This window comes from Pseudomonas sp. RIT-PI-a (genome assembly GCF_001187875.1).
Lineage (GTDB): Bacteria > Pseudomonadota > Gammaproteobacteria > Pseudomonadales > Pseudomonadaceae > Aquipseudomonas > Aquipseudomonas coleopterorum.
Window position 1 is genome coordinate 112,486 of record NZ_LGIR01000003.1, and the last position, 207,668, is coordinate 320,153.

Sequence of the window (207,668 nt, forward strand, 5' to 3'; positions counted from 1 at the left end):
GTCGGCGTTGATGCCCAGGCCGCCGGCTACCGGACCCTGATCGGGAACGATGAGGCTGCCATCGGATTTGAAGGTCAGCTTGTTCACCAGCGGTGTAGTGGACGTGGCATCGGCTGGATTGCGACCATCGATGGTGGTGTGCATGGTCCAGCTGTTGGCCACGTCGTCCTTCACGAAGTACTGGTTCATCTGGTGCGCATTACCCAGACTGTCGTAAACGTCGGTGTTGAAGGTGTAGTTGTAGCTGCTGACGTTGCTCGGATCGAACGGGGTGATGGTCGGCTGCGCAGCGCTGGAATTCAGGTTGACGGTTTCGGCGATCTTGGAAGTGGCCTTGGGCTGCAGGTTGGACGAATCGATTTTCAGGTTGGTCAGCACGCCGGTCTGCACCACGCCGTCCTGTGCGTTGTAGCCCTGCAGGTTGTTGCCCGACACGTCGACGACGTTGCCGTCCTTGTCGCTGTAGAAGGCACCGGCACGGGTGTAGAGCTTCTGGCCGCCGTCGTTGAGCACGAAAAAGCCGTTGCCGTTGATGGCCAGGTCCAGGCTCTGCCCGGTCGAGGTGATGTTGCCCTGGGTGAACTGCTGCGATACGGCCGCTGTGGTCACACCGCTGCCGACGCTGGTCTTGCCGGCCGTGGCGCGGATCGACGCGGCGTACTGGTCGGCGAACTCCGCGCGCGAGGATTTGAAGCCGGTGGTAGCGACGTTGGCGATGTTGTTGCCGGTCACGTTGAGCGCCTTGTTGGCTGCCGAAAGACCGCTCAAGCCGATGTTGAAAGTCATGCTGTACTCCTGCGCCGAACGAAGCGGCTCAAATTCCGATGGTTTGGACTTTCGACAGCGCGACGCTACCCAGTCCAGCGAGGTTGAGGGTCAGTTCACCGCCATTGGTGCCCATCGTGACGCTGTTCACCGTGGCGGGCAGGTAAGTGCTCATGGCCGTGGCGGTACCGTCGACGGTGGCTGCGGCCTTGAAGGTGTAGGTGCCGGCGGCGGCGACCGCGCCGTTGCTGTCCTTGCCATCCCAGGTGAAGCTGGCGTTGCCGGCCGACTGGCTGCCCAGATCGATGCTGCGCACCAGGTCGCCTTTGCTGTCGTAGACGCCGACCGTGGTGTTGCTGCTCGACGAGGTCAGCGCCACGGAGCCGGTGAGGCCCTTGGTGGGGTCGACCACGGCGGTGTCGGTCTGGGCGATGACCGAGCGGCCGACCAGGGACGAGGCCTGCAACGCCTGGGACGATTGGTAGTTGTTGGCGATGGTACTCACCGACGAATTCAGGCTCTGCATGCTTTCCAGGCTGCTGAACTGCGCGAGCTGGGCGACGAACTCGCCGTTGTCCTGGGGATCGAGCGGGTTCTGGTTCTGCATCTGGGTCACCAGCAACTGCAGGAACGCGTCCTTGCCCAGGGCACTGCCGGCGGTGCCGGTCGAGCTGTTGGTGCTGCTGGTGGTTTTCTGCAATGAGTCCAGGACCGAGGAGCTCACGCCGGTAGTACTGCTGGTAGTCGTCATCTGCGCTCGCCTCTATCACTGACCCAGGGTCAGGACCTTCTGCATCATGGTCTTTGCGGTGTTCATCAGTTCAGCGTTGGTCTGGAAGGAACGGCTGGCCGAGATCATGTCGGCCATTTCCTCGACCACGTTGACGTTCGGGTAGTAGACGTAGCCGTCCTTGTTCGCCGCCGGATGGTTGGGCTCGTAGCGCGCCTCGAGGTTGCTCTGGTCCTCGACCACGCCGGTGACCTGCACGCCCTGCCCCGCCGAGTCCTGGTCCTGGAACAGCGAACCGCTGTCGCCGTTTTGCTGGCCCTGGAGCATGGTGGCGAACACCGGGTGCCGCGCACGGTAGGTCTGGTCGATGCTCGACGACACGGTTTCGGCGTTGGCAATGTTGCTGGCCACGGTGTTCAGGCGCGTGGTCTGGGCACTCATGCCGCTACCGGCGATGTTGAAGACACTGGCGAGGGACATGGCTTACTCTCCGCGAAGGGCCGATACCAGCCCTTTGAACTTGCTGTTGAGCAGGGTGAAACTGGCCTGGAAGTTCACCGAGTTCTCGGCGTAGTTCGATTGCTCGATCTGCGCATCGACGGTGTTCTGGTCCAGCGACGGCTGGGTGGAAATGCGGTACTGCAGCTCCTCGTCACCGGAGCTGAACCCTTGGGCGGCGATGTGCTTGCCGTTGGTGGTCTGCAGGCCGAAGGCACCTTTGCCGTTCTGCTCGCTCTGGGCAGCCAGCACCGAGGCGAAGTCCAGGTCACGAGCCTTGTAGTTGGGGGTATCGGCGTTGGCGATGTTGTTGGCCAGCACTTCGGCGCGCTTGGCGCGAAACCCCAATGCCTGCTCGTGAATGCCCAGCGCTTTGTCGAAACTGATGCTCATGTTGGTACCTATGCGGCAGACCAGATGGTTCGTGCAGGATAGATAGCAATCACTGTGCCAAGTCTCGAAATGCCCGCCCTGTGCGGGTTGCGGGCCGGTCAGCCGAGGGGGGATGCCAGAAAAGCGGCAAGAAATTTCCGCTGGAGGGGAAAAGCGGCAACGCCGGCGTCAGAAAAATTGCCGCATGGCGCTGCAGTGGCGCACCTCGTCAGACGAGGCACGGGGTCACTTGGCCTGATAGATGATGCCGGGGCTGCACTGCACCATCTGGTAGAGCTCGGGCAGACCGTTCAAGGCTTCGGATGCGCCCAGAAACAGGTATCCACCTGGCTTGAGGGTGCCGTGGATGCGGGTGAGGATGTCTTTCTTCACCTGCGCGGAAAAGTAGATCAGCACGTTGCGACAGAAGACGATATCGAACTTGCCCAGGGCGGCGTAGCTGTCGAGCAGGTTGAACGCGCGAAACTCGACGCGACTGCGAATCGGCGCCTTGACGGCCCAGCGCCCCGGCCCCTTGGGATCGAAGTAGCGCTGCAGGCGCTCCTGGGAAAGGCCGCGACCGATCGCCAGGCTGTCGTACTCGCCGCTCTTGCAGTTGGTCAGCATGCTGCCGGACAGGTCAGTGGCCACGATCTGCACGCCCGACTTCAACTGGCCCAGATTGCTGCGCTCGAATTCGTCGATGGTCATCGACAGCGAATAGGGTTCCTGGCCCGAGGAACAGGCCGCCGACCAGATGCGCAGGCGCGCGCCGGGGCTGGCCTTGATGCTTTCGGGCAGGACCTTGTTCTTCATCACTTCGAACGGGTAGGTGTCGCGAAACCACAGGGTTTCGTTGGTGGTCATGGCGTCCACCACCTGCTCGCGCAAACCGCTGCGCGGCTGGTTCTGGATGCGTTGCACCAGCTCGCCCAGAGACTTGATGCCCTGCTGCTCCATCAGCTTGTTCAGGCGGCTGGCGACGAGGTACTGCTTGTTCTCGCCCAAGAGAATGCCACAGGCTTTTTCCAGGAAGACCCGGAATTGATCAAAATCCAAATTACCCGTAGACACGGTGCCGCCTCTTGCTGGTTCGGTAGGCCGGGCGCTGGCGCCCGGCATTCATACTGCTGCCTTGATGCGATCGACGACACGAGCCGCCAGATCGTCGGGGCGGAACTTGGCAAGGAAATCGTCGGCGCCGACTTTCTTCACCATGGCCTGGTTGAACACCCCTGACAGGGAAGTATGCAGGATCACGTGCAGTTTCTGCATGCGCGGGTCGCTGCGAATCTCGGCGGTCAAGGTGTAGCCGTCCATTTCCGGCATCTCGATATCGGAAATCAGCATCAGGAATTCCTCTTCCGGACGCTTGCCGTCGTCGACCAGCTTGCGCAGGTACTCCAGCGCCTGCCGACCGTCGTTGAGCGCTACCACTTCCACGCCGACCGTCTGCAGGCAACGAGTCACCTGCTTGCGCGCCACCGATGAGTCGTCGACGGTCAACACGCGCAGCGACACTGCCTTGCTGTGGGTCTCTTCGTCGACCACGCCGACCGAGATCGCTTCGGAAGTCGGCGCCACTTCGGCGAGGATCTTCTCGACGTCGATGATCTCGACCAACTGGTTGTCCACGCGGGTGACAGCGGTCAGGTAGTGATCGCGGCCGGTGCCCTTGGGCGGCGGATGAATCTCCTCCCAGTTCATGTTGACGATGCGTTCCACCGAGTGCACCAGAAAGCCCTGAATCTTGGTGTTGTACTCGGTGATGATGACGAAGGTGTCGGTGGATGCCTCAAGCCCCACGGAGCCTGTGGCCATGTCCAGATCCAGGATCGGAATGGTCGCCCCGCGGATGTTGGCCACGCCGCGAACCACCGGGTTGGACTTAGGCAATACCGTCAGTTTGGGGCATTGCAGCACCTCCCTGACCTTGAAGACATTGATCCCGTAGAGCTGCTTGCCATTGAGGCGAAACAACAACAACTCGAGGCGATTCTGTCCAACCAGCTGCGTGCGCTGGTTCACCGAATCCATAACACCGGCCATGCCCAAACTCCTCTTGCGACCCTGACGATATCGGCACGGGCCTTGCTATTAGCACTGCATGAACGCAAAAACGACGGTTTCTCGACACATCGCTGCGTATTTATTCTGGGCCGTTGCCACGGTGGGTGGCGCGGTGCTCGGCAGTACGGCGCGCGCCGACAATGTCACATTGCCCGAACAGCTTATCGGTGTCACCCAGGGTTTTCTTGAGTTCACTGTCGAAGATTATCTGGCGACCTCGCAGATCCAGGGTCGCTACGAGATCGAGGTGAACAATCTTGACCCGCGCCTGCGCATGCCGGACTGTGATCGGCAGCTGTCGGCGACCCTGGAAAGTCCGGCGCAACCCTTGGGCCGGGTGACCGTGCGTGTGCGTTGCGAAGGCGGCGCGCCTTGGACGGTATTCGTTCCGGCCCAGGTCCGGCTGTTCCGCGAGGTGGTCACCACCACCCGGCCGCTCAAACGCGACAGCGTGCTGACCGAGGGCGATGTGGCGTTGCGCGAGCGGGACATTGGGGCGATGGGGCAAGGCTTTCTGGTTTCGCTGGACGAAGCGGTGGGCATGAAGCTGATCCGACCGACGGTTGTCGATCAGGTGCTCACGCCGGTGTTCCTTGAACAGCAGGCACTCGTGCTCAAGGGTGACCAGGTGGTGATCATCGCCCGCAGCGGCACCCTGGCGGTGCGCATGCCGGGTGAGGCGCTGGCCCAGGGTGGCATGAGCGAGCAGATCCGCGTACGCAACCTGAACTCCAAACGGGTGGTCAAGGCACGGGTGACCGGCCCTGGCCAGGTGGAAGTGGCAATGTAAACGCTGGTCGGCGAAGCGGAGTTTTCCTACACTAGGGGGCTATACAAGCCCGTCGCCGCAGCATCGGGCATTTGCGAAATTGCGCCTAAAGTTAATCGGGATTTGGCCGAAAACAAGGCAAGCGTCCAAATACCCAGAGGTTCAGAACAATGGTTATCGACTTCAACCGAGTAGGAAACTCGCCGTCAGTGCAAGGTACGCCACGTACCGGCGCTGCCAAGGAAGTGGCCGCCGACACGCCCGTGCCAAGCACGCCAGCCGTGAAGAGCGGGGAACCGGTCACCTTGAGCGATCAGGCCCAGCAAATGCAGAAAATCACCGACAAGCTGAGCGATCAGCCAACTGTCGACAGCGCCCGCGTCGCCGAGCTCAAGCAGGCCATCGCCGAGGGTAGCTACAAGGTCGACAGCGAGCGCGTTGCCAGCAAAATGCTCAATTTCGAAGCCCAGCGCTAGTTCAGTCTAGGCGCCGGGGCTTCTGGACGCGTCAACGCCAGGGCTCACCATGCACGATCAAACGCTGTTGCAGCTGATTGAAGAAGACCTCCCTTACGCAGGGCAGCTGCTCGAGCTGCTGCGTGATGAGTCGCTGGCTTTGCAAAGCCGCGACATGGAGCTTCTGGAAACGATTCTGGCGCAGAAGCAGTCGTTGATCGTGTTGCTGGAACAGAACGGGCGGCGGCGCAGCCATTTGCTGATGCAGATGGGCCTGTCGGCCGATCGCGAGGGGCTGCAGGCGCTCGCGCGTCAGTCGCACCTGGGCGATGCGTTGCTGGCCAGGGGTGATGCGTTGAGTCAGTTGCTGGCGCAGTGTCAGGCGATCAATGCCGAGGTTGGCCAGGGTATCGCGCGCCAGCAGGTGGCGACCGCCAACCAGATCCGTATTCTCACTGGCGCAGAGCCACCGTCGCTCTACAACAGCCGTGGGTCGACCGCGAAGATGGCCACCTACCGGGCGCTCAGCCAGGCGTAACAAGCGCGTCGCCCCCGGACGCGGCTCGCGCCGCTGCTACAGGGATCGCGTACACCCACGCGATGCACACCGCACGCCTCCGCAACGACGGCGCACGTCGCGCCAGCAGTACACGCGGTTCCCGTGGCAACGGCGCACGTTGCGTCGGCGGTACACGCGGTCCCTGTAGCAGCGGCGCGAGCCGCGTCGGCGGGCGATGCGGTGCGTGTTGGCACAACGCAATGCGCGCGCGCGTCATCTTTAAACCTTTTCAACGAGCTGGCAGAATGCCGCACCTGCGCAGTCGGCGCGATCCGGAGTGGACAAGAACGTGTCAAACGCATCGAACCTGGAAGACGCTCCGCAACCGCCAAAGGTACTGGCTACGCCTCTGGAAGTCGCCGCCAACCTGCGCCTGCTTCAGGAAAGCCATGACCCCCTGATCATCACCTTCCAGGACCGCCCCCTGCGCTGCCAGAGCTTTCTGGTGGAAGTGGACCGAGACAACCTGCGCATCGTGCTCGATGAAATGATCCCGCGCGAAGGCGAAAAGTACCTGGAAGCGGGCGAGCCCTTCAAGGTCGAAGGGTTTCATGAAGGTGTGCGGGTGGCGTGGGAAAGCCATGGCAACTGGACCATCACCCAGAAGGAATGCGGACGCTGCTATGTCGGCGCGCTGCCGGGCCAGGTGGTCTATCACCAGCGACGCAACGCCTTTCGTGCAGCGCTCAAGCTTTCGCAGCTGGTGGATGTGGAAATTGCCGGCAGCCGACTGAAGAACACCCTGGTCGGCAAGCTGCTGGACATCTCGGCCCACGGTTGCAAACTGCGCTTCGAAGGCGACATCAGCGAGCGTCTGCAACTGGGGCAGATCTACGAGCGTTTCATGGCCGCCCTGCCCTTCGGCGCCATGACCACGTCGGTCGAGCTGCGCCACCTGCATTTCGAGGAACGCATCGACACCACCTTCGTGGGTGTGCGCTTCCACAACATTCCTGGCTTGGTACAACGCCAGATCGAACGTTTCGTGCATCAATTGCAACGTGAAGCGCAGCGCTTCGACAGAGACGACTTCTGAACCCAGGCCGCGCATCACGCGCGGCCCTGCCGCTCCCTACACGGGTTTGGCCGGCTCCTCGTCGGCAGGCTCGGTGTTCTGCATCTGCTCTTGCACCAAGTGCTCGTCGACACGGGGGTCCAGGGCCGCGGCCAGCGGCGAGTTGGCCGCGGGCATGGCGACGTGATGCAGCGGCGCATCGTCCACCACATGCAGGTTGGTCACCGCCTTCGGCCGGATGCGCCAGACCAGCACCACGGCGAAGAAGCAGAAGAAGGCATACAGCATCTGGCTGCCGAACTGCTTCATCAGCACGCCGGCCACCAGCGGGCCGACACTGGCACCCACCCCGTAGGTCACCAACAGCATCGCGGTCAGCGACACGCGCCGATCGGCTTCCACGTGGTCGTTGGAAAACGCCACGGCCAATGGATACAACGAGAACTGCAGCAACGATACCAGGAAGCCGGCGGCAAACAGCACTTCCAGCGGCACGGTCGGAATCAGCGCCAAAGGCAGTGCAGCAATGGCGATACCCACGGCCACGCATCGGATCAGCAGAGCACGGTCGTAGCGGTCCGACAGCCAGCCCAGTGGCCATTGAACCAGCAGGCCGGCAAAGATGCACGAACCCATGAACAAGCCCACCTGCTCGGTGCTCAACCCCTGCTGTGAGGCATACAGCGGTGCCAGACCATAGAACGAGCCGACGATCAGACCGGATCCGAGCACGGTGCTCAGCGACTGCGGTACCCGACTGAGGAAGAAGCGCGGTTCCATGGGCGCCGGGTGCATCGGCGCCGGGTGAATCCGTCGCGTGAGCGCAACCGGTACCAGGCACAGGGCGAAGCACAGGGCAACCAGCATGAGCAGTTCCAGGCCCAGTTGCGGATGCACGACCAGGATCAGCTGACCCAGTACCAGGCCAAGGTAGGACGCGATCATGTAACCGCTGAACACCGCCCCACGCTGCTTGGTGTCAGCCTGCTCGTTGAGCCAGCTTTCGATCACCATGTACTGGCACATCATGCCCAGGCCAACGATGACCCGCAGGAACAGCCAGGCTGGCAGGTAATTCACCAGGCCATGGCCCAGCACGGCCGCGCCGACGATACCGGCGCAGGTGGCGTAGGCGCGTATGTGCCCCACGCGGGCGATCAGTCTGTGGCCGATCTTGCCGCCCAGAGCCAGACCGAAATAGTTGGCTGCCATCAGGGCACCGACCCACAGGCTGTCCACCTGCTCGGCCGACAGGCGCAGGGCCAGGTAGGTACTCAATAGACCAGAGCCGATCAGCATCATCAGTGAAGCGAAATACAGGGCTCGAAAGTTTTTCCAGATTTGGCGCATTGCAGGTCCGCGGTAAAGGGTGTCGGAACGATCAGGTCACGGGCGACGGCCCCCCCGCCACTTCGGCGGACCGCTGCGGGAAAGGAGCGTCACCTGCATCAAGCTGTTGCAGGATCAAGCCTGGGCCGCCAGTACCCGGCGCTCCCAAGGGGTGATTTCATCGAAGAAACTCGCCAGCTCCAGGGTCTTGGTCGCGATGTAGCCTTCGATGAACACATCGCCGAACAGTTCCCTGGCCAACAGGCTTCGTTTCAGACGCTCCAGAGCGGCATGCAAGGTACATGGCAAGGACAATTCATCGGGCACCGCGAGGTCGCCCTGCATGGGCGGGGACGGCTCCAGTCGCTGTTCGATGCCGTGCAGACCGGCGGCAAGGCTGGCGGCGATCGCCAGGTAGGGATTGGCGTCCGCACCTGGCAGGCGGTTCTCGACCCGCCGCGCACTGGCCACGCTGGCGGGGATGCGCAGCCCGGCGGCGCGATTGTCGTAGGACCAGCAGGCATTGTTGGGCGACGCATACGGCTGGCAGAGGCGCTGGTAGGAATTCACGTTGGGCGCCAGCAGCGCGGTGAAATCGGCCATGGCCGCCTGTTGCCCACCGATGAAGTGGCGGAAGGCATCGGTGGGCTGGTCGCAAGCGTCGCTGAACACGTTCAGGCCGCTGTCCACCGCTACCACACTCTGGTGTATGTGCATGGAGCTTCCGGCCACCCGCGCCAGCGGCTTGGCCATGCACACCACACTGAGCCCATGCTTGAGCCCGACTTCCTTGAGCAGGTGCTTAAACAGAAAGGTCTGGTCGGCCAACAGCAGCGGATCACCATGGAGCAGGTTGATTTCGAACTGGCTGACGCCCATTTCGTGCATCACCGTGTCGCGTGGCAGGCCCATCGCCGCCATGCTGCGATAGACCTCGGTGAAGAACGGTCGCAGACCGTTGTTGGAGCCGACGCTGAACGCGCTGCTGCCGTCCTCCCGTCGACCATCCAGGCCGATCGGCGCCTGGAACGGCAGCAACGGGTCGGGATTGGCGGCGAACACGAAAAACTCAAGCTCGGTGGCCACCACTGGCGCCAACCCTAGACGGCCATAGCGAGCCAGGACTGTCTTGAGCAGGCCGCGGGTCGACAGCGGGGAGAAGCCACCGGTCAGCTCCTCGGCATCGCAGACCACCCAGGCGCGGGGCGGCTCGCTCCACGGCAGGCGGTGCAGCCGAGTCAGGTCGGGCACCAGCGCGACGTCGCCGTCATCGGCGCCGTAGTAGCGGCTGGGCGGATAGCCGCCCATGATGCATTGCAGCAATACGCCGCTGGCCAGCTGCAGCCGCCGCCCTTCCTGAAAGCCCTCGGCGGTCATCACCTTGCCGCGCGGCACGCCGTTGAGGTCAGGTGTGACGCACTCGATTTCATCGACACCGCGCAGGTGCTCGGCGACCGTACGCGGTCCTTCGATACTCATGTCTCTGTCCTTGACGTTGAATGCCGCACGCGGCGATGGGCACAAAATACGCAACGCAGCAGGCGCGTGACAAGCCATCGGCAAGCACAGCTACGACGAAAGTCGCTTGCCGATAGCGTAGCGCCAGTACACAGTGTGACTGTTTGGATAAAAGCAGCTCGATGCTGCGCCTTGTTCGCCGGCCCGGCGAACAGCAGGAATGGTACACATGGAAGTTTTGGCTGCACTGTTTCACCCGCTCGAACCACGCCTCCTCATGCTCTGCAGCGATACTTCACGGACCGACTCGCTCGAACGCTACCTTCAAGACCTTTCTCTACCCGTCGAGGGCCTGCAGCCGGAGTTGCAGCCGGCGTATGACTATGAGTCGAGCCGGCACAAGGCCATTCTCGTCGAGCCTGGCCGTGGTGAACGCCAGAAAGGCGTGCGCTGGGTCGACAATATCCGCCGCGGCAACAGCTGGGCTTCGATACTGGTGGCCTTGACGGGCGCCGATGCGGCCATTCGCCAGGACTATCAGCAGGCTGGAGCCGACCATGTCTTGCGCCTGCCAAGCACTGAGCCTGCGCGCGAGACGTTTTACGTCGAACTGTTCCAGAACCCGGACTACTGGAACCTGACGCCGCCGGTGGTGGACCCCGCGCGTCTGTGTCTGGAGGATGAAACCCGGCGGCTGGACCTGACCTTTGCGCAGGTTCAGGTCGTCCTGGCGTTGCTGTACGCGCCGCATCACCAGTTGAGCTTCGACGATCTGGCGCAACTGCTGGGGCTGAATCTGCGGACCTACGACATGCGTGTGGTGGAGAAATTCGTCAGTCGCCTGCGTAGCAGCATCCGCCAAGTCTTCGGCACCAACGTGATCCAGAGTGTGCGCGGCAGCGGCTACCGGCTGAACCGTGGGTGCATTTCGCCGCCGCCCAGCGCTTTCCACTGAAAGGCGGTTTTCACCAGACCGATGGGCATTGGCGGTTTTTTCACGGCGTACTAGGCTTGGAGTGATACGACAACTGTATCCAGCTCTACGTTTTGAAGGAACGACCTCATGCCTACGGATCTTGGCGACAAATTTTCATCCATCAACAATCAGCTCTATACAGCCCACCAGACAACCGACGAAGCGCAGCTGGCGCGTGGTTTCTGGTGGTTCAATGACGTCGACTGCACCCTGACCCAGAACGGTATCACCGTGGGTCTGACACGTACCGAATGTTGGCTGCTGAGCCTGCTCGCCTTCAGCAGCGAGCGGGTCATCAGCAAGGAAGCGCTGATTGCCGGACTGGGCAAGGACCCCAGCCACTACAACGGCCTGGAAATGTCCCTGAGCCGCCTGCAAAGCAAGTTTGGCCAATGCAGCGGTGGTGAACGCCTGATCCGCTCGGTACGCAACCGTGGCTACTGCCTGGCCCAGGTGGTGCGTGCTGCCTATTGCCCGAGCTGGAAATCGCCGACGGGCCTGGCTGGCAAGCCCCCCTGCTGCTGCTAGCGTTCGCGCAGGGCTTCCTTGGCCCGGTTCAGTGGCTTGATCAGGTAATCCAATACCGTCTTGTGCCCCGTGGTGATGTCCACCGTGGCGATCATCCCGGGGACGATGGCGAAGGTCTTGCCGGCCTTGTTTTCCAGCGAGTCGGAATCGGTGCGGATGAACACGCGGTAATAGAACACTTCCGGTTTGACCTCATCCTGAAGGGTGTCGGGCGAGATGGTGACGACCTTGCCGTCAAGCCCGCCGTAGATCGAATAGTCGTAGGCGGTGATCTTCACCTTGGCCTGCTGGTCGGGATGGATGAAGGCGATGTCGCGAGGCGAGATGCGCGCCTCGATCAGCAGACGCTCGTCCAGCGGCACGATTTGCATGAGTTGGCCGTTGGGCGGTACCACGCCACCGATGGTGGTGACCTCGATATCCTTGACGATGCCCCGTACCGGCGAACGCAGGGTCAGGCGCGAGACTGAATCGGAGCGGCCCTTGAGCACGGCGGTGAGGGTTTCGACGTCGGCGTTGGCCTTGGCCAGTTCCTCGCGGGCACGCACCATGTAATCGGAGCGCGCCTCGGTGAGCTTGAGTTCGAGTTCCGACCGCTGCCGATTCAGGCGCAGGACTTCCACGCGGCTGGCCGCCCCGGTCCTGGCCAGGTTATCGGTGATCTGCAACTCGCTGCGCACCAGACGCAGCGACTCGTTGATGCCGGTCAGGGAATCGTCCAGGCCACGACGGCGGGCGTTGTACAGCTCGGTTTCAGCCTTGAGCAGTGCCGGGTAGGCATCGAGCTCGGGGGGAAATTTCAGCGGCTTGAGCCCGACCTCGGCCTGCAGCCGGGCGACGCTGGCCAACGTGGCCCGGTATTTGGCCGCGCTTTCGCCGAAGTTGGATTCGGTCTTGGTCGGATCCAACTGGGCCAGCACTTGCCCGCGCTCCACGATCGCCCCTTCGGTCACATTCATCTCGGCGATGATCCCGCCTTCGAGCGACTGGATCACCTGCTCCCGCGAGCTGGGAATCACCTTGCCGGTGCCGGTGGAGACTTCCACCACTTCGAAAAAGAAGGCCCAGACGAAGAACGCCAGGAGCATGGCGACCGATACCCACACCACGCGGGTCGCGCGCACCACGGTGGAGTCGTCGACACCGTCCTGATAATACGACTGGCCGGGCGCACCGTCTTCGCTGAGCAGCGGAATGCGCTTGAATTCACCGGAGCCCAGCACCTTGAAACCCTCGCCTGTGTCCATTTGCCCTGCCCTCCTTGATTAAGCCGCGCCCTTGGGACGCGACAGCGTGGCGATGGCGTTTTCCTTGGTGTCGTCGATGACCACCTGGCCGTTGTCGACCACGATGATCCGGTCGACCAGCGCCAGCACGCTGGTGCGGTGGGTGGCGACGATGATCGTGCGCCCCTGCCCCCAGGTGGCCAGGTTGTGGATCAGCCGGCGCTCGGTGGTCTCGTCCAGGGACGCGGTGGGTTCGTCGAGCAGCAGGATGTGCGGCTGACGGATCAACAGGCGCGACAGCAGCAGCGACTGGCGCTGGCCACCCGACAGGCCGAGGCCGCCTTCCAGGATCAAGTGATCCATGCCGGTCGGACACTGGCGGACGAAATCCAGCGCGCCAGTGATCTCCAGCGCCGCAATGATTTCCTGATCCGAGGCCTGCCCGGCGCCCATGATCAGGTTCTCGCGCAGGCTGCCGTGGAACAGCCGTGAATTCTGCGTGAGCAGGCCGATGTCACGACGCACGTCGGCCGGGTCTATGTGTCCCAGGGCCACACCGTCGAGCGTGATACTGCCGCCGCTCAGGTCCAGGCCACCGGCCAATGCCTGGAGCAGGGTCGACTTGCCTGCCCCGTTGCGGCCGAGGACGGCGATGCGTTCGCCGGGCGCGATGGTCAGGTCGTTGACGGTCAGCGCCGGGGTGCGCGATTCCTCACTGTATTTGAAGCTGGCACGCTTGAGCGCGTAGCGCCCGCCGATCACCGGCAGGTGCACGCGCTGGGCGCCTTCGGGGTGATCGACAGGCAGCAGCATCAGACGGTTGAGCCCTTCCAAAGCCACTTTGGCCTGTTGCCAGCGCGTCAGCACGTGGGTCAGTTGCGACACCGGCGCCATCATCCGCGAGACCAGGATCGAGGCCGCCACCAGGCTGCCGGTGGTGAGGTCACCGGCGATCACCATGGGGGCGCCGAACACGATGACGATGGCGAACACCGCGCTCTGCACGTTCTGTGTCCAGGCCACCAGGCCGTTGGTCAAGGTGCGCAGGCGCAGGCTGCTGTCCGCTGCCACGGCGTTGTAGTGGTTCCACTGCTGCTGGAAGCGCTGCTCGGCCTGCAGGCTCTTGATGTCGTCCATGCCCTGCACGGTTTCCACCAGCATGGCGTTGCGCAGGGCCGACTCGCGCATGGACTCGTTGGCCAGACGCGCCAACTTGCGCTGGGCCAAGAGCCCCGGCACCACCATGGCAACGAGCGCGCACAAGGGAATCAGCACCAGCGGCCCGCCGATCAGGTAGAACACCACCAGGAAGATCAGGAAGAACGGCAGGTCGGCCAGCGCCGTGGCGGTGCTGGAGGTGATCAGGTCGCGCAGCGATTCCAGCTCGCGCAACTGCGAGATGAACGAGCCGGTCGACTTGGGCCGTGCCGAGTTGCGCAGGCGCAGGGCGTGACCGAACACCAGGTCGCTGACCCGCAGGTCGGCACGCTTGCCCAGCAGGTCGGTGATCTTCATGCGCATGATGCGCATGATGAAGTCGAAGACGATCGCCAGCAGCACGCCGCCGAACAGCACGTACAGCGTGGGCAGGGATTCGGCCGGGATGACCCGGTCGTACACCTGCATGGAGAACAGCACCCCGCCCAGCCCGAGCACGTTGGCCACCAGCGAGGCCAGCATGACGTGGCCGTAGGGCCGCAGGTCGCGCAGGACGATCTTGCGGAACCAGTGCTCGTCGTAGGGCTTGATGTAGTCGTTGGTGCGCACGTCGCTGACCGGCCGAGCCGGACGCAGGATCACAGTGCGCAGCGCGTTGTCCAGCAGGGTCTGGCGGTCGATGCTGCTCTGCAGCCCCAGGTCGCCGCTGTAGGCGATGCCGATCTGCTCGTCGTCGCCCAGCACCTGGATGATGCCCACCTGACCGTCCTTGAGCTGCACCACCAGAGGCGTGCGCCACTGGGTCAGGGTGGTGGGATCGTAGTGCGCGAACTTGATGGTCAGGCCGGCCTGACGGGCCATCTGCCGCAGCACGTCCTCGACGCTCGAGTCGTCGGCGCGCATCGACGCGATGCGCACGTTTTCGGCCGAGCATTCCAGGCGGTAGTGGCGCGCCACCCCCAGAATCGCGTCGAGCCAGACCTGATAGTCCTGGCGCGAAAAGGTTGCGTGGGGTTGCGCCGTTTCCGGGTCCAGCGGCAGGTTCACGGCATCGTTCATGGCAGGATCTCCACGCCTTGGATGGTGCTCCGATCGATTCGGTAGGCACTGCGCAGGGCGCCGGTGCTGTACAGGCAGTCCACCTGCAGGCGGCGCAGGTCGGCTTCGGTATTGGCCAGGTCGAAACGCGACTGGTGGATTTCCTGCTCGGCGTTGAGCAGGTCCAGCAGCGGCCGCGTGCCCAGTTCCAGGTACTGCTGGCCATACAACTCGCGAGCTTCGACGATGCTGGCCTGGCGGTACTGCAGCGAACCGAGTCGACGGTCCAGGCTGGCGGTCTGCGCCTGGGCTTCGAACAGCCCCTGGCGCGCCTGCAGCCTTGCGGCGTCTTCGGCCGAATCGGCGGCGGTCAGGGCGTAGGTGGCCGCTGCGGTGCGGGCGGTGGTGGCGCCGCCCTGGTAGAACGGTACGTCGAGGTTGATGAAGATGCCCGCCTGGGTCCGGTCGATGTTGGAATTGTTGCTGTTGTAATTGCTGTCCAGGTAATGGTTGAGCGTGGGGTCGACGGACAGGGTCGGCAGTCCGTCGGCGCGGGCCTGGCGGATGGCAGCCTGGGCTTCGACCCGTTGCGCGTTGGCCACCAGAATCCCCGGCAAGGCGTTCATGTCCGGCTCGGCGGTGCTGCAGGAGGCCAGCAGTGAGGACGGAAAGTCGTCGTTGACCTCGAACGGCGCAGCGCGCCCGACCAGGTTGATCAGGTTGGCCCGCCAGCGGTTGTACAGCGCCTGATACTGCAACAGCGTGGCCCGCGCGCCGTCTTCGCGTGACTTGGCCTGGACCACGTCGGAACGGGTCGCGGCGCCCATGTCGCTGCGCTGACGGGCGAGTTCGGCGATGCCGGCGATGCCCTTGATCTGCTCTCGGGCGATCTCGAGCAGGCGCTTGTAGCGCTGCACCTCGATGTAGGCCTGGGAGGCGTCGCGCGCTACTTGATCGATGCTCAGCAGCACCTGCGCCTGGCTGCGGGCGACCCGCGCCTTGGCCACATCGACGGCGCTGTCGACCTTGCCGAAGTCATACAGCATCTGCTTGAGCGATATGTTCACCGCCTGGCTGGTGCCGTTGCCGCCGTAGGAGCTGTCGAGGCCACCGCGCAGGCCGCCGGTGATGCGCGGGTAATAACCGGCGCGCGCGACGTTGATGCCCTCGCCCTGCTGGTAGAGGGTGCCGATCGCTTCAGCGATGCTCGGATGCCATTCCACCGCCAAGCGAACCGCCTGGGCCAGGCCCAGCTGGCTGCCGGCTATCGGCGCAGCCAGGTCGGTGTCATGCTGTTGAGCAGGACCAGGCACGGCTGCGGGCCGGGCGGTGGGGCGTGGATGAAGCCCGACGCGCGAGTCGGGGCGGGTTTCCAGACGGCTGGGGCTGATGACCCGCAGTTCGGGTTCGACGGTGTCTGCGGCCTGTGCCGACAGGGTGTACAGCGTTGTGCTACTCAAGGCCAGAACGGCCACCGAAAACTGTGCTGCCAAAAAGGTCCACTTCAAGCCAATCCTCCACTTCCTGTTGTTCCTGACACGCCCGAGACAGGCGACGTGCGACTTCCTGCCGCAACGCCAGGCCCGAAGGCCTGACGTGGATTGCGAGTATCAGACGACACTGATACCGCTCTGCACCCACAGATGGTGCGATGGATCCTCCTGCGCAGTGTAGACGTTGTACTGCACGCCATTGTCGGTCTGGATGGCGCCCGGAGCCCAGGTCGCGCCGGTCATGTGCACGGTGTCGTGGCTGTCGCCCAGAATCAGCAGCTTGTCGGTGCTAGCGTCGGTGACCGACAGCAGATCGCTCAAGCTCAAGGTCAGGTTGACCTTGCTCGACTGGTTCAGGTCGATGACCTCGATGTTGTTGATGCGCGCGGCCAGATTGCTCAGGTCGATGTCGGCATCGCCGCCATTCCACTTCAGGGTATCGATCCCGGCACCCCCATCCACCGAGGCGAAGGCCTGGTCGTAGATGACCAGGGTGTCGTTGCCTTCATGCCCCTGCAGGGTCAGCGCACCGCCCTGGGCTCCATCGAGCACATCGTCGGCCGAAGTGCCCTGCTGGTCGTGCAGGTCGCTGCCGGCAGCGGCGACGTGGACGGCGCTGGCATCGTCGCTGTCGAACGACGCCAGGCGCGCGAAGCTGGTCGGCGCAGCCGCGTTGCTGAGGTTGATGGTCAGGGTCGCGGTATCGCTGGCCCCGGTCGGATGGTTGAGCTGGTAGGTGAACACGTCGCTCTGCCCCACCGCCGTGCCGCTCTGGTTCAAGGTCGGCGTGTAGGCGTAGCTGCCGTCGGCGTTGACCAGCAGCGAGCCGTGGGCACCGGCAATGCTCACCCCGTTCACCCCCGGCAGCACGAAGGCCCCGGCGCTGAGCACGCTGAGCGAGGTGTAGGGAGAGCCCACCACATCGGCGCCCACACCGGTCAGCAGGTTGCCCGTGGCAGTGGTTGCGCTGCCGACGACGAAGGTGTTGGTCGAGGTGGCCTCCTGGCGCACGTTGGCGGTGTAGCTCGACGCCACACCCAGGCCGCCGTTGATGATGCTCAGGCGGTAGGTGCCCGCCGTCTGGTCCTCGACCCGCACTCCCAGCCCTGCGCTGCCGACCGCGATCAGGTTGGCACCTGAGTAGGAGCCCACCTGCACGTAGCTGCCGTTGGCCTGCAGCTTGGACAACACGAAGGTGACCGGGGACAGCAACGATAAACCACTGCCGGTGACGGACAAGGTCAGGTCGCTGGAAGTGTTCGGCGCTACGTTGAAGTTGAAATCGCCACGCCCGCCAAGCAGTCCGCTGTCGTAGCGACCCACTGTAGCCGTGGTGTCGGTGAACTGACCAACCAGACTCAAAGCGCTTGTCGCGGTGTCGTTGACGGCATCCACCAGCATGGCGTTGGCGGCCAGGTTATCGGAGTTCCACACCTCGGTGACGTTGGCGCTGTCGATGCGCACATACAAGTGAGCACTGGAGCTCAGGCCGTTGGGATGCACCAACTGGTACTGGAAGTCCTCGACCTTGCCTACGGTGGCGACGGCACCGCTCGGGTTGTAGGTGTACTTGCCGGTGGCATCGATGGTCAGTTGACCGTACAGCCCCTGCACCACAGTGCCTGCACCGGCGCTCACGTAGGTGCCGTTCTTGAGCACCTGCAGCACCGCACCGTTGTCCGGCCCGGTGCGGTCGGCCAGGCCGTTCACGCCGGGATCGGTGACGACGTTACCGTTGAGCGCGGTGGGCGTGCCGGTGAACTGGGTCAGGCTGGTGGTGGAGAACTGGATCTGGGTGGTCAGGCTGTCGAGCAGCGACACCAGGTTGCTGGCCACGGTCAGCCGGTAGTTGCCAGCTTGCAGCGGGCTGATGTCGGCCTGGACCTGGTTGGTGCCCAGTCCAATCAGGTTGAGCAACTGCGGATTGGTGACGCTGTTGGCCAAGGTAACCCAATTGCCTGCAGCGTTCTGCACCTCCAAGGCGAAGGCCGAAGCAGGCAACACACCGAGCGCCGCATTGTTGGTCACTGTGATCAACGGATCGGTCACGGTACCGGAGGCGACAGTAAAGCCGAAGGCTTTGACTTGGCCCAGCAGCAGGCTGACGCTGGTGTTGGTGTAAGTGCTGTCCACCGTCACCGGGGTGATGTTGACGGTTGCCGTCGCCAGGTTGCTGGAAGCGATCACCGGTTCGTTGACGTCGATGTCCGGAGCCACCACCGCTGCACCGGCGCTGACGTTGCCGCGTGCATCGGTCAGGGTGACGCTCAGGCGTTCGCCGTTGATCTGCGCGGCGTTCAAGGCCACGGTGAACGTACCGTCGGTGCCGACGGTGACTGGCGCGACATTGAGCACGACGCCGGTGGCGGCTTTGACGCTGACGGTGGCGCCTGGCTCGCCGGTGCCGCTCAAGGTCAGGCCATTGCCAGCCACGGCCAGCCCGGTGGCCACGTTCGGCGGGGTCAGGTCCGGCGCCGTGGTGGTGGTCGTGGGCGAAACGTTGGCCGCAGCGTCGGCCTGACTGACGCTCAGGACCTGGCTGTTGATCTGCGCGGCACTGAGCGTAACGCTGTAGGTGCCGTTGGCCGCGACCACGGCGCTACCCAGGACGCTCGCGCCGCTGCGCACGGTGACCGTGGCACCCGCCTCGCCTGTGCCCGAAACCACGGTGCCGCTGGGACTGATGGTCGCGGTGGGCGCAGTGGGTGGTGTGGTATCGGCCACACCCAGTTGACCCGCAGCGGACACGTTGCCAGCCGCGTCGGTCAGCGTCACCCGCAACGCACCGCCGTTGAGCTGCGGTGATGCCAGGGTCACGCTGAACAGGCCCAGGCCACTCACCGGCCCTTCGGCCAGCAAGGCATTGTTGGCACCGTAGACTTTCACGGTGCTGTTGGCCTCACCCACACCCGTCAGGCTGACGCCACCAACCAGCACCAGTGCGGTCGGTGCATTCGGCGCGGTCGCATCGCGCGCCGTCAGCGCAGTGATCGGCGATGTCAGCCCGGCGGCATCGGTCTGCACTACAGTCAATTGCTGACCATTGAGCTGCGCGGCGCTGAGGTTGACGCTGAAATTGCCGCTGGCGTCGACCACGGCAGTGCCCAGAGCCACGCCACCGACGCTGACGGTCACCCGTGCACCCGCCTCGCCCTGCCCGGTCACGGTGCTGCCACTGGTCGCCAGGGCCACATTGACCAAGGCAGCAGGAGGCGTGGTGTCGAGCGTCAGGAACGGCGTTGCCAGCGACACGTTGCCCGCCGCGTCGGTCAGCTTGACGCTGAGCAACTGCCCATTGAGTTGCGGGCTGCTCAACGTCACCGCGAAGGTGCCATTGGGCAGTACGGTGGAGGTGCCGATGGCCACGCCCACTGCGTTGTAGACCGTAGCGATGGCACCTGCTTCACCGGTGCCGCTGAGGGTCAGCCCGGCATTGCCCAGCCCGGTTACCCCCGGCGCAACGGGCGCGATGATGTCCGGTGCGGGGCCCGTCACAGCTGTGGAGACATTTGGCGCCGCCCCGCCCTGACCCGCCGTGAGTACGCCACCGTTCGCCTGTGCCACCGGCAGCAGCACGGCGAAGGTGCCGTTCGCGCCAACCAACCCGGTTCCGACCACAACGCCGGCGCCATTGCTGACCCGCACGGTAGCGCCCACCTCGCCGCGACCGGTGACCACGGTACCGGTACCGTTGACGTTCAGTTCGGTGATCGGGACCGGCGCGGTGCTGTCCACGGCAGTGAAGAAGGTCGCCACCGACGTCAGCGCGCCTTTGGTCGCGTGCAGTTCCAGCACCTGGCCGTTGGCTTGCGGCGGGTTCAGGGTCACGGTGAAGGTGGTACCAGTGGCGACCGCGCTGCCCAATACGGTTCCACCGGCGTTGCGCACGATCACCGTGGTGCCGGCCTCGGTGGTGCCGGTCAGGGTCACACCATTGCTGGTGATGGCGCTTGCCAGGGGCGCAGCGGGTGGCAGCTCCAGTGGAATGTTCAACGCAGCGCCCGCCGACGGATTGCCTGCCGCATCGGTCTGGATGACCGTGAGCAATTGCCCGCCCAGCGCAGCCGGCACCAGCGGCACCTGGAAGTTGCCGTTGACATCGACCACAGCGGTGCCCAGCACGACAGGCGTCTGGCCAACCACCAGGCCGACACTGACGGTCGCCCCGGCCTCGCCCTTGCCGGTCAACAGGGTACCGTCGGCATTCACCACCAACTGCGTGGCCAGGCTCGGCGGGGTGATATCGGGAACACTCAAGCGCGCCAGTGCCGACTTGTTGCCGGCGGCATCCTGGGCATACACCTCCAGGGTCCCGCCGTTGAGTTGGGCCAGGCTCAGCGGAACGCTGAAGGTGCCGTTGGCGCCGACCCGGACATTGCCCAGCGACGCACCCTGCGCGTTGGTCACGAACACCCGCGCACCGGCTTCAGCCGTGCCGTTGAACACCAGCCCGTCGACGCTCAGGCCCAGGCCGGTCGGCAGCGCCGGCGGCGTGAGGTCCGGGGCATTGACGGTGACACCGGTGGAGACATTTCCCGCAGCGTCGCGCTGGACCAGCAGCAAGGCCTCGAAGTTGGTCTGCGGCGTGCTCAGGGTCACGATGAACGTACCGTCGGCGGCCACGACTGCCGTGCCCAGCGATGCGTTGAGCGGGCCGGTGACGCTGACCGTCGCGCCGGCCTCGCCACGCCCGGTGACGATTCGACCGTCGGCGCTGACCGCCGCCAGCGTCAGGGCCACAGGCGCGGTAACGTCGGGTACCGGGAAGTTGAATGGCAACGAGACGTTGCCGGCCACGTCGGCCTGGGTCACGACCAGCAACTGGCCATTGAGTTGAGGGGTGGCCAGGTTGACCGTAAAGAGACCGTCGGCATCGGCCGTCGCTGCGCCGATCTGCACGCCCAGCACGTTCTTGACCACGATGCGAGCCAGGGCTTCACCGCTGCCGGTGAGTTGCAGACCGTTGCTCGACACCGTCAGGTTGACCAAGGCGCTCGGGGCCTGGAGGTCGCTGGCGGTGACGGTGACCGCCACCGAGGCATTGCCTGCGGCATCGACCTGGCGGACGCTGAGCACCTCGCCATTGATCTGCGGCACGCTCAGGGTGACGCTGTAAGTGCCGTCGGCGCTGACCGTACCGGTGCCCACCGAGACGTTGAGGTTGTTGCGCACGACTATCTGCGCGCCGGCCTCCCCTGTACCTGTGAGCAAGGTGCCATTCGCGTTCAGCGCCAGAATGGTCGGCGCTGCTGGTGGTGTCACATCAGGGGCGGTCAGACTGCCCGGCCCGGACACATTGCCGGCCGCGTCGGTCAGGGTCACCACCAGCGATTGACCGTTTTGCTGCGCTGGCAAGGTGACCTGGAAAGTACCATCAGCACCCACCGTGGTCGCCGCGCCCAGCGTTGCGCCTGCCGCATTCTTGACGATGACAGTGGTGTTGGCTTCGCCCAGCCCGCTGAGCACGGTGCCGCTGCCAGTCAGCGCCAATTGCGTGGGGGCTGACGGAGGCGTCAGGTCAGGCGCGAAGATCGGCGTGCTCGCGCCGACGTTGCCGGACAGGTCCGTCTGTGCGACGGTCAGCGGTTGATTGTTGATCTGCGCTGGCGACAAGGTCACCACGAAGCTGTTGTCGCCCGCCACCTGCGCGGTGCCCAGTACCACGCCCGCGGCATCCTTGACCGTCACGGTCGCCCCAGCCTCGCCACGCCCGGTCACGGTCGCCCCAGTGGTGAGGTTGATCGCCACCTGGGTCAGCAAATCGGGTGCAGTGGTGTCTGGCGAGTTGATCGTCGCGATCGGCGAGACGTTGCCCGCTGCGTCGACCTGCACCAGGTTCAGCGGCTCGCCAGTGGTGACGGCCGGCGTCAGGATGATGTTGAAATTACCTGCCGCCGACACTGTGCCACTGCCCAGTTCGGTCCCGTCCAGGCGTGTCACGGTGACGACAGCCCCCGGTTCACCCTTGCCGTTCAGCACGCTGGTCAAAGCGCCGTCGTTGCTGATGGTGATGTTGGTCAAGGCCACCGGCGCGGTGGTGTCGCCGGCCAGCACGGCGCCTGGCACCGACACGTTGCCCGCAGCATCGGTCAGGGTCACGCCCAGCGCCTGGCCATTGACCTGCGCCTGGCTCAATACAACCTGGAAGCTACCATCGAGCAGCACTGTGCCCGTACCCAACACGATGTTCTGAGCGTTGCTGACCGTGACCTGCGCACCGGGCTCCCCGCTGCCGGTGAGTACCAGACCTTGGTTGATCACAGCCAGATCGACAGGCGCCGACGGTGGCGTGCGGTCGCCGGCCAGAGTGACGAGCGCCGCCGAGGTGTTGCCGGCCGTGTCGGTCTGCACCACGCTCAAGGCTTGGCCATTGAGCTGCGGCGTGGTCAGGTTGGCGGTGAAAATTCCGGTCACGGCCACAACGGCGGTGCCCAGAATGACATTGCCGGGGCCAGTGACGACCACGGTGGCGCCGGCTTCGCCACGACCGGTCAACAGTGTGCCGTCGAGGCTGACCGACAGCTCGGCGAGGTTGGTCGGCGCCGTCACATCCGGCGCTACCAATTGCGCGGGCAGCGAGGTCAGCGCGCCGTCGGCGGCAGTGACCTGAAGGATCTCGCCATTGAGCTGCGCGGTGGCAAGCTGGACCTGGAAAGCCCCGTTGCCATCGACGGTCGCCGTACCCAGCACGGTGCCTTGCAGGTTGCGCACGGTGATCAGGTTGCCGATGTCACCCTGGCCAACCACCTGCAGACCGTCGGTGCTGAGCACCAGCGCCGTCGGCACGTCAGGACCGTTGATGTCGGGCGTGGTGACGGTGGCGATGGCTGAAACGTTGCCGGTCTGGTCGGCTTGGGTAACGCTGAGCAGGGTGCGGTCTGCGGAGACCGGATCGAGGGTGACCGTGAAGTTGCCATTGGCATCGACCGTGGCCGTGCCTACGGACAGACCGCCCGCCCCCAGCACCGTGACTCGGGCACCGACCTCGCCCTTGCCGGTCAACAGCGTCCCATCGGCGCTGACCACCAGGTTGGTAACCGGATCGGGCACCGTGATGTCGGGTGCGACCACGATGGTTGTCGAGGACACATTGCCGGCCGCATCGGTGGAGGTGACCAGCAGCGTCTGCCCATTGTTCTGGGCTGCATCGAGCACGACCTGGTAGGTGCCGTCGGAGGCGACCGTGGCGGTCCCCAGGACATTGCCTTGGGCATCGCTGACGATCACCGTGACCACGCTGCCCGGTTCGGCCGTGCCCACCACGGCGTTGCCGTTGAGCTCAACGGTGGCGCTCGGCGCCACGGGCGGTGTGCTGTCCACCGCAGGCACCAGTGCCGTCGGCGAAACGTTGCCCGCCACGTCGGTCTGCGACACCGTCAGGTTGCCGCCACCCAGCTGCGGCACCGTGAACGGCACGGTGAAGGCGCCGGTGATACCGATGACCACGCTGCCCAGAACATCGCCATTGGGTGCAATGACCGTGACCGTCGCGCCCACTTCGCCGCGACCGGTCAATTGGGTGCCATCTGCACTGGCCACCAGATCGGTCAGCGCCCCCGGCGCGGTCACATCGAGCGCCTGGAACGGCGCAGGTATCGAGACCTGCGCACCCAGGCTGGCAATCACTTCAAGCTGTTCGCCGTTGAGTTGCGCGGTCGACAGAACGATCGTGAACGCACCGTTGGCGTCGGCCACGGCCGTGCCCAGCACCACACCAGTGGCGCTGCGCACGGTCACGGTGTTGCCGGCGTCGGCCTGGCCGCTCAGTTGCAGGCCATCGGTAGTGAGCACCAAGGCGCTCGGTTGATCCGGACCGGTACCGTCCGGTGCAGTGATGTTCAGGCCAATGGACGGATTACCGGCGGCATCTTGCTGCACCACCGTGAGCACGGCGCCAGGAACGACGGGGGTAGTCAGAGTGACGATGAAGCTGCCGCTGGCACCGACCAGGCCGGTACCGACGGTGTTCCCGCCAGCATCGCGCACGGTCACTCGGGCACCTGCCTCGCCGCGCCCGGCCAGCAGATCGCCGTCGGGGCTGATGACCAGACCGGTCACCTGCGCCGGTGGCGTGATGTCGGGTGCAAACAGCGTAGTACTCGTCGACACGTTGCCCGCCGCGTCGGTCGAGGTCACCAGCAAGGTCTGGCCGTTGGCTTGAGCTTGGCCCAGATCGACCTGGTAAGTGCCATCGGGCGCTACGACTGTGCTGCCGAGTATGTTGCCCTGGGCATCGCTGACGATGACCCTGACCACGGTACCCGCCTCGGCAGTGCCGCTAACCGCCGTGCCGCCAGCATTGAGAATCGCTACCGGAGCATCGGGCAGCGTGCTGTCGCGAGCAGTGACGGTGGCTGCAGCCGACGGGTTGTTGCTACCGTCGACCTGCACGGCCGTGAGCACCTCGCCGTTGGTTTGCGCGTCGTTGAGCGTCACGCTGAATGCGCCGGTGACGCCCACCGTCGTCGTGCCCAGTATGGCGTTGTCAGGGCCACGAATGGTCACGGTGGCTCCTGCTTCGCCGCGCCCGCTGACTTGGGTGCCGTCGAGGCTGACCTGCAGGTTGGTGATGAGACCGGGAGGCGTGATGTCGGCCACGGTGATCAGTGCTGGCAACGACACCAGGGCGCCGCTGGTGGCGACGACTTCCAGCGTCTCGCCGTTGGTTTGCGCCGCGCTCAGTGCAACCAAGAAGTTGCCGTTGGCGTCGACCACAGTCGTGCCCAGGACTACGCCGGTCACGCTGCGTACAGTGATGGTGTTGCCCACATCGCCCTGCCCGCTCAGGCTCAAGCCGTTGCCGCTCAGGAGCAGTGCAGTGGGTTGATCAGGACCGTTCACGTCCGGCGCCACGACGGTGGCCGCCGTCGAAACGTTGGTGGCCGCATCGATCAAGGTGACGTTGAGCACCTCGTTTTCGGTGGCAGGGCGATTGAGCGTGATACTGAAGGTGCCATTCGCACCCACCCGACCGATGCCGAGCAGATCGCCATTGGCAGCGCGCACGTTGACGGTGGCGCCTATTTCGCCCTGGCCTGCCACGGTCAGGCCATCGAGGCCGACCACCAGCGCGGTCGGTGCGTCCGGCGCGGTGAGGTCGGCGGCGATCACCGTGACACTGGTCGAGGTGTTGCCGGCGGCATCGGTGGAAGTGACCAGCAGTGTCTGGCCGTTGGTCTGCGGGAACGCCAGCTCGACCTGGAAGGTGCCGTTGGCGGCCACGATAGCGCTGCCCAGCACATTGCCCTGGGCGTCGCTGACCACCACTGATACCACGGTGCCGGGCTCTGCCTGGCCAATGACCGCACCGCCTTGGGGACTGAGCACGACATTGGTCGGTGCGGGCGGCGCTTGCAAATCCGGGGCATTCAGGGTGACGTTGGCGGAGAAGTTGCCTGCCCCATCGACCTGAGTGACGGTCAGTTGCTGCAGGTTCACCTGCGCAGTGTTCAACGTGATCGAGAATTGACCGCTGGCGTCGACCTGGGCGCGGCCCAGTTCGGCATTCCCTACCAGTACGCGAACCAGCGCACCAGCCTCGCCACGCCCGGTGACCACTACACCATCGCCGCTGATGAGCACAGCGCTGAGGGCCGTGGGCGGTGTGATGTCCGGCGCGGTGAGCGCCACGGGTACCGAAGCATTGCCGGCCGCATCGGTCTGCAGCACGTCCAGAAGCTGGCCGTTGGCCTGCGCCGGGTCGAGCGCCACGCTGAAGGTCCCGTTGGCGGCAACCAGGGCCGAGGCGAGCACGGTACCGCTGACGATGGTAACCGTGACGGTCGCACCCGCCTCGCCACGCCCGCTGATCAAGGTGCCGTCGGCGTTGATGACCGGGGTGATCACGGCCACCGGCGCCAGGGTATCGCGGCCGATCACGCTGCCCGCCAGGGAGACGTTGCCTGCAGCATCGCTCAGGGTGACCCGCAACGCACCGCCGTCGATCTGCGGGGTGTCCAGGGTAATCTGGAAACTGCCGTTGGCGCCCACGATGCCTGCGCCGACCTGGGCGCCCACGGCATTGCGTACCACTATGTTGGCGCCTGCCTCGCCGGTGCCGGTCAAGACTGTACCGACATCGTTGAGCACCAGGGCGACCGGCGCTTCGGGCGCCGTAAGGTCCGGTGCGGTCACGGTGACACCCGGCGACAGATTGCCGGCCGTATCGGCCTGGGTCACGTTGAGCACCTGCAGGTTGGTCTGGGCTGGCGTCAAGGCGATCGTGAACGTGCCATCCGCTGCCACCGTCGCGGTGCCCATCGACTGGTTCAGCGCATCGCGCACCGTCACTTGCGCACCCGCCTCGCCCGTGCCGGTGATCAAGGCACCATTGGCGCTGATCTGCACGTTGGCCAGGGTATCGGGCGCGGTGGTGTCAGCGGCCGCGAAGGGTACTGCAATCGACACGCGGCCGATCGCGTCACTGGCTTGCACGCTGAGCACTTCGCCGTTGCGTTGCGGAGTATCGAGCAGAATGCTGAACGCACCTGACCCATCGACCGTGCCAGTGCCCAGCAGCACGCCGGTCGTGCTGGTGACACGAATGATCGCACCGGCCGAACCGGTGCCGGTGAGAATGGCGCCCTCCAGCGTCAGCAGCAGATTGGCCGGCGCGCTCGGGGCGCCGCCGTCCGGGCCATTGACCTGGGCCGGCGTCGATGGATTGCCCGCCGCATCGGTTTCGACCACGGTCAGCACATCGCTGAGGGTGGCCGGCCGGTTCAAGGTAATCAGGAAGGTACCGCCCGCGTTCACCGTGCCGGTGCCGAGCAGATCGCCATTGGCGGCGGTGACACGCACCGTGGCATTGGCCTCGCCCGAACCGCCGAGCACGTTGCCGTCGGCGCTGACCACCAGATTGCTGACCGCGACCGGTGGCGTGATGTCGGCAGCCACCAGGGTGCCTGGCAGCGAGGTATTGCCAGCACCGTCAGTGGCTGTGACCCGCAGTGTCTGGCCATTGGCTTGGGCCGACGCCAGCGTGATGGCGAAGGTACCGTCAGTGCCGGCCACACCTGTGCCGAGCACCTGGCCCTGCGCGCCGGTAATGCTGACAGTGGCGCCCGCTTCGGTGAAACCGGAAAACAGCGTACCCGCCCGGCTCAACGACAACTCGGTCGGCGCGGCAGGCGCGGTGATGTCGGCGGCCTGCAGGGTAAACGTGGGTGAAGCATTGCTGGCGGCATCGACCTGCACCAGCGACAACGTCTGGCCATTGATTTGCGGACTGCTGAGGATGACGTTGAAACTGCCATCGGCGGCCACTACGGCGCTGCCCAGGGGTACGCCAGCAGCGCTGCGTACCGTCACGTTGGCACCGGCTTCACCGGTACCGGTCACCACCCGTCCATCGCTGCTCAACGCAACGTTGATCAGCACGGTCGGTGGCGTAATGTCCGCTGCGGTCACGGGTGTGGAAGGTGAAGTATTACCGGCCGTATCGCTCTGCGTGACGGCCAACAACTGCCCGGCGACCTGTGGCGTGTCCAGGGTAATCTGGAAGCGACCATTGGCGCCTACCACCCCGCTGCCGACAACGTCACCGTTGGCATTCCTGACCTGCACGCTCGCGCCCGGCTCACCAATACCACTGAGCAACAACCCGCTGCTGTCGAGTACCAGCGCAGCGGGCGCCAGGGGAATCGAGGTGTCGCCGGCCTGCACGTTGACGACCGGCGATTCATTGCCCGCCAGATCGCGCTGCAACAGGGTCAGGGTCTGGCCGTTGTTCTGTGCCTGGTTGAGGTTGACGCTGAACACGCCATTGCCATCGACCACGCCGCTGCCCAGTACCACGCCATTGCTGGCGAACACGGTGACTGTCGCACCGGCTTCACCGCGCCCGGTGACGACCAGGCCATCAGCGCTTACCAGTGGCTGCAGTACCCCTGCAGGCGCCGTCAGGTCTGGCGCGGTCACGGTGGACGGCGTCGAGCTGTTGCCGGCCGCATCGACCTGGTTCACTTGCAAGCGTTGCGCGTCGATCTGCGGCGGCGTCAAGGTCACGCTGAACTGGCCAGTGACGCCAACGGTGGCGGTGGCAATCGCCACACCGACCGGGTTGAGCACGGTCACCGTGGCACCGGCTTCGCCGCGCCCGGTGATCAGGCTGCCGTCGTTGCTGATGACCACGTTGGTCAACGCCGGCGCGGTGCTGTCCACGGCCGTGACTTGGCCAGGCAGCGAGTTGAAACCACCGGTGCTGGCAACCACATCCAGCAACTCGCCATTGGTCTGCGCAGCACTCAAAGTCAGTTGGAACGTACCATCGGCATTGACCGTGGTGGTGCCGAGCACGCCATTGGGGCCGCGTACGGTTATGGTATTGCCCGCATCGGCGAGACCGCTCAGGCGCAGGCCATCGGCGCTGAGCACCAGCGCGGTCGGTTGATCGGGTCCGTTGGCGTCGGGCACGGTCACCGTGGCCGGCAACGAAGCATTGCCAACACCATCGGTGAGAATCACGCTCAATACGGCGTTCTGCGCTACCGGCGTCACGTTGACCAGGAAGCTTCCGTTCGGCCCGACGGTACCGGTGCCGATCTGCGTGCCCTGGGCATCGAACACCGTGACCGTGGCACCCACTTCACCTTTACCGGCCAACAGCGTACCGCCCGGGTTGACCGCAAGGTCGGTGGCCTGGGTGGGCGCCGTGAGGTCGGCGGCAATCACCGTGATGGATGTAGACACATTGCCAGCGGCATCGGTGGACGTCACCAGCAGGGTCTGGCCGTTGGTTTGCGGCGTGGTCAGGTTGACTTGGAAAGTGCCGTTGGCGGCCACGGTTGCACTGCCCAGGATATTACCCTGGGCGTCGCTGACCACCACCGACACCACCGTGCCAGGCTCGGCCAGGCCGGTCACGGCCGAGCCTTGCGCGGTCAGCACGACATTGGTCGGCGCGTTCGGCGCCTGCAGGTCGGGCGCGAGCAGGTTGACGTTGGGCGAGAAGTTGCCAGCGCCATCGGCCTGGGTCACGGTGAGCGACTGCAGATTGATCTGCGGCGTCGTCAGAGTGATCGAGAAGCGCCCATCGGTGCCGACCGTCGCCGTGCCCAGTTCGGCACCGGCGCTGGTCAAGACCCGCACCGTGGCACCCGCCTCACCCACCCCGCTGACCACCGCGCCGTTGGCACTGATGACGACGTTGTTCAAGGCATTTGGCGCGGTGACGTCGGCGGCAATCAGTGCCACCGGCAACGACAGATTGCCGGCCGCGTCCGTCTGCTGCACATCGAGCAGCTCGCCATTGGCCTGCGCGGGCACCAGGTTGACCACGAAGCTGCCGGTCGCGCCGACCACGGCAGTGCCCAACACGGTGCCATCGGCTGCGGTCACGCTGACCGTCGCGCCCACCTCGCCCTTGCCGGTCAGCACCGTGCCCGCGACGTTGAGCTGCAGGCCGGTCACCACGCCGGGCGCGGTGACATCCGCCACTGGCAGAGCAGCGACGGGCGAAATGTTGCCGGCCGTGTCGGTCAAGGTCACCTGCAGGGTGGTGCCGGTCAACTGTGCCGGGCTCACGCTGATCTGGAACGTACCGTCGGCTGCGACGGTGCCGTTGCCGACAATCGCACCGGCCGCATCGCGCACCACGACCGTGGTCCCGGCTTCGCCCAGACCGTTCAGAATCGTGCCCTGAGCGTTCAGGCTCAAGCCCGAGGGCGCGGGCGGCGCCGTGAGGTCCGGCGCGGTCAGGCTGACCGCCGCAGACACATTGCCGCTGGGGTCGCTCTGGGTAGCCGTCAGCACCTGCCGGTCAATCAGGGCCGGAACGAAGGTGATACTGAAGGTGCCATCGGTGGCGACCGTGCCGGTACCGAGCAGTTGGCCGTTGGCATCGCGGACATTGACCGTGGCGCCGGCTTCACCGGCCCCGCTGAGCGTGCTGCCATTGGCGCTGAGCAGTACATTGTCCAGCGCCTGCGGCGGGGTATCGTCGAAGGCAGTGAGCAAGGTCGGTACCGATACGCGGATACCGTCGCTGGCTTGCACGCTCAGCAACTCGCCGTTGATCTGGGCGGGCGAGAGGGTCACGCTGAACTGCCCGGCGGCATTGGCGACGGCCGAGCCCAGCAACGCGCCTTGTGCATTGACCACGGTCACGGTGTTGCCGGCCAGCGCGGTGCCAGTCAACGTGGATCCGTCGAGGCTTATCACCAGGCTGCCTGGCGCGACCGGTTCGCTGCCGTCCGGGCCGTTGACGGTGACAGGAGTCGATGCATTGCCAGCCGCATCGGTCTCGATCACGTTCAACACGTCACTCTGCAGCGCGGCGCGGGTCAAGGTAATCAGGAAGATGCCATTGGCCCCCACGGTACCAGTGCCGATCAGATCGCCGTTGGCCGCACGTACCGCCACGCTGGCACCCGCTTCACCGGTGCCCGACAGCGCCAGGCCATCGGGACTGATCGCAAGGTTGCCGACCGGAACTGGCGCTGTGGTGTCTGCAGCGACCAGGGTACTGGCCGCCGAGCTGTTGCTGGCCGCGTCGGTGGCCACGGCCTTGAGGCTCTGGCCGTTGGTCTGCGGCGCGCTCAAAGTGATGCTGAACGTGCCGTTGGCGGCAACCGTGCCAGTGCCCAGCAGCGTGCCCTGGGCGTTGGTGATACGCACCGTGGCGCCGGCCTCGCCGGTACCGGTCAGCACCAGGCCGCTGGCGTCCAGCGCCAGCGTCGCCGGAGCGCCGGGTGGGGTGACATCGGCGGCGGTAACAAACGTGGTCGGCGACAGATTGCCACTTGGGTCGGCCTGGGCCACACCCAAGCGTTCGCCATTGACCTGCGCACTGGCCAGCTCGACGCTGAAGGTGCCGTCCGTGCGCACTACGGCGCTGCCGAGCACGGCGCCGTTAGCCGCGCGTACCGTGACCGTGGCGCCGCTTTCACCGGTGCCTGTCACGCTCAGCCCATCGCGGCTCAGGGCCACATTGGCCAAGGCGCCTGGCGCCGTGCTGTCGCCAGCGGTGATTGCCACCGGTACCGAGGTCTGCCCGGCGCCATCGGTCTGGGTAACTTCGAGCAATTGGCCGTTGGCCTGGGCCGGAACGAGGGTGACCTGGAAGGTGCCGTTGGCGCCGACCACGGCAGTGCCCAGCGCAACGCCATTGGCATCCACCACGCGCACGGTAGCGCCCGCCTCGCCTAGGCCGTTCAACACGGTGCCGCTGCCGTTGAGCTGCAGTGCGCTGGGCGCGGCAGGCGCATCGGTGTCAGGTGCCTGCGCGAGGGCGATCGGCGAGCGGTTGCCGGCGGCATCGCTCTGGCTCACGCTCAGGCTCTGGCCATTGGTCTGTGCCGTGTTCAAGGTGACGCTGAACAAACCGTCGCCGCCCACCGTCGCGGTTCCCAAAGCCACACCGTTGGGTGCCAGCACCGTGACCGTCGCGCCGACCTCGCCACGTCCGGTCAGGGTCAGGCCATCAGTGCTCACAGCCAACTGCGACAGCGCGGCAGGCGCGGTCAGGTCAGGCGCGATCAGATCGACAGCGTCAGCACTGTTGCCCGCTGCATCGGTCTGCGTGACTTGCAGCAACTGCGCATTGAGTTGCGGCGTGTTCAACGTGACGCTGAAGGTGCCATCGGTGGCCACCGTGGCCGTGCCGATCACGGCACCGTTGGCGCCACGTACAGTAACGGTGGCGCCGACTTCGCCGGTACCGGTCACAGTCGTACCGTTGGCGCTGATGGTCACGCCACCCACGGGGTCGGGCGCAGTCGAATCGAATGCGGTGATTTCGACCGGTACCGAGTCCTCGCCTCGCGCATCGGTAGCGACCACTGACAACACTTCGCCATTGGTCTGGGCCGGGTTGAGGGTAATGACGAAGGTGCCAGTGGCGCCGACGATGGCGGTGCCCAACAGGTTGCCTTGGGGGCCGAACACATTGACCGTGTTACCCACGCTGCCGGTACCGGTCAGCTGTACACCGTCACCGCTCAGGGCCAGATTGCCAGGCGTTTCGGGGCCGATGGCATCGGGCGCAACGACGGTCGCCGGTAGCGAGACATTGGTCGCCGCGTCGGCCTGCACGGCGGTGAGTACATCGCCTTCGACCACAGCGGGAGCCAGGCCCGTGCTGAAATTACCGTTGGCACCGACCGTAGCGGTGCCGACGATCGCGCCACTGGCGTTGGTGATGGTGACCGTGGCGCCGGGCTCACCGCGACCGGTCAGGGTCAGGCCATCGGCGCTGACCAGCAGGTTGGTGACCGCATTCGGCGCGGTCGTGTCCGGCGCCGTGAAGGGTACCGCAGGCGAGCTGTTGCCAGCGGCATCCACGGCACTCACCGTCAATGCCTGGCCGTTGGCCTGAGCCCCTGAAAGCGTGACCTGGAAGGTACCGTCCGCAGCGACCAGTGCCGTACCCAGCACCGTGCCCGCAGCGTTCTTGACCGTTACCGTAGTACCAGCCTCGCCGAGGCCCGAGAGCAGCGTACCGGTGGCGTCCAGCGCCAGGTTGCCAGGCGCCACGGGCGCTTCCAGGTCCGGCGCGGTCAGGCCAACAGTGGCCGACGCATTGCCGGCCGCGTCCTGTTGACCGACCAGCAGCGCCTGGCCGTTGGTCTGCGCCGGATCGAGGACGAGGCTGAAGGTGCCGTCGGCGGCAACCGGGCCGCTGGCCAGGACCACCCCGCCCGTGCCGGTGACGGTAATGGTGTCGCCGGGCTGGCCACGGCCGCTGACCAGAGTGCCGTCAGCACTGATGGTCACCTGGCTCAGCTCCACGCCAGCGGTAATATCGGGCGCCGTCGTTTGCACCGCGGCCGAAACGTTACCCGCCGCGTCGGTCTGGGTAACGCTGAGTACTTGCCCATCGGCCTGGGCCGGAGCCAGCGCCACGACGAAATTGCCGGCCTGGTCCACCGTAGCGGTGCCGATCACGTTGCCTTGCGCATCGCGCACGGTCACCGTGGCACCCGGCTCGCCGGTGCCGGTCAGGGTCGTCCCGTCGGCGCCAAAGCCAGCGTTGCCGACGATGGCCGGAGCCGTGCTGTCGGCAGCCACGAACGGCACGGGCACCGAGTTTTCGTTATCGAAATCGGTGGCAATGAGGGTCAGGATCTCGCCATTGGTCTGAGCCTGGCCGAGGGTGATCGAGAACGTGCCATCGGCATTGACGATGGCACTGCCCAGCAACACGCCCTGGCTGGTGAAGACACGTACGGTGTCGCCGGCAGTGCCAGTACCGGTCAGGGTCAGGCCGTCCTGGCTGAGGCTGAGGTTGTCCGGAGTGCCAGGGCCGATGTCATCGGGCACCAGCGCGCTGAGCGTGGAGGTAACGTTGCCGTTGTCATCGGTCTGCGTGGCGGTAATGGGCTCGTTGGGGGCCAGACGCAGCGCGAAGCGAATGAAGAACCGCCCGAATGCGTTCACCTGCGCGCTGCCGACCACATCCCCGGCCGCGTTGGTGATGGTTACGGTATCGCCCGCCTGGCCACGGCCGCCGCAGGAGAACCCGTCGGCGCTGATGACGAACTCGGAAATAGGTTCGGAAACCGTCAGGTCCGGCACCTGCAACTGGCCGGGTAGCGACGCATTGCCCGCCGCGTCGGTGGCCACCACGCTGAGGGTTTGGCCGTCGACCTGAGGGGTATTCAAGGTGATCTGGAAACTCCCGCTGGCATTGGCCGTGCCCGAGCCGAGCAGAGTGCCCGCCGCGTCGCGCACCACCACCGTGGCACCGGCTTCGGCGCGTCCGCTGAACACCAGGCCTGTGCCATCGATGCTCAGGCCGGTAGGTGCTGCAGGCGCTTCGATGTCCGGCGCGACGACGTTGCCCGGCGCCGAGACATTGCCCGAGGCGTCGGTCAGGGTCACCTCCAGACCCTGACCGTTGGCCTGGGCGGGATTGAGGTCCACGCGGAAGTTGCCATTGGCGTCCACGGTCCCGGTGGCGATGAGGTTACCGCCAGCATCGGTGACGTTGACAACAGTGCCCGCTTCACCACGGCCGACCATTACACCGCCGTTGGCACTGACCGCGAGGCCCGTCGGCACCGCCGGAGCGGTGGTGTCGGGTGTTGGATCAGGGGTCGGATCAGGCGTGGGGTCAGGCGTAGGATCGGGTGTTGGATCAGGCGTAGGGTCTGGTGTCGGATCAGGGGCGGTGTCAGGTGTCAGATCGGGTGCGACCAGGCTGGCGGCCGGCGATAGGTTGCCCGCTGCATCGGTCTGTGTTGCGCTCAACGCTTCACCGTTGACCTGCGGCGGGTTCAGGACCAGGCTGAACGACCCATCGGCCGCCACCCCCGCCGAACCCAGCCCCCCGCCCGAAGCAGTGATCACGGTGGCCGTGGCACCAGGCTCACCGGTACCGGTCAAGGTGGAGCCGTCCGCGGTCAGCGCCAGCCCGGCGGGCGCTGCGGGCGCCGTGGTATCGGGTGCGGTGATCACCACTGGATCTGAGCTGTTGCCTGAACCGTCGGTGATGACGACTTGCAACGGCTCGCCATTGGTCTGAGGCGCAGGAAACGCCACCTGGAAGTTGCCATCGGCATCCACCGTACCGCTGCCCACGACGTTGCCCTGAGCATCGCGAACGACTACGGATGCATTGCTTTCGCCGCGGCCTGAAACACCACTGCCATCGGCCGCGAAAATGAGCCCGGTGGGCGCGCCGGGCGCCGTGGTATCGGTCGGTGGCACCGGAGTGACAGGTGATGCCGCGCCGCCACCGCCGCCTCCCCCACCGCCGCCCGATACCGCAGCCCCCGCGGCCCCTACGCCCGCCAGACCGAACGCGGCCAGCATCCAGCCAGGCGTGGAACCGCTGGCGGGCGCGCCGGCCAAGAGCAATTCATCGGCGGGCGAGGCTTCCGAAAAGGGAAACCCGGGGAAGGGCCCCCGAGTTGGCCGCCCGAGAAAACCACCCTGGCCTTCGAACCCCACCCCGCTCTGCTGACCCGCCGCATCGACCTTGAAAAAGTCGCCGATGGTGACTTGTTCGCCAGATTTGAGGGTGACGATCAGGTTGTTGCCGGAACGCGCAGTGGAAGCGACATCGCTGGGGTCCACTGGCAGTTTGACCAGGCTGGTATCCAACAGCTTTATATTGCCCCACGCCATTTCCGAGGTGCTTTGCGCCGACTTCGCAGCAACAACGATACTGTCCATATTTGCTCCTAGCAGATTCTTGCAGTGCACCAGAGGGCACCGCACACGCAACTTCACCTGCACTCGGCGATTGCCGGCGCCAGTGATTCAAGGTGTATTCCAATAAGTATCCCGAACGGGAAGTCGCTAGACGAAACGATTCATCCGTAGCAATCCCGCTGCATGATGAATAATTGACATGATTCCATGGCGAGCCCACCTTAAACTTCTAACTGCCTGTCCTAGGTCGACTTTTCTGAAAACCTTATATGGTGTCGACGTTATGGCTCTGCGCCATATAAGCAATAGGCTAGTACGTCAGGGCGCTCAGGGGCTGACGATTTATAACAATTTCACGATGTCAGACCGCTATCACCCAACATCGTTAATCCGGAAAAAAACAGCACAGCATTAGTTTGTGCAAAAAATAAAAAGACGTCTCCGACTTCGCCTCTGCCCAGCATTGACCCCGAGTTCAAGTTGCACGAACCATCCCTTAACCGGCCTGTCATCGATTCAGCGACATCGCACCTCATTGCGAAAAGCATGAAAGAAGTTCGTGCGCTAGTTGCGGGATGGCCCACTGCTCGGTGTACAGTGGCGGTACAAGAACTCAGGTACAGGAACACAACCGTGACCCGCCCCTCCCCGCAGATCAGTGCCGACTTCGACAGCGGCAACATCGAAGTCATCGACGCACGCGATCCGCTCGACGTGCACCTGGCGATTCGCCCGGACCGTCAGAGCGCGCACTTCCAGTGGTTTCACTTCAAGGCCACAGCGCTGCAGGTTGGCCAACGCTACGAATTCAGGTTGCAGAACGCCGCCCAGTCTTCCTATGGTCACGCCTGGCACGGCTACCATGCCGTAGCCTCCAGCGATCAGAAGCACTGGTTCCGCGTCCCCAGCACGTTCGATGGCCAGGCCCTGCGCTTCGGCCTCGAAGCGCAGAACAGCGACATGTGGTTTGCCTATTTCGAACCTTATAGCCGCGAGCGTCACGACGCCCTGATCGATCGCGCGGTGATGGAGGCCGGTTTGCAGCTGCTTGCCGTGGGCCAAAGCTGCGAGGGGCGGGAAATACCGTTGCTGCGCAAGGGCGATGGTGCGCCGGGCAAGCGTCGGCTGTGGCTGATCGCCCAGCAGCATCCGGGCGAGCACATGGCCCAGTGGTTCATGGAAGGCGTGATCGATCGCCTGCAGGCCAATGATGCCGAGGTCCAGGCGCTGCTGGAGAAGGCCGACGTGTACCTGGTCCCGAACATGAATCCCGATGGCGCCGTGCACGGTCATCTGCGCACCAACGCCCGCGGTCGCGACCTGAACCGCGCCTGGCAGGATTCAAGCGCCGAATACACGCCCGAAGTGTTCTTCGTTCAGCAGCAAATGGACAAGCATGGCGTCGACCTGTTCATCGACGCCCACGGTGACGAAGAAATCCCCTACGTGTTCACCGCCGCCTGCGAAGGCAACCCTGGCTATACCCCACGCATCGCCCAACTGGAACAGACCTTCCGCGACCTGTTGTGCGCCCGTACCCCTGACTTCCAGGCAGTGCACGGCTACACCCGCGACAAGCCGGGCGAGGCCAACATGACCCTGGCCTGCAACAGCGTCGGCGAGCGATTCGACTGCCTGTCGTTGACCCTGGAGATGCCGTTCAAGGATCACGACGACGCACCGGACAGTCATACCGGCTGGAACGGCCAGCGCTCCGCGCGACTGGGCGGCGATGTGCTGAGTGTGCTTGCGCAAATGGTCTCCGGTCTGCGTTGACCCACGGTTCGTCATGGAGCACCCCGATTGACCGCATTACCGTCGCTGCACGCCCTGTACAAACGCCTGTTCAAACCCGAGCCGAAGGCTGAAACCAGCGACGCCGCTGTGGCGTTGCAGACTTGGTTCGACGAGCGGGCCAGGCAATCGGGCTACACCCTCGGTGCCGATCAAACGCGGGTCATCGCCAGCATGGCCGAGCGCATGCCTGCCTTGCTGCAGAGCACGGCAGTGCGCAGTCTGTACCTGCATGGCGCCGTGGGGCGCGGCAAGAGCTGGCTGCTCGATGGCTTGTTCAGGGCGGCTCCTTTGGAAGAAAAACGCCGCCTGCACTTCCACGATTTTTTCGCCCAGTTGCATCAGGGTATGTTCCGCCATCGGCAGGCCGTCGACTCACTGGCTAGCACCCTGGATGAGCTGCTGGAGAACTGCCGTCTGCTGTGTTTCGACGAATTCCATGTGCACGACATCGGCGACGCCATGCTCATCACGCGGCTGTTCAAGGCCCTCTTCGAGCGTGGCATCCTGCTGGTCGTGACCTCCAACTATCCACCCGAAGGCCTGCTGCCCAACCCCCTCTATCACCAGCGTTTCCTGCCCGTTATCGAACTGATCAACGCCCGGATGGATGTACTGGAAGTCGGAGGCGCCACCGATTACCGCAGCCTGTCCCAAGACCGACCGCAACAACGCTTCACCCGCGGCCACTATGTATGGCCCGGAACCCCGGCGCAGCGGGCGCGGCTGCAACTGCCGCCAGCGGATCTGGAGCCGGTGCCGCTGGACGTCGGCAACCGCCAGCTACGCGCGCGCCTGATCGACGACGACCGTGTCCATTTCAATTTCGCCGACCTCTGTGAAGAACCCACGGCGGTCATCGACTACCTGGCGTTGTGCAAACGTTTCGAGCGGTGGAGCATCGACCATCTGCCGCTACTGGACGAGTGTTCGACCGCTGTGCAGCAACGCTTCATCAACCTCATCGACGTGCTGTACGACCAGGACAAGACCTTGATACTGGTCGGCGAACGCCCGCTGGCCGAGAGCCTGGCGGGTTCGGTCATCGACCTGATGCGCACACGCAGCCGACTGGGGCAGTTGATCCTGCTCGATGAACAACTGCCCCGATAACGGCTCGGCTAACGCGCAGCGAGCACCTGGGCGATCTCCTCCAGTATCGCCGGGTCGTCGATGGTCGAGGGGGCGACGAACACTTCCTGCGCGGCAATCTTGCGCAGCACCGCACGCAGAATCTTGCCCGAGCGCGTCTTGGGCAGGCGCTTGACCACCAGCACCCGCTGCAAACACGCCAGCGCGCCAATGGATTCACGTACCTGCGCTACCAGTTGCGTCTGCAGCACGCTGGGGCTCACGTCACTGCCGTCCTTGAGCACCACCAGCGCCAACGGCACTTCGCCCTTGATTTCATCGCTGACGCCGATCACGGCGCACTCGGCCACGTCGGCATGGCGGGCAACCAGGTCTTCCATTTCACCGGTCGACAACCGATGGCCCGAGACGTTGATGACATCGTCGGTGCGCCCCATGATGTGCACATAGCCGTCGGCGTCCAGGTAACCACCGTCGCCGGTGTGGTAGTAGCCGGGGTAGCGTTCCAGGTAGCTTTGCAGGTAGCGCGAATGATCGCCCCACAGGGTCTGGCTGCACCCCGGCGGCAACGGCAGCGCGATGACGATGGCGCCCTGCTCGCCCGGCGCCAGCAGCTCGCCTTGCTCGTCCAGCACCTGCACGTGATAGCCCGGAACCGCCCGGTTGCTCGAACCCACACGCACTGCCGAACCCTCCAGGCCCATGCAGGGCGCGGTCACCGGCCAGCCTGTTTCGGTCTGCCACCAGTGGTCGTGGACCGGCTTGCCGGTCTGCTCTTCCAGCCAGCGGTGAGTACTGGAATCGAGCTTCTCGCCGGCCAGGAACAACTGGCGCAACGAGCTCAGGTCATAGTCGCGCAACAACCGCCCTTCCGGGTCTTCCTTGCGAATCGCGCGCATGGCGGTGGGCGCGCAGAACAGTGCATTGACCCGGTATTGCTCGATCACGCGCCAGTAGCTGCCGGCATCGGGCGTGCGAATCGGCTTGCCCTCATAGAGAATGCTGGTGCAGCCGCACATCAACGGTCCGTAGACGATCAACGAGTGACCCACTACCCAGCCGACGTCGGAAATCCCCCACCAGACATCGCCCGCGCGCATCCCGTAGATGGCGCCCATGGTGAAAGTCAGGGCGACCGCGTTGCCACCGGTTTCACGGACGATGCCCTTGGGTTTGCCGGTGGTGCCGGAGGTGTACATCACGTACAGCGGATCGCCGCTGGCCATGTCCACGGCTGCGACCGGTTCTGCATCCTGCAACTGCGTCTGCCAGTCCAGATCGCGCCCGCTCTGCAGGTGCGCCAGGGCCTGCGGCCGTTGCAGTACCAGCACTTGCTGCGGGGCGTGATGTGCCAGGCTCAGGGCCTTGTCCACCAGGGGCTTGTAGGCAATCACGCGGTCGAATTCCACACCGCAGGAGGCCGTCAGCAGCAGCTTGGGCCGGCAGTCGTCGATGCGCAGCGCCAGCTCGTTGGCGGCAAAGCCACCGAACACCACCGAATGCACCGCGCCGATCCGCGCGCAGGCCAGCATCGCCATGGCCGCCTCGGGCACCATCGGCATGTAGATCACCACGCCATCACCCTTGCCCACGCCCAGGCGAGTGAGCACGCCCGCAAGGCGCGCCACGTGGTCGAGCAGTTCTTGATAGGTAAAGCGTTGCTGGACCCCGGTCACCGGTGAATCGTAGATCAGCGCCGTCTGTGCGCCACGACCGAGTGCCACCTGTCGGTCCAGGCACAGATAGCTGGTATTGAGACGGCCGTCGGCGAACCAGCGGTGGGTGCCGTCTGGCTGTACATCGAGCACGTGCTGCGGAGGGTGCGACCAGGCGACCGACCGGGCCTGTTCTGCCCAGAACCCGGCCGGGTCGGAAATGGAGCGTGCGTACGCTTGCTGATAGTTCATCGATAGCCAACCCTGGATTGTTGTTATTGAAGGGCGAGCATTGAGTATGGCTGGCGTTGGCCGAGCTGCCAGCCGACCAAGGTCGAACGGCGAACGTGGCGTGACGCCCACGAACCGCTATGATGGCCACCGCGATTTCCTTGACGACGGTTGTCCCATGAATACCCTCGAGCTGCTCGAAGCCGGCCAACTGGCTGGCGCCACCCGACTGGACCTGTCCTGCGGCCTGACCGAATTTCCCCAGGCCATCTTCACCCTGGCCGACAGCCTGGAGGTGCTCAACCTCAGCGGCAACGCGCTGACCCGCCTGCCCGATGACCTGCACCGGCTGCACAAGCTCAAGGTGCTGTTCTGCTCGGACAATCCCTTTACCGAATTGCCTGCCTGCATCGGGCGCTGCCCGCAGTTGAGCATGGTGGGCTTCAAGGCCAACCGGATCGAACACGTGCCGGCAGAAGCGCTGCCTGCTCAGTTGCGCTGGCTGATTCTCACCGACAACCGTATCGAACACTTGCCCGAAGCACTGGGCAACTGTCGGCAGATGCAGAAGCTGATGCTCTCGGGCAACCGTCTGCAGGCCTTGCCCGACAGCCTGGCGCAACTCGAAAACCTCGAATTGCTGCGGCTGTCGGCGAACCGTCTGCCAGCCCTGCCCGACTGGCTGCTGCGCCTGCCGCGGCTGGCCTGGCTGGCCTATGCCGGCAACCCGATGAGTGAAGCCTTCACCACACCGCACAGCGAAGGCACGCGCGGACACATCGCCTGGGACGACCTGCGCCTGGACGCGCAGCTGGGGGAAGGCGCTTCGGGGATCATCTACCGCGCCCATCTGGACAGTGGACAGCCGGTGGCCGTGAAGCTGTACAAAGGTGCGATGACCAGCGACGGTTCACCGGTCAACGAAATCAACGCCTGCATGGCCGCGGGTGAGCATCCGCAACTGATCGAGGTACTGGGCCGGCTGAGCGGGCATCCCGACGGTACCGCCGGGCTGGTCATGGCCCTGATCGACCCCTCGTTTGCCAACCTGGCGGGACCACCCAGCCTGGCGTCCTGCACGCGCGACATCTACTCGGCCGATTTCGCCATCGACCGCGATGCGCTGTTGCGCCTTCTGCGGGGTATGGCCGGAGTCGGCGCCCATCTGCATGCGCGCGGGATCAACCACGGTGATTTCTACGCCCACAATGTGCTGTGGCAGGAAAATGGCGAGTGCCTGTTCGGCGATTTCGGCGGCGCCTCGTTCTACCCCGGCGACGGCGGCGAGGTATCGCAGGCACTGGAGCGCATCGAAGTCCGCGCCTTCGGCTTGCTGTTCGAAGAGTTGCTGACGCGTTGCAACGAAGTGGACGACGACCTGTGGGCGCTGCAACGCCAGTGCGTCCAGCCCCAAGTCCTGGCCCGCCCCAGCTTCGCGCAGATCACCCAGCGCCTGGATGCCTGAGTCCAGCCCGACCTACCGCGCCGAACCCGGACGCGGCTCGCGCCGCTGCTACACTGGCGGCGCAAACCCAAGCCCACGGCAGCCGCCGATCCCACGGCGGCGCAAACCCACGCCCACGGCATGAGCCGATCCCTGTAGCAGCGGCGCGAGCCGCGTCGGCGGTACATGCGATCGACCTGATGCACCGCAGGCGCCGATTAAATCAACCGGCCAGGCCTACATAGACGTTCTGCACGTCGTCGTTGCCGTCGATGGCATCCAGGAAATCCTCCACTTCGGCCAGCTGCGCGGCATCGTCCAGGGTCACCGGGTTTTTCGGCACGTAGCCGATCTTCGCCGACACCACGGTGAAACCCTGGCCCGGCAATGCCTTGCAGACAGCGTCCAGATCGGTGGTCTCGGTCAGGAACAGGAACGCGCCCTCGTCGGCCGACTCGACTTCCTGAGCACCGGCTTCGATGGCCGCTTCCTCGGCATCGACATCGGCCGAATCCGGTGTCGCCTCGATCATCCCATAGTGATGGAAATCCCAGGACACCGGACCCTCGGCGCCCAGCGTGCCCTTGCGAAACAGCACGCGAATCTGCGAAACGGTGCGGTTGACGTTGTCGGTCAGGCACTCGACGATCACCGGCACCTGGTGCGGCGCAAAGCCTTCATACTTGACCAGCGTGTAGTTGACCGCATCGTCGCCCACGCCGGCGCCTTTCTTGATGGCACGTTCCAGCGTCTCGCGGGTCATCGAGGCCTTCTTGGCCTGTTCGATCACCAATCGCAGGCGGGCATTGATGTCCGGATCGGTACCGGAACGTGCCGCGATCGAAATTTCCTTGGACAGCTTGCCGAAGATACGCCCCTTGGCGTTGGCTGCTGCTTCACGATGTTTAGCTTTCCACTGTGCGCCCATTTACCCGCTCTCTTGTTCGCTTGACCCATGCGCGGGCGACTGCTGCCCGCGCGTTGCGGCGCAGTTTACCTGCCCGCCGGGAGCGGATCGACCAAAATCCGCCGGACCCGCCATCACGCCACGCGTTCAACCCAGCGCCCGAACGCATCGATGAAACCCTGCAGGAATGGCCGGCTCTTCTCCACCACCTGCCCGTTCTCGTCGAACAGGCCACCGGCGTGCCCCAGGTACGCTTCGGGCTGCTGCATCATCGCCACGTCGAGAAACACCATGCACTGACGCAGATGCTGGTTGGCCCCGAAACCACCGACGGCGCCGGGCGAGACGCTCATCACCGCGCCTGGTTTGCCGGTGAAGTGGCTCTGGCCATAGGGGCGCGAACCCACGTCGATCGCGTTCTTCAACGGCGCCGGCACCGAGCGGTTGTACTCGGGCGTGACGAACAGCACGGCATCGGCTTCGCCCAGCGCCTGGCGAAAGGTGTTATAAGCAGCGGGGGGCGTGACATCGATGTCTTCGTTGTAGAGCGGCAGATCGCCGATTTCGACGATCTTCAGCGCCAGGTTGTCAGGCGCCAAGGCCTGCAGTGCCAGAGCCACCTTGCGGTTGATGGAATCCTTCCTGAGGCTGCCGACCAGTACCGCAACCGAATAGACCTTGCTCATGTCGTTACCCTCGTAGTGGATTGATCGAGGGGTAGTTATAGATGACTTGGCCCGGTTTGTCCGCCACCAGTCCGGAACCCGCACTATTTTTCCTCGCTGGCAAAACTACCTGAATAAACAGAGGTCTACAGTGCCAGCGAGATACATGCAAAATTCTTCAGAGGTTGGAAATAAAATGGCTGCAGTGCTGGTTGGGCAATTTCATGCACGCGATGCGGAAGGTCGCATCTACCCGGTGCATGAGTTTCAGGAATCGACCCCGGCGGTCGAAGGCAGCGCGCCGACTTCCACCTACAAGCTGGCCATCGGCGATCGCGTCAATCACCTGGGCGAAGACCGTTTTCAACTGGTGCAGAGCGGCGTGGAAATCATCCGAATCCCTTGATCGTCCGTGCACCGATTTGCGTTAGCATACCCGCCGAACCCTTAGCTGGTACGGACTGCGCATGAGACTGCGCCACATCGAAATCATCCAGGCGCTCTGCCAGACCGGCGAACTCAAGAGCGCCGCGCAGATGCTCGATATCTCCACGCAAACCCTGGAGCAGACCCTGCACGATGCCGAACGGCAACTGGGGTTTCTGCTGTTCGCACGGGTTCGCGGCCATTTCCAGCCTACGCCGGAAACCCTGCGCATGCAGGCCGACATCGCCGCGGTGCAGACTCAGGTCGAACGTTTGCAACGCCTGGCCGACGGTTTGCGCGAGCGCCAGGACCCTGGTTTGCATGTGGTCTGCACGGCGTCCCTGGCTCACCATCTGTTGCCGCAGAGCATCGCGACCCTGCGCCGACGCTTCCGTGAAACGCCATGCATCCTGGGAGTCCAGAACACCGACGAGATGGTGCGTAGCCTACTGCTGCACCAGACCGATGTCGGCCTCAGCCTGCACTGCCCCCAGCATCCCTCCATCAGCAGTCAGGTCCTGGCCGAGGGCAAGGTGCAGCTTCTGGCGCCACAGGGATGGCTTTCTCCCAAGCATCGCTACATCGCGCTGCATGAGCTGGCGGGACAGGCGATGATCGGCCTGGAAGGGGAAGATCCGCTGAGCCTGGTGCTGGAGCACAAGCTGCAATCGCTCAATCCGCCGCCGCGAATCCACACGCGGGTGCAGACCTATCCGCTGATGCGCAGCATGGTCGCAGCCGGCGAAGGCCTGGCCATCGTCGACCCGTTCACTGCGGCAGACGCGCGTGATCAGGGGCTGGACACCTGCCCATTGTCACCCGCCGTACCGGTGACCTTGTACGCCCTCACGCGCAACGCAGGGTCGAGCTCGGCAGCCGAGAAGACCCTGCTCGAAATCATCGCCCACAATGCCCAGGCGTTGCTCTCACCCGTCCGCGAATAGCCGATACCAGAACAGCGCTGTCTCATGGCTGGCCGCATCGATCGCCTGATAACGCAGGTAGTCGATGCCACCCAGCCGGAAACCGCAGCGCTCGTACAGACGACAGGCCGGCAGGTTATTGTTCTGGGTTTCCAGCATGACGCCCGGCAGGCCTTGCTTCACGGCCCAGAATCGCACCACGTCCAGCAGCGACCTGGCCACACCCAAGCCGCGTGCCGAGGCATCCACGGCCAGCTCGTCGACATAGGCGAGGTTGTTCCAGTGCCGACTGACCACCACATGACCGACCGCTTTCTCACCCAGCCAGGCCATGAAGATGGCGCCACCAGTGTCGGGCTCGCGATAACGGGCGAACTCGGCCGGATCGATGCCATAGTCCTTGCGATAGGCCCGTATGGACCTCAGGGGCCAATCGGCTACCGGTCGATTGAACTCGGGCGAGGCGTAGCCAGACACCTGGGCACTGAAATCGGCACCCAGTACATAGTCGTCGAAGCTGGCGTCGGCCAGTCGGATGCACACTTGCGCAGAGAACGTCACCGAGTGCGCCGAGGTGGCCTATGAGCCCAGTTGCGTCCAGAGCGCATCGGCTCCGGCGGCTTTGGCGATGATCTGCAGGCGCGCCATGTGCTCGTCGAGCTCGGCCTGACTGGCGCGGATGACAGCCGTCTGCCGACGGTCCGCAGGCAGGCGACGGATCTCGCTGCCCTGCTTGCTGCTGCTGTCGCCATCGCTGGCGTTGCCGGCCAGCGACAGGCTGGTCTGCCCCCCGGTCATGGCCAGGTAGACGTCCGCAAGGATCTCCGAGTCGAGCAAAGCGCCGTGCAGTTCGCGTCCGGAGTTGTCGATGCCGTAGCGCTTGCACAGCGCGTCGAGGCTGTTGCGCTGCCCCGGATGACGCTCACGCGCCATGGCCAGGCTGTCGATCACCGTGCAGTACTCGGCAATGTTGGCCCGCTCGGGCATGCCGGCGATCTTGAATTCGTTGTTCAGGAAGCCGACGTCGAAGGTCGCGTTGTGCGCGATGATCTGCGCGCCCTGGATGAACTCGTAGAATTCGTCGGCGACCTCGGCGAAACGGGGCTTGCCGACCAGAAACTCGTCAGTGATGCCGTGCACGCCAATGGCGCCCTCGTCACTGGGTCGGTCCGGCTGCACGTAGACGTGAAAGTTGCGCCCGGTCAACCGGCGTCCCATCAATTCGACGCAGCCGATCTCGATCACGCGATGGCCATCGGTGACCGGCATACCGGTGGTTTCGGTGTCGAATACTACGGAACGAACGGCCATGGGCAAAAACTCTCGAGCGGGTAAGCGGAAATCGGGGGTAAAACGAAGAGCTGTTGGTTCGAGAAGATCGAACCGCAGGCGGTGAAACTCTAGCACAGCACGGCAGGCGCTCCCAGCGACCTGCCTTGGGCTGCCTGACCGACTGCCTGGCTACGCCTGACGCATGCCCCGCACTTCATCGACCCCGCGGTTGGCCAGGTCATCGGCGCGCTCGTTGCCCGGATGGCCATTGTGCCCGCGGACCCACTGCCATTTCACTTCATGACGATTGACCTGTTCATCGAGCTGCTGCCAAAGGTCAGCGTTCTTGACCGGCTGCTTGGCGGCGGTCTTCCAACCGCGTTTCTTCCAGTTGACCATCCACTCGTTGATGCCTTTCATCACGTATTCGGAGTCGGTCACCAGCAGGACACTGCAGCCACGCTTGAGCTCCTGCAGGCCGCGAATGGCAGCGGTCAGCTCCATGCGGTTGTTGGTCGTGGTGCTTTCGCCGCCCCACAACTCTTTCTCCACGCCCTTGCACACCAGCAACGCACCCCAGCCACCCGGGCCCGGATTGCCCTTGCAGGCGCCGTCGGTGAAGATTTCCACAGTGTCAATCATCAGGCTTTTCCATCGATGTTCGGATTGTCTCGGTTGACCTTGGCCATTGGCAGCGGCAACAGCTTGCCCATGGGCTCGCGGCGTTGCTGCACCAGTGGCCGCAGCCCCACCACCATCTTGCGCGCGACCAATATATAGAAGCCTCCGCCGCCGCTCTGCCACTTGCCGGCAACCCGCTCCAGACCGGCGAGACGCGCCTGCCAGCTGGGCGAAGCAAGCGGCGGACGATAACACCCGAACCGGCGTTTCTCCAGCCCGAAGCCCAGCAGGTTCAGCCAGTCGGCGACCCGCGAGGCGGAGAAACAGCGGGCCTTGTGCAGGGCGTCCTTGGCGAACACCCGCCGTGCGCCCCACGCGCTCCACGGGTTGATGCCGACGATCAGCAGGTGCCCGCCTGGCCGTACCGCGCTGGCCGCCTCGCGCAGCAGGCCATGGGGCGACAGGCTGAAATCCAGCCCGTGCTGCAGCACCACGACGTCGGCGGCGTGTTCGCCCAGAGGCCAGGCCTGTTCCTCGCAGACGATCTCGACCCCTGGAAACGGCGCGCCCATGCGCACGTTGCGGTGGATCTGCCCGGCCACCGGTGGCGGCTCGGCGCTGGGGCCGTAGTGCACCAGGTAGCCACCGAAGAAACGCGCCAGCTCTTCCTCGAGCAGGCGCTGCTCCTCACGCAGCAGCAACTGGCCATGCGGCCCGGCGAACCACTCGCGGGCCTGGCCGATCAGGTCCAGCCACTGTGGGTCGGCCTGGGCAAAGGCGGTATCGGTCATGACGATCTCCCACGCTGAGGTTCACCTAATGCCGACGCAGCACTAAGATGGACCATTAATCGAAATCAAGCGAACCGAGCCATGATACAGATTCAAGCGCTGAACGCTTTCTCCGACAACTACATCTGGTTGTTACAAGACACTGCGGCGGGCGAATGTGCAGTGGTCGATCCGGGCGACGCCGGGCCGGTCGAGCGATGGCTGGACGCCCACCCCGACATGCGCCTGACCGACATCCTCATCACCCATCACCACAATGATCATGTGGGCGGCGTCGAGGCGCTCAAGCGCCGCACCGGTGCCCAGGTCAGCGGGCCCGCCCAGGAATCGATACCGGACCGCGACCGCGCGCTGCACGACGGCGACACCCTGGACGTGCTCGGCCTGCACCTGCAGGTGCACGACGTACCGGGGCACACGGCAGGCCACATCGCCTTCTATCACGCCAGCGATACCCAGCCCCTGCTGTTTCCGGGCGACACGCTGTTCGCCGCTGGCTGCGGTCGCCTGTTCGAAGGCACGCCGCAGCAGATGCACGCCTCGCTGTCGCGCCTGGCCCAACTGCCCGACGACACTCAGGTCTACAGTGCCCACGAGTACACCCTGAGCAACCTGAAATTCGCCTTGGCGGTCGAGCCCGGCAATCCCGACATCGCTCAACGGCTGCAAGAGGTCACCGCGTTGCGTGAGCGCAACGCTATCACCCTGCCCACTTCGATCGGCCTGGAAAAGCGTACGAACCCTTTTCTGCGGGTCGCTGAAACATCCGTTAAACAAAAAGCGGACGAACGGGCCGGAACGGCTCATGGCACGGCGCAGGCGGTGTTCGCAACCTTACGTAGTTGGAAAGATAAGTTCTGAAGGCCGCTGATTTGTGTCGGAAATTTCTCAAAGGTTGACCGACCTTCGGTCACTTTCTAGAATCGCCCGACATTTTCGCGCGGAACTATCCTCCAGCCAATGTCGTCATCCATACGCACAACCATCAAGTCCGACGCATTGACGCGACTGGCCCAAGCGATCGCGGTCACCCTGTGCGCCGGTCTGGCCGGTTGCCAGAGCACGGCGAGCGTCTCTTCAGGCACTGGCCAGGACGCCCGCCCCCATGCGCTGACCGCCCACGTGCGGCCCAAGCCGATCTTCGTCAACCAGGCCCAGGCCAAGAAGGCCCCGCACGACGTGTGGGAGCGCATTCGCGACGGTTTCCAGCTGCAAGACAGCATTGCCATGAACCCGCGCGTCGAGCAGCAGCGTCTGTGGTTCGTCAGCAACCCGTCGTTCCTGGAAAGCGCCAGCGGTCGCGGCAGCCTGTACATGCACTACATCGTCGAGCGACTGGAAGAACGCGACATGCCGTTGGAGCTGGCCTTGCTGCCAGTCATCGAAAGCGCGTTCAACCCTATGGCCTACTCGCGCTCCGATGCCTCCGGACTGTGGCAGTTCATCCCCTCCACAGGTCGCTACTTCAACCTGCGCCAGACCAATTTCTACGACGGCCGTCGCGATGTCACCGCCTCCACCGGCGCGGCATTGGACTACCTGAGCAAGCTGCACGAGATGTTCAACGGCGACTGGCTGCTGGCCCTGGCGGCCTACAACGCCGGCGAAGGTACGGTCAGCCGGGCCATGGAGCGCAACGACAAACTGGGCCTGCCCACCGATTACTGGAACCTGCCCCTGCCGCAGGAAACCCGTGACTACGTGCCCAAGCTGCTGGCCCTGGCCGAACTGGTGCAGTCGCCCCAGGCCTACGGTGTGAACCTCAACCCGATCGCCAACCAACCGTACTTCGATGTGGTGGAGGTCAACCAGCGCGTCGACCTGTCCCGCGTCGCGGCACTGGCCGGCATCGACGAAGACGAGATGTTCCAGCTCAACCCGGCGTTCAAGAAGCGCGTAACCATGGAGCCCACCCAGCACCTGCTGGTGCCCACGGCCAAGGCACAATTGCTGACCGCTAGCCTGTCGAACATGAAGCCCGAAGAACTGCTGACCCTGGCGCCCGCCCAGCGAGTGTTCGACGAAGTGGCAGTGGTGCAGCCCAGCCGGCCCAAGTCGTACACCGTGCGCCGCGGCGACAACCTGGCGTCGATCGCCAAGGCAAACAAGGTCGACACCCGTGACCTGCAGCGCTGGAACCGCCTGACCGGCAAGAACCTCAAGGTTGGTCAGACCCTGGTGATGCAGGCCGAGACACAAGCCAAAGGTCGGGTGGTAGCCAAGGCTGGGTCGGCCGCCAGCGATGCGCAGAAAACCACCACCTACAAGGTGCGCAAGGGCGATTCGCTGTACTTGGTCGCCAAGCGCTTCAATGTCGAGATGCAGCACCTCAAGCGCTGGAATCCGCGCAGCGGACACGCGCTCAAGCCCGGCCAGACCCTCACGGTCTACCTGAACCGTCGCTGAGTGCGCCTGACCCCGCAACGATCCGCCCTGGCGGACGTTGCAGGGCCAGCCGAATGCCACCACCACTCTTCTTCCTGCTAAGACAAACTGTTACTGTAAGCGCAACAAAGTCATTGCCGACCGGTTCGGATTCATGAATTGATGCGTCCCCTCCTTCTCAGCCTGCTGGGCCTTGCGTTGAGCACCTGTGCCAACGCGACGATCACCCAGAGCCATGGCTATGCGCAATTCGGATCGCTCAAATACCCGGCTCGCTTCAGCCACTTCGATTGGGTCAACGCCGACGCTCCCAAGGGCGGCACCTTGCGCACCATGGCCTTCGGCACCTTCGACACGCTCAACCCCTACACCTTCAAGGGCATCAGCCCGGTCCAGACCGCCAACTTCCTGCAGTACGGCATCAACGAGCTGAACGAGCCGTTGATGGTCGGCACCGGGCAATACGCGCCTTCGGGTGATGAACCCACCTCCAGCTACGGCCTCATTGCCCAATCGGTGGAATACAACGAAAGCCGCAGCTGGGTCGTGTTCAACCTCAGGCCGCAGGCGCGCTTCAACGATGGCCATCCGATCACCACCGCGGACGTGGCGTTCTCCTACCGAACGCTGTTGAGCCAGGGTCATCCGATGTACCGGACCAACCTGCAGGAAGTGCTGCGGGTCGATGTGCTGAGCCCCACGCGGATCCGCTTCGTGTTCAAGCGTTCGGGCAACCCGCTGCTGATCCTGCGCCTGGGCGAGTTGCCGATCCTGCCCAAGCACTACTGGCAAGGTCGGGACTTCCAGGCCACCACCTTCGAGGTGCCGGTGAACAGCGGCCCGTATCGGATCACCCAGGTGGTGCCGGGCAGAAGGCTGGTGCTGGAGCGGGATCGCAACTGGTGGGGCAAGGACCTGCCGGTCAATCGCGGCAAGTACAACTTCGACCGCATGGAAGTGGAGTTCTACCGGGACAGCGACGTAGCCTTCGAAGCGTTCAAGGCGGGCGAGTTCGACATCTACATCGAGCACCAGGCCAAGAACTGGACCAACGGCTACGACTTTCCAGCCGTGCGCCGCGGCGACGTGATCAAGGCGCAGATCCCCCACAAGATCCCGACGCAGACCCAGGGCCTGTTCTTCAATACCCGTCGCCCGGCCTATAGCGATCCACGCGTGCGCGAGGCGCTGGGCCTGCTGCTGGATTTCGAATGGACCAACCGCGCCCTGTTCAGCGGCGCCTATCGGCGCACCGAAAGCTACTACCCCAACAGTGAATTCGCCGCCACCGGCCTGCCCAGCGGCAAGGAACGTCTGCTGTTGTCTGCGTACAAAAGCGCGCTGAGCCCGGCCTTGTTCCTTGAGGCGCCAAGCATGCCCGCCACCGACGGCAACGGCATTCCCCGGGCCACGCTGCGCCAGGCACTGCACCTGCTTGGCGAGGCCGGCTGGACGTTGCAGGGCGACCGCCTGCGCAATGCCGCGGGGCAGCCGCTGCGCCTGGAGATCCTGCTGGTCAATTCCAATCTGGAGCGCATCCTGGGCCCCTATGTCGCCAACCTGGCCAGCATCGGCGTGCAGGCCAACCTGCGCAGCGTGGACCGCGCGCAGTACAAGCAGCGCTTGGACCAGTTCGATTTCGACATGATCTCGCTGACCCTGCCGCAGACCCTGAGTCCGGGGCTCGAGCAATGGCAGTACTTTCACTCCAGCCAGGCCGCCGTGCGCGGCAGCAAGAATTACGCAGGCATCGCCAACCCGGTGGTCGACCGTCTGCTCGAACAGTTGCTCGCCGCCCAGAGCCGCGACGACCAGGTGGCCGCCGCCAGGGCGCTCGACCGCGTGCTCCTGTCGCAGCACTACATGGTTGCCAACTGGTACCTGGACTACCACCGCCTGGCGTACCGCAGCCGGTTGGCCTTCGTCACCACCCCGCCGTACACCCTGGGCCTGAGTGCCTGGTGGATCAAGCCTACGGAGAAGATTCGATGATGCCCTTACGTGCCCTGAGCAAGGCCCTGAGCGCTGTCGCGCTGTGCATCGCCGCCAGCGTGGCGCACGCCGCGCCGCAGCATGCACTCACGCTGTACGACGAAGCGCCCAAATACCCTGCGGACTTCAAGCACTATGACTACGTGAACCCCGACGCCCCCAAGGGCGGCACCTTTCGCCAGAAAGGCGTGGGCAGCTTCGACAGCCTCAACCCCTTCATCAGCAAGGGCGTGCCCGCCGACGACATAGACCTGATCTACGACACCCTGGCGCGGCGGAGTCTGGACGAGCCCTTCACCGAGTACGGCCTGGTGGCCGGCCGCATCGAGAAAGCTCCGGACAACAGTTGGGTGCGCTTCTACCTGCGTCCCGAGGCGCGTTTCCACGATGGTCAGCCCATGCGCGCCGAAGACGTCGTGTTCAGTTTCCAGACCCTGATGCAAAGCGGCTCGCCGCTCTACCGAGGCTACTACGCCGATGTCGCCGATGTCGTCGCCGAAGACCCGCTGCGGGTTCTGTTCAAGTTCAAGCACAGCAACAACCGGGAACTGCCGCTGATCCTCGGTCAGCTGCCGGTACTGCCCAAGCATTTCTGGCAGGGCCGAGACTTCACCAAGGGCAGCCTGGACATCCCCCTGGGCAGTGGTCCCTACAAGGTTGCCGAGGTCAAGGCGGGCCGCTCGATACGCTACGAGCGGGTCAAGGACTACTGGGCCCGCGACCTGCCGATGAACCGCGGGCTGTTCAACTTCGATGTGCTCGATATCGAGTACTACCGCGACAGCACTGTGGCCCTGCAAGCCGGCAAGGCCGGGCAATTCGACTTCTGGCTGGAAAGCAGTGCGAAGAACTGGGCCACCGCCTACGACATCCCGGCGGTTCGCGAGAAACGCCTGTTGCGCGAGGAAATCCCCAACGGCAACCCGACCGGCATGCAGGGCTTCGTCTTCAACCTGCGCAAGCCGCTGTTCCAGGACGTGCGCGTGCGCGAGGCTCTGGCGTTGGTGTTCGATTTCGAGTGGACCAACAAGCAACTGTTCAACGGCGCCTACCTGCGCACCGACAGCTATTTCGAGAACTCCGAGATGGCGGCTTCCGGCCTGCCCAGCCCGGCCGAACTGAACATCCTCGAACCGCTGCGCGGACAGATTCCCGAACGTGTCTTCGATACGCCGTTCAGCAACCCGGTCACCGACGCCAGCGGCATGCTGCGCGAGCAGCAACGCCAAGCCTACAAACTGCTGCAGGAGGCCGGCTGGCGCATCGTCGACGACAAGATGGTGGATGCCCAGGGCACACCGGTGAAGATCGAGTTCCTGCTGACCCAGGCCGACTTCGACCGGGTGCTGTTGCCCTACAAGCGCAACCTGGCGGATCTGGGCATCGAACTGGTGATCCGGCGTGTCGATGTCTCGCAATACGTCACCCGGGTTCGCTCGCGCGACTTCGACATGATGGTCGGCAGCTTCGCCCAGTCCACCTCGCCCGGCAACGAGCAGCGCGAGTACTGGGCCAGCTCCAGTGCCGACAAGCCGGGCAGCCGCAACTTCATGGGCCTCAAGGACCCGGCCATCGACAGCCTGGTGGAGAGCCTGATCAATGCCTCCTCGCGCCAGGACCTGATCGACCACACCCGCGCCCTGGACCGGGTACTGCTCTGGGGCCACTACGTAGTCCCCAACTGGCACATCAAGACCTGGCGCGTGGCGTACTGGAACCACATCGGCCACCCCGCCATCACGCCGCGCTACGACATCGGCGTGGAAACCTGGTGGAGCAAGCCCCAGGCCACGCCTGCGGTCACCACCACGCCTTCAGGGACGCCATAAGATGCTGGCCTACATCCTGCGCCGACTGCTGCTGATCATCCCCACGCTATTGGGGATCCTGATCATCAATTTCGCCATCATCCAGGCCGCACCCGGCGGGCCGGTGGAACAGATGATCGCCAAGCTCGAGGGATTCGACGGCGCTACCAACCGCATCGCCGGTGGCGGCGCCGAAGTGGCGGTCGCCGGTTCCAGTTACCGCGGTGCACAGGGCCTGGATCCGGCCCTGGTGCAGGAAATCGAGAAGATGTACGGCTTCGACAAGCCGGCCCCCGAACGCCTGTGGATCATGATCAAGAACTACGCGCGGCTGGACTTCGGCAGCAGCTTTTTCCGCGACGCCAAGGTCATCGATCTGATCGTGGAAAAGATGCCGGTGTCGATCTCGCTGGGCCTGTGGAGCACCTTGATCATGTACCTGGTGTCGATCCCCCTGGGCATCGCCAAGGCCACCCGCCACGGCAGCCATTTCGACGTCTGGACCAGCTCGGCGATCATCATCGGCTACGCCATTCCCGCGTTCCTGTTCGCCATCCTGTTGATCGTGGTGTTCGCCGGCGGCAGCTACCTGGACTGGTTCCCGCTGCGCGGCCTGACCTCCAACAATTTCGAGGAGCTGAGCTGGGGCGGCAAGGTACTCGATTACTTCTGGCACCTGGTGCTGCCGGTCAGCGCGCTGGTCATCGGCCACTTCGCCACCATGACGCTGCTGACCAAGAACAGCTTCCTCGACGAAATCGGCAAGCAATACGTGGTCACCGCCAAGGCCAAGGGCCTGAGCAATCATCGTGTGCTGTACGGCCATGTATTCCGCAACGCGATGTTGCTGGTGATCGCCGGCTTCCCCTCGGCCTTCATCGGGATCTTCTTCACCGGCTCCCTGCTGGTGGAGGTGATCTTCTCCCTCGACGGTCTGGGCCTGATGAGCTTCGAGGCGGCGATCAACCGCGACTACCCGGTGGTGTTCGGCACCCTGTTCATCTTTACCTTGTTGGGGCTGGTAGTGAAACTGATCGGCGACCTTACCTACACCCTGGTCGATCCACGCATCGACTTTGGCCACAGGGAGCACTGAGATGAACCTGTCTCCCCTCAACCGACGCCGCTTCGAGCGGTTCAAGGCGAACAAGCGTGGCTGGTGGTCGCTGTGGCTGTTCCTGGTGCTGTTCGGCCTGAGCCTGGGTGCCGAACTGATCGCCAACGACAAACCGCTCGCCGTGCGCTACGACGGCGAATGGTATTTCCCGGCCTTCAAGCGCTATCCGGAAACCACCTTCGGCGGCGAGTTTCCCCTGGAAGCCAACTACAAGAGCCCCTACATCCGTGAGCTACTGGCGGCCAAGCAGAGCTGGACGCTGTGGGCGCCGATTCCGTTCAGCTACCAGAGCATCAACTACGACCTCAGCGTACCGGCACCGGCGCCGCCGTCCGCGCAGAACTGGCTGGGCACCGACGACCAGGGCCGCGACGTGCTCGCGCGGGTGATCTACGGCTTCCGCATCTCGGTGTTGTTCGCCCTGACCCTGACCATCGCCAGCTCGGTCATCGGGGTGATCGCCGGGGCGTTGCAAGGCTTCTATGGCGGTTGGGTGGACCTGGCCGGCCAGCGTTTTCTGGAAATCTGGTCCGGCCTGCCGGTGCTGTACCTACTGATCATCCTGGCCAGCTTCGTGCAGCCCAATTTTTGGTGGCTGCTGGGCATCATGCTACTGTTTTCCTGGATGAGCCTGGTGGACGTGGTCCGCGCCGAGTTCCTGCGCGGCCGCAACCTGGAGTACGTGCGCGCCGCCCGCGCGCTGGGCATGCAGAACGGCGCCATCATGTTTCGCCATATCCTGCCCAACGCCATGGTTTCGACCATGACCTTCATGCCGTTCATCCTCACCGGCGCAATTGGCACCCTGACCGCGCTGGATTTTCTCGGCTTCGGCCTGCCTGCCGGCTCACCGTCGCTGGGCGAGCTGGTGGCCCAGGGCAAGTCCAACCTGCAAGCGCCCTGGCTGGGCATCAGCGCCTTCACCGTGCTGGCCCTGATGCTCAGCCTGCTGGTGTTCATCGGCGAATCCGCCCGTGACGCCTTCGACCCGAGGAAATGACATGCGCCAGGACAATCTGATCGAGGTCCGCGACCTGGCCGTCGAGTTCGTCGCCGGTGAGAGCCGCCAACGCGTGGTCGAGAACATCAGCTTCGATATCCGCCGGGGCGAAACCCTGGCGCTGGTGGGCGAAAGTGGCTCGGGCAAATCGGTGACGGCGCACTCCATCCTGCGCCTGCTGCCCTACCCGCTCGCCCAGCATCCCAGCGGCACCATTGCCTACAATGGTCGCGATCTGTTGACGCTGCCGGAAAAACAACTCAGGCAGATTCGCGGCAATCGCATCGCCATGATTTTCCAGGAGCCGATGAGCTCGCTCAACCCGCTGCACAACATCGGCAAGCAGATCGGCGAAGTGCTCGCTCTGCACAAAGGGCTGACCGGAGCAGCCGCCACCCAGCGCACTCTGCAGTTGCTGGAACTGGTCGGCATCGGCGAACCGCACAAACGGCTCAATGCATTGCCACACGAGCTGTCAGGCGGTCAGCGTCAACGCGTGATGATCGCCATGGCCCTGGCCAACGAACCTGAATTGCTGATCGCCGACGAGCCCACGACCGCGCTCGACGTGACGGTGCAGCTGAAGATCCTCGAATTGCTCAAGGAACTGCAGGCCCGACTGGGCATGGCCCTGCTGCTGATCAGCCACGACCTGAACCTGGTGAAGAGAATTGCACACCGGGTATGTGTCATGCAGCGCGGTCGCATCGTCGAACAGGCTAGCTGCGAAGAATTGTTTCGCGCACCACAGCATTCGTACACACAGGTGCTGCTGGGGGCCGAACCCAGCGGAGCGCCTGCGGCAACGCAGATCGGCGAGCCGATTCTGTCGATCGACGACCTGCGCGTCTGGTTTCCCATCAAAAAGGGGTTTCTGGGGCGCACCGTGGATCACGTCAAGGCCGTCGACGGCATCCAGTTCGAGCTGCCTCGTGGCCAGACCCTGGGCATCGTCGGCGAAAGTGGCTCGGGCAAGTCGACGCTAGGCCTGGCCATCATGCGCTTGATCGCCAGCCGTGGCTCGATCCGCTTTCAGGGTGAGGCCCTTGACGGCCTGCCCCAGCAGCAGGTGCGCCCGCTGCGCAAGCAGATGCAGGTGGTGTTCCAGGACCCCTTCGGCAGCCTCAGCCCGCGGATGAGCGTGAGCCAGATCGTTGGCGAAGGCCTGCGAATACACAAGATCGGCAACGAAGCCGAGCAGGAACAGGCTATCATTGCCGCGCTCGAAGAGGTTGGGCTGGACCCACAGACCCGGCATCGTTACCCTCACGAGTTCTCCGGCGGGCAGCGGCAACGTATCGCCATTGCCCGGGCCTTGGTTTTGAAGCCGGCGTTGATCCTGCTGGACGAGCCCACATCGGCGCTCGACCGCACCGTTCAACGCCAGGTAGTGGAGCTGTTGCGTTCACTGCAACTGAAATACAACCTGACCTATTTGTTTATCAGCCATGATCTGGCGGTAGTCAAAGCGCTGAGCCACCAGTTGATGGTGATCAGGCACGGTCAGGTCGTCGAACAAGGGGCGGCGCGGGAGATCTTTGCCGCGCCGCAGCACCCTTATACACAGCAGCTGTTGGAAGCAGCCTTTTTGGCCCCAACGGCTGTCGATTAACCTGAAGAGGAACAACACATGGGTTTTCTCGCCGGTAAGCGCGTCCTGATCGTCGGTGTCGCCAGCAAACTGTCCATCGCATCCGGCATCGCTGCCGCCATGCATCGCGAGGGTGCTGAACTTGCCTTCACCTACCAGAACGAAAAGCTCAAGGGCCGCGTCGAGGAATTCGCCGCCGGCTGGGGCTCCAGCGCCGATCTGTGCTTCCCCTGCGATGTGGCCAGCGATGCTGAAATCGCCTCGGTCTTCGAAGCCCTGAGCAAGAAGTGGGACGGCCTGGACGTCATCGTTCACTCCGTCGGCTTCGCCCCGGGCGACCAGCTCGATGGCGACTTCACCCAGGCCACCACCCGCGAAGGCTTCCGCATCGCTCACGACATCAGCGCCTACAGCTTCGTGGCCCTGGCCAAGGCCGGTCGCGACATGATGAAAGGCCGCAACGGCAGCCTGCTGACCCTGTCGTACCTGGGCGCCGAGCGCACCATGCCCAACTACAACGTCATGGGCATGGCCAAGGCTTCGCTGGAAGCCGGCGTGCGCTACCTGGCCGGCTCCCTGGGCCCGGAAGGCACTCGCGTCAACGCCGTATCGGCCGGCCCGATCCGCACCCTGGCAGCCTCGGGCATCAAGAACTTCCGCAAGATGCTGGCCGCCAACGAAGCGCAGACCCCGCTGCGTCGCAACGTCACCATCGACGAAGTCGGCAACGCCGGCGCGTTCCTGTGCTCCGACCTGGCGTCGGGCATCAGCGGCGAAATCATGTACGTGGACGGCGGCTTCAACACCACCGCCATGGGTGATATCGAAGAGTAAGCTGGCTTCAATCGGTTGAAGAAACGCCGCTGATTTCAGCGGCGTTTTTTTATCGCTCGGTTTATCGGTGGCGCAAGGAGTAGTGGTGACATGTGGGAGCGGGCTCTGCCCGCGAAGAGGCCCTTGAATCCACCAAAAAACAAAAGGCCGCATACGCGGCCTTTTGTTCAAACATCCATCACCTCAATACTTGGTGATGTCCGCCTTGGTTTCCAGCAGCTTGCGGTACGCCGCGAAATCCTGCTGACCCATGCGCGACGCCAGGAAGCGACGGTACTGGGTCTTCTCTTCATCGCTAGGCGCCGCAGCTTCGTTCACGCCGTCCAGGCGCAGAACCACGAAGCTACCGTCCTTCAGCGTCACGCTGCTGAACTCGGGCTTGTCCTTGGCTTGCGGCTTGGGCATACGGAACAGTGCCTGCAGCTCGGCCGGCTCGATGCCGTCCTGGCCGCGGCTGACCGCTTCCAGCACTTTCCAGGACTGACCTTCCTGACTGGCCGCCAGCGGCACCTTGCCGTCGCGCAGACCGGCCAGCAGCGCTTCGCCCTTGGCCTTCACCTGGGCTGCGGCGTGCTGCCTGGCCAGCTCGGCACGAATCGGTCCGGCCACGGCTTCCAGCGGCAGTTGCTCAGGCTTGCGATGCTCCTTCACGCGCACCACAACCATAGTTTCCGGGTCCAGCTCCAGCGCAGCGCTGTTGGAACCCTCCTCCAGCACTTCAGGGCTGAATGCGGCCTGCACCACGGCACGGCTGGCAGTCACGCCCTGGCTGCCGCCTTCCTTGCCGAACGGCTCGGACGTGTGGACCTTGAGGCCCAACTCCTGCGCAGGCTGCCCCAGGTCCGAGGCTTCGAACGCCGAGTCTTCCAGTTGCTTGGTGGCGGTCACGAAGCGCTGTTCAACTTCCTGAGTCTTCAGGTCGCTGGTCAGCTTGGCCTTGAGGCTGGCGAAGGTCGGTACGTCCGGAGCCTGCACGTCTTCAAGCTTGATCAGGTGCCAGCCGAAATCGGTGCGCACCGGCGCCGAAACCTGGCCCTTGCTCAGGGCATTGAGCGCGGTTTCGAACGCCGGGTCGTACACGCCATTGCCGGCGAAACCGAGGTCACCGCCATTGCTGGCCGAGCCTGGATCCTGGGAGACTTCCTTGGCCAGCTTGGCAAAGTCCTCACCCTTCTCCAGACGTGCCTGCACTTCCTCGATCTTGGCCTTGGCCTGCGCGTCATCGAGCTTGTCATTGACCTCGATCAGAATGTGCGCGGCACGACGCTGCTCGGACAGGTTGGCGATCTCTTTCTGGTAGGCGTCCTGAAGATCCTCGTCCTTCACGGTGACCTGGTCGAAGAACGAAGACTTCTTCAGCTCGACGTAGTCGATGACCACCTGATCAGGGCTCATGAACTCCTTGGCGTGTTCGTCGTAATGCGCCTTGACCTCGTCGTCGGTGACCTTGGTCGCCGACGGGTCTGCCTTGAAGGTCAGCGAAGCGAAATCACGGGTCTGCTTCTCGAGGCGAGCGAACGCGGCAACCTGCTCGTCGGTCACGAAGCTGCTGCCCGCCAGGCCGGCACGCAGCTGGCCGATGAGCATCTCTTCGGAGAGCATCTGACGGAACTGCAGACGGCCGTAGCCCATCTGGCGAATGACCTGGTCGAAGCGTTCGGCGCTGAACTTGCCGTCGACCTGGAACTCAGGCGTCTGCAGCATGATCTGGTCGAGCGCACCTTCGGAGAAGGCGAACTTGGCGTCATGGGCACCTTGCAGCAGCAGCTTGCGATCGATCAGGCCCTTGAGGGCCGCTTCGCGCAGCATCTTGTCGTCGAGCAGGGCTGGATCGAAATCCTTGCCCAACTGTTGCATCAGTTGGCGACGTTGCATCTCGGTCGCCTGACTGAGTTCATTCAAGGTGATCTCGTCACCGTTGACCTTTGCAGCGTCCTGGCTATGGCTGGCGGCCTGGAAGATCGCGTCGAAACCGGTCAGCGCCATCAATACGATGATCAAACCGATGATGGTCTTGGCAATCCAGCCCTGGGAGTTATCCCTGATGTTCTGCAGCATGCATCCCCCGAAAACGGCCGTACAGATAGAGCGACCGCGGAGAGTAATAGGAATCCGGATAGAAGAAAGGCGCATCCGAGGATGCGCCTTCTCGTAACTCGCGGAGCTTGCTCAGCTCCACTCCTGTTGCCGGCATTGCCTGGCAGCAGGTAGCAAAGGCGTAGCCGAAGCTTAGTTGACAGCTTCTTTCAGGGCTTTACCGGCTTTGAAGCTGGGCTTCTTGGCAGCCGCGATTTCCAGGGCCTTGCCGGTTTGCGGGTTGCGACCGGTACGCGCTGGGCGATCAGTCACGGAGAACGTACCGAAACCTACCAACACAACCGAATCACCGGATTTCAGGGCACCCGTCACGGATTCGATCACGGCGTCCAGCGCCTTGCCAGCTGTAGCTTTGGAGATATCAGCAGATGCGGCGATTGCGTCAATCAGTTCCGACTTGTTCACTATAAGTCCCCTTATATCGATATTTTGAGTTGTTTCTAAGTATGTGGTGAAACGTGCGCCGGGTGGCTGTCGACACAGCAAGTGCCGCTTTATAACAAGGGCTCAAAAAAGCTGTCAAGAAAGCCACCCAGTCAAATCAAGGCTCAATGCGTGCTGATTCGTTCCTTGGAATCCGTATCGCGTTTCTCATCCTTGGCGACAATCTCGGGAGCCACATCGGGCAAGGGCTCCGGCGCGTATTGCAGCGCAATTTGCAGGACTTCGTCAATCCATTTAACAGGTTTAATCTGCAGATCCTGCTTGATATTGTCGGGAATTTCCTTGAGATCGCGCACGTTTTCTTCAGGGATGATTACCGTCTTGATTCCACCACGATGGGCCGCCAGCAACTTCTCCTTCAGCCCGCCGATGGCCAATACCTGGCCACGCAAGGTGATTTCGCCGGTCATGGCGACATCGGCGCGTACCGGAATCTGGGTCAGTGCCGAGACCAGTGCGGTGCACATGCCGACACCGGCGCTCGGGCCATCCTTGGGGGTCGCACCTTCGGGCATGTGGATGTGCGTGTCGTGCTTCTCGTGGAAGTCCGCGGCGATTCCCAGGCTCTTGGCACGGCTGCGCACCACCGTCTGCGCCGCGGTGATGGATTCGACCATCACGTCACCCAGCGAACCGGTCTTGATCAACTGGCCCTTGCCTGGGATGACCGCCGCTTCGATGGTCAGCAACTCGCCGCCCACCTGAGTCCACGCCAGGCCAGTGACCTGACCGACCTGATCCTGCTGCTCGGCCAGACCGTAGCGGAACTTGCGCACGCCCAGCAGGTGATCCAGCGAATCGGGCGTGACCTTGACCGTGAATTTCTTCAGGTGCGCATGCTCTTTCACCACCTTGCGGCAGATCTTGGCAATCTGACGTTCCAGCCCGCGCACGCCCGCCTCGCGAGTGTAGTAGCGGATGATGTCGCGAATCGCATCGACCTCGATCTCGACCTCGGACTTCTTCAGGCCGTTGGCTTCGATCTGCTTGGGCGACAGGTACTTGATCGCGATATTGATCTTCTCGTCTTCGGTGTAGCCCGGCAGACGGATGACTTCCATACGGTCAAGCAGCGCCGGCGGGATGTTCATCGAGTTCGAGGTGCACAGGAACATCACGTCGGAAAGATCGTAGTCGACTTCCAGGTAATGGTCGTTGAAGTTGTGGTTCTGCTCCGGATCCAGCACTTCCAGCAACGCCGAGGCCGGATCGCCGCGCATGTCGCTGCCCATCTTGTCGATCTCGTCGAGCAGGAACAGCGGGTTGCGAACGCCCACCTTGGTCATCTTCTGGATCAGGCGACCGGGCATCGAGCCGATGTAGGTGCGGCGGTGACCCCGAATCTCGGCCTCGTCACGCACGCCACCCAGGGCCATGCGCACGAACTTGCGGTTGGTGGCATGAGCGATGGATTCGGCCAGCGAAGTCTTGCCCACACCCGGCGGCCCTACCAGGCACAGCACCGGACCGCGGATCTTCTTCACCCGCTTCTGCACGGCGAGGTATTCAAGGATACGTTCCTTGACCTCTTCCAGACCGTAGTGGTCGGCATCGAGGATGCTTTCAGCGCGCGCCAGGTCCAGACGCACCTTACTCTGCGCCTGCCATGGCACCTGCACCAGCCAGTCGATGTAGGTGCGCACCACGGTCGCTTCCGCCGACATCGGCGACATCTGCTTGAGCTTGTTCAACTCAGCCGTGGCCTTGGCCAGGGCGTCCTTGGGCAGGCCCGCCGCATCGATGCGCTTTTTCAGCTCTTCGACTTCGTTGTGCCCTTCCTCACCGTCGCCCAGCTCTTTCTGAATGGCCTTCATCTGCTCGTTCAGATAGTACTCGCGCTGGCTGCGCTCCATCTGCTTCTTGACCCGTCCGCGAATGCGCTTCTCGACCTGCAGCAGGTCGATCTCGGCATCCAGCAGGGCCAGCACATGCTCGACACGCGCAGGCAGTTCGATGATTTCGAGTATTTCCTGCTTCTGTTCGATCTTCAGCGCCATGTGCGCGGCCATGGTGTCGACCAGGCGACCGGGCTCATCGATGCTGTTGAGCGAGGACAGTACTTCGGCCGGAACCTTCTTGCCCAGCTGCACGTACTGCTCGAACTGGCCCAGCAAGGTGCGCACGAACACTTCAGACTCGCGATCCGGAGCGTCGACCTCGTCGATCAACTGCACTTCGGCACGCACGTGGCCGTCGATCTCCAGGAACTGCTCGACACTGCCGCGCTGCTCGCCTTCGACCAGCACCTTGACAGTGCCATCGGGCAGCTTGAGCAACTGCAGGACGGTGGCGACAGTGCCGACACGGTACAAGGCGTCTTCACCTGGATCGTCATCGGCGGGATTCTTCTGCGCGAGCAAAAGGATCTGCTTTTCGCCCGACATCGCCGCCTCGAGGGCTTCGATGGACTTCTCACGACCCACAAACAGCGGGATAACCATGTGCGGATAGACGACGACATCGCGCAATGGCAGGAGAGGCAATTCGATGGTTGTCTTCATGATTTCGCCTCTACAGCGGCCCCGAAGGCCGTAAACAGATGGAATTGAACATGCCTTCAATGTGGGGGCTTGCCCGGCAAAAAACAAGTTCGCTGTCTGAAAAACGAAAAGGGCCCGTAGGCCCCTTCCTTGTTTCAGCTCAGATTTTCGATCAGGCGTCGGGTGCAGCCTTCGCCGGCGGCTCGCTGTTTTCGTAGATCAACAGCGGCTTGGACGTCCCTTCGATCACGCTTTCGTCGATGACCACTTTGCTGACATCCGTCTGCGAAGGAATCTCGTACATGGTGTCGAGCAGAATGCCTTCCAGGATCGAACGCAGGCCACGAGCACCGGTCTTGCGCTCGAGCGCGCGACGGGCAACCGATTTCAACGCGTCGGTACGGAACTCGAGATCCACACCTTCCATTTCGAACAGCTTGCCGTATTGCTTGGTCAGCGCGTTCTTGGGTTCGGTGAGAATCTGGATCAGTGCCGCTTCGTCCAGCTCATCCAGGGTGGCCAGCACCGGCAGACGACCGACGAACTCGGGAATCAAACCGAATTTGACCAGGTCATCGGGTTCGACTTCGCGCAGCGACTCGCCAACCTTCTTGCCTTCCTGCTTGCTGCGCACCTGGGCACTGAAACCGATACCGCCCTGGGTGGAGCGATTCTGGATGACCTTCTCCAGGCCGGAGAATGCGCCACCGCAGATGAACAGGATGTTGCGCGTGTCGACCTGCAGAAACTCCTGCTGAGGATGCTTGCGACCACCCTGAGGCGGTACCGAGGCAACCGTGCCCTCGATCAGCTTCAACAGCGCCTGCTGCACGCCTTCGCCCGAAACGTCACGGGTGATGGACGGGTTGTCCGACTTGCGCGAAATCTTGTCGATTTCGTCGATGTAGACGATGCCCATCTGGGCCTTCTCGACATCGTAGTCGCACTTCTGCAGCAGTTTCTGAATGATGTTCTCGACGTCCTCACCCACGTAACCGGCTTCGGTCAGGGTGGTGGCATCGGCGATGGTGAATGGAACGTTGAGCAGGCGAGCCAGGGTTTCGGCCAGCAGCGTCTTGCCCGAACCGGTCGGGCCGATCAGCAGGATATTGCTCTTGCCGAGCTCTACGTCGTCATTCTTCTTGTCACGCTGGTTCAGGCGCTTGTAGTGGTTGTACACCGCTACCGCGAGAACCTTCTTGGCGCGCTCCTGGCCAATCACATACTGATCCAGGATGCCGCTTATTTCTTTGGGCGAGGGCAATTTATGCGCGCTGCTCTCGGCCTGGGCTTCCTGCACCTCCTCGCGGATGATGTCGTTGCACAGGTCGACGCACTCGTCGCAGATAAAGACCGAGGGGCCGGCAATCAATTTGCGCACTTCATGCTGGCTTTTGCCACAGAAGGAGCAATAGAGCAGCTTGTTGCCGTTGTCCTCGCCGTTGCGGGTGTCAGTCATTCGATCGATCCAAATCCGATAGGCTTGCAACACAAGATGAAGGCTATTGCGGGCTTTTTCAAGCCCGGCAATGGTCGGGCATGCCAACCAGCCCTATTTTGAGCGGCTCATGTTAAGCGGGGCGACGGTCAATCACTTTGTCGATCAGGCCATAGGCTTGCGCAGCTTCGGCACTCATGAAGTTGTCGCGGTTGGTGTCGCGCTCGATTTCTTCCAGGGTGCGCCCGCTGTGCTTGGCCATCAGCGCGTTGAGACGCTCACGGATAAACAGGATTTCCTTGGCATGGATTTCGATGTCCGACGCCTGGCCCTGGAAGCCGCCCAGTGGCTGGTGAATCATCACGCGTGAGTTCGGCAGGCAGAAACGCTTGCCTTCGGCACCGGCGGTCAGCAGGAATGCGCCCATGCTGCAGGCTTGGCCAATGCAGGTAGTCGACACGTTCGGCTTGATGAACTGCATGGTGTCGTAGATCGACATGCCTGCAGTGACCGAACCGCCTGGGGAGTTGATGTAGAGATGGATGTCCTTGTCCGGGTTTTCCGCCTCAAGGAACAGCAGCTGCGCACAGATCAGGTTGGCCATGTAGTCCTCTACCGGGCCAACCAGAAAGATCACTCGCTCCTTTAGCAGGCGTGAGTAGATATCGTAGGCGCGTTCGCCACGAGCGGATTGCTCGACAACCATCGGGACCAGGCCGCCAGCGGCCTGGATATCAGAGTTCTGCTGAATATAGGAATTACGGAACATGCTCTGCAGTTACTCCCAAATAGTCATGTCTTGAAAACGCACAAGCCAGCGCGAGGCTGGCTTGTGGTTGAATTTCCAACGAGTTGGACAATCAGTCGGCTTGTGCTGCTTCCGCCGGTTTGACTGCTTCTTCGTAAGAGACCGCTTTATCGGTCACCTTAGCCTTCTGCAGAACAGTATCCACAACTTGTTCTTCCAGCACAACCGAACGGACTTCGTTCAGCTGCTCGTCATTTTTGTAGTACCACGATACAACTTGCTCGGGCTCCTGGTAGGCCGAGGCCATTTCCTGGATCAGCTCGCGCACGCGTGCTTCGTCAGGCTTGAGCTCGTTCTGCTTGACCACTTCGGCGACGATCAGGCCCAGCACGACGCGGCGCTTGGCTTGTTCGGTGAACAGCTCGGCCGGCAGTTGGTCGGGCTTGATGTTGCCACCGAACTGCTGCACGGCTTGAACGCGCAGACGGTCGACTTCGTTGTCCAGCAGCGCCTTGGGCACTTCGATCGGGTTGGTCGATACCAGACCGTCCATGACCTGATTCTTGATCTTGGCCTTGATGGCCTGACGCAGCTCGCGCTCCATGTTCTTGCGAACTTCGGCGCGGAAGCCGTCGAGACCGGTTTCCTTGATGCCGAACTGGCCGAAGAACTCTTCGTTCAGCTCAGGCAGCTTGGCTTCGGAAACGCTGTTGACGGTGACGGTGAACTCGGCAGCCTTGCCGGCCAGCTCGAGGTTCTGGTAGTCCTCGGGGAAGTTCAGGTTCAGCACCTTCTCTTCACCGGCCTTGGCGCCGACCAGACCGTCTTCGAAACCGGGAATCATGCGGCCCGAACCCAGTACCAGCTGGGTACCGCTGGCCGAACCACCGGAGAACGCCTCGCCTTCGATCTTGCCGACGAAGTCGATGTTCAGCTGGTCTTCGGTCTGGGCAGCGCGCTCGACCTGCTCGTAACGCACGTTCTGCTTGCGCAGCACTTCGAGCATGTTGTCCAGGTCGCTGTCGGCGACGTCGGCGCTCAGGCGCTCGACTTCGATGCTGTCGAACGCGCCGACTTCGAATTCGGGGAATACTTCGAAGGTAGCGATGTATTCCAGATCCTTGCCCTTCTCGAACACTTTAGGCTCGACGGCGGGTGCGCCGGCTGGGTTGAGCTTGTGCTCGACCACGGCTTCATAGAAGGAAGCCTGGATGACGTTGCCCAGAGCTTCCTGGCGCGCGTCAGCCTCGTAGCGCTGACGGATGACGCTCATAGGCACCTTGCCTGGACGGAAGCCCGGGATCTTGGCGTTACGGGCGGTCTGTTGCAGACGCTTGTTGACTTCGGCCTCGATGCGCTCGGCGGGAACACCGATGGTCATGCGGCGCTCGAGAGCGGAAGTGTTTTCAACAGAAACTTGCATGGATTTTCCTCGTTGCACAGACGTTAGCCGGCCATTTCCGACCCCAGATCAAGGGCAAGCATTCTAGTGGCTCGAACTCAAGAAGTCACCCTATGCACATGGATGCGCGGAAAGTCGCTGCAGAAACCGTCCAACGGCAGCAAAACAAGGCCTGTTCAGGGATGAAAAGTGATCTCTCGGACAACTTTTGCAAGACAATGATGGGCCCGCTGGTATTCTGTCAGCGGATAAAGTCATTACCTTGCACCTCTATGCGGAGAGCACGATCATTCTGTCGTTTCCGGTAACAATGCCCATCATCGCAGGACCTTCATGGCCATAAACCCCGTGCCGCCGGTTTCCCTCGCCAATTGCGAGGACGAGCCCATCCATCGGCCGGGCGCGATCCAGCCTCATGGCGCACTGATCGCGCTGGATGCCGAAGGTCGCGTATTGAGCCGCAGCGCCAACCTGATGGCGACCATCGGGCTGGATGTACTGCCGGGCAGCACGCCGGACGGCGAGTTGCTGGGCGGCGATGTCCTGGCGCTGATCGCCGAGGGGCTTGCCAGCAGCGATCACTGGGCCAACAGTGTCGAAAGCGTGCTGCTCGGCCGCCTGTTCGACGTGGTTGCCCATCGCCATCTGCAGATCCTTTATCTGGAGTTCGAGCCGCGCCGTACGGCCAGCGGCTCCTTCAGCCAGTTCGCCCTGTACGCGCAACGCATCATCAGCCAGATGCAGAACCGCCACGACATCGATGCCCTGCTGAGCCGCGTGACCCAGGAAATCCGCAACATGACGGGCTACGACCGGGTCATGGCCTATCGCTTTCGTCCCGACCTGTCCGGCGAGGTCATCGCCGAGGCCCATCGCGAAGACCTCGAAAGCTATCTGGGCCAGCGTTACCCGGCCTCGGACATCCCTGCCCAGGCTCGCCTGCTCTATATATTGAATCCGATTCGCCTGATCGCCGACGTGACCTATGCGCCAGCGCCACTGATCCCGTCACTGGATCCGCGAACCGGCCAGCCGTTCGACCTGAGCTTCAGCACCCTGCGCAGCGTTTCACCGATCCACTGCGAGTACCTCACCAACATGGGCGTGCGCGCCTCGATGAGCGTTTCCATCGTCGTGGGTGGCAAGCTGTGGGGGCTGTTCTCCTGCCACCACATGTCGCCCAAGACGATGGCTCACCCCTTGCGCATGTCGTTCCAGGTCATCTCGCAGGTCTGCAGCGCACTGGTCGAACGCCTGGAACACAACCTGGCCACACAGACCCTGAAGCAGGCAAGCGACCAGCAACAGAAACTCATGACCCTGGCCCGCGACTCCGAAGATCTGGTCAGCGCCCTGGCGGGTGATCCGGACAATATTGCCTCGCTGATTCCCTGCGATGGTGCTGCGGTGGTGATGTCGGGACGCACCCAAAGCATCGGCGGACATTTCGACGCCCTGTGCCGCCAGGTGCTCGAACACGTCGAACAGGACCCGAACCTCGAGGTGTTCCATACCGAGCATTGGCAAGGCTCGGCAAGCGAGCGCAACACCAGCGGCTACTGTGGCATTCTGGCGGTCCGCTTCCACCGACAGGAATCCGGCTGGGTCATGTGGCTGCGCAAGGAAGAAATCAACAACGTGCGCTGGGGCGGCAAGCCGGAGAAAATCATCAAGGTCGGGCCCTCGGGCGCCCGGCTGACACCCCGAGGCTCGTTCGAAGCCTGGGAAGAAGTGGTGCGCGGACGCTCGGCCAGCTGGGGGGATACCGACATCGCCATCGCCGAGAAGCTGCGGCGTGACCTGGTCGAGTTGTGCCTGAGCCGTGCCAGCGAGATCGATGGCATGCGCCAGCGCCTGATCGCGATGCTCGGTCACGACCTGCGCAACCCGCTTCAGTCCATTTCCATGGCCGCCGCCATGCTGTCTTCGAACGAGACGCGCGACACCGAACTGCGCAAGCACATCAGCCACTCCAGCGGTCGCATGGAACGGCTGATCAGCCAGATCCTGGAGATGAGTCGCCTGCAGTCGGGTCTTGGCATCATGGTCAATCGGGTCGACACCGATCTGTCGACACTGGTGGAAAGCATCGTCCACGAAACCGCCGTGGCTTTTCCCGGCCTGACCATAGAAGCCCGCATCGAGCCGGACGTACGCGCCATGGTCGATCCGGATCGCTACGCGCAGGTCATCACCAACCTGCTGGGCAATGCTCGCTACCACGGCACGCCCGACACCCCGGTACTGATCAGCTTGAGCACCGAACAGCAGAACACGCGATTGTCCGTGCTCAATCAGACCACTCCGGTGGCGCCCGAGCGATTGGCAACGCTGTTCCAGCCGTTCAAGCCGCACAGCGCCGAGAACCTGCGCAACAAGAATGGGCTGGGGATCGGCCTGTATATTTCCCAGGCAATCGCGGTAGCCCACAGCGGCAACCTGAGCGTCGAGCAGAACGGCAATGTCATCACGTTCAGCATGGTCCAACCGGTGGAGGCGTGAAGCCTTGAGCGGGTGAAGCGTTCGCCAAATCGCAGACACGAAAAAGCCGCCCTGAGGCGGCTTTCACGTTGAGCGGCAGGCCTGGGCCTTGCCATTCTGGTTGGTGCGGACGAAGAGACTCGAACTCTTACACCTTTCGGCGCTGGAACCTAAATCCAGTGTGTCTACCAATTCCACCACGTCCGCGTGTAGCTTTTAAAGCAAAGGCGCCGGATCGGTGAGAATCGGGCGCCTTTCGGAATATGGGGTGGACGATGGGGATCGAACCCACGACAACAGGAGTCACAATCCTGTGCTCTACCAACTGAGCTACGCCCACCATATTGCGTTTACTGCGTTACTTGTGCCAAAGCTGCCTAATGGCGCACCCGGCAGGACTCGAACCTGCGACCATCCGCTTAGAAGGCGGATGCTCTATCCAGCTGAGCTACGGGCGCTTTTGAGTCTGTAGTCCTTGCAGATTACAAATCCAGAGCTTCAGTCGGTGATGACAAACAAGCCTTGAAACCGCTTGCTTTGCCCTACCTTCTTCACCAGTGCTAGGCCCTGCCCGACAAGTGCGACGAATGTTATAGACGAGCCTTGGGGTCGTCAACTCTTTTTTCAAAAAAATTCATTTAATTAAAGGGCTTAGGAGGTTTCGCGAAGCAAGCGCCTTTGCCCTGGGCGTGCGACATGCGAGAATGCGCGCACATTTTCATTCCTTTTCGATGGTTAATCACGCGTCATGACTGCACAACTTATCGACGGCAAGGCGATCGCCGCCAACCTGCGCCAGCAGATCGCTCAACAGGTTGCCGAGCGTCGTCAGCAGGGCCTGCGCACGCCAGGGCTCGCGGTGATTCTGGTGGGCACCGACCCCGCTTCCCAGGTCTATGTATCGCACAAGCGCAAGGACTGCGAAGAAGTCGGATTCGTTTCCCGGGCCTTCGACCTGCCGAGCGCGACCTCCCAACTGGAGCTGGAGACGCTGATCGACACCCTCAATGCCGATACCGATATCGACGGCATCCTGTTGCAGTTGCCGCTGCCCGAGCACCTGGATGCCTCGCTGCTGCTCGAGCGCATCCGCCCGGACAAGGACGTCGATGGTTTCCATCCTTATAACGTCGGTCGCCTGGCCCAGCGCATTCCGTTGCTGCGCCCCTGCACCCCCAAAGGGATCATGGCGCTGCTGGAAAGCACCGGCCAGGATCTGTACGGGATGGACGCAGTGGTAGTAGGTGCTTCCAACATCGTCGGTCGGCCCATGGCCATGGAACTGTTGCTGGCAGGCTGCACCGTGACCGTGACGCACCGTTTCACCAAAGACCTGGCGGGCCATGTAGGCCGCGCCGACCTGGTGGTGGTCGCTGCCGGCAAGCCGGGGCTGGTGAAGGGCGAATGGATCAAGGAAGGCGCGATCGTGATCGACGTGGGCATCAACCGTCAGGCCGATGGCAAGCTGGTGGGCGATGTCGTGTATGAAACCGCTCTGCCCCGCGCCGGCTGGATCACGCCGGTGCCAGGCGGCGTAGGTCCGATGACCCGCGCCTGCCTGCTGGAAAATACCCTCTATGCAGCACAGGCCTTGCACAAGTGATGTGAGCCTTGTTCGCGGCCGATGACCGCTCCTACGGAATGAGTCGATTCCCCCGTAGGAGCGGTCCGTGGCCACGAAGCAGGCGACGCGGTGTGTCAGACAGGTCGCAGTGCAGCTTTCGCGGCCGATGACCGCTCCTACGGATGAATCGATGTCCCGTAGGAGCGGTCCGTGGCCGCGAAGCAGGCGCCACGGTTCATCAGACGCACCGCAGCGCTGCTATTTCCTTGCATCCTCCCACGACTTGACCAGTTCGGCGTAGCCCACGGTCTGGCCCTGGGGTTTTTCGTTGGCCAGTTTGGGCTTGGGCGCGCCGGGTTGGTCGAACCAGTACTGGGCGTCGCGCTCGGGGTTCATCTTCGGCCCACACACCGGCTGCACCTTGCTGCGTTCCAGGCGGGTCATGATCGCGTCCTGATCCTTGGCCAGGCCGTCGAGCGCCTGCTGCGGGGTCTTCTCGCCGCTGGCCGCCTCGGAAATGTGGCTCCACCACAGCTGCGCCAGACGTGGATAGTCAGGCACGTTGGTGCCGGTCGGGGTCCACTGTACGCGGGCCGGGCTGCGGTAGAACTCCACCAGACCACCCAGCTTCGGCGCCAGATCGGTCATGGCCTGGGAATTGATGTCCGATTCGCGAATCGGGGTCAGACCGACGATGGTCTTTTTCAACGACACCGTCTTCGACGTCACGAACTGCGCATACAGCCAGGCGGCCAGACGTTGCTTCTCGGGGGTGGACTTGAGGAAGGTCCAGGAACCGGTGTCCTGATAGCCCAGTTTCATCCCCTCCTCCCAGTACGGGCCCTTGGGCGATGGCGCCATGCGCCACTTGGGCGTGCCGTCGTCATTCATCACCGGCAAGCCAGGCTTGGTCATGTCGGCGGTGAACGCGGTGTACCAGAAGATCTGCTGGGCGATGTTGCCTTGGGCCGGTACCGGTCCGGATTCGGAGAAGGTCATGCCCTGGGCTTCAGGTGGTGCGTAGGCGCGCATCCAGTCGACGTACTTCTGGGTGGCATACACGGCGGCCGGGCCGTTGGTGTCGCCGCCACGGGTCACGCTGGAACCCACCGGATGGCAGTCCTCCACGCGAATGCCCCACTCGTCCACCGGCAAGCCGTTGGGCAGGCCCTTGTCGCCACCACCGGCCATGGAGAACCAGGCATCGGTGAAGCGCCAGCCCAGTGAAGGGTCTTTCTTGCCGTAGTCCATGTGCCCGTAGATGCGCTTGCCGTCGATTTCCTTGACGTCTTCGGAGAAGAACTTGGCGATGTCTTCATAGGCGGACCAGTTGACCGGAACCCCCAGCTCATAGCCGTAGATCTGTTTGAACTTGGCCTTCAACTCGGGCCGTTCGAACCAGTCGGCGCGGAACCAGTACAAGTTGGCGAATTGCTGGTCGGGCAGCTGATAGATCTTGCCGTCGGGTGCGGTGGTGAAGGAGATACCGATGAAGTCCTTCAAGTCCAGGGTCGGCGAGGTGGCTTTCTTGCCCTCGGGGCTGGCCATCATGTCGGTGATCGACTCGCTCTTGCCGTAGCGAAAGTGCGTACCGATCAAATCCGAATCGTTGACCCAGCCGTCGTAGATGTTCTTGTCCGACTGCATCTGGGTCTGCAGCTTCTCGACCACGTCGCCTTCCTGCAGCAGGTCGTGGGTAAGCTTGATCCCGGTGATCTCGCTGAACGCCTTGGCCAGGGTCTTGGCTTCGTATTCGTGGGTGGTCAGCGTTTCCGACACGACGTTGATGCTCATGCCGCGGAAAGGCTTGGCCGCCTCGATGAACCACTGCATCTCCGCCATCTGCTGCTCGGGCGTGAGGGTGGACGGCTTGAATTCGGCGCCGACCCATTTCTTCGCCGCGTCTTCGTAGGCATCCGCCCATGCTGCGGCGCTCAGGCCAGCGCACGCCAGTGCGGTTGCCAGGGCAATGCTATGTCGCAGTTTGTTGTTGTTCTTGTACATAGTGACCTCCTGTTTGAAATTTTCGCGCTGCGCAGACCCGCATGGCTCAGCCCCAACGCATCACCGCCAGCAACCACACCAGGGACAGCGTCGAGGCGACCCAGATGTTCCAGTCGGTCACGCCGATCACCAGCAGGTGCAGGTAGGCGCTTCCGAGAAGACCGATGAACAAGCGGTCGCCACGGGTGGTGGCGATCGGTAGAAATCCGCGCCGCTCGGTGCAGGGCACGCGCAGTTCGTAGAACGTCATGCCGGCGAGCAACAGCGCAATGGCGCCGAAGAACAGGGCAGTCGGTAGAGTCCAGGCCATCCACTCCATCACAGGCTCCTCATACGCGGCCCAGGGCGAAGCCCTTGGCCACATGGTTGCGAACGAACCAGATCACCAGCATGCCGGGCACGATGGTCAGCACACCGGCAGCAGCCAGCACGCCCCAGTCGATACCCGAGGCGGAAACCGTACGGGTCATCACCGCCGCGATCGGCTTGGCATCGACCGAGGTCAGGGTGCGCGCCAGCAGCAGCTCGACCCACGAGAACATGAAGCAGAAGAAGGCCGTCACGCCGATCCCCGAGCCGATCAGCGGCATGAAGATCTTCACGAAGAATTTCGGAAAGCTGTAGCCATCGATGTAGGCGGTTTCGTCGATTTCCTTGGGCACGCCGGACATGAAGCCTTCCAGGATCCATACCGCCAGCGGCACGTTGAACAGGCAGTGCGCCAGGGCCACGGCAATGTGGGTGTCGAACAGGCCGATGGAGGAATACAGCTGGAAGAACGGTAGCAGGAACACCGCCGGCGGGGCCATGCGGTTGGTCAGCAACCAGAAGAACAGGTGCTTGTCGCCCAGAAAGCGGTAGCGCGAGAAGGCATACGCGGCCGGCAGCGCAACGCTGAGCGAAATGAGCGTGTTGAGGCTCACGTAGTACAGCGAATTGATGTAGCCGGTGTACCAGCTCGGGTCGGTGAAGATCACCCGGTAGTTGGCCAGGGTGAACTCATGGGGAAACAGCGTCAGCCCGCCGAGGATTTCGCCGTTGCTCTTGAACGACATGTTCAGCAGCCAATAGATGGGCACCAGCAGGAACAGGATGTACAGCAGCAGGGGGATCAGTTTGCGCTTATTCATGTCCGCCTCAACCTTGCTTGTCGTTGTGGGTCATGGCCGTATAGAACAGCCAGGACACCAGCAGGATGATCAGGAAGTACACCAGCGAGAAGGCCGCGGCCGGGCCCAGGTCGAACTGCCCCACGGCCATCTGGGTCAGGGTCTGGCTGAGGAACGTGGTGGCGTTGCCCGGCCCGCCGCCGGTCAGCACGAAGGGTTCGGTGTAGATCATGAAGCTGTCCATGAAGCGCAGCATCACCGCGATCAACAGCACGCTTTTCATCTTCGGTAGCTGGATGTGACGGAATACCGCCCAGTTCGACGCACGGTCGATGCGCGCGGCCTGGTAGTACACGTCGGGAATGGCGCGCAGGCCCGAATAGCACAGCAGTGCCACCAGCGAGGTCCAGTGCCAGACGTCCATGATCAGCACCGTGACCCAGGCATCCAAGGTATTGGAGGCATAGTTGTAGCTGATCCCCATGGCATTGAGCGTGTAGCCCAGCAGACCGATGTCGGCGCGGCCGAAGATCTGCCAGATGGTGCCCACCACGTTCCACGGAATCAGCAGGGGGATGGCCATGACGATCAGGCACAGCGACGACCAGCGGCCCTTGGCCGGCATGGTCAGGGCGATGGCGATGCCCAAGGGTATTTCGATGAGCAGCACACAGGCCGAATAGATGAACTGGCGCAACAGCGAGTCGTGCAGGCGCGGGTCCTGCAGGACCTGGCGGTACCAGTCGGCGCCCACGAAATAGCGGCTGGATTGATCGAAGATGTCCTGCACCGAATAGTTGACCACGGTCATCATCGGGATCACCGCGCTGAAGGCCACCAGCAGGAACACCGGCAGCACCAGCCACCAGGCCTTGTTGTTCTGGACCTTGTTCATGGGTGCACCTCCAGCAAGCGATCATCGGCGTAGACCATCAGCCACTGCGCGGGGAAGCTGATGAACACGGTACCTTCCGGCACGGCGCGGTCCTCGGGCAGGCGCACCTTGAAGGTCTGCCCGCCGAGCGCCAGGGTCAGGATCTTGTAGGTGCCCAGGTCTTCCAGGTGCACCCGTTCGCCGTGCAGGGCGGCCTCGAAGCTCTCGTCCCAGACGCGGATGAACTCGGGGCGAATGCCGATCTGCAGGCGTTGCCAGCCGCCCTGGGCGATCCGCGCCTGCAAGGCTTCCGACAACGGCACGTGAATGCCGCCGAAGCCGACGCCGCCACGCTCGGGCAGCACGTCGACCAGGTTCATGCCGGGGCTGCCGATGAAGTAGCCGACGAAGGTGTGCGCCGGTCGTTCGAACAGCTCGCGCGGGGTGCCGAACTGGACGATCTGGCCACCGTACATCACGGCGATCTTGTCGGCGAAGGTGGAGGCCTCGAGCTGGTCGTGGGTGACGTAGACCATGGTGATGTTGAACTGCTCGTGGATCTGCTTGAGCTTGCGTCGCAGTTTCCACTTCAGATGCGGGTCGATGACCGTCAGCGGCTCGTCGAAGAGGATCGCCGAGACGTCATCGCGAACCAGGCCGCGACCCATCGACACCTTCTGTTTCTCGTCGGCGCTGAGGTTGCGCGCCTTGCGCTGCAGCAGCCGCTGCAAGTCCAGGACTTCGGCGACTTCCTGCACCCGGGCCTGCACCTGTTCGGGCGACTTGCCCTGGTTGCGCAGGGGAAAGGCCAGGTTGTCGAACACCGTCATGGTGTCGTAGACCACCGGGAACTGGAACACCTGGGCAATGTTGCGCTGCTCGGGCGGCAGGTCGTTGACCACCTTGCCGTCGAACAGCACCTGACCGTGGGACGGGCTGAGCAAACCGGAAATGATGTTGAGCAAGGTCGATTTGCCACAGCCGGACGGGCCGAGCAAGGCATAGGCGCCGCCCTGCTCCCAGATGTGATCCATCTCGCGGATCGCATAGTCTTCGGGCGCCGACGGGTGCGTGCTGTAGCTGTGCGCCAGGTGCTGCAAACGGATCTCGGCCATCAGGCAGCCCTCGCCACACGCAGGCCGGGGGCCTGGACCAATTGCCCACCGGGCTGGAACACGAACAGCTTGTGGGTCGGGATGTACACCGGTATCGCCGCGTCCACGGCGTAGTCGTGGACCCCCGGCAGGTGCAGCACCAGGGAGAAATACTCGTTGCGTACGTGCAGGAAGGTCTCCGAGCCGCTGATTTCCGCCAGCTCCACGGTCACCGCCAACTCCAGGTCATCGTCGTTGCTCGGCGTCAGGCCGATGTGGCTGGGTCGTACGCCGAAGCGGTAGTCGCCATCCGGAACAGCGGACAGATCAACGTTGCGAGCGAAGTGGACGAAGTTGGCGAAGCTGACTTCCTGGCCGCCGATGCGGCCATCGATCAGGTTGATCGGTGGCTCGGAGAACAGTTCGGCCGCCAGCACGCTGGCCGGCCGGTGATAGACCTCAGACGTCTTGCCGCTCTGGATCACCCGCCCTTCGTGGAGGATCGTGGTGGTGCCGCCCAATGCCAGGGCTTCGTTGGGTTCAGTGGTGGCATAGACGGCGATGGTATGGCGGGTCAGGAACAGTTCGCGCATTTCGAAGCGCAGTTCTTCGCGCAGCTTGTAATCGAGGTTGACCAGGGGTTCGTCGAACAGGATCAGCTCGGCATCCTTGACCAGCGCTCGGGCCATGGCCGTGCGCTGTTGCTGGCCACCGGACAGTTCCAGTGGATGGCGCTTGAGGAATGGCTCGATGCGCAACATGCGCGCGGTCTGCAGCACCCGCTCTTCGATCTGCTCGCGCGCCATGCCGGCCTGGCGCAGCGGTGAGGCAATGTTGTCGAAGACGGTCATGGTCGGGTAGTTGATGAACTGCTGGTAGACCATGGACACGTTGCGCTGGCGTACCGGCTTGCCGGTGACGTCCACACCGTTCATCAACACACGGCCCTGATCGGGTTTGTCGAGGCCGGCCATCAGCCGCATCAGGCTGGTCTTTCCGGACAGCGTGCGTCCCAGCAGGACATTGAACGAACCGGGTTCCAGTACCAGCGATGCGTTGTCGATGTACAACTGGTTTTCCACACGACGAGTGACCTGCTCGAGCACAAGGGACATGGCGGCGCCTTTTTTATTATTGGAAGCGGTTGCAGCTTTGCGTCGGTACGACTGCTGGCAAACCCAGAGCGATAACCGTGCCAATTGCCGTCTGCCATGCCGGCAGGCGCGAGCCAAACGGTTCGGGCGCAGGTGTGGGCCGGAGGTCAGGTTCGCCCCTGAACAAAAATGAACGCCTGGCGCATTGACAATGAACAACCGTGAACAACACTGCATGAACAAAAACAACAAGGCCGCGCGCCGGGATACCTGAATCATGTCCGTATCCAACCCAACCCTCGCCCACGATCAACTCATTCAACGCTCCTGGGCGCGCTGTCGCGAGGCGGGGCTGGAGCATCATCACGTGCCGCGGTTCGAGCCACTCGCGCGCGTTGCGCTGCAACAGATGCTCGACGGTCACCAGGCCTTGCTGCACACCACCCACCGCGAAGTGTTGCCCTATTACGAACACATCCTGGGCAACTCGCGTTGTCTGATCCGCCTGGCCGACCCGCAGGCCCGTCTGCTCAGGTCCTGGGGTGCGCAGCCCGGCGCGGGTGCCGGTCACCTGGGCCACGCACCCGGCGCTTGCTGGCTGGAAACGGCCGCCGGGACCAATCCGATCGGCACGGCGCTGGCCTGTCGCCAGGCCGTGCATGTCGAGCCGGACGAACACTTCCTGCTGGCCAACCGCCTGATGAACGGTTCGGCCTCACCGATCTTCGATGCCCGGCGGCAGCTGGTGGCGGTACTGGACGTCTCCAGTGACAGCCACCTGCCGCCTTCGCACACCCTGGGGCTGGTGAAGATGATGAGCCAGACGGTCGAGAACCGCCTGATCCTGGAGGCGTTCGCCGATCGGCATCACCAACTGATTTTCAACACTGGGGTGAACAACCTCGACAGCCAGTGGGCCGGGCTGCTGGTGTTCGACGACAGCGGTCGCGTGCTGGCCGCCAATCGTCGCGCCGACAGCCTGCTGGGTGCCGAGTTGCCTGGCCTGACCCTGCAACAGCTGTTCCGACTGACGCCCCAGGCTCTGCTCGACCATCCGCCGGAGCGCACCTTTGCCCTGCAGCCGCCAGGACGCAGCCGCCTGCAATGCCTGCTCAAGAAGCCCGCCCTGCGCCCTGCGCCGCCCGCCGCGCGACGTGGTTCCGACCCGCGCCTGGACAAGGCCTTGCAACAAGGGCTGCGCCTGCTGGAGAAGGATGTGCCCTTGCTGCTGCGCGGCGACACTGGCACCGGCAAGGAGGTGCTGGTCAAGGCCTTGCACCGGGCCAGCAGCCGCGCGTCGTGCCCACTGATTGCGGTCAATTGTGCGGCGATTCCCGCCGATCTGGTTGAGTCGGAGCTGTTCGGCTACGAACGTGGCGCCTTCACCGGCGCCAGCCACAAGGGCAGCCCCGGCCTGGTGCGCAAGGCCGACAAGGGCATCCTGTTCCTCGACGAGATCGGTGACATGCCGCTGCCCACCCAGGCGCGACTGTTGCGCGTGCTGCAGGAGCGCTGCATCCAGCCGCTGGGGGGCGGCGATCCGCTACCGGTCGATATCCGCCTGATTTCCGCGACCCATGAAGACCTGCGCCAACGGGTACAGGCCGGGTTATTCCGCGAGGATCTGTACTATCGCCTGGCGGGCATGACCTTGCACCTCCCGACCCTGAACGAACGCAGCGACAAGCGTGAACTGATCGAGCAGGTGTGGGAGACGCACCGCGAAGCACAGCAGACTGCCGGTTTCAGCGACGAGGTGTGGGCGGCCTTCATGGTCCATCCCTGGCCGGGCAACGTGCGCCAGCTGGCGGCGGTGGTCAAGGTGGCGCTGGTGCTGGCCGATCAGGACGTCATTGGCCTTGAGCATCTGCCTGAGGATTTCCTGCTCGAAGCCGGTCTGCAACCGCCGCATGCACCTGCCTCGCCACGGCCACTGCTGACCCTGGCCAAGGTCAGCGACCTGGGTGAGCTGCTGCAGGCCAGCGACGGCAACATCTCCCGGCTGGCCCGGCGCCTCGGTGTCAGCCGCAATACCTTGTACAAGCGCTTGCGCGCGCAGGGCCACGCGCTATGAGCTGTGGATTCAGCTCTTGCCGAAAGTCTGCGACGGTCGGCGCAGGGTCGGGTCGAAGGGGTTCAGGCGCGGGCCGATGGCGGCAGCCTCGCGCTTGAGCAGCTCGACCACCGTGGGCAGTCGGTCGGGGCCGAGCCGATCGCTGATGGTGGCGACGCTGAGGGCTGCGACCGCATGGCCGTCGCGGTCGAGTATCGGCACCGCCAGGCCCGCCATGCCGGGCAACACGCCGGTGTTGCGCGCGGCATAACCGAGCTGGCGCACGCTGGCGACCTCCGAACGCAGCAGCACTTCGTCGTACAGGTGCAGGTCCCTGAGCCGCGGCAGGTTGTAGTGGATCACGGTTTCGCGCTCATCCTCGGGCAGGAACGCGAGGATGGCCAGACTGCCCTGGCCTACCCCCAGTGCGACACGGCCACCGATGTCGCCGGTGAAGGTCCGAATCGGGTAAGGCCCTTCGCTGCGGTCCAGGCAGATCGCGTCGAAACCACTGCGCGCGAGCAGGAACAGCGAGTCACCCAAAGAGGCCGACAACCGCAGCAGGCTGGGCCGTGCCAGCTCGCGCAGGTTGCTGCCGTTGCCGGCGCGCGCGGCCAGGGCGAAGAATTCCAGGCTCAGCCGATAGCGCTTGCTGCGGGCATCCTGCTCGACCATGCCCTCCTCCACCAGCCCGCGCAACAGCCTATGAGTGGTGGGTTGTGACAGACCGATGCGCTCGGCGAGCTGAATCACCCGCTCACCCTCGGCTGGCGCAGCCGACAAGCCACGCAACACGGCGAACAGCCTGGACACACTGCCTACGCCTGGCTCAGCATTCCGTTCAGTGGAATCACTATCCATAACCTGCGTACCTGATTTCATTGAAAGGATTAATTCAAAAATACCTACCCGCTCAGTGAAATAAGCGCTTTCGCCATCCTAGCCTTCGTCCTACTCTTCGTCCACGGGGCGAGACCAACAATAGCCGGCAGCCGACTCAGATCGAGCGCCTCCCCACTGCAGGACCCCTTTCGCCTCTGCCCTCGATCAACGCACCGCACATGCGGCCGACAATGACAGGTAGAACGCAGCCATGGCCTTTCTCGAACTTCAAGCACTGTGCAAACGCTACGGATCCGTACAGGCCGTGGTGGCGACCGACCTGAGCGTCAGCCAGGGCGAATTCGTCTCGCTGCTCGGCCCTTCGGGCTGCGGCAAGACCACCACGCTGCAGATGATTGCCGGTTTCGTCGACGTGACCAGCGGCCGGATCGTGCTCGATGGCCGCGACATCACCCACGCCAAACCCAGCAGCCGCGGCCTGGGCGTGGTGTTCCAGAGCTACGCGCTGTTTCCGCACATGAGCGTGCGCGACAACGTCGCGTTCGGCCTGAAGATGCGCAAGGTGAGCAGCAGCGACATTCGCACCCGTGTCGACCAGGTGCTGGCGCTGGTGCGCCTGACCGCTCATGCCGAGCGCTACCCGCGGGAGCTTTCGGGAGGCCAGCGCCAGCGCGTGGCCCTGGCCCGTGCCCTGGTGATCCAGCCGCCAGTGCTGCTGCTCGACGAGCCGTTGTCCAACCTCGACGCGAGCCTGCGTGAGGAGATGCAATTCGAGATTCGCCGCATCCAGTGCGAAGTCGGCATCACCACCCTGATGGTGACCCATGACCAGGCCGAAGCCCTGTCCATCAGTGACCGGGTGGTGGTGATGCAAGCGGGCCAGGTCACCCAGATCGATGAACCCTACAAACTCTACGAGCACCCGCGCACGCCGTTCATCTCCGGCTTCGTTGGCAAGGCCAACCTGCTGCCCGGCGAATACGACGCGCTGGGCCAGCCACAGGCGCTGGCCCAAACCGGGGACGGCGAACTGATGTTGAGCCTGCGCCCGGAGAAGATCGACATCTGCACCGCCGGTGAAGGCCGTATTCAAGGACGCATCGTCACCCGCTACTTTCTGGGCAGCCAATGGTTGTACCGCCTGGACACTGCTCTGGGCGAGATAACCGTGGTGCGCCGCAACGATGGCAGCGCACCGCTGGCAACCGGCATCACTGTCGGCCTCGACTGGCCGCACGAACTGCTTCGCGTCCTGGATCACGAGGTCTGCGCATGAGCCGCGGATACCTGCTGTCGGCGCCGGCGCTGGCGCTGTTCGTCGCCCTGCTGATCGTGCCGCTGGGCCTGACGCTGGTGCTGTCGTTCAACCTGTTCGACTACGAGGTGGGGGTCAAGAGCGACAGCTATACGCTGGCCAACTACGCCAGCCTGCTCAGCGACAGCTACTTTTATGAAATCTTCTGGCGGACCTTCTGGATCAGTGCGCTGGTGACCTTGCTGTGCGTGGTGATCGGTGTACCGGAGGCTTACATTCTCAGCCGCATGGGTACCCCGTGGCGCTCGATCTTCCTGATCCTGATCCTCACGCCGCTGCTGATTTCAGTGGTGGTGCGCGCCTTCGGCTGGAGCCTGCTGCTGGGTGCCGACGGGCTGATCAACCAGGCCATCGCCGCGCTGGGCGGACGCCCGCTGAAAATGCTCTACACACCGTTCGCGGTGATTCTGGCACTGGTCCACGTCATGCTGCCCTTCATGATCATCCCGGTCTGGACCTCTCTGCAGAAGCTTGATCCGGCCGCCGAGCAGGCTGCGCAGTCGCTGGGTGCAAGCCAGGCGAAGGTGATGCGCAGTGTGGTGCTGCCGCAGATCATGCCCGGGGTGCTGTCGGGCACGCTGATCGTCTTCGGCCTGGCGGCCAGCTCGTTCGCCATCCCCGGCCTGCTGGGTGGTCGGCGCTTGAAGATGGTCGCCACGGTGGTCTACGACCAGTACCTCTCGGAACTCAACTGGCCCATGGGCGCGACCATTGCCGTGGCGCTGTTGCTGGCCAATCTGCTGATCATGCTGTCCTGGAACCGCCTGGTCGAAGGTCGCTACAAGAAAGCCCTGGGGGAATGATCGATGTCCAAGAACGGTCCGTTGGCCCTGTCGTTTCATGCCATGGTGGTGGTGTTCATGCTGGCTCCGCTGGTGGTGGTGTGCCTGGTGGCGTTCACCCCGGAGAACACCCTCACCCTGCCCACTTCCGGCTTTTCCCTGCGCTGGTTTCGCGCGGTGTTCGAGCGCGCCGACTTCATCGACGCCTTCTATAACAGCCTGATCCTGGCTGTGGTGGCCGCGACCCTGGCGACCTTGATCGCCGTACCGGCGGCGCTGGCGATCACCCGTTATCACTTTCCGGGACGCAACTTTCTCAATGCGCTGTTTCTGTCGCCGATCATCATTCCGCACCTGGTGCTGGGTGTGGCCATGCTGCGCCTGTTCGCGCTGATGGGCGTCAATGGCAGTTTCGTCTGGCTGATGCTGGCTCACGTGGTGGTGATCACACCCTATGTGCTGCGCCTGGTGATCGCCGCCGCCATCGGTATCGATCGCAGCGCCGAACAGGCGGCGGAGTCGCTGGGCGCAAGTCGGTTCACCCTGTTTCGCCAGATCACCTTGCCGATGATACTGCCGGGGGTCGCCGGAGGCTGGTTGCTGGCGTTCATCAACAGCTTCGACGAGGTGACTCTGTCGATCTTCGTCACCTCCCCCGCGACCCAGACCTTGCCGGTGCGCATGTACGTATACGCCACGGAATCCATCGACCCGATGATGGCAGCGGTGTCGGCGCTGGTGATCGCCCTGACCGCCGCGACCATGATTCTGCTTGATCGGGTGTATGGGCTGGACCGTGTACTGGTGGGGAAAAACTGATGGCTTTGTTCAAGCGTCTGACCGAACTCGATCGGCCTTCGGTGCCGTTCACCCTCGACGGACAGGCCGTGAGCGGCCTGGCGGGGGATACCCTGCTCACCGCCGTGCTGACCTGCGCGGACCATGTGCGTGGCAGCGACTTCAGTGCCCAGGCCCGTGCCGGCTTCTGCCTGATGGGCGCCTGCCAGGACTGCTGGGTACGGCTGGGTGACGGCCGCAGGGTGCGTGCCTGCGCCACGCCCCTGGAAGCGGGCATGCAGGTCGACCGCGACCTGGGGCGGCGCTCGTGAGCGCGGTGGTGGTCGTGGGCGCCGGACCGGCAGGCATTCGCGCGGCGCAGACCCTGGCCGCCCATGGCCTGCGGCTGTGCTTGGTAGACGAAGCGCTGCAGGGTGGCGGCCAGGTCTACCGGCGTGCGCCGGGTAATTTCCAGCGCTCGGCCAATCAACTTTATGGCTTCGAAGCGCGCAAGGCGGGGGCGGTGCATCAGGCGCTGGACGCGCTGAGCGCGCAGATCGACTACCGTCCCGACACGTTGGTGTGGAACGCCGAGGATGGCCACCTGCACACACTCAGCCAGCAGCGGGTCGGCACCGTCCAGTACGATCGCCTGTTGATTGCCACCGGCGCCACCGACCGCATCCTGCCAGTACCAGGCTGGACGTTGCCCGGCGTGTACAGCCTCGGCGCCGCGCAGATCGCGCTCAAGGCCCAGGGTTGCGCCATCGGCGAACGAGTGGTCTTCGCGGGCAGCGGGCCGTTGCTGTACCTGGTGGCCTATCAGTACGCGAAGGCCGGCGCCCGGGTGCTGGCCGTGCTGGACAGCTCGCCCTTCGGTGCCCAGGTCGCTGCCCTGCCCCGTCTGTTGCTTCAGCCTGCGACCCTGGCCAAGGGCCTGTACTACCGGGCCTGGCTGACTGCCCACGGGATCGCCGTACATCAGGGCGCGACCCTGGTCGAGGTCGTCGGCGAGCAAAAAGTCGAAGCTGTCACCTGGCAACGCGCTGGCAGCCAACACAGTCTGGCCTGCGATGGACTGGCCTTCGCCCATGCGTTGCGCAGCGAAACGCAACTGGCCGACCTGCTCGGCTGCCAGTTCGCTTGGAGCCCGCTCAATCGCGCCTGGTTGCCGAGCCGCGATCGAGCCGGGCGCAGCAGCGTGCCGAGCGTGTACCTGGCCGGCGACGGTGCCGGGATCATGGGCGCCGATGCGGCGGAAATGGCCGGCGAGCGCGCAGCATTGGCCCTGCTCGAAGACATGGGCATCACCATTGACAGCGAACGTGGCCCACAGCTCGAGCGACGGCTGGCGCGCATCCAGGGGTTTCGCGTCGGCCTGGAAGCCGCATTCCCGTTCCCCGAGCAGTGGGCCAGCCAGGCCCCCGACGACTTGATGCTGTGCCGATGCGAGGAAATCAGCGTCGGCGAAGTTCGCCAGGTGGTCGCTCAGGGCCACACCGATATCAACCGGGTCAAGGCCCATTGCCGGGTCGGCATGGGCCGGTGTCAGGGGCGTATGTGCGGCAGCGCAGCGGTGGAAATCATCGCCCAGGCGGCCGCGTGCTCACCGCAGCAAGTCGGTCGCCTTCGCGCCCAGGCGCCGATCAAACCCCTCCCCTTCGGTGTCGAGGTGCAGCCATGAGCCGCGTCGCTGAAATCGATGTGATCATCATCGGCGGCGGGATCGTCGGTGCTTCGGCGGCCCTGATGCTGGCTTTGCGCGGTCAGCGCGTGGTGCTGATGGAGCGTGATTTCTGTGGATCGCGCTCAAGTGGCGTGAACTACGGCGGCGTACGCCGTCAGGGCCGCTCGCTGGTGCAACTGCCCCTGTCCCAGCGTGCCCATGAACTGTGGAGCGACCTGCCCGGCTTGATCGGTATCGATGGCGAGTATGTCCGTTCGGGCCATCTGAAGCTGGCCCGCAGCGACACCGACATGGCCAAGCTGCATGCCTGGGCCGACGCTGCCGCCGATTTCGACCTAGGTGTTGAGTTGCTTGACCATGGTCAGTTGCGCCAGCGGTTTGCCTGGGTCGGCGACGTGGCGGTCGGCGCGTCGCTGTGCAGCGGTGATGGGCATGCCAACCCGCGTCTGGTGTCGCCGGCTTTCGCAGCCGCTGCCCGGCACGCCGGCGCGCGGATCGTGGAACAGGTCCAACCGCTGGCCTTCGACCATGACGGCCAGGTGTTCGTGGTGTCCTGCAGCAATGGCGAACGGCTGCGCGCGCCCTGGCTGCTCAACTGTGCCGGGGCCTGGGCCAATCACATTGCCGAGCAATTCGGCGAGCACGTACCCATGACCAGCGGGCACCCGGCCATGCTGGTGACCGAACCGCTGCCCGTGGTGATGGACGTCAGTACCGGTGTCGAGGGCGGCGGTATCTACGCTCGCCAGGTAGCGCGGGGTAACTGCGTGCTCGGCGGTGGGCAGGGTTTTGCGCTGGACCCGTTGCGGGCACGGCCCGGCCAGCTGGCGACCTTGGATATCCTACGCAACGCCGTCGAGTTGTATCCGTTCCTGCACGGTGCACAGGCAATCCGCACCTGGAGCGGGACCGAAGGTTATCTGCCCGATCGCGAGCCCGTGATCGGACACAGCCAGGTACAACCGGGCCTGATCCACGCCTTCGGCTTTGCCGGGGCCGGTTTCCAGATCGGCCCCGCCGTCGGTGAAGCCCTGTCGCAACTGGTCGTCGAAGGCCGCAGCCGGGCGCCGATCGACGCGTTTTCCATCCAACGCTTTTCTCCCCTTGAACTGCATAAAGGAAGGTCGCTTTCATGAAGCCAGTCAAACGTACGGTTCACGCACTCTCCCTCGCTGCCCTGCTGGCCGCCACCGGCGCTCAGGCCGGGCCCACGCTCTACCTGGGCATGAACGGCGGCACCATGGAACGCTTATACGCCGACAAGGTGCTGCCAGCGTTCGAGCAGGCCAACGATGTGAAGGTGGTCATCGTGCCGGGCACCTCTTCGGACATTCTCGCCAAGGTTCAGGCGAGCAAGGACAATCCGCAGATCCACGTGATGTTTCTCGATGACGGCATCATGTACCGCGCCATTTCCATGGGCCTGTGCGACACCTTGCAGGACAGCGATGGCCTGGCGGCGATACCGGCCAAGGCCCGGATCAAGGATCAAGCGGCCGCAGTCAGCCTGGGCGTGACCGGGCTGGCCTACAACACGCGCCTGTTCAAGAAGAATGGCTGGGCGGCGCCGACTTCTTGGATGGACATGGCCGACAGCCGCTTCAAGGACAAACTGGTGTTCCAGTCGCTGGCGTCATCGACCTTCGGGCTGCACGGCTTCCTGATGTTCAACCGGCTGCAGGGTGGCAGCGAAACCGACGTCGAGCCGGGGTTCAAGGCGTGGCCGAAGACGGTGGGCCCCAATGTGCTGGAGTACATCGCCAGCTCCGCGAAGATTTCCGAGATGGTCCAGACCGACGAAGCGGCGCTGTTCCCGCTGACGCCGACCCAGGTGACGGCCCTGAAGCTGCGCGGTGTTCCGGTCGAATACGCGCAACCCAAGGAAGGCGCGGTGGTGCTCAACGTGGCCGAGTGCGTGATTGCCAAGAACGATCAGCCCGAGCTTGCGCAGAAGCTGGCGGCCTATCTGCTGAGCCCCGAGGCGCAAGCACCGGCGCTGGAAGAAGGCGACCAGATACCGTCCAACCCCAACACACCGACCACCGAAAAGACCCGTGGCCAGGTACAGGCGATGGAGAAGTACCTGGAGACGGCAGTGGCCATCGACTGGGACCAGGTCAACCAGCTCCGCCCCGCCTGGAACGCCCGCTGGAGCCGCTCGATCGAGCGCTAGGTAGGTGGCCGACGTTGCGCGCTACCCGGTGACAGTGGTGCATTGATGGCTACCGTCGTGACACTCGTTCAAATTCCTGAAACAGGAAAGCCCCGCTGATACGGGGCTTTCTGCATTCAAAACTTCAACAGGATCGTCAAAGCTGCGCCTGTCGTAGCGCCAATGGCACCAATGAATCCTGCAAGGACCATCATGGGGTACAGCGTTCGCTCCCTCGCAAACTTTCCGGCTTCGGCGTTGAGCTTGGCGGTCTCGGCCATCAGCTTGCCAATATTGGCATGGATCTGCTCGAGTTCGACGGGTTCGAATTTGGGTGGGGTTTGCATGAAATATCCCTTTCGGGTCGAGGGTCTGGCAGATGCTCGACCCTCCGGTTACCTGTGGCACTAAGGCTGAATACAAAACAGCTGGCAAGCATTTGTTGGATCAATTACACCGTGCCGTCCAAGGTTCGTCAATCCGATTGATACACCTAGAATCAACTCTCTCAGGATCGCCGAAACAGGCAAAAAGACACTTCCCAATAGTGTCCAGGACTCACCGCTGTGGATCGTATCCAGCACATCCACTGACCGCAGATAGCGCTATGGCTCAGTGGCTGGCGACAGGCCAGCCGTGAACCTGGTCAGTCCGCCAACCGCCAGGTCGTGACACCTTTGCTGTCTTCAAGCACCACCCCCATGGCCGTCAACTCGTCGCGGATACGGTCCGATTCGGCCCAGTCCTTGTTGGCGCGGGCCGCCAGGCGTGCGGCGATGAGGGTGTCCACCTGGGCCGCATCGACGCGACCGGCAGCGCCGGCTTGCAGGAATTCGTCGGAGTCCAGCTGCAATACGCCGAGTAATCCACCCAATTCGCGCAGGCGGCCGGCCAAGCCCGCGGCAGCGTCGACGTCGGTGTCGCGCAACCGGTTGATCTCGCGGACCAGATCGAACAACACCGCACAGGCTTCCGGAGTACCGAAATCATCGTTCATGGCATTGGCAAAGCGTTCGACGAATGCCTCGCCACCCGCCGCCGCCACCTTGGGCAAGCCCTTGAGCGCATGGTAGAAACGCTCCAGCGCCCCCTTGGCTTCCTTGAGGCTGTCTTCGGAATAGTTGATCGAGCTGCGGTAGTGGCTCGAGACCAGCAGGTAGCGCACCACCTCGGGCTGATATTTCTCCAGCACGTCGCGGATGGTGAAGAAGTTGTTCAACGACTTGGACATCTTCTCGCCGTTGATCCGGATCATCCCGCAGTGCAGCCAGGCGTTGGCGTAAGGCTTGCCGGTGGCCGCCTCGCTCTGGGCGATCTCGTTCTCGTGGTGCGGGAATTCCAGATCGTTGCCACCGCCGTGGATGTCGAAGGTGTCGCCCAGGCAGCAGGTCGACATCACCGAGCACTCGATGTGCCAGCCCGGACGGCCTGGGCCCCACGGTGACTCCCAGCTTGGCTCGCCAGGCTTGACGCCCTTCCACAGGACGAAATCGAGCGGATCCTGCTTAGCCTCTTCCACCTCGATGCGCGCACCAATGCGCAGGTCTTCGATCTTCTTGCGCGACAGCTTGCCGTAGCCTTGGAACTTGCCGACCCGGTAGTACACGTCGCCGTTGCCCGGTGCGTAGGCGTAGCCCTTGTCGATCAAGGTCTGAATCATCGCCAGCATGCCCGGGATGTGGTCGGTGGCACGCGGCTCCTGATCCGGCTTGAGGATGTTCAGGCGCGCTTCGTCCTCGTGCATCGCATCGATCATGCGCGCGGTCAGGGCAGCGAAGCTTTCGCCGTTGTCCCGCGCACGGTTGATGATCTTGTCGTCGATGTCGGTGATGTTGCGTACGTAGGTCAGCTCATAGCCGCTGTAGCGCAGCCAGCGCGTGACCAGGTCGAAGGCGACCATGCTGCGGCCGTGGCCCAGATGGCAGTAGTCGTACACGGTCATGCCGCACACGTACATGCGCACCTTGTTGCCGTCCAGCGGCGTGAAAACCTCTTTGCTCTTGCTCAGCGTGTTGTAGATGTTCAGCACAACGATTCCTCAACTTGGCCTGGCGAGGCTCAGCCCCACGAGTCACGCAGGGTGACGGTACGGTTGAACACCGGACGACCGGGTTGCGTGTCGGCCAGGTCGGCGCAGAAATAACCTTCGCGTTCGAACTGGAAACGATCTTCCGGCGCGGCGTTGGCCAGCGACGGCTCGGCGCGACAGCCACGCAGCACCTGCAGGGAGTCGGGGTTGATGTTGTCGAGGAACGTGGCGCCGTCTTCGGCCTTCTCCGGGTTGGCCGAACGGAACAGGCGATCGTACAGGCGCACTTCGCACTCGACGCTGGCGGCGGCCGGCACCCAGTGGATCACGCCTTTGACCTTGCGCCCTTCCGGGTTCTTGCCCAGGGTGTCCGGGTCGTACGAGCAGCGCAGTTCGACGATGTTGCCGTCGGCGTCCTTGATCGCTTCGTCGGCACGGATCACGTAGCTGCCGCGCAGGCGCACTTCACCGTTGGGTTCCAGGCGCTTGTAGCCCTTGGGCGGCGCTTCCATGAAGTCGTCGCGATCGATGTACAGCTCGCGCTCGAAGGGCAAGGCGCGCACGCCCATGTCTTCCTTCGGATGGCGCGGCAGTTCGAGGTGCTCGACCTGGCCTTCCGGGTAGTTGGTGATCACCACCTTGAGCGGACGCAGCACGCACATGGCGCGCGGTGCCGTGCGGTCGAGGTCGTCACGGATGCTGAATTCGAGCATCGACATATCGACCACGCCGTCGGAACGGTTGGTGCCGATCATGTCGCAGAAGTTGCGGATCGACGCCGGGGTGTAGCCACGACGGCGGAAGCCGGAAAGCGTCGACATGCGCGGATCGTCCCAGCCGTGCACGTGCTGCTCGTCGACCAGTTGCTTGAGCTTGCGCTTGGAGGTGATGGTGTAGTTGAGGTTCAGGCGGCTGAACTCGTACTGGCGCGGGTGCGCCGGCACCGACAGGTGGTCCAGGAACCACTCGTACAGCGGCCGATGGCCTTCGAACTCCAAGGTGCAGATCGAGTGCGTGATGCCTTCGATGGCATCGGACTGACCGTGGGTGAAGTCGTAGTTGGGATAAATGCACCACGCATCGCCGGTCTGGTGGTGATGGGCGTGGCGGATGCGATAGAGGATCGGGTCGCGCAGGTTCATGTTCGGCGAGGCCATGTCGATCCGGGCGCGCAGCACCCGCTCGCCGTCCTTGAATTCGCCGGCCTTCATGCGTGCGAACAGGTCCAGGTTTTCCTCGACGCTGCGCTCGCGGAACGGGCTGTTGCGGCCCGGCTCGGTGAGGTTGCCGCGGTATTCACGGGCCTGCTCCGGGGTCAGATCGCAGACGTACGCATCGCCCTGCTTGATCAGCTCGACGGCCCAATCGTGCAACTGGTCGAAGTATTGCGACGCATAACGCTCTTCACCGGCCCACTCGAAGCCCAGCCACTTGATGTCGCGCTTGATGGCGTCGATGTATTCCTGATCTTCCTTGGCCGGGTTGGTGTCGTCGAAACGCAGGTTGCAGACACCGCCGAATTCCTGGGCCAGGCCGAAGTTGACGCAGATCGACTTGGCATGGCCGATGTGCAGATAGCCGTTGGGCTCGGGCGGGAAACGAGTGACGATCTGGCTGTGCTTGCCGGCGTCCAGGTCGGCCTGGATGATCGGGCGCAGGAAGTTGGTAGGCACGGCAGGGCCATTGCCTTTGGAGGTGGGAGCGTTGTCGGCGGTGGGCTTGCTCATTGGAATCCTTGAACGAACGATGCGGCGGCAGCCAGGGTAGGCCGACCAAATCAAAGCGCTTATCATAGCCGAAGCGGTCAACCGGCTGACAGGCCAGCCCCGACAAACTATCGGGTAAATCCTGCGGCATGGAAAAAAACAGCCTTTGAATGGCTATCGGCGCCTGTAAACTGGGCGCCGTCGTTACCGGATGCTCGACAGAGCATTCCCACAGAACATGCTTCATAGACAGAGAGAGCCCCATGTCCAACGTCAAACTGACCACCAACCACGGCGACATCGTGCTGCAACTGAACGCCGAGAAAGCCCCGCTGACCGTGGCCAACTTCATCGAGTACGTCAAAGCCGGTCACTACGAGAACACCGTGTTCCACCGCGTGATCGGTAACTTCATGATCCAGGGCGGCGGTTTCGAGCCAGGCATGAAAGAGAAGAAGGACAAGCGTCCGAGCATCCAGAACGAAGCCGACAACGGCCTGCCGAACAAGAAGTACTCGGTCGCCATGGCCCGCACCATGGAGCCGCATTCGGCGTCGGCGCAGTTCTTCATCAACGTGGGCGACAACAGCTTCCTCAACCACACCTCGAAAACCACCCAGGGCTGGGGCTACGCCGTGTTCGGTGAAGTGATCGAAGGCCAGGACGTGGTCGACAAGATCAAGGGTGTGTCCACCACCTCCAAGGCGGGTCACCAGGACGTGCCGGCCGAAGACGTGATCATCGAGAAAGCCGAGATCGTTGAGTGATACTGCTGATCTCCGATCTGCACCTGCAGGAAGAGCGCCCGGACATCACCCGGGCGTTTCTGGATTTCCTCGGCGGGCGCGCGCGCTCGGCCGAGGCGCTGTACATCCTGGGCGACTTCTTCGAAGCCTGGATCGGCGACGACGCCATGACCCCTTTTCAATCGTCCATCTGCGCATCGCTGCGAGCGCTCAGCGACGGTGGCACGAAGATATTCCTGATGCACGGCAACCGTGATTTCCTGATCGGTTCCACCTTCTGCAAAAAAGCCGGCTGCACCCTGCTGGCCGATCCGAGCGTGGTACGCCTCAATGGCGAACCGGTGCTGTTGATGCACGGCGACAGCCTGTGCACCCTCGACGAAGGCTACATGCGCCTGCGTCGCGTGCTGCGCAACCCGCTGACGCTGTTCGTCCTGCGGAACCTGCCGCTGAGCACCCGTCACAAGCTTGCCCGCAAGCTGCGCAGTGAAAGCCGGGCACAGACGCGAATGAAGGCCAGCGACATCGTCGATGTGACGCCTGAAGAGGTGCCACGGGTGATGCGCCAGCACGGCGTATCCACCCTGATTCATGGACACACCCACCGCCCGGCGGTGCACGCGGTGCAGATCGGTGATCTACCGGCGCGGCGTATCGTGCTGGGGGACTGGGATGCACAAGGCTGGGTGCTGCAGGTGGATGAGCACGGTTTCGACCTGGCGCCGTTCGATTTCACCGCGCAGCCTGCCTAACGCACCGCGCCGCCCTGTTCGCGGCCACTGGCCGCTCCTACAGATACCGCGCCACCTGCGGGAGGCCCGATCTCAATGTCCACCCCCGGCCGCAGGTCCCGCCTTGGCGGTGAACGGCGGCTTGGCCAGCCACACCAGCAGCACGAGCCCGGCGAAGATCCACCCCATCAGGGTGAAATAATCGACCGTGCTCAGCATGTAGGCCTGGCTGTTCACCATCTGCTCCATCCGTGCATACGCCTGGGGTGTACTGCCGCCCATCTGTTCCAGTGCATGGCGGGTAATCGGATCGTAGGTGCTGATGCTCTCGGTCAGGTAGGCATGGTGCTGATCGGCGCGGCGGATCCAGATCCAGGTCGTCAGCGAGGCGGCGAAGCTGCCGCCCAGGGTGCGCAGAAAGGTCGCCAGGCCCGACCCGTCGGCGATCTGCTGCGGTGGCAGGTCCGACAGCAGAATGCTCAAGGTGGGCATGAAGAACAGCGCCACCCCTGCCCCCATGAACATCTGCACCAGGGCCACGTGCTGGAAATCCACCTGGCTGTTGAACCCGGCGCGCATGAAGCAGCTGGTGCCGATGGCCACGAACGCCAGGCCCGCGAGCAGACGCAAGTCGAACTTGTGTGCGTACTTGCCCACGAAGGGCGACATCAACACCGGCAGGATGCCGATCGGTGCCACGGCCAGGCCCGCCCAGGTCGCGGTGTAGCCCATCTGGGTCTGCAGCCACTGGGGCAGGATCAGGTTGATGCCGAAGAATCCGGCGTAGCCGAACACCAGCACCAGCGTACCGATGCGAAAGTTGCGGAACGCGAACAGCCGCAGGTTCACCACCGGATGCTCGTCGGTCAGCTCCCAGATGACGAAGGCCGTCAGGGCCACCGCCGAGATGACCGAACCGATAACGATGAAACTGGACTCGAACCAGTCCAGGTCGTTGCCCTTGTCCAGCACCACCTGCAAGGCACCGACGCCGATGATCAAGGTGATCAGCCCGACGTAATCCATGGGCTGCCGGCTCAGGTGCACAGGCCGTTTGGCCATCTGCTGGCGCACCACCGCACAGGCGAACAGGCCGATGGGGATGTTGATGAAGAAGATCCACGGCCAGCTGTAACTGTCGGTGATCCAACCGCCCAGGATCGGCCCGGCGATCGGCGCCACCACCGTAACCATGGCCAGCAGCGCCAGCGCCATGCCGCGCTTGGCCGGCGGATACACGGCAATCAACAGGGTCTGTGTCATTGGATACAATGGCCCGGCGACCAGCCCCTGAACAACTCGAAAACCGACCAGCTCGGGCATCGAGGTGGAAATACCGCACAGGAACGAGGCCAGCACGAACAGCATCGTGGCCCACAGAAACAGCTTCACTTCGCCGAAGCGCCGGCTCAGCCAGCCGGTCAGCGGCAAGGCGATGGCGTTGCTCACCGCGAACGAGGTGATGACCCAGGTACCCTGCTCGGAACTGACGCCCAAATTGCCGGAAATGGTCGGCAGGGCGACGTTGGCAATGGTGGTGTCGAGCACCTGCATGAAGGTCGCCAGCGACAGGCCGATGGTGCAGAGCAACAGGCTTGGCGGCGTGAACGAGGCTTTGGAATCCATGATCCACCCTTTGCAATGCGAGACCGCGCCGACCCTTGACGGGCCGGCTCGGGTAGATCAGCGGGTGGCCGTGGTGCCGGACGCTGCGCTGTTGTCGTGGATCAACTGGGCGATCATGGCATCCGCTTCACCCAACTGCTTGTCGTAGACGTTGGTGGTGAAGGACGCCTGCTGCGGCGGTTGTTGCGCCAACACCGGCCCGCTCTGGTCGTGCAGGTCGACATCCACCACCGTCGACAGGCCGATGCGCAGCGGATGCTCGCTCAACTGTTGCGGATTGATGTGCACCCGCACCGGCACCCGCTGGACGATCTTGATCCAGTTGCCCGTGGCGTTCTGCGCCGGCAGCAAGGCGAAGGCACTGCCGGTGCCCGCACCGAGGCTGTCGATGGTGCCGCTGTACTTCACCTCGTCGCCATACAGATCGCTGGTGATGTCCACCGGCTGGCCGATGCGCATGTGGCGCAGCTGGGTTTCCTTGAAATTGGCGTCGATCCACAACTGGTTCAGCGGAATCACCGCCATGGTCGGCGTTCCCGGCTCGATACGCTGGCCCAGCTGCACGGTGCGCTTGGCCACATAACCGGTCACCGGGGCGATCAAGGTGGTACGAGCATGGGCCAGGTAGGCCTGACGCAACTGTGCAGCCGCCGCCCGCACGTCGGGGTGGTTGGACACCTGGGTGGCATCGACCAGCGCAGTCGAGGTCGCCAGTTGCTGTTGGGTATTGCTCAGGGCGCTCTGCGCCGAAATCAGATCGTCATGGGCGTGGGACAGTTCTTCCTGGGAGATCGCCCCGTCGGACGCCAGGTTCTTGCGTCGGCCATAGTTGTCCTGGGCGCGCTGCACTTCCGCCTTGCGCGCAGCCACCTGGGCCTTCATGCCGTCGACGTTGCTGTACAGGCCGCGCACCTGGCGTACAGCCTTGGCCAGATTGGCCTGGGCATTCTGCAGATCGATCTGCGAGTCGTTCGGGTCGAACTGCACCAGGGGCTGGCCTTCGTGGACGAGATCGCCATCGTCGGCACCGATGCTGATCACCGTGCCGGTGGTCAACGGCGTGATTTCCACCACGTTGCCGTTTACGTAGGCATCGTCGGTGCTCTCGTTCCAGCGCCCGTACAGGGTGTACCAGGCCCAGACGCCCAGACCGCCCAGCACCACCAGGGCCAGCAGGATGAACAACCAGAGTTTGCGCTTGCGTCGATTGGCCGGGGCCTTGTCGTCGGCCGCCGGCGCTGCGGGTGGTTGCTGGGAAGCATTGGAATCAGTGGCAGTGGCCATGGCAGTTCACCTGAAAGGGTTCGGTCGGTGTTGCATCGAGCAGATCGGTCGGGGCGCTGACGTCGGAGTATTCAGCCGGCGGCAGCACCCAGCGCCAGCAGCGGATCCCCGGAAGCTTGCAACAGCTTCTTGAGAATCCGTTCCAGCTCGACGATCTCTTCACGATCGAGCATGCCCACCAGCTCGTTCATGGCGTTGGCGCCAATGACCGGCAGGCGCGCTGCCAGCGCCTGGCCTTCATCGGTCAGCACCAGCTGCACCTGGCGTCGGTCGGCGGCGCTGCGCTGGCGCCGGATCAATTGCTTGTGTTCCAGCCGGTCGAGCATGCGCGTCATCGAACCGCTGTCCAGCGACAGGTAGCGCGACATCTCCGCCGGCGTGTCGATGCCGAAACGGGCGTTGATGATCAGCACCTTGAATTGCGCTGCGGTCACGCCGTAGGGCACCAGATGCGTGTCCAACAAACGATCCTTCAACGCTGATCCGCGGCCCAGCAGCAGGCCCAGGTTGCAGGTATGGAAGTTCTCGGGGGTGTAGTGATTCATGGGCCGGAAGCTGTCCACCTGTTAGCCGAATGCATGTCTGCGCGTGTGCATGGATACGATTTGTACATGATTCATACGTCGTCGAAACATAATGTTACTGCTTAGGCAGACAATGTCAAGGCAATGGTTAGCTTGCTAACATTAAGGTCGATCGGTCGCTTTGATGGGAAAAATTCACTCCATCCCGGTGCCCGCTGGCCAAAGCAGGCAACGCTTGGGGCATAATGCTGGCGGTTTCACCCGTAGTGGGGGTCTTCATCTACCTATATGGCCCTCGTTTTCGTCACCCCTCGCCCGCAGGGTTTTCAAGCACATGATCAAATCTCTTCGTCCACTATTGCTCGCCGGCCTGATGCTGCCCCTGGCCCTTCCCCTCTGCGCTGCCCCCTTGAACACCACACTGCCGCCCAAGGTTCAACAGGCCATCAAGGCCAGCAAGCTGCAGAATGACGCCCTGTCTCTGGTGATGCTGCCGCTCAACGGCCCCGGCAGCCCGACCGTGTTCAACGCCGACGTATCAGTGAACCCGGCCTCGACCATGAAACTGGTCACCACCTACGCGGCCCTCGAATTGCTGGGTCCGACCTATCAGTGGAAGACCGAATTCTTCACCGACGGCACCCTGAGCAACGGTGTGCTCAACGGCAACCTCTACCTCAAGGGTGGCGGCGATCCCAAGCTGAACATGGAAAAACTCTGGCTGCTCATGCGTGACCTGCGCGCCAACGGCGTGCGTCAGGTGACCGGCGACCTGGTGCTGGACCGCAGCCATTTCATCCAGCCGCAGTTGCCAGCCTTCAACGATGACGGTGGCGATGAAAACGCGCCGTTCCTGGTCCGCCCGGACTCCCTGCTGGTCAACCTCAAGGCCTTGCGCTTCGTCACCCGCAACGACACCGGCAAGGTGCTGGTGTCGGTCGAACCACCGATCGCCACCATTCGCATCGACAACCAGGTCAAAGCGCTGCCAGGAACCAAGTGCACGGGCGACGTGCGCTACAACCCGATCACCCAGGCCGACGGCATGACCGTCGTGGTCAGCGGCCAGTTGGCCGAAGGCTGCAGCTCGCAGACCTACCTGTCGCTGCTCGACCACCAGAGCTATGCCGCCGGCGCGGTCCGCGCGATCTGGAACGAACTGGGCGGTACCATCCAGGGCGGCGACCGTGTCGGCACCGTGCCCAAGACCGCGCGCGTGCTGGCGCGGGCCTTTTCGCCGGATCTGGTGGAAATCATTCGCGACATCAACAAGTACAGCAACAACACCATGGCCCAGCAGCTGTTCCTGAGCCTGGGCGAACGCTATCGCAACGAGGCCGACGGCGACGACGCCAAGGCCGCACAGCGCGTGATTCGTGGTTGGCTGGCGAAGAAAGGCATCACCGCGTCGCACCTGGTGATGGAGAACGGCTCGGGACTGTCCCGTGACGAGCGCGTCAGCGCGCGGGAGATGGCGACCTTGCTGCAGGCCGCCTGGAAAAGCCCTTACGCCGCCGAGTTCATGGCGTCGATGCCGATCGTGGGCATGGACGGCACCATGCGCAAACGCTTGAAGCGTACGGCGCTGCAAGGTGAAGGCCACATCAAGACCGGCACCCTGAACACCGTACGTGCCATCGCCGGCTACAGCCGCGACAGCAACGGCAACACCTGGGCGGTGGTCGCCATTCTCAACGATCCTCGCCCATGGGGCGCCTCATCGGTTCTGGATCAGGCGCTGCTGGACCTGTACTCGCAGCCAAAGGCCGTGTCTACCTCGCCCAACATCCAGTAATCATCCAATACGTGTGGGAGCGGGGGGGCGGCTGAGCCCGCTGCCCGCGAAGGCAGCGCCACATCTCCTCAGGGAGTCACCGCGCCTGGATCTTCCAGGCCCGGTGAATCTTGCCGTTGCGGGCAAAGTCCTGATCCACCGTCTGCGCCGTGATTTCCTCGACTGCATAGCGCTCCGCCAGATTCGCATCGAGCTGGAACTTGCGGAAGTTGTTGGAGAAATACACCACGCCCCCCGGTGCCAACCGAGCGACAGCCAGGTCCAGCAGCTCGACGTGGTCGCGCTGTACATCGAACACCCCTTCCATGCGCTTGGAGTTGGAGAAGGTCGGCGGGTCGATGAAGATCAGGTCGTACTCTTCCCGATTGGCCTGTAGCCAGGCCATCACGTCGCCCTGCTCCAGGCGGTTCTTGTCCGAGAAACCGTTCAGGGACAGATTGCGCCGCGCCCAATCCAGATAGGTCTTGGACAAGTCGACGCTGGTGGTGCTGCGCGCCCCGCCCTTGGCAGCGTGGACGCTGGCCGTGGCGGTGTAGCAGAACAGGTTGAGAAAGCGCTTGCCGGCCGCTTCTTTCTGAATGCGCAGACGCATCGGCCGGTGGTCGAGAAACAGACCGGTGTCCAGGTAGTCGGTCAGGTTGACCAGCAATTGCACACCCCCTTCCTGCACCTGGGTGAACTGGCCCTGGGCACTCTGACGCTCGTACTGGCGAGTCCCGCTCTGGCGCTCGCGACGCTTGATGATGACCCGACTCTTGTCGATGTTCAGTGCCTGTGGAATGGCCGCCAGGGCGTCGTACAGTCGCGCCGAGGCTTTCTCAGGGTCGATCGACTTGGGCGCGGCGTATTCCTGCACATGCACCCAGTCGTGGTACAGATCGATGGCCATGGCGTACTCGGGCATGTCCGCGTCATACACCCGATAGCAATCGATGCCCTCGCGTCGTGCCCATTTGCCCAAGGTCTTGAGGTTCTTCTGCAGGCGGTTGGCGAACATCTGCCCGCCTTCGCTCAGCCGCGCCTGTTCGACCACCGGCGCAGGCGCCGGTGCTGGCTTGACTGGGTTGCCGTTCTTGTTCACCCGTGCATACGGATCGGCCAGCGGTGGCGTGGTGTCCACCTGTTCGGCCTGCTCGCGCGCCGCCTGGCGCTGCTCGGGGGTGCGGCGCTCACCGGTGACGAACTGGTCGGGCGTTACCTTGATCAATAGCAGCTTGCAGGGCAAGGCGCCGTTCCAGAACGAATACTGCTTGTGGCTGCGGATACCCATGCGCTTGCCCAGGTCCGGCGCACCGGTGAACACCGCCGCTTCCCAGTTCAGGCAAGCCTGACGCAGGCGCTCGCCCAGGTTCTGATACAGGTACAGCAGACTGGCTTCGTCACCCAAGCGCTCGCCGTACGGCGGGTTGCAGATGACCAGGCCTTTCTGATTCTGATCCGGACGGGGCTCGAAGGTCGCCACCTCGCCCTGATAGACCTTGATCCAATCGCTGAGGCCAGCTCGCTCGACGTTGTTGCGCGCCGGCTGGATCAACCGCGGATCGGCTTCGTAGCCACGAATCCAGGCCGGGGTCTTGGCCAAGCCAGCCTCGGCGCGAGCCAGTGCCTCGTCGTGCAGCTTGCGCCACATGGCCGGGACATGGCCCAGCCAGGCGCTGAAACCCCAGCGGGTACGCTTGAGGTTGGGCGCGATGTCGGCAGCGATCATCGCCGCCTCCACCAGAAAGGTGCCTACACCACACATCGGGTCGGCCAGGGCGCCGCCTGCGGCAGCGATGCGTGGCCAGCCAGCGCGAATCAGAATGGCAGCGGCAAGGTTTTCCTTGAGTGGCGCGGCGCCCTGCTGCAGGCGATAGCCACGCTGGTGCAAGCTGTGCCCGGACAGGTCGAGCGAGAGAATGGCTTCACCGCGATCCAGGCGCAGGTGCACGCGCAGGTCCGGATTGAGCTTGTCGACGCTGGGACGCTCGCCGCTGGGCGTGCGCAGCTTGTCGACGATGGCATCCTTGACCTTCAGTGCACCGAAGTGAGTGTTGTCGATGCCCGAGCCATGCCCACTGAATTCCACGGCCAGGGTGCCATCGGGTAGCAGGTGGTCCTGCCACTCGACATCGAGCACGCCGTGATAGAGCTCTTCAGCGTCTTTCATGGCAAAGCGCTTGAGCACCAACAACACGCGGTTGCCCAGGCGCGACCACAGGCACAGCCGGTAGGCGGTTTCCATGTCGGCCATCCCGCGCACGGCGGAAGTGTGTTCGCGGGTTTCTTCCAGCCCCAAGGCGGTGGCCTCCTCGGCCAGCAAGCCTTCGAGACCCTTGGGGCACGTGAGAAACAGTTCAAAACGGTCCGACATGGTATTTCCTGGCCCTTGCGGGCATCGATGAGAGGGCAAGCGCATTGCCCTTTCGAGGTTCAACCAGGCGCTTTACGCAATAGAGCGCCCGAACGACACCACCATGGTGTCAGCCCACCTCACCTGTTGCCATGTTCGGCGCAAAGATGAGGCAGAACGTGATTCTGCTGAAAAAAGGGCCGCTCAGGCGACCCTTCGTCGATTTAATGCCACATCGAAATCGAGATGATTCGCAATGGCATAGTGATCTCAAACCACGCTGCAGGCCCTGCACACGACGGACTTGCAGACCTCGGGCGCCAGAAGCACCTACTTACTTATCGCCCATACCGCTAAATCGTTACGTGCTTATGACAAAACGATCATTCACATGACGCAGTTCAACGTTTAGAAATCACCTCAGGTCGTCGCTGCAATGGCGATGACATCACTGCTCGCCACGCCGGCAGCGAGCGCGATACCGGCAGACCATCTGCCTGGCCTCAGACGAGGCCGACGGGACATTACAGTCAATAGACAGAGGGCAACACCCTATGAGAAGACTTAAGCGTGATCCGTTGGAACGAGCATTTCTACGCGGATACCAGTATGGCATCCATGGCAAATCCCGCGAGCTTTGCCCTTTTACTCTACCGTCGGTACGCCAAGCCTGGATCAACGGCTGGCGCGAAGGACGCGGCGACAACTGGGACGGTATGACCGGCACTGCGGGAATCCATAGGCTCAACGAACTTCACGCCGTCGGCTGAAAACCTTTTTAACCCGTTCACCATGCACGCCCAACCAGGGCGGCGGGCTAGCGCCCAGGGGCCTCTTCACGGGGCCCCTTTCGCGCCTGGATTCAGCGAGTCGCCTGCAGCGCGGCAATGGCGTCCACTGACTCCCGGATCAATGCCGGCCCCTTGTAGATGAACCCCGAGTAGATCTGCACCAGGCTGGCACCGGCGGCGATCTTCTCAGCCGCATGCCCTCCTTCGGTAATACCGCCCGCCGCAATGATCGGCAACTTGCCACCCAGGGTCTGGGCCAGCACCTTGACGATGTGCGTGCTCTGTTCGCGCACCGGCGCCCCTGAAAGCCCCCCAGCTTCCTCCCCGTGCACGAGCCCCTCGACCCCTGCTCGGCCTAGCGTGGTGTTGGTGGCGATCACCGCATCCATCCCCGAATCGACCAGCGCCTGAGCCACCAGCGCGGTTTCTTCGTCACTCATGTCCGGGGCGATCTTGATCGCCAGGGGAACGTGACGACCGCTCTGGACAGTCAACACCACACGGCGTTCGGCCAGGGTATCTAGCAACTGCTTCAGCGAATCGCCGAACTGCAGGCTGCGCAGGCCGGCGGTATTGGGGGAGCTGATGTTGACCGTGATATAGCTGGCGTGATCGTAGACCTTGTTCAGGCAGATGAGGTAGTCATCGACCGCCTGCTCGACCGGCGTGGTCAGGTTCTTGCCGATGTTGATACCCAGCACGCCCCGATACTTGGCAGCTTTCACGCGCGCCACCAGATTGTCGACGCCCAGGTTGTTGAAGCCCATGCGATTGATGATCGCCGTGGCCTCCGGCAGACGAAACAGCCGGGGCTTGGGGTTGCCTGGCTGCGGACGCGGGGTCACCGTCCCGATTTCGACGGAACCGAAACCCAATTGAGCGAAACCGTCGATGGCCGCGCCGTTCTTGTCCAGCCCAGCCGCCAGCCCGACCGGGTTATCGAACTGCAGCCCCATGACCGTCACCGGCAGGCGTGCCGGCGGCTTGGTAAGCAGGCCGTTGAGGCCCAGGCGGCCACCAGCGCCGATCAGGTCCAGCGACAGGTCGTGGGAGGTTTCTGCGGACAGTTTGAATAACAGCTGGCGGGCCAGAGTGTACATAGGCGGGCTGAGCTCGGTAGAAGCGATAGAGGGCTGCGATTGTGCCAGATTCGGACCTGGTTAGGTATGCCGACGCCCCTGCCGGCCACCAAATCGCAGGCAAAGAAAAGCCCGGCCTAAGCCGGGCTCTTCGTTGAAGCGGTCGCTAATTACTTAGCTTGAGCTTCTACTTCAGCTTCTACGCGACGGTTTACAGCGCGGCCAGCGTCAGTGGCGTTGTCAGCCACTGGGCGGGTTTCGCCGTAGCCAACCGACTGAACGCGGTTGGATTCAACACCGTACTGACCGGTCAGCACTTGCTTGACAGCAGCGGCGCGACGCTCGGACAGCTTCTGGTTGTAAGCGTCAGGACCGACGGAGTCAGTGTGACCTTCAACAGTGGTGGTGGTCTGTGGGTACTGCTTCATGAAGTCAGCCAGGTTCTTGATGTCGCCGTAGCTGTTGGTCTTCACGACCGACTTGTCGAAGTCGAACTTGACGTCCAGCTCAACGCGAACGGTTTCGGCAACGGCTGGGCAGCCATCAGCGTCAACGGTAACGTTGGCAGGGGTGTCAGGGCACTTGTCGACGTTGTCGCAGACGCCGTCGTTGTCGGAGTCAGCGCAAACTTCAGCTACTGGAGCTGGAGCAGCGACTGGAGCAGGCTTGGAGCCGCCACCGAAATTCACACCAACGCCGACGGCAGGAGCCCACTCGGTGTCGCCTTTGTCGATGTTGTACAGAGCTTCAACACCGGCACGGGCGTAGAAGTTCTCGGTGAAGTAGTACTTGGCGCCGCCACCCAGCTTGGCGAGGGTGGAGTGGTCACGACCACCGCTGTCCTGGCCAATGCTCTGGTGTGCGAAACCAGCGGAGACGTACGGACGCAGACCGGCGCCTGGAGTACCGAAGTGGTAGAAAGCGTCCAGAGCGGCATCAGCGCCCTTGATGTTTTTGCCAGCATCGCTACGGATGTTGTGGACTTCGTCGTAGGACAGAGCCAGTTCAACGTCGTCGGTCAGGAAGTAGCCAATCGAGCCACCGAACAGGTTGCCGTCGTTCTTGTAGTCACGGGCGCTGTCAGTCATGTACTTCTTGGCGAAGCCTTCCACCTCGACTGCGCCTTGGCCTTGTGCCAATACGCCGAACGAAGTCACGGCAACAAGAGAACCAATGGCAAGGCCCAAGGTGTTTTTCAGTTTCATCCGTTAAATCCCCATCTGGTGATTGTTAAGCGCCCCTAATCCAGGGGCAGCTCGACGACAAGTCTAGCAGACCTTGCCGATACGTTAGAGACCTTTACGCCGAACTAAGTTTCGGACAGGTCTGCAAATTTATCGCGGAGCTTATCTAAAGCCCGCTTGTACCGCATTTTGGTGGCGCTCAAGCCCATGTGCATGATGTCGGCGATCTCCTGGAACTCCAGCTCCGCGACGAATCGCAGCACCAGAATCTCCCGATCGATCGGGTTCACGTACACCAGCCAACGGTCGAGACCACCGCGCTCCTCCGGCTTGGGCGCCTTCTCTTCGGATGCCTCCTCGAGCGGATCGAGACTCAGGGCATCCATCAAGCGGCGCTTTCGCCTTTCCTTTCTGTACTGCGTGATGCATTCGTTATAGGTGATGCTGTAAAGCCACGTCTTGAATTTCGACTTTCCCTCGAAATTCTTTAGCCCGTACAGCACCTTCAGCATCACTTCCTGACAGACATCGTCAGCGTCACGATCGTTCCCTAAATATCTTGCACAGACGTTGAAAAGGGTTCGCTGGTAGCGACGCATCAACTCTTCATACGCCCGTGTGATATGGAACAGCTCCTCGTGCGAACGCGCCACCAACTCCTCGTCAGAGAGCTCGCGGGGGTCGTAGCGCACGGGCAGCGTATGTACTTTATTCAAAACAGGTCGGCCCGAAGGTCAGGTCCCCGAAGGTCAGGTCAGTGTCCGCCACGGCATGATCGCTCAGCCTTTTTGCGGCGGCATACATTAGCAAAACGTTGACCTATCGGCTACTCACCCGCTGCTCCAGCAACTCGCGGTTGGACATCGAGACCAGTTCGCCGTCGTCGGTCAGGACCGTCGTCTTGACGGTGCCGATCGCCTCGATCTGCCCCTCGACCTCGCCAACCTGCACCTGCTGGCCTACCTGAAACATTTCCCGCACATAGATTCCGGCCAGTATCTGACTGGCAATTTCACGGCTGCCCAGCCCCATCGCCAGCGCTGCGGCCAGACCAACGGTAATCAACACGATGACGATCACATGGTTCAGCAGGTCGGTCTTGACCTCCAGCTGACTGATGGCCACCGAGATGCTGATGATGATCACCAGCCACTGAGCCACCCGACCCAGACCTGCAGCATAGTCGAGCCCGACCCCTTCGGCCGCGCCGCGCACCACGCCGTTGACCAGTTGCGCCAGCAGCACGCCTACCAGCAGCACCAGGGCGGCACCGAACACCTTGGGCAGGTACAGCGCCAGCATGTCCAACGTCGCCGACACACGCTGCAGCCCCAGCGACTCTGCGGCCGACACCAGGAAGATCAACAGCACGAACCAATAGACGATCTTGCCGATCAGGGTCGAGATCGGCACCTTGAGGCCGCCGCGGCCCAGCAACTTGGTCAGGCCCGTACCGGCCATCAGGCGGTCGAGGCCGAACTTGGCCAGCAGCTTGGACAACAAGGTATCGAGCAGCTTGGCCACCAGGAAGCCAAGGATCACCACGACCAACGCACCGAAGAGGTTGGGGATGAAGTTGGCGACCTTGGTCCACAAGGCGGTCATCGCCGCAAACAGGCTTTGGGTCCAGGGATCCAGTTCCATCGATCAATCAGCCTTATCCGCAGCAGCGGCGGAGTTTTTACGACGCGACACCGGCGCGATATTCGCCGAACCACTGTTCACCGCGATCATGAACGCCTGCCCCCAACGCCCCATGAGGCTGAAGAGGTCACCTGCGCCGACTTGCCGATTGGCAGTCTTGAGCACCCGCCCCAGCGCGGCGCGATCGTCGCGCCCCGGCGCTTGGGCGTTGAGCATGTCTCGCAGGGATTCTTCGAACGGATCAGGCATGCACACCTCGCGAATTTCATTCAAAGACGAGACCGTTGCACGGTGAGTCACAACGATCGTCCCGCGCAGAGGTTAAATTCTCGATCAGACCCAGCGCAAGCGGCGAAACAACAACCACTGCCCCAGCGCCACCACGATCATCAATCCGCAGGCCATGGTGAAGCCATAGGGGTTGTCCGAACCCGGTATTCCGCCGACGTTGATGCCCAGCAGACCGGTGAGAAAACTCATGGGCAGGAAGATCCCGGTGATCACCCCGAAGCGATACATGGTGCGATTCATCCGCTCGCTCTGGCGCCGGTCTTCGGCTTCGAGCACCAGCCCGACACGCTCGCGCGCCAGTTCGAGCTCTTCCAGGTAGCGGGTCAGGCTGTTGTTAAGCTCGTTCCAGTAATCGGCGTCATCGTCGACGAACCACGGCACCTTGTTGCGCGCCAGCTGGCCATAGATATCACGTTGCGGCGCCAGGAATCGCCGCAGTCCTGCGGCACGACGTCGCAGTTGCAGAATGCTGCCATGCTCGGGCGTGTACCGCTCGTCGGCATCGAGCTTGTCTTCTTCCAGATCGACGGTTTCGGAGAGGCCCTCGACCAATGCCTGGACCTTTTCGGTCAGGTGCTGGGCCAGGTAGAGAATCAGCTCGGACGCGGTCTTGGGACCCTTGCACGCTGCAAACTGCTCGAGCAGGTCGTCGGTTGCGCGGAGCGGTCGCAGGCGCAGGGAAATGATCCGCTGGGCCTGGGCGAAGATGCGCACCGAAACCATGTCTTCGGGTTCGGCACCGGGGTTGAGGTTGACCCCGCGCAGAAACAGCAGCAGTTCATCGTCGGGCAGCGGCACCAGGCGTGGACGGGTGTTCTCTTCGAGCAGCAGGTCGCAGGCGAATTCGCTCAGGCCGCTGCTGCGGCGCAGCCAGTTGCGGGTCTGGGGATGACTGCGATCCCAGTGCAGCCACAGGCTCTGATGAGGCTGCAGCTGCAATTCATCGATTTCGGTCCGGGCAATCGAGCGCGCGCCGCCTTTGCCGTCCAGCACCAGGGCATGCACCAGCCCCCACTGCGCGTTTTCTTCCTCGAACATCGTGTCCCCGTTACTGATGGAAAATTCTCATTCAGGCATGGTCAGTGCCTTCGGCGAGACGATGATGCCGTTGTTGTCGGCATACAGATAGTGGCCGGGAATGAAAGTTACGCCAGCGAAGCTGATCTTCACGTCGAGATCGCCCAGGCCGCGCTTGACGGTGGGCATCGGATGACTGGCCAGGGCCTGAACACCGACATCGGTTTGCGCCAGCATGTCGACGTCGCGCACGCACCCGTAGATGACCAGACCTTCCCAGCCGTTCTCGGCAGCTTTCTGCGCAAGCATGTCGCCCAGCAACGCCTTGCGCAGCGAGCCACCGCCGTCGACCACCAGCACCTTGCCGGTGCCATCCAGCGCGACCTGCTCGCGCACCCGCGAGTTGTCCTCGAAGGTCTTGATGGTGACGATCTGGCCGCCGAAGGAGTCGCGGCCGCCGAAATTGCTGAACATCGGTTCGAGCACTTCGACGTCGGGGTAGGCGTCGCACAGGTCGGGGGTCAGATAGTGCATGGCGTTGCTCCTGGGGCGAGTGGCGGCTGCAAGAGCCGGAAAGCTGCGCCGGACGCGGCGCGGCCATCACAGCCTAGACCATGCTCAGGTCGCCGCCAACGGTGTCGCACCTGGCAGCAATGGCCGGTAGGGGTCGCTCAGCCAGGTACCGACCAGCGGCCAGACCTCGGCCTGGGCCTGAGGACTGACCAGCATGCGTACGTGATCGAAATCATCGCCGAAGCCCTCGCCGCGACCCAGGTTGACGAACTGATTGTGGCTGCCCGCGAACTGCTCGAAGAGGTCCCGACAGGCCCAGCTTGGGTCCTGCAGGTCGCCTGCGGCGGACACCGCCAGGATCGGCAGCTTCACCTCGTGCAACCCTTCCCACCAGTCACGCTGGCTGTCGCCGAAACGGCCGAACAGGCCTTTCCAGCGCAGCCATTCCAGGCCGACGCCCACGGGCTCGTCTTCCGGACCGCGCTTGAGCCGGGCGCCGGAAATGTGCGGATAACGCTTGAGCAACAAGCGACCGGCCCAGTTCAGGGGTGGAATCCGCAGAGGCCAGTGGCGACGACTGACCTGCGCGCCGAACAGCGCTGCGGAGGCGGCCAGATCGCCTTGCAGATAGCCGCCTCCCAGGGCCGCTGCCAAGGTGATGCCGCCGAGCGAATGCCCCACCCAGTGGGGCGTCTGGGCGCTGACCTCGGCGACGAACGCACCGATCACCGGCAGATCGTACCGGGCATAGTCGGCCACGGTGTTGCTGGCGTAGTGCTGATTGCGCGGCGACAGACCGTGCCCACGCATTTCGGCGATCCACACATCGAAGCCACGACGCGCCAGCCAGGGCCCCAGGCCGATGCCCTTGGGCGAGTACCAGAAGCGCCGGTTGGAAAAGCTGCCATGCAGGAGGATCACCGGCACTCCGCGGGCGCCGGGCTGATCGGCCAGGCCCAGGCGCGTCAACGCCAGCTCGACGCTGGGATCGGGGCTGTTGGCGGCCTTGATGCGGTAGATGTCTTCGCTGAGGTCGCCGCGACGCTCGGCACTGAGCAGCGCGACGGGAAAGAGGGTACTGCTGCTTTGCATAGGGCACTTGCATCTGAATGAATGAAACCGTAGCAGCGGCGCACGCCGCGTAGCTTTTTGATTTGCCTTTGAAAAGCAAGATCACAAGCTAAGCGGCTTGCGCCGCTGCTACAGGGGACCGGGTGTGTGGGAGGACACACCGGTCTGGGTGTTGCGGTGCTTAGGCGACGCCTTCCTTTTCAGCCAGGAAGAACCAGGTTTCCAGGACCGAGTCCGGGTTCAGCGAAACGCTTTCGATGCCCTGCTCCATCAGCCACCTGGCCAGGTCGGGGTGATCGGATGGCCCCTGGCCGCAGATGCCGATGTACTTGCCGGCCTTGTTGCACGCCTGGATGGCGTTGGCCAGAAGCTTCTTGACTGCCGGGTTACGCTCGTCGAACAGGTGGGCGATGATCCCCGAGTCGCGGTCCAGGCCCAGGGTCAGCTGGGTCAGGTCGTTGGAGCCGATCGAGAAGCCGTCGAAGAACTCGAGAAATTCGTCGGCCAGGATCGCATTGGACGGCAGCTCGCACATCATGATGATGCGCAGGCCGTTGTCGCCACGGGCCAAGCCGTTCTCGGCGAGCAGGTCGATCACCTGCGACGCTTCGCCCAGCGTGCGCACGAACGGCACCATGATCTCGACGTTGGTCAGGCCCATTTCGTTGCGCACCCGCTTCATTGCCCGGCATTCGAGCTCGAAGCAGTCGCGGAACGACTCACTGATGTAGCGCGACGCCCCGCGGAAGCCCAGCATCGGGTTTTCTTCTTCGGGTTCGTAGAGCTTGCCGCCGATGAGGTTGGCGTATTCGTTGGACTTGAAGTCGGACAGCCGGACGATGACCTTTTTCGGCCAGAACGCCGCTGCCAGGGTGCTGATGCCCTCGACCAGCTTGTCGACGTAGAAATTCACCGGGTCGCTGTAGCCGGCCACGCGCTTGTCGACGCTGTCCTTGATTTCCGGGGTCAGTGTGTCGTAGTTCAGCAGCGCCTTGGGGTGCACACCGATCATGCGGTTGATGATGAACTCCAGGCGCGCCAGGCCGACACCGGCATTGGGCAGCTGGGCGAAATCGAAGGCGCGATCCGGGTTGCCGACGTTCATCATGATCTTGAACGGCAACTCGGGCATGGCATCGACCGAGTTCTGCTTGATGTCGAAGCCCAGCTCGCCCTCGAAGATGTAACCCGTGTCGCCTTCGGCACAGGAAACCGTCACGCCCTGGCCGTCCTTGAGCAACTGGGTGGCATTGCCGCAGCCCACCACGGCGGGAATGCCCAGTTCACGGGCGATGATCGCCGCGTGGCAGGTGCGGCCGCCGCGGTTGGTGACGATGGCGCTCGCGCGCTTCATCACCGGTTCCCAGTCCGGGTCGGTCATGTCAGAAACCAGCACGTCGCCGGCCTGGACCTTGTCCATCTCGGAGACGTCGTGAATGATGCGCACCTTGCCGGCGCCGATGCGCTGGCCGATGGCCCGGCCTTCGACCAGCACGGTGCCCTTTTCCTTGAGCAGGTAACGTTCCATGACATTGGCGCTGGAGCGGCTCTTGACCGTTTCGGGGCGCGCCTGAACGATGTACAGCTGACCGTCGTCACCGTCCTGGGCCCACTCGATGTCCATCGGGCGGCCGTAGTGCTTCTCGATGATCATCGCCTGCTTGGCCAGCTCGCTGACCTGCGCATCGGTCAGGCAGAAGCGCGCGCGTTCGGCCTTGTCGACGTCCACTACCTTGACCGATCGACCGGCGCGGGCTTCGTCGCCGTAGACCATCTTGATCGCCTTGCTGCCCAGGTTGCGCCGCAGGATGGCCGGGCGACCGGCTTCCAGGGTGTTCTTGTGCACATAGAATTCGTCGGGGTTGACCGCGCCCTGCACCACGGTTTCACCCAGGCCGTAGGCGCCGGTGATGAACACCACGTCGCGAAAGCCGGACTCGGTGTCCAAGGTGAACATCACCCCCGCAGTACCGGTTTCCGAACGGACCATGCGCTGCACACCGGCCGACAGGGCGACCAGCTTGTGGTCGAAGCCCTGGTGCACGCGGTAGGCAATGGCACGATCGTTGAACAGCGAGGCAAAGACTTCCTTGGCCGCACGGATGACGTTGTCGACGCCGCGGATGTTGAGGAAGGTTTCCTGCTGGCCGGCAAAGGAAGCATCGGGCAGGTCTTCGGCGGTGGCCGAGGAGCGCACGGCCACGGCGATGTCCGGATTGCCCTTGGAAAGTTCGGCGAAGGCGATGCGGATCTCTTCGTTGAGGCGCTCGGGAAATTCGGCTTCCATGACCCACTGGCGAATCTGCGCACCGGTACGCGCCAGGGCATTGACGTCGTCCACGTCCAGCGCATCGAGGGCGGCGTGGATCTGTTCGTTCAGGCCGCTGAGCTCGAGGAAGTCGCGATAGGCCTGGGCAGTGGTGGCAAAGCCGCCGGGGACCGACACGCCGGCACCGGCCAGGTTGCTGATCATCTCGCCCAGGGACGCGTTCTTGCCCCCCACGTGTTCCACATCATTATTACCAAGCTTATCGAGGGAAACTACGTACTCTACCAAGGTGATCTCTCCACTGACTGGGTTGGAAAAGCTCGGGTGCCCGGCGCGAATGAACGCACACGGGGGCTGTGGCCGCAGCCCTGGAAATGAACGAGAATGCCTGGCAATGCTGGCCATCAATCGGGCCTATCATATCCAAGAATCGTCAGTTGCTTAAGGGCCGGGGCGCACAATGAAACGATCTGCATTCTTCATCTCCGACGGTACCGGCATTACCGCCGAAACGCTCGGGCAAAGTCTACTGGCGCAGTTCGAAAACATTACCTTCAGCAAGTTCACGCGGCCCTATATCGACAGCGTGGACAAGGCTCGAGCCATGGTACAGCAAATCAATAACTGCGCTGACAAGGACGGCGTACGGCCAATCATCTTCGACACCATCGTCAATCAGGACATCCGCGAGATCCTGGCGACCTCCAACGGTTTCATGATCGATATCTTCTCGACCTTCCTGGCGCCGCTGGAAATGGAGCTCAGCGCCCATTCCTCGTATTCGGTCGGCAAGTCTCACTCCATCGCCCACAACGCCAACTACATGGAGCGCATCGAGGCGGTCAACTTCGCCCTGGACAACGACGACGGTGCCAGGACCCACTACTACGACAAGGCCGACCTGATCCTGGTAGGCGTTTCGCGCTGTGGCAAAACCCCGACCTGCCTGTACATGGCCATGCAGTTCGGCATCCGCGCCGCCAACTACCCGTTGACCGAGGACGACATGGAACGCCTGCAACTGCCGCCCGCGCTCAAGGCTCACCAGCACAAGCTGTTCGGCCTGACCATCGACCCCGACCGGTTGACCGCGATCCGTCACGAGCGCAAGCCGAACAGTCGCTACGCCAGCTTCGCCCAGTGCGAATTCGAGGTGCGTGAAGTGGAAGGCCTGTTCCGCCGGGAGAACATTCCCAACATCAATTCCACGCATTTCTCGGTGGAGGAAATCTCCGCGAAGATCCTCGTCGAAAAAGGCGTCGAACGGCGCTTTAAGTAGCTATCGCCAGGCGCACCGGGCAGGCGCTCGGCGAACTTTCGGATCGATCCAGACTCCAAGGCCTCGCCTGGCGGTGCCTGCGCTGGCGGCACGAAAGCACCGTGCTAGAATGCAGCGCTCCCTTCCTGTTGCCCGCGGAACGTTTTCGCGGTGTCCGATTCGGTATTCATAATTTCAATTCATGACTCTCAAGCCCCTCTCCCGCCTGCTCAGCCTCCTCTTCATTCCAGGCCTGAGCCTGGCCGCCGAAAAGACCACCTACGGCTTGAACGAATACGCACAACTGACCGACATCGACCTGCGGGTCGCGGCCAAGCTCGACACCGGCGCGCTGACCGCCTCGCTCAGCGCCCGTGACATCAAGCGCTTCAAGCGCAACGGGCAATCCTGGGTGCGTTTCTATCTGGCCATCGACAACGCCCATTCCCACCCCATCGAACGGCCGCTGGTGCGCATGAGCTCCATCAAGCGCCGTGCCGATGACTGCGAATGCAGCGCCCAGGAACGCAAGACTCACACCCAGCGACCGGTGATCGAACTCGACGTGTGCATGGGCCACACCCAGCGACGCATCGAGGTCAACCTGACCGACCGCACCGCATTCGACTACCCGCTGCTGATCGGCTCCGATGCGCTGACCCGCTTCGATGCGCTGGTCGACCCCAGCCGCAAACACGCTGCCGGCAAACCCGCCTGCGCCACTGTCGCCAAAATCGCAGAGTAATTTCAATGCGCGCGCTAACCCTGCACCTGAAGATCCTGATCACCGCGTTGGTGGCTCTGGGCATCGCCATCACGGCCTATCAGATTCTGGTCCTCGGCATTCCGGTGACCGAAGACGAAACCGACGACCTGTGGAACATCGATGCCAAGGTCGAGTTCGTCGCCAGCGCCAAGGACCCGGTGAAGGTGCAGATGTTCGTGCCGCCACTGAGCCGGGACTACGTGAGCCTCAACGAGAGCTTCATCTCCAACAACTACGGGGTCAGCGTCAATCGCCTGGACGGCAACCGCAAGGTGACCTGGTCGGCCCGCCGCGCCTCGGGCAACCAGACACTGTATTACCGCCTGGTGCTGACCAAGCGCTATAGCGGTGAAAAGCCCAAGGTCAAGGGGCCCATCTTCCGCGACAGCCTGGCCGTGGAAGGCCCGGAGAAGATCGCCGCCGAGGCACTGCTGGCACCCATCCGCCAGCATTCGGCGGACGTCGAAACCTTCGTCGGCGAAACCATCAAGCGAGTCAACAACCTGGCCGACGACAACGTCAAGCTGCTGCTGGCCGGTGACACCTCGACCCTGCACAAGGCGCGGATCGTCGACCTGCTGCTGTCCATCGCCCACGTGCCGATGGAGAAGGTCCACACCGTGCGCCTGCTGGCCGATCAGGCGCAGACGCCGGAACTGTGGCTGCGCAGCTTCAACGGCAGCGACTGGCTGTACTTCAACCCTGATACCGGCGAACAGGGCCTGCCCGAGGATCGCCTGCTGTGGTGGACTGGAGACGAGAACCTGGTCAGCGTGGAGGGCGGACGCAAGGCGACCGTGACCTTCACCATGAACAACAGCGAGATGAACGCCATTCGCCTGGCCAAGCTGACCGACGAAAACACCGACGCCGACTTTCTCGAATACAGCCTCTACGGCCTGCCGCTGCAGACCCAGCAGACCTTCATGATCATGGTGATGATCCCGATCGGCGTGCTGGTCATCCTGATCCTGCGCAACCTGATCGGCATCCAGACCCTGGGCACCTTCACCCCGGTGCTGATCGCCCTGGCGTTCCGCGAAACCCAGCTGGGCTTCGGCATCATCCTGTTCACCGTGATCACCGCCCTGGGGCTGTCGCTGCGCTCGTACCTGGAACACCTGAAGTTGCAGATGCTGCCCAGGCTATCCGTGGTGCTCACCTTCGTCGTGGTGCTGATTGCCGCCATCAGCCTGTTCAGCCACAAGTTGGGTCTGGAACGCGGGCTGTCGGTGGCGCTGTTCCCGATGGTGATCCTGACCATGACCATCGAGCGCCTGTCGATCACCTGGGAAGAACGCGGCAGCGGGCACGCCCTGAAAGTTGCAGTGGGCACGCTGTTCGCCGCGTCCCTGGCGCACATCTTGATGAGCGTTCCGGAACTGGTGTACTTCGTGTTCACCTTCCCGGCGATCCTGTTGATTCTGGTCGGTTTCATGCTCGCCATGGGCCGCTACCGGGGTTACCGCCTGACCGAACTGGTCCGTTTCAAGGCATTCCTCAAGCAGGCCGATTCCTGATGTTCGGTTTGTGGAAGACCTGGAAGGCGCTGGAGGCCCGCGGCATCATGGGCATCAACCGGCGCAACGCCGACTATGTGCTCAAGTACAACCGGCGCAGCCTCTACCCCATCGTCGATGACAAGATCATCACCAAGGAGCGCGCCATCGCCGCAGGCATTCACGTGCCTGAGATGTTCGGGGTCATTTCCACGGAAAAACAGATCGACCGTCTGGACGAGATCATCGGTGGGCGTAGTGACTTCGTGGTCAAGCCCGCCCAAGGGGCCGGCGGTGACGGCATCCTGGTGGTCGCCGACCGCTTCGAGGAGCGCTTTCGCACCGTGTCGGGCAAGATCATCAGCCGCGCCGACATCGAGCACCAGATCTCCAGCATTCTTACCGGCCTGTATTCACTGGGCGGGCACCGCGATCGCGCGCTGATCGAATACCGGGTGATTCCCGACCAGATCTTCAAGAGCATCAGCTACGAAGGCGTGCCGGACATCCGCATCATCGTGCTCATGGGCTACCCGGTCATGGCCATGCTGCGCCTGCCGACCCGGCAATCGGGCGGCAAGGCCAACCTGCACCAGGGTGCCATTGGCGTGGGCGTCGATCTGGCCACCGGGGTGACCCTGCGCGGTACCTGGCTCAACAACATCATCAGCAAGCACCCCGACACCACCAACGCGGTGGACGGTGTGCAACTGCCCAACTGGGACGGTTTCATGCGTCTGGCGGCGGGCTGCTACGAGCTCTGCGGACTGGGCTACATTGGCGTCGACATGGTCCTGGACCAGGAAAAAGGCCCGCTGATCCTGGAGCTCAACGCCCGCCCCGGGCTGAACATCCAGATCGCCAACGATTGCGGCCTGACCCTGCGCACCCAGGCCGTGGAAAAACACCTGGAAGAACTGGCCGCCGAAGGCCTCGTGGAAACCGTGGAAGAACGCACGCGGTTCGTCCAGGCGCTGTTCGGCCACGTGCCTGCCGTGACGAGCTGAGACCGGACGCCACACCGCCCGCACACGAGCGGCCGGGTGCATTACAATCCCAGCCCCGTCACTGGCCACCGATCTATCATGCCGACCTGCTTGCTCCACGCCCTGCCCTACCTGGCCGATCCGGCGCCCTATTTCGCCGTGGTCCGCCACGCCCCCGGCGCGGTACTGCTCGACAGTGCGCAGCCGATTGCCCAACGCGGCCGCTTCGACCTGATCAGCGCCTGGCCCCTGCAGACGCTCAGCGTTCAAGCCGATGAATCCGGCCAGCAGTATCTGCACCGTGCGCGCCGGGCATTGGCCGGATTGGGTCAGGCGCAATTGCCCGATGGCTGCGAACTACCGTTCGCCGGCGGCCTGATCGGCTACCTGAGCTACGATTTCGGCCGCCGGCTGGAGAACCTGCCAGACCCCAACCACGACGATCTCGACCTGCCGCATGCCAGCCTCGGCCTGTATGGCTGGGCCCTGATCAGCGACCATCAACGGCAGACCAGCCACCTGATGTTCCATCCCGCGCTGCAGGCCTGCGAACGGCAACGCCTGATCGACCTGTTCGGCCAACCGGCCCGAGACCAGGCGCAGCCCTTCAGCCTGCAGTCGCCGATGACGCCGGATCAGACCCCGGAGCAGTATCGACGGGCATTCGAGACGCTGCAGGCCTACATCCAGGCGGGCGATTGCTATCAGGTCAACCTTACCCAGCGCTTTCGTGCGGCCTGCGCCGGGGATCCCTGGACCGCCTATCAGGCAGTACGCGCCGCCTGCTCCACGCCGTTTTCCGGCTATCTGCAACTGAGCACCGGCGCGGCTCTGTTGAGCTTCTCCCCGGAGCGCTTCATCAAGGTCACGGCCGACCAGGTGGAAACCCGGCCGATCAAGGGCACCCGCCCGCGCAGCCTCGACCCTGAAGAGGATGCACGCCATGGCCGCGAACTGCTGGCCAGTGCCAAGGACCGCTCGGAAAACCTGATGATCGTCGACCTGCTGCGCAACGACCTGGGCCGCACCTGCCGGATCGGCTCGGTACGGGTGCCGCAGCTGTTCGCCCTGGAAAGCTACCCGAACGTGCATCATCTGGTCAGCGCCGTCACCGGTGAGCTGGCAGCGGACAAGGACTGCCTGGACCTGATCGCAGGCAGCTTTCCCGGTGGTTCGATCACCGGCGCACCGAAGATACGCGCCATGCAGATCATCGACGAAGTGGAACCGACCCAGCGTGCGATCTACTGCGGCTCGTTGCTGTACCTGGATGTGCGCGGCGAAATGGACAGCTCGATCACTATCCGTACGCTGCTGATCAAGGACGAACAGGTGTGCTGCTGGGGCGGCGGCGCGATCGTGGCCGACTCCCAGTGGCAAGCCGAATACGAAGAATCGATCTTCAAGGTCAAGGTCTTGCTGGACACCCTGGCCGGGCTCTGATCCCGGCCATGCCGCTGGGTGTTTTTTGTTACCATGGCGCCATATAGAGCGCCCAGCGCCACTTTGACCAGGAAGCCGCCTGATGAGCCAGCCCTTCGATGTCGCCGAAATGGCAACGACCTACGCCAACAAGTCCCCCCAGGACATTCTCAAGCTTGCCTTCGCCCACTTCGGCGACGACCTCTGGATTTCCTTCAGCGGCGCCGAAGACGTGGTGCTGGTGGACATGGCCTGGAAACTGAACAAGAACGTCAAGGTGTTCAGTCTGGACACCGGTCGCCTGCATCCGGAAACCTACCGGTTCATCGAACAGGTGCGCGAGCACTACAAGATCACCATCGAACTGGTCTCACCGGACAATGCGTTGCTGGACCCTTTCGTCAAGGAAAAGGGTCTGTTCAGCTTCTATCGCGACGGCCACGGCGAGTGCTGCGGCATTCGCAAGATCGAGCCGTTGCGGCGCAAGCTCTCGACCGTCAGCGCCTGGGCCACCGGCCAGCGGCGCGACCAGAGTCCCGGCACACGTAGCCAGGTTGCGGCAGTTGAAGTGGACGGCGCGTTCTCGACGCCCGAGCGCACGCTGTACAAGTTCAACCCCCTGGCGCAGATGAGCAGTGAAGAAGTGTGGGGTTACATCCGCATGCTTGAACTGCCCTACAACAGCCTGCACGAGCGTGGCTTCATCAGCATTGGCTGCGAGCCGTGCACGCGGCCGGTCCTGCCCAACCAGCACGAGCGCGAAGGGCGCTGGTGGTGGGAAGAAGCCACGCAGAAGGAATGTGGGCTGCACGCAGGGAATCTGATCAGCAAGGCCTGAACCTCACAGGTACGGGCCTGTCAGGTGCAGGCCCGCAGCGTGATCAATGCTCGGGCAGCTCGACGCCTTCGAACAGGGCTTCGAGCTCCTGCTTGTTGTGGCACTGGATGGCCTTGGCCATGACCTCGCGGGTGAGGTGCGGCGCGAATTTCTCGATGAAGTCGCACATGAAGCCGCGCAGGAAGGTGCCACGGCGGAAGCCGATACGGGTCACGCTGGATTCGAACAGGTGGTCGGCGTCGAGCACTACCAAGTCATTGTCGAGTTTGGGATCGACGGCCATCTTGGCCACGATGCCCACGCCCAGCCCCAGACGCACGTAGGTTTTGATCACGTCGGCATCGGCCGCGGTGAACACCACTTTCGGCGCCAGGCCGCGGCGCGAGAACGCTTCGTCCAGCTTGGAACGGCCGGTGAAACCGAACACGTAGGTGACGATCGGGTATTCGGCGAGCGCTTCCAGGGTCAGTTTCGGCACCTTGGTCAGGGGATGCCCCTGGGGCACCGCGATGCAGCGGTTCCAGCGGTAGCACGGCATCATGATCAGGTCACCGAACGAATCCAGGCCTTCGGTGGCGATGGCGAAGTCGACGGTGCCGTCGGCAGCCATTTCGGCGATCTGCATCGGTGAGCCCTGGTGCATGTGCAAGGCAACGTCCGGGTACTGCTTGATGAAGCTGCTGATCACCGTTGGCAGGGCATAGCGCGCCTGGGTGTGGGTGGTGGCGATGGACAGCGTGCCCTTCTTCTCGTTGGAGAATTCCTGGGCGATCTGCTTGATGCTTTCCACCTTGCGCAGGATTTCACCGGCGGTGGTGATGATGCGCTCACCTGCCGGCGTGACGCGGGTCAAATGCTTGCCGCTGCGTGCGAAGACTTCAACACCCAGTTCGTCTTCCAGCAGGCGGATCTGCTTGCTGATACCTGGCTGCGAGGTATACAGGCTTTGCGCCGTGGCGGAGACGTTGAGGTCGTGGTGCGCTACCTCCCAGATGTAGCGCAGTTGTTGAAGCTTCATATGAATCCCTCACACAGGAAAACCGCCAGTCGTCGGCGAAGGGTTATAACTATATTAAAGGTCCAGGCAATAAATCTAGAACTTTTTATTAAATTTGTAAGAAAAATAACCAGCTTGCCGCCTAGCTCTTGAGGCGGCTGCGTTGCTCTGTGAGGGGTACCAGATAGACCGGCGCCGGGGACAGCTGCAACACGCGGGTAGCCGTGCGGCCCAGCGAAACATCGACGGTAGCCACCTGACTGTGGCTGCCGAGCACCAGCAGGTCCACTTTCAGGCGCTGGGCCTGATCGAGAATGACCTCGGCCGGATCACCCTGAAGCACCCGCACGGCACGGATCAGGGCAAGGTCTGGCTCGTCGTCGCCCAGGTCACTGCGCAGGCTTTGCAGAACCTTCGTTTCAATCCCCGCCATCACGGCGCTCAAGCCGTGGTTGTGCAGGCGATCCAGGGTGGACTCGTCCAGATAGCTCTGCAGCACCGATTCGGCGATCAGGCCCATGGGCTCGACGGCATGGATGACATACAGCTGCGCATTGAAGCTGCGCGCCAGGGCGACGGCGTGCTGCATGACGAATGGGGCGTACACCCCCAGGTCAGTGGCGTACAGCATGGAGCGGATCATGCGACCTCCGAAGTGGCCAAGGCGACAGGGCACACTTGAGCGTAGCAGCGCCGTTCGCAGTGCACCGGTCGTCGGCAGAGCGATGGCACAAATCCGTTGTCTGCATGCGCTCTAACGCGCTAAGGTTCGACTCCCCCGCTGCTCATAATCATGCTGTGCCTCGCCGTGCGGGGTTCGCTGGCGGCCGGCACCCGTGACCTGACGAGTAACACGATGGCTGACCTACCGATCGACGACCTTAACGTCGCCTCCAATGAAACCCTTATCACGCCTGCCCAGCTGAAGCGGGAAATTCCGCTCAGCGCCGCTGCGCACAAGACCGTCGCCGCCGGCCGTGAAGTGGTGCGCGATATCCTCGATGGGCGCGATCATCGCCTGTTCGTGGTCATCGGCCCCTGCTCGATCCACGACATCGATGCGGCGCACGAGTATGCCCGGCGCCTGAAGGCGTTGGCCGCCGAAGTCTCGGACACCCTGTACCTGGTGATGCGCGTCTACTTTGAAAAGCCGCGCACCACGGTCGGCTGGAAAGGCCTGATCAACGATCCGTACCTGGATGACTCGTTCAAGATCCAGGATGGCCTGCACATCGGTCGGCAATTGCTGCTGGACCTGGCCGAGATGGGCCTGCCTACCGCCACCGAAGCCCTTGACCCGATCTCGCCGCAGTACCTGCAGGACCTGATCAGCTGGTCGGCCATCGGCGCGCGCACCACCGAATCCCAGACCCACCGCGAAATGGCTTCGGGCCTGTCTTCGGCCGTGGGCTTCAAGAACGGTACCGATGGTGGCCTGACCGTGGCCATCAACGCCCTGCAGTCGGTGTCCAACCCTCACCGCTTCCTGGGGATCAACCAGGAAGGTGGCGTCTCCATCGTCACCACCAAGGGCAACGCCTACGGCCACGTGGTTCTGCGCGGTGGCAATGGCAAGCCCAACTACGATTCGGTCAGCGTGGCGGTGTGCGAGCAAGCGCTGGAGAAGGCCGGCATCAAGGCCAACATCATGGTCGACTGCAGCCATGCCAACTCCAACAAGGACCCGGCGCTGCAACCTCTGGTGATGGAGAACGTGGCCAACCAGATTCTGGAAGGCAACCAGTCGATCATCGGCCTGATGGTGGAAAGCCATTTGAATTGGGGGAGCCAGTCGATACCCAAGGACCTGGGCGACCTGCAATACGGGGTGTCGGTCACCGACGCGTGCATCGACTGGGCCAGTACCGAAAAGACGCTGCGCAGCATGCACGCCAAACTCAAGGATGTATTGCCAAAGCGTACCCGCTGACCGCCAGTACCGGGTCAGTCGAGCCTTCGCTGCCCCGGTACCCGGGGCACAGCGTTACAGCTTTGCCGCACGACGCTGATGACGCTCCATGTAGCGTTCGACATACGAGCAGGACGGAATCACCGTATAGCCATGGCTTTCGGCGTAGTCCAGGGCCTGCTCGGTCAACGCTGCAGCGATACCGCGCCCGCGCAGAGCGTTGGGGACAAAGGTGCGGTAGATGTCCAGGGTCTGTTTGCCCAGGTCCATGTACGTCAGGTACGCACGGTGGCCGTCGATGTTGGTTTCGAACTGGTGACCGGCCTGATCGTGGTGGATGGATAGCGCCTCGCTCATGGCAGTTCCTCGCGGGTCTTGGATTTTGATCTCTACCTTACCGCTCTTTGTACGACTTAGAAACAGTTGTGCCGACTTGTGCTGTTTTTGTCATCAAGGCCAGGCGAAGCCTGCGCGTTCGACGTGATAAATATCGTCGTTCGGCTTACGTTTGGCTTAGTTGTCCCGCGTCGTGCTAAATCAAAGGCCGCTTTCTAAGCCATCTCGATTGACCCGCATAAGCGGACATGTAAATCCCGCCTTAGTTCATGTCTGCGACAACTAAACCGCGCACTTGCGATAACCCTCGACCCTCGCGCAACCAGCGCTAGACCGTGCCTTGCGGGTTACGTTCCGCCACCCTGGGCACGTATGGATTTTTTTTCATCTCTTGCGTTGCGTCCGTTTACTTACTACAAGTAATGAGTACTATGTACGGCGGCCAGTTTCTCATTCATGAGAAATGGCTACTTAAAAGAATGTCCTTCGAAGGGGAACACAATGAACAACGCTCTGAAATTCTCTGCACTGGCCCTGGCCGCCGTTCTGGCTACCGGTTGCAGCAGCGCATCCAAAGAAACCGAAGCTCGTCTGACCGCTACCGAAGACGCCGCTGCACGTTCGCAAGCCCGTGCCGACGAAGCCTACCGCAAGGCTGACGAAGCACTGACCGCTGCTCAGAAAGCTCAGCAGACTGCCGACGAAGCCAACGAGCGCGCCCTGCGCATGCTCGACAAGGCCAGCCGCAAGTAACAGCTTTTCGAGGCTGTAAAAAAACCGACCCATTGGGTCGGTTTTTTTATGCCTGATGAAGACCGGGTTATGGCGCCGGCGCCGTGTCGGGTGCGCTGCTGATCATCGGCGCGCCGGAAACGGCGATCTCGACCGGCAGGCCGTCTTCGGCAGCGACCACATCGCGGACCACGTCCCAGTTCATCTTGATGTCCGGTGCGAAGTCCCTGCGGTTGAGCAAGGCGTTGATCACGGCGGTGTGCCTGTCCAGGGCCACCGGGTCACCCTTGTCGGTCAATTGCGCGTGGGCCTCGAGGTACACCTTGCCACCGCTCATGCCAAACTTGTAGGACTCGTTCATGATGCGCACGCTGGTGCCCACCGGCACCATGCTCGCCAACTCCAGCACGTTGTCGTTGTACATGCGGAAACAGCCATGGCTGGTGCGCATGCCGATGCCGAACTGTTTGTTCGAGCCGTGAATCAGGTAGCCCGGCAGGCCGAGGGTGAACTTGAACGGCCCCAACGGATTGTCCGGACCGGCCGGGACGACGTTGGGCAACGGGTCGCCATCCGCAGCGTGCTCGGCCTTGATCGAGGCCGGCGGCGTCCAGGTCGGATTTGCGGTCTTGGCGATGACCTTGGTCTGCGCGATGGGCGACCCCCACCCTTCCCGGCCTATCCCCAGTGGATAGGTACGCACGACATTCTCGCCCTTGGGGTAATAGTAGAGGCGATATTCGGCCAGGTTGATGACGATGCCTTCGCGCGGGCCGGGGGGCAGAATGAAGCGGGTAGGCAGGACGATCTGCGTGCCGGCACCCGGCAGCCAGGGATCGACACCGGGGTTGGCCGCAACCATTTCCAGGTAGCCAAGGTCGTTGGCGGTCGCAATATCGGCGAAGGTGTCTTCGTACTTGGCGGTGATGGTCTGCACCTGGCCAATGATGTCTTCACCCGGAGGCGGCAACGGGAATTCCAGCGCCATCACCGGCGCCGCAGCGAACGCGGCGGCCAGCGACAGGCAGCGAGTGAAGACGGAAAGGCTCGGCGGCATCCAGGAAATCCTTGATCGAACTGAACGGGACAATGCCGCGATTGTACGCGCAGTTGCCGGGCGCGTGTAGCCGAAGACCCTCGGCGCGCCGATCAGGGGATCGACTGCAACTCGGGCCATACCGGCCGCGTGCCTTTGCGCTGGGCGAACAGAATGGCCCGGCACAGTTTGCACAGGCGCTGATCGCGGAAAATCTGCTTATGCACCTCCAGCCAGCGCGGCTGGGCCGGCAGCAAGGTGCCGCACAGGGTGCGGTCCACCGAACCACCGAGCTCAAGCTGGCGCGCCACCAGATGCACCCGGCTTTCCTGGCAGGCGAACAGGTCCAGCTGATCGTCGGGTTCGATCAGTTGGTAGGCAAACAGGGACCAGGCGGGACGCGGCATCGGGGGCTCCAAACAGGGGGCGCCACATTAGCCGAAAGCCAGCATCCAGAAAAGCGTCAAAGCAACGGTTTGAGCGTCGGCCAGACGTTTTCCAGCAGTTTGCCCTGGGCACCGGCGGTGGGATGGACGCCGTCGGCCTGCATCAACGTCGGAACGCCGCCCACCCCTTCGAGCAGGAACGGCACCAAGGCCACTTTTTTCTCGTCCGCGAGTGTTTGATAGACCTGGGCGAACGCCTTGGTGTAGCGCGCGCCGTAGTTGGGCGGCAATTGCATGCCCAACAGCAGCACCTGGGCACCGGCCTTGCGAGAGAGATCGATCATCGATGCAAGATTCTGTTGCAATTGCGCGACAGGCATTCCGCGCAGGCCATCGTTGCCGCCCAACTCCAGCAGAACCAGGTCCGGCTTGTGCGCTGCAAGCTGCGCGGGCAGCCGCGCCAAGCCATTGGCCGAGGTATCGCCGGTGATCGAGGCATTGACGACTTTGTCGTCGAAACCCTGCTGCGCCAGGCGTTTTTCGAGCAGTGCTACCCAGCCGGCGCGGGTATCCAGGCCGAAAGCAGCGCTGATACTATCGCCAACGATCAGGACGGTACCTGCCACTGCACTCTGGGCGGCCAACATCAGGCCCAGGCCAGCACTCATCAACCACATTCGCATCGGGACTCTCCATGGGCGCAAGCATTCTTACAGCGCGGAACCTTAGCAAAGTGGTCACCAGCGCGGAAGGTGAACTGACCATACTGCACGAACTCTCCCTGCAATTGGCGAAAGGCGACAGCCTGGCGATCGTCGGTGCCTCGGGTTCGGGCAAGTCCACCCTGCTTGGCCTGCTGGCTGGCCTCGACCTGCCCAGTGCGGGCAGCGTGACCCTGGCTGGCCAGGACCTCGGCACCCTCGACGAGGACCAGCGGGCTCGGGTGCGCGCCGAACACGTGGGGTTCGTGTTTCAGTCGTTCCAACTGCTGGACAGCCTCAATGCGTTGGAAAACGTGATGCTGCCGCTGGAGCTCGACGGCCGCAAGGATGCCCGGGAGCATGCGCGCAACCTCCTCGAACGGGTTGGCCTGGGCCAACGCCTGACACACTCGCCGCGCCAGCTCTCGGGCGGCGAACAACAGCGCGTGGCCATCGCCCGCGCCTTCGCTGCCGAACCCGACGTGCTGTTCGCCGACGAACCCACCGGCAACCTCGACAGCCATACCGGCGAGCGCATCAGTGACCTGCTGTTCGAACTGAACAAGGAGCGCGGCACGACCCTGGTGCTGGTAACCCACGACGAGCGCCTGGCGCATCGCTGCCAGCGTTTGATCCGCCTTGATGCCGGGCGCCTCGTCGCGCCTCTGGAGCCCTGATGGTCGGCTTGCCGATGTTCCGCCTGGTGGCCCTGGCCGCCCGGCAGTTGTTGCGTGACGCCCGCTCCGGCGAGCTGCGCGTACTGTTCTTTGCCCTGCTGGTGGCGGTCGCTGCCAGCACTGCGATCGGCTATTTCGGGGCGCGCCTCAATGGCGCGATGCAACTGCGCGCGACCGAGTTCCTTGGCGCCGACCTTATCCTGCAAGGCAGCAGCCCGGCCCGCCAGGAACAGATCGATGCCGGCACCCAGGCGGGGCTCGAGCATGCGCGCGTGGTCGAGTTCGCCAGCGTGATCGCCGCCGACAACGGCATCCAGCTGTCCAGCGTGAAGGCGGTCGATGAGGCGTACCCGTTGCGTGGCGAGCTCAAGAGCGCCGCGCAGCCCTATGGAGAGGAAACAGCCGGCGCAGGCCCGGCGCCCGGTGAGGCCTGGGCGGAGTCACGCTTGCTGGCAGCGCTGAACCTCAAGGTTGGCGACACCCTGGATGTGGGCAGCAAGACCCTGCGCCTGGCACGCGTGCTGACCTATGAGCCGGACCGAGCCGGCAACTTCTACAGCCTGACGCCACGGGTGATGATCAACCTGCAGGACCTGGCCGCCACCAACGTGGTGCAGCCAGGCAGCCGAGTGACCTACCGCGAGCTCTGGCGTGGCACGCCCGAGCAACTGACCAGCTATCAGCAGCGACTGGAGTCGGCGCTCGAGCCCAACCAGCGGCTGCGTGATTCCAAGGACAGCAACCAGCAGATCGGCGGCGCGCTGGGCAAGGCCGAACGCTATCTGAACATGGCCAGCCTGGTGGCGGTACTGCTGGCGGGCGTGGCGGGGGCCATGTCGGCCAGCCGCTTCGCCGCGCGACGTTTCGATGCCAGTGCCCTGCTGCGCTGCCTGGGCCTGTCACGCCGCGAAGTGATGCTGATGTTCTGCGTGCAACTGGCCCTGCTCGGTGTGCTGGCGTGCCTGAGCGGTGCGCTGATCGGCTGGTTGGCGCAACTGGTGCTGTTCCAGATGCTCCATGGCTTGTTGCCTGCCGTGGTTCCGGCCGGGGGCGTATTGCCCGCGCTGGCCGGCATCGGTACCGGGCTGGTCGCCTTGGCCGGGTTCGCCCTGCCACCGCTGGCAGCACTGGGCGCGGTACCGCCGCTGCGTGTGCTGCGGCGCGACCTGCTGCCGGTGCCGACCAGCACCTGGCTGGTGTACGGCACTGCGCTGCTGGCGCTGGGCCTGATCATGTGGCGGTTGAGCCTGGACCTGGTCCTGACCTTCGCCCTGCTCGCCGGTGGCCTGCTGGCCGCGCTGATCCTGGGCGGCCTGTTGCTGCTGGGCCTGAAAAGCCTGCGCCGGCTGCTGGCCCGTTCCACCCTGCCTTGGCGTCTGGGGCTTGGGCAACTGCTTCGGCATCCGCTGGCTGCGGCTGGCCAGGCCCTGGCCTTCGGCCTGATTCTGCTGGCCATGACGCTGATCGCGCTGCTGCGTGGCGAGTTGCTGGACAACTGGCAGAACCAGTTGCCCAAGGATGCGCCGAACTATTTCGCCCTGAACATCCTGCCGGACGAGCGCGATGCCTTCGCCCGTCACCTGCAGGACGCCGGCGCCCGTGCGGCGCCCCTGTACCCGGTGATGCCGGGACGTCTGGTGGATATCAACGATGCGCCGGTGCAGGAACTGGTCGAGAAGGATTCCCGCGGTGAACGCGCGGTGCAACGGGACTTGAGCCTGACCTGGGCCGAACATCTGCCCAACGGCAATCGGATCACCGCCGGGCAGTGGTGGAGCGCTGCGCAGAACCAGGACCTGCCCGGCGTGTCCGTCGAGGAAGGCGTTGCGCAAAGCCTCAAGCTCAAACTGGGCGACCGCTTGACGTTCAACATTGGCGGCTCCAATCGCGACGCTGTGGTCACCAGCCTGCGCACCGTGGACTGGAACAACTTCCAGCCCAACTTCTTCATGATCTTCCAGCCCGGCACCTTCGATGACCTGCCGACCACCTACCTGACCAGCTTCTACATCGCTCCTGGGCATGATTCACAGGTGGTCGAGCTGTCTCGCGCCTTCCCTGCGGCGACCATCCTGGGGGTCGAGGCACTGCTGGAACAGCTGCGCAGCATCCTGGCTCAGGTCACCCTGGCGGTGGAGTACGTGCTGCTGTTCGTGCTTGCCGCGGGCATGGCCGTGTTGTTCTCCGGGTTGCAGGCGACGCTGGACGAGCGCATTCGGCAAGGCGCACTGCTGCGGGCGCTGGGTGCCGAGCGGCGCTTGCTGGTCAAGGCACGGCGCATCGAGTTCGGTCTGCTGGGTGCCGCCAGCGGTGTGCTGGCGGCGTTGGGCAGCGAACTGATCAGCTTTGTGCTGTATCGCTATGCCTTCGACCTGGCCTGGACCCCGCACCCATGGTTGCTTTGCTTGCCGCTGATCGGTGCACTGCTGGTCGGTGGGGCCGGCGTCTTCGGCACCCGTCGAGCCCTCAATGCAAGCCCGCTGCAGGTGCTCAGAGAAGGCTGACGCGCTACCCGCCGATCAGCGAAGGGTGATCAGCCCCTGCCGGGCGATGCGCACGGCATGGGCAATCACCTCATGGGCATCCTGCGCCGACGGCGCCTGGATCACGGCCAGTTCGAAGCTGTTGTCGGGCAAACCTTTCAAAGCGCTGTGCTGGTCGATGAAGCGGGCCACGAAAGCGCCGGGCTTGCCACGACGGCGAGGCCAGCCATCGAGGCTGCGCAGCAGGTTGGGTTGGTGCTGGCCCACCAGCAGGATGCGCGGGTTGCGCAGGGAAGGACTCGCCGGGATCGGCGCCAGACAAACGATGGGACGGGGACAGTTCATGATGGTGTTCTCAGCCTCGACCGCTTCATGTGGGAGAGCTGGACAGCGGTGGGAGGCATCACCGAACCAGCGCTTTAGCGGTATTTCGAAGGCTCGCAAGAACCTCCAGGCGCCCCGCAAGTAGCTGTCTAAATCGGCGCATGAGGGGTAATCGTAGTGAACGCGCCGGGCGCGTGTCAACAACCCCGCTCCAGGTTTCTCGGGCTTGCAGCCCCTGCACTCGCCAAGATTGGCGGACGTTGCGCGAGGCCTTTCCTACCGCTAGCAGGAGACAGCGGCTGGTAGGCAATACGGTCCAGGTACTGAAACAGATCTCGTGGCTACAAGCGCAGCCTTTTTGCATGTTAGCCTCAGCGCTCGAACAACCGAGCAGTGCTTGTCCAAGATGCACAGGCTGATGCGCAGTGCTGCAGAGGTAAATCACCCGACCACACCTGGAGCCAGTATTGCCCACTAATATCATTACCCGCGCCGGGCACACTGCGTTGAAGACGGAACTGGATCATCTTTGGCATACCTATCGCCCTGAAATCACCCAAAAGGTCGCCTGGGCAGCGTCTCTTGGTGATCGAAGCGAGAATGCCGACTATCAGTACAACAAGAAGCTGCTCCGGGAGATCGACCGCCGAATCAGATACCTTCGCAAGCGGCTGGAAGATGTGCGGGTCGTGGACTACGCACCTGAACAGGAAGGCAAGGTATTCTTCGGCGCATGGGTGGAGATCGACAACGACAATGGCGAAAGCAAGCGATTCAGAATCGTCGGCTACGATGAAATCTACGGACGAAATGACTACATTTCCATCGACTCTCCCATGGCTCGCGCCCTTCTCAAAAAAGAAGAAGGTGATGAGGTCGTGGTGCAGACTCCGACAGGCGAAGCTATATGGTTTGTCGCGCGTATATCATACGACGATCAAGCCTCTGCCGAACTTTAGGCGCCTATGCCAATGCTTGCTCCGTGTCCTGTGAGAGCGTTCTGAATGGTCGCGCCGGGTGTAGAGAAGCGTAGGGTGTTTGCATTGCAGTGCAGATATCCACTGACCAGGACGGGCAGGAGGAGAAGCAGACCTATCAGCCACGGGCCACGATTTTCCTGGCTCTCTTGCTGGCCTCGATGAAACACTCATTCATCAGAAATTCCTGCGAGTCGATCGACATGCCGCCACGATTGCTGACGCGCAATGTCCGAAGCTCACGCAGCGAATCCAAGATTTCTTTCTCTCGTTTACTGATTTTGAAAAGCAACCCGAGCATGAACGCTCTCCTGTTTCTTGGCGGATCTGTACAGTGATGCGGTATGTGTAGTCGACAATCTTGATTATCCAGCCAAAGATTCAACGCGCCGACGCCAGCTTGCGCGCGCCTGGCTCCAGCGAATCGCGTTCGCGGGCGAACGCCAGGTAGTACTTGTTCACGCTGTTGACGTAGCTCACCGGGGCCATGCCCATCTGTTCCATGGCGATGCGCTCGGTCTGGAAGAACCATTGGTCGGGGTTGAGGCCACGGCGGCGGGCTTCCTTGCGCATGGCTTGCACCCGTTCAGGGCCCATGTTGTAGGCGGCCAGGGTGAAGGCCATGCGTTCACGCTCGTTGAGCTTGTTGCTGGAGAAGAATTTGCGGCGGATCATCGCCAGGTACTTGGCCCCGGCCTGGACGTTGTTGTCGACGTCCTGGATGTTGCCCACGCCTACCCGCCGAGCTGCCGAGGGGGTGATCTGCAGCAGGCCGGTGGCGCCGCCGCCCCCACGCGCCGCCGGGTCGAGCTTGGACTCCTTGAAGGCCAGCGCGGCAAGGTTGAGCCAGTCCATGTGTTGCTCGCGGGCGTGGCGCTGGAGGACCGGACGCAGGTTTTCCAGCCGCTGGCGATCACTGCGGGCCAGTGGGTAGTGAACCTTGTACAGGCCACGGTAAACCTTGACGAACGCGGCGTCCTGGTCGTTCGGCGCCTTATAGGACGCCAGGAAGCGATCGACGCTGGCGCCGAGCTGCGGTGCGTCGCGGCGCACGTACCAGCTCACCGAGCCGGGCGCGCTGAGGACCACGCGGCGGTCCACCCGCAGCCGTGGCATGACTTTGGCCCAGCGCTCGGCGATGGGCAATTCGACCACGGTCAGCGGGTAGATCCCGGCCTGGACCATCTCCAGCACGTCTTCCACGGCCAGGCTGGGGTCGACCCATTCGATGTCGATGGGCGCCAGTTTGCGCAGGGCCAGCTTCTGATTCAGGCGTTCGATGGCGGCGCCCGCAGCGCTGCCATTGGGCAAGGCGAGGGTTTTGCCCGCCAGTTGCTCGACCCGCACCGGGCGCCGCCCGCCTTTGCCGCTGACCAGCACGAATGGCACGTTGGCGATCACGGCATCGCTGGCCGCAACCTTGCTGGCGGGATGCAACTCCATCAGTTCACCCGGCGCGACCAGATCGCCTTCGCCGCGCTGCAGGGCGCCGAGCAGTTGCTCCTTGGCACGCGGAATGATCTTGAGTTGCAACGCCTGACCTTTGCCGGCGTGAGCGTTGAGGAAGTTCTGGAAGGCCTGCAGGCGATGGTATTCGACGCCGATGGCCTGGCCGCGGACCTGGCCGGAGCTGTTGCGGCTCTGATTGACCAGCACGCGCAACACGCGGCTCGACTGAATCTGGGCCAAGTCGCGGACCTTGGCCGGGTGTGCCGCCAACGGGGGACCTGCCGGACGAGCGGCGGCTGCCGAGGGCAGTCCGAGGACCAGACACAGCATGACAATCAGTGATCTTGCGCCCATGGTTCCCCGGCAAATGTCTCGAGCAGCCCTCAAAGACCGCCATAACCTTTTGAAGTTCTTGGTTTTCTTGCCGATCACCAAGCTCTGGTATGCTTTTCGCCTCCTGCTTTGAGGTAGCACCATGCAACTCATCGATATTGGCGTCAACCTTACCCATGAGAGCTTCGCGCAAAAGCACGAGGCCATTCTGCAGAGGGCCTACGCCGCTGGCGTCTGTCAGTTGGTGCTCACCGGCACCAGTGTCGAGGGCAGCGAACAGGCCTTGCAGCTGTGTCAGCAGTGGGACGAAGCCGGTGAGCGCTTGTTCGCCACCGCCGGCATCCACCCGCACAGCGCCAGCGAGTGGAACAGCGACAGTGCCACGCGTTTGCGTGATCTGCTGAGCCAGCCACAAGTCAAGGCAGTGGGCGAATGCGGTCTGGATTTCAACCGCGACTTCTCGCCGCGACCACAGCAGGAGAAAGTGTTGCAGGAGCACCTGGCGCTGGCTGTCGAGCTGCAGCTGCCGGTGTTTCTCCACGAACGCGATGCGCCTCAGCGCCTGCTGGACATCCTCAAGGACTACCGCGACCACTTGCCGGCAGCCGTGGTGCACTGCTTCACCGGCGAGCGCAAGGCTCTGTTCGGTTACCTGGACCTGGACCTGCACATCGGTATCACCGGCTGGATCTGCGATGAGCGTCGCGGCACTCACCTGCACCCGCTGGTGGGCAGCATTCCCGCCTCGCGGCTGATGCTGGAGAGTGACGCGCCCTATCTTTTGCCGCGCACCTTGCGGCCCAAGCCCAAGAGCGGCCGCAACGAACCGGCCTTTCTCACCGAAGTGCTGCGCGAGGTGGCCCAGCATCGGGGTGAAAGCCTGGCCGATCTGGCGTGGAGTACGACCGCTTGCGCACGGACATTTTTTGGGTTGCCTGAGATCGGCACGGGCGCACCCGCTCTCTATGACGCTGATAGCAAAGCTTGATTCGCGGCCGATGCGAGCGGTGACTATTATCGTTCTCAACCGATCCGGATCTGGATCTGGCTTGAACAATCGGCGGTTGGCTGGACTCTACAGCTCATGCCACCCGCCTTGCCGAACCCAGGTCCTGTTGCACCATGCCTATGGAGCATTGAGCCATGAACGATATGAACGCCCTGAACATCGTCAACGACCCGAACAACGGCATCCGCGTCTCGCGAGCCATCGCCCTGCCGTTGCTGGCCCTGTCTGCCCTGATGCTGGTCGATGCGGCTGCCTGCTCCAGCATCGCCGAAGCTGCCATCGGCGTGATCGGCCTGGTTGCCGCCTTCGCGCTGGGTCGCCCGCAGCATGCGCTCAGCCAAACACCGTCACCGTCTGCCGGCTGATCGCCAGCAGCTCGCCTTGCGGGTTCCACATGGCTGCGGACGTGTGGCCATAGCCGTCCCGGGCATGTTCGATCACAGCCTGGTAGCGGCACCAGTCCAGGCTTCCCATGGCGGGCATGGGCTGGATGAATTCGATAGTCCAGGTCAGGCTGCTGCCAGGCGCTGGTTTGCTCAGATAAGGCAGCAGTGCGGGTGGCCAGGCGTCTCCCAGCACCAGCAGCAGTGCTTCGGTGATGGGCTCGTCGACTTCGTGTTCGCGTAGCTGCATCCACCCACCGATCCCGGCGACCGGTGTATTGCTGAACGGCAGCGCACCGATGCCCCATCGCATGTCCAAGTGTCGAATGTACTCCGGGGTAACGCCCGGCAGGTACGGCAGCGGCGTCGATTCGGCCAAGGGTTTCATGGGCGCCACCGGCATTGCGCTGATGTCGATTGCCGATTGCCGCGCCAGGCCGAAACTGGCCTGGACCACGGTCATGGTGCGACCGTGCTGAACTGCACGGGCCAGCACCGAGGTCACGGCACTGCCCTCGCGCAGTATTTCCACCTGCAGATCGATGGGCACGTCCAATTCGGCGGGGCCCACGAACGTGATCGCCATCGAGCGGACCGGGCGGTCGGGAACGTGCGCCGCCATCGCCTCGTGCAGCAAAGCGGCCATGAGCCCGCCGTAACAGGCGCGGCCCTGGCTCCATTCGCGGGGTACGGTGACACTGTGGGGTGGACGTCGTGCGCTTGCTAGCAGGTCGCGAAGGTTCATGGGCCGGCCTTGAGGGTGAGGGTCGATGGGCTAGATGGTAGCCAGCTCGGCGCCCGACCGCAGGTTTCATATCGGCCAATTTACAGTTCGCTCAGCTTTCGTGGCGATACGCCGCTAGCGGGGCCCTGGGCCAGGCGCGGTCGCCAGTTGTCGGCGCAAGGTCGCCAACGCAGCGCGCAATTGCTCGCGGGAAACCGGTCGACCGGCGTAGCGCTGGGCCATGAAGGCGTAGGCGAAGGCCAGGATGGCTTCGCTCTGTTTGGGCAGACGAGCCGCTGCGCGCTCGGCGAATGCCATGGCCCCTTCACCGGTATGCCGCACGAGGCCGCGCCGACGCAACAGACGCTCGAAGGCGACGAACTCCTTGAGCTGGGGATCGGTCCGACGCTGCCACGGTTTGAGCAGCCAGACACTGGCCAGCACCATGAACAACAACCCGCCGACCGGCAGCGCCCAGCGCTGCAGGCCCTGGAACCAGCGCGCGAGAAATTCGATCTGGCGCTCGCCCTGATACTCCAACACCCAGCGCTGCCAGCCGTAGTTGAGATTGTCCCACTGCAGGCGCAGGTCGTTGAGCCACGTCAGATGCGGGTAGCGCAAGGGCGAGAACGGTGAGCCGGCGAGGAATTCTTCATCCGCCGAGAGCGCCTGCTGCAAGCCCTGCTCAACCCGCGCGGGTGCCACTGCGGCAGTGGGATCGGCCCGTTGCCAGCCGATGCCTGACTGCCAGTACTCGACCCAGGCATGGGCTTCGAATTGACGCACGGTCAGGTAGTTGCCTGCCGGGTTGACCTCGCCGCCCTGATAGCCGGCCACCACGCGCGCGGGCACGCCGGCCACGCGCAGCGCGTAGACCATGGCGCCGGCGTAGTGCGCGCAGAAGCCCCGGCGGCTGTCGAAGAGGAATTCGTCGATGCTGTCGCGGCCCAGCACCGGTGGGTTGAGCGTGTAGTGGAAGGGCAGCTCGCGAAACTGTCTGAGCATTTCGTTGACCAGTGCCGGTGCCGTGCTGAAACGGGCGTGCAGGTCTTGCGCCCACTGGCGCGTGCGCGGGTCGCCCTGCGCCGGCAATTGCAGCGCCGTGCGCAATGCGAGTGGTGCCAGCTGGGGCTCGCGGATCACCTGCGGCCAGGAGGTGACCGCGTACATCAACGGCTGGTCGACCGGGCGACGACGCTGCAGGCGTCCGTCGCTGAGCTGGCGCACGCCGGGCAAGGCGGTGCGCGCGACGTCCAGGGCGAACAGCCAGGGCTTGCCGCTGGGCTGCTGGATGACCTGATAGGTGAGCGAAGGTCCGGTCGGTTGCCACTGCGCTGCCAGTTGGGTCTGGATCCAGGGCGACTGGCTCCAGGTACGGCCGTCGTACACATCCAGGCTCAGCGCGCGCCAGTAGAGGTCGCGCTTGGGCGGTATGGCGCCCTCGAAGCTGGCACGAAAAGCCACCTCTCCGGATTGGCTGAGGCTGGCCACGTCGGCCGGGCTCATGCTTTCCGACAAACCGGTCACACCCTGCCCCGGCGCGGGCAGCGGCAGCGACCAGAGCGGTTCCAGGCGCGGAAAGAACACGAACAGCAGCAGCATCAGTGGCAACGCCTGCAACATCAAGCTAGCGGCCAGTTTCAGCGTGGCCATCGGGCGTGCAATGAGTGAGGTCTGCTGCAATCCGATCAAGGCGGCGAGTAGAGCCAGCAGTGGCAGAACGCTGTACAGCGCCCAGCCCAGGCTGGCATCGAACAGGTAGGCCACCGCCAGGCAGAACAGGCCGAGAAAGATCACCACGCGGGCATCACGGGCGGTTTGCATCTCCAGAAGCTTGAGCAGGAATGCGGCCACCAGCAGCGCGGCGGTGGCCTCCAGGCCCACCCAGGTGCCGCTGGACAAATACACCCCGGCGGCCACCGCAAGCATCAGCGCTACCTTGATCAGCCGTCCCGGATAGCGCGCACGCATGCGAAACACCTGCACGCGCCACAGCGTGCAGCCCAACCACAACCCCAGCAGCCACAACGGCACGTGCCACCACAGCGGCACCAGTACCAGCGACTGCGCCAGGAGCAGCCAGGTCAGGCTGACGCGCGGAATCGCGGCGGGCGTGCTCATGGCTGTTCTCCGAAAAGTGCCAAGGCACGCAGACAGGCTTCGCGGTGTGCGTCGCCGCTGTCGGTGTCCAGCCGATTGCCGGGCAACTGCAGGGCGAAAGGCCGCTGCTCGCGGGACAGGGCCAATACCCAATAGCACAGGCGCGAGAGGCGCTGTTCGACATCGCCGCCAAGCGCGACGAAGTCCAGGCACAGTTCCTGGCCGCGCAGGTCGGCGAAGTCTTTGACCAGCAGCCCTTCGCCGCGTGAATAGGCCTTCCAATGCATGCGCCGCCAGGAATCGCCCGGCTGGTATTGCTTGAGGCCCTGAAAATCGTCCACGCCTTGGCCGTGCAGGCGTTGCGCCTGGTCTTCGATATCCGCCGACTCGCTGTGCAAGGTCGGCACTTCGCCCTGCAACGGTTGCGGATAGACCAGCACTCGCTGGCCCAGGTCGACCCAGGTCCAGGCAGTGAGCACGCCGAGGGGAAAGCTGGTCTCCACGCGCATGCGCGGTGCTGGAAGCCAGCCGCGGCGCTCGGTCGGCAAGCTCAGTTCCAGCGCCTGCACGTGATCGGGGGCGACATCGCTGCGTTGCAGTTGCTGCGCGTTCCAACCCACACCGATGGCCTGGTGCTCCTTGCCGCCGCTTTCCAGACGCAGGCCGAAGCGCGCCTGCTCGCCGACGAACACAGAGCTGGCGCCGTTGCCGCTGACCAGCAGGCCGCTGAGATTGCGGTAGGTGTGCAGGATGGCGACGACGAACACAGAGCCCAGCAGGAATACCAAGGCATAGGCCAGGCTGTTCTGGTAGTTGATGGCGGCGAGGAAGATCAACAGCAGCACGACGATGAAACCGGTACCGCTGCGGCTGGGGACGATGAAGATTCTGCGCTGGTCCAGCTCGATGCGCGGCGCTGCCGGCAAGCGGCGCGCCTGCCAGCGCCGCCAGCGCTCGCCGAGCAGCCGCCTCACAGCGCGGGCACCTCCCGCAGCAGCCACTGCACCAGCGCGCCGCCGCCCTGACCGGTGGGGTCGGCTCGTTCGCGCAGGCGGTGGCTGACGACTGAGGGCAGTACCGCTTGCACGTCTTCGGGAATCACGTAGTCGCGATCGAGCAGCAAGGCCCACGCCTTGGCAGCGGCAAGCAGCGCCAGGCTACCACGTGGCGACAATCCATAGGCGAACTGCGGCTGGGTGCGGGTGGCTTCCACCAGGCGCAGTACGTAGTCCACCAACGCGTCGCTGGCCCGCACTGCACGGGCCTGGGCTTGCAATGCGGACAGCTGCGCATGGTCGAGTACGGCGCTCATGCGCGGCAGCAGATCGCGCCGCGACTCGCCCATCAGCAAGGCCTTTTCGGCGGCTTTGGCCGGGTAGCCGAGCGACAGGCGCATGAGAAAACGGTCCAGTTGCGACTCGGGCAGCGCGAAGGTGCCGCCTTGGGTGGTGGGGTTCTGCGTGGCGATCACGAAAAACGGCTGGGGCAATGGACGGGTGGCGCCCTCGATGGTGACCTGGCCCTCCTCCATGGCTTCGAGCAGCGCACTCTGGCTCTTGGGCGTGGCACGGTTGATTTCGTCCGCCAGCACCAGTTCGGCGAAGATCGGTCCGGGGTGGAAGACGAAACGACCGCTGTCCTTGTCGAACACCGACGTGCCGAGGATATCGCTGGGCAGCAGGTCGGAGGTGAACTGGATACGTTGGAAACTCAGGCCCAGCACCTTGGCCAGGGTATGACTCAGGGTGGTCTTGCCCATGCCGGGCAGATCCTCGATGAGCAGGTGGCCATCGGCGATCAGGCAGGTCAACGCCAGGCGAACCTGGGTTTCCTTGCCCAGCAGGACTTCATTGACGGCTTGCAGGCATTCATCCAATCGGCTGCGCATGGCAGACACTCCTTGTCGATACTACGTCTGCTGGCCCGCTGTCAGGCGCGCCTGGGCGACCGAAATACTTCAGCGTCCCGCACGCGACTCGCGGATGTAGAACCGCGCTTTTTCGGCCTTGTTGGTGCACCCCTCGAAGGCTTCGAACTGCTGCTGGGTCTTGGCCCCGGTGAGCAGCGACAGCGCCTTGGAATAGCTTACGGTACCGGCCAGGCCTTCGGCCTTGGCCAGGTCAAGCTCGTGCCAGGCACCATCGAGCTGCGTGGCGCAGCTGTCGCGGTAGGCGGTCTTGCCGGCACAACCGCTCAAGGCCAGTGCCACCAGCGGCACACAGATCCAGGCTTTCATCGATGACACCTCGGGAAAAACGTCAGGGTAATGCTGGGTCAGACGATGTGCCATCTAAAAAGTGCCGTTGTGTGGAAGCGGGTTCCTGTGGGAGCGGGTTCTACCCGCGAAGGCGTCGGCACTGACACCGCTGGATTCGAATGTAAATCCGGGATTGGTGGTGTGGGGGCTGGCGTCTTCGCGGGTAGAACCCGCTCCCACAGGGATAGCTTCCACAGGAGATAGCTTCCACAGGGGATAGGTGTGGGCTGGGGGCGGCGCGTCAGTCGGGGCTTGCGAGGCGGTAGCCGACGCCGGGTTCGGTGATGAGGAAGCGTGGGGCGGCGGGGTCGTCGCCGAGTTTGTGGCGCAGGTGGCCGACGACGATGCGCAGGTAGTGACTGTCGTCGAGGTGGGTCGGGCCCCAGATGTCCTTGAGCAATTGCTGCTGGGTGATGACTCGCCCCGGATAGCGCGCCAGCTGTGCAAGCACGGCGTACTCCTTGCGGGTCAGGGCCACCTCGACGCCATCGAGGGTGACCCGGCGCGATGCCAGGTCGACCTGCAGCGGACCCAGTTGCAACGCCGCTTCGTGGACCGGGCTACCGCTGGCCTGGCGCAACAGCGCACGCACTCTGGCGAGGAACTCCTGGATGCCGAACGGCTTGGTCACATAGTCGTTGGCGCCGTTGTCCAGGGCCTGGACCTTCTGCGCCTCGCTGGCGCGCACCGAGAGCACCAGCACCGGTACCGTGCTCCACTGGCGCAACTGCTCCAGCACCTGCTGGCCGTCCATGTCCGGCAGGCCGAGGTCCAGCACGATCAGGTCCGGACGCAGCAGAGCGGCCTGGCTCAGGCCCTCGGCGCCGGTGCCCGCTTCTATCACCTTGTAGCCTTGGGAGACCAAGCTGATGCGCAGGAATTTGCGGATCTGCGGTTCGTCGTCGATGACCAGCAAGGTGCTGGCCAGAGGAGGATGGGTAAGGCTCATGCTCAGGTATCCGGATCGGCGCCCGGTTGAGCGCGCAGCGGCAAGCATAAGACGATGCAGGTGCCATGGCCATCGATGCCGCTGCCGACTTCGACGCGACCGCCATGGGCGCCGACCATACCCTGGCAGATCGCCAGGCCCAACCCCGTGCCCTGCCCGCCTCGATCACCGCGCGCGGCGGTGTAGAACATGTCGAAAATCTTCGCCCGCTCGGCTTCGGGAATACCGGGGCCTTCGTCGCTGACCGCAAGCAGCAGGCTCTCATCGCGCACACGAGCCGACACTTGCAAGCGACCGCCCACGGGCGAGAACCGCGCGGCATTTTCCAGCACGTTGACCAGGGCCTGTTCGATCAGCGCCGCATGCACGTATAGCAAGGGCAGTTGCGCAGGTACCTGCACCTGGACCTGCAACGGTGCCAGCGGCGCGCGCAATCGACTCACAGCGCTGGCTACGATATCCCCGGCAGCCACCCAGTCCCGCGCCAGCTTGAGGGCGCCGTGGCCCAGGCGTGTCATGTCGAGCAGGTTCTGGATGTAACGGTCCAGGCGCTCGGCTTCGTCACGGGTCACTTCGAGCAAGGCCTGGCGATCGTCCGGCGCCAGGGCCGTGCCCAGTGCCAGCAGGCTGTCGATGCTGCCACGCATGGCGGTCAGCGGCGTGCGCAGGTCATGGGACACCGAGGCCAGCAAGGCACTGCGCAACTGTTCGGTTTCACCGTGCAGGCGCGCCGCTTCCAGGTCATGGGCCAGGTCAGCGCGGGCCAGGGCCTGCGCCACCGGCTGCACCAGCGCGCCGAGCAGGCGTCGGCCGGGGTCGTCGAGCCGACCGGCCTGCTGTTCGGCCACCGCGAGCAGCGCCAGCACCTGGCCCTCCCACGTCACCGGCAACCACCACCAACGCCCCGCCGGCAATGTGGTGGTGCCCAGCCCGGCCGGTTGCGCGTGGTGGCCGGCCCACTGCGCGGCTGCCAGCTCGGTGGTCGAGAACGACACCGCCGCGCCCTGGGCCACCTTCCAGCCCTGCTCGCTGCGCTCGAGCAGACAGATGTCCAGCCCCGGCCAACCCTGCAAGTGCTGCGCGGCTGCACTGAACACCGCCTGGCGGTCGGTCGCCGCAGCCAGCAGTCGGGACAGCTCCAGCAGTTGCGCGGTGTGCGCCTGGGTTTCGCGCAAGGCGCTGAGCTGCTGGCGTTGGCGCGCGGCCAGGTTGCCCGTGAGCGCTGCCATCAGCAGGAAGAACAGCAGGGTCAATACATCTTCCTGACGCTGGATGCTCAGGGAGAAATTGGGTGGAATGAACAGAAAGTCGTACGCCAGGAACGACAGCGCGGCGCAACTGAGCGCCGGCCCCGGGCTGCTGCGGACCGCCACCAGCAGCACGGCGGCGAGGAACACCAGGGAGATATTGGGCAGGTCCAGCACCTGCGCCACGGCCCAGGCCAGCCCGCTGGCCAAAAGCGTTGCCAGTATCGCCAGGGCATACTCGCGCCAACGTCCGACGGGCCGTGTGCGCGGCGTTGGCGGTGACGGCACCTGAGCCCGCGCCAGCACGTTGATTTCCAGACCGCTGCGGTGGCGCAGCAAGCGCTCGGCCAGGCCCGCACCGAAGCGGCGACGGCGCGACTGGCCGACCAGTACCAGATTGGCGCGACGGTCGGCGGCGTGTTGCAGCAAGGTCCTGGCCACTTCCGCATCGCGCAGCTCCACCACCTCGCCGCCCAGCCGTTCGGCCATCTGCTGGGCCAGTTTCAGGCGCTGACGCCCTGTTTCATCGAGCAGCGAGCCGTCATCGACATGGACCACGGACCAGGGCAGATGACGACGGCGGGCGACGCGGCTGGCGTGGCGCACGAGGCGCTCGGCCTGCTCATCGGCGGCGATGCCTACCAGCAGTCGTCCGCGCACGCTGGGCGCCTGCTGGCCGAGGCTGCGGTAGCCTTCGTGCAGATCGTCGTCGACCTGAGCGGCGGCCGTCTGCATGGCCAGTTCGCGCAGGGCGCTGAGGTTGGTCTGGGTAAAGAAGGCGTCGATGGCGGCCCGCGCCTGCTCCGGCACGTACACCTTGCCCTCGCGCAGGCGTTCGAGCAGCTCGCGCGGCGGCAGGTCGATCAGCAGCAGATCGTCGGCCTCCTGCACCACCCAATCGGGCAGGGTTTCGCGCACCTGCACGCCAGTGATCGTCTGGATCTGATCGTTCAGGCTTTCCAGGTGTTGGACGTTGACCGTGGTGTACACATCGATGCCGGCGGCGAGCAGTTCCTGCACGTCCTGCCAACGCTTGGCGTGCCGGCTGCCAGGTGCATTGCTGTGCGCCAGCTCGTCGACCAGCACCAGGGCCGGGCGGGCAGCGAGCACGGCATCCAGGTCCATTTCCTCGAGGGTCACGTCGCGGTATTCGCAGCGCCGCAACGCCTGCTGGGGCAGACCGGCCAGCAGCGCTTCGGTTTCCGCGCGGCCGTGGGTCTGCACCACGGCAGCCAGCACCTCGATACCCTGACGCTGGCGAGCGTGGGCGGCCTGGAGCATGGCGTAGGTCTTGCCGACACCGGGCGCGGCGCCGAGAAACACTTTTAAGCGACCACCCCCGCTGCGGGGCAAGGCGGCCAACAGGGCATCGGCGCGGCCGGAATCACTCATGGTCTGGGCTCATGGCATCGCCTCGTGGTCATCGGGACTGTGACGTTAGCCGATCCAGCGCCTGGTTCAAAGCCAGCACGTTGACCACCTCCGGGCCGATGGCGGGCGATCGGGTCTGCGCTTGTACCAGCGCGCGCAGAGTCGACTCGGGCAGGCCGCGTTCGCGCGCCACCCGGGGGACCTGATAGCTCACCGCTGCCGGTGGCAGATCAGGGTCCAGGCCACTGGCCGAGGTGGTCAACAGCGCCAGCGGAACCGGACCTTGCTGCGCATCGAACTGTTCATCGGCCTGCGCCAGCACGCGAGTGCCCAACGCAGGATTGCTCGGCGCCAGGTTGCTCGCACCACTGGCCAGGGTCGCGTAGTCGGCTGCCGAAGGCCGTGAATGAAACCAGCGCTCATCGGTGAAGGCCTGGGCGAGCAAGGCGGAACCGCGTACCTGGCCCTGCGCGTCGCGCACCAGGCTGCCGTTGGCCTGGGCGGAAAAGGCCCACTGGCCTACCGCCCACACCAGCAGCGGATAGGCACCGCCGGTGAGCAAGGTCATCAACAGAATCAGGCTCAAGGCCGGACGCAACAAACTGTTCATCATTCAAGCTCCAGGGTCAGACCAGGTGCAAAGCGGTGAGGACAATATCGATGGCCTTGATGCCGATGAAGGGCACCACCAAGCCACCCAGGCCGTAGATCAGGACGTTGCGCCGCAGCAGTTGCGCGGCGCTGTCGGCCTGCACCCGCACGCCGCGCAGGGCCAGGGGGATCAACACGATGATGATCAGGGCGTTGAAGACGATGGCCGAGAGGATCGCGCTCTGCGGGCTGGCCAGGTTCATCACGTTGAGCACGCCCAGGGACGGATACACCGCAGCGAACAGCGCCGGCAGGATGGCGAAATACTTGGCCACGTCGTTGGCGATGGAGAACGTGGTCAAGGCGCCGCGGGTGACCAGCAGTTCCTTGCCGATGCGCACGATGTCGAGCAGTTTGGTCGGATCGCTGTCCAGGTCGACCATGTTGGCTGCCTCGCGCGCGGCCTGGGTGCCATCGTTCATCGCCACGCCGACGTCGGCCTGGGCCAGCGCCGGGGCATCGTTGGCGCCGTCGCCGCACATGGCCACCAGGCGGCCGTCGGCCTGTTCCTGGCGTATGCGCGCCAGCTTCTTCTGCGGCGTGGCTTCGGCCAGCACATCGTCGACACCGGCTTCGGCGGCGATGGCGGCAGCCGTCAGTGGGTTGTCGCCGGTCACCATCACGGTGCGGATGCCCAGCTTGCGCAGTTGCTCGAAGCGCTCGCGAATGCCGGGTTTGACGACGTCTTTGAGATGGATAACACCCAGCAACTGCCGGTCGCGACATACCAGCAACGGTGTGCCGCCACTTTGCGCGATGCGCTCGATGTGTTCGGCCAGCGCAGGCGCAAGCTGCGCCCTGGACTGGCCGATGAACGCCAGCAGCGAGTCCACCGCGCCCTTGCGGTAGCTCTGCTGGTCGAGGTCGACGCCCGACAGCCGTGTCTGGGCGCTGAACGGCACCGATTGCCAACGCTCGGCGGCCGGCTCGTCGATGCTGAACAGTGGCCGGATGAACTCGACCACCGAGCGCCCTTCCGCCGTTTCATCGCCCAGCGAGGCCAGCAGCGTACCCTCGGCCATCTGTGCGTCGCTGACGCCAGGGGCGGCATGCAAGGCGCTGCAGCGGCGGTTGCCGAAGGTGATGGTGCCGGTCTTGTCAAGCAGCAACACATGGACGTCGCCGGCCGCTTCCACGGCGCGGCCGGACTTGGCCACGACGTTGAGCCGCACCAGGCGGTCCATTCCGGCGATACCAATGGCCGACAGCAGGCCGGCGATGGTGGTCGGGATCAGGGTCACCAGCAATGCCAGGAGAAACACCAACGGCAGGCTGTGCCCGGAGAAGCGAGCAAACGGCTGCAGGGTGACTACCACCAGCAGGAAGACCATGGTCAGGCCGATCAGTAGGATGTCCAGGGCCACTTCGTTGGGCGTCTTCTGCCGCTTCGCGCCTTCCACCAGGGCGATCATGCGGTCCAGGGTCGACTCGCCGGGGTCGGTGCTGATCTCGATCAGCAGCCAGTCCGACACCACCAGGGTATTGCCGGTGACGGCCGAGCGGTCGCCACCCGATTCACGGATCACCGGCGCCGACTCACCGGTGATGGCGGCCTCGTTGACGGCGGCGATGCCCTCGCGCACCTCGCCGTCACCGGGAATCATCTGCCCGGCTTCGACGCGAACCACATCGCCCTTGCGCAAGGCGGTGGCGGCAACCGTCTCGAAGCTGCCGTCGGCACGTTGCCGGCGAGCCTGCAGGCCCTGGCTGCCGGCCTTGAGGCTGTCGGCGCGGGCACGGCCACGGCCTTCGGCCAGTGCTTCGGCGAAATTGGCGAACAGCAAGGTGAACCACAGCCACACGGCAATCTGCACGGCAACCGAGGCCGACACTGCCGGATCGGGCAGCAGGCACAGGCCGGTGGTCAGTACGGCGCACAATTCCACCACCAGCAGCACGGGGCTGCGCAGCAGTCGCCGGGGGTCGAGCTTGACGAACGCCTGCAGCAGCGCGGGTCGCCACAAGGCACTCAAGGTGGCCCCGGCGGGCGGTTGTGGTTGCGTGGCAGCGGCAACGGTCGATCGGTTCATGGTCCAGGCCTCAGAAATGCAGGTTCAAGTGCTCGGCGATCGGCCCCAGGGCCAGCACCGGCAGGAAAGTCAGGCCACCCACGATCAGCAGGGTCACGGTCAGCAGGGTGATGAACAGCAGGCCGTGGGTGGCGAAGCTGTCGGCGCTCGGCGCGCTGGCGTTTTTGCTGGCCAGGGCTCCGGCCAGGGCCAGCACCGGCAGGATGTAGCCGAAGCGGCCAAGCAACATGCCCAAAGCCAGCATGAGGTTGTGAAAGGCCGTGTTGGCGGACAGGCCGGCGAAGGCCGAACCGTTGTTGGCGCTGGCCGAGGTGTAGGCATACAACAGCTGAGTGAAGCCATGGGGGCCGGGGTTGCTCACCGCTGCGGCCGGCCCCGGCAGGCTCACGGCGATGGCGCTGAGCACCAGCACGCCCACGGGCATGACCAGCAGGCTCGCCACCAACCAGCGCACCTCGCGCGCCTGGAGTTTCTTGCCCAGGTACTCCGGGGTTCGACCGATCATCAAGCCGGCCAGGAACACCGTCAGAAGCACGTTGAGGAGCATGCCGTAGAGACCGGCGCCGACACCGCCGAAGATCACTTCGCCGAGCATCATGTTGACCAGCGCAACCATCCCGGAGAGCGGATTGAGGCTGTCGTGCATGGCATTGACCGAGCCATTGGAGGCGGCCGTGGTGGTCACCGACCAGAGCACGCTGGCGGTGGTGCCGAAGCGGCTTTCCTTGCCTTCCAGCGGCGCGGTCTGCTCGACCATGGCACTGGCCAGCATCGGATTGGGTTGCTGCTCGGCGTACAGCGACAGCCCCAGGCCCAGCAACAGCAAGGTCAACATGCAGGCCAGGATCGCCCGGCTCTGGCGCAGGTCTTTCACGTAATGGCCAAAGGTGAAGACCAGGGCGACCGGGATGGTCAGGATCGCGACCAGTTCGAACAGGTTGCTCCAGGCCGTGGGATTCTCGAACGGATGGGCCGAGTTGACGCCGAAGAACCCGCCGCCATTGGTGCCCAGCTGTTTGATGGCGATCTGGCTGGCCGCCGGGCCGAGGGGGATGGTCTGTGGGTTGCCCTGCAAAGTCAGCGCGTCCACATAGGGCGCGAACGTCTGCGGCACACCCTGCCAGACAAGGAAAACAGCGAGCAGCAAGGCCAGCGGCAGCAGCCCATAAAGGGTGGCACGGGTCACATCGACCCAGAAGTTGCCCAGGGTACTGGCCGAACGGCGACTGATGCCACGGCACAGCGCCACCAGCACCGCCAACCCGGTGGCAGCACTGAGAAAGTTCTGCACGCCCAGGCCAGCCATCTGGCTCAGGTAGCTGAGCGAAGTTTCGCCGCTGTACGCCTGCCAGTTGGTGTTAGCCATGAAGCTGACGGCGGTGTTGAACGCCAGGGTCCATTCCTGGCCCGGCAGGTGCTGGGGATTGAGCGGCAGATATCCCTGCAGCATGAGCATGGCGAACAGCAGGCCGAATCCGACCAGGTTGAAAACCAGCAGCGCCAAGGCATATTGCTGCCAGCTCTGCTGCTGTTGCGCATCGATACCGCAAACGCGGTAGCACAGCTTCTCCACCGGTTGCAGCGGTACGCTGAGCCAGGTGCGCTGGCCTTCCATGACCTTGTAGTAGAAACGTCCGAGCCAGGGCGCCGGCAGCAGGATCAAGGCGAGAAAGGCCGCTATCAGGGCGAAATCGTGACTGTTCATCAATGACTAGCCTCCACTGGCGCGCAAGAGGGCAACGAGCAGGTACACGAACAAACCGATGGCCAGCAGCAGGAACAGGCCGTCCAGAACAGACATGGGAATATCTCCAGGCGCGGCGGCTGCCGCTTGCCGACATTCTCCGAGGCCAGGGTGTAAAGGCGCGAGATCGATACCTGGGCCTGGCCGTAAAGAAAGCGTAAAAATCGGTTCGTCACATCCCGCCACGAGCGGACGCATGGGAAGCGCGGGACCGAACGGCTATCATGGCGGCCTTCCCTGCCCCCTGGAGCCTTCATGCGCCTGTTCCACACCTCCGACTGGCACCTCGGCCAAAGCCTGCACGGTCAGGAGCGCGACTTCGAACACGCAAGCTTCCTGCGCTGGCTGCTGCGTCAGCTCGCCCAGCGCCAGCCCGACGTGCTGCTGGTGGCGGGCGACATCTTCGACACGGTCAATCCGCCCGTGCGGGCGCAGGAGCGGCTGTACAACTTCATCGTCAGCGCCCACGAGCAACAACCGCAGCTGACCATCGTGATGATCGCCGGCAACCACGATTCCGGTTCGCGCATCGAATTGCCCGGACCGTTGATGCGCCGCCTGCGCACCCATGCGCTGGGCCGGGTGATGTGGCTCGAAGACGGCCGCCTCGACAGCGAGCGGCTGTTGCTGCCGCTGCCCGATGCCCATGGCCAGGTGCAGGCCTGGTGCCTGGCCCTGCCCTTCCTGCGCCCCGCCGAGGTGACCGGCGCAACCCTGGGCGAGGATTACCTGCAAGGCATCGCCCGGGTGCACGAGATGCTGATCGCCGCTGCCAATGCCCGACGCTCGCCGGGGCAGGCACTGATCGCCATCAGCCACGCGCACATGGCGGGCGGTTCGGTGTCGATGGAGTCCGAGCGCAGCCTGGTGATCGGCAGCGCCGAAGCCCTGCCGGCCAGCCTGTTCGACGCCAGCATCAGCTACGTTGCGCTGGGCCATCTGCACAAGCCGCAGAAGGTCAACGGCGAATCACGCATTCGCTACAGCGGCTCGCCCATACCGCTGTCGTTTTCCGAGATCGAGTACCCGCACCAGATCCTCGAGATCGAGTGCGCCGGCGAGCAGCTGGTGAGCGTGGAACCGATCCTGATCCCGCGCGCGGTCGACCTGCTGCGCATCGGCCCGGCGCCGTTGCCGCAGGTCCGCGAACAGTTGCAGCAACTACCGGACGTGGACCTGTTGGCCGATGTGCTGGGCTACCCCTGGCTGGAAGTGCGGGTGGTACTCGACGAGCCGCAACCGGACCTGCGCCAGCACATCGAAACCGCGCTGCAAGGCAAGGCCGTGCGTCTGGTGCGGATCGCTGCCGAGTACGCCGGGCGGGTCAACGCCGACAACGAGGATGTCGGCGCCCTGATCGAGCTGGACCAGCTCAGCCCCCACGAACTGTTCAGCCGCGCCTGGCTGGACAGCTATGGCAGCGAGGTGGACGAACAGACCCTGGACGACTTCGCGCAGTTGTTGCAGGAAGTGCAGTTGGAGGGCGAAACCCCATGAAGATTCTGGCCATCCGCCTCAAGACCCCCCCCTCGCGGGCAGGCCCGTTCGAACTGGACTCCCCCGCCGAACCGCTGGCCACCGCCGGTCTGTTCGCCATCACCGGCCCCACAGGCGCGGGCAAGAGCACCCTGCTCGACGCCCTGTGCCTGGCGCTGTTCGGCGCCGTACCGCGCCTGGGCAATGCGTCGCAGAGTGCCAAGGTGCCCGACGCCGACGGTGAAATCGGCAGCTACGACCCGCGCACCCTGTTGCGTCGGGGTACCGGGGCGGGCTATGCGGAAGTGGACTTCCTCGGCGTCGACGGTCGTCGCTATCGCGCGCGCTGGGAAGCCAACCGGGCACGGGACAAACCGGCGGGCAAGTTGCAGAACAGCCGGCAGTCGCTGCGCGATCTGGACAATGACCAACTGCTCGCCAGCCAGAAAGGTGAATACAAGCAGCTGCTGGAAGCCCGCCTGGGGCTGAACTTCGAGCAGTTCACCCGTGCGGTGATGCTGGCGCAGAGCGAATTCAGTGCCTTTCTCAAAGCCGACGACAACGAACGCAGCGAACTGCTGGAAAAGCTCACCGACACCGCGCTCTATACGCGCCTGGGCAAACGCGCCTTCGAAAAGAGCCGCGACGCCCGCGAGCAGCTCAAGCACTGGCAGGACCAGGCCACCGGTATCGCGCCACTGGCCGCCGAAGCGCGCGAAGCGCTGGATCTGGAGTTTCACACCGCCAGCGAGCAACTGCGGCAGCACCAGGCGCACCTCAAACAGGTGGAACAGCAACAACAGTGGCACCGCGAAGACCGGCGCCTGAGCGACGACTGCCAGGCAGCACGGCAGCAGGTGCAAGACGCATCCCAGGCATGGGAAGCAGGCGCCGAGCAGCGTTTGCAATTGCACATGCTCGAACAACTGGCACCGCAACGCTACCTGTTCAGCCGCGAGCAGGAAGTGCGCACCCAGCTCCAGCCCCTGGCCGAACGTATCGAGCTGTCGCGTTCGCGGCAGCAACGGCAGGCAGTGCAACAGCAGCAACTGGACGAGCAACGCGAGCAGGCCGGGCGCACGCTGCAACAGGCGTTGGCGCAACAGGCCCAAGCGCAGCCCCGGTTGCAGCAGGCCTTCGACGAACAGTCGAACCGGAGCCGATTGCAGGCCGAGCTCGAACCCCTGAGTCCGGCGCTGGCCGATTCCGAGCGGCAGCTTGCGTCCGGGGCGCAGGCGTTGCTGGGCATGGAGCAGCAACAGGCCGACAGTGGCGAACGCCTGCAGCAGGTCGCCGACGCGCTCGAACGCAGCGCCGAGCTGGCGCCGCTGGCCGCCACCTGGAGCGCCTACCTACCGCGCCTGCAGCAAGTGGTGACGCTGAGCAGTCGCCTGCGCCAGGGCCAGATCGAACTGCCAGAGTTGCAGACGCAGGCACAGGCCACAAAGACGAGCCTGGAAGTGCATCAAAGCGACCTTGCCCGCGTCTTTCAGCATGCCCCATGCAGTGCCGAGGAACTGCCCGAGCGCTTGCAGCAACTGACCCAGCGCCTGCAACAGCAACGCCTGGCACTGCGTGACGTACAGGAACTGGAACGGCTGTGGCAGCGGCGCAACGCCGTTCAGGAACGTCTCGAACAAGGACGCCAGCAGCAGGCCACCTTACTGGCCCGGCGCGAGCAATTGACCGCCCAGGGGCTGGAGGTCCGCGCGGCCCACGAACAGGCCGAGCAAGCCTTGAAGGTGACCCTGCAACTGCTCGAACGCCAGCGCCTGGCGCGCAGCGAAAGCGTCGAACAGTTGCGCGAACGCTTGCAGCCCGAGCAGCCCTGTCCGGTCTGTGGCAGTGTCGAGCACCCCTATCATGCTCCGGAGGCGCTGTTGCAGGCGCTGTCGGCGCACGATGACGACGAAGAACAACGCGCCCGCGCTGCGTTGAAGCCATTGTCCGAACGCCTGGTCGAGCTGCGTACCGAAGTCGGCGCGCTGATCGAGCAGCACAAACAGCTCAAGGCGCAGGAGCAACAATGGCTCGACCAGCCAGGTGACGCCGAGCTGGCCCGGCATCCGCTCTACCCTGCCCTGAGCGACGCCGAGCAGCCGGCGGACTGGCTGCGCGACACCCTGGCCAACCACACGCGTCTGATCGACGAGGATGAACGTCAGCAGAACAGCCTGCTGGCCTTGCAACAGCAGGCGACCGCCCTGCAGCGCGCCGTGGCGCAGGCCAGGGAAGCCAGCCAGCAGGCGCAGCAGACACTGCAGGCGCATCAGTCCCACCTGGACGCCGACCAGCAGCGGCTCGACGACGAGTTACAGGCGCTGGCCAGTCAGTTGCCCGCCGCTCGCCTGCAGGCCCTGCGCGAACACCCGGCGCAGACATTCATGGCCTTGGAGCAGAACATCGCCGAGCGCCTGGCCCAGATCGAGCAGCGCGATGAAGAACAGTCGGAATTCGACGCCCGTGCGCGACGCATCGAACAGGCCCGCAGCGAGCATGCGCGGCAGCAGACCGACTGCGAGCAGCAACGCCAGCGGGTCGAGGCGCTGTCCATGCAACTGCAGACCTGCGAGGCACGGCTACGCGAATTGCTGGGCGAGCATGCCCAGGCGACCGCCTGGCAGACGGCCTTGCACGATCAGGTCGAGACGGCGCGCGAGCAGGAACGGCAGGTCGACCGACAGCAACAGGATCTCCGAACCCAGACAGTGCAGACCGCCAGCGCCCTGGAGGCCGACACTGCGCAGCAGGCCCAATTGCAGCAAACCCTGGCTGACGTGCAGCAGACCCTGCACGCCTGGCGCGAGCAGCGTCCGCAACTGGACGACGACGGGTTGCAGGCACTGCTCGCCATCGATGAACCCCAAGTCGATGAGCTGCGCAGCCGCCTGCAGGCCACGGAAAAAACCCTGGAACAGGCGCGCATCCGCTTGCACGAACGCGAGCAGCGCCAGCAGGCTCATCGGGCACAGGTCGACGCGATCGCCAGTGCCGAGGCGCTGGACGCACAGCACGCGGCCCTGCTGATGGACGTCGAACGGCAGGAGCAGCAATGCGCCGAGCTACGCGCCCAGCAAGCCGAAGACCAGCGTCGGCACAGCGCCAACCAGGCCCTGCAGGCGCAGATTGCCGAGGCCGATGCGCACTACCAGCGTTGGGCGCGCCTGGCAGCACTGATCGGTTCGGCCGAAGGCGATCGCTTCCGCAAGATCGCCCAGGCCTACAACCTCGACCTGCTGGTGCATCACGCCAACGTGCAACTGCGTCAGCTGGTACGCCGCTACCGCCTCAAGCGCGGCGGCAGCATGCTCGGGCTGTTGGTGCTGGACACCGAAATGGGCGACGAACTGCGCTCGGTGCATTCGTTGTCCGGCGGGGAAACCTTTCTGGTGTCGCTGGCACTGGCCCTGGGGCTGGCGTCGATGGCGTCGAGCACGCTGCGCATCGAGTCGCTGTTCGTCGACGAAGGCTTCGGCAGCCTCGATCCCGAATCGCTGCAACTGGCGATGGATGCGCTCGATGGCCTGCAGGCGCAGGGACGCAAGGTGGCGGTGATTTCCCACGTGCAGGAGATGCACGAACGCATCCCGGTGCAGATTCAGGTGCGGCGTTTGGGCAATGGGCTGAGCAGCGTCGAGGTCAGCGGCTAGCGCCCTGACCCGGACAACGCGGCGTGCCTGGCACGCCGGGTTGCCTGGAGCGGGTTACTGAGTCAGGAATTTCAGGTCCGACGGCGCGTCCTGCTTGAAGCTCTGTACCGTCTCACCCAGCATCCCGGTGCTGGCGTCGCGCTTGAGCACGGTGATCTGGTTGCTCTTCTGGTTGGCGATCAACAGGAAGTGACCGGTGGGGTCGAGGGCGAATTCGCGTGGGTGATCGCCGTCCACATGCCGACGCTGGATCTCCTTGAGATGGCCAGTGCCAGGGTCGACGCTGAACACCAGCATCTGGTTGGCCGTGCCACGGTTGCTCACGTAGAGGAAGCGACCATCGGCAGACAGGTGCAAGGCGCCGCTGGCGCTTTCCTTGCCGACGGTGCCCAGTTCGAGCAGCTGCTGGCGTACCAGGTTGCCATCTTTGACGTCGAACATGGCCAATTGACCGCTCATTTCCAATGTCAGGTAGGCGTGCTTGCCATCACGACTGAACAGCAGGTGACGCGGACCACTGCCGTCCGGCAGTTGCACCGAGGCCGGTTGAGCGGGCACCAGTGGACGCTCGGCGGACTTGGGCTCATAGCGATACACGTAGACCCGGTCAGCGCCCAGGTCGCTGGCATAGACATAACGCCCCGAAGGCGGCAACGACACCACCGAGTGCACGTGGGGCCCGGCCTGGCGCTCGGGGTTGACCTGGCTGGCCACGTGCTTGAGCTCCTGCACGACGTTACTGAGGGTGCCGTCTTCGGCCACATCCAGCACGCTCAGGCTGCCGCCCGGATTGGCACTGACGGCATAGTTGGCCACGAACAGGTGGCGCCCGTCCTGGCTCAGGCTGGAATGGGTCGGCTCGTCGCCGCTGGTGGCCACCTGATTGACCTGACGGATATCGTGGGTCTTGCCGTCCACGGTGAAGCTGGTGACCTTGCCAATTACGTCTTTCTGGCCGGGGCCGTTTTCATTGACCACGAACAGGCGGCGCTGGTCCTGGGACAAGGTCAGCCAGGACGGGTTGGAACTCTTGACCGTCTGCCGAGGCTGGGCCTCGATCTGGCCGGTAGTGCTGTCGAAGGCGTAGCGGTAGATGCCTTCGCTGGAACCCTGGGTGTAGGTGCCCACCAGCAGGTCATATTTTTCGGCTGCAGCGGCGTGCAGGGATGTCAGGGCCAAGCCGTTGACAAGCATGGATAGCAAAACTCGCTTCATGAAGGTTTCTCCGAAGCCTCTTGTGTGTGGCCGATCTTGCATGGCGCTGAATGTTGTTGCGGCAGCAGGAGCGAACGTGGATCGGACTTTACAGACCACCGTGTTCACGCCTGGGTTTCATCGTCTTCGTCGCGGGCCGAAAAGGCACTGAGGCAAGTCAAGGTGTGGGGCGTGCCGTCGCGAGTGATAACGAAGCTGTCGGGCTCGGCACCTGGCTGAGCCGCTTGCTGCTCAGCCAGGGTAAACGCCCAACGCTTGAGCTCGCGGCCGTCCATGCATTCGATGTGCAGCGTCTGCTCTTCGTCGAAGGAGAAGTCGAAGGCATGCAGCGTGTCGATCAGCAGCATATCGCAGGTTTCTAGCGCGGTGGGCAGGGTCATGGTCGGACCTCCTGGGTAAAGTCGGACCATGATACCTGCGATGCATCCTTCTGGCCTGCTGTCGCGCTCCTACAGGACGCCCACGGTGCCTGGAGCGAACGCTTGCTCTGCCTGGCCAACGCTGTTCACCAACGGTGCGCCGAACTCCGGCAGGCTGATTTCGAAGCGATCACCCACCTGGGTGGCGAGGCCATCGGCGAACGACAGCGTGGCCGTGCCGAAGAAGTGAATATGCACGTCGCCGGGATTGAGGAACTGCGCGTACTTGAAATGGTGGTACTCGAGGTTGTCGAAGCTGTGGCACATGTTCGCTTCGCCACTGAGAAATTCCTTTTCCCAGATCACCTCGCCAGCCCGCCGGATACGGCTGGTGCCGGACAGGTGCTCGGGCAGCTCGCCCACGCGCAGCTCCGGACCATAGCTGCAACTGCGCAACTTGGAATGGGCCAGGTAGAGGTAGTTCTTGCGTTCCATCACATGGTCGGAGAATTCGTTGCCCAGGGCGAATCCCAAGCGATACGGGCGGCGGTCCGGGCCGATCACGTACAGCCCACCCAGCTCGGGCTCTTCGCCGGCGTCTTCGGCGAAGGGCGGAACGGGGAACGCCTGGCCGGGCCGCACGACGATGCTGCCGTCGCCCTTGTAGAACCACTCCGGCTGCACCCCGGGCTGGCCCGCGGCAGGCTTGCCGCCCTCCACACCCCACTGGAATATCTTCATGCTGTCGGTGACTGCCGTGTCGGCGCTGTGCTGGTGCATCTTGTCGCGGGTGGCGGCACTGCCCAAGTGGGTCAGGCCGGTGCCGGTCACCAGCATGTGCGCCGGATCGGGGTGATCCAGCGGCGGCAGAATGCGCCCCTGTTCGAGCAACTGCGGGTAGTCGTGCTGCTCCCCCAGACCGCAGCCATCCACCGCCTGGGCCAGGCCATGACCTGCGGCGATGGCGGCCAAAGCCAGTTCACGGACGCTGTTCGCGCCGCGCACTTCGTGGACCCGATCGCCGTCGACCAGACCGACCCGACGTTGACCGTTGTTCAATTCAAATTGCACCAGATGCATGACGAGCTTCCTTTTGCTGGGTTCAGGAACGGGCGCTGGCGGCGAACGTATCGGCCGGCAGCACGTGACGGCGCTCCAGCAGCTGGTAGACCACTGCGGTCAGCACCAGCCCGAACACCATCACGCCGCTGAGAAAATACAGGCCGCTGGCCAGGTTACCGGTGTACTCCTTGAGCGCGCCGATCACGAACGGCCCGATGTAGCCGCCCAGGTTGCCCACCGAGTTGATCAGGGCAATGCCGGCCGCCGCACTGGCCCCGGCGAAGAAGCGGCCCGGCAGGGTCCAGAACACCGCCGTGCAGGAGAACAGGCTGAACGCCACCAGGCACAGAGCCGCCAGCTGCGCCGCCGGCAGGCTCAGCCAGGCGCTGAGGAACAGACCGATTGCGCCCAGCACGTACAGCACCGCCAGGTGGCCGTAGCGGTCGTTGAGACGATCCGAGCTGCGCGGGATGAGCAACAGCCCGATGATGCCGAATACATACGGCACCGAAGACACGAATCCGGTGGTCAGGTCGCTGCCGCCGAATTGCTTGATCAAGGTCGGCAACCACAGGCCCAGGCCGTAGATGCTCAAGGTCACCGGGAGGTAGAACAACGCCAGCAGCAGCACGCGAAAATCCTTGAGCGCATGCAGCGGGTTGCCGTGGCGGGTCTGGCCATAGGCTTGCAGGTCGTTCTGCAGTTCAGTGGCCAGCCAGTCTTTCTCAGCCTGGTTCATCCATTTGACCTGCTGCGGGCCATCGGGCAGCCAGCGCAGCACCGGCCAGGTCAGCAGGATGGCCGGCGTGCCGATGACGATGAACAACCACTGCCAGCCGTGCAGGCCGAGCACGCCGTCCATGCCCAGCAGAGCGCCGGACACAGGCCCGGTGATCATCATGGCGATGGGTTGGGACAGAATGAACAGACCCAGGATCTTGCCGCGGTGACGGACCGGGAACCACTGCGTGATGTAGTACAGCACGCCGGGAAAGAAGCCGGCTTCGGCCGCCCCCAGCAGGAAGCGCATGACATAGAAGCTGTGCGGACCTTGCACAAACGCCATGCCGATGGTGATGGCGCCCCAGGTGATCATGATGCGGGCGAACCAGCGACGGGCGCCGAAGCGTTCGAGCATCAGGTTGCTGGGGATTTCCAGCAGAAAGTAGCCAATGAAGAACAGCCCTGCACCCAAGCCGTAGGCGGCGTCGCCGATGCCCACGTCCGCACCCATGTGCAGCTTGGCGAAGCCCACTGCGGAGCGATCCACGTAGGCGATCAGGTACAGCAGAATCAGGAACGGGATCAATTTGAAGGTGATGCGGCGTATAAGCCCGAGTTCCTGGCTCATGGGATCGATCTCCACTTTCTTGTTTTTATGCTTGTTTTGGGTGGGAAGGCCACAGCGCCCCGTCGCCCTTTTCGGGGGGCCTGAAACGACGCTCAACCTTCACTGAAATCGACTTTATAGTATTACTATTTGCTTCACAAGCTCTTCCAATCGACGATCCAATGGCCTATTTTGAGGGCATACACAAAAACAAGTCTTACAATAAGAGAGCCCTCATGCCTGACAACAAACCCACCCTGCGCTCGGCCCAATGGTTCGGTACGGCTGACAAGAACGGCTTCATGTACCGCAGCTGGATGAAGAACCAGGGCATCGCCGATCACCAGTTCAACGGCAAGCCGATCATCGGCATCTGCAACACCTGGTCCGAGCTGACGCCGTGCAACGCCCACTTCCGCACCATCGCCGAACACGTCAAACGCGGCGTGATCGAGGCCGGTGGCTTCCCTGTGGAATTTCCGGTGTTCTCCAATGGCGAGTCCAACCTGCGCCCCACGGCGATGCTCACCCGCAACCTGGCCAGCATGGATGTGGAGGAAGCGATCCGCGGCAACCCGATCGACGGGGTGGTGCTGCTCACCGGCTGCGACAAGACCACCCCTGCCCTGCTGATGGGCGCGGCCAGTTGCGACGTGCCGGCCATCGTCGTGACCGGCGGGCCGATGCTCAACGGCAAGCACAAGGGCAAGGACATCGGCGCCGGCACCATCGTCTGGCAGATGCATGAGTCGTACAAAGCCGGCCAGATCAGCCTCGACGAGTTTCTCTCGGCCGAGGCCGGCATGTCGCGTTCGGCCGGTACCTGCAACACCATGGGCACCGCCTCGACCATGGCCTGCATGGCCGAAGCGCTGGGCACTTCGCTGCCGCACAACGCCGCCATTCCGGCAGTGGACTCGCGTCGCTATGTGCTCGCGCACATGTCGGGCATGCGTGCGGTGCAGATGGTTCGTGAAGACCTGCGCCTGTCGAAGATCCTTACCAAGGAGGCGTTCGAAAACGCCATTCGGGTCAACGCGGCCATCGGCGGCTCGACCAATGCGGTGATCCACCTCAAGGCCATCGCCGGCCGGATCGGCGTGGACCTGGAGCTGGACGACTGGACGCGCATCGGCCGCGCCACCCCCACCCTGGTCGACTTGCAGCCGTCGGGGCGCTTCCTGATGGAGGAGTTCTATTATTCCGGTGGTCTCCCGGCCGTCCTGCGCCGCCTGGGGGAAAACAATCTGATCCCCAACCCGGATGCCTTGACCGTCAACGGTCAGACGTTGTGGCAGAACGTGCAGAACTCGCCGATCTATGGCGAGGACGAGGTGATCCGCGCCATCGACAACCCCTTGGTGGCCGACGGTGGCATCTGCGTGTTGCGCGGTAACCTGGCGCCGCTGGGCGCGGTGCTCAAGCCCTCGGCCGCCACTCCTGCGCTGATGACCCATCGCGGTCGCGCGGTGGTGTTCGAGGACTTCGACATGTACAAGGCGCGCATCAACGATCCAGACCTGGACGTGGACGCCAGCTCCATCCTGGTCATGAAGAACTGTGGGCCCAAGGGTTATCCGGGCATGGCCGAGGTCGGCAACATGGGCCTGCCGGCCAAGCTGCTGGCACAAGGAGTCACCGACATGGTGCGCATTTCCGATGCGCGCATGAGCGGTACCGCCTACGGCACGGTAGTCCTGCACGTGGCGCCGGAAGCAGCCGCCGGCGGGCCGTTGGCAGTGGTCCGCGAAGGCGATTACATCGAGCTCGATTGCGCCAGCGGGCGCTTGCACCTGGACATCCCCGACAGCGAACTGCAGGCCCGCCTGGCTGACTGGCAGGCACCGGCGCAATCGTTGCTGGTGGGCGGCTACCGGCAGTTGTACATCGACCATGTAATGCAGGCCGACCAGGGTTGCGATTTCGATTTTCTGGTCGGGTGCAGGGGGTCCGAGGTGCCGCGGCATTCGCATTGATCACCCCGCGCCGCGACGCCAGCCTGTAGGAGCGGTCAGTGGCCGCGAAAAAAGCGCTACGGTGTATCAGGATATACCGTGGCGTTTTTTTTCGCGGCCGATGACCGCTCCTACGAAATGGGCGGTGACTGGGCATAAAAAAACCCGACTCAAGGTCGGGTTTTTACATCGCTATCAAGCAGGCATGAAGCTTACTTGGCGCGACCTTTGTACGAACCGCCTTCACGGGTGTCGATCTCGATCATGTCGCCGATCTCGATGAAGTCCGCAACGCTCAGCTCGGTACCGTTCTTCAGTTTGGCAGGCTTCATGACCTTGCCCGACGTGTCGCCGCGAGCGGAACCTTCGGTGTAGTCGACCTGACGCACGATGGTGGTCGGCAGCTCTACGCTGACCAGACGCTCTTCGAAGAACACGGCTTCGCAGACGTCGGTCATGCCTTCTTCCACGAATGGCAGAACGGCTTCGATGTCTTCGGCGTTCAGTTCATACATGGTGTAGTCGGTGGTATCCATGAACGTGTAGCTGTCACCGCTGATGAACGACAGGGTCGCTTCCTTGCGGTCCAGGATCACGTCGTCCAGCTTGTCGTCGGCACTGTAGACGGTTTCGGTCTTGTAGCCGGTCAGCAGGTTCTTCAGCTTGGTCTTCATGATCGCGCTGTTACGGCCCGACTTGGTGAATTCAGCTTTCTGAACCAGCCAAGGGTCGTTGTCGATACGGATCACGGTACCGGGTTTCAGTTCTTTACCAGTTTTCATTACGAATATCCGAATTTGGATGGTGATTTACAAAAATCTAGGCCGCGTATCATAGCCAATTTCGGTAAAACTGCACCAGCGCCGTCGCAAGATCAGCTTGTGCGGCCTGTAGCGCGCACCATTGACGCGCGTGCGCGACCAGTTCCGGCCAGTGTTCGAGGGCCTCGCGCCACGCCGGGCCGATGTCGGCGCCCTCCACGCTCTGGTTCCAGGCCCGCCACAGTCCGCGCAGCGCCGCATAGGCCGCGGGCGACAGGCCTTCGCCGTAGCGATCGAGGAACGCTTCGAGCTTTTCCCAGTGGGCGTATTCTTCCTGCACATAAATGTGCCAGACCATCGGCGCGGCGGCCCACTGGGCGCGAACGAAGGAATCTTCGCCGCGCACGGCATTGAAATCGCAGCACCACAGCAGCCGGTCATATTCGCTCTGGCGGACGAACGGCAGCACCTGGACCTTCAGGCTGCCTCGTTGCACCTGGCTGCCGACCTCCAGGGAAGCGTCGCCCAGCCATTGCCGTACATCGGCCAGCACCCGTCCTTCGGGGACCAGCAGATGGTTGCTGCGCGTATCGTCAGCCAGCGCGTCCAGCCACGAGGCCAGGCCGCTGTGCTCGTAGGCGAACAGGGAGAGCACGCGCGCTCCCTGTTCGGGCTCAATCCCCAGTTCTGCGAGAAACGCCTGACGTGCCGCAGGATCGGCCTGGAAAGCCTCGCGCTGCTCGATCAGCCCGGCTTCGCGCAGCAGGCCACCGGTCCCCGTGGTGAAGCCGGGGAAGAAGAAGTACTTGCGCAGTCCGCCCGGCTGCGGCGACGGCAGGCCGTGGCAGCCATCGACCCAGGTTTCGGCGCTCAGGTAATCGAGGTTCAACCACAACGGTTTCGGGCTGCGGGCCGCCATCGCGTCGACGTATTCGGGCGGCAGCTTGCAGGCGAAGGCCCCCACCACTACGTCGGCGACCTCGGTCGCTTGCCATTCGCCGCTCCAATGCCGGACTTCGACGCCGTCGTGCCACTGCTGCGCCTGCTCGGCGTTCGCCGCGGGCCACAGGCGGGCGAACGGCACCAGGTCGTCGACCCACAGACGAACCTGCATGCCGTGCTCGACCTGCAGCTGCCGGGCCAGGCGCCAGGTGATACCAATGTCGCCGTAGTTGTCCACGACCGTACAGAAAATGTCCCAGGTGGCCTTCATGGCTGACTCCAACGCAAACGGTTACACAAAGCGCGCTATTGTCCGCATAAACACCGGCGCACAGAAGCATTAAAGGCGGTTCGTGCGACAATCGTCCGCTCGCCCCAATCATCAGTCTGCCCGTGAACAAGCCTGCCCTGCTGCAATCGATCATCGAACGCCTGACCCTGGACCTGGACGTGGCCCAGCGGGCTGCCCAGACGGCCTATGAAACCGCCACCCACGAAGAGAACGTGGCCGAGAACAAATACGACACGCTGGGGCTGGAAGCGTCCTACCTGGCCACCGGACAGGCGCGGCGAATGGAGGAGATTCGCCAGGGGCTGGCGAAGTTTCGTGCGTTGCAGTTGCGTGATTTTCGGGCGGGAATCGAGCTGGGCGCCCTGGTAGCGCTGGAATCGGCAACGGGTGCGCGCCAGTGGTTTTTCCTGGGGCCGGATGCGGCGGGGTTGAAGCTTGAGTTCGAAGGGTGCCCGGTCATGGTCATCACCCCACGCTCGCCGCTGGGGCAAAGCCTGTTGGGCAAAGAGGTGGACGATGAGGTCAGCATGGGCGGCAACGTTCAGGTCATCACCGAGGTGATTTGACGCCCGGAGCAAGTAGACACACCGCGTGAGACATTGACGCTGCAATCCCCTGTAGCAGCGGTGCAAGCCGCGTCCGGCCTCGACGCGGATTGTCTGATACACCGCATGCGCCGCCGACGCGGCTCGCGCCGCTGCTACAGGGATTGTGCATACCGCGTCTGTGTGCAACGCGGTTTGCGTGGTTTACCGCGTGCACCGCCGACGCGGCTTGCGCCGCTGCTACAGGGGTGTGGCAGCGGCGGTGAGGGTTACTTCTTGTCGGGCAGGGCGTAGGCGATCACGTAGTCGCCGCGGTCTGGCGACTGGCGCGCGCCGCCGGCGGTGATGACCACGTACTGCTTGCCGGTCTTGGGCGAGACGAAGGTCATCGGGCCGCCCTGGCTGCCAACCGGCAGACGGGCTTTCCAGGCCTCTTCACCGGTGGCCGAGTTGAACGCCCGCAGGTAGTAGTCCTGAGTACCGGCAATGAACACAAGGCCACCCTGGGTCGACAGCGTGCCACCCAGCGTCGGCATGCCGATCGGCAGCGGCAGGTGCATCTTCACACCCATTGGGCCGGTGTCTTCCACCGTCCCGACCGGTACTTGCCACGCGACTTTCTGAGTCTTCATGTCGATCGCGGTCAAGGTGCCGAATGGCGGCGCCTGGCACGGGATGCCGGCGATGGACAGGAAGCGGTTCTTGTTCACGGCATACGGCGTGCCCTTGAGCGGCACCGCACCCATGCCGGTGTTCAGCGCTTCGCCACCCGAAGAAGCCTTGGCATCCTTCTGCTGCGGCACCATCTGCACCCACAGGCCCAGACGCATGTCGTTGACGAAGATGAAGCCATGCACCGGGTCGGTCGACAAGCTGCCCCAGTTCATACCACCCAGGGAGCCCGGGAAGCTGAGCGACACATCGGTGCCCGGCGCGGTGTACAGGCCTTCATAACGCATTTTCTTGAACGAGATGCGGCACAGCATCTGGTCGAACGGCGTGGCACCCCACATGTCCGATTCGCTCAGGTGTTGCGCGCCGATCTGCGGCATGCCCACCGACAGCGGCTGGGTCTTGGCATAGGGTTCGCCAGGAATGTCCGAGCCCTTGACCGGAATGTCCTGCACAGCGGTCAGCGGTTGACCCGTGGCGCGGTCCAGCACATAGATCTGCCCTGCCTTGGTGCCGATCACCACTGCCGGCACGCTGCTGCCGTCAGGCTTGGGGAAGTCCATCAAGGTGGGCTGCATCGGCAGGTCGAAGTCCCACAGATCGTTGTGCACGGTCTGATAGACCCACTTTTCCTCACCCGTGGTCGCATTCAGCGCCAGAATCGAAGCACCGTAACGATGGTTCAGCGCAGTACGTTCAACACCGTAGATGTCGGTGGACGAGCTGCCCATGGGTAGGAACACGGTGTTCATCTTCGGATCGTACGACATCGGCGCCCAGCTGTTGGGCGTGCTGCGTACATAGGTGTTGTCGCCGGTCGGCGCCTGCTTGTCCTCAGGGTTGCCCGGATCGAAGGCCCAGCGCATCTCGCCGGTGATCACGTCGAAACCACGGATCACGCCACCGGGCATGTCGGTTTGCACGTTGTCGGCGACACGGCCGCCGACCACCACGGTAGTGCCCGCCATCAACGGCGCGGACGACAACTGATAGTAGGAATCGGGAACCTTGCCCAGACCGGCTTTCAGGTCCACCTGGCCATTGTTGCCGAAGCCCTGGCAGAACTCGCCGGTGTCGGCGTCCACGGCAATCAGGCGGGCATCGATGGTGTTGGTCAGCAGGCGACGCTGGCAGTTGGCGCCGGGTGCGACCGACACCGCCTTGACTGGCGTGTTGCCTTCACTGGACTCAACCACCGGGCTGCTGGCATCGAAATACGCCAGGCCACGGCAACGTTGCCAGACCGCAGCCTGGGCATTGATCTCGTTCTTCCACAGCTCTTTGCCGGTGTCGGCATTCAGGGCGATGATGTTGTTGTGCGGGGTGCACACGAACACCTTGTCACCCACCTGCAACGGTGTGGCCTGATCTTCGGCGCCGTTGCCGTTGCTGATGGCGACGTCACCGGTGTGGTAGGTCCAGGCCGGTACCAGGCTGGCGACGTTGTCGCGGTTGATCTGGTCCAGGGCCGCGAAGCGATTGCCGCCTTCGTCGTTGCCGTAATGGGCCCAGTCTTTCTGCGCATTGGCCGGGTTGACCTGGGTCAGGCCGGGGCCTTCACCAGTCGGCGCGACCGAAGGGTGTGGCACGAACATGCCGGCGCCGCCAGCAACCACCGCCACCGCCAGCACGGCGCCGAGCACATAGCCAGCGCGGCCGCCGCTGAGGCCATTGGCCCGACGCAAGGTCGGATAGGCCAACGCCACCACCAGGCTCAGCACCGCCGGAGCGAACAGACGGGAGATTTGCGGCCAGAAGTTCAGACCGGCGTCGACCAGGGCCCAGATCACCGACAGCACCATGACCGCGGCGAACAGCCAGGCGCCCAGCAGGCGCGACTTGAACAGGGCGATGGCGGCGACGGTCATGCCCAGACCGGCCAGCAGGAAGTACCAGCTCCCCCCCAGCGCGGCGAGGTAGCCACCGCCAGCAAGATAGAGCAGTCCGAATACGAGTACGCCCAAGGCAGCGACCCAGATGGGCCAACGGCGCACCGCTGGCGAAGGTTGAGGCTTAGTCATGTTGCATGTTCCTGTTGACGCATGAACGTTTCTGGAAGGTCGAACACAGTGTAGGCAAGCCTGTACGACACGCTTGTCATGACACGATGGGTGACGTGGTTCCACGACCTGCACGGCCTCCCGTCAAAGCTCCCGCAAGGGAAACGGGTGCCGCCACAGCATTAACTAATTAGTTAGTTACGCAACGATATCAAAAAAATCCTGCAGCTGCGACAAATCGCCATAGCGCAGCGCGGTGAAACACTGTTGCACGGGCGGTAATACTGACCAGGTTCTGTCGAGACTGCAGGTAGGCTCAGGCCACGTTCTTGAAGAAAACATGACCACCCAGCACCACGGTGCGGGTAGCGTCCTTTGTCCAGGCTGGCGGTGGGGAGAGGTGCGTGGCGTGGTAATGGGTGGCGCCGCCGGTGGGGTCTGCCACCTGGCCGGCCATCACCTGTTCGGCCACTGCCAAGGCTTGCGCCAACTGCGCCGAAGGAATGGGACGAGCGCCGCTGACATAGGGGTAATTGGGATCGCGAAGGTTCCAGCAGCTGAACTGCCAGGGCTTGCGACACACGCCGATGTAGCCCTCGCCCCACCATGACCGTGGCTGGGCGTCCTGCACGCGGTTGCGGATGACCCAGGCCACCGCGATTTGTCCGCGGATGCCTTCGCCACGGGCTTCACCCCATAACGTTCGCGCAACGACATCGTGTACCTGTTGAATGTGTGTCATGGTGATCTCTGCTGATGAACGGTCGGGCGAGGCCAGATTGCTGAGCTGCGCAGGGGTTTGCCAGTCGGCAACGATTCCCCACCGGCAGCGGCGTGGCGGTAGTTTCCCGATCCGAATAAAGCAGCCCAAGGCTTGAGACTTGGCGGTATTGGCTCTACAAATGACAGACCCAGCCTTCGCCGCACACTCACCCGCCCCTCGATCGCCCATGCCACCTCGGAGGCCCGTTACCGATGCACGCACCTGACGACGACCTGGACATCGGAACCCGCACTTCCGATTGGGGATTGAGCCGTCTGCATGCCGCGACTTCGGTCAGGTGGGTGGCCAAGCTATTGGCCTGGGTGGCGCTGCTCACCGGTGCCGCAGCGCTGTGCGAATACGGGCTGGGTCGCCCCCTGCTCGATCACTTGGCGCCAGCCCTCACGGGGATGTCGCCACTGACGGCCATGGCCCTTGCCGCGCTGGCGCTTTCCTGCCTGCTGGGACGGCGTGCGCGCCCCAGTTGGCTGCTCGCCGGAGTCGCCGCGTGCATCGCTTTCGCCTTGCTGGGCGCGCACTTGCTCATTGGTCATGACGTTTTCAGCGGTCCGGTGAACGCGTGGTTGTTTGCGCCTTCGCCGTTCGTCCACGGCAGCGTTTCCCCGGCCACGGCGAGCTGCCTGGCCCTGCTGAGCGTGGCGCGCATGGCGCAACTCGCCGGTCGACACAAGGTCTGCGATGTCCTCGCCCTGCTCGCCTTCGCCGTGGCCGGCATCGGCCTGCTGGGTTATGCCTACGGCGTGAAGGACCTGTACTCGGTGCTGCTGTTCAACGCCATGGCGGTCCACACCGCCCTGGCGCTGGTGTGCCTGGCGGTATCGATGATGCTGTTTCAGGCCGACCAGGGCTGGTTGAACGTGGTGACGCTGAGCAATCGCGCCGGCGCCGCGACCCGCCGACAGTTGCTGCTGACCGCCATCCTGCCAGTCATCGGCTGGCTGCTGCTGTCGGCCGTCAACGCCCGTGCCATCGGCGCGCCTGCCGCACTGGCCCTGGTAGTGGCAACGGTGTTCATGCCGCTGGTGATTCTGATCATCAAGGATGGCCGGGTAACCGCTCGACTGGACCTTCAACGGCACAAGCAGCGGCGACTGGAGACCACCATCAGGCAGCGTCTGGAGCTGGAACTGGACGAGAAGCGGGCGGAGCTGGAACAGGAATCGGCGCAACGCATCGTCGCCGAACAGGCAATGAACCGCGCCCAGCGCCTGGACGCAGTGGGCCAATTGACGGGCGGCATCGCTCACGATTTCAACAACCTGCTGATGGGCATTTCAGGCAACCTCGAACTGCTCCATCGTCACCTCGTAAGCGATCCCAAGGCGCTGAAGTATGTGACCAGGGCCACCCTGTCCACCGAGAAGGGCATTCGCCTGACCGGGCAATTGCTGGCCTTCTCACGCACGCAACGCCTGAACGTATCGGCGGTCAATCTCCCCGATAGCGTCAACGCTGCCCTCGAACTGGGGGGGAACGCACTGGGCCCTGACATCAACATCGACATGCAGACGCCGAACCGTCATCTGTTCGTCAGCACCGACCCATTGCAACTGGAGATGGCCATCCTCAACCTGGCGCTGAACGCCCGAGATGCCATGCCCGATGGCGGCTGGTTCACCGTCAAGTGCTCGCCCACCGAGCCGTCGAGCACGCCGCCCACGGTATCGATTCACGTCAGCGACAGCGGCACGGGCATGTCGCCCGAGGTACTGGCGAAGGCCTGTGAGCCCTTTTTCACCACCAAGGAATCAGGCCGCGGCACCGGCCTGGGTCTGGCCCAGGTCTATGGCCTGTGCCGTCAATGCGGCGGGGATCTGAGGATCACCAGTGAGTTGGGCCAGGGCTCGACCTTCGAGCTCGTGCTGCCTGCGGCCGAGCGGCCGCAGGTGCCCTCGCGTGGCGTGGTGCAGCCCATGACCACCGCGCCGGCGATACCCTTCGCCCGGCCGGTGCTGGTCGTCGACGATGATGATGCGGTACGCACGGTGCTGGTCGATGACCTGCGCGCCCGCGGCTACCAAGTGATCGACGTCGACCGCGGCAGCAAGGCATTGGCGCTGCTGGGCAACACCCGCTTCGCGGTGGCCGTCATCGATTTTCTGATGCCGGAGATGAACGGCGCCGAGCTGGCGCGCAAGGCTCGCCAATTCGTTCCGCAGTTACCGATCATTTTCATCAGCGGCTACGCCGATACCCTCGCGCTCGACGCCATCGCTGGTGCCGTGGTGCTGCGCAAACCGTTCGAACTTGCCGAGCTGGATCGATTGGTCAGGGAATTGGCCGACATAACTCAGCCAGTCACCTGATTTTGCTAGGTGCAGCCGCGCATCGACACGTCAAGTGGACGGGTTCTGCACGAACGTCGAATGCTCATTTTCAAAAAAATCGGAACCTTCGGCACAACCGGGCGCCCTAATCACAGCGTACGTACCATGCATACGCCATGGCTGCCTCTTGGGTCTGAGCCAGACCGTCCATCACGGAGATTTTGAAATGACCGACGCTCATAAAGAAACGATCAAGGTACTCAACGACCTCATCGAGACATCGAAAGATGGTGAGGCTGGTTTCAAGGATCTCGCCGAGAACACCAAAAACGCCGAACTCAAAGGCGTCTTCACTACCGCTGCTGCCGACACCGCTTCCGGCGCTTCCGAGCTGCAAGCCTACGTCCGTCAACTGGGTGGCGAAGCTGAAACCACCACCAGCGTCGCTGGCGATCTGCACCGTCGTTGGGTCGACCTGAAGTCGGCCATCACCGGTAAAGACGATGTTGCCCTGCTCAACGAAGCCGAGCGTGGCGAAGACGTTGCCAAGAAGAGCTACACCAAGGCACTGGAAAACAAGGATGTGACCCCTGAGGCACACGCTTTGATCCAGAAGCAATTCGAAGGCGTGATGCGCAACCATGACAAGATCAAGGCCCTGCGTGACGCAGCTCGCGCTCAGAAATGAGTGAAGGGCTTGGGCGGCTGCCGAGGCCGCCCGAGCCGTGCTTTTCCCGCCACGTCCCCCGCCTCGACAACACCCCTGCCCTCGCGCGACTTACTCAACGTATCACGTAGCCTGCAACCGGGGCTGGTACCTTGACGTCACCCTGAAAGCGCCGCCATTCCTTCTCGATTTCCTTGTAACCCATGAACACGCTCACACGCTTGGCATCGGCCAGGTCGCTGTTGGCCAGGTTTTGGGTGTAGTGCGTGGGCACGAACGCCACTGTCATACCGACCACGGAGCCGTCTTTGCCATACACCGGCCCGCCGGACATGCCTACGGCGCTGGGGCCATCGTGGATGGAATAGAGCACGCCATCGTTGAGGTTCTGGAGCAGCAGCTTGCCTTCCTTCACCTCACCACTGCCTTTGACGGGCATCAGCAAAGGGCTGAAACCCACAGCGGTGACGCTTTCGCCAACTGTTGCCTGACGCCAGTGCGGCGCCGAGGTGGCCTTGCGCTTGATGAACACCACGTCGCCGCGACCGCGGTACGCGACATCACTCAGATAAGGCGTGTGCTTGGCAGAAACGGCGTAGTCCTCGTTCCATTGCACGGCCGAGGCTTGATACAGAAGAGGGGCGGGAAGACTGGAGGTGACCATGAAAGCGTCTTTGTAGGCAGCATCGCTTACAAAGGGAGTCGGGATGCCATTACAGCCGGAAAGGAGCAGACCGAGCGTCAGGCAGATAGATCGATTCATTGTGTTCCAATGTAGCAATCCCATTTCTGGGATTATAAAAGCAACCTTGCTTGCGTGGTTCTCACCCCTCTGGATGAGAATAGGTTCGCTTGCGCGAGTGTTTGTAAAGACCCTGGATGCCAACGCAGGCCTGTAGCGCTACGTGGAAATCCAGGCCGCCATTGTTCCCTGGCGATCCTGTCGGATCGTGACTGACAGCATGATCGGGTGTCGGTCGGCATGATCGTGAAGCTCAAGAGCTGCACGGGGCATGTCGAACCAACCAAGGCCATAACGCCCTGGATAAAAGGACGCAATAACCGATGATGACATTGTGCCATCACTTGTTGCGAGCAAGCAACTCCGATGATGGCTTTTGGCCCTCATGTGTTCGCTTGTAATGGGGGTATCGGTCGAGTTGTCAGAGACTTTAATATCACAGTGACACTACTGTGACGTGGTTCCGCTTTGCGCGCCAAACGATCCCCCAGGGACCGTTCACAACGCCCAGAGCGGCCCATTGGCAAACCTGGATTCGATCCACGCCTTGAACGCCAGAACGGTGGCCGCCGGGAATTTCGAGGACGGCCGTATCAGGTAGACTCCGCCCACTGAATCCAGTCGCCAGTCAGGCAGTACCTGAACCAGTTCGCCCGACGCCAACTGACGGCTCATCAGCCACTCACCGGCGCCGAGAATGCCCACGCCCGCCAATGCGGCGCTGAGCAGGGTTTCGCTGTCGTTGGAGGTCAGGGTGCCCTGGGTCGTCACGCTCTCCTGCCGCTGTGCATGGTGCAGCCGCCACTCGGGAAACGACGCCAGCCCACTGAAGCGCAGGCAGTTGTGCCGGACGAGGTCGCTGGGGCTGAGCGGCATGCCGAACCGTTCGATGTAGGCGGGAGCCGCGCAGAGTATGCGGCGATGGTCGCAGAGCTTGTTGGCGATCAGCCGGCTGTCGTCCAGCTCGCCGATGCGCAGGGCTAAGTCATAGCCCTGCTCAATGATGTCGACGACGTGTTCGCTGTAGTCGGCAATGATCGAAACACCAGGGTGCGCGCTTAGAAATTCGGGCAACAACGGCGCCACCCATAGGCGCCCCATGGCGGCCGGCAGCGCCAGGCGCAGGACGCCGCGCACCTGCGTGACGCCCGAGGTGGCCTGCTGCTCGGCTTCGGCGATCTGGGACAGCGCCGAGCGCAGGCGCTGTTCCAGCTTCGCGCCGACGTCGGTGATGCGCACCTGGCGGGTCGAGCGCTCCATGAGTCGCACGCCCAGCCGCTTTTCCATGGCGGCCAGGCGTTTGGAAATCACCGTGGGATGACGCTGCAGCAAGCGACCAGCGGCGACGAACGAGCCCTGGCTGGCGACGGCCAGGAAGGCGGCGATCTCGTCGCTGTGCTGACTGTCCAGCAGGTCCGGGGTCATGGCGTCAGAACGATCGCCCCGCCCGACTGCCCCGACTCGAGTGCCTCATGGGCACGCGCTGCTTCGGCCAGCGGATAGGTCTTCCAGATCCGCGGCGTGATGATCCCCGCCTCGACCGCTGCCAGCACGTCGGCGGCGCGCTCCTGATACTCGGCGGCGGAGGCCGTATGAGCCACGATCGACGGCCGGGTCAGGAACAGCGAGCCCTTGCCATTGAGGGTGGACAGCTCGACCGCCGCCGGAGCGCCCGAGGACGCCCCGAACGACACCATCAGGCCCCGCGGTCGCAGGCTGTCCAGGGACGCCTCGAAGGAGATCCGTCCGATCGGGTCGTAGACCACGTCCACCTTGCGCCCCTGGGTCAGCTTCGCCACATCCGCAGCCAGCGTGGTCGCGTCGAACACCAGCACCTCGTCGCAGCCCACGGCCTTGGCCCGCTCGATACTTTCGGGCTTGGACACCACACCGATGACGTACGCGCCCAGGTGCTTGGCCCACTGGCCCATGATCTGCCCCAGGCCACCGGCGACGCCGTACAGCAGCATCGTCGTTCCGGCGCCCACAGGGTAGGTGGATTTGAGCAGGTATTGCGCGGTGATGCCCTTGAACAGCGCCGCCGCCGCCTGCTCGAAGCTGACGCCAGCGGGCAGCTTCACCAGACGTTCCGCAGGATAGAGCCGCTGCGCCGCATAGCCGCCCAGCGGGCCTGTGGCATACGCCACGCGGTCGCCCGGCTGCACGTTGGTGACCCCAGCCCCCACCGACACCACGGTGCCGGCACCTTCCAGGCCGAGGCCGGACGGCAGCGGCACCTTGACCGCACCGTTGCGCTGGGTGACGTCGAGATAATTCACGCCAATGGCCGCCTGCTGCAGCCACACCTGCCCCTCCCCCGGCGCCTGCTCGGCCACAGTGTCCTCCCACAGCACGGAAGGATCGCCCGGTTGATTGAAACGAATCACTGCGGCCATGTCGTTCTCCAGTCGGTCAGTAGTGCGAGTGAGTATGGAAACTCGCTCGGGGTTCTACAAGACGGTGGATTTGCAGTATATACCTGCATGGGGTGCAGCAATCTTCAGCGGATAAACGGCTCAGTCGCCGCCACCATCGAGCTGCCAGACCTGAGGCCCGACAAAAAAGGCGCGTGCATTGTCCTCGAGGGATTCCAGGTGGTAGCCACCCTCCTGAACGATCACGCACGGCAGACCGAGGCTGCGCACCCGCTCGCCCAATCGAGCGAAGCCTGCGGTGGTCACTGCCACCTTGCTTTGCGGATCCAGTTCATAGATGTCGAAGCCCAACGACAGCACCAGCACGTCGGCACCAAACCTGGTCACCGCGTCGAGTGCCTGCTCCAGCTTGTCCATGAACACCGACTCGGTCGAGCCATGGGGCATTGGCAGATTCAAGTTGAATCCCTCGCCCGGCCCGGCGCCGCGCTCATCGTCGAAACCCGCAACACCTGGGTAGAAGTTGGTCGGGTCGCCATGGATCGATACGTAGAGCACGTCATCGCGCTCGTAGAAGATTTCCTGAATGCCCTGCCCATGATGCATGTCACTGTCCAACACGGCGACCTTGGCATAACGGGCAAGCAGCGCCTGGGCTGCCACGGCGGCGCTGTTCACGTAGCAGAAGCCACCGGCGGCCTCGGCCCGCGCATGGTGCCCAGGTGGGCGGCACAGCGCATAGGCGGCGGGTTCTCCGTCGAGTACGGCCTGAGCAGCAGCCACGGCACACTGCGCTGACCAGTAGGCTGCGCGCCAGGTATTCTCGCCAACCGGGCAACTGCCATCAGCTAGATAGCGCCCCGCTTGCGCGAGAATGCCGCGCAGGGCATTGGGCTCGCGAACGAAGATGTTCGACATGACTTCATCGCCCCAGTCCTCAGGCACCTCTTTCCAACGCTGGTGTGCCTCCTGCAGGAATGCCAGGTACGCGGAACTGTGCACGGCCAGCAAAGGTTGCAGACCGAAATCGCTAGGCTGCTCGATGGCAAAGCCCAGCGACTCGGCGGCCTTCACCAGGTTCAAGGCACGCTCGGGGATTTCCTGCGGCGTGCGCATCTGACCTCGGGAGTAATAGCTGCGCGGGTGATGAAGCAGTTGTTCTGGGTGAAAGAAACTGCGCATGACGGGTTCTCCGAAAAAGTGATGGGCTCAGCGCGGTTGCGTGACACCGGCCATTTCAAGGTCGTGAGCGGCGGCGTGACGGCGCGCCAGCGCCAGGACGCATACCAGCGAGGTGCCTGCGATCAAGGTGTAGAACGCTGCCATCGGCCACCACTGACCGGCATAGGTATGAGCCAGCCAGGTACCGATCAAGGGAGTAAGGCCGCCCGCAACCGCGCCGCACACTTGATAGGCCAGGGAAATAGCGGTGTAGCGCACGCGGGTGGCGAACATGCCGCTGACGAAACCGGCAATCACGGCGTAGAACGACGCCATGCAGATCACCGCCAGGGCAATCCCCAGGATGATCTTGCCGGGCTCGCCACTGCTCACCAATACGAACATCGGGTACGGCGAGGCCATCGCCAGGGTCGCCACCAGCGCCAGAAACCGTGTGGCACCGATTTTTTCGGCGATCCACGCCGCCGCGGGCTGAATACAGAATTGGATGACCGAAACCACGAACAGGCACTCCAGAATGAGCGAACGCGGCAAGCTCAATTGCTGGGTTGTGTAGGCGATCATGAAGGTGTTGGTGAAGTACACCCCGGCAATGCCCAAGGTGTTGGCGCCGATGCACAACAACAGCGGTCGCCATGCTGTTTTCAAGACCTCCACCACCGGTGCCTGCTCGGTGTGGCCTGGTACACTGCGAGCGTGTTCGGCTTTGGCCTTGTCGTCGAGAAACTCGGGCGACTCGTTGACGCCCAGACGAATCATCAAGCCTACGATCAACAGCAGTGAACTGGCCAGGAACGGCAGCCGCCACCCCCAGCTCATCAGGTCGGCTTCGGGTAGCCGGGTCACCGCGCTGAATGCCAGCAATGACAGGATCAGGCCCGCCGGGCTGCCCAACTGGGCGAACGAGGCAAAGAAATTCCGTCGCCCCTTGGGAGCGTGCTCGCCGGCCATCAGCACTGCTCCGCCCCACTCGCCGCCCACGGCGATACCCTGGACGATCCGCAGCAGGATCAACAGTACCGGCGCCGCAACGCCGATCTGTGCGTAGGTCGGTAGCAGGCCGATGCAGACGGTGACCACGCCCATCATCAACAGGGTAATGACCAGCGACTTCTTGCGCCCGATCCGGTCACCGACATGGCCGAAGATGATGCCCCCCAGCGGTCGCGCAAAGAAGCCCACCGCAAAGGTCCCGAAGGCCGCCATGGTGCTGAACAGGGCATCCGTGGAAGGAAAGAACAACTGGCCGAACACAAGCGCGGCGGCCGTGGCGTAGATGTAAAAGTCGTACCACTCGATCATGGTGCCGATGAACGCAGCGGCGGCGGCCCGTTTTGGCTGCGCTTGAGCAGGACGGTTCATGGAATTGAGACTCCCGTAGAGGTTGTTGTTTTGGCAGGAGATAAACGAGGTCGCTGCGCTCTGACGGCGCTTGCTGGAAATGATTTTTCGGCGCAGGGCTATGATTAGTCAATGTTCTATTTATTATGCATATTATAAATCCGAGTGATAATTGGACGAACGATGGAAGAAGGTCGCCGCGAACTCCCCCTGCTCAACGATCGTCTGGACTGGAACCTGCTGCGTACCTTCAGGGTGATCGGCCAGGAGCTGAGTATCAGCCGCGCTGCCGCACGCCTGCACTTGACTCAACCGGCGGTCAGCCAGGCATTGAAGCGCCTCGAAGAGCAGTTGGGCTATCAGCTCATCGCTCGCCGGGGACCGCGCTTTGACCTGACCGAAGCCGGGCACAAGATCTTCGCCACCGCCGGCGAGATGTATGGCCAGGTTTCGCAGATGAGTCAGACCCTGGAGCAGCCGGGTGATGATGTAGTGGGCAAGGTGCGGATACTGATGGTCAGCCGCATCGTCAACACCCGCTTCGACCAGTACCTGGCCACGTTCCACCGTCGGCATCCCAGGGTCGATTTCGAGATCGACGTGATGCGCAGTTCCGACATCGTCAGCGCGCTGTTGGAAAAGACCGCCAGCTTGGGTGTCAGTCTCAACCGCCGAGTGCAGCCACGGCTCGAACAACGCCTTTTTCAGCGTCAGCGCTACATGTTCTATTGCGGCCAACACCACCCGTTGTACGGCCAGGCCGGGCTGACGCTGGAGCAGTTGCAGGCGGAGAACTTCGTCAGTTTCACCAGTGACCAGATTGGCGGCATGCTCTCGCCACTGACGATCTTCCGCGACCAACAGGGGTTCAGCGGCAGAATCGTCGCCTCATCGCCCAGCCTCGAAGAAATTCGTCGTCTGGTCATCGCCGGCATGGGCTTGGGTTGCCTGCCCGAGCATGTGGTGGCCGAGGATGTCGGCAATGGCCTGCTGTGGCAACTGCCGCCCTATGAAGGCGTCGCCGATGTCGATATCCACCTGCTGTGGAACCGCGACCAGCGCAGGACACGGGCGGAAACGGTGTTCACCGATGGCCTGGTGCGCTGCATGGCCGAGCTGGCCTGATCCTCAGGCCGAGTCCACCTGCAAGCCTTCGATCGCCTGCTCGAAGGCTTGCAGGAATACGGTTTCGGCGCGACTCATGCGCTGGTCGCGGTTCCACATCAGGAACACGTCGACATCGACCACGCCTTCGGCGGGCGGCAGCCGCCAGATCAATCCGTTGTGCAGGTCGATGTCCACCAGATGTTCGGGCAGGCAGCCCACGCCGTAGCCGGCGATGATCAGCCGGCGGATCTCCTCGAAGCTGGAGGACGAGGCGACGATCTTGCCGGTAAACCCCTGCTGGTCGCGGAACATGGTCAGCGGCGAGAGATTGCCGCCCACCTGATCGCTGGTGAAACTGACGAAATTCTCGCTCTGCAGCGCTTCGAGGGGCAGCTTGCGCTGACCGAACAGGCGATGGCGCTTGCCGCAGAAAAACGCATAGCGCTGGCGCAGCAGTCGTCGACGCTCCAGCTTGGCTTGCGGAAACCGGCACAAGCCCAACCCCACGGTGGCCGTGCGCTGGCTCAGCGCGCTCTGAATGTCGGAACTGCCCATCACTTCGACCTCCAGTTCCACTCTGGGATGGTCACGATGGAACTGCACCAGAAAATCATCGTACAACGCCGACTGCACCTTGCTGATGGTCAGAATACGGACCTTGCCGACCACATCGTCCTCGGGGCTCTTGAGCGTCGCTGACAAGCGCGCAACGTTGCCGTAGATCTCCTCGGCGATCCGCAGCACTTCTTCGCCGGCCGGTGACAGATCGAAGCGTGGCCCACGCCGCAGGATCAATGGACACTCCAGCTGTTCTTCCAGGCGTTTGAGCGACTGGCTCACCGCAGATTGGGTGAGGAACAACCGGGCGGCCGCGCGGCTGATGCTTTTTTCCTGGCCGATGACCAGAAACGCTCGCAGCAGATTCCAGTCGAGCCGATCGCTCAGCAAACGCCGGTTGTGCCAGTGCTTGGGAGTGGCTTCGGGGTCGAGATCGCTCATCGCTCACCATCAGTAACCTGGCTAATAATCAGATTAAGTATTAGCAAATTGATTAAACATTCAGGTTAAGGGATAAAACCAGCCAGCGCCACAATCCGGGACCTGACAAGGAACTCACATGCAAAAGCTCGACGACATCGACCCTGTAGAGTGGCAGGCACGTTGCGAATTGGCGGCCCTGTATAGACTGGTCGCGCACTTCCGCATGACTGACCTGATCGATACCCACATCACCCTGCGCATCCCAGGTCCGGAGCATCACTTTCTGATCAACCGCTACGGTGTGATCTTCGAACACATGAAAGCCAGTGATCTGGTGCGTATCGATCAACACGGCACTGTCATCAACGCGGATCCGTCGATCAGCCGGGTCAACGCGGCCGGCTTCGTGATCCACTCGGCCATCCACATGGCCCGTCCCGATCTGAACTGTGTGATCCACACCCATACCGCCGCTGGCATGGCCGTTGCCGCGCAGGAGCATGGGCTGTTGCCGATCAGCCAGCACGCGCTGCGCTACTACGGCAACCTGGCCTATCACACCTACGAAGGCATCGCGCTGTCACTGACCGAACGTGAACGTCTGGTGGCAGACCTGGGCCCGCACAAGGCGATGATCCTGCGCAATCACGGTCTGCTGGCCGCCGGCATCAGCGTTGGCCACGCATTCCAGGAGATCCACTTTCTGGAACGCGCCTGCCAGGCGCAGATTCAAGCCCTCTCCGGTAACACCAAGCTGGTGTATCCCAGCGAAGAGGTATGCCGGCTCACAGCCGCACAGTTCGCTCGCGACGAAGCCGACGAGATTACCCACCTCGGCTGGCTGGCGGCCCTGACCCTGATCGAAGACCAGCGCGAGGTCTACTGCTCATGACCACTGTCGTGCTGCTGAGCAAGGACCCCGGCTTGCTGGTGCAGTTGCAGCAGGCGTTTGCCGAGCACGCGCCCGAGTTGCGGACGGTGCTTGCCGATGATCCTGCCGCAGAGCAGGCGATCGTCGCCGCTTGCTGGTACCCACCGGCCGGCAGTCTGGGGCGCTTGCCCGACTTGCGCCTGGTGCATTCGGTGGCCGCCGGTGTCGATCACCTACGCACCGACCCCAGCGCTGCGGACCTGCCAGTGTGCCGAGTCGTCGACCCCGACCATCGCCGTGGCATGATCGAGTACGTGCGCTGGACAGTGCTGCACTATCACCGCGACTTCGATCGGGCCATCCACCAGCAAAGGCAAGGTCAGTGGCTCCGTCACCCTCAACGCACGGCTGGGCAGTTCAAGGTCGGCGTCATGGGTCTGGGCTCACTGGGCGCTGCGATTGCCGCAGACCTGGCCGGCGCAGGCTATGCCGTGCGTGGCTGGGCACGCAGTGAACGGCAGTTGGCCGGAATCGCCTGTCATCACGGACCCGAGCAGTTCGACGACTTTCTTCAAGGCCTGGATCTGCTGGTCAATCTGCTGCCGTTGACCGATGCCACCCACGGCATTCTCGATCGGGACACTTTCGCGCGCCTGGCGCGCGGCGCTGCAGTGGTCAACGGCGGACGCGGCCAGCACCTGGTGATCGACGATCTGCAAACAGCGCTGGCCACCGGTCAACTGCGCGGGGCGGTGTTGGATGTGTTCGAGCAAGAACCATTGCCCAGCGATCATTCCCTGTGGCAGATGCCTGGGGTGGTGGTCACGCCGCACATGGCATCGGCCGCCTCCCATCCCTGCATCGTGCGTCAGGTCGCCGAAAACACCCGCCGGCTGCTCGCCGGTGAAGTCCTGAACCATCGGGTCGACCCATCGCTGGGCTACTGAGCACCTACCTGGTGTGACCCACCTGTTGAAACCGGTCTGTAGAAACCGGCCCGGATGAACAGAGCCAAAAGAGAGATTCCATGAACGTATTGAAATGCAACGGCGAACGGCTATGGCAGAGCCTGATGGACATGGCCAAGGTAGGCGCCACGGACAAGGGCGGCAACTGTCGGCTGGCCCTGTCGGAGGAAGACCGGGCGGGCCGCGAGTTGTTCATCGGCTGGTGCCGCGAAGCCGGCATGAGCATCACTTTCGATGCCATCGGCAACCTGTTCGCCCGGCTTCCCGGTCTGAATGACCCGCTACCGCCGGTCGTCATGGGCAGTCATCTCGACACTCAGCCCAAGGGTGGGCGGTTCGACGGTATCTATGGTGTGCTCTGTGGCCTGGAAGTAGTGCGCAGCCTTGCCGATGCGGGGGTACGCAACAAGCGCCCGATCGAGATCGCCGTATGGACCAACGAAGAAGGCGCACGCTTCACGCCCGCCATGTTCGGCTCTGCCGTGTTCACCGGCAGCCTGGCGCTGGACGCCGCGCTGAACGCCTGCGACAGCGAGGGTGTCAGCGTGCGCCAAGCACTTGAGAGCATCGGTCATGGCGGCGATGCGCCGTTCCAGCGCCCTTTCGATGCCTACTTCGAAGCTCATATCGAGCAAGGCCCGATTCTGGAAGACAACGGGCTGCCGGTCGGCGTGGTCACAGGCGGGCAAGCCATCTGCTGGCTCGATGTGCAGGTGCAGGGCCAGAGTGCCCATGCCGGCACGACACCCATGGCATTGCGCAAGGACGCCTTGTTCGGTGTTGCCGAAATGGCCGGGCAACTCGAAGCGCTGGTTGCGCACTTCAATCCGCAGGGCTTGGTGACAATCGGCCAAGTGAACATCGCCAAGTCATCGCGCAACACGATCGCGGGCAGCGTGACGTTCACCGTCGATCTGCGCCATCACCAGGATGAGCAGATTAACCTCATGGAACGGCAGGTCCACGAACGTTTCCAGCAGGTCGCCGATACGCGCGGCCTGGCGCTGAGCATCGAGCGCCACTGGCTCAGCCCCGCTACCCCTTTCGACGGCGACTGTGTCGAGGCCGTGCGGCGTGCGGTGCATGCGCTGGACTACCCCCATCAGGACATCGTCAGCGGCGCAGGCCACGACGCCATCCTGCTCGCGCGACATTGCCCCACCACCATGGTGTTCATTCCCTGCATGGGCGGGCTGAGCCACAACGAAGCCGAAGCCATAGACCCGCAGGATGCGCGCAAGGGCTGCGATGTGCTGCTCAATGCCGTGACCGAACGTACACAACGCTGAGAACACTGCAGGTGCCGCCTCGATGGCGGCCCTGCGACGAGAGTCCGTCGAGCCTCCGTTTCTATAACAAGTTTCACCCATAAAGCGCCCGGACGCGGGCGCCGCATCACTCGCTATCTGCCGCCCTAAACACATTCCGTTGTGCAACGGCTCATTTTGGAGACAGGCATGAACAGTTCTGCGTGCGCACCCGACTACCTGGCTACACCGCAAGCCCCGGTCAGCATGAGAAAGGTCGCTGTTGCCAGCGTCATCGGCACCACCGTCGAATGGTACGACCTATTCGTCTTCGCGACCGCATCGGCGCTGGTGTTCAACAAGATCTTCTTTCCCGCGTTCGACGCGCTGGTCGGCACATTGCTGGCCTTCGGCACCTTTGCCTCGGCATACGGCGCACGTATCGTCGGGGCAGCGCTGTTCGGCCATTTCGGCGACCGACTGGGGCGTAAATCGATGCTGCTGATCTCGCTGCTGGTCATGGGCGCTGCGACCTTCGCCATCGGTCTGCTGCCCGATTACGCCACCATCGGCATATGGGCGCCAATACTGTTGTTGACGTTGCGCATCATCCAAGGCCTGGCGCTGGGCGGCGAATGGGGCGGTGCGGTGTTGATGGCGGTTGAGCATGCCCCGGCGCATCAACGCGGCCTGTACGGTTCGTGGGTCCAGATCGGTGTACCGGCCGGCACCATGATCGCCAACCTGGCATTTCTGGCGATCGCCAGTTCACTGTCTACCGAAGACCTGCTGGCCTGGGGCTGGCGGATTCCCTTCCTGGGCAGTGTGCTGCTGATCGCCGTGGGCCTGTACATCCGACTGAACATCACCGAAACGCCTGCCTTCAACCAGGCCAAGGAGCGCGACCAAGAGGTCAAGGTGCCGCTGGCGGAAATCTGCCGCAAGTACTGGAAACAGGTGCTGCTGGGCGGTATCGCCACGATGTCCACCGGTTCGTCGTTCAACATCATCGTCGCGTTCGGCCTCACCTACGGCACCCAGACCCTGGGCTTCACCCGACCTGTGATGCTCAGCGTGGTACTGGCCTCCTGCGCCCTGTGCATCTTCCTGCTGCCGGCTTTCGGCGCGCTGTCCGACCGCTGGGGTCGCAAACCGGTGATCATCGGCGGCATCGTTGCCGAAGCCTTGGTGGCATTCCCGATGTTCTGGTTGATGGACACGCGCGAGCTGCCGCTGGTGTTTCTCGGCTACATGCTGCTGATGACGGCGTTCGCCGCCAACTATGGCCCCATCGCCACGTTCCTGGCCGAACTGTTCGGCACCAAGGTGCGTTATTCCGGGCTGTCGGTGGCCTACATGCTGTCTGGCCTGCTGGGCAGTGCGGCAACGCCCATGGTCACTACGGCGCTGCTGAACTGGACCGGCAAGGGCTCGTCGGTGGCCTGGTACCTGATCGGGTCCGCGTTGCTGTCGCTGATCGCCTTGTTGCTGTTGACCGAAACCTTCAAACGCGACCTGACCACCGCAGGGCCCAAGTCCAACTAAGCCAATGTCTGGCCCCGTGCAGGTGGCCAGGCAATTCTTTTCCAACCCGTGCTCAACGAGGTATGACATGAAGCGCATAACTGCCGCCCCAGGCACGATCGGTCCGGTCGGCCCGTACTCGCAAGCGGTGATCAGCGGCAACCTGGTGTTCACCGCCGGGCAGATTCCCGCTCGTGACGATTTCGATTCACAACCTGCCGACTTCGAGGATCAGGTTCGCCAGACCTTGCGCAACCTCGAAGCGATATTGATCGCCGCAGGTTCGGACTTCGAACATGTAGTCAAGGTGAACGGGTACTTGACCGATCCGGCGCAGCTGGAACCCTTCAACCGTGTCTACACCCAGGTGCTGGGCCATGCGCCACCAGCGCGGACCACCGTGTGCGTGTCGCTGTGGGGCGTGGCGCTGGAAATCGACTGCGTCGCCGAACTGATCGACAAAGAGGCAACGGCATGAGTGATGAACAGCAACTCGAAGCAAAACTGCAGCAGGTGAGCTTTGCGACCTTGGGGCATTTTCTCGAAGAAGGCTTTGTCAGCTACGCCATCGCCTCGCAGCTGAGCGGCGTCAAAGTGATCGGCCGAGCACGCACCCTCAAGGTCGCGAACGCCGATGCCCTGGCAGTGAATCAGGCCCTGGTCGACCTGCGACCCGGTGAGGTACTGATCATCGATATGCAAGGCGACCACCACCACGCCTGCGTCGGCAGTGTCACCTGCTGCGCCGCCATGGCAAAAGGTGCTCGGGGTCTCATCGTCGACGGCGTGGTCACCGATATCAATGAGCTGCGCACCGCCGGCCTGCCTGTCTTCGCCCGCGGTACCAGCCTCTTGACCACCAAGTTGCGAAGCGATCCCACCAGTGCGCAGAACGTGACCGTGCAGTGTGGAGGCGTCAGCGTCAGCCCAGGCGACTGGGTACTGGGGGATGACAATGGCCTGCTGATCACCACTGCTTCGGCATTGACGGCGGTCATCGACATTGCTATGGCCAGCGATGCTGCGGAACCTGCCCTTTTGCAGCGTCTGAAGAGCGGTGAGCCTGTCGAGAACGTATTGCGCTTGAGCTGATCGGCCCAACACATTCGTGTTACTTGGGTAGGCTGCCCTGCACGTTTTGAGTGCAGGGTTCCCAACTGAGTGCACGGCTGGTTATTGTACTTGCCGCTTGCCAGAGTAAATTTCAAGTCTGAACAATGGTTTACCTGCAATGGCCTGATACTTGCTCTGCATATCGGGTCACTCCCCACGTGACACCAGTTTCCCCCAGCGCCCCCGCGCCCTGGGTGGCCCGGCCCCAACGATGCGGCTGCGGTTCACAAGCGAAACGCTCGACACCCCGTTCAGCCGACAGCGTCGTCGGTCACGTGAAATCAGGCCCCACCTTCCCTCGCCTGCATTTCATCCAGCCCCACTCCTCCCCTTTTCCGTTTGCACGGCGGCCCGTTCGGCTGTCCGCGATCGGGCAGGCGATGGCATGACGGGGCTGGTTTCAGGAGCACTGAGCATGGCTATCAATCGTCGTACCTTCCTGCGTTCGTCCGCCATTTCCGCTGCCGCATTGTCGGCGTTGAGCTTCAAGAGCCTGTCGGCCTTCGCCGCCGACGACGCGATCAAGATCGCCTCGCTGTACGACAGCTCGGGCGGCCTGGACATCTATGGCAAGCCGATCGTGGATGCACTGACGTTCGCCACCGAAGAGCTGAACGCCCAGGGCGGCCTGCTCGGCCGGCCGCTGAGCCTGATCAAGTACGACACCCAGTCCAACATGCAGCTGTACGCCCAGTACGCCCAGCAGGCGGCGCTCAAGGATCGGGTGGCGGTGGTGCATGCGGGCATCACCTCCGCCTCCCGTGAAGTGGTGCGTCCGGTGCTGGACCGCTACAAGACGCTGTACTTCTACGACAACCAGTACGAAGGCGGCGTGTGCGATCGCAACTTCTTCGGCACCGGCGTGACCCCAGGCCAGACCGTGGAGAAGCTGGTGTCCCACGTGACCCAGAAGTGGGGCAAGAAGGTCTACATCGTCGCGGCGGACTACAACTACGGGCAGATCGTCACCGCCTGGGTGAAGAAGTACGTCGAACAGGCTGGTGGGTCGAGCGTGGGGATCGAGTTCTTCCCGCTAGACGTGACCAACTTCGGCGCCACCATCTCGAAGATTCAGGAAGCCAAGCCGGACTTCGTCTGGTCGGCTCTGGTCGGCGGCGCTCACATGTCCTTCTACCGCCAGTGGAAGGCTGCCGGCATGACCGGCAAGCTGCCGATCGCTTCGACCACCTTTGCCGGGGGCAACGAGCACATCGTGCTCTCGCCCGAAGAGTGCAACGGCATCCTGATCTGCCAGAACTACGTGCAGGAACTGCAGACCCCGCTCAACACCGCGTTCGTCGAACGCTTCCACTCCCGCTTCGGCGCCGACTATCCGTACATCACCGAACTGGCGATGGGCGCCTATCAGGGCATGATGCTGTGGGCCGAGGGCGTTCGCCAGGCCGGTTCGATCGAGCGCATGGCGGTCATCGAAGCGCTGGAGAAAGGCATCAGCCTGGACCTGCCCAGCGGCAAGGTCAGCATCGACCCGGCCACCCACCATTGCATTCTGGATGTGCACATCGCCGAGGTGCGCGATCGTCGCCTGGAGGTGGTGCAAAGCTTCGCCCAGCAGGCCCCTTCGGACACCGCCGCGGTCTGCGATCTGGTCAAGAACCCGCGCGATGCCAAGCAATACAGCATCGCGCTGTAAGGAGACGGACATGGATTGGGCCGCGATTTTTTCCCTGCAGATCGTCGGCGCCATCGCCACGCTGGTGCTGCTCAGCATCGGTCTGGCGGTGGTGTTCGGCATGATGAAGATCATCAACCTGGCGCATGGAGAGTTCATGATGCTCGGCGGTTACGTCGCCGTCCTGGCAACCCACCACCTGCATGTGCCGATCTGGATCTCGATCCTGGTGCTGGCGCCGCTGACGGTGGGCCTGTTCGGCATGCTGGTCGAACGCTTGCTGATACGCCACCTGTACGGCCGCATGATCGACACCATGCTGGCCACCTGGGGCTTGAGCCTGGCGTTGACCGGCACGGCGACCATGCTGTTCGGCAACACCACCGTGGGCATCAGCTCACCGTTGCCGGGCATCACCCTGGGTGCCTATCAAACCAGTGGCTACGGGCTGTTCGTCATCGCCGTGGCCGTGGCGGTGTTGCTGGGGATGTGGGCGCTGCTGCGCTTCACCCAGTTCGGCCTGTGCGCCCGGGCGACCATGCAGAACGCCAAGATGGCCGCCGCCCTGGGCGCCAACCCCGGACGCATCTACAGCCTCACCTTCGGCTTAGGCGCGGCCTTGGCCGGGCTCGGCGGCGCGGTCCTCGCACCGCTCACCGGGGTGATCCCGACGCTGGGCGCCAGCTACATAGCCAAGGCCTTCATCACCGTGATCGGCGGCGGCAGCGCCGTCATCACCGGCACGCTGAGTGCGGCCGGTGCGTTCGGCGTCATCAACCAGGTGGTGACCTTCTTCAGCACCCCGGTGTTCGGTGAGGTGGCCCTGTTGCTGGCCGCCATCGTGTTGATCCGCGTGTTGCCTCAGGGCATCACCGGTCGGTTCTTTCGGAGGGCGTTCTGATGCCTGTCGCATTTCGTGATCTGCTGCCGGTGCTCGGCTGCGCACTGGCCGCCGTGCTGGTCGGCGTTCTGCCGTATTGGCTGGACCTGTTCACCCTGCTCTCGCTGACCATCTACCTGGTCATGGCCCTGCTGGCGCTGAGTCTGGCGTTCATCTGGGGTTTCGGTGGCATCCTGTGTTTCGGGCAGGCCGCGTTCTTCGGCCTGGGGGCCTATGCCTATGCGGTCGGTGTGCTGAACATCGGCGACAGCACCTGGCCGGTATTGCTGGCCATTGCCGTGCCCGCCCTGTTCGCTGCGGCCATGGGCTACTTCATGTTCTACGGTGGCATCAGCGATGTGTACCTGGGCGTGATCACCCTGGCGGTGACGCTGATTCTGTTCAACGTGATGAACTCCACCTCGGGCAGCGAATACCACATCGGCAGTGCGCTGCTCGGCGGTTTCAACGGCATTCCGGCGATCCCGACGCTCAACGTGCCGTTCGATCCCGAGCGTGTACTGGAGCCCGAAACCTTGTTTCAGGTGATCGGCGGCGCCTTGATCCTCTGCTACCTGGGCCTGCGCGGACTGCTCGCCAGTCGCTTCGGCAAGGTGGTAGTGGCCATCCGTGAAAACGAGCAGCGCGCCGGTTTGCTCGGCTATGACACGCGCCTGCACAAGCTGATCGTCTTCAGCCTGGGCGGCGGCATCGCTGGCCTGGCCGGGTGCCTGTACGCCAACTGGGGCGCGTTCGTCAGCCCGGGTGTGTTTGGCCTGGCGCAGTCGGCGCAGATCATCATCTGGGTCATCGTCGGCGGTCGCGGTACCTTGTTCGGGCCGATCCTGGCCTGCATCGGCCTGCAGGCGCTGATGGCGCGCCTGGGAGAACAGCAGACGGTGGACAGCGGCCTGGTATTGGGTGCGATTCTGCTGACCTTCGTCATGCTGCTGCCGCGTGGCTTGCTGCCCAGCCTTGGCACGTTGGCCGGGCGCGTGTTCAAGCGTCGTCCCGCTTCCACCAGCGCCGTGCCACAGGAGGGCGCCGTATGAGCGTGCTTCTGCAAACCCAAGGTCTGGGCGTCAGTTTCGGCGGCGTGCACGCCGTAAAAGCGGTGGATTTCACCCTGCACCGCGGTGAACTTCGCTGCCTCATCGGTCCCAACGGTGCCGGTAAAAGTACGTTCTTCAAACTGCTCAGCGGGCAGCTGAAGCCGACCCACGGCAGCTGCCACTTTCAGGCCGAGCTCATCAGCGGCCTACCGCCGCACCGTATCGCGCGCCTGGGCATCGGCATCAAGACGCAGACACCCAGTGTGTTCGACGGCCTCGATGTACTGGAAAACCTGCGCCTGGCCGCCAGTCGCAACCAGAGCGCCGCGCAGGCCCGGCAAACCGCCGAGCAGACGCTGCAACGCATCGACCTGAGCGAACACCGCCACCGTCTGGTGGGCGACTTGGCCCACGGTCAACGGCAATGGGTCGAGCTGGGCATGATCCTCGCCTCGAAGCCGACCCTGGTGCTGCTGGACGAGCCCGCTGCCGGCATGACCTATCAGGAAGTGCGCAAGACCGCCGCCCTGATCAAGGAGATCAACGCGCACAGCACGGTGGTGGTGGTCGAGCACGACATGGAGTTCATCCGCCTCATCGCCGGCACGGTCACCGTGTTCAACCAGGGCGCGGTGCTGGCCCAGGGCAGCTTTGCCGAGGTGACTCAGAATCCGTTGGTGCGCGAAGCCTATCTGGGCAAACAGGAGATCAAACATGCTTGAAGTCAATGGATTGTGTTCCGGCTACGGGCGCGTGCCGGTGCTGCGCGACATCGCTCTGCGCGGCGCCACCGACAGCTGCATCGGCGTGCTCGGCCGTAACGGCATGGGCAAGACCACCCTGCTACGCGCGCTTATCGGCGAGCTGCCGGCGCTGTCGGGCAGCGTGCAGTTCGCAGGCCAGGACCTGAGCCGCGCTGACGCCAGCCAGCGGGCACGGGCCGGCATCGGCTACGTGCCCCAGGGCCGGCAGATTTTCCCGTTCCTGACCGTCGGCGAAAACCTGCGCATGGGCTGCGTGAAGCACTTCGCCGACGCCCCGGCCACCATCGAGCGGATCCTGGCGTATTTTCCACGTCTGCAACGGCTGCTCGACCAACCCGGTGGCGCCTTGTCGGGCGGCGAACAGCAACTGCTGGCCCTGGCGCGCTGCCTGTGCGGCAACCCGAAGCTGATCCTGCTCGACGAACCCACCGAAGGCATCCAGCCCTCCATCTGCGACGAGATCATCGAAACCCTGCAACGCCTGCGTCGCGAACAAGGCCTGGGCATCATTCTGGTGGAACAGGACATCGACTTCCTGACGGCGCTGGCCGATCGCATCCTGATCATCGAGAACGGCCAACTGGTCGATGAAGTCGACCCCGCCAGCACCACCGCCGAAGCGCTTGCCGAGCGCTTCATGGGCTTTCATTCCTGAGGATTCATCGTCATGTCCATTCAACGTCCCACCCAGGCTGAGCTTGCCGAAACCGGCCGCCAGCTGGGTCTGCACCTGCAAGCACCGTTACTCGAGCAATACGCCGACATCCTCGAAGCCGTCTGGCAGGACTATGACCGCCTCGACCAGTTGCAGCCTGCCAGCGTCCCGCAACGCTACCCCAGAAGCGCCGGGCACCTGCCGACGCCTGCGCAGAATCCCTACAACGCCTGGTACGTGCGCACCGATCTGCATGGGGCGGCGGGCGGCAAGCTGAGCGGCAAGCGCGTCGCCCTCAAGGACAACATCTGCCTGGCCGGGGTACCCATGATGAATGGCGCCTCGACCCTGCAAGGGTACGTGCCGGACGTCGACGCCACCGTGGCCACACGTGTGCTCGACGCTGGCGGCAGCATTCTGGGCAAGGCCCACTGCGAGTTTTTCTGCGTGTCGGGCAGCAGTCATACCAACGCCACTGGCGCGGTGCACAATCCGCGCAATCCGGGTCACTCGACCGGAGGATCGTCTTCGGGCTGCGCCGCGCTGATCGTCGCGGGCGAAGTGGACCTCGGCATCGGCACCGATCAAGGCGGTTCGGTGCGCATTCCGGCGGCCTATTCCGGCATCTACGGGATGAAGCCGACCCACGGGCTGGTGCCCTACACCGGCATCATGCCCATCGAAATGACCCTGGACCACGCCGGCGTGATGAGCGCTACGGTGGCCGACAATGCCCTGCTGCTCGAAGTGCTCGCCGGTGCCGACGGCCTGGATCCGCGCCAGGATCGGCAGATGCCAGTGCAGGCCTACACCCAGGCGCTCGGCGCGGGTGTTTCGGGGCTGCGCATCGGAGTGGTCCGCGAGGGCTTCGGCCACGCCAATTCCGAAGCCGATGTCGACGCTGCAGTGCGCCGTGCCGCCGGTCTGTTCGCCGAATGGGGCGCGCAGGTGGAAGAGGTTTCCATCCCCCTGCACGCGCTGGGTCATGCCATCTGGACGCCAATTGCCGTGGAAGGCACCACGCAGCTGATGCGCGGCTACAATTACGGCTCCAACTGGAAAGGCTTGTACGTGGAGAGCCTGATGCGCGCGCAACAAGACTGGCAGCAGCAGGCCGACGCGTTCCCCCATGACCTGAAGACCTGCCTGCTGGCAGGCCACTATGCCCACCAGCGATTCGGTGGCCTGTACTACGCCCGGGCACAGAACGCCGCGCGCCAGCTGCGCGCCGCCTACGACGAGCAGTTCGCCCGCTACGACCTGCTGCTCATGCCGACCGTGCCACTCAAGGCGCCGAAACTGCCGGCCGCCGATGTCACGCCCGCGACCTGGGTCACCCGCGCCCTGGAAATGAATGCCAATACCGCCCCGTTCGATGTCACCGGCCACCCGGCCATGTCCATCCCCTGCGGGCTGGCGGCAGGGTTGCCCGTGGGCCTGATGCTCATCGCCCGTGATTACCATGAGGCGACTCTCTACCAGGCCGCGCATCACTTCGAACAGCACATCGACTGGGAAAGCCTGAGCTCATGAACGGCGACGATTACAAGGTAGGCCTGCTGTTCTCCCGCGCCAGCCTTACGGCGGCGTCGGAAACCGCACAGGCCAACGCCACCCACCTGGCCATCGCCGAGGTCAACGACAGCGGCGGGATCAACGGCCGCCGCGTGACGGCCATCGACGGCGACCCCGGCGCCGATCCGAACGATTACCGCGACAGCGCGCTGCACCTGTGCGACCACCATCAGGTGCAGGTGCTGTTCGGCACGCACATGTCGAGCACGCGCAAGGTCGTGCTGCCGGTGGTCGAAAGCCGTCGGCGCTTGCTGTTCTATCCAACGCTGTACGAAGGTTTCGAATACTCGCCGTACTGCTTCTACACCGGCTCGGCCCCCAACCAGAACTCGCTGCAACTGGCCCGCTACGTCCTGCAGACCTATGGCGGGCGCGTGCTATTCGTGGGCGGTTCGTATGTCTACCCCTACGAATCGAACCGCATCATGCGTGAGCTGTTCGAGCAGGCGGGCGGCGAGATCGTCGACGAGATCTACCTGCCGTTCCACGCCACCGCAGAGGACTTCGAGCGGGTCATGCAAAGGGTGCGCGAGACCGCACCCGACGCCATCTATTCGACCATCGTCGGCAGCGACATTCCCTCGCTGCACCGGGCCTACCACCAGGCGGGTTTCGATCCTGCACGCATGCCCATCGTCAGCCTGGCCACCAACGAGGTCGACGTGCAGGCCATGACCGACGAAGAAGCCGAAGGCCACATTTCGGCCGCACCTTGGTTCTCGACGTTGCAGACGCCCGCCAGCCAGGCGTTCGTCAGCCACTATCGCGCGCGCTTCGGCGACGGGGCCGCCATCACTGCCGGCGCCGAGGCCGCCTATTTTCAGGTGCACCTGTTCGCCCAGGCCGCGCGCCGCGCCGCCGACGATTCGGTGCAGGCCCTGCGCGAAGCCCTGGCCGGCGCTCGCTTCGATGCGCCTCAGGGCACGGTGCAGATCGACCCGCAGACCCAGCACACCTGGCTATGGCCCCGCATTGCCCGGCTCGACGACCGACGCCAGTTCCAACTGGTGCTGGAAAGCGCCGAAGCGGTGCCGCCAAGCCCCTACATGGTCGACTACCAGATGGACGCACAGCCATGAACTGCCGGAGGCCGAGATGACCAGCGCGCCGTCCCTGCTGCGCGAACTCAAGGGCCTGCGCGTGCTGGTGATTCACCCCCAGGACGGTGAGGCCCGCATCGTCCTCGACCAGTTGCAGCGCATCGGCTGCATCGTCGAACAGCGCTGGCCGGTGCCCACGACCTTACCCGAAGCGGTCGACGTGGTGTTGCTGGCCGTGGAACTCAGCCAGCGCAGCAACACGCAGATACTGGTGGAAAGCCTGAGCGAACAGGCGCCGCCGATCATCGCCGTGGTCGGCTACGAGAACCCGTCGATGCTGCAACTGGTGCTGGAAACGCAACCGGCGGCGGTCATCGAACGGCCCTTGCGGCCGTTCGGTCTGTTGACCCAGTTGCTGATGGCGCGCGCCGCCTGGCGGGCGCGCATCGACATGCTCGCCGAGCTGCGCAAGCTGCAAAGCCGGCAGCCGGCGGTGTCGAAGATCTCCATGGCCAAGGCGCTGTTGATGGCCCGCCATCGAATCGGCGAAAACGATGCCCACCGGCGCCTGCAACGCGAAGCCATGACGCGCCGGACCAGCATGGAAGCCATCGCCCGGCAGATCATCGATGCCGATCCACCGGCCGAACCCGAACAACCGCCGCCCCGGCCTGGTGCGGAAAACAGCTCCCCCCCATGACAAGAATACGAGGTTAACCCCATGCAAGGATTCACCTTCAGCAGCACTGCCCACCTCATCTGCGCCACCGGCAGCGCCGCCGGCCTGGCCGAACAATGCGCCAGCCGCGGCGCCCGGCGTGTATTGCTGGTCACCGACGCCGGGATCCTCAAGCATGGCCTGCTCGACAGCGTGCTGCCGGGCTTCGCCAGCGCCGGTATCGAATACGCGGTGTACAGCGATGTGCTCGCCGACCCGGCGGAAGCGTTGGTGCTGGCCGCCACCGAGCAGGCACGGCGCATGAACGCCGACCTGATCGTCGGCTTCGGCGGCGGCAGCTCCATGGACACCGCCAAGCTGGTCGCCTACCTGGCGCACCCCGCACAGCGACAGGGCCTGAGCGACATCTACGGCGTGAACCAGGCCACCGGCCCGCGCCTGCCGTTGATTCAGGTGCCCACTACTGCAGGCACCGGATCGGAAGTCACGCCCATCTCCATCGTCACCACCGCCACCGGCAAATCCGGCGTGGTGGCGAACCAGCTGTTGCCGGACCTGGCGATTCTCGACGCCCAACTGACCATCGGTCTGCCCGGCCCGGTGACGGCGGCCACCGGCATCGACGCCATGGTGCATGCCATCGAGGCCTACACCAGCAAACACCGCAAGAATCCCCTCTCCGACCTGCTGGCACGTGAAGCCTTGCGCCTGTTGGCGGCCAACCTCGAACGCGCCGTCAACACGCCGCACGACCTGGAAGCCCGCCAGGCCATGTTGCTGGGCGCCTGCCTGGCTGGGCAGGCGTTTGCCAACGCGCCGGTCGCCGCCGTGCACGCACTGGCCTACCCGCTGGGCGTCAGCTTCCACCTGCCCCACGGCCTGTCCAATGCATTGGTCCTGCAGCAAGTGCTGCGTTTCAACCTCTCCGCTGCCCAGAACCTGTACGCCGAACTTGCCCCCGTGCTGCTGGGCGAACGCCTGCGATCGGGCGATGCGGCCCAGCAATTCATCGACGAATTGCTCAGGCTGCATCAAGCCACCGGCCTGCCGCTGCGCCTCAGCGAAGCCGGCGTGACCCGCGAAAGCCTGCCGGAACTGGCCCGCAGCGCGATGCTGCAGCAACGGCTGCTGGTCAACAATCCGCGCGAGGTCAGCGAAGCCGATGCGCTGGCGATCTATACCGCCGCGTTCTAAATCCTCGGCAAACAGCGCGCCGTGGCAGGGCGCGCTGTCCATCGCATCAAATACATCGATGTTAACTATCGTTAAACAACGCTTCACATTCCCCTTGCCAGACGCTTAGATGCGCGACTTATAGACATAGTCCCGCTCTGGAGCTTCACGTGTACGCCCGCCCCGATTTGAAATACCCGCTCCTGTTCGCCCTGGCCAAATGTTCGGTTGCCGTTTTGTGTTTTGCCATGGTGTGGCTGGACATTGCCGTGTTTCATACAGAAATTCTGGAAATATCGTTCACCGAGATCACCCAGGAACTGATGCTCGCGCTGTGCGCCCTGCTCTTTTGGACCGCCCCGGGAACCGGCCGCAAAGGCGGCTTCGAATTTCTCGCTGCGGGCTTCTTCGCCTGCCTGCTGACCCGCGAGCTGGACGGCTTGTTCGACCCCATCAGCCACAGCGCCTGGCTGTGGCCTTTTCTGGCCATCGCTGCGGTGGCCATCGGTAACGCGATAAGCGCCAAGCACAGACAGCAAACTGTCCAGGCGTTGGGCGCGTTCATACGTACCCCGACGTTCGCCGCGTTGGCGACGGGCTTCGCGGTACTGATCTTTTCCAGGATCTTCGGCATGGGCTCGTTCTGGCATCAGGTCATGGGCGACAGCTACCAGCGCCTGGCCAAAACCACCGCCGAGGAAGGCGTGGAACTGCTCGCCTATGGCATCTGGCTCTGCGCCAGCTTCGAGTACTGGGTCAAATGCCGGCTTGCTGAAAGCTGGAGTCCTCAAACCGCAACCTCTTGATGTGGAGCCCGCCGATGACCATTCCATCGCCCGTACTGTTCGTTTCCCATGGCTCTCCCATGTTCGCGGTCCAACCTGGCCCTGCAGGCAAGCACCTGGCCGAGTTGGGGCGTGAGCTGACACGGTCTCAGGCCATCGTCATCGTGTCCCCGCACTGGATGACCCGTGGCGAGATCGGCGTGACCGCAAGCGCAGCTCCCGCCACTATTCATGACTTCGGCGGCTTCCCCGACGCGCTGTACAAGATTCAATACCCGGCGTCCGGCGCACCGGCCCTGGCAGCGCAGATCGTCGACATGCTCAAGACCGCCGGCTGGAGCGCCCGCCTGGATGCCGATCGGGGTCTGGACCATGGCGCCTGGGTACCCCTGCTCTACCTGGCGCCAGCCGCGGACATCCCGGTGATCCAGGTTTCCATGCCGGCGTCGCTCGACACCCGCGAGGCGTGGAAGCTGGGCCAGGCGCTCAAACCATTGCGCGACATGAACGTGATGATCGTGGCCTCGGGCAGCCTGACGCACAACCTCTACGAGTTCCGCGGCGCCACGCCCCACGGCGCTCAATACGTCAAGGATTTCGCCGCCTGGACGGCCAAGACCCTGGCCTCGGGCAATCTGGAGTCGCTGCTGGACTACCGGCAATACGCACCTTCGGCCGAGCGTGCACACCCCACGGATGAGCACTTCCTGCCCCTGTTCATCGCCGTCGGCGCGGCGGGTGAACAGTATGAAACGCGGGTGATCGAAGGTGGCGTGGAGTATGGGGTGTTGGCGATGGACAGTTATTTGTTTACGTAGGGAGGCGAGCACCAGATGCACGCGCGACCAACAGAGTGACCAACACTACTGAAATGGACGTCTTTGTTACCACTCCTCAGGGCGCTCTGCATGCTGGTGCAAAATTCGATACACCAGAATGACATTGCCTTTCAGGGTGTAGATCGCACGGTAGGGATACCTCGCGAAGATCAGCTCCCTGCAATCGGGAATGCCCGATGCCTTGCCCAGTTGGGGAAACGCCTCCAACTGGCTCAGGCTATCCAACATCTGAAAAATGGTTTCTTCTGCTTTTTCGGGTCCTCTGAGCGCTTCGTGGTGCTCATAAATCCCGTCAAGATCACTTGCCGCCTTGCTGGTTAATGCGACTTTCGGCACGCGCCACCCACTTAGCCTTCACGGCATCCAAATCGACCAAGTTGCCTGCCTCTGCATCAGCAATGCCTTCTGCTACCGCACGAAAATGCCACGACTCGGATTCCACATAGCGGGCCAAAGCACGTTTCAAATGGTATTGGCGATCTCTATCAGTGGCTTCGGCGAGCTGATCGAGCTGATCGATCAGCTCTGCTTCCACACGGAAAGAAAGAACGGGCGAACCCATGGCAGTACTCCTGACATAACTGTTTACGCTGTATACATCTGCGCATAGCGTAAACACTACCCTCGCTCCCCTTGTTAAGCAACCCTCCGGGTCTGAGCAGAAGACCGGTCGCACCTGCAAAAGGCCAAGTGGCTGTGAGTGTGTACTGGTGAATTCAACATTGTCTGTACAGTATCGCTGGCCGGGTCGTGAGGTACTTTCACTTCTACAACATTCCAGAGACCATACGGACATGCTCATCGACCTGCTGCCTGCCTTCGCCCTCTTCGCTCTGGTGTCCTCCATCACCCCCGGCCCGAACAACACCATGCTGCTGGCCTCGGGGGTGAATTTCGGTTTCCTGCGCACCATTCCCCACGCCCTGGGCATCAGCCTGGGGTTCATGCTGCTGGTGCTGGCGGTCGGGCTTGGCCTGGGTGAGATCTGCACCGCCGTGCCTTGGACCTATACTGCCCTGCGCTGGATAGGCGCGGCCTACCTGCTTTACCTGGCATGGTGCATCGCCACCTCAGGCAGCGTGAGCGAAGCAGGAGGCCAGGACAGCACGCCCATGACGTTCCTCGGCGCCGCCGCCTTCCAATGGGTCAATCCCAAGGCCTGGGTAATGGCGGTCGGCGCCATCACTACCTATGTGCCGGCGCAGGGCTACGTCTACAACGTGATGGTTATCGCTGCGGTGTTCGCACTGGTCAACCTGCCCAGCGTGTGCGTCTGGGCCGGCTTCGGCAGCGTCTTGCGCAACGTGCTGCGAGTACCGCGCTGGTTGCGACTGTTCAACTGGAGCATGGCGGCGTTGCTGGTGCTGTCGTTGTATCCGCTGCTGCAAAGCCCGGCGCCGGTGTGAGATGCATATTCGACTGACTGAAACAGCGGATTGGATGCTGTTGAAACACACACGGCTTGCGGCCCTTTTGGACACGCCGACGGCGTTCGGCGTGAGCTATCAGACTGCGGCTCAGTACACTGACGAGCAATGGAAAGAGCGAGCGTCGTCCGCTGGAACAGCATTTTGGCTGGCGTTCGACAAGGACCGACCGATTGGGATGGTGGGTGCAGCCGTTGGTGGTGAAGGTCGACATCAGCGTTGTGCGTTTGGTAAGGCGCTGGTTGCATGGGCGCCTTTGGTCAGCGATGTACAAGAGTGATGTCGAATAACGTATCCCCACTATTGGATCACTCGGACTAATTGAGGCCTTCGAAGGTTTCTTATTCGAACGAGCCCAGATCGGGATTAAAGAGTGTTTATGATATACATGCTTTTACAAAACCGTCGATTTGACTTAATAGATCAACTTACTGCAATCATCTTTACTTGAAAAAGCGATGCGGTAGCGCTTCCCTAAGACAGATAAGCCTACCGGTGATTTACAAAGTCAACCATCGTTCAAAAACCTCATACGACCGGTAAATTAATTGACTACCACAGCAGACTTGATTAATCAAATTGAGCACTCCAATAACTATAGGCTGAAGGCTGAAGGCTGAAGGCTGAAGGCTGAATATCTAACCGGATAAATTTACAATTAGCGGAGAAATCGGAGCCGACTCCTATAAAACTTGAATCTACGCCCGATTTCCTCACACGCCTACCCAGACAACACTATTGAGCGAATAGCTATCGTCTAGAACCAAAAAAAGCTTCACCTGCTTCCTTCGAGAATGCTTCTAGTGCAGCTGAATTATCATCTACCCAGACATCACACACAAACGAAAAAACCCTATTAAAGTCCATCCCTAAAACTCCTCCTACCAGATGAAAGTAATCATGGAAATCTGATCCGGCTGCGGTAGCTTTCGCTTGGACAACTAAAGTTTCAGGCCTCATTAGAAGTCGAGAGATTTCCAAGGAGGATTTACGCTTAAAATAAATCATCATCAACTCATCTGGAGGCTTATCGCCGGGCAAGAAAAGATGCTTACCTCCTTTAGGTACGGGAATTTTTTTTGTTCGACAATCACCATCGTACACCCCTGCAAACAACCATCCTTTTTGAGCCGGGGCCAAGCGCTTGATATCTGTCGTTACCTCACTTTCCGATCCGGAATTGTGATAATAGAAATTACCTACAGAAAACTCTTTACTTTTGTTAAATAAAGACTTAACAAATATAATTCCACATACATCTTCCAAAAATAGCATGCCGAGCTTGGGTACCACCAAGCCTAAATTTTCTATATGCGAGACATCTCCGTTAGAGACTGGATAGATAGATACCCCGTTTTCTGAACGTAGCAGGAGATGCATTGCTGTCGAAGGCATGCGACTTAGAATGTGTTCTGAATGAGTTGAAAGAACCAAGCTAAACCCCTGAGTGGCACACGTCATTGCTATCAAGTTAGCTAGGCGTGTCTGGCTAGCAGGCGGCAAAAAACTTTCTGGTTCTTCCACCAATAGAATCTTATGCCCGTCAACACGTTCCATATAGCTCACGAGCCACCAAAAATAAAACAGTGAAAGCTCTCCCATCCCCATTGAAGAGCTCTCATATTTGATATCACCCAACTGCACACTAAAATAAGGAAAAGCAGGATAATGATCAAACTCCCCTTCAATAGTAGTAAATACTATGTTTGAGTACTCATTTCCTGTCAAATAATTTATGAGCTTGAGCTCTTCGTCATTTGCAGTACTCTGTCCATGCTGCTCTATTAGCTCGAAGAAATTTGACTGCTCTGACAGCATTTGCTGAAATAGCGGAATCAAAGTGCACGGGTCGAACATGAAGGATGTTATTCCAACATCCATCGTTTCATCGGGAACAACGTGTAGCTTTCTCGTGGCTGTGTGCGCCTCTACTTGAAAGTCCAGTTCAATCTTTGCTTTACTGATTAATGGCGTCGAAAAAGCTATACGATTGCTTTCCTCTGCAATTAAACAATTATAAAGCAATCGCATCAGATTACTTTTGCCAACTCCATTTCTACCGACGAATATATTAACCCCCCCTAAAAGATCAAAATTTCTTTTCTCGAAGACCTCATGATCCAAAATCCGAAGCTGATTTAATTTAACGGTGTAGTTTCGCCGGGCGAAGTTTTTCCAATGGTCATCTATTTTAGCCTCCTTTAATACAATCACAATTCATCCCCCCAGCGCAGATCGCGGGCTACTTTACTCAAAGACCCCTCACTAATGCCTTGATCATGCTTTGAGTTAAGATAGTAAAAATTTTTATGAAGCTCCAATAGTGACTTATCTTGCCAGATTTCCTCCGGATAAAAAGACACATACATACCCCAAAGAATCATATCTCGAAATATCACAGAACTCGTATCAGCGACTCGAGAACTAGCTCGATCTTGATAAATCTGCATAACCTTCAACAAAAATGCATGAGTCATGCCAGTGGGAATTGAATCCTTCTGAATAACATATTCATGATTTTCACGCAGGTATTCAAACTGAGAAAAAAACTCTACGACTGTATATGGCTTTAAGCCTATTCGGATTGCGCGATATATGAATATCAACCAAGACGATATCGTCGCCTTATTCAACTTACTAGGATACTCTCTACTTGCCAAGCAATCACCTAGATTCTGTAAGCACTTCATTGAAGCTTGAATCATATCATTGGAGAAACCTGTTGACTCTCTGTATCGACTTGTAACAGTGTTCGCCGTAATTTTTTTCGTCAAAGCCCCACTTTCTAAGGTGAGCAAAAACTTCGCTAGGATATCGTCATACGCCATTCGCGAGTTTGAAAAACCCATAAGCTCTCGACTAAAACCGCTCTCCTCCATAAATTCAGTGAGATTTTTAACTTGCTGGCGGGCCTCGCCGAAATAGGCATTTCTTTGTTCTGCGGATGTGAGATTTGTAGGCTGATTTAGACGATAAAAAAGTTCACCTGGCTCTCGGGGCTTGTAGTCAGATATGGTCAGAACCCTTATTGTAAAATCTTCAAACTTCCCCCGTATTTCTTCACTGAGATCTTCCCAAAACAATCCATCCAGCTCAAGTATAGATCTCTCTATAGGTTCCTGCTCACCATTTATCGGAAATGAATTTTGCATAAAGTCTCTAATCGCAGCTAATCGCTGCTGTCCGTCCAGAACCTCTTGACGCTCACTGTTTGGAACTTGTATCACATGAATCGGCGGAATATGCCAACCCCTGAGAACGCTATCCACTAGTCTTTGTTTTTTTCCTTTGCCCCAGACTTCACCTCTTTGGAAATTTGGCTGGAGATCAAGCCGTTCAGCTCGTATCTTTCGATAAAGCGTTGCAATATCTGGATCAGAAGGAGTTAAGTGCATAATTACAAACCTTTATTGGATTTCGACAAGACTAGCAAATTTTTTGAAAAAAGCAAAAGTTTATCACATTGACTTTTAGAGCACCGGCTTTATGGACGCATTTCAACTGGCCTATATGAGATGATTTCCAAGACCTAGATATCCGCATAGAACCCCATAAACTTCAGCCCTAAACGGCAATATCAACTAAGAGCCAGCAATATAGCAAAAGCAAAAGCAAAAGCAAAAGCAAAAGCAAAATGCGACTGTTTGCTCATCATAGGCGGTTCATGCATCCATTTGCTACCTGACGAGTGTCATGGGGCGAACAACTAGGCTCATGACTGTCGTCTATCACCCTTCCAAGGGTGGAAGACGGCAGAAATGGGTCGCTTTCCGCCCTTGGCTACAAGCACCAATCGGCCAAAAGCCGTCCCGTACCGCTCAAATTCGACCTGGACTGGCAATCAAAACTCAAACCTGTGTCTCCCGGTTAGTTCGCTTCGAATCTGCCAATGCATACGTACACTCGATCACATTTACCCAAGCGAAGCGATACGTCGCTGCCTCAAACGCTCAACCAGTCTAATTAGATACCCATCAGGATCTTCCACGATGAACTCTCGCTGCCCAACCTCGCCGTCGTCCACCCGATACCAAGTGTCCGCACATTCGCGGTAAAGCGCGTATCCGGCTTGGCGAAGTTTGTGAATGATCGGCGCGACGGCGACGACATCGATCTGCAGATTGATCCCCCTTCCAAAAGGCTTGCTCAACGGCGCAGTGAGCCATTGGCCGGCGTCCGGATCTGTCTGCTCGAGCATCACTTGAGCGCCGTTCAGATCGAGGTAGGCAAAGCCATCCTCTGGACGTTGATAAGCCACTTCGAAACCCAGGCAAAACACCCAGAACGCCAAGCTGGTATTCAGGTCAGTGACCATCAATTCAGGGACCAGCTTGTTACGTTCTAGCATGATGAATTCCTTTTCAGCGGGGCTTGAGCTTGGGTAGCTCATCAGGGTATCAGGCCTAGTGCCTGTGCCGCGAAGGTGAACTGCCGACAGCGCTGGCCCTCCCTCGGGAACCGGTCGATGTACCTTGCGGCCTAACCCTACCGACACCCACCGGCCCACACTGGATACACTCATGAAATACAGCATCCTGGCTTCGCTACTGGTTTTGAGCCTGAACGCCTCGGCCGCTCAACAGAGTCTTGACCTGCCCAGCTGCAACATCAAAGCCCAACGCGAACTGGTGGGCGAAACAGGCGGAAAGATCACCGACCCCCGACAAGCCCACATCTCGGTTCGAGCCAACATTCTGAGTGCGGACATCGGAACCACGCGAAAAGCCCGCAAGATTACCCAAGCTGAAGCCGACCATATGATCGAGCGCGTTGAGACCATCCGTCGTCAAACCGACCAATTCGTACAACAGCAAGGCTTTCTGAGCGCTGCAGAAAACGCCAGTTTCGACAGAGAGTTCGACAGCATCGCCCTAAAGCTTTGCAAATCGGAAAATCCGATCAAATGAAGTGGGTCTCCCTTTCAGGATGAGATACGTCCAATTCACAACCCAGCAAATCAACCGTTCACACCCCACCCCCCAAGGGCGATTTCCTTCAATACGGGCCCAGCAATGATCTTTACCGTCAGTGCTCCGTTACCCGTATTGAAGGTGCCTGATGAGTATCGTCGTTTCCATGGCCGTTTTTGCGCTGGCCTCCTCCATAAGCCCCGGCCCGGTCAACCTTGTCTCCCTGAGCTGTGGCGCACGCCACGGAGTGCGGGCCGCCCTGCCCCATGTCACGGGAGCGACCCTGGGGTTCATTCTGCTGCTGTTGCTCATCGGCCTGGGACTGCACGAAGTGCTGAACCGCTGGCCATGGCTGACCCAGGTCATTCGCATCGCTGGCGTGATCTTTCTGCTGTACCTGGCCTACAGGCTGGCAACCAGTGATGGTCGAGTGGACTCCGTGCAGGCGCAAGCGCGCCCCTCTGCCTTCACGGGCGCGCTGATGCAATGGCTCAATCCGAAGGCCTGGCTAGCGTGCCTTGCGGGCATGGGCGCGTTTGTCGCCGATGGCGATGTGCGGATGGTGTGGGTCTTCGCGCTGGTCTATCTGGTGGTCTGCTGGCTATCCCTGGCCAGCTGGGCCTGGGCCGGTGCTTCGTTGCGGGAGTATTTGAACAGCCGCACCAGAATGCGCGGCTTCAATCGGGTCATGGCCGCGCTGCTCGGGGGTTGCGCCGTGTATCTGCTGCTTGAGTAGGCACGCCGCGATATTGCCCGGGCGTGGTCGCCAGGGCGCGCTTGAACAAGCGCTGCAAGTGCGCCTGATCCGCGAAGCCCACGCGCGCGGCGACCTGGGCAATGCCCTCCCCCTGGCGCAAATGGTCGCGGGCAAGTTGGAGGCGACAGTCGATCAGGTAACCATGAGGCGTGAGCCCATGGCACGCCTTGAAGGCACGGATCAGGTAAGAAGGCGACAGCTGTACGGCTGACGCGATGTCCTCCAGACGCAACTCACTGGCGCAATGTTCGCGGATGAATGCCGCTGCCTGGGCCATTTTTTGCGGCTCACACCGGGCGTCATTACTAACAGGTTGCAGCCTTGCTATCAGTCGCTGGAAAAACCTCAGCGCCGCACCCTGCATGATGTTCGGCGTGCAGTCGTCGGCGGTGAGCGTGTGGTACAGATCGTCCAAATCGTCGAACAGGCTGACGTCGGCGCTATAGGTTTGCGCAAAAGGCACGAAGCCTTTTTGTGTACCAGAACGTTGTTGCTGTTGCAGCGCCGCAAGCCACTGGGCATCCACGTAGAACATGCGGTATGCCCAGGGCTGTTCATGGACGGGGTTGCAGGCATGCACTGCACCGGGGTTCATGAGTACTACACTTCCGGCGCCGATCAAACGACTACTGTCGCCATTGAGGTAAGTACTTTGCCCCTGCGTAATCGCGCCAATCGAGAACGTCGAATGTGAATGGCGCGCGTGGCTGAAACGGCGACCGTCTTCGACGTTGCGGATTTCCAGATGCGGAACCGCGGGATGCCGCCAGTAGTGGGACATAGGTCCTCCAGTCACGCGACGTGAATGTATCCGATTGCTCTGGGCGGACCATCGACGAGCCGGCCGTTCTGGAACTCGGACAAGGCATGAGCATCGAACTCTGTGTTTACGCAGATAACTTCGCACATCCAGAACAAGGTCGACTTCATGAAACTGAAAACTTTTTACTATGGCGCTGCGTTTCTGTGCGCCGCCACGTTGGCCGGTTGCTCCACCAACACCGTCGTCACGTTGCAGGATGGCACACAGTACATCACCAAGGATGTACCTGACACCAAAACGAAAGATGGCTTCTATGAGTTCGAAGATGTTTCGGGCAAGCAGGTAAGAATCAAGGCGGATGAAGTCGCTACCGTGAAGGAAGAGGATTGATCCGGCCATAACGCCTGGCGCCGGCGACACACAGGATCACCGCAACGGTGACGCCGAACATGCCGAGGCTGACCTGTTCGTGCAGGAGTGCGGCGGCCAGCGCCAGGCCAAAGAACGGTTGCAGCAACTGAAGCTGCCCGACCGCTGCGATGCCGCCCTGCACTAGGCCGCGATACCAGAACACGAAGCCGATCAGCATGCTGAACAGCGACACGTAAGCCAGGCTCAGCCAGGCCGGGGTGCTGATGCGTGAAAACGACACGGGCGCTAACCATGCCGTCAAAGGCATCACGACCGGCAGCGACAACACCAGCGCCCAGCAGATCACCTGCCAACCACCCAATGCTTTGGAAATTTTTGCCCCTTCGGCATAGCCGAGGCCGCAGGCAAGAATGGCCAAAAGCATGAGAATGTCGCCGGTCGGCGAGGCGGTCAGTCCCTGGCTGACGGCCAACCCGACGACCAGCAGACTGCCCAGCACCGAGAAAAACCAGAACGCCGGCCGAGGACGTTCGCCACCGCGCAGGACACCGAACGCGGCAGTGGCCAGCGGCAGCAGGCCGACGAACACGATGGAATGGGCCGACGTTACGTATTGCAACGCCAAGGCCGTCAGCAGCGGGAAACCGATCACCACGCCCATCGCCACGATGATCAACGACGGTATCTGCCGACGAGCCGGTCGCCTTTGCTTGAACAGCAAGAGCAGGCACAGCGCGAACACGCCGGCGATGGCTGCCCGCGCCACGGTCAGAAAGACCGGGTCGAATTCCAGCACCGCGATACGCGTAGCAGGCAGCGAACCGCTGAAGATCAATACACCGATGAGGCCATTGATCACACCGCTCGCGGGTTTCTCTGTTGCCATATTCTGGTTAGAGGTGCGTTCCATTATGTATCCACTCCGCGCCGAGTTGCGTGCAGCGCATCCTATGACCGACTATCACGACAATCAAAAAATTGTCATGGATACATTTCGAGATGGCTGGCTCCCGGTACAAGTCGTTGGTGGACACCTTTGCAGCCGATATCCGCGCCGGGCGTTTGCCGCCGGGTACGCGTTTGCCGACACACCGCCAACTTGCGGCCACCCATGGCTTGGCCCTGGTCACTGCCAGCCGGGTCTACGCGGAATTGGAAGTCATGGGACTGGTCAGCGGGGAAACCGGGCGCGGGACGTTCGTGCGCGAAACGTCGTTGCCGCCCGGACAAGGCATCGATCAGCCGGACGTTGCTGCGGGCGTGATCGACCTCAACTTCAACTATCCAGCCATGCCAGGGCAGGCCGACCTGTTACGCGGCGCCCTGCGCCAACTGGCGCTGTCCGGCGACCTGGAAGCTCATTTGCGCTATCAGCCACATGCGGGGCGCTTGCACGAACGGGCTTCCATCGCTCGTCATCTGCTCCAACGTGGCGTCAAGGTCGATGCCGAGCAGATTCTGATTGTCAGTGGCGCCCAACACGGTCTGGCGGTGAGCCTGATGGCGTTGCTGCAACCGGGGGACGTGATTGCGGCCGATGCACTGACCTATCCGGGGTTCAAGCTGCTGGCCAAAACATTGCACCTTGAAGTGGTGCCCATTCCTGTCACGGCCAAAGGACCGGATCTGGATGCCCTTGCCTCGCTCTGCCGCCGTCGTCCGGTGCGCGCCGTGTACACCATGCCCACATTGCATAACCCATTGGGCTGGGTGCTGCCTGCCGATCAGCGCGAGCGCCTGGTGGCGACCGCCCGTGCGCATGATCTGATAGTCATCGAAGATGCGGCCTATGCGTTTCTGGCGCAGGATCCGCCGCCGCCGATCATCGAGTTGGCGCCTGAAAGAACCCTTTATGTGTCGGGGTTTTCCAAGAACATCGCCACTGGATTGCGCGTCGGCTACGTCGCAGCGCCGATGGACCGATTGGACGCCTTGAAGCGCACGGTCAAGGCCACGACCTGGAACACACCCGGCGTCATGACGGCCATCACCTGCGCCTGGCTCGACGATGGCACGGTCGCCGCACTGGAAACGCAAAAACGCGCAGATGCCCGAGCCCGGCAGGCGTTGGCCGACTCGCTGCTGTCAGGGTTGCCCGTGATACGTCATCCCGCTTCGTACTTTCTGTGGCTGCCGCTGGCGGAGGACGCAAGAGCGGACCAAGTCACCCTGGAGTTGATGCGCGAACACGTGTCGGTTTCGACGGCCGAGCCGTTCTGCACCTCGGCTCATGTCCCTCATGCCATACGGCTGGCGCTCGGTTCGGTGAGCATGGAGACCCTGCGTGAAGCGCTGACCACCGTAAAGCGGGTGGTCGGAGCATACATCTGATCTCGGTTCACTCAGGTACGAAAACGAGACACGAGGTCGTTCAACTCGACCGCCAGACGCGACAGCTCGTGGCTCGCCGCATTGGTCTGCAGGGCGCCGGCCGCAGACTGCGCGGACAGGTCACGAATGGCGACCAGGTTGCTGTCCACTTCACGGGCGACCTGAGCCTGCTCTTCAGCGGCACTGGCGATGACCAGATTGCGTTCATTGATCTGGCCGATGGCAGCAAAGATGTCTTCCAGTACCGCGCCGGAGGCTTGAGTGATTTCCAGAGTCCCTTGCGCGCGCAGGGTGCTATCGCGCATCGAGTCGACAGCTTGCTCGGCGGTGGTCTGCACGCTGCCGATCATCTGCTCGATCTCGCGGGTGGACTCCTGAGTGCGATAGGCGAGCGTGCGCACTTCATCGGCGACCACGGCAAAGCCGCGCCCCGCCTCACCGGCACGGGCGGCCTCGATGGCGGCATTGAGGGCCAGCAGGTTGGTCTGCTCCGACACCGCACGGATAACGTCCAGTACCTTGCCGATGTTGCGCACTTCGCCGGCCAGGTGCTGGATACGCTCTGCGCTGCCTTGGATTTCAGTTGTCATCAACTGAGTACCGGCGATGTTTTCGCGAACCTGTTGACGGCTTTTCTCCGACAGCGTGTTTGACGCTGTCGCCGCTTGCGAAGTGGACACGGCATTGCGCGCGACTTCTTCGACGGCGCTGGTCATCTGGTTGACTGCAGTGGCGGCTTGTTCAAGTTGCATGTCCTGTTGCTGCAGGCCACGGTTGCTTTCTTCGGTCACCGCGTTGAGCTCTTCGGCCGCCGAGGCCAGTTGGGTCGCGGAACCGGAAATCAGGATCAAGGTGTTGCGCTGGCTGGCTTGCATGCGCTGAAGCTCGACGAACAAGTCACCGATCTCGTTGCGGCCCGGGGCCACGACCTCCTGGGTCAGGTCGCCGTTGGCGATGCGTTTGAAATGCTCACCGGCTTCACGAAGCGGGCGCAGTACACGGCCGGAGATGAACATCCAGCAAATCACCGCGAGCGCCAGCGTGATACAGGCCAGTGCCACGGATAGCCGCTTGGCGGTTGCCAGGCGGTCACTGGCGTCCTGGTTGATCTCAGCGGCACGGGCATCCAGGGCACCGACCAGATTCACCCGGATTTCCTGAAGCTTGGTCATACCCTTGCCAGCGCTGATGTTGACCACAAAATACTGGTCCGCCGAGCGTGCGCGGGTGGCGGCGCGCTGGCCGACGATGGCGGTGCCGTACTCGGCGAACGCGGCCTTCAAGTCGTCGGCGAGCGCTTGAAGTTTCGGGTCGCGAATATCGGCCGTCGAGGTATTGAGTTTGGCAATGGCATCGTTCCAGATGCCTTCACTGCGCACCAGCCGGGCTTCCGCATCCTCGAATCGACCGCCCACGGTTTCGATGAAGGCCGATGACACATTGGCACTGGTACGGATGGCCAACAGCAGCGAATTGTTGATACCGTCAATCTGTTGTGAAGTATGTCTGAGCTCGTCGACCTGGTCGTAGCTGCGCACCGCCGATGACCAACTGTTGACGATCGAGAACATCAGCGCGATGACGAATAACACCAACACGCCGATCATGCCTGTGCGGACTTTCAAGTGGGCGAACATGGAGAAGCTCCGGACTGCGAATAGATTGTTGTAATACGCTATCCACGCCAGGCGTTGAAACTTGAGCGGCTTGCAGAGAAGCTGGGCGATCAGCGCACAGTTTGGTGCAAGCTAGCCCTGTATTTTTTGAGTTCGCTCTTGGCACAGGTTCATTCGCCTCAGTGCCGTCACTACATTTTGAAGAGAAAGAGCAAATGAAGCTGATCGCCGCGCAAATTCGCCCCGTACCGGGCGACTGTGAAGCAAACATCGCCAAACATATGGCTGCCATCCGGCAGGCCGCAAATCTGGGCGCAAATCTCGTGCTCTTTCCCGAGCTTTCGCTCACTGGTTACGAGCCAAGGCTGGCTGATGCCTTGGCGATAGATGCGAGCGACAGCCGTCTTGATGAGTTCCAGCAACTGAGCGATCGATATGGGATGCTCATCGCCGTGGGTGCGCCCACCCAGGGACGTGAGGGTATCGAAATCAGCATGATCAGTTTCCAGCCTGGACAGCCGCGTACCTGCTACTCAAAACAGATTCTGCATGCCGACGAATTACCGTTCTTCACCCCAGGTAGCCGAAAGCATGTGCTGAACCACGCAGGCGTTGTCCTGGCCCCTGCCATTTGCTACGAATCACTGCAACCAAGCCACGCCGAAGAAGCTGCACAGTCGGGTGCTCAGGTGTATCTGGCAAGCGTGGCGAAGTCTGAGCGCGGTACGACCTTGGCGAAAGCTCATTATCCGATGATCGCTGAAAAGCATTCCATGACCGTGGTGATGGCGAACTGCGTAGGGGCCGCCGACGACTATGTTGCGGCAGGTTGCTCGTCCATTTGGAACAATCAGGGTCAAATCCTGTGCAGTGCAGATGCCGTTCAAGAAGCATTGGTCGCTTATGACACGCAGACTGGGGAGACAGGAGTTTTCAACTTGCTGTGAAACCGGTCCGTACGCGTTGCGACCTGAGAATCACTGACTGTTTTTCCTGAGTGCCGTACTCACGCGTAGATAGCAAGACGGCTCACCATCTAAGGATGTTTCCAGCAGGCGCCTCCCGACGAAGATCTACCCTGACCAACTCGTCATTGATGAATAGCATGTACTGGTAGGCACCACCGTTCGGGCCGTAGACAACCACATTGGTTTTCTGCGAGCCCTTGCGTGGCACACCGTTGTTGCGTATCACCGGACCGTCGCTGGCTAGGACAACGGGACTGCCACATGACTGTAAAACGTCGGCAAGCTTGTCTCCGGGATTGACCAGCTTTGTTCCGCAACGGCTGGCTGCGTTTGCATCGGTAATGAGCGCGATTTCGAGAATCGCGCCAATCTGTGGCGCAATCTGTGGCGCGATTCCGTGAATCGCGCCAATGAAGAACGCTCCAATGGGAAGCCCTACAGGCAGACGTCCGCGATGAGCTCCGGCTGTGATAGCTGCTCTCAGCGAATCAGCACAGAGCCATGGACCGCTGCGCACAGGAATGTTACGATATAACATCTATAAACGAAGTGAGATCCCGACCATGAAACCTGGCATTCACCCGGACTATCGGACAGTCCTGTTCCACGACACAGCCGCCGACGTTTATTTCCTGATCGGCTCGACCGTGGAAACGACTCGAACCGAGACGCATACGGATGGCAAAGCGTACCCGTATGTCGCCCTTGACGTTTCGAGCGCTTCACATCCCGTCTACACCGGGCAAGTCCGAAAAACACAGGCAGAAGGACGGATTGCCGGCTTCAACAAGCGCTTCGCCGGTTTCACTTCCACCAAGTAAACCCAAGCGATGGCGTGGTGAAGTCAGTGCGTGCTACTGACTTCACGCTTGGCAACGTAATCGCGGTCGCAACAACCCGCGCCGGTCCTGCGCTTGGAACCTATTGCCGGTCGGCTTTGCGTTCTGAAATCGAGCATATTGCTGTGCTGCGCGTTGCAGTGGAGCGCGACATGTTTGCAATGCGATCCTCTGGCGGAGCGCCTCACCGTTGGTGATCAGTATCGTTCCAGATCAGGTATCGCACGCGGCAGTCAAATGCGCTTGATCGCATACAAAAACGCAAAAACGGCCAGAATTTTGAAGGTCGCCAAAAGCGCTTTGAAAGCCAAAGAATACCACTCTGTTCCTTCAATGCAGTCCATGCACTGCAGCGACGCAGGAGAACTCCCGACTTGGTGAACTCCAGTTCGCGGCAATAGCCGTAAAACATGAATGACCAAAGCAGCATGACCTCGCCCAATGCCTTGACCTTGTCCCTGGAGGAGTAGTTGACTTCCGGCTCAAGAAAGTAAACCACACCAGCCAAGACAAAAATGAACATGCCGACATAAGCCATTTTTTTCCGGCACCTTGGCGACGCCCGAAAATTGTTGAACACATCGAAGGGATGAAATGTATGGTCCCTCTGTAATCTGTCCTCGACGGAAACCAGATACCCCGAGCAAAAAGCCAACATCCCGATAATAAGAACAAGGATCATATGAAGCCCCGCGTTAGCAAAACTGAGCAGAGCGCCGAGTTACCATTTCCGGATCAGGCTGTAGCTCTCACGAACTAAATACTAACATCGGCATCCACCATTGGGATACGATGCGGTAGAGTTTTTCATCCAAGCTCTCATCAGTAGCTGCATATCTGACAAACAACATCAGTGGGTACATGTATTTCGAAATAAGCCTTGCAAGGCCATCAAGGATATGACGGCCATCCGCTTTGGTTTAGGATCGAAAAATCATTAGCCAACTGAAGTATGCATACATTGATAGCCTTCCATCCGAAACCACTGATCCAGAACTTTTTAATCATCACTCATTAATTGATTCAGACGATGCAATTTCACTTACGCCTCCTATTAACCTCAATAACGCCCTTCCTAACCTCATAACTACTGACTATTTTCTCACGCTGAAGACGCTCCAAGAGCTCGCGATCGGCAAGCGTATCTGGCACTCTTAACTTACAATGACCAACGCAGGTTAGTTCAGGATAACCACCGTCAAGTGTTCGCAGGATAGCGAAGAGCTGATCACGCCCGATCAAATATAGGTGCGGCTTTAGTATCAGTAAAATCTGCTGAGCCGACACATTTTGTTGCGCCATTTTTTGTACAACAGTGAGAGGCAGTTCACTTCCGCTCTGGCTAGCGAATAGTGCCAAGCCATTTAGCCCTGCGAAGTCCGCCATTTGCGCATACTGAGTAGCTTGGCCAATAATAATATTTTTGATCGACGAGTCGATTTCACCGCTTTCTAAAAGCTCAGCCAGATCCAGCCTCACCAAAGCCGGGGTCATGAAGCTCGAAAAATTTTGCGACTCTCGGATAAACGCTTTGCGCGTAGACCAGTCAGTGGCTGCCAAATGCTCATAGGATGCTATGTCATCCGCGATGATGTCACGTTTGAGTAACTGAGCGAAAAGGTCGCCAGCTTCCGGGGGAATTTCGTCCACCTCAAGGTGGTATTGCATGTTCAAGCTCTCGACCAGCTTTGTACGAAGCACAGAGGATGGCAGATGATCCTTCGCTGCCAGGATTGCTGCTGCCAAAGCCACCTTAGACTCCTCGTCAGCAGTATTTGCGCCAGTGATCTTAGGAGAGGCTGTTAGGATTTTCGCCACATGCGCATCAACCCCTCCAGAAGACGAAACGTAGCGGCTTATGTTACTAAAAGTTGGTGGAACGCGCCTATGTTCGACCAGCGCCGGCCACGCTCCCTCGGACACCTGTGCAATATCTACAATTTCACAATGTAAAGTGGCATTCTTAATCACCTCACTAAGACTGGAACCTTTTCGCGAAAGCACATCTTCAATCACTGCGGGAAAGCATTCGTTGGAATCTACAGTCTTGGACATACCGTCGATAGCCTTCAAGTATTTATCCAGGTGCCTGAGTACATACCCATACACTATTTTGCTCCGATTGCGGATGACATCAAGCGCCAAGGTTGATGTGTTGTCAATGGCAAGCGCAAGGTTCTGGTACGTGATCTCATATAAATCGCGAAATACGAACCACGTACGTGCTTCTTGGCCCAACAGCTCTAAGCGAGGCACAGCAATACCCGCCTCTTTAAAGAGTACGCTAATGTGTTCGGCTTGCGCCGAAATGGTAGTATCGGAAGTGAGAGCGAGGAATTCCGCATACTGGGCCAACAGGTACGACGATACTCCAGAATCTACCCGCTGCTTAGAAGAGGTCAGGGTTGCCAGTGCTACATTCACAAGCGCTAGTCGGGCTGAATCGTCCAGCTCCGCTTGATTCACGAGATAAGTGAGCACCTGCGTAGACACGACCGTTAAGCGTTCGATAAGCAGTAGGCGCTCATTGCCGGTGGTAAGGTACGACTGGAGAAATTCAGCCTGACTGCTCCCAAGGCTGACTAGGGAGCGGACCATAATATCAGCCGAGTCGAGATCGTTAATCAAAAGATGATCCAAGATAGCGATATTGTAGAGCGCAGGTTCCTTTAGTGTACTCTTGCCTCGCTCGCGGACGACAGCGTCCACGTCCTCAGGAGTAAGCTCGAAATGCTGATCCATCACGTCTTGCTCGACGTGATGGATAATGAAGTTTGTGGCAGCGGCACCCACACGATCTCCGTGGAAGGTTGACGTGTAGAGCGTGAAATTACGATTAATGTACCCGGCGCGAACGATGTTGTATGCCAACCCCGGCGTTAGTATGGTCTTTGCGATTATCTCGAAGGACTGCTCGCTCTCATTATGCTTAACAAGAAAGTGCGGTCTCTCGATCAGGTCACGAAAACTGGCACTTCGAAGAAATCTGATGCTTTCCATCTTCTCATCAATCTGCTCAGTAAGCGCTTTATGATCCGCTTCATTCCAGCTATCGGCGTCTAGCGGATCACCGAGCGCTGCTGCAAGACTGTCACGAGTGAACGATAGCGTGTTACGGTAGTATGAGGCGTTATATTCGAGTACCGAGTCTTCGTCTGAGGAGACGAAGTCTGACCAGAACTGCGCTCCCTTGAGGTCTTCCACAGACTTTAGAACGCCTTCGAACGAGTACGTTGGATCCTGAATGCTGAATGCGGCCGCTTCAGCGGTCCGCTGTACATGCGCAATCAGGCGCTCGCCCAATTGCGTACTGCGCTTCGAAGCGCCGTTGATCCGCGTTAGCTGCCGGCGAAGCACGCGCAGCTCTCCCTCAATTCGCTTGATATTCTGGGTCACCAATTCACGACTCAGTCTGTAGAGTAAGTCCAGCTTGCTGTGGCCGAGCCGAATAGTTTCGAAATCGGCTAGATGTGTGCTTTTGTAGAGCATCATCGCAAACAGATCCGTCTCATTCAGCTTGAGCTGTTTGCCATCACCGGAGAAAATTCGATCACGGAACACGACGAATTCGTTTCGAACGTTTTTGAGTAACCGCATATCTGGTACGTACTGCGTGGCTAAGTCGAGTAGCTCCGGGGCAACCCGATGATCGACTTGACCAAGCAACTGTAGAGCCAAATTTCGAGCACTACGGTGAGTGATAAAGGGAACGACGGGTATGACCAGATCGAAAAATTTCGTGCGATTGGCGCGTATGGCCTCGACTTGCGCCGGATCATCCGTCGGGAACGCCTCTATATTTTGCCTACGACCTTCTATCTCGACGCCGACGCGATCGAAAATACTATCTTTGATAGCATAGATAAACCGGATTGGCTTCTTGATTTGAGGTGAGGCATTCAAAAGAGTATTCAGCGCACGGAGCGTCTCGAAGATATGAGTATCATCGAATCGGTCGATATCCTCAAAAAGAACAATATCGCGATCTGAGACTTCAAAGAAGTAAACGATCTCGTCGAGATACTGGTCAAAGTACGAAACAGCGCTTTCGCTTAGCGTGACAGTAGCAGACCCTGCCGAGAACTGCTGAATATGCAGTTTCCCGTAGAACAACCAGTTCACCATCAGGATGATCAGCGCCGAAACGCTCCAAATAACAGGATGCACCCACACACCTATATCTACATGAAGCGTAAATACAGAGGCAATCTCTAAAGTCCACCCTGTCAGCAGGAATATTACAGAAACGATAAAACCTACCAGTATCGACGTTCCAACCGCCTTCCACCATCGGAAACGCTCAATACGCCGAAAGCGTGAACCGGGAGTTCTGCTCGGGTATTCTCGATAGAGCAGTTGCTTGACGATCTCCTGCTGGATACGATTCGTAGGAGTGGTAGCTTGTATAGGAATCGAATTATCAAGCTTAGACGCTTCGATAGGTGCAAGCGTCGACAGCGAGAGCTCTACGATACGTTTATCCTGTCGACGTGCAACTTCCCGCATAATACTACTTTTGCCGACCCCGTAATTACCAGAAAGGGCTATGTTGCGGATTTGATGCTCCGCAAGGGCGACTTCGATAGCGTCGACATAGCCGCCATGCTCTTCTTCCATGTATTGAGGGGTAAGCGGGACCAGTTCCCATGATTCTTTGACAGGTCTTTGTTCATAACAGTTGACGCCCCGAAGACGATCACTGAGACCGCGCAAGAAATGAAAGACCACAGACCCCCCACTAAGCATTTTAAACTGCAGTTTCACCGGACATCACATCGAACGCCTGCAAAATTCCTTGGGATGAATATTTACATACTGACGCTCGCCCTCTCCTGGATACAGAAACATGTTTTAGGTGATGACGAAAGTTTCCTTCTCACCCTACACGCAAAGCATTTTCAACCGATCTGCATGCTCCTGTAACTTTCGAGCAAGTTCTACAACACTCAGCTCTCTATGAAGCATAACCTTGCGACAGGAATCCCCTTGTCGCTTCCCAAAGCGGTTATCAAATAATTTAAGCTGCTCACGCAATCGCTCCCCGTCCGCCTCCGACTTGGCATACCCTATATCGAGAATCAGTGCTACATCGTATTTGGATTTTGTGCTGTCCGAATAACTTACATGGAGGTACACCGGCCACCAATCGTTCCCTTCGAACTGTTCCCACCCTAGCGGACACAGATCCAGCCAAGCACGTGCGTGCTGAATATGATCGCGAGTGAGACCAGGGATCTTGTTCACCAAGGTCTCTTTTATAGACGCCATACCTTGAGTTTCACGAAGCAACGAAAAGGCGGCTTTGTTCTGAAGCATGAAGATCATGTGATTGGAACTGCCGTCGTGCAGCCAGTACCTTTCCAGCCGCCCAAGCGTGGTTTCAAGCATATGCCGTACGGCAACACTGTGAACTTGGTGCAATTCTGCAGCTAACGTAACAGCTCGCTGGTTTGAAGGGCTTTCCCAATCGGTCTGTCGGTTACAGTAACTCACTACCAGCTTAGCTGCCGCATTGCCACGTTCAACGTGCAACAATGCACGGTCGGCGGATGCTTTTAGCCAGTCATATCCAAGGTGCAGCCAATAGCCGTTGGAGGGACGTTCCGACCAGTCACCACCTACGAAATCTCGATCCAGCGCTATATAGACACTATTGTAATCCTTCAGATGGGAATTGTTCGCCACCGCCTCTTGCCAACTTGCCCTGTAGCCATCTAACTGACCCTGACTGTGGGCGGTACCGGCTTTGTTCTCGATCAACAATACGAACTCGTTATCTGGGTCGATGACGAACAAATCGACTCGCTCGGTCGCCTTCAACCCTAGTTCGCGAGCAGTAAATACCGTACCAAAACTAGCGGTTCGAATTCGAGAAGGTGGCCATTCGGCGAAAAAGCGGGATGTGGTGCTTCTTCCATCCAAACCGCATTCAGCGACGGCCTGTGTTGCACTCAAGAGAAGATCTCGCACGATTTGATCACCTTGGCCATGACCTTCACGGGGGTCGAACAGCCAGGCAAGAAAATCTGAGTGCTGATTTTCACTCAAATTAATGACGTCGAAGATATCATCACTGATTTTTAGAATTTCACAGAGCTCAGAAAGCTTTTGATCTGCTAGAAACGCTTCCACAGCTTCGATTGTTGCTTCCAGGCGGTAATGCTCGCTACATAGAGGGATCAAAAAAAGGGACTGAGGACCCGCCGAAGGAGCCGATCCACGGGCATTTAGTCGCTAGGCAAACGGAACAGCTATAATACGACATGCCTACCAGCTTGGTGGAGTCATGGCAAAATAATGCCAATTCTTGCAGCCCATGGCAATGTACCAATGAAAGCGAGAAGCCTATCTATCTCGATGCTAGGAACATTTTTTCAATTGCGGGACTCTGGAGTTCCCTACCCAATGCAACCCCCCTGCCCATGCAGCTAATAACCGCCCCCTCCAACCTTGGAC

Annotated in this window: 171 protein-coding genes, 3 tRNA genes and 1 pseudogene (1 of these 175 running past the window's edge); 78 read left to right on the plus strand and 97 right to left on the minus strand. The window is 62.5% G+C overall.

Annotated features, from left to right (window positions below; all coding sequences use genetic code 11):
- The 6 genes from flgE to AC788_RS01215 form a co-directional block, all read right to left on the minus strand.
- A protein-coding gene (gene flgE / locus AC788_RS01190; RefSeq protein WP_049858813.1) for a flagellar hook protein FlgE crosses the window boundary here: on the minus strand, positions 1-786 show its 5' portion. 525 nt of this gene lie to the left of the window's left edge; only the first 786 of its 1,311 coding nucleotides appear in the window; it begins with the start codon at positions 784-786; its stop codon lies off the left edge, out of view.
- 28 nt (positions 787-814) lie between these two features.
- A complete protein-coding gene (flgD, locus tag AC788_RS01195) occupies positions 815-1,516 on the minus strand; it encodes a flagellar hook assembly protein FlgD (RefSeq protein WP_049858814.1) in 702 nt (233 codons plus the stop codon).
- Between the two features lie 15 nt (positions 1,517-1,531).
- Complete coding sequence (gene flgC, locus AC788_RS01200; RefSeq protein ID WP_049858815.1) at positions 1,532-1,975, minus strand: flagellar basal body rod protein FlgC; 444 nt, start codon at positions 1,973-1,975, stop codon at positions 1,532-1,534.
- A 3-nt stretch (positions 1,976-1,978) separates the two neighbouring features.
- Entirely contained in the window at positions 1,979-2,386 is a 408-nt protein-coding gene (flgB, locus tag AC788_RS01205) for a flagellar basal body rod protein FlgB (protein ID WP_049858816.1), read from the minus strand.
- Between the two features lie 225 nt (positions 2,387-2,611).
- Positions 2,612-3,439 carry a protein-glutamate O-methyltransferase CheR gene (cheR, locus tag AC788_RS01210; RefSeq protein ID WP_049858975.1) on the minus strand — a complete coding sequence of 276 codons (828 nt, stop codon included), beginning with the start codon at positions 3,437-3,439 and terminating at the stop codon, positions 2,612-2,614.
- 48 nt (positions 3,440-3,487) lie between these two features.
- Positions 3,488-4,414: a chemotaxis protein CheV gene (locus tag AC788_RS01215; RefSeq protein WP_049858817.1), complete on the minus strand. Its 927-nt coding sequence runs from the start codon at positions 4,412-4,414 to the stop codon at positions 3,488-3,490.
- 58 nt (positions 4,415-4,472) lie between these two features.
- On the opposite strand from AC788_RS01215, the gene flgA reads away from it, so the two are divergent.
- The 4 genes from flgA (at position 4,473) to AC788_RS01235 (ending at position 7,254) form a co-directional block, all read left to right on the plus strand.
- Complete coding sequence (gene flgA / locus AC788_RS01220; RefSeq protein ID WP_049858818.1) at positions 4,473-5,225, plus strand: flagellar basal body P-ring formation chaperone FlgA; 753 nt, start codon at positions 4,473-4,475, stop codon at positions 5,223-5,225.
- A gap of 149 nt (positions 5,226-5,374) precedes the next feature.
- Positions 5,375-5,680 (plus strand): flagellar biosynthesis anti-sigma factor FlgM, encoded by a 306-nt coding sequence (flgM, locus tag AC788_RS01225; protein WP_049858819.1) that lies wholly within the window; start codon positions 5,375-5,377, stop codon positions 5,678-5,680.
- Positions 5,681-5,729: 49 nt separating this feature from the next.
- Complete coding sequence (locus tag AC788_RS01230) at positions 5,730-6,197, plus strand: flagella synthesis protein FlgN (RefSeq protein ID WP_049858820.1); 468 nt, start codon at positions 5,730-5,732, stop codon at positions 6,195-6,197.
- A gap of 310 nt (positions 6,198-6,507) precedes the next feature.
- The gene (locus tag AC788_RS01235; protein ID WP_049858976.1) at positions 6,508-7,254 is read left to right on the plus strand and encodes a flagellar brake protein; all 747 of its coding nucleotides are present in this window, start codon (positions 6,508-6,510) and stop codon (positions 7,252-7,254) included.
- A 36-nt stretch (positions 7,255-7,290) separates the two neighbouring features.
- Here the strand turns inward: AC788_RS01235 and AC788_RS01240 are convergent, their stop codons facing one another.
- Both AC788_RS01240 and AC788_RS01245 read right to left on the minus strand, forming a co-directional pair.
- Positions 7,291-8,583, minus strand: coding sequence for an MFS transporter (locus AC788_RS01240; protein ID WP_082223528.1), 1,293 nt, complete (start codon positions 8,581-8,583; stop codon positions 7,291-7,293).
- Positions 8,584-8,697: 114 nt separating this feature from the next.
- Complete coding sequence (locus AC788_RS01245) at positions 8,698-9,939, minus strand: glutamine synthetase family protein (protein ID WP_177327936.1); 1,242 nt, start codon at positions 9,937-9,939, stop codon at positions 8,698-8,700.
- A 310-nt stretch (positions 9,940-10,249) separates the two neighbouring features.
- On the opposite strand from AC788_RS01245, the gene AC788_RS01250 reads away from it, so the two are divergent.
- Both AC788_RS01250 and AC788_RS22025 read left to right on the plus strand, forming a co-directional pair.
- The gene (locus AC788_RS01250; RefSeq protein WP_049858822.1) at positions 10,250-10,975 is read left to right on the plus strand and encodes a winged helix-turn-helix domain-containing protein; all 726 of its coding nucleotides are present in this window, start codon (positions 10,250-10,252) and stop codon (positions 10,973-10,975) included.
- A gap of 108 nt (positions 10,976-11,083) precedes the next feature.
- A complete protein-coding gene (locus tag AC788_RS22025) occupies positions 11,084-11,524 on the plus strand; it encodes a winged helix-turn-helix domain-containing protein (protein WP_049858823.1) in 441 nt (146 codons plus the stop codon).
- Here the strand turns inward: AC788_RS22025 and AC788_RS01260 are convergent.
- The 4 genes from AC788_RS01260 to AC788_RS01275 form a co-directional block, all read right to left on the minus strand.
- A complete protein-coding gene (locus AC788_RS01260; RefSeq protein WP_049858824.1) occupies positions 11,521-12,771 on the minus strand; it encodes an HlyD family type I secretion periplasmic adaptor subunit in 1,251 nt (416 codons plus the stop codon). The two genes, AC788_RS22025 and AC788_RS01260, sit on opposite strands and share 4 nt — an antisense overlap.
- An 18-nt stretch (positions 12,772-12,789) precedes the next feature.
- Complete coding sequence (locus AC788_RS01265; RefSeq protein WP_049858825.1) at positions 12,790-14,967, minus strand: type I secretion system permease/ATPase; 2,178 nt, start codon at positions 14,965-14,967, stop codon at positions 12,790-12,792.
- On the minus strand, positions 14,964-16,421 hold the full coding sequence (locus AC788_RS01270) for a TolC family outer membrane protein (protein WP_049858977.1): 1,458 nt from the start codon (positions 16,419-16,421) through the stop codon (positions 14,964-14,966). Before AC788_RS01270 ends, AC788_RS01265 begins: the two co-directional genes overlap by 4 nt.
- A gap of 135 nt (positions 16,422-16,556) precedes the next feature.
- Positions 16,557-35,555, minus strand: a complete 18,999-nt coding sequence (locus AC788_RS01275) for a BapA/Bap/LapF family large adhesin (RefSeq protein WP_049858826.1) — start codon at positions 35,553-35,555, stop codon at positions 16,557-16,559.
- 612 nt (positions 35,556-36,167) lie between these two features.
- Between AC788_RS01275 and AC788_RS01280 the strand changes: the two genes are divergently transcribed.
- The gene (locus AC788_RS01280; RefSeq protein ID WP_049858827.1) at positions 36,168-37,310 is read left to right on the plus strand and encodes a M14 family metallopeptidase; all 1,143 of its coding nucleotides are present in this window, start codon (positions 36,168-36,170) and stop codon (positions 37,308-37,310) included.
- 27 nt (positions 37,311-37,337) lie between these two features.
- Complete coding sequence (gene zapE, locus AC788_RS01285) at positions 37,338-38,441, plus strand: cell division protein ZapE (protein WP_049858828.1); 1,104 nt, start codon at positions 37,338-37,340, stop codon at positions 38,439-38,441.
- An 8-nt stretch (positions 38,442-38,449) separates the two neighbouring features.
- On the opposite strand, the gene AC788_RS01290 is transcribed toward zapE, so the two are convergent.
- The gene (locus tag AC788_RS01290) at positions 38,450-40,327 is read right to left on the minus strand and encodes a propionyl-CoA synthetase (RefSeq protein ID WP_049858829.1); all 1,878 of its coding nucleotides are present in this window, start codon (positions 40,325-40,327) and stop codon (positions 38,450-38,452) included.
- A 157-nt stretch (positions 40,328-40,484) separates the two neighbouring features.
- Here AC788_RS01290 and AC788_RS01295 point away from each other — a divergent pair, with 157 nt between their 5' ends.
- Positions 40,485-41,771 carry a leucine-rich repeat-containing protein kinase family protein gene (locus AC788_RS01295; protein ID WP_049858830.1) on the plus strand — a complete coding sequence of 429 codons (1,287 nt, stop codon included), beginning with the start codon at positions 40,485-40,487 and terminating at the stop codon, positions 41,769-41,771.
- A gap of 202 nt (positions 41,772-41,973) precedes the next feature.
- Here the strand turns inward: AC788_RS01295 and AC788_RS01300 are convergent, their stop codons facing one another.
- Both AC788_RS01300 and AC788_RS01305 read right to left on the minus strand, forming a co-directional pair.
- The gene (locus AC788_RS01300; RefSeq protein WP_049858831.1) at positions 41,974-42,678 is read right to left on the minus strand and encodes a YebC/PmpR family DNA-binding transcriptional regulator; all 705 of its coding nucleotides are present in this window, start codon (positions 42,676-42,678) and stop codon (positions 41,974-41,976) included.
- Between the two features lie 113 nt (positions 42,679-42,791).
- Positions 42,792-43,343 (minus strand): NADPH-dependent FMN reductase, encoded by a 552-nt coding sequence (locus tag AC788_RS01305; RefSeq protein WP_049858832.1) that lies wholly within the window; start codon positions 43,341-43,343, stop codon positions 42,792-42,794.
- Between the two features lie 175 nt (positions 43,344-43,518).
- Between AC788_RS01305 and AC788_RS01310 the strand changes: the two genes are divergently transcribed.
- Together AC788_RS01310 and AC788_RS01315 are read left to right on the plus strand one after the other, a co-directional pair.
- Entirely contained in the window at positions 43,519-43,728 is a 210-nt protein-coding gene (locus tag AC788_RS01310; protein WP_043185963.1) for a hypothetical protein, read from the plus strand.
- A 61-nt stretch (positions 43,729-43,789) separates the two neighbouring features.
- Entirely contained in the window at positions 43,790-44,692 is a 903-nt protein-coding gene (locus AC788_RS01315; protein WP_049858833.1) for a LysR family transcriptional regulator, read from the plus strand.
- Here the strand turns inward: AC788_RS01315 and AC788_RS01320 are convergent.
- From AC788_RS01320 to AC788_RS01335, 4 genes are all read right to left on the minus strand, one after another.
- Positions 44,675-45,232, minus strand: coding sequence for a GNAT family N-acetyltransferase (locus tag AC788_RS01320; RefSeq protein WP_049858834.1), 558 nt, complete (start codon positions 45,230-45,232; stop codon positions 44,675-44,677). The genes AC788_RS01315 and AC788_RS01320 overlap by 18 nt on opposite strands.
- 18 nt (positions 45,233-45,250) lie before the next feature.
- On the minus strand, positions 45,251-45,982 hold the full coding sequence (dnaQ, locus tag AC788_RS01325; protein WP_049858835.1) for a DNA polymerase III subunit epsilon: 732 nt from the start codon (positions 45,980-45,982) through the stop codon (positions 45,251-45,253).
- A 150-nt stretch (positions 45,983-46,132) separates the two neighbouring features.
- On the minus strand, positions 46,133-46,585 hold the full coding sequence (gene rnhA, locus AC788_RS01330) for a ribonuclease HI (protein ID WP_049858836.1): 453 nt from the start codon (positions 46,583-46,585) through the stop codon (positions 46,133-46,135).
- Positions 46,585-47,355 (minus strand): methyltransferase domain-containing protein, encoded by a 771-nt coding sequence (locus AC788_RS01335; protein ID WP_049858837.1) that lies wholly within the window; start codon positions 47,353-47,355, stop codon positions 46,585-46,587. The genes rnhA and AC788_RS01335 overlap by 1 nt, the downstream gene beginning before the upstream one ends.
- 81 nt (positions 47,356-47,436) lie before the next feature.
- On the opposite strand from AC788_RS01335, the gene gloB reads away from it, so the two are divergent.
- From gloB to fabI, 8 genes are all read left to right on the plus strand, one after another.
- A complete protein-coding gene (gene gloB / locus AC788_RS01340) occupies positions 47,437-48,216 on the plus strand; it encodes a hydroxyacylglutathione hydrolase (protein WP_049858838.1) in 780 nt (259 codons plus the stop codon).
- 99 nt (positions 48,217-48,315) lie between these two features.
- Positions 48,316-49,761, plus strand: a complete 1,446-nt coding sequence (locus AC788_RS01345) for a lytic transglycosylase domain-containing protein (protein WP_049858839.1) — start codon at positions 48,316-48,318, stop codon at positions 49,759-49,761.
- A 138-nt stretch (positions 49,762-49,899) separates the two neighbouring features.
- The gene (locus AC788_RS01350) at positions 49,900-51,732 is read left to right on the plus strand and encodes an extracellular solute-binding protein (protein ID WP_049858840.1); all 1,833 of its coding nucleotides are present in this window, start codon (positions 49,900-49,902) and stop codon (positions 51,730-51,732) included.
- On the plus strand, positions 51,729-53,561 hold the full coding sequence (locus tag AC788_RS01355; RefSeq protein ID WP_049858841.1) for an extracellular solute-binding protein: 1,833 nt from the start codon (positions 51,729-51,731) through the stop codon (positions 53,559-53,561). Before AC788_RS01350 ends, AC788_RS01355 begins: the two co-directional genes overlap by 4 nt.
- Before the next feature lies 1 nt (position 53,562).
- On the plus strand, positions 53,563-54,636 hold the full coding sequence (locus AC788_RS01360; RefSeq protein WP_049858842.1) for a microcin C ABC transporter permease YejB: 1,074 nt from the start codon (positions 53,563-53,565) through the stop codon (positions 54,634-54,636).
- A 1-nt stretch (position 54,637) separates the two neighbouring features.
- Positions 54,638-55,657: an ABC transporter permease gene (locus tag AC788_RS01365; RefSeq protein WP_049858843.1), complete on the plus strand. Its 1,020-nt coding sequence runs from the start codon at positions 54,638-54,640 to the stop codon at positions 55,655-55,657.
- 1 nt (position 55,658) lies between these two features.
- Positions 55,659-57,269, plus strand: coding sequence for an ABC transporter ATP-binding protein (locus tag AC788_RS01370; protein ID WP_049858844.1), 1,611 nt, complete (start codon positions 55,659-55,661; stop codon positions 57,267-57,269).
- Positions 57,270-57,287: 18 nt separating this feature from the next.
- Positions 57,288-58,082, plus strand: a complete 795-nt coding sequence (fabI, locus tag AC788_RS01375) for an enoyl-ACP reductase FabI (protein WP_049858845.1) — start codon at positions 57,288-57,290, stop codon at positions 58,080-58,082.
- 183 nt (positions 58,083-58,265) lie between these two features.
- On the opposite strand, the gene AC788_RS01380 is transcribed toward fabI, so the two are convergent.
- From AC788_RS01380 to tig, 6 genes are all read right to left on the minus strand, one after another.
- Positions 58,266-60,140 carry a SurA N-terminal domain-containing protein gene (locus AC788_RS01380; protein WP_049858846.1) on the minus strand — a complete coding sequence of 625 codons (1,875 nt, stop codon included), beginning with the start codon at positions 60,138-60,140 and terminating at the stop codon, positions 58,266-58,268.
- A 171-nt stretch (positions 60,141-60,311) separates the two neighbouring features.
- A complete protein-coding gene (locus tag AC788_RS01385) occupies positions 60,312-60,584 on the minus strand; it encodes an HU family DNA-binding protein (protein WP_049858847.1) in 273 nt (90 codons plus the stop codon).
- 143 nt (positions 60,585-60,727) lie between these two features.
- Positions 60,728-63,124: an endopeptidase La gene (gene lon, locus AC788_RS01390; RefSeq protein ID WP_049858848.1), complete on the minus strand. Its 2,397-nt coding sequence runs from the start codon at positions 63,122-63,124 to the stop codon at positions 60,728-60,730.
- A gap of 151 nt (positions 63,125-63,275) precedes the next feature.
- Positions 63,276-64,562 (minus strand): ATP-dependent Clp protease ATP-binding subunit ClpX, encoded by a 1,287-nt coding sequence (clpX, locus tag AC788_RS01395; protein WP_049858849.1) that lies wholly within the window; start codon positions 64,560-64,562, stop codon positions 63,276-63,278.
- A gap of 112 nt (positions 64,563-64,674) precedes the next feature.
- Entirely contained in the window at positions 64,675-65,310 is a 636-nt protein-coding gene (gene clpP / locus AC788_RS01400; RefSeq protein WP_049858850.1) for an ATP-dependent Clp endopeptidase proteolytic subunit ClpP, read from the minus strand.
- A gap of 91 nt (positions 65,311-65,401) precedes the next feature.
- On the minus strand, positions 65,402-66,712 hold the full coding sequence (gene tig, locus AC788_RS01405) for a trigger factor (RefSeq protein WP_049858851.1): 1,311 nt from the start codon (positions 66,710-66,712) through the stop codon (positions 65,402-65,404).
- Between the two features lie 312 nt (positions 66,713-67,024).
- Here tig and AC788_RS01410 point away from each other — a divergent pair, with 312 nt between their 5' ends.
- Positions 67,025-69,193: a GAF domain-containing protein gene (locus AC788_RS01410; protein WP_049858852.1), complete on the plus strand. Its 2,169-nt coding sequence runs from the start codon at positions 67,025-67,027 to the stop codon at positions 69,191-69,193.
- Positions 69,194-69,294: 101 nt separating this feature from the next.
- Here AC788_RS01410 and AC788_RS01415 read toward each other — a convergent pair.
- The 3 genes from AC788_RS01415 to AC788_RS01425 all read right to left on the minus strand — a co-directional run bounded on the left by AC788_RS01415 (position 69,295) and on the right by AC788_RS01425 (position 69,630).
- Positions 69,295-69,379: transfer RNA gene (locus AC788_RS01415), tRNA-Leu, on the minus strand.
- A 57-nt stretch (positions 69,380-69,436) separates the two neighbouring features.
- Positions 69,437-69,512: transfer RNA gene (locus tag AC788_RS01420), tRNA-His, on the minus strand.
- Positions 69,513-69,553: 41 nt separating this feature from the next.
- A tRNA-Arg gene (locus tag AC788_RS01425) sits at positions 69,554-69,630 on the minus strand.
- Positions 69,631-69,920: 290 nt separating this feature from the next.
- Here AC788_RS01425 and folD point away from each other — a divergent pair.
- Positions 69,921-70,775: a bifunctional methylenetetrahydrofolate dehydrogenase/methenyltetrahydrofolate cyclohydrolase FolD gene (gene folD, locus AC788_RS01430; RefSeq protein ID WP_049858853.1), complete on the plus strand. Its 855-nt coding sequence runs from the start codon at positions 69,921-69,923 to the stop codon at positions 70,773-70,775.
- A gap of 219 nt (positions 70,776-70,994) precedes the next feature.
- On the opposite strand, the gene AC788_RS01435 is transcribed toward folD, so the two are convergent.
- The 6 genes from AC788_RS01435 to AC788_RS01460 are packed head-to-tail and all read right to left on the minus strand — an operon-like array spanning position 70,995 to position 76,932.
- Positions 70,995-72,740 carry an ABC transporter substrate-binding protein gene (locus AC788_RS01435; protein WP_049858854.1) on the minus strand — a complete coding sequence of 582 codons (1,746 nt, stop codon included), beginning with the start codon at positions 72,738-72,740 and terminating at the stop codon, positions 70,995-70,997.
- Between the two features lie 46 nt (positions 72,741-72,786).
- On the minus strand, positions 72,787-73,059 hold the full coding sequence (locus tag AC788_RS01440; RefSeq protein ID WP_049858855.1) for a DUF2160 domain-containing protein: 273 nt from the start codon (positions 73,057-73,059) through the stop codon (positions 72,787-72,789).
- A 10-nt stretch (positions 73,060-73,069) separates the two neighbouring features.
- Positions 73,070-73,870 (minus strand): carbohydrate ABC transporter permease, encoded by an 801-nt coding sequence (locus AC788_RS01445; protein WP_049858856.1) that lies wholly within the window; start codon positions 73,868-73,870, stop codon positions 73,070-73,072.
- Between the two features lie 7 nt (positions 73,871-73,877).
- The gene (locus AC788_RS01450; RefSeq protein WP_049858857.1) at positions 73,878-74,744 is read right to left on the minus strand and encodes a carbohydrate ABC transporter permease; all 867 of its coding nucleotides are present in this window, start codon (positions 74,742-74,744) and stop codon (positions 73,878-73,880) included.
- Complete coding sequence (locus tag AC788_RS01455; protein ID WP_049858858.1) at positions 74,741-75,838, minus strand: ABC transporter ATP-binding protein; 1,098 nt, start codon at positions 75,836-75,838, stop codon at positions 74,741-74,743. Before AC788_RS01455 ends, AC788_RS01450 begins: the two co-directional genes overlap by 4 nt.
- Entirely contained in the window at positions 75,838-76,932 is a 1,095-nt protein-coding gene (locus AC788_RS01460) for an ABC transporter ATP-binding protein (RefSeq protein WP_049858859.1), read from the minus strand. Before AC788_RS01460 ends, AC788_RS01455 begins: the two co-directional genes overlap by 1 nt.
- 256 nt (positions 76,933-77,188) lie before the next feature.
- Between AC788_RS01460 and AC788_RS01465 the strand changes: the two genes are divergently transcribed.
- Positions 77,189-78,985: a sigma-54-dependent Fis family transcriptional regulator gene (locus tag AC788_RS01465; RefSeq protein ID WP_049858860.1), complete on the plus strand. Its 1,797-nt coding sequence runs from the start codon at positions 77,189-77,191 to the stop codon at positions 78,983-78,985.
- A 9-nt stretch (positions 78,986-78,994) separates the two neighbouring features.
- Here the strand turns inward: AC788_RS01465 and AC788_RS01470 are convergent, their stop codons facing one another.
- A complete protein-coding gene (locus AC788_RS01470) occupies positions 78,995-79,825 on the minus strand; it encodes an IclR family transcriptional regulator (protein WP_049858861.1) in 831 nt (276 codons plus the stop codon).
- Positions 79,826-80,057: 232 nt separating this feature from the next.
- Here AC788_RS01470 and AC788_RS01475 point away from each other — a divergent pair, with 232 nt between their 5' ends.
- From AC788_RS01475 to AC788_RS01505, 7 genes are read left to right on the plus strand one after another with little or no spacing between them, the layout of a single operon-like run.
- Positions 80,058-81,083, plus strand: a complete 1,026-nt coding sequence (locus AC788_RS01475; protein ID WP_049858862.1) for an ABC transporter ATP-binding protein — start codon at positions 80,058-80,060, stop codon at positions 81,081-81,083.
- On the plus strand, positions 81,080-81,925 hold the full coding sequence (locus AC788_RS01480) for an ABC transporter permease (RefSeq protein ID WP_049858863.1): 846 nt from the start codon (positions 81,080-81,082) through the stop codon (positions 81,923-81,925). The genes AC788_RS01475 and AC788_RS01480 overlap by 4 nt, the downstream gene beginning before the upstream one ends.
- A 3-nt stretch (positions 81,926-81,928) precedes the next feature.
- The gene (locus tag AC788_RS01485; RefSeq protein ID WP_049858864.1) at positions 81,929-82,723 is read left to right on the plus strand and encodes an ABC transporter permease; all 795 of its coding nucleotides are present in this window, start codon (positions 81,929-81,931) and stop codon (positions 82,721-82,723) included.
- The gene (locus AC788_RS01490) at positions 82,723-83,013 is read left to right on the plus strand and encodes a (2Fe-2S)-binding protein (protein WP_049858865.1); all 291 of its coding nucleotides are present in this window, start codon (positions 82,723-82,725) and stop codon (positions 83,011-83,013) included. Before AC788_RS01485 ends, AC788_RS01490 begins: the two co-directional genes overlap by 1 nt.
- Complete coding sequence (locus tag AC788_RS01495; protein WP_049858866.1) at positions 83,010-84,365, plus strand: FAD/NAD(P)-dependent oxidoreductase; 1,356 nt, start codon at positions 83,010-83,012, stop codon at positions 84,363-84,365. The genes AC788_RS01490 and AC788_RS01495 overlap by 4 nt, the downstream gene beginning before the upstream one ends.
- Positions 84,362-85,504, plus strand: a complete 1,143-nt coding sequence (locus AC788_RS01500; RefSeq protein ID WP_049858867.1) for an NAD(P)/FAD-dependent oxidoreductase — start codon at positions 84,362-84,364, stop codon at positions 85,502-85,504. Before AC788_RS01495 ends, AC788_RS01500 begins: the two co-directional genes overlap by 4 nt.
- Positions 85,501-86,541 carry an ABC transporter substrate-binding protein gene (locus AC788_RS01505; protein WP_049858868.1) on the plus strand — a complete coding sequence of 347 codons (1,041 nt, stop codon included), beginning with the start codon at positions 85,501-85,503 and terminating at the stop codon, positions 86,539-86,541. The genes AC788_RS01500 and AC788_RS01505 overlap by 4 nt, the downstream gene beginning before the upstream one ends.
- Before the next feature lie 116 nt (positions 86,542-86,657).
- Here AC788_RS01505 and AC788_RS01510 read toward each other — a convergent pair whose 3' ends face one another.
- The 3 genes from AC788_RS01510 to AC788_RS01520 form a co-directional block, all read right to left on the minus strand.
- Positions 86,658-86,867 (minus strand): hypothetical protein, encoded by a 210-nt coding sequence (locus AC788_RS01510; RefSeq protein ID WP_049858869.1) that lies wholly within the window; start codon positions 86,865-86,867, stop codon positions 86,658-86,660.
- A 299-nt stretch (positions 86,868-87,166) separates the two neighbouring features.
- The gene (gene cysS, locus AC788_RS01515) at positions 87,167-88,549 is read right to left on the minus strand and encodes a cysteine--tRNA ligase (protein ID WP_049858870.1); all 1,383 of its coding nucleotides are present in this window, start codon (positions 88,547-88,549) and stop codon (positions 87,167-87,169) included.
- Positions 88,550-88,578: 29 nt separating this feature from the next.
- Positions 88,579-90,276 carry a glutamine--tRNA ligase/YqeY domain fusion protein gene (locus tag AC788_RS01520; protein ID WP_049858871.1) on the minus strand — a complete coding sequence of 566 codons (1,698 nt, stop codon included), beginning with the start codon at positions 90,274-90,276 and terminating at the stop codon, positions 88,579-88,581.
- A gap of 242 nt (positions 90,277-90,518) precedes the next feature.
- On the opposite strand from AC788_RS01520, the gene AC788_RS01525 reads away from it, so the two are divergent.
- Both AC788_RS01525 and lpxH read left to right on the plus strand, forming a co-directional pair.
- Positions 90,519-91,022: a peptidylprolyl isomerase gene (locus AC788_RS01525; RefSeq protein WP_049858872.1), complete on the plus strand. Its 504-nt coding sequence runs from the start codon at positions 90,519-90,521 to the stop codon at positions 91,020-91,022.
- The gene (gene lpxH, locus AC788_RS01530) at positions 91,019-91,753 is read left to right on the plus strand and encodes a UDP-2,3-diacylglucosamine diphosphatase (RefSeq protein ID WP_049858873.1); all 735 of its coding nucleotides are present in this window, start codon (positions 91,019-91,021) and stop codon (positions 91,751-91,753) included. Before AC788_RS01525 ends, lpxH begins: the two co-directional genes overlap by 4 nt.
- A 72-nt stretch (positions 91,754-91,825) precedes the next feature.
- On the opposite strand, the gene AC788_RS01535 is transcribed toward lpxH, so the two are convergent.
- The 3 genes from AC788_RS01535 to AC788_RS01545 form a co-directional block, all read right to left on the minus strand.
- Complete coding sequence (locus AC788_RS01535; protein ID WP_049858874.1) at positions 91,826-93,358, minus strand: DHA2 family efflux MFS transporter permease subunit; 1,533 nt, start codon at positions 93,356-93,358, stop codon at positions 91,826-91,828.
- Positions 93,359-93,415: 57 nt separating this feature from the next.
- Positions 93,416-94,642: an HlyD family secretion protein gene (locus tag AC788_RS01540; RefSeq protein ID WP_049858875.1), complete on the minus strand. Its 1,227-nt coding sequence runs from the start codon at positions 94,640-94,642 to the stop codon at positions 93,416-93,418.
- 71 nt (positions 94,643-94,713) lie between these two features.
- Positions 94,714-95,187 carry a MarR family winged helix-turn-helix transcriptional regulator gene (locus AC788_RS01545; protein WP_049858876.1) on the minus strand — a complete coding sequence of 158 codons (474 nt, stop codon included), beginning with the start codon at positions 95,185-95,187 and terminating at the stop codon, positions 94,714-94,716.
- Between the two features lie 313 nt (positions 95,188-95,500).
- On the opposite strand from AC788_RS01545, the gene dacB reads away from it, so the two are divergent.
- The gene (gene dacB, locus AC788_RS01550; RefSeq protein ID WP_049858877.1) at positions 95,501-96,961 is read left to right on the plus strand and encodes a D-alanyl-D-alanine carboxypeptidase/D-alanyl-D-alanine endopeptidase; all 1,461 of its coding nucleotides are present in this window, start codon (positions 95,501-95,503) and stop codon (positions 96,959-96,961) included.
- A 76-nt stretch (positions 96,962-97,037) separates the two neighbouring features.
- On the opposite strand, the gene rlmKL is transcribed toward dacB, so the two are convergent.
- The gene (gene rlmKL, locus AC788_RS01555; protein ID WP_049858878.1) at positions 97,038-99,314 is read right to left on the minus strand and encodes a bifunctional 23S rRNA (guanine(2069)-N(7))-methyltransferase RlmK/23S rRNA (guanine(2445)-N(2))-methyltransferase RlmL; all 2,277 of its coding nucleotides are present in this window, start codon (positions 99,312-99,314) and stop codon (positions 97,038-97,040) included.
- Between the two features lie 533 nt (positions 99,315-99,847).
- Here rlmKL and rmf point away from each other — a divergent pair.
- Complete coding sequence (gene rmf / locus AC788_RS21130) at positions 99,848-100,063, plus strand: ribosome modulation factor (protein ID WP_008368461.1); 216 nt, start codon at positions 99,848-99,850, stop codon at positions 100,061-100,063.
- Positions 100,064-100,155: 92 nt separating this feature from the next.
- Here the strand turns inward: rmf and AC788_RS01560 are convergent, their stop codons facing one another.
- The 9 genes from AC788_RS01560 to ppsA form a co-directional block, all read right to left on the minus strand.
- The gene (locus tag AC788_RS01560; RefSeq protein WP_049858879.1) at positions 100,156-101,184 is read right to left on the minus strand and encodes a quinone-dependent dihydroorotate dehydrogenase; all 1,029 of its coding nucleotides are present in this window, start codon (positions 101,182-101,184) and stop codon (positions 100,156-100,158) included.
- 149 nt (positions 101,185-101,333) lie between these two features.
- Entirely contained in the window at positions 101,334-102,368 is a 1,035-nt protein-coding gene (locus AC788_RS01565; RefSeq protein WP_049858880.1) for an OmpA family protein, read from the minus strand.
- Between the two features lie 104 nt (positions 102,369-102,472).
- Entirely contained in the window at positions 102,473-103,063 is a 591-nt protein-coding gene (sigX, locus tag AC788_RS01570; RefSeq protein WP_082223534.1) for an RNA polymerase sigma factor SigX, read from the minus strand.
- Between the two features lie 103 nt (positions 103,064-103,166).
- On the minus strand, positions 103,167-103,991 hold the full coding sequence (locus tag AC788_RS01575) for a mechanosensitive ion channel family protein (RefSeq protein WP_049858882.1): 825 nt from the start codon (positions 103,989-103,991) through the stop codon (positions 103,167-103,169).
- 3 nt (positions 103,992-103,994) lie between these two features.
- On the minus strand, positions 103,995-104,240 hold the full coding sequence (locus AC788_RS01580; protein ID WP_049858883.1) for a hypothetical protein: 246 nt from the start codon (positions 104,238-104,240) through the stop codon (positions 103,995-103,997).
- 84 nt (positions 104,241-104,324) lie between these two features.
- Positions 104,325-105,320 carry a zinc transporter ZntB gene (locus tag AC788_RS01585; protein ID WP_049858884.1) on the minus strand — a complete coding sequence of 332 codons (996 nt, stop codon included), beginning with the start codon at positions 105,318-105,320 and terminating at the stop codon, positions 104,325-104,327.
- 27 nt (positions 105,321-105,347) lie between these two features.
- Positions 105,348-105,833: a ribonuclease E activity regulator RraA gene (gene rraA / locus AC788_RS01590; RefSeq protein WP_049858885.1), complete on the minus strand. Its 486-nt coding sequence runs from the start codon at positions 105,831-105,833 to the stop codon at positions 105,348-105,350.
- An 84-nt stretch (positions 105,834-105,917) separates the two neighbouring features.
- Positions 105,918-106,904: an alpha/beta fold hydrolase gene (locus AC788_RS01595; protein WP_049858886.1), complete on the minus strand. Its 987-nt coding sequence runs from the start codon at positions 106,902-106,904 to the stop codon at positions 105,918-105,920.
- Between the two features lie 160 nt (positions 106,905-107,064).
- On the minus strand, positions 107,065-109,440 hold the full coding sequence (gene ppsA, locus AC788_RS01600; RefSeq protein WP_049858887.1) for a phosphoenolpyruvate synthase: 2,376 nt from the start codon (positions 109,438-109,440) through the stop codon (positions 107,065-107,067).
- A gap of 172 nt (positions 109,441-109,612) precedes the next feature.
- Here ppsA and ppsR point away from each other — a divergent pair, with 172 nt between their 5' ends.
- From ppsR to AC788_RS01630, 6 genes are all read left to right on the plus strand, one after another.
- Positions 109,613-110,431 carry a posphoenolpyruvate synthetase regulatory kinase/phosphorylase PpsR gene (gene ppsR / locus AC788_RS01605; protein ID WP_049858888.1) on the plus strand — a complete coding sequence of 273 codons (819 nt, stop codon included), beginning with the start codon at positions 109,613-109,615 and terminating at the stop codon, positions 110,429-110,431.
- 181 nt (positions 110,432-110,612) lie between these two features.
- Entirely contained in the window at positions 110,613-111,155 is a 543-nt protein-coding gene (gene rloA / locus AC788_RS01610; RefSeq protein ID WP_049858889.1) for a retropepsin-like aspartic peptidase RloA, read from the plus strand.
- A gap of 5 nt (positions 111,156-111,160) precedes the next feature.
- The gene (rloB, locus tag AC788_RS01615) at positions 111,161-112,696 is read left to right on the plus strand and encodes an osmotic stress tolerance membrane protein RloB (protein ID WP_049858890.1); all 1,536 of its coding nucleotides are present in this window, start codon (positions 111,161-111,163) and stop codon (positions 112,694-112,696) included.
- On the plus strand, positions 112,696-113,682 hold the full coding sequence (locus AC788_RS01620) for an alpha-L-glutamate ligase-like protein (RefSeq protein ID WP_049858891.1): 987 nt from the start codon (positions 112,696-112,698) through the stop codon (positions 113,680-113,682). Before rloB ends, AC788_RS01620 begins: the two co-directional genes overlap by 1 nt.
- A 78-nt stretch (positions 113,683-113,760) precedes the next feature.
- Positions 113,761-115,104 carry an aminodeoxychorismate synthase component I gene (gene pabB, locus AC788_RS01625; protein ID WP_049858892.1) on the plus strand — a complete coding sequence of 448 codons (1,344 nt, stop codon included), beginning with the start codon at positions 113,761-113,763 and terminating at the stop codon, positions 115,102-115,104.
- An 82-nt stretch (positions 115,105-115,186) separates the two neighbouring features.
- Complete coding sequence (locus AC788_RS01630) at positions 115,187-115,921, plus strand: phosphoadenylyl-sulfate reductase (protein WP_049858893.1); 735 nt, start codon at positions 115,187-115,189, stop codon at positions 115,919-115,921.
- A gap of 43 nt (positions 115,922-115,964) precedes the next feature.
- On the opposite strand, the gene cysB is transcribed toward AC788_RS01630, so the two are convergent.
- Positions 115,965-116,939, minus strand: coding sequence for an HTH-type transcriptional regulator CysB (cysB, locus tag AC788_RS01635; RefSeq protein ID WP_049858894.1), 975 nt, complete (start codon positions 116,937-116,939; stop codon positions 115,965-115,967).
- Between the two features lie 121 nt (positions 116,940-117,060).
- Complete coding sequence (locus AC788_RS01640; protein ID WP_049858895.1) at positions 117,061-117,561, minus strand: universal stress protein; 501 nt, start codon at positions 117,559-117,561, stop codon at positions 117,061-117,063.
- 213 nt (positions 117,562-117,774) lie between these two features.
- Between AC788_RS01640 and AC788_RS01645 the strand changes: the two genes are divergently transcribed.
- The gene (locus AC788_RS01645) at positions 117,775-118,848 is read left to right on the plus strand and encodes a 3-deoxy-7-phosphoheptulonate synthase (RefSeq protein WP_049858978.1); all 1,074 of its coding nucleotides are present in this window, start codon (positions 117,775-117,777) and stop codon (positions 118,846-118,848) included.
- A 54-nt stretch (positions 118,849-118,902) separates the two neighbouring features.
- Here AC788_RS01645 and AC788_RS01650 read toward each other — a convergent pair whose 3' ends face one another.
- The gene (locus AC788_RS01650) at positions 118,903-119,184 is read right to left on the minus strand and encodes a GNAT family N-acetyltransferase (protein WP_049858896.1); all 282 of its coding nucleotides are present in this window, start codon (positions 119,182-119,184) and stop codon (positions 118,903-118,905) included.
- Between the two features lie 480 nt (positions 119,185-119,664).
- Here AC788_RS01650 and AC788_RS01655 point away from each other — a divergent pair, with 480 nt between their 5' ends.
- A complete protein-coding gene (locus AC788_RS01655) occupies positions 119,665-119,916 on the plus strand; it encodes an Lpp/OprI family alanine-zipper lipoprotein (RefSeq protein WP_043185736.1) in 252 nt (83 codons plus the stop codon).
- A 67-nt stretch (positions 119,917-119,983) separates the two neighbouring features.
- Here AC788_RS01655 and AC788_RS01660 read toward each other — a convergent pair whose 3' ends face one another.
- From AC788_RS01660 to AC788_RS01670, 3 genes are all read right to left on the minus strand, one after another.
- Positions 119,984-120,952 carry a L,D-transpeptidase family protein gene (locus AC788_RS01660; RefSeq protein WP_049858897.1) on the minus strand — a complete coding sequence of 323 codons (969 nt, stop codon included), beginning with the start codon at positions 120,950-120,952 and terminating at the stop codon, positions 119,984-119,986.
- Between the two features lie 92 nt (positions 120,953-121,044).
- The gene (locus tag AC788_RS01665; RefSeq protein ID WP_049858898.1) at positions 121,045-121,338 is read right to left on the minus strand and encodes a hypothetical protein; all 294 of its coding nucleotides are present in this window, start codon (positions 121,336-121,338) and stop codon (positions 121,045-121,047) included.
- Between the two features lie 56 nt (positions 121,339-121,394).
- Entirely contained in the window at positions 121,395-122,000 is a 606-nt protein-coding gene (locus AC788_RS01670) for an arylesterase (RefSeq protein ID WP_049858899.1), read from the minus strand.
- A gap of 11 nt (positions 122,001-122,011) precedes the next feature.
- Here AC788_RS01670 and AC788_RS01675 point away from each other — a divergent pair, with 11 nt between their 5' ends.
- Together AC788_RS01675 and AC788_RS01680 are read left to right on the plus strand one after the other, a co-directional pair.
- Complete coding sequence (locus tag AC788_RS01675) at positions 122,012-122,695, plus strand: ABC transporter ATP-binding protein (protein WP_049858900.1); 684 nt, start codon at positions 122,012-122,014, stop codon at positions 122,693-122,695.
- A complete protein-coding gene (locus tag AC788_RS01680; RefSeq protein ID WP_049858901.1) occupies positions 122,695-125,199 on the plus strand; it encodes an ABC transporter permease in 2,505 nt (834 codons plus the stop codon). The genes AC788_RS01675 and AC788_RS01680 overlap by 1 nt, the downstream gene beginning before the upstream one ends.
- Before the next feature lie 15 nt (positions 125,200-125,214).
- Here AC788_RS01680 and AC788_RS01685 read toward each other — a convergent pair whose 3' ends face one another.
- On the minus strand, positions 125,215-125,523 hold the full coding sequence (locus AC788_RS01685; protein WP_049858902.1) for a hypothetical protein: 309 nt from the start codon (positions 125,521-125,523) through the stop codon (positions 125,215-125,217).
- 446 nt (positions 125,524-125,969) lie between these two features.
- Between AC788_RS01685 and greB the strand changes: the two genes are divergently transcribed.
- Positions 125,970-126,461, plus strand: a complete 492-nt coding sequence (gene greB, locus AC788_RS01690; RefSeq protein ID WP_049858903.1) for a transcription elongation factor GreB — start codon at positions 125,970-125,972, stop codon at positions 126,459-126,461.
- 136 nt (positions 126,462-126,597) lie between these two features.
- On the opposite strand, the gene AC788_RS01695 is transcribed toward greB, so the two are convergent.
- Positions 126,598-126,780, minus strand: coding sequence for a hypothetical protein (locus tag AC788_RS01695; protein WP_049858904.1), 183 nt, complete (start codon positions 126,778-126,780; stop codon positions 126,598-126,600).
- Positions 126,781-126,860: 80 nt separating this feature from the next.
- Positions 126,861-128,282 (minus strand): transglycosylase SLT domain-containing protein, encoded by a 1,422-nt coding sequence (locus AC788_RS01700; RefSeq protein WP_049858905.1) that lies wholly within the window; start codon positions 128,280-128,282, stop codon positions 126,861-126,863.
- A gap of 121 nt (positions 128,283-128,403) precedes the next feature.
- On the opposite strand from AC788_RS01700, the gene AC788_RS01705 reads away from it, so the two are divergent.
- Positions 128,404-129,249 (plus strand): TatD family hydrolase, encoded by an 846-nt coding sequence (locus AC788_RS01705; protein ID WP_049858906.1) that lies wholly within the window; start codon positions 128,404-128,406, stop codon positions 129,247-129,249.
- A gap of 155 nt (positions 129,250-129,404) precedes the next feature.
- Positions 129,405-129,635 carry a hypothetical protein gene (locus AC788_RS01710; RefSeq protein WP_049858907.1) on the plus strand — a complete coding sequence of 77 codons (231 nt, stop codon included), beginning with the start codon at positions 129,405-129,407 and terminating at the stop codon, positions 129,633-129,635.
- On the opposite strand, the gene AC788_RS01715 is transcribed toward AC788_RS01710, so the two are convergent.
- The 11 genes from AC788_RS01715 to AC788_RS21140 all read right to left on the minus strand — a co-directional run bounded on the left by AC788_RS01715 (position 129,604) and on the right by AC788_RS21140 (position 142,783).
- Positions 129,604-130,398 (minus strand): acyl-CoA thioesterase, encoded by a 795-nt coding sequence (locus tag AC788_RS01715; protein ID WP_049858908.1) that lies wholly within the window; start codon positions 130,396-130,398, stop codon positions 129,604-129,606. The genes AC788_RS01710 and AC788_RS01715 overlap by 32 nt on opposite strands.
- Before the next feature lie 114 nt (positions 130,399-130,512).
- Positions 130,513-132,498: a transglutaminase family protein gene (locus AC788_RS01720; protein ID WP_049858909.1), complete on the minus strand. Its 1,986-nt coding sequence runs from the start codon at positions 132,496-132,498 to the stop codon at positions 130,513-130,515.
- A complete protein-coding gene (locus AC788_RS01725; protein WP_049858910.1) occupies positions 132,495-133,478 on the minus strand; it encodes a DUF58 domain-containing protein in 984 nt (327 codons plus the stop codon). Before AC788_RS01725 ends, AC788_RS01720 begins: the two co-directional genes overlap by 4 nt.
- Positions 133,448-134,365, minus strand: a complete 918-nt coding sequence (locus AC788_RS01730) for an AAA family ATPase (RefSeq protein WP_049858911.1) — start codon at positions 134,363-134,365, stop codon at positions 133,448-133,450. Before AC788_RS01730 ends, AC788_RS01725 begins: the two co-directional genes overlap by 31 nt.
- 69 nt (positions 134,366-134,434) lie before the next feature.
- A complete protein-coding gene (locus tag AC788_RS01735) occupies positions 134,435-134,713 on the minus strand; it encodes a hypothetical protein (protein ID WP_043193238.1) in 279 nt (92 codons plus the stop codon).
- A gap of 262 nt (positions 134,714-134,975) precedes the next feature.
- The gene (locus AC788_RS01740) at positions 134,976-135,683 is read right to left on the minus strand and encodes a response regulator (RefSeq protein ID WP_049858912.1); all 708 of its coding nucleotides are present in this window, start codon (positions 135,681-135,683) and stop codon (positions 134,976-134,978) included.
- Positions 135,684-135,685: 2 nt separating this feature from the next.
- On the minus strand, positions 135,686-138,322 hold the full coding sequence (locus AC788_RS01745; RefSeq protein ID WP_049858913.1) for a sensor histidine kinase: 2,637 nt from the start codon (positions 138,320-138,322) through the stop codon (positions 135,686-135,688).
- A gap of 28 nt (positions 138,323-138,350) precedes the next feature.
- Positions 138,351-138,911 carry a potassium-transporting ATPase subunit KdpC gene (gene kdpC / locus AC788_RS01750; RefSeq protein WP_049858914.1) on the minus strand — a complete coding sequence of 187 codons (561 nt, stop codon included), beginning with the start codon at positions 138,909-138,911 and terminating at the stop codon, positions 138,351-138,353.
- A gap of 16 nt (positions 138,912-138,927) precedes the next feature.
- Positions 138,928-140,982 carry a potassium-transporting ATPase subunit KdpB gene (kdpB, locus tag AC788_RS01755; RefSeq protein WP_049858915.1) on the minus strand — a complete coding sequence of 685 codons (2,055 nt, stop codon included), beginning with the start codon at positions 140,980-140,982 and terminating at the stop codon, positions 138,928-138,930.
- 10 nt (positions 140,983-140,992) lie between these two features.
- Positions 140,993-142,687 carry a potassium-transporting ATPase subunit KdpA gene (gene kdpA, locus AC788_RS01760; protein ID WP_049858916.1) on the minus strand — a complete coding sequence of 565 codons (1,695 nt, stop codon included), beginning with the start codon at positions 142,685-142,687 and terminating at the stop codon, positions 140,993-140,995.
- A 6-nt stretch (positions 142,688-142,693) separates the two neighbouring features.
- A complete protein-coding gene (locus AC788_RS21140; RefSeq protein ID WP_082223535.1) occupies positions 142,694-142,783 on the minus strand; it encodes a potassium-transporting ATPase subunit F in 90 nt (29 codons plus the stop codon).
- 198 nt (positions 142,784-142,981) lie between these two features.
- Between AC788_RS21140 and AC788_RS01765 the strand changes: the two genes are divergently transcribed.
- Complete coding sequence (locus AC788_RS01765) at positions 142,982-144,223, plus strand: exonuclease SbcCD subunit D C-terminal domain-containing protein (protein ID WP_049858917.1); 1,242 nt, start codon at positions 142,982-142,984, stop codon at positions 144,221-144,223.
- The gene (locus AC788_RS01770) at positions 144,220-147,852 is read left to right on the plus strand and encodes an AAA family ATPase (RefSeq protein WP_049858918.1); all 3,633 of its coding nucleotides are present in this window, start codon (positions 144,220-144,222) and stop codon (positions 147,850-147,852) included. Before AC788_RS01765 ends, AC788_RS01770 begins: the two co-directional genes overlap by 4 nt.
- 54 nt (positions 147,853-147,906) lie before the next feature.
- Here AC788_RS01770 and AC788_RS01775 read toward each other — a convergent pair whose 3' ends face one another.
- The 4 genes from AC788_RS01775 to AC788_RS01790 form a co-directional block, all read right to left on the minus strand.
- Positions 147,907-149,067 (minus strand): lactonase family protein, encoded by a 1,161-nt coding sequence (locus AC788_RS01775; RefSeq protein WP_049858919.1) that lies wholly within the window; start codon positions 149,065-149,067, stop codon positions 147,907-147,909.
- Between the two features lie 104 nt (positions 149,068-149,171).
- On the minus strand, positions 149,172-149,447 hold the full coding sequence (locus tag AC788_RS01780) for a DUF5629 family protein (RefSeq protein WP_236690441.1): 276 nt from the start codon (positions 149,445-149,447) through the stop codon (positions 149,172-149,174).
- 69 nt (positions 149,448-149,516) lie between these two features.
- Positions 149,517-150,506, minus strand: a complete 990-nt coding sequence (gene araD1 / locus AC788_RS01785) for an AraD1 family protein (RefSeq protein ID WP_049858921.1) — start codon at positions 150,504-150,506, stop codon at positions 149,517-149,519.
- A gap of 22 nt (positions 150,507-150,528) precedes the next feature.
- Positions 150,529-151,839 carry an MFS transporter gene (locus AC788_RS01790; RefSeq protein ID WP_049858922.1) on the minus strand — a complete coding sequence of 437 codons (1,311 nt, stop codon included), beginning with the start codon at positions 151,837-151,839 and terminating at the stop codon, positions 150,529-150,531.
- Between the two features lie 215 nt (positions 151,840-152,054).
- Between AC788_RS01790 and AC788_RS01795 the strand changes: the two genes are divergently transcribed.
- The gene (locus AC788_RS01795; RefSeq protein WP_049858923.1) at positions 152,055-153,794 is read left to right on the plus strand and encodes an IlvD/Edd family dehydratase; all 1,740 of its coding nucleotides are present in this window, start codon (positions 152,055-152,057) and stop codon (positions 153,792-153,794) included.
- A gap of 191 nt (positions 153,795-153,985) precedes the next feature.
- On the opposite strand, the gene AC788_RS01800 is transcribed toward AC788_RS01795, so the two are convergent.
- Positions 153,986-154,555 (minus strand): elongation factor P, encoded by a 570-nt coding sequence (locus AC788_RS01800; RefSeq protein WP_049858924.1) that lies wholly within the window; start codon positions 154,553-154,555, stop codon positions 153,986-153,988.
- Positions 154,556-154,604: 49 nt separating this feature from the next.
- Positions 154,605-155,747: an elongation factor P maturation arginine rhamnosyltransferase EarP gene (gene earP, locus AC788_RS01805; RefSeq protein WP_049858925.1), complete on the minus strand. Its 1,143-nt coding sequence runs from the start codon at positions 155,745-155,747 to the stop codon at positions 154,605-154,607.
- Between the two features lie 122 nt (positions 155,748-155,869).
- On the opposite strand from earP, the gene AC788_RS01810 reads away from it, so the two are divergent.
- Complete coding sequence (locus AC788_RS01810) at positions 155,870-156,334, plus strand: GreA/GreB family elongation factor (RefSeq protein ID WP_049858926.1); 465 nt, start codon at positions 155,870-155,872, stop codon at positions 156,332-156,334.
- Between the two features lie 248 nt (positions 156,335-156,582).
- On the opposite strand, the gene AC788_RS01815 is transcribed toward AC788_RS01810, so the two are convergent.
- Positions 156,583-159,006 (minus strand): glucose/quinate/shikimate family membrane-bound PQQ-dependent dehydrogenase, encoded by a 2,424-nt coding sequence (locus AC788_RS01815; RefSeq protein WP_049858927.1) that lies wholly within the window; start codon positions 159,004-159,006, stop codon positions 156,583-156,585.
- Between the two features lie 295 nt (positions 159,007-159,301).
- Positions 159,302-159,727: a cell wall hydrolase gene (locus AC788_RS01820; RefSeq protein ID WP_049858928.1), complete on the minus strand. Its 426-nt coding sequence runs from the start codon at positions 159,725-159,727 to the stop codon at positions 159,302-159,304.
- Between the two features lie 233 nt (positions 159,728-159,960).
- Between AC788_RS01820 and AC788_RS01825 the strand changes: the two genes are divergently transcribed.
- Together AC788_RS01825 and AC788_RS01830 are read left to right on the plus strand one after the other, a co-directional pair.
- Positions 159,961-162,075, plus strand: a complete 2,115-nt coding sequence (locus tag AC788_RS01825; RefSeq protein WP_049858929.1) for an ATP-binding protein — start codon at positions 159,961-159,963, stop codon at positions 162,073-162,075.
- A 187-nt stretch (positions 162,076-162,262) separates the two neighbouring features.
- On the plus strand, positions 162,263-162,724 hold the full coding sequence (locus tag AC788_RS01830; protein ID WP_049858930.1) for a PA2169 family four-helix-bundle protein: 462 nt from the start codon (positions 162,263-162,265) through the stop codon (positions 162,722-162,724).
- A gap of 94 nt (positions 162,725-162,818) precedes the next feature.
- On the opposite strand, the gene AC788_RS01835 is transcribed toward AC788_RS01830, so the two are convergent.
- The 5 genes from AC788_RS01835 to AC788_RS01855 form a co-directional block, all read right to left on the minus strand.
- Positions 162,819-163,367 carry a serine protease gene (locus tag AC788_RS01835; RefSeq protein WP_152965679.1) on the minus strand — a complete coding sequence of 183 codons (549 nt, stop codon included), beginning with the start codon at positions 163,365-163,367 and terminating at the stop codon, positions 162,819-162,821.
- Between the two features lie 576 nt (positions 163,368-163,943).
- A complete protein-coding gene (locus tag AC788_RS01840; RefSeq protein ID WP_049858932.1) occupies positions 163,944-164,870 on the minus strand; it encodes a LysR family transcriptional regulator in 927 nt (308 codons plus the stop codon).
- A complete protein-coding gene (locus tag AC788_RS01845; RefSeq protein ID WP_049858933.1) occupies positions 164,867-165,841 on the minus strand; it encodes a quinone oxidoreductase family protein in 975 nt (324 codons plus the stop codon). The genes AC788_RS01840 and AC788_RS01845 overlap by 4 nt, the downstream gene beginning before the upstream one ends.
- Before the next feature lie 120 nt (positions 165,842-165,961).
- Positions 165,962-167,002, minus strand: coding sequence for a histone deacetylase family protein (locus AC788_RS01850; RefSeq protein ID WP_049858934.1), 1,041 nt, complete (start codon positions 167,000-167,002; stop codon positions 165,962-165,964).
- A 27-nt stretch (positions 167,003-167,029) separates the two neighbouring features.
- Positions 167,030-168,364: an MFS transporter gene (locus tag AC788_RS01855; RefSeq protein ID WP_049858935.1), complete on the minus strand. Its 1,335-nt coding sequence runs from the start codon at positions 168,362-168,364 to the stop codon at positions 167,030-167,032.
- Between the two features lie 162 nt (positions 168,365-168,526).
- Between AC788_RS01855 and AC788_RS01860 the strand changes: the two genes are divergently transcribed.
- Complete coding sequence (locus AC788_RS01860; protein WP_049858936.1) at positions 168,527-169,468, plus strand: LysR family transcriptional regulator; 942 nt, start codon at positions 168,527-168,529, stop codon at positions 169,466-169,468.
- Positions 169,469-169,471: 3 nt separating this feature from the next.
- Here the strand turns inward: AC788_RS01860 and AC788_RS01865 are convergent, their stop codons facing one another.
- Positions 169,472-170,449: a LysR family transcriptional regulator gene (locus tag AC788_RS01865; protein WP_049858937.1), complete on the minus strand. Its 978-nt coding sequence runs from the start codon at positions 170,447-170,449 to the stop codon at positions 169,472-169,474.
- A gap of 118 nt (positions 170,450-170,567) precedes the next feature.
- Here AC788_RS01865 and AC788_RS01870 point away from each other — a divergent pair, with 118 nt between their 5' ends.
- From AC788_RS01870 to AC788_RS01950, 17 genes are all read left to right on the plus strand, one after another.
- Positions 170,568-171,323 (plus strand): class II aldolase/adducin family protein, encoded by a 756-nt coding sequence (locus AC788_RS01870; protein ID WP_049858938.1) that lies wholly within the window; start codon positions 170,568-170,570, stop codon positions 171,321-171,323.
- A complete protein-coding gene (locus AC788_RS01875) occupies positions 171,320-172,249 on the plus strand; it encodes a 2-hydroxyacid dehydrogenase (RefSeq protein ID WP_049858939.1) in 930 nt (309 codons plus the stop codon). Before AC788_RS01870 ends, AC788_RS01875 begins: the two co-directional genes overlap by 4 nt.
- Positions 172,250-172,329: 80 nt before the next feature.
- Positions 172,330-173,559, plus strand: coding sequence for a Zn-dependent hydrolase (locus AC788_RS01880; RefSeq protein WP_049858940.1), 1,230 nt, complete (start codon positions 172,330-172,332; stop codon positions 173,557-173,559).
- A 168-nt stretch (positions 173,560-173,727) separates the two neighbouring features.
- Positions 173,728-175,062, plus strand: coding sequence for an MFS transporter (locus AC788_RS01885; protein WP_049858941.1), 1,335 nt, complete (start codon positions 173,728-173,730; stop codon positions 175,060-175,062).
- Positions 175,063-175,129: 67 nt separating this feature from the next.
- Positions 175,130-175,519 carry a RidA family protein gene (locus AC788_RS01890; RefSeq protein ID WP_049858942.1) on the plus strand — a complete coding sequence of 130 codons (390 nt, stop codon included), beginning with the start codon at positions 175,130-175,132 and terminating at the stop codon, positions 175,517-175,519.
- Positions 175,516-176,133 (plus strand): RraA family protein, encoded by a 618-nt coding sequence (locus tag AC788_RS01895; RefSeq protein WP_049858943.1) that lies wholly within the window; start codon positions 175,516-175,518, stop codon positions 176,131-176,133. Before AC788_RS01890 ends, AC788_RS01895 begins: the two co-directional genes overlap by 4 nt.
- 436 nt (positions 176,134-176,569) lie before the next feature.
- Complete coding sequence (locus AC788_RS01900) at positions 176,570-177,808, plus strand: urea ABC transporter substrate-binding protein (RefSeq protein WP_049858944.1); 1,239 nt, start codon at positions 176,570-176,572, stop codon at positions 177,806-177,808.
- 10 nt (positions 177,809-177,818) lie between these two features.
- On the plus strand, positions 177,819-178,688 hold the full coding sequence (locus AC788_RS01905; RefSeq protein WP_049858945.1) for an ABC transporter permease subunit: 870 nt from the start codon (positions 177,819-177,821) through the stop codon (positions 178,686-178,688).
- Positions 178,688-179,719, plus strand: a complete 1,032-nt coding sequence (locus AC788_RS01910) for an ABC transporter permease subunit (protein ID WP_049858946.1) — start codon at positions 178,688-178,690, stop codon at positions 179,717-179,719. The genes AC788_RS01905 and AC788_RS01910 overlap by 1 nt, the downstream gene beginning before the upstream one ends.
- The gene (locus AC788_RS01915) at positions 179,716-180,441 is read left to right on the plus strand and encodes an ATP-binding cassette domain-containing protein (protein WP_049858947.1); all 726 of its coding nucleotides are present in this window, start codon (positions 179,716-179,718) and stop codon (positions 180,439-180,441) included. The genes AC788_RS01910 and AC788_RS01915 overlap by 4 nt, the downstream gene beginning before the upstream one ends.
- Positions 180,434-181,138, plus strand: coding sequence for an ABC transporter ATP-binding protein (locus tag AC788_RS01920; protein ID WP_049858948.1), 705 nt, complete (start codon positions 180,434-180,436; stop codon positions 181,136-181,138). Before AC788_RS01915 ends, AC788_RS01920 begins: the two co-directional genes overlap by 8 nt.
- 12 nt (positions 181,139-181,150) lie before the next feature.
- A complete protein-coding gene (locus tag AC788_RS01925; protein WP_049858949.1) occupies positions 181,151-182,671 on the plus strand; it encodes an amidase in 1,521 nt (506 codons plus the stop codon).
- The gene (locus tag AC788_RS01930) at positions 182,668-183,792 is read left to right on the plus strand and encodes a transporter substrate-binding domain-containing protein (RefSeq protein ID WP_049858950.1); all 1,125 of its coding nucleotides are present in this window, start codon (positions 182,668-182,670) and stop codon (positions 183,790-183,792) included. The genes AC788_RS01925 and AC788_RS01930 overlap by 4 nt, the downstream gene beginning before the upstream one ends.
- 16 nt (positions 183,793-183,808) lie before the next feature.
- Complete coding sequence (locus tag AC788_RS01935) at positions 183,809-184,453, plus strand: ANTAR domain-containing response regulator (protein WP_049858951.1); 645 nt, start codon at positions 183,809-183,811, stop codon at positions 184,451-184,453.
- Positions 184,454-184,474: 21 nt separating this feature from the next.
- Positions 184,475-185,626, plus strand: a complete 1,152-nt coding sequence (locus AC788_RS01940; RefSeq protein WP_049858952.1) for an iron-containing alcohol dehydrogenase — start codon at positions 184,475-184,477, stop codon at positions 185,624-185,626.
- Between the two features lie 149 nt (positions 185,627-185,775).
- Entirely contained in the window at positions 185,776-186,411 is a 636-nt protein-coding gene (locus AC788_RS01945; RefSeq protein WP_049858953.1) for a hypothetical protein, read from the plus strand.
- Positions 186,412-186,425: 14 nt separating this feature from the next.
- Entirely contained in the window at positions 186,426-187,208 is a 783-nt protein-coding gene (locus tag AC788_RS01950; RefSeq protein ID WP_049858954.1) for a DODA-type extradiol aromatic ring-opening family dioxygenase, read from the plus strand.
- Positions 187,209-187,274: 66 nt separating this feature from the next.
- Here the strand turns inward: AC788_RS01950 and AC788_RS01955 are convergent, their stop codons facing one another.
- On the minus strand, positions 187,275-187,565 hold the full coding sequence (locus AC788_RS01955; protein ID WP_049858955.1) for a type II toxin-antitoxin system RelE/ParE family toxin: 291 nt from the start codon (positions 187,563-187,565) through the stop codon (positions 187,275-187,277).
- The gene (locus AC788_RS01960; protein WP_043185612.1) at positions 187,528-187,791 is read right to left on the minus strand and encodes a CopG family ribbon-helix-helix protein; all 264 of its coding nucleotides are present in this window, start codon (positions 187,789-187,791) and stop codon (positions 187,528-187,530) included. Before AC788_RS01960 ends, AC788_RS01955 begins: the two co-directional genes overlap by 38 nt.
- A gap of 232 nt (positions 187,792-188,023) precedes the next feature.
- On the opposite strand from AC788_RS01960, the gene AC788_RS01965 reads away from it, so the two are divergent.
- Both AC788_RS01965 and AC788_RS01970 read left to right on the plus strand, forming a co-directional pair.
- Entirely contained in the window at positions 188,024-188,635 is a 612-nt protein-coding gene (locus AC788_RS01965) for a LysE family translocator (RefSeq protein ID WP_049858956.1), read from the plus strand.
- Position 188,636: 1 nt separating this feature from the next.
- Positions 188,637-188,870, plus strand: a pseudogene (locus AC788_RS01970) (GNAT family N-acetyltransferase); the annotation flags it as partial.
- A gap of 536 nt (positions 188,871-189,406) precedes the next feature.
- Here AC788_RS01970 and AC788_RS21145 read toward each other — a convergent pair.
- From AC788_RS21145 to AC788_RS01980, 3 genes are all read right to left on the minus strand, one after another.
- Positions 189,407-190,870, minus strand: a complete 1,464-nt coding sequence (locus AC788_RS21145; RefSeq protein WP_152965680.1) for an ATP-dependent nuclease — start codon at positions 190,868-190,870, stop codon at positions 189,407-189,409.
- On the minus strand, positions 190,867-192,051 hold the full coding sequence (locus AC788_RS01975) for a DUF262 domain-containing protein (RefSeq protein ID WP_082223537.1): 1,185 nt from the start codon (positions 192,049-192,051) through the stop codon (positions 190,867-190,869). The genes AC788_RS21145 and AC788_RS01975 overlap by 4 nt, the downstream gene beginning before the upstream one ends.
- 518 nt (positions 192,052-192,569) lie before the next feature.
- Positions 192,570-193,004, minus strand: a complete 435-nt coding sequence (locus AC788_RS01980; RefSeq protein ID WP_049858958.1) for a bleomycin resistance protein — start codon at positions 193,002-193,004, stop codon at positions 192,570-192,572.
- A 172-nt stretch (positions 193,005-193,176) separates the two neighbouring features.
- Here AC788_RS01980 and AC788_RS01985 point away from each other — a divergent pair, with 172 nt between their 5' ends.
- Positions 193,177-193,563, plus strand: a complete 387-nt coding sequence (locus AC788_RS01985) for a hypothetical protein (protein WP_049858959.1) — start codon at positions 193,177-193,179, stop codon at positions 193,561-193,563.
- Positions 193,564-193,714: 151 nt separating this feature from the next.
- On the plus strand, positions 193,715-194,302 hold the full coding sequence (locus AC788_RS01990; RefSeq protein ID WP_049858960.1) for a LysE family translocator: 588 nt from the start codon (positions 193,715-193,717) through the stop codon (positions 194,300-194,302).
- On the opposite strand, the gene AC788_RS01995 is transcribed toward AC788_RS01990, so the two are convergent.
- Entirely contained in the window at positions 194,253-195,104 is an 852-nt protein-coding gene (locus AC788_RS01995) for a helix-turn-helix transcriptional regulator (protein ID WP_049858961.1), read from the minus strand. The two genes, AC788_RS01990 and AC788_RS01995, sit on opposite strands and share 50 nt — an antisense overlap.
- 147 nt (positions 195,105-195,251) lie before the next feature.
- Between AC788_RS01995 and AC788_RS02000 the strand changes: the two genes are divergently transcribed.
- Positions 195,252-195,476: a YgdI/YgdR family lipoprotein gene (locus AC788_RS02000; protein ID WP_049858979.1), complete on the plus strand. Its 225-nt coding sequence runs from the start codon at positions 195,252-195,254 to the stop codon at positions 195,474-195,476.
- On the opposite strand, the gene AC788_RS02005 is transcribed toward AC788_RS02000, so the two are convergent.
- Positions 195,454-196,368, minus strand: coding sequence for a DMT family transporter (locus AC788_RS02005; protein WP_049858962.1), 915 nt, complete (start codon positions 196,366-196,368; stop codon positions 195,454-195,456). The two genes, AC788_RS02000 and AC788_RS02005, sit on opposite strands and share 23 nt — an antisense overlap.
- Before the next feature lie 89 nt (positions 196,369-196,457).
- Between AC788_RS02005 and AC788_RS02010 the strand changes: the two genes are divergently transcribed.
- Entirely contained in the window at positions 196,458-197,789 is a 1,332-nt protein-coding gene (locus tag AC788_RS02010; protein ID WP_049858963.1) for an aminotransferase-like domain-containing protein, read from the plus strand.
- 11 nt (positions 197,790-197,800) lie between these two features.
- Here AC788_RS02010 and AC788_RS02015 read toward each other — a convergent pair whose 3' ends face one another.
- Entirely contained in the window at positions 197,801-199,426 is a 1,626-nt protein-coding gene (locus AC788_RS02015; protein WP_049858964.1) for a methyl-accepting chemotaxis protein, read from the minus strand.
- Positions 199,427-199,620: 194 nt separating this feature from the next.
- Between AC788_RS02015 and AC788_RS02020 the strand changes: the two genes are divergently transcribed.
- Positions 199,621-200,352 (plus strand): carbon-nitrogen hydrolase family protein, encoded by a 732-nt coding sequence (locus AC788_RS02020; protein WP_049858965.1) that lies wholly within the window; start codon positions 199,621-199,623, stop codon positions 200,350-200,352.
- A gap of 82 nt (positions 200,353-200,434) precedes the next feature.
- Here AC788_RS02020 and AC788_RS21150 read toward each other — a convergent pair whose 3' ends face one another.
- Entirely contained in the window at positions 200,435-200,911 is a 477-nt protein-coding gene (locus tag AC788_RS21150) for a DUF2845 domain-containing protein (protein ID WP_082223538.1), read from the minus strand.
- Positions 200,912-200,936: 25 nt separating this feature from the next.
- Between AC788_RS21150 and AC788_RS02025 the strand changes: the two genes are divergently transcribed.
- Entirely contained in the window at positions 200,937-201,194 is a 258-nt protein-coding gene (locus AC788_RS02025) for a type B 50S ribosomal protein L31 (protein ID WP_049858980.1), read from the plus strand.
- Positions 201,195-201,396: 202 nt separating this feature from the next.
- On the opposite strand, the gene AC788_RS02030 is transcribed toward AC788_RS02025, so the two are convergent.
- The 3 genes from AC788_RS02030 to AC788_RS02040 all read right to left on the minus strand — a co-directional run bounded on the left by AC788_RS02030 (position 201,397) and on the right by AC788_RS02040 (position 207,344).
- Positions 201,397-201,750 carry a hypothetical protein gene (locus AC788_RS02030; RefSeq protein ID WP_152965681.1) on the minus strand — a complete coding sequence of 118 codons (354 nt, stop codon included), beginning with the start codon at positions 201,748-201,750 and terminating at the stop codon, positions 201,397-201,399.
- A gap of 500 nt (positions 201,751-202,250) precedes the next feature.
- Complete coding sequence (locus tag AC788_RS02035; protein WP_236690442.1) at positions 202,251-205,976, minus strand: YobI family P-loop NTPase; 3,726 nt, start codon at positions 205,974-205,976, stop codon at positions 202,251-202,253.
- A gap of 117 nt (positions 205,977-206,093) precedes the next feature.
- Positions 206,094-207,344: a PDDEXK-like family protein gene (locus AC788_RS02040; protein ID WP_236690443.1), complete on the minus strand. Its 1,251-nt coding sequence runs from the start codon at positions 207,342-207,344 to the stop codon at positions 206,094-206,096.
- Positions 207,345-207,668: the final 324 nt, after the last annotated feature.

What these genes read in the sequence shown, in the direction of transcription:
- AC788_RS01380 (WP_049858846.1), bottom strand. Translation starts at nt 60,140, where the DNA reads ATGCTGCAGAACATCAGGGATAACTCCCAGGGCTGGATTGCCAAGACC.
- AC788_RS01670 (WP_049858899.1), bottom strand. Translation starts at nt 122,000, where the DNA reads ATGCGAATGTGGTTGATGAGTGCTGGCCTGGGCCTGATGTTGGCCGCC.
- AC788_RS01855 (WP_049858935.1), bottom strand. Translation starts at nt 168,364, where the DNA reads ATGAACCGTCCTGCTCAAGCGCAGCCAAAACGGGCCGCCGCCGCTGCG.
- AC788_RS01540 (WP_049858875.1), bottom strand. Translation starts at nt 94,642, where the DNA reads ATGGCCACTGCCACTGATTCCAATGCTTCCCAGCAACCACCCGCAGCG.
- AC788_RS01305 (WP_049858832.1), bottom strand. Translation starts at nt 43,343, where the DNA reads ATGAGCAAGGTCTATTCGGTTGCGGTACTGGTCGGCAGCCTCAGGAAG.
- AC788_RS01705 (WP_049858906.1), top strand. Translation starts at nt 128,404, where the DNA reads ATGCAACTCATCGATATTGGCGTCAACCTTACCCATGAGAGCTTCGCG.
- AC788_RS21150 (WP_082223538.1), bottom strand. Translation starts at nt 200,911, where the DNA reads ATGTTATATCGTAACATTCCTGTGCGCAGCGGTCCATGGCTCTGTGCT.
- AC788_RS01925 (WP_049858949.1), top strand. Translation starts at nt 181,151, where the DNA reads ATGTCCATTCAACGTCCCACCCAGGCTGAGCTTGCCGAAACCGGCCGC.
- AC788_RS01910 (WP_049858946.1), top strand. Translation starts at nt 178,688, where the DNA reads ATGCCTGTCGCATTTCGTGATCTGCTGCCGGTGCTCGGCTGCGCACTG.
- AC788_RS01775 (WP_049858919.1), bottom strand. Translation starts at nt 149,067, where the DNA reads ATGAAGCGAGTTTTGCTATCCATGCTTGTCAACGGCTTGGCCCTGACA.
- AC788_RS01545 (WP_049858876.1), bottom strand. Translation starts at nt 95,187, where the DNA reads ATGAATCACTACACCCCCGAGAACTTCCATACCTGCAACCTGGGCCTG.
- AC788_RS02005 (WP_049858962.1), bottom strand. Translation starts at nt 196,368, where the DNA reads ATGGAACGCACCTCTAACCAGAATATGGCAACAGAGAAACCCGCGAGC.
- dacB (WP_049858877.1), top strand. Translation starts at nt 95,501, where the DNA reads ATGATCAAATCTCTTCGTCCACTATTGCTCGCCGGCCTGATGCTGCCC.
- AC788_RS01930 (WP_049858950.1), top strand. Translation starts at nt 182,668, where the DNA reads ATGAACGGCGACGATTACAAGGTAGGCCTGCTGTTCTCCCGCGCCAGC.
- AC788_RS01830 (WP_049858930.1), top strand. Translation starts at nt 162,263, where the DNA reads ATGACCGACGCTCATAAAGAAACGATCAAGGTACTCAACGACCTCATC.
- AC788_RS01885 (WP_049858941.1), top strand. Translation starts at nt 173,728, where the DNA reads ATGAACAGTTCTGCGTGCGCACCCGACTACCTGGCTACACCGCAAGCC.
- AC788_RS01460 (WP_049858859.1), bottom strand. Translation starts at nt 76,932, where the DNA reads ATGTCCCTTGTGCTCGAGCAGGTCACTCGTCGTGTGGAAAACCAGTTG.
- AC788_RS01835 (WP_152965679.1), bottom strand. Translation starts at nt 163,367, where the DNA reads ATGGTCACCTCCAGTCTTCCCGCCCCTCTTCTGTATCAAGCCTCGGCC.
- AC788_RS01840 (WP_049858932.1), bottom strand. Translation starts at nt 164,870, where the DNA reads ATGACCCCGGACCTGCTGGACAGTCAGCACAGCGACGAGATCGCCGCC.
- rloB (WP_049858890.1), top strand. Translation starts at nt 111,161, where the DNA reads ATGCGCGCGCTAACCCTGCACCTGAAGATCCTGATCACCGCGTTGGTG.
- AC788_RS01895 (WP_049858943.1), top strand. Translation starts at nt 175,516, where the DNA reads ATGAGTGATGAACAGCAACTCGAAGCAAAACTGCAGCAGGTGAGCTTT.
- AC788_RS01715 (WP_049858908.1), bottom strand. Translation starts at nt 130,398, where the DNA reads ATGAACCTTCGCGACCTGCTAGCAAGCGCACGACGTCCACCCCACAGT.
- AC788_RS01475 (WP_049858862.1), top strand. Translation starts at nt 80,058, where the DNA reads ATGGCCTTTCTCGAACTTCAAGCACTGTGCAAACGCTACGGATCCGTA.
- kdpA (WP_049858916.1), bottom strand. Translation starts at nt 142,687, where the DNA reads ATGAACAGTCACGATTTCGCCCTGATAGCGGCCTTTCTCGCCTTGATC.
- rloA (WP_049858889.1), top strand. Translation starts at nt 110,613, where the DNA reads ATGACTCTCAAGCCCCTCTCCCGCCTGCTCAGCCTCCTCTTCATTCCA.
- AC788_RS01680 (WP_049858901.1), top strand. Translation starts at nt 122,695, where the DNA reads ATGGTCGGCTTGCCGATGTTCCGCCTGGTGGCCCTGGCCGCCCGGCAG.
- araD1 (WP_049858921.1), bottom strand. Translation starts at nt 150,506, where the DNA reads ATGCATCTGGTGCAATTTGAATTGAACAACGGTCAACGTCGGGTCGGT.
- AC788_RS01640 (WP_049858895.1), bottom strand. Translation starts at nt 117,561, where the DNA reads ATGATCCGCTCCATGCTGTACGCCACTGACCTGGGGGTGTACGCCCCA.
- AC788_RS01660 (WP_049858897.1), bottom strand. Translation starts at nt 120,952, where the DNA reads ATGCCGCCGAGCCTTTCCGTCTTCACTCGCTGCCTGTCGCTGGCCGCC.
- flgD (WP_049858814.1), bottom strand. Translation starts at nt 1,516, where the DNA reads ATGACGACTACCAGCAGTACTACCGGCGTGAGCTCCTCGGTCCTGGAC.
- AC788_RS01510 (WP_049858869.1), bottom strand. Translation starts at nt 86,867, where the DNA reads ATGCAAACCCCACCCAAATTCGAACCCGTCGAACTCGAGCAGATCCAT.
- dnaQ (WP_049858835.1), bottom strand. Translation starts at nt 45,982, where the DNA reads ATGGCCGTTCGTTCCGTAGTATTCGACACCGAAACCACCGGTATGCCG.
- ppsR (WP_049858888.1), top strand. Translation starts at nt 109,613, where the DNA reads ATGAAACGATCTGCATTCTTCATCTCCGACGGTACCGGCATTACCGCC.
- rraA (WP_049858885.1), bottom strand. Translation starts at nt 105,833, where the DNA reads ATGCACTATCTGACCCCCGACCTGTGCGACGCCTACCCCGACGTCGAA.
- pabB (WP_049858892.1), top strand. Translation starts at nt 113,761, where the DNA reads ATGCCGACCTGCTTGCTCCACGCCCTGCCCTACCTGGCCGATCCGGCG.
- AC788_RS01990 (WP_049858960.1), top strand. Translation starts at nt 193,715, where the DNA reads ATGAGTATCGTCGTTTCCATGGCCGTTTTTGCGCTGGCCTCCTCCATA.
- AC788_RS01585 (WP_049858884.1), bottom strand. Translation starts at nt 105,320, where the DNA reads ATGTTCGAGGAAGAAAACGCGCAGTGGGGGCTGGTGCATGCCCTGGTG.
- AC788_RS01860 (WP_049858936.1), top strand. Translation starts at nt 168,527, where the DNA reads ATGGAAGAAGGTCGCCGCGAACTCCCCCTGCTCAACGATCGTCTGGAC.
- AC788_RS01730 (WP_049858911.1), bottom strand. Translation starts at nt 134,365, where the DNA reads ATGCGCAGCCGATTGGATGAATGCCTGCAAGCCGTCAATGAAGTCCTG.
- AC788_RS01920 (WP_049858948.1), top strand. Translation starts at nt 180,434, where the DNA reads ATGCTTGAAGTCAATGGATTGTGTTCCGGCTACGGGCGCGTGCCGGTG.
- AC788_RS01790 (WP_049858922.1), bottom strand. Translation starts at nt 151,839, where the DNA reads ATGAGCCAGGAACTCGGGCTTATACGCCGCATCACCTTCAAATTGATC.
- flgA (WP_049858818.1), top strand. Translation starts at nt 4,473, where the DNA reads ATGAACGCAAAAACGACGGTTTCTCGACACATCGCTGCGTATTTATTC.
- AC788_RS01880 (WP_049858940.1), top strand. Translation starts at nt 172,330, where the DNA reads ATGAACGTATTGAAATGCAACGGCGAACGGCTATGGCAGAGCCTGATG.
- AC788_RS01265 (WP_049858825.1), bottom strand. Translation starts at nt 14,967, where the DNA reads ATGAACGATGCCGTGAACCTGCCGCTGGACCCGGAAACGGCGCAACCC.
- AC788_RS01470 (WP_049858861.1), bottom strand. Translation starts at nt 79,825, where the DNA reads ATGGATAGTGATTCCACTGAACGGAATGCTGAGCCAGGCGTAGGCAGT.
- AC788_RS01665 (WP_049858898.1), bottom strand. Translation starts at nt 121,338, where the DNA reads ATGCCGCGTCCCGCCTGGTCCCTGTTTGCCTACCAACTGATCGAACCC.
- AC788_RS01215 (WP_049858817.1), bottom strand. Translation starts at nt 4,414, where the DNA reads ATGGCCGGTGTTATGGATTCGGTGAACCAGCGCACGCAGCTGGTTGGA.
- rnhA (WP_049858836.1), bottom strand. Translation starts at nt 46,585, where the DNA reads ATGATTGACACTGTGGAAATCTTCACCGACGGCGCCTGCAAGGGCAAT.
- rmf (WP_008368461.1), top strand. Translation starts at nt 99,848, where the DNA reads ATGAGAAGACTTAAGCGTGATCCGTTGGAACGAGCATTTCTACGCGGA.
- AC788_RS01245 (WP_177327936.1), bottom strand. Translation starts at nt 9,939, where the DNA reads ATGACCGCCGAGGGCTTTCAGGAAGGGCGGCGGCTGCAGCTGGCCAGC.
- AC788_RS01655 (WP_043185736.1), top strand. Translation starts at nt 119,665, where the DNA reads ATGAACAACGCTCTGAAATTCTCTGCACTGGCCCTGGCCGCCGTTCTG.
- AC788_RS01745 (WP_049858913.1), bottom strand. Translation starts at nt 138,322, where the DNA reads ATGAGTGATTCCGGCCGCGCCGATGCCCTGTTGGCCGCCTTGCCCCGC.
- AC788_RS02020 (WP_049858965.1), top strand. Translation starts at nt 199,621, where the DNA reads ATGAAGCTGATCGCCGCGCAAATTCGCCCCGTACCGGGCGACTGTGAA.
- AC788_RS01865 (WP_049858937.1), bottom strand. Translation starts at nt 170,449, where the DNA reads ATGAGCGATCTCGACCCCGAAGCCACTCCCAAGCACTGGCACAACCGG.
- AC788_RS01595 (WP_049858886.1), bottom strand. Translation starts at nt 106,904, where the DNA reads ATGCAAAGCAGCAGTACCCTCTTTCCCGTCGCGCTGCTCAGTGCCGAG.
- AC788_RS01980 (WP_049858958.1), bottom strand. Translation starts at nt 193,004, where the DNA reads ATGCTAGAACGTAACAAGCTGGTCCCTGAATTGATGGTCACTGACCTG.
- AC788_RS01740 (WP_049858912.1), bottom strand. Translation starts at nt 135,683, where the DNA reads ATGAGCCTTACCCATCCTCCTCTGGCCAGCACCTTGCTGGTCATCGAC.
- AC788_RS01905 (WP_049858945.1), top strand. Translation starts at nt 177,819, where the DNA reads ATGGATTGGGCCGCGATTTTTTCCCTGCAGATCGTCGGCGCCATCGCC.
- AC788_RS21140 (WP_082223535.1), bottom strand. Translation starts at nt 142,783, where the DNA reads ATGTCTGTTCTGGACGGCCTGTTCCTGCTGCTGGCCATCGGTTTGTTC.
- AC788_RS01410 (WP_049858852.1), top strand. Translation starts at nt 67,025, where the DNA reads ATGGCCATAAACCCCGTGCCGCCGGTTTCCCTCGCCAATTGCGAGGAC.
- AC788_RS01800 (WP_049858924.1), bottom strand. Translation starts at nt 154,555, where the DNA reads ATGAAAACTGGTAAAGAACTGAAACCCGGTACCGTGATCCGTATCGAC.
- AC788_RS01290 (WP_049858829.1), bottom strand. Translation starts at nt 40,327, where the DNA reads ATGAACTATCAGCAAGCGTACGCACGCTCCATTTCCGACCCGGCCGGG.
- AC788_RS01335 (WP_049858837.1), bottom strand. Translation starts at nt 47,355, where the DNA reads ATGACCGATACCGCCTTTGCCCAGGCCGACCCACAGTGGCTGGACCTG.
- AC788_RS01950 (WP_049858954.1), top strand. Translation starts at nt 186,426, where the DNA reads ATGACCATTCCATCGCCCGTACTGTTCGTTTCCCATGGCTCTCCCATG.
- AC788_RS01370 (WP_049858844.1), top strand. Translation starts at nt 55,659, where the DNA reads ATGCGCCAGGACAATCTGATCGAGGTCCGCGACCTGGCCGTCGAGTTC.
- rlmKL (WP_049858878.1), bottom strand. Translation starts at nt 99,314, where the DNA reads ATGTCGGACCGTTTTGAACTGTTTCTCACGTGCCCCAAGGGTCTCGAA.
- kdpB (WP_049858915.1), bottom strand. Translation starts at nt 140,982, where the DNA reads ATGAACCGATCGACCGTTGCCGCTGCCACGCAACCACAACCGCCCGCC.
- folD (WP_049858853.1), top strand. Translation starts at nt 69,921, where the DNA reads ATGACTGCACAACTTATCGACGGCAAGGCGATCGCCGCCAACCTGCGC.
- AC788_RS02015 (WP_049858964.1), bottom strand. Translation starts at nt 199,426, where the DNA reads ATGTTCGCCCACTTGAAAGTCCGCACAGGCATGATCGGCGTGTTGGTG.
- AC788_RS01675 (WP_049858900.1), top strand. Translation starts at nt 122,012, where the DNA reads ATGGGCGCAAGCATTCTTACAGCGCGGAACCTTAGCAAAGTGGTCACC.
- flgC (WP_049858815.1), bottom strand. Translation starts at nt 1,975, where the DNA reads ATGTCCCTCGCCAGTGTCTTCAACATCGCCGGTAGCGGCATGAGTGCC.
- AC788_RS02000 (WP_049858979.1), top strand. Translation starts at nt 195,252, where the DNA reads ATGAAACTGAAAACTTTTTACTATGGCGCTGCGTTTCTGTGCGCCGCC.
- clpP (WP_049858850.1), bottom strand. Translation starts at nt 65,310, where the DNA reads ATGTTCCGTAATTCCTATATTCAGCAGAACTCTGATATCCAGGCCGCT.
- AC788_RS01465 (WP_049858860.1), top strand. Translation starts at nt 77,189, where the DNA reads ATGTCCGTATCCAACCCAACCCTCGCCCACGATCAACTCATTCAACGC.
- AC788_RS01965 (WP_049858956.1), top strand. Translation starts at nt 188,024, where the DNA reads ATGCTCATCGACCTGCTGCCTGCCTTCGCCCTCTTCGCTCTGGTGTCC.
- AC788_RS02010 (WP_049858963.1), top strand. Translation starts at nt 196,458, where the DNA reads ATGGCTGGCTCCCGGTACAAGTCGTTGGTGGACACCTTTGCAGCCGAT.
- AC788_RS01345 (WP_049858839.1), top strand. Translation starts at nt 48,316, where the DNA reads ATGTCGTCATCCATACGCACAACCATCAAGTCCGACGCATTGACGCGA.
- AC788_RS01485 (WP_049858864.1), top strand. Translation starts at nt 81,929, where the DNA reads ATGTCCAAGAACGGTCCGTTGGCCCTGTCGTTTCATGCCATGGTGGTG.
- flgM (WP_049858819.1), top strand. Translation starts at nt 5,375, where the DNA reads ATGGTTATCGACTTCAACCGAGTAGGAAACTCGCCGTCAGTGCAAGGT.
- AC788_RS01435 (WP_049858854.1), bottom strand. Translation starts at nt 72,740, where the DNA reads ATGTACAAGAACAACAACAAACTGCGACATAGCATTGCCCTGGCAACC.
- AC788_RS01645 (WP_049858978.1), top strand. Translation starts at nt 117,775, where the DNA reads ATGGCTGACCTACCGATCGACGACCTTAACGTCGCCTCCAATGAAACC.
- AC788_RS01480 (WP_049858863.1), top strand. Translation starts at nt 81,080, where the DNA reads ATGAGCCGCGGATACCTGCTGTCGGCGCCGGCGCTGGCGCTGTTCGTC.
- AC788_RS01565 (WP_049858880.1), bottom strand. Translation starts at nt 102,368, where the DNA reads ATGAAACTGAAAAACACCTTGGGCCTTGCCATTGGTTCTCTTGTTGCC.
- tig (WP_049858851.1), bottom strand. Translation starts at nt 66,712, where the DNA reads ATGCAAGTTTCTGTTGAAAACACTTCCGCTCTCGAGCGCCGCATGACC.
- AC788_RS01700 (WP_049858905.1), bottom strand. Translation starts at nt 128,282, where the DNA reads ATGGGCGCAAGATCACTGATTGTCATGCTGTGTCTGGTCCTCGGACTG.
- AC788_RS02025 (WP_049858980.1), top strand. Translation starts at nt 200,937, where the DNA reads ATGAAACCTGGCATTCACCCGGACTATCGGACAGTCCTGTTCCACGAC.
- AC788_RS01720 (WP_049858909.1), bottom strand. Translation starts at nt 132,498, where the DNA reads ATGAGCACGCCCGCCGCGATTCCGCGCGTCAGCCTGACCTGGCTGCTC.
- AC788_RS01315 (WP_049858833.1), top strand. Translation starts at nt 43,790, where the DNA reads ATGAGACTGCGCCACATCGAAATCATCCAGGCGCTCTGCCAGACCGGC.
- AC788_RS01780 (WP_236690441.1), bottom strand. Translation starts at nt 149,447, where the DNA reads ATGACCCTGCCCACCGCGCTAGAAACCTGCGATATGCTGCTGATCGAC.
- AC788_RS01960 (WP_043185612.1), bottom strand. Translation starts at nt 187,791, where the DNA reads ATGGGTTCGCCCGTTCTTTCTTTCCGTGTGGAAGCAGAGCTGATCGAT.
- AC788_RS01440 (WP_049858855.1), bottom strand. Translation starts at nt 73,059, where the DNA reads ATGGAGTGGATGGCCTGGACTCTACCGACTGCCCTGTTCTTCGGCGCC.
- kdpC (WP_049858914.1), bottom strand. Translation starts at nt 138,911, where the DNA reads ATGAACAGTTTGTTGCGTCCGGCCTTGAGCCTGATTCTGTTGATGACC.
- clpX (WP_049858849.1), bottom strand. Translation starts at nt 64,562, where the DNA reads ATGACTGACACCCGCAACGGCGAGGACAACGGCAACAAGCTGCTCTAT.
- AC788_RS01890 (WP_049858942.1), top strand. Translation starts at nt 175,130, where the DNA reads ATGAAGCGCATAACTGCCGCCCCAGGCACGATCGGTCCGGTCGGCCCG.
- AC788_RS01985 (WP_049858959.1), top strand. Translation starts at nt 193,177, where the DNA reads ATGAAATACAGCATCCTGGCTTCGCTACTGGTTTTGAGCCTGAACGCC.
- AC788_RS01580 (WP_049858883.1), bottom strand. Translation starts at nt 104,240, where the DNA reads ATGCCTGATCCGTTCGAAGAATCCCTGCGAGACATGCTCAACGCCCAA.
- AC788_RS01820 (WP_049858928.1), bottom strand. Translation starts at nt 159,727, where the DNA reads ATGACACACATTCAACAGGTACACGATGTCGTTGCGCGAACGTTATGG.
- AC788_RS01875 (WP_049858939.1), top strand. Translation starts at nt 171,320, where the DNA reads ATGACCACTGTCGTGCTGCTGAGCAAGGACCCCGGCTTGCTGGTGCAG.
- flgB (WP_049858816.1), bottom strand. Translation starts at nt 2,386, where the DNA reads ATGAGCATCAGTTTCGACAAAGCGCTGGGCATTCACGAGCAGGCATTG.
- AC788_RS01815 (WP_049858927.1), bottom strand. Translation starts at nt 159,006, where the DNA reads ATGACTAAGCCTCAACCTTCGCCAGCGGTGCGCCGTTGGCCCATCTGG.
- AC788_RS01500 (WP_049858867.1), top strand. Translation starts at nt 84,362, where the DNA reads ATGAGCCGCGTCGCTGAAATCGATGTGATCATCATCGGCGGCGGGATC.
- gloB (WP_049858838.1), top strand. Translation starts at nt 47,437, where the DNA reads ATGATACAGATTCAAGCGCTGAACGCTTTCTCCGACAACTACATCTGG.
- earP (WP_049858925.1), bottom strand. Translation starts at nt 155,747, where the DNA reads ATGAAGGCCACCTGGGACATTTTCTGTACGGTCGTGGACAACTACGGC.
- AC788_RS01505 (WP_049858868.1), top strand. Translation starts at nt 85,501, where the DNA reads ATGAAGCCAGTCAAACGTACGGTTCACGCACTCTCCCTCGCTGCCCTG.
- AC788_RS01535 (WP_049858874.1), bottom strand. Translation starts at nt 93,358, where the DNA reads ATGGATTCCAAAGCCTCGTTCACGCCGCCAAGCCTGTTGCTCTGCACC.
- AC788_RS01275 (WP_049858826.1), bottom strand. Translation starts at nt 35,555, where the DNA reads ATGGACAGTATCGTTGTTGCTGCGAAGTCGGCGCAAAGCACCTCGGAA.
- AC788_RS01450 (WP_049858857.1), bottom strand. Translation starts at nt 74,744, where the DNA reads ATGAACAAGGTCCAGAACAACAAGGCCTGGTGGCTGGTGCTGCCGGTG.
- AC788_RS01770 (WP_049858918.1), top strand. Translation starts at nt 144,220, where the DNA reads ATGAAGATTCTGGCCATCCGCCTCAAGACCCCCCCCTCGCGGGCAGGC.
- AC788_RS01795 (WP_049858923.1), top strand. Translation starts at nt 152,055, where the DNA reads ATGCCTGACAACAAACCCACCCTGCGCTCGGCCCAATGGTTCGGTACG.
- AC788_RS01710 (WP_049858907.1), top strand. Translation starts at nt 129,405, where the DNA reads ATGAACGATATGAACGCCCTGAACATCGTCAACGACCCGAACAACGGC.
- fabI (WP_049858845.1), top strand. Translation starts at nt 57,288, where the DNA reads ATGGGTTTTCTCGCCGGTAAGCGCGTCCTGATCGTCGGTGTCGCCAGC.
- AC788_RS01845 (WP_049858933.1), bottom strand. Translation starts at nt 165,841, where the DNA reads ATGGCCGCAGTGATTCGTTTCAATCAACCGGGCGATCCTTCCGTGCTG.
- AC788_RS01230 (WP_049858820.1), top strand. Translation starts at nt 5,730, where the DNA reads ATGCACGATCAAACGCTGTTGCAGCTGATTGAAGAAGACCTCCCTTAC.
- AC788_RS01870 (WP_049858938.1), top strand. Translation starts at nt 170,568, where the DNA reads ATGCAAAAGCTCGACGACATCGACCCTGTAGAGTGGCAGGCACGTTGC.
- AC788_RS02030 (WP_152965681.1), bottom strand. Translation starts at nt 201,750, where the DNA reads ATGGCTTATGTCGGCATGTTCATTTTTGTCTTGGCTGGTGTGGTTTAC.
- cysB (WP_049858894.1), bottom strand. Translation starts at nt 116,939, where the DNA reads ATGAAGCTTCAACAACTGCGCTACATCTGGGAGGTAGCGCACCACGAC.
- AC788_RS01900 (WP_049858944.1), top strand. Translation starts at nt 176,570, where the DNA reads ATGGCTATCAATCGTCGTACCTTCCTGCGTTCGTCCGCCATTTCCGCT.
- AC788_RS01620 (WP_049858891.1), top strand. Translation starts at nt 112,696, where the DNA reads ATGTTCGGTTTGTGGAAGACCTGGAAGGCGCTGGAGGCCCGCGGCATC.
- AC788_RS01765 (WP_049858917.1), top strand. Translation starts at nt 142,982, where the DNA reads ATGCGCCTGTTCCACACCTCCGACTGGCACCTCGGCCAAAGCCTGCAC.
- AC788_RS01360 (WP_049858842.1), top strand. Translation starts at nt 53,563, where the DNA reads ATGCTGGCCTACATCCTGCGCCGACTGCTGCTGATCATCCCCACGCTA.
- AC788_RS01975 (WP_082223537.1), bottom strand. Translation starts at nt 192,051, where the DNA reads ATGCACTTAACTCCTTCTGATCCAGATATTGCAACGCTTTATCGAAAG.
- AC788_RS01630 (WP_049858893.1), top strand. Translation starts at nt 115,187, where the DNA reads ATGAGCCAGCCCTTCGATGTCGCCGAAATGGCAACGACCTACGCCAAC.
- AC788_RS01520 (WP_049858871.1), bottom strand. Translation starts at nt 90,276, where the DNA reads ATGAGCAAGCCCACCGCCGACAACGCTCCCACCTCCAAAGGCAATGGC.
- AC788_RS01560 (WP_049858879.1), bottom strand. Translation starts at nt 101,184, where the DNA reads ATGTACACTCTGGCCCGCCAGCTGTTATTCAAACTGTCCGCAGAAACC.
- AC788_RS01735 (WP_043193238.1), bottom strand. Translation starts at nt 134,713, where the DNA reads ATGAAAGCCTGGATCTGTGTGCCGCTGGTGGCACTGGCCTTGAGCGGT.
- AC788_RS01445 (WP_049858856.1), bottom strand. Translation starts at nt 73,870, where the DNA reads ATGAATAAGCGCAAACTGATCCCCCTGCTGCTGTACATCCTGTTCCTG.
- AC788_RS22025 (WP_049858823.1), top strand. Translation starts at nt 11,084, where the DNA reads ATGCCTACGGATCTTGGCGACAAATTTTCATCCATCAACAATCAGCTC.
- AC788_RS01915 (WP_049858947.1), top strand. Translation starts at nt 179,716, where the DNA reads ATGAGCGTGCTTCTGCAAACCCAAGGTCTGGGCGTCAGTTTCGGCGGC.
- AC788_RS01490 (WP_049858865.1), top strand. Translation starts at nt 82,723, where the DNA reads ATGGCTTTGTTCAAGCGTCTGACCGAACTCGATCGGCCTTCGGTGCCG.
- AC788_RS01695 (WP_049858904.1), bottom strand. Translation starts at nt 126,780, where the DNA reads ATGCTCGGGTTGCTTTTCAAAATCAGTAAACGAGAGAAAGAAATCTTG.
- AC788_RS01575 (WP_049858882.1), bottom strand. Translation starts at nt 103,991, where the DNA reads ATGGAACTGGATCCCTGGACCCAAAGCCTGTTTGCGGCGATGACCGCC.
- AC788_RS01525 (WP_049858872.1), top strand. Translation starts at nt 90,519, where the DNA reads ATGTCCAACGTCAAACTGACCACCAACCACGGCGACATCGTGCTGCAA.
- AC788_RS01295 (WP_049858830.1), top strand. Translation starts at nt 40,485, where the DNA reads ATGAATACCCTCGAGCTGCTCGAAGCCGGCCAACTGGCTGGCGCCACC.
- AC788_RS01240 (WP_082223528.1), bottom strand. Translation starts at nt 8,583, where the DNA reads ATGCGCCAAATCTGGAAAAACTTTCGAGCCCTGTATTTCGCTTCACTG.
- AC788_RS01935 (WP_049858951.1), top strand. Translation starts at nt 183,809, where the DNA reads ATGACCAGCGCGCCGTCCCTGCTGCGCGAACTCAAGGGCCTGCGCGTG.
- AC788_RS01995 (WP_049858961.1), bottom strand. Translation starts at nt 195,104, where the DNA reads ATGTCCCACTACTGGCGGCATCCCGCGGTTCCGCATCTGGAAATCCGC.
- AC788_RS01455 (WP_049858858.1), bottom strand. Translation starts at nt 75,838, where the DNA reads ATGGCCGAGATCCGTTTGCAGCACCTGGCGCACAGCTACAGCACGCAC.
- AC788_RS01850 (WP_049858934.1), bottom strand. Translation starts at nt 167,002, where the DNA reads ATGCGCAGTTTCTTTCACCCAGAACAACTGCTTCATCACCCGCGCAGC.
- AC788_RS01685 (WP_049858902.1), bottom strand. Translation starts at nt 125,523, where the DNA reads ATGAACTGTCCCCGTCCCATCGTTTGTCTGGCGCCGATCCCGGCGAGT.
- AC788_RS01310 (WP_043185963.1), top strand. Translation starts at nt 43,519, where the DNA reads ATGGCTGCAGTGCTGGTTGGGCAATTTCATGCACGCGATGCGGAAGGT.
- AC788_RS01825 (WP_049858929.1), top strand. Translation starts at nt 159,961, where the DNA reads ATGCACGCACCTGACGACGACCTGGACATCGGAACCCGCACTTCCGAT.
- AC788_RS01260 (WP_049858824.1), bottom strand. Translation starts at nt 12,771, where the DNA reads ATGGACACAGGCGAGGGTTTCAAGGTGCTGGGCTCCGGTGAATTCAAG.
- AC788_RS01940 (WP_049858952.1), top strand. Translation starts at nt 184,475, where the DNA reads ATGCAAGGATTCACCTTCAGCAGCACTGCCCACCTCATCTGCGCCACC.
- AC788_RS01300 (WP_049858831.1), bottom strand. Translation starts at nt 42,678, where the DNA reads ATGGGCGCACAGTGGAAAGCTAAACATCGTGAAGCAGCAGCCAACGCC.
- AC788_RS01650 (WP_049858896.1), bottom strand. Translation starts at nt 119,184, where the DNA reads ATGAGCGAGGCGCTATCCATCCACCACGATCAGGCCGGTCACCAGTTC.
- AC788_RS01355 (WP_049858841.1), top strand. Translation starts at nt 51,729, where the DNA reads ATGATGCCCTTACGTGCCCTGAGCAAGGCCCTGAGCGCTGTCGCGCTG.
- AC788_RS01250 (WP_049858822.1), top strand. Translation starts at nt 10,250, where the DNA reads ATGGAAGTTTTGGCTGCACTGTTTCACCCGCTCGAACCACGCCTCCTC.
- lon (WP_049858848.1), bottom strand. Translation starts at nt 63,124, where the DNA reads ATGAAGACAACCATCGAATTGCCTCTCCTGCCATTGCGCGATGTCGTC.
- AC788_RS01365 (WP_049858843.1), top strand. Translation starts at nt 54,638, where the DNA reads ATGAACCTGTCTCCCCTCAACCGACGCCGCTTCGAGCGGTTCAAGGCG.